The sequence below is a fragment of the Saccharopolyspora shandongensis genome (assembly GCF_900106995.1).
Taxonomy (GTDB): Bacteria; Actinomycetota; Actinomycetes; order Mycobacteriales; family Pseudonocardiaceae; genus Saccharopolyspora; species Saccharopolyspora shandongensis.
On the sequence record NZ_FNOK01000012.1, the window covers coordinates 1 to 205,549 of the forward strand.

Sequence of the window (205,549 nt, forward strand, 5' to 3'; positions counted from 1 at the left end):
CCGCACAGCAGCAGCAGGTTCGACGCGGTGTTGGTGGCCGGGTCGGTGCTGCCGCCCATCTGCCGGGGACGCCGGTGGTGCAGGTTTGCGCCGCGGTGGGTTCCGCAGCGTTCGCACACTGGCCAGCCGCCACGATCAGCGCGCTGCGTCACGATTTCGCGGGTGCGGGCAGTCAGGGCCTTGCTCATGCCGGCACCTCGACCCGGGACGGCTGCAAGAACATCCGGGTGCCACGCTCCGGCCGCTCGAAAAGCCCATCCATGCCACGCGGTTCAGGCTTCGGCCGCGGTTCGCCGCCGCCGTCGCCAGGCGCGCGGTATTCGATGCAGGTGTACTGCTGCCCGATCGAGTACCGGCCGTGTTCGTCGCGCGGCCCGTCGAGGAATTCGGCCGGGGTACGGCCGAGCTGGGCAACGAGGATGATCGGGCAGCCGTTGTTGCTGATGCCGTTGCGGAACGGGGCATCGCGCAGGCAGTTGTCGCACCACGCCGCCATCCAGCCGTAGCCCTCGGTGCCGTTCGAGAACGGGGAGCCCTCGCGGGCGCGGTTCCACACCTCGTCGTAGTCGATGCTCATCGGCCCACCCCGGTCTCGACGCCGTACATCAGCCGCACCGAGGCGCCGACGGACTGCCAGGCACGCAGCTCGGCCTCGACGGCGCGGGCGGTGCGCTCGGCGTACCGCTGCGCGATTTCGGCGGTCTCCGCCGCTTCCCGCTCGTCTTGGGTGGCGAGCTCGGCGGCGTACTTCTTTTCGTGCGCAGGGCCCTCGTGCGCGAGGTAGGCGCGCGAGTGCGCGGCGTCGTACTCCCGTCGCAGCCGCTTCGCTTCGCGCTCGGCGTCAGTGGTGACGGTGACGCCCTTGTGGATGCGCTCGGCACAGGCGCGGATGTTCTGCTCGATCTGCACCGGGTTCAGCGGCGCGTCTGGCGCGGTCATGCGGCTGACTCCGATGCGGTCGCAGCGATCCAGGTTCCGTTGCGGGATCCGCGGCGCGCCCGTCGTTGGCTGGCGTAGTCGCCGCAGCGGACGATCAGCCCATCCCGGGCGGCGCAGCCGATGACCGACGGAAGTAGGTTCGGGCGGTCCTCGTCGGGTTCCCCGGCGGCCTGGCGGATGTCGTCGGCGGTGAACGGCGTGCGGGCGGCGACGAGCTCGGCGAGCGCGGTTTCGAGCCGGTGTCGGTAGTCGCGGTGGCCGGCGGTGGCCGCCGCGAGTGCGGCGGCCTGCCCCTCGTGCCGGTCGGCCAGGCCCAGCGCGAGCTGCCCGGCGCTCACCGGCGAACCTCCATACCGAGCGTGGCAGTCGGGTGGAAGCCGACCGGAATGCCGCGTGCGTGCTGGTCGTGCCATTCGTGCAGGAGTTCCCACACGTCGTCGCCCGCTTCCCACGCTCTGCCAAGCCGTTCAGCGACTCGGCGCGCGCGGTCCGGTGCGATCTGCTCCAGCTCGGCCATGAGCGCGACGATGGCCAGCGCGTTGACGGGCACCAGGGCCCGCAGCAAGTCGCGGGCGGTCTCCAACGAGACATCCTCGGCGTAGTGGAGGTCGAGGGCTTTCGTTCCGTGGCGCAGGAAATCGCCGGTGATCGCGCTCGGCGTGTTCGGTGAGGGCTTCACTGGTCCCCTCCGTTGCTGCGGCGCATGGTGCGCTTCGGTTCGAGGTGCTTGAGGTAGTCGCGCAGCGTCGTCTCGTCGGCGCTGGTGAAGTCGCCGCCCTTGCTCCACGCGGTGAAGTTCTCCGCAAGCGACCGGTAGTCGTCGCCGTGGATCCAGCCGCGTTCTTCGGCTTTGGCCCAGATCGCGCGCTTGAGTTCCAGCAGCCGAGCCGACCCCCGGCCGCTGGTCTCCTCGGCCGAGGCGATGCCGCGCCGGGTGTCGGCGGCGAGCGCGGCGACGATCGCCCGCCCCCACGCCGAGGTTTCCGCGTTCTGCAACTCGGCGTCCTTGGTGTAGTCGTCGCGGCCGGGGAACGGCTCGTAGGCCATACCGATGCCCGGCAGCTGGTCGTGAGGCGATCGGTAGGCGGCGGCCACGACCACGATGTAGATCTGCTCGCCCAACTGCTCGATCCGGTACGGCACCGCAGGGTCGGCAGGTCGCAGCGAGCCGGCCGGGTACTTCTCCCGGAACTCGACGATGCGGGTCGCGACGTCGTTGTAGGTCTCGGCGTCGAAGTCCGTGCTCACGCGGCATCACCCACCGGCCGCGTCAGCGGGGCGCCGATCAGCTTGTCCAGCTTGCGGCCCTGCACGTTGGACACGTAGTTGGCCTGCGCGGCGAGGTACTTCGCGAACGCCTCGCCATCGGCCTGCACCGGGATCAGCTGGTAGTCATCGGGCTGGATGTGCAAGATGTAGGCGGCATCCACGGGGATCATCGGCTGCTCGACGCCGTCGGCATCAAGGAAGACCTCGGCGTGGCGGTAGGCAGCGACCTGCAGCGCGTACTCGCCGTAGATTCCGTTGCTGGTCTTGTAGTCCACCAACACCCGGCCCAAGGCGGGGATGTCCTGGATCGAGTCGAGGGTGCCCGCGTAGCCGTGGGTCCGGTTGGCGACGGCGAGTTCTTCGTGGACGGTCGTGGGGTTGAAGTCCTCGATGTAGGCGGCATATCCGCGCACGTACGGTTCGAGGTGTTCGGGCACCTCGATCTCGTCGCCCTTGATGTAGCGCTCGGCCAACGCGTGAACCTCGGTACCGCGCACGCGGGCCGCGTCGCGACGCTCGTTCGGAAGTTCCTTGAGGTAGCTGATCGCGGGGCCGTTGCCGTCCCTGTCGATCATCCGCTTGAGATCCCAGATGTTCGTCACCGCGTGCTCGGCCACCAGGCGGGCGGCCCAGCGCTTCAGCGCGTCGTCCTTCGGGATGCCCTTCAACGCGGTCGTGACACCGATCGCCCACTTCCCGTCGATCTTGTAGCGGTGGTAGTTCGGGTAGTCCACCCGCACGATTCCCCGCACGAGCCGTTCGCGGGGGCTGGTCCTGGTCATGCTCGGAAGTCCTTTCGCGGCGCGAGGCAGCAGTGGAGGGGTTCGGGGGTGGCGCAGAGCGGGCAGGCGATGTGGGCCGGGGCCCGGCCGTCGAGGGGCTGAACCTCGACGGCTCGGCGGCCCTCGCACAGCGGGCAGGCGGCCGGCTGTGCGAAGGTCACGACGAGCGCGCTCACGACGCCGCCACCGGGTCTTCGTCGAGGGCCCGCACGGTGACGCAGGGACACGGGATCGGGTCCTCGTAGGCGTCGACCCCGCATGCGGGGCAGTTGCCGTACTCGTCGGGCTGGTGCAGCTTGCGCACTGCGGCGATCGCGGCGCGCAGCCGTTCGACCTCGGCCACGAGCCAGTCGATGTCGGCGCGGCTGTGCTCGATGAACGTCGCGTCGGGGTTACGGATGCCGCTGATGTCGGCCCGGTAGACCGCGGGATCCTTGCGGCTGTGGGCGTTCGGGGCGACCTCGAAGCGGGCGATCTGGTCGGCGTCGGCCATGAGTCCGGAGCTACCGAAGTCGTGCCAGCTCTGCGGGCTGTGGCTGAACGTGCGGCCGTCGGCGAAGCGAGGGCGAGCGGACTGCATCCCCCAGCGGGCGAAGTCCATCACGATCTGCCTGCCCCAGTACTTCGTGGACAGATAGATGTGTCGCACGTCGGTGTTGCCGAACCAGCCCCAGGGGCCGGGGGTCGCGGCGGCGGCGCGGGCCTTAATCTCGTCGAGCCGGTCGGTGGTGGTCATGCCTTACCCCCTGTCCATCCGATGTCTTCGGCGTAGTGCCACTTCCCGGCGTGTCCTTCGTGCAGCAGGCAGCGGAAGACTTGATCGCGGATTTCGGGGTCGAGCTGTGTGTGGTGGCTGTAGGGCTTGCGGGTGGCGCGGCACTGTGCCGCTTCGGGCTCCCACCATTCGCCGGGCTGCTCGGGGTTGTCGGCGCTCCACGAGCACTCGCAGTCTTCGCAGTCGAAGGTTCGATCGGGGCTCGCGTTGGTTTCCTCGCTGCACATCGCGCACGGCGGCGTTTCGAGGGTGAGTCCGGGCGGTGCGGGGCGGGTTGGGATGCTCATGCCGACACCGCCTCGGCGTCGGCGGCCAGCAGCGGAGCGCACCGCCACTCGACCGTTTCGACCTCTTCGGTGACCTCGACCAGCGGCACTACGACCGACGGATCCGGCACCTTCCGCGTCACGGTCTCCGTGCCGGTGACCACCCGCTCACACACCGCGCCGCGGTTGCCGAGAGCCTTTGCCTTGAACGGTCCCCACGAGATCGTGAGGTTGTAGAGGGTCTCGCCGATGTCCTTCTCAACCTTCGCGCCGTGCTTCAACGCGGCGCGGGCGATCGCGGCCATCTCCTCGGCGCTCTTCGGATTCCACACGTTGATGCCGAAGAATCCGTCGAGGTAGGTAGCCGGAATTTCGGGGTGTGCCTCGATCATGTCGGCGAGGGCGCGCAGGCCGGCGGCCTGCTGCTGGGCGAGCGTGTCGGTGTGGGTCATCGGGTCACCTCGGCAAGATCGGTGGTCACAGCGGGCGGGGTGGGGTTCGGCGGCAGCTGGCAGGGGCGCAGCCGCAGGTCGTTGTGGATCACGTGGCGGTCGCTGTCGACGTAGCGGGCGGGGTGGGCGCAGACGGCGCACGGGGCGCCGAGCAGCGGCAGCAGCACCGGGCCGTACAGCAGCGGGGCGGACTCGACGGCGGTCACCGGGTCACCGCCGCGAGCTGGTCGGCGATCCGCAGCCGCGCCGCCGCGTGGTAGGTGCAGAACGCGCGGTCGACGTAGCCGCGCACTTCCCACGCCCCGGGCTCGACGCAGGGGGTCCAGTTGCCGCCGGCGCAGTTGCGGCCGGGCAGTGTGAGCCATGCGCGGTTGTCCTGCTCGACCAAGTCGTGGTCGGCGTGGGAGCGGGACACGATGAACACGTTCAGGGCCTCAAGGAAGGTCGACGAGACGTCGGTGCGTTCGGCGTCGGTTTCCGGCGGGATAGGCTTTGTTGCAGCCATTGAGAGCTCCTATCTCTCGTGGTAGCGGGTCGCCGCGCTCTTGGAGGGGAGCGGCGGCCCGCGTTTTTGTTGGGGCTAGGCGGTTTTGCGCCCGCGAGCCAAGGTGGTCGTGCAGCCGCAGGCATCGGTTTGAGGAAGGCCGGTCACCCACGCATCAGCGACGGGTTCGGCGATCCGCCAACGTGCTCCGCGGCGCGGCTGGTGGCCGTGGAGTTGGCCGGATTCCAGCGCCCGGTAGACGGTGACCACGTGGTGCCCGGTGTGGTCCGCGACGTCGGCGGGGGTCAGCCAGCTCACGCCGCGTCCTTGGCGGCGTCGATCGCGAAGAGGTCTTCGAAGCGAGCGCCAGGCAATGCGCGGAGCAGCCCGGCGATCACGACCGGGCCCGGGGCGATACGGCCGGACAGGACGCGATTGACGGTGGTGTGCTGCACGCCCATTGCTCGGGCGAGCGCGTAGTTGCTGTGAAGCCCTGCGGCGGCCCGGCGCTGGTTGAGCGCGTCGGTGCGGATGTGGATAGGGCCCGATTTCGGGGCCGATGCGATGTGCATGAGCGCACGGTAGCACGTGCGTGCGCGCACACGCATCAAATGTGCGCGTCCGCACGGAGTAATTACATGGGTGTAATTCAGCTCGGAGAGTGGTCTACGCCTCGAAGGGCTGCCTGTGCGTGCGTGCAAGCTCCTACTATGTGCGCATGAGCACATGGTGGAAGTGGGTCGAGCGCCAGCTCGACGAACGCGGCCTAACTCGTGCTGACTTGATCAGGGGCACTGGCATCGACCACACGCGCGTGAGCCGTTGGGCCACTGGCAAGGGTGGTGTCGGCGTCGATGCCGTGCGCACTGTCTGCGAGTACCTTGATCGCCCGATCTGGCACGGGCTTGTGGCGGCCGGGATTCTGCTTCCTCATGAGGTGCCTGGCGGGCTTCCGGCGCCGGTCAGTCTGCGCGACTTCTCGGCCGACGAGCTCGGTCGCGAGGTGGCGCGCCGACTTGCCGAACTCGAACTTTTGGGCGAATCGTCCCAGGGTTCGTAATTGTTACCGCAGGCAGAGGTGATGATGAGCGCACGGGGTCCCCCGTTCCGGCTAGTGCTCGAACACTCGTTCGCGTGCTCCAATGCGCATAGGGCATTAGGAGTCCACGATGGAATGGGGCAGAGGCAAGTGAGCGGGGACAGCGAATCGGACGGTGCACAGGTCCGGCAGATCGGGTACGCGAGCACGCGCAATCCGCATTGGTCGATCCAGGTCTGCACCGAACATCACCGATCACCCCGCCGAGAACACCTCGTGACGCTGACCCTTGAGGGGGCCGCCGGGGTCGAACCGATCGAACTCACGACGGACCAAGCGATCACGCTTCGTGACCTACTCGACAAGGGCGCCACCGAGTAGCCGGCACGCAATCTGAGCGCGCCCACGCAGGCGCGCTTTTTCTTTTCTCGCAACAGAAAAGGAGGTGTTTGCATGGCATGGTCAGAGAAACGACCGAACGGGCGCTACCGCGGCGCGTACCGCGATCGCGGTGGAACCATCCGTTATGTCAGGGGAACGTTCAGCCAGCCCGCAGAGGCCAAACGCGAGGCGCACGAGGCCGAGAACAGCCAGCGCAGACCAGGCGCGATCAACCTGGACGGCGCGCGTATGCCCTGGGGCAGCTGGGTCGACCAGTGGTTAGGCGACTGGACGGCAGAACCGTCAACCCGAGCTCGTGCTGTGTCCTGCATCGAGCAGCACATCCGACCCCATTGGGGTGCGGTGCCGCTCGATGAAATCGAGTCCGACGCAATCAAGTCGTGGGTGAAGCTGCTCCGAAAAACGCAGGCCAAGGGCACAAAGAAGGGAGAGGAGCCAAAGCTGCTCGCACCCCGCACGATCAACAAGATCGTCACCACGTTCGGCACCACGCTCCGGGGTGCGGTCGACAGGCGCCTGCTCGCGGTCTCGCCGAGCGCCGGGATCAAACTGGAGACGGTCACCGCGGACGACGAGTACTTCATGACGCGCGCCGAGGTGGCACGGTTTCGCGAAGTCGCAGCAGAGGACAGCGAACAAATCGATCTGCTGATCGACATCGGCACCGAGACCGGTCTGCGATGGGGCGAACTCGCCGGGCTGCACCTGGAACGCGTCGACACCAAGCGACTCGTGATCCAGGTGCAAGAGGTCTGGGACAAGCACAGCAATGAGATCAAGCCCTACCCGAAGGGGCGACGTCGCAGAGGTGTGCCGATCACCAGGCGTCTAGCCGGCCGCATCGACGACTACGTGGAGCGGAATCAGCCGAAGCGATGCCGGGCCCGCCACCGCGGTGGGGGACGTTGCACCGGGGCGTTGTTGCTGGCGTCCAAGGTCGGAACGCCGCTGAACTACGGGAACGTGCGTCGTCGGCACTGGGACTCCGTCGCGGAGCGCGCGGGGCTGGCGGGAGTCACGCCGCACGACATGCGGCACGCGTACGCGTCGTGGCTGATCCAGGATGGTGCCGGCGTCGAGATGGTGTCGGCGTTGTTGGGCCACAAGTCGTGGACGGACCACCATGCGCTACGCGCACCTGGCGGATGCCCGCTGGGCACAGGTGCGCGACATCATCGGAGGCCCGGAACCGACTCCGGATGAGCTGAGTTCCGATGTGATCGCCGCGGCGGTGCGCGCACTCGCCGAGGCGAAACCCGAGCGGTGGGCGGCGGTCGCCGCAGCCCTCGACGGGGAGCAGGAGCCCGACGCTGCCCCCATTTTGCCCCATTTGGGGGTTCTACCGGCGACGCCAAGATCATCGATCTGGCGTCCCGCCGCAGGTCAGCTGGCTGATCTGGCTTGCGCCCCCGGCAGGATTCGAACCTGCGACACCCGCTTTAGGAGAGCGGTGCTCTATCCCCTGAGCTACGAGGGCTTGGTCTTCGACCTCTCTCGGAGCGTACCTGGCTCGTCGGGGTCCTCCGACACCCGGTTGGCGTCCCCTGCGTCCCGCCTGTCGCAGGCTTCCGTCGCGTATCGTCAGGTGATCGTTACCGTTCGGCGCCACTGGGGTGGGTGTATGGGCAACGAGAACAGCGGTCCGGTGCGCAACCTCGTGCAGGCCGGGGCCATCCACGGCGGCGTGCACTTCCACGAGCAGCAGGCACCGGAGGCGCCCGGGCAGCTGTTGCCGGAGCCGGTCAACTTCGTCGACCGGGAGCCGGAGCGCGAGGCGCTCGACGCTTTGCTCGCCGAGGCTCGCGGGGCTCGGGCCGGGTGCGCCGTGATCAGCGGGATTCGCGGGGTCGGCAAGAGCGCCCTGGGCACTTACTGGTCGCATCGGGTGATCGATTCGTTCGAGCACGGCCAGGTTCGGTTCGACTTCGGGCTCGGGCAGCGGTCGCTCGGTGAGGCCGCCGAGCACTGCTTGCGTTCGCTCGGCGTGGCCGGGGACCGGATTCCGCTGTCGGACGACGACAAGATCGCCCTGCTGCGCACCAAGACCAAGGGCCGGAAGCTGCTGTTCTTCTTCGACAACGTGGGCGACCTCGCGCACGTTGCGAAGCTGCTGCCCGCCTCGTCGGAGAGCGTGGTGCTCTGCACGAGCCACCACGACGCCGCAGACCTGGTGCTGGACGGCGTTCGGCCCATTCGGCTGACCGCGCTCGGACCCGGCCATGCCCTCGACTACCTGCGGCGGAGCGGCCTCCGGGAGCGGATCGATGCGGAGCCGGTCGCTGCCGCGGAGCTCGTGGACCGGTGCGGCAGGCTGCCGCATGTCCTTCGCCTGGTGGCCGGGATGCTCCGGCGCCGGACGTCCTGGAGCATCGCGCGGGCGGTTCGGGAACTGTCCGACAAGCGGAGGCGGCGCGATCACCTCCACGAGGCGTTCGCGGCGCTCGACCTGGCGGTCGGGCAGCTCCCGCGGGCCGAAGCGGAGCTATACGCGTGGCTCGGGGTGTTCCCCGGCGCGGTGTTCTCGGCGGGGGCGGTGGCGGCGTTAGCCGATCTCGCCGAGTTCGATGCCGAATCCCGTCTCGCCGAGTTGCACAGGACTTGTCTGGTGGAAGAGAACGACCAAGAGCAGTTCCTCCTTCACGATCTCGTGGGCGAGCACGCCTCCGAAGCCGCTCGGGCGCTCGGCGCCGCGAGGCGCGACGATGCGTTGCGGCGCCTCGTCGGGTGGTATCGGCGGCAGGGCGCGTTCGCCGATCGGATGGTGATGGAACCCAGTCGGCTCCGCGTCGTGGACGACGAGGTCGACGGGGAGAACCCGTTCGGCACGCGGGAAGAAGCGCTGGAATGGTTGGAGCGCGAGCGCGTCAACATCCTCGGCATGGTGCGGCTGGCCGGCGAAAGCGAATTGCACGTCGACGTGATCGCGCTCTGCGACGGTCCACTGTGGGCGTTGCACAACCAGCACAAGCACTACTCCGACACGCTGCAGGCGCTGGCATCGGCCATCGAGTCCGCAGCGGCGATCGAGGACCCCGTCGCGGAAGCGCGGATGCGGAGCCTGCGCGGTCAGCTGTTGATGGAGTGCGGCGAGCTCGACGAGGCGCACGAGGAGTGCGCTAAGGCGGTCGCCGCGGCCGAGCGGGCCGGACATCGGCGAATCCTGGCCTCCGCACTGGAGTTCCAGGGCAAGGTGCTGCACGCGCGCGACGAATTCGCCGAGGCCATCGGGAACTTCGAGCGGGCCCGGCGGCTCAACGAGGAGCTGGGGCGGCGTCGCGGCATGGCGCTGCAGGAGTACCTGATGGGCAAGTCGCTGTCCGGGCTCGGCCGGCACGACGAGGCCCTGACCGTGCTGGGGACCGCCCTGGACCGGCTCGCGGAATTCCCCGAGGACACGCGGACGCCCGGCCGGATCGGCGTCGCGACGGCTCGGGCCCACCAGGCGCTCGGGCAGCACGAGCAGGCCGTTTCGGCGCTTCGCGAGGTCATCGCCGCGACGCGGGAACGGCAGGCATCCTTCGACCTCGCCGAGCCGTTGGAGCTGATCGCCGACTCGCTCACCGCGACCGGGCAGCCGGGCGCGCGGGAATGCCTGGCGGAAGCGCTGGAGATCTACGAGCAGGCCGAGAGCCCGAAGGCGGAGCGGGTGGCCCGCAAGCTCGGCGACGGGTGAGGCGCGTCAGCCGGGGCTGAACAGGTCCACCGGCGCCGCCGGGGCGGGCCACGGCGGCTCCGGGAGGTCCAGCTGCCGGTAGATGAGGCCGCGCAGGCGTTCGCAGGCGCGGTCTTGGAAGGCCAGGTCCGCGAGCTGCTGGTGGTCCGGGACCGGTCGCGCCGAGTCGATCTGCGCCCGCAGGTCTCCGGTTGTGTCCAGGCGCTTCGCCCGCTCGCCCAGCAGCGCCATCGGGGAGCCGGGCACCACCTCGCCGGTGCCGAAAGCCGCTAGCAGCAGCGGTTTTCCCAGCGCTGCGGCGTAGCACGACAGCGAGCCGTGATCCGAGATCACCACGTCCGCGGCGACCAGCGCGGCCTGCCACTTGCGCAGCCTGGGCACCAGGACGAGCCCGTCCCGCAGGGCGGCCTGCAACCAGGTCCGGATCTGCAGGCCCTCGTGCCTGCTCCAGATGTTCGGGTGCAGCACCAGGGCGACCTGGTAGTCGGCCGGCAACGCGGCGACCAGATCGCGGGCCAGCCCGCCCTGCCGGCCGAACAGCGAATGCGGGCCCCAGGTAGAGGCGAGGACCACGAGCTTCCGCCTGCCGGTGCCGAGGGCCGCGCGGTACTGCTCGCGCATCGGCAGGCTGGCCTGCAGGCGCGCGAAGCAGGGATCGCCGATCACCTCGGCGCGCGGGGCTGCTGCCGGGCAGTCGCGCCGCAGCGCGATCAGCTGGCTCGGGTGGGAGAGGCCGACGACCGCCGGGACCACCCGGCCCTCGTGCATCAGCTGCGCGGCGGACAGGCCCGAAACCTCTTCCGCCACACCGGATTCCGTGGCGCGGAGCTTGTGGTGCCCGGCGCCGTGCGGCAGCGTCAGCACCGGCATCTCCAGCTCGTGCAGCGGGCCGTTGCCGCTCGGCGAGATCGCGAGGTCGAAGTCCTTGCCGATGGCCTGCTCCCAGTCCGCGACCCGGGCCTGCGTGCGGTGCAGTTGGTCGGTGAGGTTCGCGGCGAACTCCGAGCCCGCCGCCACCGCGAAGCGCGTCTCCACCCGCATGTCGTCGGCGAGCACTGGGAGCACGTCCAGCAGGCGATCCAGCGCCGTCAGGGTTCGCACGACGCCGAGCACCCGGCGCTCCACCGGCGCGGTGTCCCAGCGCTCCGCCCGCTGCGGCTCAGCGGACGGCATGGCCCACCGCCGGGCTTCCGGGCTTCCGGGCTTCCGGGCTTCCGGGCTTCCGGGCTTCCGGGCTTCCGGGCTTCCGGTGTCGATTTTACCTTGCCGCGCAGGGAAAAACCGTCGCTCGGGGATCGCGGCGCGGTGGACATGGCGATCGATCCTAATCGAGCCGGATGCGCCTCAACTCGTGGTCGAGCTGTCCGCGGTCCGGTCGCCATCGATCTCCCACCGGTTGCGCCCGCCCCTCTTCGCCCGGTACAGCGCGATGTCGGCGGCGGCGAACAGGTGCTCCAGGTTCGCCGGACCCGCCGCGACGCCGATGCTCACCGTCGGCGCCTTGGTGAGCCGCCCGAGCACCAGCCGCCAGTCGTGCCGCTGCACTGAGGCGCGGATCCGCTCGGCGACGATCGGCCCGGCGTCGCGGGACTCCTCGGTGGCGTCGACGAGCAGCACCACGAACTCGTCGCCCGCCCAGCGGCAGATGAGGTCGTCGCCGCGGCATTCGCGGCGCAGCAGGTTCGCGACCTCCTGCAGCACCACGTCGCCCGCGGTGTGCCCGGCGAGGTCGTTGACGTCCTTGAACCAGTCCACGTCCAGCAGCAACAGCCACGGCACCCGGCCGGCCGCCGCAGTGCTCTCCAGCAGCATTGGCGCGCGCCGTTCCAGGCCGAGGCGGTTGGTGAGGCCCGTCAGCGGGTCGCGCAGCGCGGCTTCGCGGGCGGCCAACGCCATGCGCTGCGCCTGCACGGCCACCCGGCGCTGCTCCAGCGCCTGCCCCAAGCCCTCCTGCAGCACGTCCACCGCCGTGCTGCTCGCGGCGACCGTTCGCCGCAGCGCGGCGGACTCGCCGACCGGGTCGGACAGCGCCTCGCAGATCGCCGCGAGGTCGAGGGAGAACTGCATCATCAGCATGGTGTCGCGGATCGTTCCGGCGCCTTCCAGCGCACGGCTGGCGAAGGTGCGGGCCTCCTCCAGCCGGTTCTGCTCGCGGCGCACCACCGCCAGCACCCAGTTCGCTATCGCCGTGGTGAACCAGTCGTCGGCGCCGCGCCCCAGCGCCAGCGCCTCCAGGGCGGCCCGCTCGGCGGCGGCCGTCTCGCCGACGCCGGCCAGCGACCGCGCGAACCCGGCCAGCGCCGCGCGTTTCACCTGCCCGGGCTTGGCCAGCCCCTGCGCCTCGTCGAAAAGGTCGCGGGCCAGCTCGAACTGCGCCCTGCTGGTCTCGTCGGGTCGGGTCACGGCGCGGAACACCCGGGCGTTGCCCTCCCGGCTCAGGCAGTGCGCCAGCGCCGCCTGGTCGTCGGAGTCGCGGGCGATCTGCACCGACAGCGCCATCAGCTCCAGCGCCGGGCCGCGGTGGCCGATGGTCTCCAGCAGGTAGCCGAGCATGCTGATGGTGTGCGCGGCCGCCGAGCCGTCCGGGCGGTCGACGTCGAGATCGGTCCAGCCCTCGGCGATCAGTTCCAGGGCGAGCGGGATGCGTCCCAGCCGCCACGCCAGCGACGCCCGGTGCACCAGCACGGTCGGGCGGTTCCAGTGCTCGCCGACGTCGCTGGCCCCGGCCTGGATCAGCTCGTCGAACGCCGCGTTCGCCTCGGCGAAGCGGCCGGAGTCCAGCAACAGCCGCACGTGGCGGTCGTGGGTCGGCAGGTGGCCGACCATCAGCGGATCATCCTGCTGCACCGCGTCCTCGCAGGAGCGCACCTAGTCGAAGTGGAACCGCGTGCCGAAGCGGTTTCGCGTCCAGGCTACCGGCTGCGACCTTGTCCGTACTTGTCGTAGTGCACGACCTGTTCCAGCGGCAATCGCTGTCGCCAGCCGTGCCGCTCCAGGTCCGGCGTGTCGGCCAGGGATCGCACCGGCCCTACGCACAACCATGCCACCGGGCGCACTCCCTGCGGAATGCCCAGCAGCCGGCGGAGGAACTCCTCGCGGTAGAAGCTGACCCAGCCGACGCCCAGTCCCTCGGCGGTGGCGGCCAGCCACAGGTTCTGGATGGCCAGGCACACCGAGTACAGGCCGGCGTCGGCGATCGCGTGGCGGCCGAGCACCTGCGGTGCGCCGCGGTTCGGGTCGTAGGTGACGGCGATGCCCAGCGACGATTCCACGATGCCCTCGACCTTGATCTTGGCGAAGGTCTCGGCGCGTTCCCCGTCGAGCCGGGCGGCGAAGACGCTGCGTTCGGCCAGCACGTGCTCGCGGAAGGCGCGGCGGGTGGTGTCGTCGCGGACCAGGACGAAGTCCCACGGCTGGGATAGTCCGACGCTGGGCGCGCTGTGCGCGGCGGTCAGCACTCTGCGCAGCATCGGGTCGGGGAGCGCGGCTCCGGTGAACTCCCGGCGCACGTCGCGGCGGCGGTTGATCACGTCGTAGAGGTCGGCTGCGGGGGCGGTGTCGGTCAACTTGGAGGCGCGTCCGGCGATCGTCATTGCCGACCATCCTGCCGCTGGCGCCGAAGGCCGCGGGGGGAGGGGCACCGGCGGAGGGTTTTGCCTGCTCAGGTGTCGTGAGCGGTTTGGAGTGCCATGGCGCTCCAAACCGCTCACGAGCATCTACCTGGTCAAATGGTTCATTTCCGGCCGTTCGCGGGGTAGGGGAGCAGGGCCATCTCGCGGGCGTTCTTGATCGCCCGCGCCACCTCGCGCTGCTCCTGCACGGTCAGGCCGGTGACGCGACGGGAGCGGATCTTGCCCCTGTCGGAGATGAACTTCCGCAGCAGCGCGGTGTCCTTCCAATCCACCTGGACGACGCCTTCGCGCTGGAGCAGGTTCGGCTTGCGGCGCACGCTGCGCCGGTCGTTGTGCACCACGGCTCACCAACTCGACTTCGTCACGCCGGGCAGCTCGCCGGCGTGCGCCAGCTCGCGCAGCCGCACCCGGGAGACGCCGAACTTGCGGAAGTAGCCGCGCGGACGCCCGTCGACGGCGTCCCGGTTGCGCAGGCGAACCGGGCTGGCGTCACGAGGCTGGCGCTGCAGCTCGCGCTGAGCGGCAACGCGTTCCTCCGGGTTGCTGCCGGGCGCGACGATGATCTGCTTCAGCTCGGCCCGCCGCTGCGCGTACCGGGCGACGATCTCGCGGCGCTGCTCGTTGCGCGCGATCTTGGACTTCTTGGCCACTCGGCCGTTCCTTTCGGTATTCGCTCGTGAGCGATGGCTCCGGCAAGAACCGGCACAACCACTCACGAGCAGCGACAGGGGGATGGGAGGACGGCTCCCGGCAAGCAAGCGGCACTGCCGCTGGGCCCGCCCGCGCAACTCGCATCGCCGCGCGAGGCGAGCCTGGAAGCCCATCGCTCAGCGTTCTTCGCGGAATTCCACGTGCTTGCGGGCCACCGGGTCGTACTTGCGCAGGACCAGGCGGTCCGGGTTGTTCCGGCGGTTCTTGGTGGTCACGTACGTGAAGCCGGTGCCTGCGGTGGATCGCAGCTTGACCACCGGGCGGACGTCGGTGCTCTTGGTCATCAGACGCGTTCCCCTCGCGCTCGCATCGCGGCCACCACGGCCTCGATGCTCTGCTTCTCGATGGTCTTCATTCCTTTCGCCGAAACCCGCAGCCGGATCCAGCGGCCTTCGGACGGCAGCCAGTAGCGCTTCCGCTGCACGTTGGGCAGCCAGCGGCGGCGGGTGCGGTGGTGGGAGTGGGAGACCTGGTTGCCGTAGCCGGGTTTCTTCCCGGTCACCTGGCAGCGGATGGACATGACCTTCCTCTCGATAATGACATCCATTTTCATTTTGCTACCGACGAGGGTAGCGTGTGTCCGCGTCAGATGAAAACCATTGTCGATTGAGGTGGGGATGGGAACCGAGTCGTCCGCGAACCGGCGGACTCCGCTGATCATGGTGGCCGGGATCCGCGCGGAGCAGGTCGCGGCGGCAGCCGGAGCGGCGTGGCGCGAAGACCCGATGGGCACCGCGCTCGTGCACCACGACCTGCGTGAAGTCACCCAGGGCGTGGTCCGGCGCCTGGTCCGGCACGGAGACGCCGAGACCACCGAGGTGCTGGAGTTGGCGCACGGCTGCGTGTCCTGCACCCTGCGCCTCGACATGCTGCCGCTGCTGCGCAGGCTGGCCGCCACGCCTGGCGTGGCGCGGATCGTCGTACAGCTCGATCCGGCGCTGGAACCCGAAACGATCTGCTGGGCGCTGCAGAACGTCCTGGTGGACGATCGCCCGCTGGTCGACGACGTCGACGTCGGAGCCGTCGTCACCACGGTCGACCTGGCCACCTGGCTGGCCGACGCGACCGGCGAGGAGGAGCTCGTCGAGCGCGGCCTCGCCGGCAGCGCCGACGACGAGCGCACCGTCGCCCAGGTCGCGGTGGGGCAGGTCGAGTTCGCGGACGCCATCGTGCTCGCCGGCCGCGCCGGCGACCGGTGGAACCAGGTGCGCACCGAGGCGGTGATCGCCCGGCTCACGCCCAACGCCCCTGCGGCGCACCTGGACGACCTGGAGCTGTCCGCGCTGCTGGCCGAGGTGCCCGCCGACGCGCGGCGCGGTGCGGTCGACGGGCCGCAGGGCCGGTTGCTGCGCGGACAGCCGTCGCTGGACGCCGACGCGGGAGTGTCGGTGGTGCTGTTCGAGGAGCGGCGGCCGTTCCACCCGGAGCGGCTGCACGAGGCGATCGACGTGCTGCTGGACGGCGTGGTGCGCGCCCGTGGCCGGGTCTGGGTGGCCAGCCAGCCGGACGTCGCGCTGTGGGTGGAGTCCGCGGGCGGCGGGCTCGGCGTCGCGCACGCCGGGCCGTGGCTGGCCGCGCTGGAGCCCGGCGACTGGGCGGGCGTCTCGGCCGAGCGGCAGGTCAGGGCCTCGCTGACCTGGGACGACTACTACGGCGACCGGATGCAGGAGCTGGTCGTGATCGTCCACGAGGCCGATCCGCGGGACATCGTCCGCGCCCTGCGCCGCGCCCTGCTCACCGACGACGAGCTCGCCGCGGGGCAGCGGGCGTGGGCGAGCTACGACGACCCGTTCGGCGAGTGGCACACCGATCCGTGCGGTGACGACCCGGCGGAGACCACCGCGGACGCCGCCGGCGAGACCGGCAGCCGCTAGCGGGCGCGGGGAGGGAGGGCGATTTCGCGCGAAATCGCCGCGCCTCGTACGGGGCTCGTCCCGCAGCGACCAGTTTCGAACGACCCAGGAGGAGAACTCGTGAAACCCGGGATCCATCCCGAATACCGGCCGGTCGTGTTCCAGGACCGCACCACCGGCGACCGCTTCCTGACCCGCTCCACCGCCACGTCCGACGTGCGGACGGAGTGGGCGGACGGCAACGCGTACCCGCTGATCGTGATCGATGTGACCGCTTACTCGCACCCGTTCTGGACCGGCAACCAGCGGGTGCTCGACACCCAGGGCCGGGTCGAGAAGTTCCGCCGCCGCTACGGCGACCGGACCCGCTGACCGGCGGCCTCGCGCCCGAGCCGTTTCGAGGTGAACGGCCCGTTCGCCTCGGTAGCAGAGGTGAACAGGCCGTTCACTCCACCCGAACTACGAGAGGACCGACATGGCCGTTCCCAAGCGGAAGATGTCCCGCAGCAACACCCGCCACCGCCGAGCGCGGTGGAAGGCGACCGCGCCCGACCTGGTGCCGATCGTCGTCGACGGGGAGCGCAAGCTGGTGCCGCGCGCGCTCATCCGGCACTTCCAACAGCGATGACCGAACCGGCGCGCGCGATCACCCAGGGTGATGGTGCGTGCCGGAATGGCACTCGGTTGGAGATGGATGTCACGCGGTGCCGCGACGCACGGCGGGTTCTCAGCTGCTTCTCAGGGCCAGGGGTAACACTGTGCCCATGCGCATCCTCGTCGTCGACGACGATCGTGCCGTGCGGGAATCGCTGCGAAGGTCGTTGCAGTTCAACGGATACCAGGTCGAGCTCGCTGCGGACGGTCAACAGGCATTGGACTTCTTGGCGGGCAACCGCCCGGACGCCATGGTGCTCGATGTGATGATGCCGCGCCTGGACGGCCTGGAAGTCGCGCGCCGCCTCCGCAGCACCGGCGACGATCTGCCGATCCTGGTGCTCACCGCGCGCGACGCCGTGTCCGACCGGGTCGCCGGGCTCGACGCGGGCGCCGACGACTACCTGCCCAAGCCGTTCGCGCTCGAAGAGCTGCTGGCCCGGCTCCGCGCCCTGCTGCGCCGCGCCAGCCCGCCCGAGTCGGGACTGGACGAGCAGCCTGCCGCGTTGCGCTTCGCCGACCTGGAGCTGGACCCGGGTACCCGCGAGGTCCAGCGCGGCGAGCGGTCGATCAGCCTGACCCGCACCGAGTTCGCCCTGCTGGAACTGCTGATGGCGCACCCGAAGCAGGTGCTGACCCGCAGCCGCCTGCTGGAGGACGTGTGGGGCTACGACTTCCCGACCTCGGGCAACGCCCTGGAGGTCTACATCGGGTACCTGCGTCGCAAGACCGAGGCCGAGGGTGAGTCGCGGCTGATCCACACCGTCCGCGGTGTCGGCTACGTGCTCCGCGAGACGCCGCCGTGACGGTTCCCGCACCGCCCCCGCCGGACCTGGAGCCGCAGGAGCGTCCGAAAGGCCGGTTCCAACGCGTCTCCCTTCGCAATCGCGTCACCTGGCTGGCTGCGGTCTGCGTCGCCGGCGCGGTGGCGCTGGTGTCCGTCGCGGCCTTCGTGACCGTGCGGGACAGCCTCTACCAGCAACTGGACGACAACCTCGTCGAGCGCGCCGTGGAGGCTGCGGAGGGCCCGCTGGTGCGCACCGCCGACCTGCAGCAGGTGCCGGTGGCGTTCTTCGTCGCCCAGAACTTCAAGATCAGCGTGCTCTCCGCGGACGGCGTCGTGGTCGGCCCGGCCGACCGGCCGCCGATGAGCGTCGACGAGCTAGCGGTCGCCAAGGGCGAGTCCCGGGAATCGCTGCGCACCGATCAGCGCACCAACAGCCGGGTGGTGGCGGTGCCGACCGGGCAGAACGCCGCGCTGGTGATGTCCACGTCGATGGACCCGACGCAGCGGACGCTCGCGCAGCTGAGCGTGGTGCTGGTGGTGATGGGCGGCGCCGGGATCCTGCTCGCGGCGGCCGCCGGGACGGCGGTGGCACGCGCCGGGCTGCGGCCGGTGCAGCGGCTCACGGCGGCCACCGAGCGCGTCGCGCTCACCGGCGACCTGCGGCCGATCCCGGTCGGCGGCGACGACGAGCTGGCCCGGTTGACCACCAGCTTCAACCGGATGCTCGGTGCCCTGGCCGAGTCGCAGGAGCGGCAGCGACGCCTGGTGGCCGACGCCGGGCACGAGCTGCGCACGCCGCTGACCTCGCTGCGCACCAACCTGGAGCTGCTGCTGATGGCCTCGGCCCGGCCGGACGCGCCGGAGCTGTCCGAGCAGGACCGGGCGGAGATGTTCGCCGACGTCCAGGCCCAGGTGATGGAGCTGTCCGCGCTGGTCGGCGACCTCGTCGAGCTGGCCAGGGAGGACACCCCGCAGGCCGTGCACGAGCCGGTGGACCTGGTCGACGTCGTGGAGCGCGCGCTGAGCCGCGCGCGGCGCCGCGCCCCGCGCATCGAGTTCGACGTCCGCCTGGAGCCGTGGGTGATGATGGGCGACGCGACGGCGCTGGAGCGCGCGGTGCTGAACCTGCTGGACAACGCCGCGAAGTGGAGCCCGGACGGCGGCCGGGTGCGGGTGGACCTGCATCCCGAGCCGACCGGCGGCACCACCGTGCTGGAGGTCGCCGACAGCGGCCCCGGCATCGCGGCCGCGGACCGGCCGTACGTGTTCGAGCGCTTCTACCGCTCCTCCGACGCCCGGACCCTGCCGGGCTCCGGGCTGGGCCTGTCGATCGTCAAGCAGGTCGCCGAGCGGCACGGCGGCACGGTCTGGGCGGGCGAGGCCCCCGAGGGCGGCGCGCTGCTGCGCATGACGCTGCCGGGCAGCCCCCAGTACATCGAACAGCAATGAACAGCAATGCCCCGGGCGCTGTGCCGGAGCAGGCGGCATCGGCCGGTAGCTCGTTCGGGTAGTGTTGGTTCTTGTTTGCTTGGGCTGCGCGGCCGGAGCACCTCACGGGCCCGCGCGTCCGTTCGACGCTCTGAGGGGACGGTGCTGTGCTCGCGCGGCAACGCCAGGAAGTGATCCTCGACGAGGTGCGGCGCACCGGGGCGGTGCAGGTCGGCGAGCTGGTGCTCCGGCTCGGCGTGTCGGACATGACGATCCGCCGCGATCTCGACGCGCTCGCCCGGCGCGGCCTGGTGGAGAAGGTCTACGGCGGCGCCACCTCGACGATCGGCCGCAGCACCGACGAGCCGGGCTTCGAGGCCAAGTCGGTGCGCCAGCTCGCCGAGAAGGAGGCGATCGCGCGGCTGGCCGCCGAGCAGGTCCGGCCGGGCACCGCGATCGGCCTGTCCGCAGGCACGACCACCTGGACGCTCGCGCGCCACCTCGACGACGTCGCCGACCTGACGGTGGTGACCAACTCGGTGCGGGTCGCCGACGCCCTGCAGCAGCGCGGCCGCACCGACCGCACCGTGGTGCTCACCGGCGGCGTCCGCACCCCGTCGGACGCGCTGGTCGGGCCGGTCGCCGTGCAGGCGCTGCGCTCCCTGCACCTGGACCTGGTGTTCCTCGGGGTGCACGGGATGGCGCCGCGGGCCGGCTTCACCACCCCGAACCTCAACGAGAGCGAGACCAACCGGGCGCTGGCCGAGGCGGCCGGGCGGCTGATCGTGGTCGCCGACAGCACCAAGTGGTCGACCGTCGGGATCTCCACGATCGTCGACTTCGACGAGGTCGATCTGCTGATCAGCGACCAGGGGCTGCCGGTCGACGCGCGCGAGCTGCTGGCCGAGCACGTCGAACTCCTGCTGGCCGATCAGCGGGGTGTGGAGGAGGAGCGGTGAAGCGCACGGCGCGACGCCTGGCCGACGGCCGGGAGATCATCTACTTCGACGCCGACCCGGCGCAGGAGCGGCTGGCCGAGGACACCAGGGCGCTGCCACCGCAGGCCCCGGCGTCGGAGATGCGGCGCGACCCGCTGACCGGCGAGTGGGTGGCGATCGCGGCGCACCGGCAGACGCGGACCTACAAGCCCCCGGCCGAGCTCTGCCCGCTGTGCCCGAGCGTGCCCGGACGGCCCACCGAGATCCCGGAGCCGGACTACGACGTCGTCGTCTTCGAGAACCAGTTCCCGTCGTTCGCGCAAGGCGTTCCCGGCGATGAGTCCACTGTGGAGGGATTGCCGATGGTGCCGGCCTCGCCCGCGCGGGGCCGCTGCGAGGTGGTGTGCTTCACCGCCGACCACGACTCGTCGTTCGGCGCGCTCAGCCCGGCCCGGGTGCGCACCGTGGTGGACGTCTGGGCGGACCGCACCGCCGCGCTGGCCGAAACGCCCGGCGTGGAGCAGGTGTTCTGCTTCGAGAACCGCGGCGAGGAGATCGGGGTCACGCTGCACCACCCGCACGGCCAGATCTACGGCTATCCGTTCGTGACGCCCAAGACGGAGAAGATGCTGCAGGTCGCCGAGAAGTACCTGGCGCAGCACGGGAGGCACGTGCAGGGCGACGTGCTCGCGGCCGAGCGCGCCGCGGGCGAGCGGGTGGTCGTCGACTCCGAACACTGGACCGCGTTCGTGCCTGCGGCCGCGCGGTGGCCGGTCGAGGTGCACCTCGTGCCGCACCGCCAGGTGCCGGACATCGCCGCGCTCTCCGACGCGGAGCGCGATGACTTCGCGGTGACGTACCTGGACGTCCTGCGCCGCCTCGACGGCCTCTACGACCGCCCGCTGCCCTACATCGCGGCCTGGCACCAGGCGCCGGTGCGCACCGGCCGGGAGCTCTCGTGGCTGCACCTGGAGGTCTTCTCGGTGCTGCGCTCGGCGGACAAGCTGAAGTACCTCGCCGGTTCGGAATCCGGCATGGGCGTGTGGATCAACGACGTCACGCCGGAGCAGATCGCCGCCCGGCTGCGGTGAGCGTCGACCGGTCGCAGATCACAGTTCCCCGACCGGTTTTCAGGCTGTCGCACAGCCTAGTCTCAGGGACTTCTCAGCCGCCTGGAGCAGAGTGGAGCCATGACCGATCACACCCCGGGCTACTCCGGTGAGCAGCCGGAAGAACCGAAGCCGCAGGCGGACGGGCCTGTCGCGGGCACCGGCGACACGCCACCTGCCGGGGTTCCGCAGCAGCCCCACCAACAGCCCCAGCAAATGCACGCCCAGGCCGCGCAGCAGCCCCAGCCCGCCGCGCAGCCGCCGCATGCGACGCAGCAGCTCCCGCACGCGCAGCCCTGGCCGTCCGGCGGCTACACCGCCGCGGCCCCAGTGCCGCAGCAGCGGAACCGGTTCGTCGGGCTGGCCGCGGGCGCAGCGGCTCTCGCGCTGGTGGCGGGCCTCGTCGGCGGCGGCATCGGCGGATACGTCGGGTACCAGCTCGGCGGTGACAAGGGCGCCGTGACGTCGCTGGACCAGCCGCGCCCGGCGCGCAGCGCCAGCACCGCACCGGTGGGCTCGGTGCAGCAGGTCGCGCAGAAGGTGCTGCCCAGCGTCGTCCAGCTGCAGCTGGTGACCGCGCGCGGCGGCGGCGAGGGCTCCGGGATCGTGATCAGCAGCGACGGCTACATCCTCACCAACAACCACGTCGTCGAGGGCGCCCAGAACGGCCGGCTCACGGCGCTGTTCCACGACAACCGCTCGGCGCCGGTGCGGGTCGTCGGCACCGACCCGAAGTCGGACCTCGCGGTGGTCAAGGCCGACATCACCGGCCTCACCCCGGCCGATCTCGGCCGCAGCGACGACCTGCCGGTCGGCGCGCCGGTTGTGGCCATCGGCTCGCCGTTCGGCCTTTCCGGCACCGTGACCAGCGGCATCATCAGCGCCAAGGACCGCCCGGTGCGGGCCGGTGGCGAGTCGGGCAGCCAGGACACCGTGCTCAACGCGCTGCAGACCGACGCCGCGATCAACCCCGGCAACTCCGGCGGCCCGCTGGTCGACATGGACGGCAACGTGGTGGGCATCAACTCCGCGATCTACAGCCCTGGGTCGAGCCAAGATGGGGCCGGCTCGGTCGGGCTGGGCTTCGCGATCCCGATCGACCAGGCCAAGCGGATCTCCACCGAGCTGAAGGACACCGGCTCGGCCACCCAGACCACGCTGGGCGTGGTGATCACCAACTCGCAGCAGCAGTCGGGCGCGCAGGTCCGCGACGTCACCCCGGGCGGGCCCGCCGAGCAGGCCGGGATCCGGTCCGGCGACGTCATCACGAGGATCGGCGACCGGGCGGTCCTGGACACCGACTCGCTGATCGCCGCGGTCCGCTCGCACGCGCCCGGCGATCGGCTGCCGATCACCGTCACGGGCCCGGGCGGGGACCGGACCGTGGACGCCACCCTGGCCGGCCAGAAGGGGTGATCCGAACGCGCGGCCGCTCGCCGGCCGCGTTCCGCGTCGACCGTGCCGGGTCCGCTCTGCCCCCTCCGGGCGGCCCGGCGCGATCGGCGCCGCAGGCTTCGCAAAACGGTCGAAAACCGCTCGAGGGCGTTGCAGAACTGGGAGGAACATGTCCGACGAAACAGGCACCGTGGTTCCGCGGCGGGCCGTGCGAATGGTCGATCTCACCGGCTCGTTGGATCTGAACGGGGCACTCCTTGGCACTACGGTTACCAGCATGGAACGCAGCGCGCAGCGGTTGGGCCGGGCCCTCGTCGTCGTGGTGGACGACCGGGTCGCCCAGGGCGAGCAGGAAGACAACATCGGTCCGCTGGTGACCGAGTTGCTGGAGGAAGCCGGTTTCATCGTCGACGGCACCGTCGCGGTGGCAGGGGAAACAGTGGACATCCGCAACGCGCTGAACACCGCGGTGATCGGCGGGGTCGACGTGGTGATCACGGTCGGCGGCACCGGGGTGTCGCCGCGGGACGTCACGCCGGACGCGACGGCGGGCGTGCTGGACCGCCCGATCCCAGGCATCGCGGAGGCCCTGCGGGCCTCCGGCCTGGCGGCGGGCGCGGTCGAGGCGGGCGTGTCGCGCGGCCTGGTCGGGGTCTCCGGCAGCACGCTGGTGGTGAACCTGGCGGGTTCCCGGGCCTCGGTCCGGGACGGCATGGCCACCCTGACGCCCCTGGTGACCCACGTGATCGAACAACTCTCGGGCCTGGAATCGGCCTGACCTGGGTGAAACACAACGGTGGCGGCTCCCGGCCGGGGGCCGCCACCGTTGTTCTGTCGGTGATACCGGGCACACTCGCGACCATGAGACGACGCCAGCGCGCTCATGCGGGCAAGGGCTGAACTGTGTCGGCCCTGGAGAGGGTGCTCGCTGACGTCGACGCGGCCCTCATGGGGATCAGCACTGGTCAACAAGGCATCGTGCACGCCCAGGAATGCCTGGACGAAGCCGGCCGGCCCGACGGGTTGGGCATGTTGCTCGGTTCCCGGGATGAGGGCGCACTGCACGCCCTGGAATGTGCTGATCGGGCGGCCAACGAGCTCGTCCGGCTCCACCAGATGCTGAGCAAGATCCACGACGCAGTTACTCCAGTGGCGCCAGTCGATCAGCGGAAAGCCGGTCGAAGATCGAAAACCGTCGACTGGTGAGAAACCGGAGATCGTGCCCGCCAGGGCCTCGCTTGCGTACGACGAACGGATCGGCCGCACGGAGCGGATCGCCAGCCGAACCGGCTGGGACAACAGCGGTGGACAGATCCACGGGACATGGCTTGATCGCTACGGGAAGGAGCACCGACTCGCCAGCGGGCAGCATCTCGAGGATGGTCGACGAGACAAGTGGGCGGTGGTGGCAGAGACGCGCGCGAAGAAGCTCGGCATCGGCAGGCCGCCTGGGCGTGCGGCCATCTCCGATCACATCGAGATCAAGTTCGGGACGGTTCCCGAGGGGCCATCTGGTACTGGGGCGAGGGGGGTGCGACGCAGTGCTTCACGCGAGGACCAGGCCCAGTTGAGCGGCCTTGGTACCACAACACCGAGTTCCCGCCCTATTGCGAGATCCCGGCGAGCGACGTCCGCGCGGCGGTCAAGGAGTTCCTGCGGACAGCACGCCAGCCGAAGTGCGTCGGCTGGCAGTACGACCCCGCGTACACGGCAGTTTCGAACGAGCCTGGCTCCTGAGCCCGTTCGGCACGGCGCAGTCGGTGGTGTCAGACAAACTGGCGGCCATGCTCAGCACTGATCTGCCCACCTACGTTGACCCCGGATGGCGCCACGCCAGCTCGTCGGTGGAAATGGAGCAGGCGATCAGCGACGCGCTGGACAAGGGCGATTGCAACACCGCGGGGTGGTTGCAGTTCGGCCGGGACGTCGCGGCGGACCAGCCCGGTGATCACCAGCTTCGGGTTGTTGCAGATCCAGGTTCCGGTTACGCGGCGTTGCTGTGGTTCCTCAACGTCGATCCCGAAGATCATCTAGGCGACCCACTCGCTCAGCACCTGTGGGTCACGTTCAACCCCGCGCCTCCGCTCGAGGCCCCTCGCTTGGCGAGTGACTACGACACGGACCACTACCACGACAGGTTCACGGTCATCCCGATCGAACAGGCGCGTGAAGCGCTGCGGGAGTTCTGCCGGAGCGGTGGGCAGCGGCCGACGTCGGTTCAATGGGTCGCCGGTGACTACTACGGCCGGATCATGCAGCGGCTTGCGGTGGCAGGCGCGGCATAGCGTGCACATGGCGCGGTGGCCTGACCAGGGTGAAACACAACGGTGGCGGCTCCCGGCCGGGGGCCGCCACCGTCGTGTTCTCACGGGCTTTTTCCGTTCGGGTCAGGGGGTTTTCGGCGGTTCCGCGCCGCCTTCCGGGCCCTTCTCGTCGGGGCCCTTCGGGGGCTCGCCGTCCGGGTGGTCGTCCCGCTTGATCATGCCCTCGACCTTGTGGCTGACGCTCTCGATCTTGTCGTGGTACTTCCCGCCGGTGGCCTTGTCCAGACTCGACTTGGCCGCGTCGAGCCCCTTCGCAGCGCTCGGACCTGCCTTCTCGGCCAGTTCTCCGGCCTTGCCCTTGGCCTGGTTGGCCAGTTCCTTGGCCTTGTCCAGGAAACTCATCTCTCGCCTCCCGTGGCTTTGACACCCGGTGAGCCACGCCTGGCGCCGCTCCCGCAGCCTCGACGTCTAGCAGCTTCAACTGTAACCGACTTCACACCTGCGTCCGGCAGTCCGTCCACGCAATCGTGGCGATGGGGGACGATGGAGGCGTGACCGCGAACGATTCCGGCAAGACCCCCGATCCCGCCGAGCGGGAACGGCGGCGCAAGCTCGCCGAGATCTTCGGCGACGTCCTCCCCGAGGCCACCTCCGACGACCGCCCGGACCGGGCCCCCGCAGGCGACGACGAGCGCTGGTACCGGGAGAACCGGCCGCCGCACCACGACGCGCGCTGAGCCCGGCGGGGGCTCACTTCTGCTGGCCGTTGCCCGAGACGCTCGTCTTCTCCTCGCTCACGGCGAGGCCCTCGACCTTCGGCAGGCCCTGCTCGCGGCGCAGCAGGTCGCGGATCTCCTGCAGCAGTTCGACGTCGGTCGGGTCGACCGGGGCCTCCTCCTGGCCCTTCTTGCGGCGCTCCGTGAGCTTCTTCATCGGCAGCACGAACAGGAAGTACACGACCGCCGCCGTGATGAAGAACGTGATCACCGCGTTGATCACCGCGGCGAAGTCGATGATCGACGCCTCGTTGCCGACGCGCAGCTGGATGCTCAGGCCGGTGACGTTGCCGCCCCCGGTGGCGGCGATGATCGGCTTGATGATGCTGGTGGTGAACGACGTGACCAGCGCGGTGAACGCGCTACCGACGACCACGGCGACGGCCAGTTCGATCACGTTGCCGCGCATCAGGAAGTCCTTGAAGCCCTTGAGCACGCTGGGAGCTCCTCTCCAGAGCATGGGTGTGTCCGGGCGAACGCCGGTTCGAAAGATGCGACGTCCGGGGCACGGATGGATGACGCGCCGAATCGATAGGGGATCGGCGCGTGGCGTGTACTCAGCGGAGGGTAACGGTGACCGATTGGCTCAGGGCGGCCGCGGCGACCGTAGCAGCGGCCTGCTCCGGAAGCCCCACGAAGATCAGTCTGCCCTGTTCCCGGTGGCCCTGCGGGGCTTGTACGGCGACGACTCGGACGTCCTCCGCGAGCACCGAAGCCGCGCCCGATCGAGTGAGGTTTGTGACGAGGTCCACTCGTCTGCCCGGCACCAGGAAGTCCGCCACCTCGGGGTCGGCGAGGCGGACCGGCGCGGCCGCCGTCCCGCCTCCACCGGAGGCCACCGCTGGACCGTTGAACCGGGCATCGGTCAGCGGCTCGCCGTTGCGCGCGGCGCTGCCGAGCACCCGGCCCTCGGCGGTCGCGATGTCGCGCAACGCGCCGTCCGGGACCAGGTCGGCGGGCAGCTCGCGGCGCGCCACGTCCGCCTTCGACAGGACCCGGCCGGGTGCCAGATCGCGGGCGGCGACGAGAACCGCTACGCGTGATTCCGGCGGTCCGTGACGTGGTTGCACGGCCAGTCCGGCGGCGAGCAGCAGCAGCGCCACGGCGGCCACCCTGCGCAGGGCGTGCAGTCGAAAGCCCGGCCGGCCAAGGAAAAGCGTGCCGATGCGGTGCAGTGCTGTCGGGTTGAGACGGTCCTTCGGTGCCATGATCCACTCCTCGCTCGCGTTGGTCGACGAACTCCGAAGTTAGGGAGTCGTCGACCAGAGCGGGAGGGGGAAGCGGAAATCTGTGGACAAACCGGTCCTCTGTGGACAACTCGGCTCACCCGGACGGATTGCCCCCTGGGCGGAGTGGATCACCCTGCGCACACGAAATCGCCGACCGCGGCGACTGCGGTCGGCGAACCGGAGGCGGGGATCAGGAAGCGGCGGCCGTGGTGGTCGAGGAGCTGCTGCTCGAAGACGACGAGCTCGACTCGGAGGACTTGCTGCTGCTCGACGACGAGGAGGAGGACGACGAGTTGCTGCTCGTGGTCGAGGACGACGAGTTCGACGACCGGTTGTCGGTGCGGTAGAAGCCCGAGCCCTTGAACACGATGCCCACGGCGTTGAACAGCTTGCGGAGCCGGCCGGTGCAATTCGGGCACTCGGTGAGCGAGTCCTCGCTGAACGACTGCACCGCCTCGAACCGGTGATCACATTCGGTGCAGGCGTACTGGTAAGTGGGCACGGCCGTGAACCTCCGACATCTCGTCTTGGCACTCGAACTGCAGGAGTGCTAATACGATAATGCGTCACGTTGGGTGCCCAGTGCAAACACTCCTATGTCACATGGGTAGCGCCACGATCCCTCGACCAGGTGTCAGCACGCTCGTCATCCGCACGTCGTGCGCTTCTCCGGGCAGCTCGGCGACGAACTCCTGGTCCCGGACGACGCCGATCCGCGGCGCGTCCGGCGCGGCCATCGGCAGCGACCGGTCGTAGTGACCGGCGCCACGCCCCAGCCGAACGCCCCGGTGGTCCACGCCCAGCGCGGGCACCAGCAGCGCGTCGGCCTCGCCGATCGCGGCCGGGCCCAACCGCTCGCCGGCCGGTTCCAGCAGGCCGAACCCCGCAGGCCGCAGCGAATCCGGGCCGGTGAACTCCGCCCACTCCAGCGGCCCGTTGCGAACCACGACCGGCAGCAGCACCCGCAGCCCGGCGTCGCGCAGCGCGTCGAGCGTGCCGGGCGACCCCGGCTCGCCGCCGACCGGGACGTACGCCGTGACGGTCCGCACCTGCTGTCCGTCCAGCCAGCGCAGCAACGCCTCCTCCAGCGCCGTGGCCTCGGACGATCGGGCGTCCTCGGCGACGTTCCGGCGCGCTTGGAGCAACGCACGGCGCCACTCGGACTTGGTAGCAAGCGATTCGTCCAGTGAGCTCACAAGTCCACTCTAGGGCTGCCCGATAGGCTCCCTGGCCATGAGCAGCCCGACGAGCACGCCCAAAGCGTTCCGGACCGCCATCGTGCCCGCAGCCGGTCTGGGAACCCGGTTCCTGCCGACGACGAAGGCGGTGCCGAAGGAGTTGCTCCCGGTCGTCGACACCCCCGGGATCGAACTGGTGGCCGCCGAGGCCGCCGAAGCCGGCGCGCAGCGCCTGGTCATCGTGACCTCGCCGGAGAAGCGCGCGGTCACCGAGTACTTCCAGCCGCAACCCGAGCTGGAGCAGACCCTCAAGGACCGGGGCAAGGACGAGTTGCTGGCGAAGGTCCGCCGCGGGCCGGCGCTGATCGCCGCGGAGACCGCGCTGCAGGAGCGGGCCCTCGGCCTCGGCCACGCCGTGGGCTGCGCGGAACCGAACCTGACCGATGACGACGACGCGGTCGCGGTGCTGCTGCCCGACGACCTCGTGCTGCCGCGCGGCGTGCTCACGCGGATGGCCGAGGTGCGCACCCGCTTCGGCGGCAGCGTGCTGTGCGCGTTCGACGTGCCGCGCGAGCAGATCTCCGCCTACGGCATCTTCGACGTCACCGACACCGATGACGACGATGTCAAGCAGGTCCGCGGCATGGTCGAGAAGCCCGCGCCGGACGAGGCCCCGTCCACCTTCGCCGCCGCCGGTCGCTACCTGCTGGACCGCGCGGTCTTCGACGCGCTCAAGCGCATCCAGCCAGGTGCCGGAGGCGAGCTCCAGCTCACCGATGCCGTAGCGTTGTTGATCTCTGAAGGGCACCCGGTGCACGTGGTGGTTCATCGCGGTGCGCGACACGACTTGGGAAATCCTGGCGGTTTCCTCAAAGCTGCGGTGGACTTCGCGCTAGAGGATCCCGAGTACGGGCCGGACTTGCGAGACTGGCTCGTCGAACGGATGAGCAGGAGCTAACACGCTGCGCCAGGCCACGGCTCGGCCACGTGGGAAGAGGTCAGCCATGAGGTCAGTGGACGAGCAGCTCGCACGCGTACTCACGGCAGCCGTCCGGCCCGCGCCCGTCCGGGTCGCGATCTCCGAGGCGCAGGGCCTGCTGTGCGCCGAAGAGGTCGTCGCCGAGCAGGCACTGCCCGGATTCGACCAGGCCGCGGTCGACGGCTACGCGGTGCGCAGCGTCGACGTGCAGCCGGCCGCCGACGAGTCGACCGTGCTGCCGGTCGTCGGGGAGATCCCGGTCGGGTCGCGGCAGCCGCGCCGGTTGCAGCCGGGGCAGGCGGTTCGGGTGGTCACCGGTGCGCCGCTGCCGACGCTGGCCGACGCGGTGGTGCCGCTGGCGTACACCGACGAGCACCCGGCGAAGGTCACGGTGCGGCAGGCGGTGCCGTCGGCGGCGTTCGTCCGCCGCACCGGCGAGGACGTGCAGACCGGCGACGTGGCGGTGCGCCGCGGCGCACCGATCGGCGCGGCGCAGGTCGGGCTGCTGGCGGCGGTGGGCCGCAACAAGGTGCTGGTGCACCCGCGGCCGCGGGTGTCGGTGATCTCGGTCGGCGACGAGCTGGTGGACGTCGATCGCACGCCCGGGCAGGGCCAGGTCTACGACGTCAACTCCTACGCGCTGGCCGCCGCCGCGCGCGACGCGGGCGCCGAGGTGACCCGCGTCGGCATCGTCAACAGCGACCCGCGCCGGCTGCGCGAGGTCGTCGAAGGGCGGCTGCTGCTGTCCGAGATCGTGGTGATCGCCGGCGGCGCGGGCGGCGCGGCGGGCAACGAGGTCCGGGCGGCCCTGGCCGACCTGGGGCAGCTCGACGCGACCCGGGTGGCCATGCAGCCCGGCTCGGTGCAGGGCTTCGGCCGGCTCGGCCCGGACGAGATCCCGACCTTCGTGCTGCCCAGCAACCCGGTGAGCGCGCTGGTCGTCTTCGAGGTGCTGGTGCGGCCGCTGATCCGCGCCGCGCTCGGCAAGATCAACCCGCACCGCCGCACCGTGTCCGCCGAGCTGATCACCCCGATCAGCTCCGCGAAGGGGCGCCGCGGCTTCCTCCGCGGCCAGCTGCTGCGCGACCCGAAGAACGGCTCCTACCTGGTGCAACCGCTGGGCACCTCGGGCTCGCACCTGCTGGCGTCGCTGGCCGAGGCGAACTGCCTGGTGGTGGTCGACGAGGACACCACCGAAGTCGCGGCCGGCGAGGACGTGCAGGTCCGGTTCCTCTCGCAGCGCGCGTGAGCCACCGATGCAGCCCGCCGACGCCGATGGGTTCCCGATCGGCCGCCACCCCGGCTGGCCGGCGCGACTCGGCCCGCTGATCACCGCGGGGGGCGCCGTCGCGCTGCGCCCGCCCCGGCTGCGCGACGGCTCCGCCTGGAGCCGGATCAGGCTGCAAGATCGCGCCTACCTGCAGGAGTGGGAGCCCACCGCGGTCGGCGGCTGGCAGGAGCGGAACGCGCGGATGGCCTGGCCCGCCCAGTGGAGCGCGCTGCGCGGCATGGCCCGCCGCGGCCAGGCAATGCCGTTCAGCATCACCGTCGACGGCGATTTCGCCGGCCAGCTGACGGTTGGCAACATCGTCCGCGGCGCGCTGCGCTCCGGGTGGATCGGCTACTGGGTGGCCGCGCGGCTGGCCGGCGGCGGGGTCGCCACGGCGGCCGTCGCGCTGGCGGTGGACCACTGCTTCGGCTCGGTCGGGCTGCACCGGCTGGAGGCCACGGTGCGGCCCGAGAACCAGCCGAGCGTGCGGGTCCTGGAGAAGTCCGGTTTCCGCCGCGAAGGGCTGTTCCACCGGTACCTGGACGTGGCGGGCGCCTGGCGGGACCACTACGTGTACGCCCTGACCATCGAGGAGATCCCCGAAGGCGCGGTGCACAGGCTGATCCAGGCGGGCGGCGCGAGCAGGCCCTGACGCCGAGATCTTGATCACGCACGGTCACTGCCAACCCCGCGCCAAGCGGCCGAAATTGCCCCGAACGGCCGCACGATCGAATGCGTTCGGCGGTACGGAAGTCGACACGCCGGTGTCGATGTTGCCGCTGGCTGCTCTGAACGTGCGGTTTTCTTGTCCCTGGGGAACCACTGTGACTCGGCGTGGCTCCGAGACAGAAGTGGCTGATGTGATTAGCGTGGCGATCGCAGACTCGTGTGCTGCCGGTGGCCAGGGGGAGGTGGCGAGGCATGCCCAGCTCGTTGATCTTCGCCGCTCTGGCGGCGGCGTGGCTGGTGGTACTGGTTCCGATGTTCGCCCGCCGTCGCCAAGAAGTGTCCAAGACCACCGACTCCGCGCTGGCCGCACGGGTTGTGCGGCGAGGCAGCGGACGGCGACCGGCGACGCCCGGAGCCGCGACAACCGACGAGGTGGAGGAGGCTTTCGGGATGCCTGACACCGACCGGGACGAGGCCCTCGAAGAGATCGAAGAGCACGAGGCCGACGGCTCGTGGCGACGGGTGCACAGCGACGACGTCCGGGCCGGGCGTCGATACCGCCCCGGCCGGGGTGGCTTCGATCCGGAAGCCGCCGCGCTGGCCGCGCGCGTGAAGTACGCCCGTCGGCAGCGCATCGTGCTCGTCATGCTGCTGCTGGCCGTGACCACCGCGTTGCTGGCCGCCATGGTGTGGCCGGTCCTGTGGTGGGTGCACGGCATCACCGACCTGTCGACCGTGGGCTACCTCACGTACCTGCGCCGCCAGGTCCGCATCGAAGAGGACGTCCGCAGCCGGCGGCTGGCCAGGATGGGCGGTGAGCACGACGAGTACGGCGAGTACGACGACGCCGAGATCGACGATGAGCACGTCGACGAGTACGACGAGGGCGACGACCGCGAGGATGGTCGCCCTGCGGACCGCCGATCGGGCTCGAACGCGGTGCGCGTGGAGATCGACGACGAGGATCCCATGTTCGATGAGCTGGACGAACGCACCTGGGAGCCCTACCGGCGAGCCTCCGGCGAGTAGGCCGCGACCCTTTAGAGGGGGGTGCTGCGAAGGCTGTTTTCGGGCCTTGCTAAGCTTTCGTCAGCACTCAGTAAGGGGCTGTAGCGCAGTTGGTAGCGCGTCTCGTTCGCATCGAGAAGGTCAGGGGTTCGATTCCCCTCAGCTCCACTCCACGATTGGAAACGCCCTGCTCACGCAGGGCGTTTCGCTTTATCGCTTCGTCATGATTCTTGAGGGGAGCGACTCCCCCCAAACCCCCTACGGTGCGGTGGCCGCCTTTCATCGGCTCCTTGCGCGGGTAGCGTTCCCGGCCTGCTCTCGGACCAGCCCTCCAGGGTTCGAATAAGCTCCCCCCCAGCCCCCGCCCGGTGGGCTTCGCCTCCGGATCCCGGCCGTGGTTGCGTTGGGGGGAGCGGGGTTTGAACGAGCTCCCCTCGGGTCCACCGAATTCGTCGTGGTACGAACTCCTTTCTTCGAGGCCACGACCGGGGTTTGCGCGGTCGGCGCGTGATCCCATCTCGGCGATCAGGGGGCTCGTTCCGGGGGCTTCTGTTGGTTGCCGGTACTGATCTCTGAGATGTGGTCGGTGGCCTCGTTCAGCGCCGTTGCCTGACTCGACCGCCTGCGCATGCCGAGGGTCGTCCCGCAGCCTCTAGTCGTTGTATTCGCCCGGTGGGCCGGCGTCGCGCTGGCTATTCGGGTACGGCCATGGGTTGGGCAGGCAGCCGCGCAGTCCGAGTGTCTGCTGCTGCATCACGGGCGCCGACTGTCCCGGCCCCGGGCAGTGTTCGTGCCGGTGGCCGAGGCGGTGACCGGTCTTGTAGGTGACCATGTACTCGCGGTAGGTCGACAGCGGTGCCCCGTAGTCGGGGACTCCGTCGACCCAGCGGGCCACGTTCAGCACCACGCTGGCGCCGTTGCGGCAGGAGGTGTAGCCGTCGGGCGGGCCGCCGCAGAGCTCGTCGCGGGTAGCCGGGGTGGCGAGGTAGATCGTGAAGTCGACGGGCTCGTCCGCGCCGACCTGCTGGAACCGCCAGTCGCCGCCGGCGGTCCAGCCGCGTGGATCGCCCAGGATGGTGCGGATTTCCCCGGCGATCTCGGTCGGGTCGACGCCAGTGCTGTCTTCTTCCACCGCGATCCGGTACTTCATCAACCGTCCACTGTGTCCGGCAATATCGCCCCCGGCCAGGGCGTACGTCCAGTTCCCCGATCCGGTGACCTGATAGTGCACGGCCGGTGCCGGACTCGCCTGCGGTAGCGGGCGTGTGCTCGGGTACTGGATCGGCGGGGTCGGGGTGTCGGCCTGGCACCCGACGGACGCGAACATGACGGCGAGGACCACGGGGATGGCGGCGCGCTTGACGTTGGGCACGGTGCCTCCTCGGCAACGGGGAGGATGACCGGGGATCACTACGTGTGCGCGAACATCCTGGTGGCCGAGGACGACCGGAAACAGGCCGAGTTGCTCCGCTCGTACCTGGAACTGGACGGCCACGATGTCCTCGTCGCCCACGATGGACGGTCCACTATCGCGCACGCCCGCCGGCAGCCGCCCGACCTGCTGCTGCTGGACGTGATGCTGCCCGATGTGGACGGTGTGGAGGTCTGCCGCATCCTGCCGAGCGGACACGACCGCCGCGGTGGCCGAAGTGGCCGTGCTGATGCTCACCGCGCGGTCCACTGAGGGATCTGCTGCTCGGCCTGGACCGGGGCGCCGATGACTACCTCACCAAGCCGTACAGCCCGCGCGAGCTGATGGCCAGGGTGCGCAGCCTGCTGCGGTGGGCGCTGCGCGAGTCCGATGCCGGCAGCCAGGTACTCGTGGTCGGGGGCCTCACGATCGACAGTCGCCGCCACTAGGTCACGGTGGGCGGGCAGCTCGCCGCGTGCACCCCGGTGGAGTTCACGCTGCTGTCGACCCTGGCCGCGCATCCGGGCCAGGTGTTCACCCGTGGGCAGCTGGTCGAGCACGCGTACGGGGTGGACGGTTTCGTCACCGAGCGCACGATCGACGTGCACGTGAAGAACCTGCGCCGGAAGATCGAAACCGACCCTCGGGCACCGGCCCGGCGAGGCTGATCCGCCCGCTGCGCACCGCGTTCACCGAGATGTCGGCGGACCTGGAACGCACCGAGCGGCAGCGCAACGCGATGGTCAGCGACGTCTCGCATGAGCTGCGGACGCCGTTGAGCACCATCCGCGGCTATCTGGAGGCCACCCAGGACGGGGTGAAGCAGCTGGACGAGGCCCTGATTTCCTCGCTGCACGAGGAGGCGCTGCAGTTGCAGCACATCGTCGACGACCTGCAGGACCTGGCGCTCGCGGAGGCCGGCCGGCTGCGGCTGAACCCGCGCGGGTGGTCGATCTCAGCGACCTGCTCACCCGGATCGCTGAAACCCATCGGCGCCAGGCCGCCGAGGCGGGAGTCAGCCTGACGGTCCAGCTGTCCGACGACGTGGTCCTGATCGCGGATCCGGTGCGGCTGCGCCAGGTCGTGGGCAACCTCGTGTCGAACGCGTTGCGGCACACGCCTTCCGGTGGGCAGGTCGGCATCAGCGCCGCGCAAGACGGCGACGACGCCGTGATCGAGGTCGCGGACTCCGGTGTCGGCATCGACGCCGACGACATCCCGCACGTGTTCGACCGGTTCTGGCGGGCGGAGAAGTCCCGCAACCGTGCCACCGGCGGCAGCGGCCTCGGTCTGGCCATCGTGCGGCACCTGGTCCAGGCCCACGGCGGCACCGTCACGGTGACCAGCGCGCCGGGGCACGGCAGCACCTTCACCGTCCGGATACCGCGCGAGCACCTGGTCCTGCCGTAACCCGGTGCACTCGGCCTGGCGACATCTTCTGATCGGCGGGTGGACCGTAGCTCCGGCATGAGGACATCGTGAACGAGCGCGGTGGATGGATACCCTTGGCCATATCCCTCCAGCACCGCGCGAGACCACTTCGAGAGGCCTGATGGATTTCGACGAACTCGACTTCCTGCGGCGCAACGACCCGGCGTGGCGGCTGCTGCGCGCCGACAACGCGCCGCTGGTGCTCGGGTTCCTCCGGAAGGTCTTCGTCGACGACAATGTCCGGTCGATTTCGGCCACCGAGCTGATCAGCCGTTTGGACGACGAGCTTTACGCGCTCAACGAACGTCTCGGCGAAGGCACTTTCCCCAAACCGGCCAAGGCGTACTTGGACGATTGGGCGGCACCGGCGAACGGGTGGCTGCGCAAGTACTACCCAGCCGGTTCCGATGAGGTGCATTTCGATGCGACCCCCGCCGTGGAGAAGGCGCTGACCTGGGTCGATTCGCTTCGCGAACGCTCGTTCGTGGGTACCGAGTCCCGCCTGAACACGATCTTCGAGCTGCTGCGCCAGATGGCGTACGGAGCAGAGACCGATCCCGACGCCCGGCTGGCCGCGCTGCACCGGCGCCGCGCCGAGATCGACGCCGAGATCAGCCGGGTCGCCGGGGGTGACTTCGCCGTCCTCGACGACTCGGCCCAGCGGGATCGCTACCAGCAGTTCGCCGCGACCGCGCGTGAGCTGCTGGCCGACTTCCGCGAGGTCGAGGCCAACTTCCGCGGACTCGACCGGGCTCTTCGGGCTCGGATCGCCGGTTGGGAGGGCTCCAAAGGAGAGCTGCTCGACGAGGTCGTCGGCAATCGCACGACCATCGCCGATTCGGACCAGGGACGCAGCTTCCAGGCCTTCTACGATTTCCTCCTCTCCCACGAGCGGCAGGTCGAGCTGACCGGGCTACTCGAGAAGGTGCAGACCCTGGACGCCGTCGGCGACCCCGACCCGCGGATGCGGCACATCCACCACGACTGGCTCGACGCGGCCGAACGCACCCAGGCGACGGTGCGGTTGCTGTCGGAACAGCTGCGACGATTCCTCGACGACCAGGTGTGGCTGGAGAACCGCCGGGTGATGGACATCCTGCACAGCATCGAGTCGTCCGCGCTCAAGCTCCGCGAGCAGCCCACCCCGGCTCTCACCTGCGAACTCGACGGCACAGCGCCGGTCGTCGCGCTGCCGATGGAACGTCCGCTCTACACCCCGAGGGAGAAGGTCCCGCTGGACAGCGCGGGCATCGCCGCGGCCGACGAGGACCTCGACGCGTCCGCCCTCTTCGAGCAGGTCTACGTGGATCGTGAGCGGTTGTCCGGCATCGTGCGCCGTGAGCTGCGGGAACGCGCTCAGGTCGGGCTGCGTGAGGTACTCGGCCGCCAGCCCCTGGAACAGGGCATGGCCGAGTTGGTGGGCTACCTCTCCCTGGGCGACCCGGCATTCCAGGTCGTGTTCGACGAGACCACGCGCGAGCAGGTGAGCTGGATCGACGACACCGGCGTGGAGCGGGTCGCGACCATACCCCGGGTGACCTACACGCGGATCTCGGACAGCGGCGGCTCCGTCGGCGGGCGTCCCTAACATGAGCAGTGTGTCGACATCGCTCCGCCGGGATGAGCTTGACCTGCCGTTGGTCATCACGCACTTGGTGAAGGGGGTGATCTACGCGGACAGCCATGAGAAGGCCTGGCGCCATCTGCTGCCGCTGCAGGCCCAGGTGCGTGACTACGTCGGCGTGATGGGCCTGACCGTGGTCGTCGACGAAGCCGAGGGCTATGCGTTCCTGCGCTCGAAGCCCGACGACGAGGCGGACGACGGGCAGCTGCCCCGGCTGATCCCGCGCCGCGCCCTCTCCTTCCACGTGAGCCTGATCCTGGCGCTGCTGCGGAAGAAGCTTGCGGAGTTCGACGCCTCCGGTGCGGAGACCCGGCTGATCCTCACCCGCGACCAGCTGGTGGAAATGGTGCGGATGTTCCTGCCCGAGAGCAGCAACGAGGCTCGGCTGGTCGACCAGATCGACACCCAGCTCACCAAGATCGTCGAACTCGGCTTCCTGCGGCGGATCACCGGGCAGGAAGCGGCCTACGAGGTTCGCCGCATTCTCAAGGCGTTCGTCGACGGTCAGTGGCTGGCCGAGTTCGACCAGCGGCTCGCCGAGTACGCCGCGCAGCTCGGTGGCGGAGAGGAGGAGGACTGATGGGCGGCCTGTCCAGAGCGGCCGGTCTCGACTCGGAGGGGGCCGAGCTCGCCGGTTACCGGCTGGACCGGCTGGAGGTCTACAACTGGGGGACCTTCGACCAGCGGGTGTGGACGTTCCACCCCGAGGGCCGCAACAGCCTGGTGACCGGCGACATCGGCTCCGGGAAGTCCACCATCGTCGACGCGATCACCACGTTGCTGCTGCCTGCCCACCGCATCTCCTACAACAAGGCGGCGGGAGCCGAGGCGAAGGAGCGGCATCTCCGTTCGTACGTGCTGGGCTACTACAAGTCCGAACGCAACGAAGCGACCGGGGCTTCCCGGCCGGTCGGGCTGCGGGATCGCCGGTCGTTCTCGGTCGTCCTCGGTTCCTTCACCAACGTCGGGTACGACTCGACAGTGACGCTGGCACAGGTGTTCTGGTTTCGTGACGCGTCCGTCGGCCAGCCGGACCGGTTCTACGTGACAGCGGACCGAGGCCTGACGATCGCGGGCGATTTCGCCGACTTCGGCGGGGACATCGCGGCGCTCAAGCGCAGGCTGCGCAAGCAGGATGTCCGCGTCCACGACCGATTTCCCGCCTACAGCAAGGATTTCTGCCGACGGCTCGGCATCGGGTCCGAGCAGGCGATGGAGCTGTTCCACCAGACCGTCTCGATGAAGTCGGTCGGCAACCTGAACGACTTCGTCCGCTCGCACATGCTGGAGCCGTTCGACGCCGCCGACTGGACCAACCGGTTGGTCGACCATTTCGAAGACCTGACCAAGGCGCACGAAGCGGTGCTCAAGGCACGGACACAGCTCACCCTGCTGGAACCACTGCTTGCCGAGTGCGACGCCTATGACGAGCTCGACTCGCGGATCACGGCGGGCAAAGCCGCGCGCGAAGCCCTTCGGTTCTACTGCGCGGATCGCAAGGCGACGCTGCTGAGCGATCGGCTGACCGCGCTCGCCGGTCAGATCGGCGAGCAACAGGCGATCCTGGCGGACGCGAAGAACGACCTGGAACGGCTGCGCCGGAAGGAGCGGGATCTCGAGATCGAGCGCGCGGGCTGCGGTGGAGACCGGATCAGCCAGCTCGAAAACGAGATCGCCACCGCGGAGAAGGAACGCGTCCGGCGCAAGCAGCGATGCGACCGGTATCACGCGTTACTGGATTCGGCCGGCTTGCCCGCCGTGGCGGACTCGGCCCAGTTCGCTGCCCGGCAGCGTGAGGTCGCGGAAAAGGCGGCTTCCCTCGACCAGAAACAGGCCGATCTGCAGAACCAGCTCACTGATATCGGCGTGGAACGCCGCGAGCTCGACTCCGACGCCGCGGAGTTGAACGCGGAGCTGCTGAGTTTGCGGGAGCGGCGCAGCAACATTCCCAAACGCAGTCTGGACCTGCGGGACGCACTGTGCGCGGCGCTGCGAGTCGATTCCACCGAGCTGCCATTCGCCGGCGAACTCATCCAGGTCCGTGCGGACTGCGCCGCCTGGGAAGGCGCCGCCGAACGGCTCCTGTACAGCTTCGGGCTGTCGATGCTGGTCGCGAACGAGCACTACGACGCCGTCTCCGACTGGATCAACGAACGGCACCTCGGCATCAAGCTCGTCTACTACCGGGTGCCCGGACGGCTTGGCCAGACTCCGCCCTTGCCGCTCTCGGCGCGGTCGTTGTTCGCCAAGCTGGAGATCAAGGACTCGCCGTTCTCGGCTTGGCTGGATCGCGAGCTGGCACACCGCGCCGACTACGAGTGCGTGGACACCATGGCCGAGTTCCGGCGTGCCGCTAAAGCCGTCACCCAGGCCGGGCAGATCAAAGGTGCTCGCGGCAGGCACGAGAAGGACGATGCCCGCCGGATCGGCGATCGTCGTCACTACGTGCTGGGCTGGGACAACCAGGCCAAGGTCGACGCGCTGCTCGACCAGGCCAACCGGCTGCAAGTGCAGCTGCGCGACCTCGACCAGCAGGCGACGAAGGTCAAGGCCGACCTGACTGCCAAGCGCGGGCTCGCCACCACGCTTACCTTGCTGGCGGAATTCAGCGGGTTCGCCGACATCGACTGGCAGGCTTCGGTTAACCACATTGCCGAACTCGACAGCGAGAAGCGCCGCCTGGAGCAGCAGTCGGACGAGCTGAAACGACTGACCGCGGAGCTGGATGCCGTCGGCAGGCAGATCGAGGCGGCAGAAAAGGCCAAGGACGAGGCGCAGGCGGGACTCGGAAAGCTCAGCGGCCAGCGCGAAGCCGCGGAGAACCAGCTGCGCGACACGAAGACCACGCTGGACGAACCGGCGGCCGAATCCGCGAGGGCGTCGTTTCCTCTCGTGGACGAGCGCGTCGGAACCAGAAGCTTCGCGACCCCGGAAGACTGCGACACGTGCCGTGTCGAGGTGAACGACGAGATCACCGCGGAGATCGATCGGCTCACTGGCAGGCAGAACAAGGTCGCGGCTCGGGTGGTCGGAAAGATGGGCGACTTCCGCAAGGCGTACCCGCTGGAGACCGAGGATTTCGACAACTCGGTGCAGTCCGCGGACGAGTATCGCTCGTTGCACGAGCGGATAGCATCCGATGATCTGCCCAGGTTCGAGTCCGAGTTCAAGACCTATCTCAACACCAACACCATCCGTGACATCGCGGGGTTCCACTCCCAGCTGACCAAGCAGGCCGAGCTGATCAAGCAGCGGATCGAGACCATCAACGACTCGCTGGTCGACATCGACTACAACACCGACCGGTTCATCCGGCTCGAACCGCATCCCACCGTCAACGTCGAGATCCGCGACTTCCGCAAGGACCTCCGGGACTGCACCAGCGGTTCGCTGAGCGGCGACGACTCGAACCAGTACTCCGAACAGAAGTTCCTCCAGGTGAAGGCCCTCATCGAACGGTTCCGGGGCAGGGAGGGCCAGACCGAACCCGACCGGCAGTGGACCCGCCGGGTCACCGATGTGCGCAACTGGTTCACGTTCTCCGCGTCCGAACGGTGGCGAGCCGATGACACCGAGCACGAGAACTACACCGACTCGGGCGGCAAATCCGGCGGTCAGAAGGAAAAACTCGCCTACACGATCCTCGCGGCGTCGCTGGCCTACCAGTTCAAGCTCGACTGGGGTGCGAGCAAGTCGAAGACCTTCCGGTTCGTGGTGATCGACGAGGCCTTCGGCCGCGGTTCCGATGAGTCGACCCGGTTCGCACTCGGCCTGTTCCGGCGGCTGGGCCTGCAACTGCTGATCGTGACACCGTTGCAGAAGATCCATGTCATCGAACCGTACGTCGCGGCGGTCGGGTTCGTGGACAACAAGACCGGTGACAGCTCGCGGTTGCAGACCCTGACCATCGAGGAATACCAGCAACGCCAGCTCGCGCATGCCCTCAGCGCATCCAGCCAGGGCAACTGACATGGCGGCAACCGGCTGGACCGCACCCGGTGATGTGATGGGCAAGCTGCGCCGACGATGGGACCGCGGCGAGTTCCTGTCCCAGCTCGCCAGGGGAGCCCGGTGGGAACCGTTGGCAATCGGGTTGCGGGGACCGACGGCGAAGGACACGTCTGCACATCTGGATCACGCACGTGCGTGGGTCGAGCAATGGCATCGTGCCCGGCATCTCCGTGTCGAGATGCGAACGGTCGGCGGCCGGGTCGCCGGCACGAACGAGATCCCCGGCCGGGTCTGGGTCGACTCGTACGAACAGCTGTGGGCCGCTCTCGGCGTGGAGCCGGATGTGCAGACCTTCGTGGCTCTGCTGGACGCGACGCGGCTCAGCGCCCCGGACCTCGCCGACTGGATGTCCGCCAAGCCGATGGAAGTGCTCAGGCACAAAGGCGAATGGGCCAGGCTGGTCGACACCGTGCTGTGGATCGAGGCGTACGCACGTCCTGACATGTATCTCCGGCAGATCGACGTGCCCGGCGTCGACACCAAGTTCATCGAGCGGTATCGCACCATTCTGGCGGCATTGCTGGACTGCCGGCTCGGAGAGCATCGAGTCGACCGCACCAGGTCGCCCTCGGACTTCGCCGGCCGGTACCTCTTCCGGAAGAAGCCGGCCTACGTCCGGTTCCGCCACTTGTCCGACGGTCCCGGATTCAGCGAACTTGCCGTCCGGGTGACCGAACTGGCCGATATGCCGCCCACCGCGCGCACCGTGTTCGTCGTCGAGAACGAAACGACCTACCTGGCTTTCCCGCCCGTCGAGAACGCCATCGTGATCTTCGGTGAGGGATACGCGGCATCACGGCTGCAACCCCTGCAGTGGCTGGCCGACAGGAATCTCGTCTACTGGGGCGACATCGACACCCACGGCTTTGCGATCCTGAACAAGGTGCGCCGTACGTTCGAGGGTGCGCGATCCATGCTCATGGATCGCGCGACGCTTCTTGCGCACGAGGGCCAGTGGGTCGACGAGCCCAGCCCCACCAGCGATCACCTCGAGGCGCTCCTCCCGGACGAGGCAAGCCTCTACACCGATCTCGTGGAGGGCGTCCTGGGTAGCTCTGTGCGGCTGGAACAAGAACGCATCGCGTACTCCGTCATCCAGCAGGCCACCCGGCAACATCACTGATCGGGGGCCGCTGAGCAGCAGCAACCCGCAGAACGACACTGCGTAGGCGTTGTTCACCAGCGCCAGCTCGGCCTGGTCGAGCCCCAGCTCGCGCTGGATCGCGGGCAGCAGCACCGAGATCAGCGTCATCGCCGCGATGAGGGTGATCTGCACGGTGCCGAACACGGCGAAGGACACCCCCGGGGCGCCGCTGCCAGAGCGGGAGGCGGGCTGTCGCGGGTGCGGCGATGGCCTGCTGCACCAGGTTCTCCTTCGTGATCGGGGAGGCCGAAGGCTCCTGGCGCCGGGTAAAGATGTGCTCGGCGCCCGACTGCCGCATCGTGTTCTAAGACGGCGCCAAGGCGCGCAACAGCAGGTGGTGCGCCACGGCGGGCTGCGGGAACCGCATGAAGACCCGCACCTACCGCGCCCGCCGCCGCGCCGACGGCGCTTGAGGCCTTCTTGCTGGAGAACTCGTTTTGCGTGGCGGTGCAGGTGGCGGAACCTCAGGAGTCTTCTCGCTGTGGGATCCCCGACATCATGAATGACCAATTCACCACGTCGGGGCTGTCCTCGCGAGAAGACCCCTGAGAACCCGCGGCGGTGCGAGTTGCGAGGGTGGGCTAAGCGGCTGCGCCGCTTCAAGACGACAATCCGCCCACCGCACGTCACCGCATCCGAGACGGTCTCTTGATCTGTCACTCGTCGTGCAGTCACTGGACGAGCGTGCGGGTCACCTCGTCGGTTCGCTCCAGCGTCGCCAACGATGTTCCGCCGAACTTCAGAATCCGAGGTTGTGCGCGCACTCGCACCGGGGGTGTGCACCACGGCGGCCGCGCCGACGAGGGGTCACCGGATTTCCGGAACGCGGCCGATCGAAGTGCGATCAGGATTCACTGCGGCCGCGCCACTGCGGCCTGAATTCAACGTAGGGTCGCCGCGGCACCGTGTCCCTGCGGTATTCCGCAGGAGTCGGCGAATCTCCCGCGACGGTGCCAGGGAATGCGACGAACCCGCCACTCGGCGTCGGGTGGCGGGTTCGGTTGCGGTGAACGGCGATGAGCCGGGATTGCGTTACGCGCAGTTCACCGCGGGTCCGAATCTCGCTCCGAAAGCCGGGTCAACGCGTCGGGCAGCTGCACCCGGCGCGATATTCCCAGCTTGCGGTAGATATTTGTGATGTGGAATTCGACGGTTCGTTGTGTTACCCGCATCTCGCCGGCGATCTCGCGGTTCGACCTGCCGTTGACGACCGATTCGGCGATACGCATTTCATGAGCGGTGAGTATGATGGGACTACCCTTTCCTGTGGAATCCCCGCGAGTTGGCCGTCGTGCAATCTACCGCGCCGCGCGGAAAGGAATCCATTGCCGTCGCCACGCGTACCCGAACGGAGCAGCTGGCTTTAACGGCATTGCTTCCTGGGGCGTGTTTCCCGTGTGCATCCGGCTGAATAAATTCGACCGCGGGGCTTATCGAGAATGTGCTGGACGGTTCCGATATATGTGGCGCACATTACCGTCGCCATTTTCGTGTCCGCGCCTCGCCGGACCGCATCCCGGGCTCGATGGCGCCGGGCTTCGTCGCGGCGGGGCTAGGATCGAGGTGCTGCTTCCGGCCGGCGGGTTCAGCCGAGGGGAGGCTTCCGTGGGGACGCGCGAACGGGTTGAGGCGGCTGTCCGGTTCGGTGTCGCCGAGCTGATCCCCGATCGCCTCCGGGCCGGCGGGTGGACCGTTTCCGTCGACGGCGTCTCCCAGTCCTATGTGGATCTCGAAGATCCGGCCCACCTGAAGATGCCCTACACGGACTGGATCGCCCAGGCGATCGACCGGCACTGGCCACCGAGCGACGCCGTGTCGGCGCTGTTCGTGGGCGGTGGTGGTTTCGCGTTGCCCCGTTACCTCGCCGTGACGCGGCCCGGCTCGGAGCAGCTCGTGTTCGAGCTCGACGGGAAGCTGGTCGAGCTGGTGCGCGAGCACCTCGGGCTCGACGAGGTGCCTGGCCTGGAAGTCCAGGTGCAGGACGGCCGGGCCGGCGTCGAGGATGCGCTGGACGAGAGCGCCGACCTCGTCGTGCTGGACGCTTTCCAAGGCGGGGATGTCGTCACCGGGCTGGCCACCGTCGAGTTCTTCGCCGAGGTCTCCCGGGTGCTGCGGCCCGGCGGGTTGTTCGCGGCGAACCTGTGGGATGCCGCCGAACTCGGTTTCGCCCTGCGCGCGATCGCCGCGGCCTGCGAGGTGTTCCCGCACGTGCTGGTCTTCGCCCACCCCCGCGTGCTGGCACGGCGTCAGTCCGGCAACGTCGTCCTCGTCGCTTCGACGCGCGGCCTCCCGGCGGCGGAACTGGCCGACTGGGCGGTCTCGGCGTCGGAGCGGGTCTACTGCCTGACGCCGGAGCGGCTGGCCGCCGTGTGCGGAACCGCCGCACCGCTGACCGAGGCCGATCCGCTGCTCGACCCCGTGCCGCCCGTTCGCGGCTGGTGGTCCGGCTCCCGCCTCGCCTGACCGTTCACCGCCCAGCAGCAGCACTCACCCCCGCATGCCGCAGCGAAAGAAAATCTTTCTCCATAGCGCAGTCTTTGCTGAAGGATGTTGCTTCTCTACGGATTCCTGATGTAATTCTTCTTGACACGTGATGCTCGACACCGCACCACACGGCGCCGGGAGGCCGAACATGACCGCTCAGCACAAGACCGTTCGCGACGTCGTACCGACCGAAGTCCCGAGCCCGCGAGACGCGGCGGCAGACGTCGTCGCGGCGCTGAAGGCGCATGTCACCGGCGACCTGATGGACATCGTCGTGGACCTCGACGCCGGCGACGGCTGCCGGCTCCGCGACGCCCGCGACGGCACCGAGTACCTCGACATGACGATGTTCTTCAGCTCCGCGCCGCTCGGGCACGGCCACCCCGGCCTGCGCACGTCCGAGTTCGAGGCGGACCTGGTGCGCGTCGGGCGGATCAAGCCGTCCAACCCGGACTTCGCCACCGCCGAGCAGGCCCGCTTCGCCGAGACCTTCCGCCGCGTGGTCGGCGTCCCCGAGCTGCCGCTGCTGTTCTTCATCGACGGCGGCACCCTCGCGGTGGAGAACGCGCTGAAGGTCGCCTTCGACTGGAAGACCAAGGTCAACGCGCGCAACGGAATCGCGGTGCGCGGCAGCCGCGTGCTGCACCTGGAGCGGGCCTTCCACGGCCGCAGCGGCTACACGCTCTCGCTGACCAACACCGACCCGTCGAAGATCCGCGACTACCCGATGTTCGACTGGCCGCGCATCCCCAGTCCCGCGATCGAGCCGGGCGAGCGGTGGGACAGCGCCGAGCTGCTGCCGGAGGAGACGATCGCGCTCGACGCCGCCCGCGCCGCGCTGCGCCGCTACGGCAACGAGATCGCGTGCTTCGTCTACGAGCCGATCCAGGGCGAGGGCGGCGACCGGCACCTGCGGCCGCAGTTCCTGCAGGCGGTGCAGGAACTCTGCCAGGAGCACGACGTCCTCACCGTCGCCGACGAGGTGCAGACCGGCGCGCTGACCGGGCGGGCCTGGGCGCACGAGGCGCTCGGACTGGAGCCGGACCTGGTCGCCTTCGGCAAGCGCCTGCAGGTGTGCGGGGTGATGGGCGGGCGCCGCGTGCTGGAGGTCGCCGACAACGCCTTCCGCGAGGCCAGCCGGATCAGCTCCACCTGGGGCGGTTCGCTGGTCGACATGGTCCGCGCGACCAGGATCCTGGAGGTCGTCGAGCGCGAGGGCCTGTTCGAGCACAGCAGGCAGATGGGCGAGCTGCTGCTTGGCGAGCTCCGCGACCTGGCGGCGGAATTCCCGTCGGTGATCCGCGATCCGCGCGGCCGCGGCCTGATGTGCGCGATCACCTTCCGCGACCCGGCCAAGCGCGACCGCGCACTGGCGATCGCCCGCGACAGCTACCGCACGCTGTTCCTGCCGTCGGGCCCGGACGCGCTGCGCTGCCGTCCGCCGCTCTCGGTCCGGCCGGAGGAGATCGTCGACGCGGTGGCCGCGCTTCGCAAGACCCTGGCCGATCTGGCCTGAGGGGGCGGGACCCGCGCGTGGTCGTTCCAGCCCGGAGCGACCACGCGCGGCTTCATTCACTTCAGGCGCCGCCGTTTTCGCGCGAAACCGTCACCACCCACCCGTGCCGGATGGCGATTTCGCGCGAAAGCGCCATCGCTCACGCGTGCCGGATGGCGATTTCGCGCGAAAGCGCCGCCCACTCCTCACGTCGCGGGCCGTTCTCGCGCGAAAGCGGCGTCAGATCCAGCCTTCTTCCCAGGCGCGGCGGGCCGCTTCGTGCCGGGTTTCGACGCCGAGCTTGGTCATCGCCGCCGACAGGTAGTTGCGGACCGTGCCGGGCGCCAGGTGCACCGCCGCCGCGATGGTGGCGATCGTGCCGCCCTGCAGGGTGTGCCCGAGCAGTTCGAGTTCCCGGTCGGTGAGCGGGCAGGCGTCGCCGGTCAGCGCGCTGGCCGCGATCTCCGGGTCGATGTAGCGGGCGCCGCCGTGCACGTCGCGCAGGATCACGGCCAGCCGGGACGCGGGCGTGGTCTTGGGCACGAAGCCGCGGATGCCCGCGGCGAGCGCCCGCTTCAGCACCCCGGGGCGGGCGTGCCGGGTGACCAGCACGATCGGCAGCCGGCCGGCGAGGCGCTGCGCGGCCTGCACGCCGTCGAGCTCCGGCATCTCCAGGTCGAAGACCGCGATGTCCGGCGCGTGCTCGCGGACCGCCCGGAGCGCTTCCGCCCCGTTGCTGCACTGGGCGACCACTTCCAGGTCCGGCTCCAGGTCGAGCAGCGCGGCGAGCGCACCCCGGATCAGGTCCTCGTCGTCGGCCAGCACCACTCGGATCACGGAGTCCTCCCGGGTTCGTCGGCGGAACCGCGCAGCTCGAACCGGTCCGCCACCCGGTTCGCGTCGACCCGCCCGCCCAGTGTGCCGAACCGCTGGCGCAGCCCGTCGATGCCGGACCCGGCGTCGCCGTTCGGCGGGTTCGGGCGGTCACTGCTCAGCACGACCTGCGTGTGCGGGCCGTCGACGGCGATGACGAGTTCGCAGTTCTCGGCGCGCGAATGCCGGAGGATGTTGGTGGTGCCTTCGCGCACCAGCGCGCCGAAAAGCGGTTGCAGCGGCGGCGGAACCATCGCCGCGTCACCGCGCACCGTGGTCCGGACGCCGGCGGCCTCCAGGATTTCGCGCGCGTTGTCGAGTTCGGTGATCAGGTTGCTGCGCCGGTAGCCCTGCACGACCTCGCGGGTGTCCTTCAGCGCGGTCCGCGCGAGCTCGGCCACCTCGGCGGCCTGGGTGCGCACCCGGTCGTCGTCGACGCCGACCAGGCGCTCGGCCAGCTCCGCTTTCAACGCGATCGCCTGCAGGTGGTGGCCCTGGATGTCGTGCAGATCGGCGGCGAACCGGAGGCGTTCCTTGGCGACGGCGAGCTCGGCGCTGACGGCGCGGGCCCGGTCCAGCTCCAGCACGATGTCCCAGAACCAGGCGGCGACCAGGACCAGCGCGATCAGCGCGGCCACGGTGAACGCGACGGTGAAGCCGGTGATGACGGCGAGCATCGGATGCGGCAGTCGCGGCAGGGCCGCGAGCCCGGCGACCGTGCTGATCAGCAACACGGATCCGATCACGAGCCGCCAGCGGATCCGGTACGGGCTGGCCGCGATCTGCATCGCGGCCAGCCCGCTGACCAGCACCGACCAGGCCATCCCGCCGCCGTCCTGGCTCAGCGCGTACGCCATGGCCGCGAGGGCGAGCGCGAAGATCACGCCGTGCGGGACCGGGCGCGAGACGCCCTTGCCGAGGCCGCGCATCAGGCCGATCGACAGGATCGTGCCGTCCACCGCGATCACGACCAGGACCAGCGCCAGGACGACGATCTCCGGCGTTCCGTAGAAGCCGTCCCGCGCGCCTACCACGAGGTTGAACACCGGGAAGAGCGCGTACATCGGCATCACCGGCACGAGCGACCACCAGGTGTAGCGGCGCAGTCGCACGATGCGACGCGGGTCGAACTGGGTGGGGTCGGGTTCGCTCACCGGTCCAGCATCCTGCATCCGTCCCGCCCCGCTCGCCGATTCCGGCATGACATCAGTCATCAATTTCCCTGACAGGCCGCGCAATCGCGGCTGACGGAACGCTCTACCGGCGCGAATGCGATCCGGCGAGCCTTGACGGCATGACGACACCAGTGATCAGCGTCAACGGACTGCGTTGCCGCTACGGCGATTTCGAGGCGGTCCGCGGGGTCGACTTCGACGTGCACGCCGGTGAGCTGTTCGCGCTGCTCGGCACCAACGGGGCGGGCAAGACGACGACGCTGGAGACCATCGAGGGGCACCGGGCGCCCACCGGGGGCGCGGTGCGGGTCTTCGGCCAGGACCCCCGGCGGGATCGCTCGGTGCGCCGCCGGATCGGGATCATGTTGCAGGAGGGCGGTTTCGCCGGCGATCTGACGGTCCTCGAAACTGCCCGGCTCGGCGCCGCCCTGACGTCCCGCAAGTCCGATGTGGACGAATCGCTGGCGGCGGTCGGGCTGGCGGCCCGGCGCGAGACGCGGGTGAAGCAGCTCTCCGGCGGCGAGCGGCGCCGGCTGGACCTCGCGCTCGCCCTGCTCGGCGATCCGGACCTGCTGTTCCTGGACGAGCCGACCACCGGCATGGACCCGGAATCCCGCCGCGCCACCTGGGAAATGGTGCGCGCCCGACTCGCGCGGGGCACCACGGTGCTGCTGACCACGCACTACCTGGAAGAGGCCGAACGGCTGGCGCACCGGCTGGCGATCATGCACCAGGGCCACATCGCGGTGTCCGGCAGGCTGGTCGACGTGCTGGCCTCCCAGCAGGCGCGGATCAGCTTCGACCCCGGTGACCGCGTCGAGCTCCCGTCGCTGGCCGGGACGGTGACGTGGACGGGCACCCGCGTGGAGATCCGGACCCCGGCCCTGCAGCGCGACCTGCACGCGCTGCTGTCCTGGGCCGACGGACGCCTCGATCTCGCGGGCCTGCGCGCGCACCAGGCGTCGCTCGAAGACATCTTCCAATCCGTCCGCCAGGAGGTGGCCGTCCCATGAGCACAGCCGTGCTCGCGTTGAGCAGCGCCGAGTGGAAGCTGCTGATGCGCAACAAGACCGTGGCGCTCAGCGCGACGCTGATGCCGCTGCTGCTCGGCCTGCTCCTGGGCACCAGCGTGCCCGGCAGCGCCGACCTGCGGGTCTGGTCCGCGACGCTGACCACGCAGCTGCTGGCGGTGCAGGGGCTCACCGTCTACTTCACGGTGACCACCGCGCTGACCAGCCGCCGCGAGGACCTGTACCTGAAGCGGCTGCGCAGCAGCGAGCAGTCGGCCGCGACGATCCTGACCGGCCTGCTGAGCCCGGTGGTCCTGCTCGGGTTCGGCCAGATGGTCGTGCTGTTCGGGATCTCGGTGGGCCTGGGCGCGCCGCTGCCGGCGAGCCCGGTCGCGCTGGTGCTCGCGATGATCCCGGGAGTCGCGCTCGCCGTCGCGGCGGGGGCGGCGACGAGCGGCCGGACGTCCACCGCGGAGCAGGCGCAGATCACCACGATGCCGTGGCTGATCGTGCTGCTCGGCAGCGCGTTGTGGGCGTCGATGAGCGGCTCGCCGGCCGCGGTGCTGCTGCCGGGCGGAGCCATCGGCGACCTGGTGCACCGCGCGATGTCCGGGGTGGACCTGCTCGGCGGGCTTCCGGCGCTCGGCGTGCTGGTGGCCTGGATCGCGCTGCTGGGCCTGCTGGCCCGAGCCTGGTTCCGCTGGGAACCGCGCGCCTGATCCTGCCTGCGCTGGTCACGGGCCCGTGAGTGCGCTGGGCAACGCGCTCGCGGCCCGTGATCAGCGCCAGGAGGGGAGCCAGAGCTCGGCCTGCCAATGCTCCTGGGTGATCGGCTCGCCGTTGAGGATCGGCCACAGCCACACGAAGTTCGCCACCACGAGCCCCACGTACAGCGACACCGCGAGCAGCCCCGTCTGGCGCCGCTCCAGGTGGTCGCGCGCCGTGCCGAGGACCTCGCCCAGCACCAGCACGATGCCCAGCACCAGGAACGGCGCCAGCGGAGTCGCGTAGAAGAAGTACATCTGCCGGTCCAGGTTGGTGAACCACGGCAGGAAGCCCGCGCCGTAGCCGACCAGGACCGCGGCGTAGCGCCAGTCCATCCTGCTGGTCGCCCGCCAGACCGCCCAGCCTGCGACGGGCAGCGCCAGCCACCACATCGCCGGCGTGCCGATCAGCATCGTCGCCCCGATGCAGTTGGACCGGCCGCAGCCCGAGATCCCCGACTCGTAGTAGTAGAGCATCGGGCGCATGCCCATCGGCCACGCCCACGGCTTCGACTCCCACGGGTGCGGGTTCTTCGGCGTGACCAGGTGGGTGTGGAAGTCCAGCACGTTGAGCTGGTAGTACAGCAGCGACCGCAGCGCGTCGGGCAGCGATCCGAAGCCGACGTCGTCGGCGGTGATCACGGCGTGCCGGTCCGTCGCCGTCTCGCTGGCGAACCAGCCCGCCCAGGTCGCGAAGTAGACCAGCAGCGGGATCGCTACCAGCGACCACAGCGCCGGGGCGGTGTCGCGCACCAGCGCCGCCCGCCACGGCCGCCGGACTCCCGCCGCGCGCCGCGCCAGCGCATCCCAGATCACGCTGAGCAGGCCGAACGCCATGATGTAGTAGATGGCGTTCCACTTCACGCCGCAGGCCAGCCCGAGCATCAGCCCGGTGCCGAAGCGCCACCAGCGGAACCCCAGCCGCGGGCCCCAGCCGCTCGCGTCCAGCCGGCCCTCGACGCACACCTGCCACATCCGGCTGCGCACCTGGTCGCGGTCGACCAGCAGGCAGGCGAACGCGGCGAGCAGGAACATGGCCTGGAACACGTCGAGCATCCCGACCCGGGACTGCACGTGGCTGAGCCCGTCGCAGATCAGCAGCACGCCGGCCACCGCGCCGAGCAGGGTGGACCGGGTCATGCGGCGCGCGATGCGCACGACGAGCAGCACCATCACCGTGCCGCAGAGCGCGGCCATGATCCGCCAGCCCCACGGGTTGTAGCCGAGCAGCCATTCGCCGATCGCGATCAGCTGCTTGCCGACCGGCGGATGCGCGACCAGCTCGTAGCCGGGGTTGTCCTCGTAGCCGCCGTTGCGCAGCATCTGCCACGCCTGCGGCACGTAGTGCTTCTCGTCGAAGACCGGGGTGCCCTCGTTGGTGGCGCGCCCGAGGTCCCACAGCCGCACGAGCGCCGCGACGGCCGTGACCGCGATCGTGACCAGCCAGCCGCGCAGCCGGTCGGTTGGCATCGTCACGTCGAGCAGCGGACGTGGATCGGTCTCGCCCGGCTGCCGGGCCGGTGGCCTGCGGCCGACGTTGACGAGTTCGTCGGCGCTGCGGCCACCGGGATTGGGGACGAGGACGCTCACAGCCCCCGATCGTAGGAGACCAGCCGCGAAGTCGGTGGCCCACCGCCCCGGGCGGCGTGCCCGCGGAAATACGCTGTGCGGTTATGGACTCCGGCACGCTCCTGCTCGCCGCCACCCCGCTCGGCGATTCCCGCGACGCCTCGGCGCGCCTCGTCGACGCACTCGGCTCGGCCGACGTCATCGCCGCGGAAGACACCAGGCGGGTGCGCGCGCTCGCCAGCGCGCTGGGCGTCACGCCCGGCGGCAAGGTGGTCAGCTACTACGAGGGCGTGGAAGCGGCGCGGGCGCCGATGCTGCTGGACGCCCTGCGCGAGGGCCGCACGGTGCTGCTGGTCACCGACGCCGGGATGCCCAGCGTGTCCGACCCCGGATACCGGCTGGTGGCGGCCTGCGTCGCCGAACAGCTGCCGGTGACCTGCCTGCCGGGGCCGTCCGCGGTGACCACCGCGCTCGCGGTGTCCGGGCTGCCCTCGGACCGGTTCTGCTTCGAGGGGTTCCCGCCCCGCAAGCAGGGCGAACGCCGCCGCTGGCTCGGGCGGCTGCTCGCCGAGGAACGCACCTGCGTGTTCTTCGAGGCGCCGCACCGGCTCGCCGACACCCTGGCCGACGCCGTCGAGGTGCTCGGCGGCTCGCGACGAGCAGCGGTCTGCCGCGAGCTGACCAAGACCTATGAGGAGATCCGCCGCGACAGCCTCGCGGAGCTCGCCACCTGGGCCGCCGAAGGCGTGCGCGGCGAGATCACGGTGGTGCTCGGCGGAGCCGAGCCACCGGCGGCCACCGACCCGGCGGAGCTGGTGGCGCAGGTGGAGGAGCGCGCCGCCGAAGGCGTGCGGCTGAAGGACGCGGTAGCGGAGGTCGCGGAGCTCGCGGGCGTGCGGAAGAAGGAGCTGTACGACGCGGTCCTCGCTGCCCGGCGATAGAAGCCCGGCCGGGTTCCAGGGCAAGATCGAATGATGCGATGTGCGGTATTGGGCCTGCATTGGCAGGTCAACGTGATCGAGCCCGAGGGATTCTTCGGCGGGATGCTCGCCGAACCGGTGTCGCGCAGCGGCGTGGTCGAGCGCGCCGCGCGGTTCCACCGGGCGGCCCGCGAGGCCGGGGCCGAGCTGGTGTTCACCCGGTTCACGGTGCCCGTCGGGGAGGGCGGGCTGGTGCGCAACACGGCCTTCATGCGCGCCGTCGGCGATGCGCAGGAGGCGTTCCGGCCGGACGCGCCGGGCTCCGGGCTGATCGCGGAGATGTCGGACGCGGGCGGCCGGGTGGTGGACAACCAGCGGCTCTCCGGCCTGGCGGGCAACGACCTCGTGCCGTGGCTGCGCGAACAGGGCATCGACTCCCTGCTGATCACCGGCGTGGCCACGAACCTGACGGTCGAGCAGACGGCCCGGCACGGCACGGACCTCGGCTTCACCGTGCACGTGGTGCGCGACTGCGTGGCGGCGGCCGATGAAGCGGTGCACGCCGCGTCCCTGGCGAACCTCGACCTGGCATCGGCGGGCTGCCGCACCGCCGATGAAGCCCTGGCCCTGCTCGGCTGACACCCGCTGTCGGTATGCGCGCCGTTTTCGCGCGAAAACGGCGTTCGCCACGCCTGCCAGGTGACGGTTTCGCGCGAAACCGCTGGGGCTAGCGGTCCAGCAGGGAGAGGACCGGGGCGGCCTTGGTGAGCACTTCCTGCCATTCCCGGTCCGGGTCGGAGTCCGCGGTGATCCCGCCGCCGACGCCCAGGTGCAGCACGCCGTCGGCGAATTCCAGGGTGCGGATGGCGACGTTGAGCTCCATGCCCGCGACCGGCGAGACCATGCCGACCGCGCCGCAGTAGACGTCGCGCGGCTGCGACTCCAGCTCCGCGATCAGCTCCAGCGCCCGCGCCTTCGGCGCGCCGGTCACGGACGCGGGCGGGAACGTCGCCGACAGCAGCGCCGAGTTCGGCAGCTCCGCGGGGATTTCCGCCCGCACGTCCGACACCAGGTGCCACACGCCGGGATGCGGCTGCACGTCCAGCAGCCGGGGCACCGCCACGCGCCCGACCTCGGCGACCCGCCCGAGGTCGTTGCGCGCCATGTCCACGATCATCACGTTCTCCGCGACGTCCTTGGCGGACGCTCGGAGCAGCTCGGCGTTGCGGTCGTCCTGCGGCCCCCGCCGCGGCAGCGTGCCCTTGATCGGGCTGGAGTGCACCACCCGGCCGTGCCGGGCCAGGAAAAGCTCGGGCGAGAACGATGCGACCGCGCCCCACGACCCGGCCACGTATGCCGCCCGCGCGGGCTGCATCCGCGCGCTGCCGACGGCGAACACCTCCAGCGGATCGCCCCGGAACGGCACCGCGAACCGGCTGCAGATGTTCGCCTGGAAGATCTCGCCTCCGGCGATCTCCTCCACGCATCCGCGCACGGCTTTGCCGTGCTGGTCGGCGTCCGGTCTGCCGACCGGCCCCGCCTCCCAGGAGGCCTGCGGCGGATCGCCTGCGGCGACCGCCTCGGCGAGCTCCGCGACCAGGCCCGGTTCTGCGGCGCCGAGCGCCTCGAACCACCACTGCCCGTCCGGGTCGAGCCGCAGCACGTGATCGGCCCAGCCCCACGCGGCGAGGGGCAGCCGGCGGGGTTCGGCGTGCCGGCCCGGGTCGGTGAGGCCGTAGCCGAGGTAGCCGATCCAGCCGCCGCCGACCGGGCCGGGTCCGGCCCGGCCGGCCGGTGCGTCGGCGGTGGTGAAGGCCCGTTCCGGCGCGGTGGCGTCGATCCGCACGGACGGGGCGAGGACGGCGGAGCCGCCGAACCAGTCGCCGGTCAGCGCGGCCGGTGGCGGCAGCCCGCGGCGGCGCGCGCGAGCAGCGAGGCGCCGCAGCACCTGGGCTGCGCTCGCCTCGCCGTCAATCGGACGGGTGAAGACCGGCACGCCGACAGTATGACCTCGCACCGAGCCCGGACCACAGCCCCGGCTACCGCTGTTTTCGCTGGTCAATCAGGCGGGTTGCGGCTCGGGGAGTGGCCGGGGTCATGTCCCGGCCAGGATCTCGGGCCACCGGGCGGCGCCGCGAGATCACGGCGGCTACCTGCGCAAACGCCATTTTCGCGACGTGGCCGCAGTGCGTACCGTGGCCGCATGGTGCGTGTGATCGGTGCGACCAGGCTCACGAGGATCACCGGCGAGGACTCCTGCAACCGCACGGCCAGCCGGTTCGGCATCCACGCGACGGACCTCGGGATCATGTGGGACGACGGCCGGGGCGGCGTGCTCGCGGCGTTCGGCGACACCTACGGCGATGGGTGGGGCGGCCACGGCGCGGGCCCCAAGAGCGCCGACTGGCGGTACAACGTGATCGCGCGGTCCACCAACACCGACCTGGACGCGGGCCTGAAGTTCGACTCGGTCCTGTCACGCGAGGACGGCATGGCCGGGCAGGCGCTGCCCGGCGACCGGACCGGCACGCGCGAGCACACCGTGATCCCGACCGCGGGGATCGCCATCGGCGGCCGCAACTACCTGCACTACATGTCCGTGCGGCGGTGGGGGATGCCGGGTGTGTGGCACACGAACTACGGCGCGCTCGCGTACTCCGACGACGGCGGGCGACGTGGACGAAGTCGGAGACGGCGGTCTGGCGGAACTCGCGGCAGCCCTGGCTGAGCCGGTTCCGGCGCCGCGACCCCGGCGGTCACCCGTTCCAGATGATCGGCTTCGCCGGCGTCCTGGACGGCCGCGCGCACCTGCTCGGCACCCCGAGCGGCCGGTTCGGCGCCGGGCACCTCGCCCGCGTCGGAGCCGACGACCTGCTCGAACCGGCGGCCTACGAGTACTGGACCGGCAGCGGCTGGGGCGACGACCCGCTCGCCGCCGCGCCCGTGCTGCCCGCGCCGGTCGCCGAGCTGTCGGTGCAGTTCAACCGGCACTTCGACCGGTGGTTCGCGGTGCACCTCGACGAGCAGCGCGCGGCGATCGTGCTGCGCACGGCGCCGGAGCTCACCGGGCCGTGGAGCGGCGGCGAGGTCGTGGTGTCCGGCGCCGACTGCCCGGGGCTCTACGGCGGCTTCCTGCACCCGTGGGCGGCGGACCGGCCGGCGATCTACTTCACCCTGACCCAGTGGGGCCCGTACAACGTCGACTTCTTCCGCGCCGACCTCGCCTGACCAGCCGCGGCATCGAGCAGCGCAGAACCCGTGCGCACTTCTTGTCGTGGTAGCAGCACAAAGTGCGCACGGGCCTTGAAAGCCGCGCGTGGTCTTGCCTGCTGGGCCGTCGGGATGATGTTGCGGTCGGCCGCGTCACTTCCTGGTTCCGAGCCCGTTGTGCATCGAGAAGCCGCACGACGAGGCGAGGTTGAAGATGCGGATCAGAGGTGTCCTGGCTGCTCTCACGGCCCTGCTCGCCGTCACCGCGGCGGCGACGCCCGCGACGGCCCAACCCGACGCGGCCGCCGCGCCGTCCGGCGTGAACGACTGGAGCTGCCAACCGAGCGCCGAGCACCCGACGCCGGTGGTCCTGGTGCACGGCCTCGGCGGCGCCGCCACCACGAACTGGGCGTACCTGGGGCCGGTGCTGGCCGGCCAGGGCTACTGCGCCTTCGCCCTGACCTACGGCCTCCCGCCCGGGGTGCCGCCGCTCACCGGCGGATTCGCGCCGATGGAGGAGAGCGCGCCCGAGCTCGCCGGCTTCGTCGACCGGGTGCTGGCCGCCACCGGCGCCGAGAAGGTCGACCTGGTCGGCCACTCCGAGGGCACCGTGATGCCGCAGTACTACCTGAAGTTCCTGGGCGGTGCCGAGAACGTGCAGCGCTACGTCGCGATCACCCCGCTCTACGACGGCACCACGCTGCAGAACACCTCGGAGCTGCTGGACCGGCTGGCCGAGGAGCTGCCGGTCGTCGGCCAGGTCCCGGACGAGCTGTGCGGTTCCTGCCGCCAGCTGTTCAAGGACTCCGAGTTCATGGCGAAGCTCAACGCGGACGGCGCCGCGGTGCCCGGCATCGAATACACGACGATCATGACCAAGTACGACCAGCTGGTCACCCCGTACACCAGCGGCCACCTGGACGCGCCGAACGCGACCAATATCGTGCTCCAGGACGTCTGCCCGCAGGACTTCTCCGAGCACGTCGCGGTGGCGTTCAACCCGCACGTCGGGCGCATGGTGCTCAACGCCCTCGACCCGGCAGGCGCCCAGCCCGTGCGGTGCTGATCCCGGTCGTCGGCGGCCGCTCACGACTAGAGGTTTGATGTTGAGTGCGGAAGGGTGGGTGTTGTTTTTGAAGCGGCGCAGCCGCTTAGCCCACCTACGCAACCGGCACCGCCGCGGGTTCTCAGACGTCGTCTGGCGAGGACAGCCCCGACTCGTCGTATGGACATACGTGTGTCGGGGATCCCACAGCCAGGCGGCGTCTGTAACTCCCGCAGGGGGCCGCCACTCGCACCGCCACGCAAAGCGAGTTCTCAGACAAGCTCTAACGAGAACCGGTTCGAGGTCACGGCCCCTCGAACCGTAGGCTAAGCACCATGAGTGCCTCTGTGTTGACCGCTGTGGCCTGGCCCTATGCGAACGGTCCACGGCACATCGGCCACGTCTCCGGTTTCGGTGTGCCCTCGGACGTCTTCTCTCGCTACCAGCGAATGGCCGGCAACCGGGTGCTCATGGTGTCCGGCACCGACGAGCACGGCACGCCGATCTCGGTGCAGGCCGAGAACGAGGGGCTGACCACCCGCCAGCTCGCCGACAAGTACAACCGGGTGATCGCCGAGGACCTGCAGGGCCTCGGCCTGTCCTACGACCTGTTCACCCGCACCACCACGGGCAACCACTACGAGGTCGTCCAGCAGATCTTCCTCGCGCTGTACCGCAACGGCTACGTGCTGCCGAAGACCACCACCGGCGCGATCAGCCCGTCCACCGGCCGCACGCTGCCCGACCGCTACATCGAGGGCACCTGCCCCATCTGCGGTTACGACGGCGCGCGCGGCGACCAGTGCGACAACTGCGGCAACCAGCTCGACCCGGCCGACCTGATCAACCCGGTGTCCCGGATCAACGGCGAGAAGCCGGAGTTCGTCGAGACCGAGCACCTGTTCCTGGACCTGCCCGCGTTCACCGAGTCGCTGGGCAAGTGGCTGTCCACGCGCACCGGCTGGCGGCCCAACGTCCTCAAGTTCGCCCAGAACCTGGTCGACGACATGCGGCCCCGGGCGATCAGCCGGGACCTGGACTGGGGTGTGCCGATCCCGCTGGACGGTTGGCGCGACCAGCCGATGAAGCGGTTCTACGTCTGGTTCGACGCGGTGATCGGCTACCTGTCGGCCAGCGTCGAGTGGGCCCGCCGGACCGGTGACGCGGACGCCTGGAAGCAGTGGTGGACCGACCCGGCCGCCCAGGGCTACTACTTCATGGGCAAGGACAACATCACCTTCCACGCCCAGATCTGGCCGACGCTGCTGATGGGCCACAACGGCCAGGGCGACCGCGGCGGCGAGGTCGGCCCGTACGGCGAGCTGAACCTGCCGGACGAGATCGTCTCCAGCGAGTTCCTCACCATGAGCGGGTCGAAGTTCTCCACCTCCCGCGGCACGGTGATCTACGTGCGGGACTTCCTGCGCGAGTTCGGCCCGGACACCCTGCGGTACTTCATCTCGGTCGCCGGGCCGGAGAACCAGGACACCGACTTCACCTGGGACGAGTTCGTCCGGCGCACCAACTTCGAGCTGGCCAACGAGTGGGGCAACCTGGTCAACCGGTCCGTCTCGATGGCCGTGAAGAACAACGGCGCGGTGCCCGCGCCGACCGCGCCCCAGGCCGCCGACGAGGAGCTGAAGGCGTTGTCCCGCAACGCCTTCGACACCGTCGGCGGACACCTGCAGCGGTCCCGGTTCAAGGCCGCCTCGCAGGAGGCCATGCGGGTCGTGTCGGCGGCGAACAAGTACCTGTCCGACCAGGAGCCGTGGAAGCTCAAGGACGATCCGGACCGGCGGGACGCCGTGCTGCACACGGCGCTGCAGGTGGTTTCCGACGCCAACACGCTGCTCACCCCGTTCCTGCCGCACTCGGCGCAGAAGGTGCACGAGCTGCTCGGCGGCACCGGGGTCTGGTCGGCCCAGCCGGAGATCCGCGAGGTGACCGACCTGGACGACCCGAGCATCGAGTACCCGGTGCTGATGGGCGACTACGCCGGCGAGCAGGCGGCGTGGCGGTCCACCGAGATCGAGGTCGGCCGGCCGCTGCAGAAGCCGACGCCGCTGTTCGCCAAGCTGGACCCGAAGCTCGGCGAGACCGGCCCGGAGTGGGCCCCGATCGAAAGCTGACGACCCGAGGCGAGGGGCACCCGTGAAACCCGCGGGTGCCCCTCACCCTCGTTGGACCACAGTTTCAATTGAAACTGCGGTCGACCCACCCGAGTGCTGCCTGCGTTGGAGAGGTGCGATGAGCAAGCGGGACCGGAAGCGGGAGCTGCCGCCGGTGCCGGAGGCGCTGCCCGCGCCCGCGGTGGACGCGCACACCCACCTGGACGCCTGCGGCGCGAAGACGCCCGACGAGGTGCGCGCCATGGTGGACCGCGCGCAGGGCGCCGGGGTCGGCCGGGTAGTGACCGTCGCCGACGACATCGCCTCCGCCGAGTGGGCAGTCGAAGCGTCCACTTGGGACGACCGGGTGTTCGCGGCGGTGGCGCTGCACCCCACCCGCACGAAGGACTTCGACGACGCCGACCGGCAGGTGCTGGAGCGGCTCGTCGAGCACCCCCGGGTGGTCGCGGTCGGCGAGACCGGGCTCGACTACTACTGGGACTACTCGCCGCCGGAGCCGCAGCAGGAGGCCTTCCGCTGGCACATCGACCTGGCCAAGCGCGCCGGCAAGCCGTTGATGATCCACGACCGCGAGGCGCACCAGGACATCCTGCGGATCCTGGCCGAGGAGGGCGCCCCCGAAACAGTGGTGTTCCACTGCTTCTCCGGCGACGCCGAGTTCGCCCGGTCCTGCGTGGACGCGGGCTACGTTCTGTCCTTCGCCGGGACGGCGACCTTCCGCAACGCCAACGCCAAGCCGCTCCGGGAGGCCGCGCAGCTGGTGCCGCTGGACCAGTTCGTGGTGGAGACCGACGCGCCGTTCCTGACCCCGCACCCGTTCCGCGGACGCCCGAACGAGCCGTACTGCGTCAATTACACCCTTCAGGATCTTGCGGAACTCCGTGGCATGACGCTTGAAGAACTCGTGGTAGCGACCACCGCCACGGCCGAGCGAGTATTTCGGTTCGATCAGGCGTAACCCCACCCGCACTCTTTTCACTCGCAGTTCTTTGATATCGGGCGCCGAATCGCGCCCGCTTGCAGTCCGCGACGCCGTCCTTACCGTCCACTTCGGAAGCCGGGATGGGGGCCGACACCCCGCAATTCCGCCCGCTGGGCGGAGAACCTCCTGCCCGGAGGCACGGCAGTCAGGATTGCGATGAAGTTCGGTTTGTTCGCGAAGGCGACGGTAGTGGCGAGCATCGTGGTCTGCGGTGTGGCGCCGATGGCGGCGGCGTCTCCGAGTGCGCCGCCCGCGCAGGCGAGCGTCTGGGACCGGCTCGCGAAGTGCGAGGCCGGCGGCAACTGGGCGGCCAACACGGGCAACGGCTACTACGGCGGCCTGCAGTTCAACCGCAGGACTTGGGCCGCCCACGGCGGCGACCGCTTCCACCGGTACCCGCACCGGGCATCGCGGGAGCAGCAGATCGTCATCGCGGAGGCGCTGCGCGCTGCGCGCGGCGGCTTCGGCGCCTGGCCCGCGTGCGCGCGGAAGCTGGGCTTGCCGCGATGAGGTGATCAACTCGCCGTGGGGGCGCTGGTCCCTCGGGTGAGGGGAGGGAGGGCCCGGCCCGAGCGCGTTGAGTGCTCGGGCCGGGTTCCGTTCCGGCCCGGAAATCGTGGCGCCGATCATGGAAACCGCAGGTGTCGGGGACGTGTGATATGTCACCAGGGAGCCAGGTCGCCCAGCTAACGGGCCGCCGTCGGTACCCCCGAATGGACCAAATGCGGGCGATCTCGCTTACTGATCGTGCTCGGTTGCTCGGCAACCCGGCGTAATGCAGATCACATACCCGATCGGGGTCCTTGGCTGCCTCCATTGATCACGCTAGAGTCTCGGCCTCGTAACCGATGACAACCAGTCATGGGGAACGCCCGTAAGTCTCGCCGGTGTACGTCGGGGAAGCGGGCCGTGGGCAACGGAGCTCTCGGTCGGCAGGACGGCGCTTGGCTGCGGGAGTCGGATACAGACACGAAGCACGAAGGTTGTGTGCACGCGAGGAGCGAGGGAGTTGAGCGACGACATGGGTCTCGCCCGGCGCCGCCTCCGCTCCGCATCACGCGAGCGCGACTTCCGCCTTCGGGAGGTAACGACCCTGTGAACGGACGCGGCGAGCCCAGCTACCCCGGCCATGCCTACCGGTCGGACGACGGCTACTGGGCCGAATCCTTCGAGCCTACGACGGACTGGTTCACCCCGGTCCAGGCCGAGCAGCACACCGCAGTGGGACTCCTGGATCGCCCGGAGCCGCAGCGGTACCCGGCCGAGGACCACCCGAGCTTCCCGCCGGGCGCGCTCAAGATCACCCCGGCGGACATCTACGAGGTTCTCGGCCCGGACGCCGAGGACATGCTCGCCACCGCCGAGATCGACGTCGACGAGGTCATCCGGCTGATCAACGCCGAGACCACGGTGCTGCCGCCGCTGGTCATCCCGGACGCGTTGCCGGAGGCGGAGGAGGACGACACCCCGCCGCAGGAGGTCGTCGAGGCGATCACCACCTGGAAGCGGCGCTTCCTCAAGGGCGCGGTGGCCGGCGTGCTGCTCACCCTCACCGGCACCGGCGGCGCGGCAGCCGCGATGGACAAGTCGGTGACCGTCGAGGTCGACGGGCACGAGCGCACCGTCAGCACCTACGAGGGCACCGTCGCCGACGTGCTCGAGGACGAGGGCATCACCGTCGGCCAGCACGACGCCCTCAGCCCCTCGCCGCAGGCCAAGGTCAGCCACGGCGACACCATCACCCTCGACCGCGGGCGGCTGCTGAAGCTGACCGTCGACGGCGAGCAGCGCGAGGAATGGGTCCGCTCGGTCACGGTGGACCAGGCGCTGCGCCAGCTCGGCGTGCAGGCGGACGGGGCGTGGGTCTCCGCCGACCGCACCACGGCCGTGCCCGAGCAGGGCATGGACCTGGTCGTCAAGACCAGCAAGAACATCACCGTCTTCGACGGTGGCAACGAGGCGCGGCAGCTGACCACGACCGCCGTCGACATCGACGAGCTGGTCAAGGAGCAGAAGCTCGAACTCGGCCCCGAGGACACGATCACGCCCGGCGGCGACCAGAAGCTGGTCACCGGCGCGGAGATCCGCATCGACCGCACCGGCAGCACGGTCATCAACGTGACGATGCCGGTCGCGCCCCCGGTGCAGGAGATCGTCGACAACACGATGTTCAAGGGCGAGGAGCGGGTCGAATTCCCCGGCGTGCCCGGCGAGAAGATCGTGTTCACCCGGGTCACCACGCGCAACGGCGAGGAGACCGGCCGGGCAGCAGTCGGCGAGAAGATCACCAAGGAAGCGCAGCCCAAGGTCGTGCGCATCGGCGGCAAGCAGCCGCCGAGCAGCGGCGTCTGGGACAAGCTGGCGCAGTGCGAGGCCGGCGGCAACTGGGCGATCAACACCGGCAACGGCTACTACGGCGGCCTGCAGTTCAACAAGTCCACCTGGGACGCCTACGGCGGCGACCAGTACGCGCCGTACCCGCACCAGGCCAGCCGCGAGCAGCAGATCTCGGTCGCGGAGAAGGTCCGAGCGGCTCGAGGCGGCGGTTACGGCGCCTGGCCGGGCTGCTCCTCCAAGTTGGGCCTCAGCTGAGCATTTCCTCGTTGTCCCGAAGGGCACCTCTCGCCGGATGATCCGGTGGCAGGTGCCCTTCGTGGTTCTGCTGGTCGGGGTGCGGGGACGGTGGCTTCGGGGCGCGGGTAGTTTTTCTGTGTGGACGACCAGCAGGCGAGTCTGCTCGGCCCGGCCGACGTGCGCCGGTTGGCCGAGGAGCTCGACATCCGCCCGACGAAGAAGCTCGGCCAGAACTTCGTGCACGACCCGAACACGGTGCGCCGCATCGTGACCTCGGCGTCGGTCACGGCCGACGACGTCGTTCTGGAGGTCGGCCCCGGCCTGGGCTCCCTGACGCTCGCCCTGCTCCCGGCCGCCGGCGCCGTGACGGCCGTCGAGATCGATCCGGTGCTCGCGGCGCGGCTGCCGCGCACCGCCGCCGAGTTCGCCCCCGCGCTGGCCGATCGGCTCACCGTGATCGAGGCCGACGCCCTGCGGGTGAGCGCCGCGGACTTCCCGGCGCCGCCGACCGCGCTGGTCGCGAACCTGCCGTACAACGTCGCCGTGCCGGTGGTGCTGCACCTGCTGGCCGAATTGCCGAGCCTGCGGCACGGCCTGGTCATGGTGCAGTCCGAGGTCGCCGACCGGATGGCCGCCAAGCCGGGCAGCCGGGTCTACGGCGTGCCCAGCGCCAAGGCCGCATGGTACGCCGACGTGCGCCGCGCGGGTCCGGTGCCGCGCAAGGTGTTCTGGCCGGTGCCCAATGTGGACTCCGGACTGGTGTCGTTCGAGCGCGTCGAACCGCCGTCGACCGCGCCGCGCGCGGAGGTCTTCCGGGTGGTGGACGCGGCGTTCGCCCAGCGGCGCAAGACGCTGCGCGCCGCGCTGTCCGGCTGGGCCGGGTCCGCGGCGCGCGCGGAGGCCGTTCTCCGGGCCGCCGGGGTGGATCCGTCGATTCGCGGCGAGCAGTTGGAGATCGCCGACTTCGCGCGCATCGCGGAGGCCGCGGCTACCGAGAGCGGCCGCTGAACCACCCGTCCGGGCGCTTGCCAACCGAGGTTGATCCACTACTCGGAGTCACCGAGAACGCCTGCGGTACCAGGAAAATTCCCGCTCGTCCGGGTGTGTGATTTGGCAGACGATTTCGGAAAGTGACGACTATCAACTTGCGCTGGAATCCGCCAGTAGGTTCTACTATTCGGGAAATCCATCCCGAGCGGCCGAGAGACCTGGCTCCGCGACGCCGCAGCAACCACCCGACGGGCAGGTGCTAACGCCAGGACCGATGGAGTTGTTGTGGATTCCAACGCGCTGTTAGCCAGCCCGCCTGCGGGTCAGACCCGAGCTCAGCTGGCCCGATCCCGGCAGAACCACATCCGGAGGCTGCTGACGCAGCGTCGCGTCATCGACCACGGGCGCCGTACCACCACCGCCTGTCGTCGCGAGATGTGACCCAGCACTTCCTCCCTTTCCGAAGTTCCTTGGCCTGCGCTGCCCTGTCGTGCGCGCGGCCGTCGCGAGCTGATGTGGAGCCGATCGTGATCACAGTCGAGAACCTGACCAAGTCCTTCCAGCACAACAACGGAACCGTCCGCGCCCTCGACGGCGTGTCGATGGAGGTTTCGGCCGGTGCGGTGTGCGGGGTGGTCGGTCCGAGCGGGGCCGGCAAGTCGACCCTGGCCCGGTGCATCGCGCTGCTGGAGAAGCCGGACGGCGGCGCCATCCGCGTCGACGGCACCGACCTCGTTTCCCTCGGCGGCAAGGCGCTTCGCGCGGCGCGTCGCCAGATCGGCGTTGTGCCGCAAGGCGATTCGCTGCTGCGCCAGCGCACCGCCGCGGGCAACATCGCGTTGCCGCTGGAAGCGGCCGGTGTCAGCGGCCCGCAGCGGCGCACCCGCGTCGGCGAGCTGCTGGACCTCGTGGGCCTGACCGACAAGGCCTCCGTCTACCCCGACCAGCTCTCCGGCGGGCAGCGCCAGCGGATCGCGGTGGCGCGTGCGCTGGCCGCCAAGCCGTCGGTGCTGCTGGCCGACGAGCCGACCTCGGCGCTCGACCCGAGCACCACCGACTCGGTGCTCACGGTGCTGGACCGCGCCCGCGCCGAACTGGGCGTCACCGTGCTGGTGGTCACCCACGACATGGCCGTGGTGCGCAAGATCGCCGACGACGTCGCGGTGCTGGAGGACGGTCGGGTGGTCGAGCACGGCAAGGTCATCGACCTCGTCGCCGAGCCCGGCAGCCGGGTGGGCGACACGCTGCTGCCCGGCACCGACCAGGGCGATTCGCTGCGGCCCGGCGGTCGGCACGACGTCGTCGCCGAGGTCGTGCTGGTCGGTTTCGCCGCAGTCGGCGCGCTGCTGCCGGAGGCCGCCGGCCGGTTCGGGGTCGAGCTCGCGATCCTGGGCGGCGGGTTGACCAGGCTGGGCGACACGCCCGTGGCGAAGTTCAAGGTCGGCCTGACCGGCGAGCGCGCCGAGGCGGCCCTGAAGTGGATGGTCGAGCGGGACGCGCATGTGCGACGCGCCCCGGTGTGCGTTGACGGAGCTGCTGCGTGAGTGATGTGACCCCCTGGTCGGAGGTCCTTGGAATTCTTGGTGAAGCGACGATCGACACGCTCTACATGGTGTTGGTGTCGACCCTGCTGGCGGTGCTGGGAGGCCTGCCGCTCGGGGTGCTGCTGCACCTGACCTCGCCCGTCGGCCTGAACCCGAAGCCCGTGCTGTACCGGGTGCTCGGCGTGATCGTCGACGTGGTGCGTTCGGTGCCGTTCGTCGTTCTGCTGGTGGTGCTCGCGTCGTTCACCCGGCTGCTGATCGGCACGTCGATCGGCAGCACCGCGGTGATCGTGCCGCTCACCATCGGTGCTATCCCGTTCTTCGCGCGGTTGACGCAGAACGCGTTGCGCGAGGTCAGCTTCACCGTGGTCGAGGCTGCGATCACGACCGGATCGAGCAAGCTGCGGATCGTCTGGACGGTGCTGCTCGGCGAGGCGCGGGCCGCGCTGGTCGGCGCGGTCGGCGTCACCGCCGTGGCGCTGGTCGGCTACGCCGCGATGGCCGGCGCGATCGGCGGCGGCGGGCTGGGCACGACCGCGATCCAGGACGGCTACCAGGGCTACGACGACCGGATCCTGTGGGGATCCGTGGTCGTGCTCGGCGTGCTGGCCTTCGCGATGCAGCTGATCACCGACCGGGCCGCGAAGCTCGTCGACCGGCGCCGGTCCGCGACGAGCTGACCTCGTGGGCGACGCCCACCCGAACCTCTTCCTGCTTGGGACTACTTCCCAACCGCTGTCCAGAAAGGACGAACTCTGATGCGTTTGCGTTTTGCCGCCCTGGTGGCCGCGGCCGGCGTGGTGCTGGCCGCGTGCGGAGGCGGCGGCCAGGCCTCCACGGACCCGAACGCCCCGCTGCGGGTCGCGGTCAGCCCGACCCCGCACGGCGAGATCCTGCAGTACGTCAAGGACAACCTGGCGAAGCAGGCCGGGCTCGACATCGAGATCGTCAAGTTCGACGACTACAACCGGCCGAACGAGGCCGTCGCGCACGGCGAGCTGGAGGCGAACTACTTCCAGCACCAGCCCTACCTGGAGGAGTACCGCAAGCAGCGCGGCGGCGACTTCGTCTGGATCCAGGCCGTGCACCTGGAACCGCTCGCGGTGTACTCCAACAAGGTCAAGTCGCTGCAGGAGGTCCAGGACGGCGCGACGGTCACGCTGTCCAACGACCCGGCGAACCAGTTCCGCGGCCTGAAGCTGCTGGAGCAGGGCGGCCTGATCAAGCTCAAGCCGGAGGCCGCGGTGGGCACCCGGTTGGAGTCGGCGATCGCCGAGAACCCCAAGAACATCAAGTTCAAGGACCTGTCGCCGGACCAGCTGCCGCGCTCGGTGGACGACGCCGCCGCCGCGGTGGTCAACGGCAACTACGCGATCAAGGCGAACCTGCAGAACCCGGTCCTCGTGGAGAGCCCGGAGAACAACCCGTACGCCAACGGCCTGGTGACCACCCCGGCCCTGGAGAAGGACCCGCGGATCCAGAAGCTCGCCGAGCTGCTGCGGTCCCAGCAGGTCAAGGACTTCATCAACCAGAAGTACGGCGGCGTCGCGGTCATCCCGGCTGCCTGACCGGATCATCCGCGCTGAAGGGCGCCTGCCGGCGAGTGATCGCCGGGAGGCGCCCTTCACCGTATTTTCCGGTCCCGTACCCAGGGAAGTCGGCGGCGAGGTTTCTTCTACACGTACGCTCTAAGAGTGCTCTCCGTGGTTCCTACCCCCATCACCGTTCGCGTTCCCGCCAAGGTGAACCTGCACCTGTCGGTCGGGGACCCGCGCCCGGACGGTTACCACGAGCTGGTCACCGTCTTCCAAGCGCTGTCGATGACCGACGAGGTCACCGTGCTGGTCGCGGAGGAACCCGGCATCGACGTGCACGGCGACGGTGCGGACTCGGTGCCCACCGGCCCCAGCAACCTGGCCTGGAAGGCCGTGCAGCTGCTCGCCGAGCACAGCGGGCGCGATCCGGAAGAGCCCGGGGTGCGGCTGTCGATCAACAAGGGCATCCCGGTCGCCGGCGGGATGGCCGGCGGAAGCGCCGACGCGGCGGCCACGCTGCTGGCGCTGAACCACCTCTGGCGGCTGGAGCTGGGCCGCGACGACCTCAGCGAGATCGCCGCGAAGCTGGGCAGCGACGTCCCGTTCTCGCTGCAGGGCGGCACGGCGCTGGGCACCGGCCGCGGCGAGCGTCTCGTGCCGGTGCTGGCGCGGCACACCTTCCACTGGGTCATCGCGCTCGATCGCCGCGGGCTGGGCACGCCCGGCGTCTACACCGAACTCGACCGGCTGCGGGCGGAGTCGAAGCCGAACCGCGTCGGGGAGGTCGAGCCGCTGCTGGAGGCGCTGGCCTCCGGCGACCCGCGGCAGCTCGCCCTGCTGCTGGGCAACGACCTGCAGGCGGCGGCCGTGTCGCTGCGCCCCGGGCTGCGGCGCACGCTGCGCGCGGGCGTGCAGGCAGGCGCGCTTGCCGGGATCGTCTCGGGCTCGGGCCCGACCTGTGCCTTCCTCTGCACCGACGCGGACGCGGCGGTGCGGGTGGCGGCCGAGCTCTCCGGTGCGGGCGTGTGCCGCACGGTCCGCGTCGCCCATGGCCCCGTCCCGGGGGCCCGAGTGGTCTCGGAAGAACCGGCCCACCGCCCCACCCCGCCCCAGGTCCACGCCTGAAGCGCAGTTTCAATTGAAACTGCGCGCCTAGGACTCCGGTCTGCAGTTTCAATTGAAACTGGGGCCGGGACCCCAGCCCGTGATCACGCAACGCAGTTGATGGAGTAGACGAACACCCGATGGTGAACCTGGTCAATCTGGAATCGGTCAGCAAGAGCTACGGCGTGCGCCCGCTGCTGGACGGCGTCTCGCTCGGGGTCTCGGCCGGCGAACGCATCGGGGTCGTCGGCCTCAACGGCGGCGGCAAGACCACGCTGCTGGAGGTGCTCGCCGGCGTCGCGGAGCCCGACAACGGCCGGGTCAGCCAGAGCCGCGACCTGCGGATGGCCGTCGTCACGCAGCGCACCGAGCTGCCCGCCGATTCCACGGTGCGCAACGCGGTGCTCGACCCGCACGGCTTCAGCGCCGAGCACGAATGGGCCGCCGACCCGCAGGTGCGCTCGGTGCTCAGCGGCCTCGGCATGACCCGCCTCGGCCTGGACACCCCGGTCACCGACTTCTCCGGCGGCGAGCGCCGCCGCGTCGCCCTGGCCGCCGCGCTGGTGCGCGACCTGGACCTGCTGGTGCTCGACGAGCCGACCAACCACCTGGACATCGAGGGCGTGCGCTGGCTGGCCGATCACCTGTTGGAGCGCAAGTGCGCGCTGGTGATCGTCACCCACGACCGCTGGTTCCTGGACACCGTCTGCAACCGAACCTGGGAGGTCGTCCAGGGCCGCGTGGAGCAGTACGAAGGCGGCTACGCCGACTGGGTCTTCGCCCGCGCCGAACGCGCCCGCATCGCCCAGCAGGCGGAGGAGAAGCGGCAGAACCTCGCGCGCAAGGAACTCGCGTGGCTGCAGCGCGGCGCGAAGGCCCGCACCTCGAAGCCCCGGTACCGGATGGAGGCGGCCGAGGCGCTGATCGCCGACGTGCCGCCGGCGCGCGACACCGTCGAGCTGGTGGCGTTCGCCAAGCGCCGCCTCGGGAAGACGGTGCTGGAGCTGGAGGACGTCGACCTCCGCATCGCCGACCGCACGCTGCTGGACGGCGTCACCTGGCGCGTCGGCCCCGGCGACCGGATCGGCCTGGTCGGCGTCAACGGCTCCGGCAAGACGACGCTGCTGAAACTGCTCGCCGGTGAGCGCGAAGCCGACGCGGGCAAGCGCATCGAGGGCAAGACGGTGCGGCTGGCGCACCTGACCCAGGAACTGCACGACCTGCCCGGGCACTGGCGAGTGCTGGAAGCCATCGAGAACGTCGCCGAGCGGGTCACCCTCGGCAAGTACGAGCTGTCCGCGTCGCAGCTGGGCGAGCGCTTCGGCTTCGGCAAGGGGCGGCAGTGGACGCCCGTCGAGGACCTCTCCGGCGGCGAGCGCCGCCGCCTGCAGCTGGCCCGGCTGCTGATGGCCGAGCCGAACGTGCTGATCCTCGACGAGCCCACCAACGACCTCGACATCGACACCCTGCAGCAGCTCGAAGACCTGCTCGACACCTGGCCGGGCACGCTGGTGGTCGTCTCCCACGACCGCTACCTGGTGGAGCGCGTGTGCGACAGCGTGCACGCGCTGTTCGGCGACGGCAGCCTCACGCACCTGCCGGGCGGCATCGACGAGTACCTGCAGCGGCGGGAGTCGCTGCTGGAAGCCGCCGAAGACAGCATCGGCAAGCAGGCGACCGACGCGGCGAAGCCGCGAGGGCTCTCCGGCGCGGAGGAGCACGCGGCGCGGAAGGAGCTCGCGCGCTGCGAGCGTCAGCTCGACAAGCTCGCCGAGCGCGAAGCGCGGCTGCACGAGAAGCTCGCGGAGGCCGCGACAGCGCCGGAGCGGTTGGCGGAGCTGAACGCGGAGCTGCGCGGGCTTCAGCAGGAGAAGGACGACGTCGAAGCGCGCTGGATGGAGCTCGCCGACCAGCTCGGCTGACCTGACTTCGCCTGAAAGATCGCTTCAGGATGGCTCCACCCGGCTGATCCCGATGGCGCCCGGTGCCCGACATCGGTGGCGATTTCGCGCGGGATCGCCATCCCGCCCTCACGTGGCGTGGCGATTTCGCGCGAAATCGGCGCACTGAGTCCCAGCCGGGCACGTCCCGCGCGTGCCGGCGCGCCATTCTGAAACGACCCCTGAAGCCGGGCGGTTTCCGCGCGTCCGGGCGCTCCCGATTTGGCCTGAGATCGGGACCTTCGCCCTTGCGGGGTGCTCGATGAGTGCGTGTTGTGCCGAAACCTGTGCGTGCGATCACCGTGCTCGTAAGCTGCGTCACATGAGTCGGTTCGTGGAGACATTGGTGGCGTCCGCCCGGGAGAACTCCGGTCCGCAGGCGCGGGGGCTCACGACGGGCGAGCCCGAGCAGCCGTGGTTCCGGACGTGGGCGGAGGTGCACGCCGACGCGCTGCGGATGGCCGGGGCGCTGGGCGACGATCTCGGGCCCGGGCGGGTCGTCGCGATCCTCGCCGCCGATCCCGGCCTGATCGCTCCCGCCGTGCAGGCCGTGTGGCTCGGCGGCGGCAGCGTGACGATGCTGCACCAGCCGACACCGCGCACCGACCTCGCGCACTGGGCCGAGGACACCGTCCGGGTGCTCAAGATGATCGGCGCCCGGCTGGTGCTGCTGGGCGCCCCGTTCGAGGACCTGGCCGGCGTGCTGGAGGAGAACGCGATCGGCTTCCGGAACCTGGCCGGTCTCACCGACGGCGAACCGCTCGCCGAGCCGGTCGCCGTAGACGAGGACGCGACCGCGCTGCTGCAGCTGACCAGCGGCTCCACCGCCGACCCCAAGGCCGTGCGGATCACCCACGGCAACCTCTACGCCAACCTGCGCGCGATGGTCACCGCCGCCGATCTCGATCCCGCGCACGACGTCGCGGTGTCCTGGCTGCCGCTGTTCCACGACATGGGGATGGTCGGCTGCCTGACGGTGCCGATGGCGATCGGCATGTCGGCGGTCAAGGTCACCCCGGCCGACTTCCTGGCCCGGCCGCTGCTCTGGCCCGAGCTGATCAGCCGCTACCGGGGGACCGTGACCGCCGCGCCGAACTTCGCCTACGCGATCGTCGGCCGCCGGATGGCCCGTGCCGACGACGGCGACTTCGACCTGTCGAGCCTGCGGTTCACGCTCAACGGCGCCGAACCGATCGATCCGGCGGCGGCGCAGGCGTTCACCGACGCGGGGGCCAGGTTCGGGATGAGCCCGGACTGCATGGTGTGCGCGTTCGGGATGGCCGAGGCCACGCTCGCGGTGTCGTTCGCGCCGCTGGGGAGCGGCCTGGAGGTCGACACCGTCGACGCGGACGCGCTGGAGCAGCAGCGGCGGGCCGAACCCGCGTCGCCGGACGTCGAGCGGGCGCGGCGGCTCGCGCTGCTGGGAAACCCGTTGCCAGGACTGGAGGTCGACGTCGTCGACGACTCGGGCCGGCAGTTGGGGGAGCGGCAGGTGGGGCGGCTGCGGATCCGGGGCGAGGCCGTGACGCCGGGCTACCTGACCATGGACGGCCCGCTGTCCACGCAGGACGCTGCCGGCTGGCTGGACACCGGGGACGAGGGCTACCTGGTCGACGGCCAGGTGGTGATCTGCGGGCGCCGCAAGGACGTGATCATCATGGGCGGCCGCAACATCTACCCGGTGGACATCGAGCGGGCCGCCTGCCAGGTCGAGGGTGTGCGCGCGGGCAACGCCGCCGCGGTCCGGCAGGACGCCGGGAGCCGGCGGGAGCGGTTCGCGGTGGTGCTGGAGTCGCGCCTGGCGGGCGACGAGTCCGCGGAGAAGGCGCTGCGCAAGGAGGTCGCGGCGCGCATCGTCGACGCGGTGGGCGTGCGCCCGTCGGCGGTCGTCGTGCTGCAGCCGGGTTCGCTGCCCAAGACCCCGTCTGGGAAGCTCAAGCGCGCCGCCACGGCCGCGCTGGTCCCCGCCGAATGACCTTTGTGGACGGTCATGCCGAGGGGCCCCGGGATCAGTGGAAGCGGTTCTGAGCGGCTTCGAGGCCGTCGGTGACCAGGGCCTCCACCGCGTCCGCGCAGAGGTCGATGAGGTACGCGAGCTCCTTGCGCTCGGCGCCGGAGAAGTCCTTGAGGACGTAGTCGGCCGGATCCATCCGGCCGGGCGGGCGGCCGATGCCGAAGCGGACCCGCAGGTAGTCGCGGGTGCCGATGGACTTGCTGATCGAACGCAGCCCGTTGTGGCCGTTCTCGCCGCCGCCGCGCTTGAGCCGGACGGTGCCGAACGGCAGGTCGAGCTCGTCGTGGATCACGATCACGGATTCCGGCGGCGCCTTGTAGAACTTCACCGCGCCGGCCACCGGGCCGCCGGAGAGGTTCATGAACGAGCGCGGCTTCACCAGCACGGCGCGCGCGCCGGCCAGCCGGCCCTCGACGACCTCGGCGCCGGACTTGTGCGCCTTGAACTTCCCGCCGATCCGGTCGGCGAGCTCGTCGGCGACCAGGAAGCCGATGTTGTGCCGGTTCCCCTCGTAGCGAGGCCCGGGATTGCCGAGTCCGACGATCAAAGCGACCGAGTCCGGAGTGCTCACGGGAAGAAGTCTCCTGCTCTGAGGACTGTGTCGAAGGTGGCTTGCGTGGCGGTGCGGGTGGCGGCCCCCCTGCGGGAGTTACTGCGGTCTTCTCGCTGTGGGACCCCCGAGCTCATGAATGCCAATTCACCACGTCGGGGCTGTCCTCGCGAGAAAACCTCTGAGAACCCGCGGCGGTGCAAGCTAAGTCCCACACCGCAAGCGGCTGACGCCGCTTGTGAAACAGACCCCAGATGGCACGCAGCGCGCCGCCCCGATCGGATGGATCGGGACGGCGCGCGGTGCGCCCGACGTCGGAGGCTCAGGCCTCTTCGGCGGTCCCGCCCTCGGTCGCCTCAGCGGCTTCCTCGGCCATCGAAGCCGCGGCCTCGGAGACGTTGACGACCAGCGCCTCGGGGTCGGCCTGCAGGGTGACGCCCGCCGGCAGCTGGATGTCGGAGGCGTGGAGCTGGGTGCCGATCTCGGCACCGGCGATCGACAGCTCGAGCTGCTCCGGGATGTGCAGGGCCTCGGCCTCGATCTCGACCTCGGTGATCTCCTGGCTGACCAGGCCGCCGGGGCCGGCCTCGCCGGTCAGCACGACCGGCACCGCGACGGTGACCTTCTCGCCGCGCTTGACCAGCAGCAGGTCGACGTGCTCGATGTAGTTCTTGATCGGGTGCGTGGTGATGGTCTTGGTGAGCGCGAGCTCGCTGTCGCCACCAGACACATCAAGCGTCAGCACCGCGTTGTGCCCGTTCTCGCGGATCGCGCGGGCGAACTCCACGGAGGGCAGGGACAGGTGCTTCGGGTCGGAGCCATGACCGTAGAGCACCGCGGGGATCTTGCCGGCGCGGCGGGTGCGGCGGGCCGCTCCCTTGCCGAACTCGGTGCGCTGCTCGACGGCGATACGTACCTCGGACACGGTGGTGCACTCCTCATGACGTCGGGCGGAACGTGAATTGGTCGCTGGCCTGCGGCGGTGGGGCGCGCTACTGGCGTGATTACGACGCGGTGCCGAACGGGCACCCGGGGTGTGAGCGACATCAGTGCGCCAACCAAAGTGGTCGGCGGCCACCGTGCCACCGCGCCGATCACGCCGGGCGAACGTCCCGACCTCGCCGAGGCAACCCGAATAGTCTAAACGGTGCTTGCATAGTCGTTTTCGCACGGGTGACCCCACCCGGTTCCGGTCGCGCTCGCCCAATGGTTACCCGGAGGAACTCAGCGCACGTTGAAGTCACTGGTAACCAGTGGTTAGCGTCGGTGACCAGCACAGAAGGAGGATGCGATGCGACTGGTCCTTTTCGGCGCGACCGGCTTCGCCGGCGGCGCGATCCTGCGGGAGGCCAAGCGGCGCGGCCACGAGGTGATCGGCGTGGCCCGGAACGTCGAGTCGTTGGCCGAGCCCGGGAGGGCGGGTTCGCTGCACGACGAGCAGTTCGTGCTCGACGTGACGGCGGGCGCGGACGCGCTGCTGGTGGCCATTCCGGCCCGGCCGATGCCCGACGACACGAAACTGCTCGACGCGGTGCCCACCCTGTTCGCGGCGGCCGAGCGGCACGGCCTGCGGATCGGTGTGGTCGGCGGCGCCGGGAGCCTGCACGTGTCCGAGGACGGCCCGCGGGTGATCGACACGCCTGGGTTCCCGGACGAGTTCAAGCCGGAGGCCGGCGCGCACGCCGAGGTGCTCGCGGCGTTCCAGCGGGCGCCCGCCGAGGTGGACTGGTTCTACCTCAGCCCGGCGGGGACCTTCGGGGCCTACGCCCCGGGCGAGCGGACCGGCTCCTACCGGCTCGGCGGCGACGTGTTGGTGACCGACGCCGACGGTAACTCCGCGATCGGCGGCGACGACTACGCGATCGCGTTCGTCGACGAGCTGGAGAAGCCCGCGCACCGGCGGCGGCGCTTCACGGTCGGCTACTGACCGACCGTGAGGCCGGTCACAGCGAGCCGATTCCGGAATATTTGAAAGCTCAAGCAATGTTGGGATAAGGGATCGCCTGCGCCCGGTGCGCGGGCGATCCCCGGAATCCCGACCGCTCCAGGAGTGAGTTCATGACCGCGATCGACCAGGCCGAGCAGCTCGTGCTCGGCGCGGACGCCCAGAACCTGCTGTTCCGCGAGGCCCGCACCGCCAACAGCTTCAGCGACGAGCCGGTCACCGACGAGCAGATCCAGGCCGTCTACGACCTGGTCAAGTGGGCCCCGACGTCGATGAACCAGCAGCCGCTGCGCATCGTGCTGGTGCGCTCCGACGAGGGCAAGCAGCGCCTGCTGCCGCACCTCATGGAGGGCAACCGGGTCAAGACCGAGAAGGCCCCGCTGGTGGCGATCCTGGCCGCCGACACCGACTTCCACGAGAACCTGCCGCGGGTGTTCCCGCACGCGGAGGGCGTGCGGGAGATGTTCGCCGGCAACGACGACCTCCGGCTGACCAACGCGAAGCTCAACGCGAGCCTGCAGACCGCGTACTTCATCCTCGGCGTGCGCGCCGCCGGGCTGGCGGCCGGTCCGATGACCGGTTTCGACAAGGCGGGCATCGACGCGGAGTTCTTCCCGGGCGGCAAGCAGCAGACGCTGGTCGTGGTCAACATCGGCAAGCCGGGCGAGAACCCCTGGTTCGACCGCCTGCCCCGCCTCGACTACGACGAGGTCGTCACCACCGTCTGATCCGCACGGTTTGCGGAACCCGAACGGCCCCGGTCCGAAGTGGACCGGGGCCGTTCGCGTTCGTGGCCGTTCGAGCGCGGACGCCCCCGGGAGGGCGTCCGCGCGATCAGGCGCGGCCGTCGAAGAGGCTGGTGACCGAGCCGTCCTCGAAGACCTGGTGGATGGCCTCCGCGACCAGCGGGGCGATCGACAGGACCGTCAGGTTCGGGAACCGGCGCTCCTCCGGGATCGGCAGCGTGTTGGTCAGCACGACCTCCTTCGCGCCGCAGGAGGACAGCCGCTCCACCGCCGGGCCGGACAGCACCGCGTGGGTGGCCGCGATGATGACGTCCTTCGCGCCCGCCGCCAGCAGCTGCTCGGTGGCCTTGGTGATCGTGCCGCCGGTGTCGATCATGTCGTCGACCAGCACGCACAGCCGGCCCTCGACGTCACCGACGACGCGGTTGGCGACCACCTGGTTGGGCTTGCTGGGGTCGCGGGTCTTGTGGATGAACGCCAGCGGCGTGCCGCCGAGGTCGTCGGCCCACTTCTCCGCCACCCGGACCCGGCCCGAGTCGGGGGAGACCACGGTGATCTGCTCGCCCGCGTAGGTGTCGCGCATGTAGCTGGCCAGCAGCTTCTGGGCCATCAGGTGGTCCACCGGGCCGTCGAAGAAGCCCTGGATCTGGTCGGTGTGCAGGTCCACCGCCATGATCCGGTCCGCGCCGGCGGTCTTGAACAGGTCCGCCATCAGCCGCGCCGAGATCGGCTCGCGGCCCTTGTGCTTCTTGTCCTGGCGGGCGTAGCCGTAGAACGGCATGACCACGGTGATGCGCTTGGCGCTGGCGCGCTTGAGCGCGTCCACCATGATCAGCTGTTCCATGATCGCGTCGTTGAGCGGGTTGCAGTGCGACTGGATGACGAACGCGTCGCACCCGCGAACCGACTCGTCGTACCGCACGAAGATCTCGCCGTTGGCGAACTTGTAGGCAGCCTGGGGCGTAACCGTTACGTCGAGCTGCTTGGCCACCTCCTCGGCAAGTTCCGGGTGACTGCTGCCGGAAAAGAGCTTCAGGCTCTTCTTCGGAGTCGCAGACATCGCACTCACGGTCATCGTCCCTCCCCGTAAGACGCCCGTCACTGGGCGTCGTTCGTCGGATTGGTGGTCGGTTCTTTCGACAAAGCCTGTTGTGCGGCCTGGTCTGCGGCGGTGCCGGGGCGGCGTTTGGCGACCCAGCCTTCGATGTTGCGTTGCTTCCCGCGGGCGACCGCCATCGCGCCGGGCGGGACATCCTGGGTGATCACCGAGCCGGCGGCGGTGTAGGCGCCGTCGCCGATCTCGACCGGGGCGACGAACATGTTGTCCGCGCCGGTCCGGGCGTGTGATCCGATCACGGTGTGGTGCTTGGCCACCCCGTCGTAGTTGACGAAGACGGTGGCGGCGCCGATGTTGCTCCGCTCGCCGATCGTCGCGTCGCCGACGTAGCTCAGGTGCGGCACCTTGGTGCCGTCGCCGATCGCGGCGTTCTTGGTCTCGACGAAGGTGCCGATCTTGCCCTTGGTGCCGAGCCGGGTGCCGGGGCGCAGGAACGCGAACGGCCCGACCTTGGCGTCCGGCCCGATCTCGGCGCCCTCGCCATGGGTGCGCACCACCGACGCGCCGGGGTGGATCACGCAGCCGGTGAGCGTGGTGTCCGGGCCGACGACCGCGCCCTCGCCGACCTTGGTGCCGCCGCGCAGCTGCACGCCCGGCTCCAGCAGGACGTCGCGGTCCAGCTCCACGTCGGCGTCCAGCCACACCGAGTTCGGGTCGGTGATCGTGACGCCCGCGCGCATCCAGCGCAGCAACAGGCGGCGGTTGAGCTCGGCGCCGAGGCGGGCCAGCTGCACCCGGTCGTTCACGCCCTCGACCAGCCACGGGTCGGAGCAGACCAGCGCGCCGACCGGGCGGCCGTCCCCGCGCGCGATCGACAGCACGTCGGTCAGGTAGAGCTCGCCCTGGGCGTTGTCGGTGGACAGCCGCTTCAGCGCGTCGGTGAGCACTGCCGCGTCGAAGGCGTAGACGCCGGAGTTGATCTCGGTGATCGCCGCCTGCTCGGGCGTGGCGTCCTTCTGCTCGACGATCCCGGTCACCCGGCCGTCGGCGTCGCGCAGCATCCGGCCGTAGCCGGTCGGCTCGTCGACGACCGCGGTCAGCACGGTGACGGCGTTGCCGGCTTCGCGGTGTTCGGCGAGCAGGGCGCGCAGCGCTTCGCTGTCGAGCAGCGGCACGTCGCCGTAGCTGACCAGCACCGTGCCCGTGAGGCCGGTCGGCAGCCCGGAAAGCCCGCAGGAGACCGCGTGTCCGGTGCCGAGCTGCTCTTCCTGGACCGCGGTGACGACCGGGCGGTCCAGGGCGTCGGCCAGGCCGGTCAGGTGTTCGGCCACGGCGTCGCGGCCGTGTCCCAGCACGACCACCAGCGAGTCGGGGTCGAGACCGGCCGCGGCGCGCACGGCGTGTTCGACCAGGGGCCTGCCCGCGAGCCGGTGCAGGACCTTCGGCGTCGCCGATCGCATCCGAGTGCCCTCGCCCGCGGCGAGCACGACCGTGCTGACGGCTTCCGAAGACGCATCGCTGCGGGAGGAGGGCTGGGCGGTGTCGCCCTGGAGCATCAGCGCTCTCCCTTGATCTGTAGATGCGGCTCGGCGGCGTGGTTCAGCCGTCGGGCCGACGGTGCCTGTTGCGTCCAAGCGGGTGAAGAGTAACCGGCCCGGTGCCCCCTCGGCTCCGGTGCCCCTGCGCGCCTGTCCGGCGGGTGTGATGGTACCGCCGACCGGCGGTAATAAGTGCTCGGAGCCAGCCTTCTAGCTGCGATTATGTGATCTTCGATGCACTCCGGACGGTCCGCGGCGAGCCCCGCTGTGGCCGATCACACGGGTGTTTTCGCGCCGACCGAACGGCAGATCCGGTCGGCGCGGCCCGGCGGGGGAGGCCGCCGGGCCACACCTGATCGGGTTAGAGAGCGTCCGGGGGAATCCACATCGAGTTATCCGTCGGGACGTCCGCCGGCGGGCTGCTCGGCGGCGTGGCGGTCACGCCGGAGAACGCCACGACGCGGTTGCCGCCGCCGCGCTTGGCCTGGTACATCGCGGCATCCGCGCGCGCCAGCACTTGCGCGGCCGATTCCTGCGGCCGCATCGCGACGACGCCGATCGACAGGGTCACCCCGTACGAGACCTCGCCCGGCAGGCTGTCGACGGCCTCGGTGGTGCGTTGCAACGCCGCCTCGGCGGCGCCGAGCGTCGCGCCCGGCAGCAGCACGACGAACTCGTCACCGCCGTAGCGGGCCACGAAGTCGTCGACCCGCAAGGTGTCGCGCAAGGTCATCGCGACCGTGCGCAGCACGTCGTCGCCTTCCGCGTGCGAGCAGCGGTCGTTGACGCCCTTGAACCCGTCGAGGTCGACCAGAGCCACCGCCAGCGGCTGCGCGTCGGGCGCGGTGAGCATCGTCTCCAGCCGGTCGTCCAGCGCGCGGCGGTTGGACAGGCCGGTGAGCGGATCTTGCAGCGCCTGCCGGGTGATCGCGTCGTGCTTGTGGGTCAGCCGCGAGTTCTCCAGCCTGATGACCAAAGTGGACAGCCGGGCCTGGCGCATCGCCCACAGCTCGGTCTCCAGCTCCAGCGCGTAGTCCCGCAGCGCGGCGGGGCGGCCGCCGAGGTCGACCAGCTGCGCGTGCTCCCGGGCCAGCGAGATCCGCAGCGTCGGCTCCGAAGTGTCGGTCTCCATGTCGGCGCGGGCATCGGACAGCACCTGCACCGCCTCGTCGCTGCGGTCCGCGAGGGTCAGGCACCGGGACAGCGCGATCGCGACGATGATCTCCTCCCGCGGGTGGATCGCCCGGTCCAGGCTGCGCAGCACCTCCAGCCGCTCGATGTACTCGATGTGCGGCTGGGCCAGCGCGTGGGCGGCACCGAGCACCGGGACCTGTTCGGCGGCGGGGCGGTCGGACACGCGGGGGAACAACGACTCCCGCCACGGGCCCTCCACCGCGACGGCGATCTGCGAGGCGGTGTCGAACCGGGTGTTCGCCTCCTCGTACTGCCCGATGCGCTCCAGCCGCAGGCCCCAGCCGAGCAGCATCCGGCACCTGTTGATCATGTGCACCGCGATCTCGTGCGGGCCGCCGCTCTCCCGGATCCGCTGGTGGGCGCGGGTCATCACCTCGTCGGCCGTCTCGTAGACGCCGAGCTGGGTGAGCACCAGGCCGATGTCGATCAGCGAGGTGGCCAGCAGTCGCTCCCACGACCGGCGGCCCAGTGTGCGGTCCGGGACCAGCTCGTCGTCGAGCATCGCCAGGCCGTGCGCCACCTCGGTCAGCGCGCTGTCCTCGCTGCCGCCGATCAGCGCGCGCCGGCTGCGCAGCGCGTGCGCATCGGCTTCCAGGACCCGCAGCCCGTGCCGACGGGTGTGCATGAGGAGTTCGTCGAGCAGCGGATCAGCGCTGTCGACCAGACCGGGCGTCGCCAGCCGCATCGAGGCGCAGTGCCGCAGGAGCTGGCCGACGATGCGCGGCTCGCCGCGCCGCTGGGCCTCGGCGAGCAGGTCGTCCGCCTCGCGGATGGTGCTTCGCTGGCCGGACGCATCGCTGTGCTGGCCGACTGCGTTGAGTTCGCGTGCGCGCCCCACGAGCCAGGCGTCGGACACCTCGCTCAGCGTGGTCATCGGGTCTTCGCGCACGGCGGTCGTGTCGTCGCGCAGCGGCGCACACCCCCTGTTCACCATCGCTCCCCGGCGGCCCGGGCGGCGCGCTGGGCCTCACGAGGGGCTGCGCGCCGCGCCGGGTCCGGGAGGACCGCTCGCTCCGCCGCCAGGATTCGAACCTGGACCATCGGAACCAAAATCCGAGGTGCTGCCTTTACACCACGGCGGATCGGGCGCTGTCTGCCCGCGATGCCGGCTTGTGATCCCCGGCACCGCGGCCCGAGCTTACCGGCCCGGGCCGACAGGCGGTGGTACCCGGCCGACATCGTGGCATGCCCCCGTCGCCGGGTCGGCGTCGGGCTTGCGGGTTCTCGGGTTTCCTCGCGCGCTGACACGTGTATGGGACGCGCGTGGGCATCCGCCGGTTGCGTACAAGATCACCGCTGTTCGGGTGAACAAGGGCGATTCGGACACGCCCGGCGGGGTGCGACACGCCGCAATGTTGCCGCTCGGGGGTGACGATTCGGCATCGAATAACTTACGCTAGCGTAGGTTACGGTCCCGTAGGGTGGAGGTGTTACGGGGCCGGGCTTCCCGGCGCTGACCACAGTTTTCCCACCTCCCCAACGCCATTCGAGGTATTGAGTATGACCGCAGCAACCGAGCGCGTGGCCACCTCAGAGGCCCGTGCCGAGTCCGGGCCGAAGCCCTTGATCGCGGGCACCCGATCGTGGGTGGCGCAGCTGTCGGTGTATGTGTTCGTCCTGGTGCCGTTCCTCGCCCTCGTGCTGGCGGTGCCGGCGGCCTGGGGCTGGGGGCTCGGCTGGGTCGACATCACCTTGGCGCTGGTCTTCTACGTCGCGTCGGGGCTGGGTGTGACGGTCGGCTTCCACCGGTACTTCACGCACGGCTCGTTCAAGGCGAAGCGTGGGGTCAAGATCGCGTTGGCCATCTTCGGCATGATGGCCGTGCAGGGACCGGCGATCACGTGGGTCGCCGACCACCGCCGGCACCACGCCTTCTCCGACCGCGAGGGCGACCCGCACTCGCCGTGGCGCTTCGGCAGCTCGCCCGCCGCGCTGGCGAAGGGCTTCTGGCACGCGCACATGGGCTGGCTGTTCGAGCGCGACCTGACCAACGAGGACCGCTTCGCGCCGGACCTGCTCAAGGACGCGGAACTGGTGAAGGTCAACCGGCTGTTCCCGCTGTGGACGGCCCTCAGCCTCGTGCTGCCCGCCGTGCTGGGCGGGCTGATCACCTGGTCGCTGTGGGGCGCGTTCACCGCGTTCTTCTGGGCCGGGCTGGTCCGGGTGTCCTTCCTGCACCACGTGACCTGGTCGGTGAACTCGATCTGCCACATGATCGGCGAGCGGCCCTTCAAGAGCCGGGACAAGGCGGCGAACTTCTGGCCGCTGGCGATCCTGTCCTTCGGCGAGTCGTGGCACAACCTGCACCATGCCGACCCGACCTGCGCCCGGCACGGCGTGCTGCGCGGCCAGCTCGACATCTCGGCGCGCGTCATCTGGATCTTCGAGAAGCTCGGCTGGGCCTGGAACGTCCGCTGGTCCAACGAGAAGCGGCTCGCCCGGATCTCGGTCACCGAGTACAAGGGCTGATCCCCAGCCGGTTCGAAGTGCCCGCGCAGCGACATCGCGCGGGCACTTTTTCGTCAGGCCAGGACGTATGTGTCGGGCCCGCACCTTAGGGTTGTGCAAGTGGTATCACGGCGACGCGGGCGGACTGCGCCCGAACCGGAGGCGCGGCCGAAAGGGCGCACCGCACGGGTCAGGATGACGGGCAAGGAACGTCGGCAGCAGCTGCTGGACGTCGCTAGGGCGCTGTTCGCGGAGAAGGGCTTCGACGGCACGTCCATCGAGGAGATCGCGCACCGCGCCGGGGTGTCGAAGCCGGTCGTCTACGAGCACTTCGGCGGCAAGGAAGGCGTCTACGCGGTGGTGGTCGACCGCGAGATGCGCAACCTGCTGGACCTGGTCGTCTCCGCCCTGTCGGCGGGGCATCCGCGGGATCTCCTGGAGCAGGCGGCGCGGGCGCTGCTGGACTACATCGACAACAACACCGACGGTTTCCGGGTGCTGGTGCGCGATTCGCCGGTGGCCAGCAACAGCGGCACCTTCTCCAGCCTGCTCAACGACATCGCGAGCCAGGTCGAGCACATCCTCGCCCTGCAGTTCAGCGCGCGGGGCTACGACGCGAAGCTCGCCCCGCTGTACAGCCAGGCGCTGGTCGGCATGGTGGCGCTGACCGGCCAGTGGTGGCTGGAGGCGCGCAAGCCGAAGAAGGAGGAGGTGGCCGCGCACCTGGTCAACCTCGCCTGGAACGGCCTCTCCCACCTGGAGCACAAGCCCCGCCTGTCCACGAAATGACGGTTCGCAGTTTCAATTGAAACTGTGGACACTCGGGTACTGAACCCTGGTGATCCTGTGTGGAGATCGCAGTTTCAATTGAGGTTTTTTCATCCTGGTCGGCCCGCAGTCGCGGGTCGCAAAGGTGCACGTCGATGGGGTGTCGCATGCGCCGCAGGCGCATAGCCCACCTACGACACTTGCACCGCCGCGGGTTCACGGTGCCCACCCCTTCGGGGTTCCCTCGGCGAGGACGGCCCCTCCGCCGTGTATCGGACATACATCAGGAGGGGCACCCACAGACCAGGGAGCCTCTGAGGTTCCGCCACTCGCACCGCCACGCAAATCGAGGTTGGAAAAACCTCAATTGAAACTGTGGGTCAGGTCGTGGCGATGCGGAGGACCTTGTCGTCGGTGCCGTTGGACGTCGTGACGTAGAGGGCACCGTCGGGGCCCTGGCGGGCCGCTCGGAGCCGGCCGTGGGTGTCGTTCAGCTCCGGCGGGATCGCCACCTCGTCGATCGTTCCGTCCGGTCGCACCTCGAAGAGCAGGAGCTTGGCGCCCTTGAGCGCGGTGACCGCGAGCATCCCGTCGAAGCGGTTCCACTGCGGGCCGGTCAGGAACGTCGCCGCGCTGATCGCTTCGGTGTGCTCGCCGGACGACCAGACCGCCTTGACCGCGTCCGGGAAGCGGTGCAGGTCGGTCATCGGCACCGACTCGTCGTAGCTGCGTTCGGTGCCGCCGCGCGACGGGTCCCAGCCGTAGTTCCCGCCCGGCCGCAGCAGGTTGATCTCGTCGTCGACGTCCGGCCCGTGCTCCGCGACGAACACCTGACCGCCCGGCCGCGGCGCGATGCCCTGCGGGTTGCGGTGCCCGTAGGTGTAGAGCAGCCGCTCGCGCGGGTTCGGCGAAGCGATGAACGGGTTGTCCGGTAGGGGAGCGCCGGTATCGATGTTCATCCGCAGGACCTTCCCGCCGAGCGAGCCGCGGTCCTGCGCGATCGCGGGCCGCGCCGTGTCCCCGGTGCTCACCAGCAGCGCGCCGTCCTCGGCCACCGCCAGCCCGCAGCCGGAGTGCCGACCACTGGGATTCACCGGCAGCCCGGTGAGCAGGTCGCCGACCCGGTCCGCGCGCGAGCCGTCCTCGGAGAGCCGCCAGGTGATCAGCCGGACGTCGACAGCGACGCCGTTCTCCTGGTGCGTCTGGCAGGTGATGAACCGCCGGTTGTCGGCGAACGCCGGGTGCATCAGCAGGCCCATCAGCCCGCCTTCGCCCTCCGCGAGCACGTCCCCGAGGTCCGCCTGCACCGGCCGCACCAGCGCGCCCGGCCGGTGATCGGCGAGCAGCGCGATCCGGCCGGGGCGCTGGCTGACCAGCGCGGTGCCGTCCGGTAGGAACCCGATGTCCCAGGGATGTTCCAGCCCGGCCGCGACGATCTCGACGCGCAGCGCCGACGGCGCCGGGGCGGCCGTGCTGACCGGCGCGGGCCGATCGTCGCTGCTCGCGATGCCGCAGCCGGCCAAGGCGCCGATCAGCGGGAGGAGCATGGCGATCGCGGCGAACCGGCGCATGGGCATGCGCACAGTGTGACACCGGCCATGCGGTGCGTTCGGGTCGTCGCGATCGTGTCGCACCGGAGTCGTAGTCTGGAACGCGTCGCCCCTGCGGTCTCGGCGTTCGTCCCGGGCAGGGGTGTGCCCGCATTCGCCATGTCTTGCTGCGAGGTAGCTCCATGAGCCAGGCCGGTCCCCTGCGCGGACTGCTCGAAATCGTGCTGCGCGATCCCGCCATCCGGCAGGTCGTGGCGGCGGCCGGGCGTCCGCGCCTGGTGCTGGAAGGCCCTGCCGCGGCCCGGTCGCTGACCGCCGGCGCGCTGGCCGCCGAGGGCGGTGCCGGGCGGCCGGTGCTGCTGGTCACCGCCACCGGCCGGGAGGCGGAGGAGGCCGCGGCGGCGCTGTCGGACCTGCTCGGCCCGGCCGGCGTCGAGGTGTTCCCGTCCTGGGAAACCCTGCCGCACGAACGACTCTCGCCCCGCGCCGACACGGTGGGCCGGAGGCTGTCGGTGCTGCGCCGCCTCTCGCATCCCGAGGAGCACGCGCACGGCGCCGTCCAGGTGCTGGTGACCACGGTGCGCAGCCTGATCCAGCCGATCGCGCCCGGGCTCGGCGAGCTGGCCCCGGTGCGGCTGGCCGTCGGCACCGAGCAAGACTTCGAGGAAGTCGTCGAGCGGCTCGCGTCGCTGGCCTACGACCGGGTCGACATGGTCGAGAAGCGCGGCGAGTTCGCGGTGCGCGGCGGCATCGTCGACGTGTTCCCGCCGACCGACGAACACCCGCTGCGGGTGGAGTTCTGGGGCGACGAGGTCACCGAGATCCGCCCGTTCGCCGTCGCCGACCAGCGCTCGCTCGCGGACTCGCAGAGCACCGAGCTGTTCGCCCCGGCCTGCCGGGAGCTGCTGATCACCGAGCAGGTCGCCGAGCGCGCCGCGAAGCTCGCCGAGCAGCACCAGACCGACACGCACCTCGCCGAGATGCTGGAGAAGATCGCCGGCGGTGCCCCGGTGGAGGGCATGGAGGCGCTGATCCCGGCGCTGTGCGAAGGCGAGATGCGGCTGCTGACCGACCTGGTCCCGGCGGGCACGCACGTGCTGCTCGCCGACCCGGAGAAGATCCACGCCCGTGCCGCCGACCTGGTGCGCACCGGCCAGGAGTTCCTGGAGGCCTCCTGGATGGTCGCCGCCGATGGCGGCAAGGCGCCGATCGACCTGGGCGCCTCGGCCTACCGCAGCCTCGCGGAGGTCGCCGAGCACACCCGCTCGATCGACCTGCCGTGGTGGCCGCTGACGCAGCTGACCAGCGAAGAGGGCGAGGACGACGACGAGGTCATCCGGCTCGTCCTCAAGCAGGTGGACGCCTACCGCGGCGAAATCGAGCGCGCCTTCGCCGACCTGCGGGCGCACACCGCCGCCGGCGGCGCGGCGGTGCTGGTGGTGGCCGGTGCGGGCACCGCCCAGCGCGCGGTGCAGCAGCTGCGCGAGGCGGAACTGCCCGCGCGGCTGGCCGAGGACGGCTTGGCGGCGGAGCCGGAAGCCGGCGTGGTGACGGTGGTGCGCGGCGGGCTGGAGGACGGCTTCGCCGCGCCCGGGATCGCGCTGGTGGTGCTCACCGAGGCGGACCTGACCGGCGGCCGGGGCGGCACTTCCACGAAGGACATGCGCCGGATGCCGTCGCGGCGGCGCAACGCGGTCGATCCGCTGGCGCTCAAGAACGGCGACTTCGTGGTGCACGAGCAGCACGGCATCGGCAAGTACGTGGAGATGGTGCAGCGCACCGTCGCCGGCGCGACCCGCGAGTACCTGGTGCTGGAGTACGCGGCGAGCAAGCGCGGCCAGCCCGGCGACCGGCTGTTCGTGCCGACCGACCAGCTCGACGAGGTCACCCGCTACGTCGGCGGTGAGGCGCCGACGCTGAGCAGGCTCGGCGGTTCGGACTGGAAGAACACCAAGGCCAAGGCGCGCAAGGCGGTCAAGGAGATCGCCGCCGAGCTGGTGCAGCTGTACGCGGCGCGGCAGTCCTCGCCCGGACACGCCTTCGGCGCGGACACGCCGTGGCAGCGGGAGCTGGAGGACGCCTTCCCCTACACCGAGACCGGCGACCAGCTGGCCGCCATCGACGAGGTGAAGGCCGACATGCAGCGCCCGGTGCCGATGGACCGGGTGATCTGCGGCGACGTCGGCTACGGCAAGACCGAGATCGCGGTGCGCGCGGCGTTCAAGGCGGTGCAGGACGGCAAGCAGGTCGCGGTGCTGGTGCCGACGACGCTGCTCGCCCAGCAGCACCTGAACACCTTCACCGACCGGATGCGGTCGTTCCCGGTGACGGTCAAGGGCCTGTCCCGGTTCACCGACTCGATGGAGTCCGAGGAGACCATCAAGGGCCTGGCCGACGGCGCGGTCGACATCGTGATCGGCACGCACCGGCTGCTGCAGACCGGGATCCGCTACAAGGACCTGGGCCTGGTGATCGTCGACGAGGAGCAGCGCTTCGGCGTCGAGCACAAGGAGCACATCAAGGCCCTGCGCACGTACGTGGACGTGCTGACCATGTCGGCGACGCCGATCCCGCGGACGCTGGAGATGAGCATGGCGGGCATCCGGGAGATGTCGACCATCCTCACCCCGCCGGAGGAGCGGCACCCGATCCTGACCTACGTCGGCGCGTACGACCAGAAGCAGGTCGCCGCCGCGATCCGGCGCGAGCTGCTGCGCGACGGTCAGGTGTTCTTCGTGCACAACCGGGTGCACGACATCGAGAAGGTCGCGCGCCAGCTGCGGGAACTGGTGCCGGAGGCGCGGATCGTCACGGCGCACGGGCAGATGAACGAGGACCGGCTGGAGAAGATCATCCAGGGGTTCTGGGAGCGCGAGCACGACGTGCTGGTGTGCACCACGATCGTCGAGACCGGCCTGGACATCTCCAACGCGAACACGCTGATCGTGGACCGCTCCGACCTGCTCGGCCTCGCCCAGCTGCACCAGCTGCGCGGCCGCGTCGGGCGGGCGCGGGAGCGCGGCTACGCCTACTTCCTGTACCCGCCGGAGAAGCCGCTGACCGACACGGCGCACGACCGGCTGGCGACCATCGCGCAGAACTCCGAGCTCGGCGCGGGCATGGCGGTCGCGATGAAGGACCTGGAGATCCGCGGCGCGGGCAACATCCTCGGCGCCGAGCAGTCCGGGCACATCGCGGGCGTCGGCTTCGACCTGTACGTGCGGTTGGTCGGCGAGGCCGTGGAGAGTTACAGGGCCGCGTTCTCGAAAGACTCTGGGGCGGAGCCGGGCGAGGCCGAGGAGGAGCTCACCGAGGTCCGGGTCGACCTGCCCATCGACGCGCACATCCCGCACGACTACGTGCCGGGGGAGCGGCTGCGGCTGGAGGCGTACCGCAAGCTCGCGGCGGCGGTCGACGTCGAGTCGTTGGAGGCGGTGCGGGCGGAGCTCGTCGACCGGTACGGGCAGCTGCCCGAATCGGTGGAGCGGCTGCTGAAGGTTGCCCGGTTCCGGCAGGCCTGCCGCGAGCACGGGGTCCGCGAGGTGACCCTGCAGGGCGCGTCGCTGCGGCTGGCGCCGCTGGAGCTGCCGGACTCGAAGCAGGTGCGGCTCAAGCGCCTCTACCCGAAGGCGGTGTACAAGCCGACGGTTCGCACGGTGTCGGTGCCGAGGCCGACGGAAGGCGCGGCGGGCGGCCGGATCGGCGCTCCGCAGCTGCGCGATGAGGCGCTGCTGGACTGGTGCACCAGGTTCCTGGCGGACCTCACCACCGCCCCGGCCCCGGTCGCCTGAGCGAGCCATGAAGTGGCTCGTGGGCGCATCAGCTCCGGCTTGAGGCCGAAGCGGATGCGCCCACGGGTCGCCACCACCTGCGACCACGCCCCACGGCCTCCGCGCCCCTGCTTCTGAGTTGCCGGGATCCCGGCCCGGCGTGACGGTTGATCCGGCTTCGCAGGGCGTCACGAGGAGGCGCGGCATCATGACCAGGAAGTCCTCGGAACAGCAGAAGGCGGGCAGCGGCATTCCGCAGTCCCCCGCCGCGTTCGCCGTCGAGCATGCGCCCCGCACCGACTTCGTCGTCTTCGGGGTCACGGCCGCGATCACCGTCTTCTTCGTCTGCTGGGGCGTGTTCTCCACCGAATCGCTGGCGCGGACGTCGTCCGCCGCGCTGTCCTGGCTGGTCACCAACATCGGGTGGGGCTTCGTGCTCGCCGCCACCGGATTCGTGGTGTTCGCGCTGTGGCTGGCGATCAGCCGCTACGGCGCGATCCCGCTCGGGCAGGACGACGAGCAGCCGGAATTCCGCACCGTGTCGTGGATCGCGATGATGTTCAGCGCCGGCATGGGCATCGGCCTGATGTTCTTCGGCGTCGCCGAGCCGCTGGCGCACTTCGTCAAGCCGCCGCCGGGCACGGTGGCGCCGCTGAGCGAGGCGGCGGTGGAGACCGCGATGGCGACGTCGTTGTTCCACTGGACGCTGCACCCGTGGTCGATCTACGCGGTCGTCGGGCTGGCCATCGCCTACGGCAGCTTCCGGCGCGGCCGCAAGCAGCTGATCAGCGCGGCCTTCACGCCGCTGCTCGGCAGGCGCAAGGCGGAGGGGTGGGTCGGCAAGCTGATCGACATCCTCGCGCTGTTCGCGACGCTGTTCGGCTCCGCCGCGTCGCTGGGGCTGGGGACGCTGCAGATCCAGAGCGGCATGCAGTCGGCCGGCTGGATCGCCGGCGTCGGCACCACGATCCTGGTGCTGATCATCGTGGTGCTGACGATCTGCTTCATCTTCTCGGCGGTGTCGGGCGTGGCCAAGGGCATCCAGTGGCTGTCCAACATCAACATGGTGCTGGCCGCGCTGCTCGCGATCTTCGTGTTCGTCGTCGGCCCGACGGTGTTCGTCCTCGACCTGCTGCCCACCACGATCGGCGTCTACCTGCGCGACTTCGGCGAGATGGCCTCCCGGTCCGGCGCCACCGGGGGCGCGGCGATGAACGACTGGCTGTCCAGCTGGACGATCTTCTACTGGGCGTGGTGGATCTCGTGGACGCCGTTCGTGGGCATGTTCATCGCCCGCATCAGCCGCGGCCGCACCATCCGGCAGTTCGTCACCGGCGTGATCCTGGTGCCCAGCGCTGTGAGCCTGGTGTGGTTCGCGATCTTCGGCGGCAGCGCGATCCGGGTGCAGCAGAGCGGGGTCGACGTGTACCGCAGCGGCGGCGAGGAGGCGCAGACGTTCGCCGTGCTGGAGACGCTGCCGCTGTCGGCGATCACCACGGTGCTGGTGATGATCCTGGTGGCGATCTTCTTCGTCTCCGGCGCCGACGCGGCGTCGGTGGTGATGGGCACGCTGTCGCAGCGCGGCTCGATCGAGCCGAGGCGGTGGATGGTGGTCTTCTGGGGCGCGGCGACGGGCGCGGTGGCCGCGATCATGCTCATCGTCGGCGGCGAGAACGCGCTCAGCGGCATCCAGAACCTGACCTTCCTGGCGTCGGCGCCGTTCGCGGTGGTGATGGTGCTGCTGTGCGTCGCGCTGATGAAGGACCTGCGCGAGGACCCGATGATGCAGCGCGGCATGAAGGGCGCCCAGGTGCTGGAGCAGGCGGTCATCCACGGAACGGAGCGCCACGGCGGGGACTTCCAGCTGGAAGTGGGTCCGGCCGAAGGAGATTCGCAGCAGCCCTGATCGTCCGCTGTGGATGGTCCACAGAGGATTTTGAGCCGCTGATCCCCGGCGCGGTGGATCGTGCGCCAGATGTCCGGAAGATCAGTTGTGCGAGGTGCGGAACCTCCAGCGCCGTGCTGCGTCTATGGGAGAAAGGCTTCCCCGGCGAGAGGTTCTGACGATGTCGTTGCGCAGCAAGCTGGTTCTGGCGACCGGTTCGATCGCGCTGTCCGCGCTGGCGTTGACCGGATGCGCCGCAGGCGCCGAGACGCCGGCCCCCGTGCCCTCGGCCGGTGGTTCCGCGTCGGCCGGTGGCGTGTCCAGCCTGACCTCGTCGGCCACCAAGCCGGAGATCCGCGCCGGTGTGCACGGCAGCGAGGAGCGGGTCGTGTTCGACTTCAGCAAGCTCCCGAACGCGTCGGGCCTGAAGGTGATGAAGCACGAGATCAACTCGCAGTCGCCGGCCTGGGGCGGCTCGGGCGAGCCGGTCGAAGGCATGACCGGCAAGTCGTTCCTGCACATCTACGTGGAGATCGCCGACCAGGACCGCAGCACCGCCGGGCCCGAGCAGTTCGGCCAGAAGCTGGCGAAGAGCGCGGTCGTCAACGACAACTCGCACGGCACCGGCGAGCTGACCATCGGGCTATCCCAGGGCGTCGACTACGAGGTGTTGGTCGAGGGCGAGAAGGTGATCGTCAACATGGCCGAGGGCCCGTTGGGCCGTTGAGTCCAACCGATGTCGTGAGCGTCGACTTCGGACTGTGTCGAGGCTTCACCGGAACGTGACTTCGTGAGAGGGTGCCCGCTGTGAGGTTCCGCATGCCGCGCCACGGGCGCCTTCTCGCATCGATCGCCGCCGCCGGCCTGCTGCTCGCCGGTTGCGGCTCTGGCCCCAGCCAGGTCGGCGCTGCCGCCATCGTCGGCGAAACCCGAATCCCGGTCTCCGACGTCCAGTCCTGGTTCGGCGAGGTGCTCGCGAAGGAGCCGGACCTCAAACCGCAGCTGCAGCAGCAGGGCCAGCTCGACGAGCTCGGCAGGCAGCTGGCCGCGCAGCTCGTCCGGCAGGAACTGGTCGACCAGGCGGCCCGCGACGAGCGGCTGACCGTCACCGATCAGCAGATCGCCGACGTGATCAACCGGATGGGCGGCCCGCAGGCGGCGACCGCGGGCAAGATCTACACCCCGCAGAACCTCCGCGACGTGGTCCGGACCCAGCTGCTGACGACGGAACTCGGCCGCAAGTACTTCGACCGGCTGGAGATCACCTTCGACTACGCCCAGGCGACCACGCGCGGCGAGGCGGAGGAGAAGGCGCGCCGCATGGCCCAGGGCCCGGCGGAGACCGCCGCGGTCGTCAACGAGGCGGCGAAGGCGGGCGTCCCGGCCGCGCTCGACCAGAAGTTGCGCGCCGCCGACAGCCCGCAGCTCGCGGCCTCGACGCCGCTGTTCGGCGCGCAGCCCGGCACGGTGCTGGCCTTCGAACCGGAGCAGAGCTCCGGCCAGTGGCTGATCGCGCGGATCAAGGAGCGCCGCACCGATGCACAGCCGATGCCGGCCGCGGGCGGTGCGGATGACCAGACGCTGCAAGGCGTCGGCGCGTACCTGCTCGGCATCACCGCGGACCGCGTCGGCGTGGAGCTCAGCCCGCGCTACGGCACGTGGGACCAGGTGGGCCTGACGGCCGTTCCGAGCGAGGGCGAAACCACCGGATTCCGCCTCACCGGCCGACCCGCGGCCGGCTGACCTCGGGGGTCCGCAGTTTCAATTGAAACTGCGGGTCCTGGTCATGGTGACCAACGCCTCTGCACCTGCGCCCACGGCACGGGTTGCGGCTGGGACAATCGCAGCATGAGGGAGGTCCGAGTGGCGGAAGGTTCTGCGGTCGTCCTGGTCGACGACCGGCTTGGCGAAGTCCTGCCGGCCGCGGCGTTGCCGCTGCTGCGCAGCGCGGCCGCCGTCTACGCCGAACCAGGTCTCGCGCCCGCTACGCGTGCGGCGCTCGACGCTCCCGCCCCGCCTCCGGTGGCGGACCTGCTGGCGCAGGCCGCCCGGGAACCGGTCGTGCTGATCGCCGGCGAGCTCGGCTCCGCCGAGGCCGACGGCTTGCGCGCCGCTGGTGCTCGGGTGATCGGCGCCCCGGCCCCGGCCGGGATCGAGCTGCTGGACGCGGTGACGGTGATGGACCGCCTGCGCTCGCCCGGCGGCTGCCCGTGGGACGCCGAGCAGGACCACGACACGCTGCGCAAATACCTCGTCGAGGAGACCTACGAGCTGCTCGACGCGATCGACCTCCGCGACCGGGAGGCGCTGCGCGAGGAGCTGGGCGACGTGCTGCTGCAGGTCCTGTTCCACGCGCGGGTGGCGACCGAGGACGCGGCCGATCCGTTCGACATCGACGCCGTTGCCGCGGGGCTGGTCAGCAAGCTCGTGTCGCGGCACCCGCACGTCTTCGCCGGCGACCCGGAGCTGCTGGACGCCGAGTCGCAGCACGCCCGCTGGGAAGAGCTGAAGCAGCGGGAGAAGCAGCGCGAATCCATTGTGGACGGCGTGGCGCTGGGGCAGCCCGCGGTGGCCCTGGCCGCGAAGCTGGTGCAGCGCGCGGACCGCGCCGGGATCCCGGCGGACGCGATGCCGCGCGGCGAAGCGCCCGGCGAGGCGCTGTTCGGCATCGCCGCGCAGGCGAAGCTGGCCGGTCGCGACCCGGAGGACGAGCTGCGCGCGGTCGCGCTCGCCTTCGCCGAGCGCATCCGCGCGGCCGAGCGGCGGGCCCGCGAGTCCGGCCGGGAGCCGGCGGAGCTCTCGGCGGCCGATTGGCGGCGGCTCATGTCCGATTTGCCGGACCCCGCGGGTGTGCGTTCGGAGTAGTGACGCACACTGATCGCGGGGCATCGGCTGACGAAACGGCGGCTCGCGGCGATATCTCTCGATGGGTGCGCCTTGCTGGATCGGCGTCCCGTGCATCTGGGTGCGTAGAGGAGGTTGCTCTTGCCGCGTCGGTTGTGGCTGCTGCTGGCCCCCGTGATCACGTTGCTGGCGTCTTGCGCGCCACAGGTCCCGACGTCGTCGTCGCGGAGCAGCGGCGAGTTCACGCTGCCGTCGGCGGTCGCGCCGCCCGACCCGGGTGTCGATCCGCCGGCGGTGCGGCTGCTCGCGCCGGGCGGGCCGCCGCTGCCGGTGAGCGCCCGGCCGCAGGGACAGCTGGCCGGCTGGGCCGAGTCGATGTCCGACGAGCTCAACATCCCGCGCGCCGCGCTCCAGGCCTACGGCTACGCGCAGCAGCTCATCGGGGAGAACTCGCCGAACTGCGGCCTGAGCTGGTCGGTGCTCGCCGGGATCGGAGCCGTGGAATCCAGCCACGGCCGCTACGGCGGGGCGCGGCTGGACGAGACCGGGCGGCCGAGCATCCCGGTCATCGGGCTGCCGCTGGACGGCAGCACCGGGGTCAAGCGCATCCCGGACACCGACGGCGGCCGGTTCGACGGTGACCAGGTGTGGGATCGCGCGGTCGGGCCGCTGCAGTTCATCCCGAGCACCTGGCGCGACTGGGCGTACGACGCGGACGGCGACGGGGTCGCGGATCCGCAGGACATCGACGACGCGGCCGTGGCGGCCGGCAACTACCTGTGCAGCGTGGGTGGCGACCTGCGCGATCCGGATCGGTTCTGGAAGGCGCTGCTGACTTACAACGAGAGCCGTAGCTACGGCCAGGAAGTGCTGGATTACGCCGACTACTACGGCAAGGCGAGCCACCGGATCCCGCTCGAGGGCTGACCCCGCCCGACGCTTTCACCCGACACCGCCCACTCCGGTGCGGCCCGCGAGGAGGTCCGCCGCGCTCCGGGGCAGGGGCGATTTCGCGCGAAATCGCCGCGTAGAACGACTGATCGGACGCTGGAGGTCTGGGGCTACTAGCAAGTAGCCTGAGCGGCGTGATCAAGACCACCTCGCCGCTGTCGGCCGCCTCCGGGCGGCTCGCGGTTGCCGTTGGGCTGCTGGCCGCGATGGTCGGCGGGGTCGGGCTGATCAGCGCGTTCGCCGAGCCGCAGGCCGCCCCGGTGGCCGCGCCGCCGCCCGAGCAGCAGGAGGTCGAGCCGGCGCAGGTGACGCCCGGCTCGATCGCGCCCCCGATCGAAGAACCCCTCCCGCAGCCCGGCCCCGACCTCGACCCGGCGCGCGCCGACCCGGTGCGGGACTGGGCCGACGAGGTGTCGGCGGTGGTGGACATCCCGGCCCGCGCGATCGTCTCCTACGTCAACGCCGACCTGGCGATGCGCCGGTACCAGCCCGGCTGCCGGATCTCCTGGGCGACCCTCGCGGGCATCGGGCGCATCGAATCCAACCACGGCCGCTTCGCCGGCCGGCAGCTGCGCGAGGACGGCCGCCCGTCGAGCCCGATCATCGGGGTGCCGCTCGACGGCGGGCCGGGCATCCGGCTGATCCCGGACACCGACGGCGGGGCGTTCGACGGCGACACCGTGCACGACCGCGCGGTCGGCCCGATGCAGTTCATCCCGTCCACGTGGCGGAGGTGGGCGACCGACGGCAACGGCGACGGCCTCGGCGATCCGCAGAACCTCGACGACGCCGCGATGGCCGCAGCGCGCTACCTGTGCGCGGGCGGCCGGGACATGACCACCGGCTCGGGCTGGTGGGCCGGGGTCTTCTCGTACAACAACTCGGTGGAGTACGGCCAGAAGGTGTTCGCGCTGGCGGAGTCCTACGCCGAAGCGGGCAACCGCCGCCGCTGATCACCCGGCGACGGCAGGGCGGTGCGGGTCAGATGCCGCGGGTGGCGATGTGGGCGTTGATCTCGCCCAACGCTTCCTGGTAGGCGGGCACCGGGTGCATCGTCGCGGCCAGCCTGATCTGGGCGCGCGCCTCGTTCAGGCGGCCCTGGCGCTGCAGCGTTCGGCCCAGCACCAGGCGCGCGTAGTGGTCCGACGGATCGAACTCCAGCACGCGCAGGAACGCCCGCTCTGCGCGGCGCAGCTGGGCGGAGAAGTAGTAAGCCCGTCCGAGCAGCAGCTGCACGCTCGGCTTGTCGGCGGCGACATCGAGCACGGGTTCTAGGACGTGGAGGGCTTCCAATGGACGGCGTTGCGCGAGCAGTTCCTCTGCTCGGCGGAACGCTTCGACGGTGCCTTCGGTCGTCATGGCGGGGACAACGTTACGTGTCGATCGGCTGTTCCGAGACGTCCGTCCGGATGGTCTTCCGGTGTCTTCGATGCGAACGCGAGCCGAACGCCGGCTTGCCGATCGGGGGGCGAAATGTCCGGCCGGCGACGAAGCGAGCGAGCCTGCGGCGGCGGTTCTACCGGCCCGGTTAGGCTCGTAGTCGGTCGTCGGGCGTTCGGCCGATTCGCTGCGTGCGGGAACGCCGGGGCGGCCCGCTTCGTCCATAGTTCAAAGGCTGGTTAGGAGCACACGTGGCGATCATCGAGCAGGTAGGCGCCCGCGAGATCCTGGACTCCCGCGGGAATCCCACCGTCGAGGTCGAAGTGGCATTGGAGGACGGCACGCTGACCCGCGCTGCGGTCCCCTCGGGTGCCTCGACCGGCGAGCACGAGGCCGTCGAGCTGCGCGACGGCGACGCCGGCCGCTACGGCGGCAAGGGCGTTGAGAACGCAGTCGCGGCGGTGCTGGACGAGATCGGCCCGGAGCTGGCCGGGCTGGACGCCACCGAGCAGCGCGTCGTCGACCAGAAGCTGGTCGACCTGGACGGCACGCCGGACAAGTCCCGGCTGGGCGCCAACGCGATCCTCGGCGTCTCGCTGGCGGTGGCCAAGGCCGCCGCGGAGACCTCCGGGCTGGAGCTGTTCCGCTACGTCGGCGGCCCGAACGCGCACGTGCTGCCGGTGCCGATGATGAACATCCTCAACGGTGGTGCGCACGCCGACACCGGCGTCGACGTCCAGGAGTTCATGATCGCGCCGATCGGCGCGGACACCTTCTCCGAGGCGCTGCGCTGGGGCGCCGAGACCTACCACGCGCTGAAGTCGGTGCTGAAGGCCAAGGGCCTGGCCACCGGCCTGGGCGACGAGGGCGGCTTCGCCCCGGACCTGCCGAACAACCGCGAGGCGCTGGACCTGATCGCCTCGGCGGTGGAGAAGGCCGGTTACAAGCTGGGCCGCGACATCGTGCTGGCCCTGGACGTCGCCGCGACCGAGTTCTTCGCCGAGGGCACCTACAACTTCGAGGGCTCCAAGCGCACCGCCGAGCAGATGGCGGCGTACTACCAGGAACTGCTCGGCGCCTACCCGCTGGTGTCCATCGAGGACCCGCTGGCCGAGGACGACTGGGACGGCTGGGTGAGCCTGACCGAGCAGGTCGGCGACCAGGTGCAGCTGGTCGGCGACGACCTGTTCGTCACCAACCCGGAGCGCCTGGAAGACGGCATCAGCCGGGGCGCGGCGAACGCGCTGCTGGTCAAGGTCAACCAGATCGGCACGCTGTCGGAGACCCTGGACGCGGTCAACCTGGCGACCTCGTGCGGCTACAAGAGCATGATGAGCCACCGCTCCGGCGAGACCGAGGACACCACCATCGCCGACCTGGCGGTGGCCACCGGCTGCGGCCAGATCAAGACCGGTGCCCCGGCCCGCAGCGAGCGCGTCGCCAAGTACAACCAGCTGCTGCGCATCGAGGAAGCCCTCGGTGACGCGGCCCGCTACGCGGGCGAGCTGGCCTTCCCGCGGTTCACCCCGGAGAGCTGAGCCATGCCGGTCGGGCGCGCATCCGATCCACAGCGGCGAAACCGCCGGGGGGACTCCCCGGCGGAGCGTCGCGGTGAGCGCGCCCGCCGGGACGGGACCAAGACCTCGGGCCGGCGACCGGGGCGGCCGACGCCGACCCGGTCCCGCCCGAAGTCCAGCACCGGGGGAGCGTTCAAGCTCTCCTCGACCAGGCGGGCCGCCGGCCTGGCGATGCTGGTCTGCGTGATGGCGCTGAGCGTGTCGGTGCCGCTGCGCACCTACCTGAGCCAGCGCGCCGAGCTGGCGGCGCAGGAACAGCAGCAGATCGAGCTGTCCCGGCAGGTCCAGGAGCTGGAGCAGCGCAAGGAGGAGCTCTCCGACCCGGCGCAGCTGGAAGCGGAAGCGCGGGCCCGGCTGGGCTACGTCCGACCGGGCGAGACGCCGTACATCGTGGAGGTGCCGACCGCGCCGACACCGCCGCCCCCGGTCACGTCCGCCGACGACGGCGCGCCGTGGTACGAAGAACTCTGGAATTCGGTGATGGGAAAGGGATCTTGACGGTGAACTCGGGCGTGCCGGCGATCAGCGATGCGGATCGGGAGTGCATCCGGCGGCAGCTCGGTCGGCCGCCGCGCGGGCTGCACGCGATCGCGGCGCGGGACGCGGCCGGAGATCCCACGGTGGTGCAGACCTGGCCCCGGCTGGAGGACGGCACCCCGTTCCCGACGCTGTACTACCTGACCGCGCCGCAGCTGGCGGCGCACGCCTCCACCTTCGAGGCCGAAGGCCTGATGCGGGAGATGGCCGACCGGCTCACCACCGACCCGGACCTGGCCGAGCGCTACCGCCAGGCGCACGAGTCCTACCTCGCGGAGCGCAACGCGCTCGAATCGCTAGGCACCGAGGTCAGCGCGGGCGGCATGCCGGACCGGGTCAAGTGCCTCCACGTGCACATCGCCCACGCCCTGGCGAAGGGCCCCGGGGTGAACCCGTTCGGCGACGAGGCGATCGACCTGATCGCCGAGCGCTGGCCCGAACACCGCTACCTGCTCAACCGCTGACCCGGTTCGGCTCGGCGGGTCGTCGTCCACAGGTGTCGGCGTGCCGACGATCCGCATGCCGGTGATCCGCAAGTTCCATTGAGGTTTTTCCAGCCTCGATTTGCGTGGCGGTGCGGGTGGCGGAACCTCAGAGGCTTCCTGGTCTGTGGGTGCCCTGACTTATGTATGTCCAATACACGGTGTCAGGGCCGTCCTCGCCGGGGGAGCCCCGAAGGGGTGGGCACCGTGAACCCGCGGCGGTGCAGGTGTCGTAGGTGGGTTATGCGCCTGCGGCACCGCATCGACGTGCAGCTTTGCGGCTCGCGGCTGCGGGCTGACCAGGATGAAAAGAACCTCATTGGGACTTGGAGTGCCACGGCATCACCGCATCACCGCATCGGCGCGATCCGGTCGAGGAGGGCGCGGGCGCCCGGGATCGACGTCGCACCGAAGGTGCGCGACGAGGCGCCGAGCCGCGTAGCGGCGAACGCCTCCGCGACGTGCGACGGCGCGTAGCGCAGGAGCAGCGACGCCTGGAGCGTCAGCGACAGGAGCTCCGCGAGGCCGCGCGCCCGTTCGGGCGCCGGCGCGGCGAGCTCGCCGCGGAGCGTGCGCAGCGCAGCGTCGTAGTCGGCGTGGCCGCCGGGGGCGGCGTCGAGCTCCGCGCGGATGGCGTCCAGTGTGGACGGTTGCTTTTCCAGGGCGCGCAGGAGGTCCAGCGCCGTCACGTTGCCCGAGCCTTCCCAGATCGAGCTCAGCGGCGCTTCCCGGTACAGGCGCGGCATGCCGGATTCTTCGACGTAGCCGTTGCCGCCCAGGCATTCCAGCGCTTCCGCCACCACCGCCGGGGCCCGCTTGCAGACGTAGTACTTCGCCGCCGGTAGCGCCAGGCGCAGCAGGTCGTGCTCGCCCTGCTCGACCGCCGCCGCCAGGCGCATCGCCAGCGTCGTCGCCGCTTCCGATTCCAGCGCCAGGTCCGCCACCACGTTCTGCATCAGCGGCAGGTCCGCGAGCCGGTGGCCGAACGCGCTGCGGTGCCGCACGTGGTGGGCCGCCTCCGACAGGGCGATCCGGACGTTCGCCGCCGAGCCGAGCACGCAGTCGAGCCTGGTCATCGACACCATCTCGATGATGCAGCGGACCCCGCGCCCCTCCTCGCCGATCAGGTGGCCCAGCGCGCCCGCGTACTCGATCTCGGCCGATGCGTTGGACTTGTTGCCCAGCTTGTCCTTCAGCCGCTGCAGGCGGATCTCGTTGCGGGTGCCGTCCGGCAGCACCCGCGGCACCAGGAAGCAGCTCAGCCCGCCGGGCGCCCGCGCCAGGGTCAGGAACAGGTCGTTCATCGGCGCCGAGGTGAACCACTTGTGCCCGACGAGCCGGTAGGTGCCGTCGGCGAGCGGCTCGGCGGTGGTGCTGTTGGCCCGCACGTCCGAGCCGCCCTGCTTCTCCGTCATCGACATGCCCGCCAGCAGCGCCGACTTCTCCTGCGGCGGGCGAAGCCCGAACTCGTAGGCGGAAGCCGTCAGCTTCGGCTCGTACTCGCCGGCCAGCTCCGGCGCGTACCGCAGCGCGGGCACGGCGGAGTACGTCATGGAGATCGGGCAGCCGTGCCCGGCCTCGACCTGCGACCAGAGGTAGAAACCCGCCGCGCGGCGCAGGTGCGCGCCCGGCCCCAGCGACTACGGCGCCGCGTGCAGGCCGTGGTCGATCGCGCGCGACATCAGCCAGTGCCAGGACGGGTGGAAGTCGACCTCGTCGACCCGGTTGCCGTAGCGGTCGTGGGTGCGTAGCACCGGCGGGTGCTCGTTGGCCAGCCGGCCGTGCTCGCGGGCCTCGGCCGAGCCGGCCTCCAGAGCCAGCGCGGTGAGGTCGCCGACGGCGTAGCGGGTGAGCGCCGAACCCAGGGCCGGGTCGCAGGCGAGCGGGTCGAACCCGGCCAGCGGCGGCGGCTGGTTGGCCACGCGGTGGGTGGTGAACGCGGGCTGCTCGTCGATGAGCGTCATGTTCGGAGAGTAGGCGCAAACCCCGTCCGGACAGCACAGATTCGGGTGATCAGTTCCGCTCGCATGGAGCAATGGGGCCGGTTGGCCGGGGCCGCCGCCAGTCGGACGGGTGATGCGCCCGCCCGCCATCCGGCGTGCCTCGAATCGGTGGTGTATCCAGGGATCCGTCTCGGTTTTTCCGGTGATGTTCGGTCTGGGGATGGAGCTAGTGGGGGCTCGCAACAAGCGGCACGGCAAGCATGAGTGGAAGTCGGTGCCGCGACTCGGCGCCGCGGCCCGGCGGAGGGCGCGGAGGTGGGTCGCGCTGACGGCCCTCGCCCCGGTGCTGCTGGTGCCGACCACGTTGATGGGGGCGTCGAGTTCATTCCTGGCCGAGCCGCACCGTCCGGTCCAGGGGGATCCGGACCCGCGCGAACTGGGCGTCGGCGGGAACCTCCCGCAGGCACCGCTGCTCAGCCCCGAGGTGCGGGAGCGGGCGGCCGATCCGCAGCGGCTCGCCGCCGGAGCGGAACAGCAGGTGGAGCTGCCGACCGGGTCGCTGGGCATCCCGGAGCCGATGCTGGCCGCGTACGTCAAGGCCGCGCGCCAAGTGGAGAGCAGCTGCGGCCTGCACTGGTCCGTGCTCGCGTCGATCGGCCGGATCGAGTCGGGTCACGCGCGTTCCGGCAGCGTCGACGTGCTCGGCACGACGGTCCGGGCGGTCCTCGGCCCGCGGCTGTCCGGCGGGCCGGGCATCGCGGCGATCCCGGACACCGACGCGGGTCGCTACGACGGCGACCCGGTGTGGGACCGGGCGGTCGGGCCGATGCAGTTCATCCCGTCGACGTGGAACAGGTTCGCCGTCGACGGCAACGACGACGGCGTCGCCAGCCCGCAAAACATCCACGACGCGAGCCTCGCGGCGGCGCGCTACCTCTGCAGCGGTGGCGGCGACCTGCGCGACCCGCAGAACCTCGCGGCGGCGGTGTTCCGCTACAACCACTCCGACAGCTACGTGCGGACGGTGCTGATCTGGGCGGCGGCGTACGCGAAGGGCGTGACGCCGACGCCGTCGGAGCTGGCACCGGAGGTCGGCGATGTGCTCGACGGCGAGCGCCTGCCGGACGGTCCGGCGGTGCTCGCGATGGGACCGGCCGCCCCGGCGCCCGCGCAGCCACCGGCCCCGGCGTCTGCGCCTCCTACCGCGCCCGCGCCGACCGGCCCGCCGCCGCCCGCGCCGGAATCCCGCCCCGGGGAACCGCCGATCAGCATCACCCCGCCGGAGATCGCGCGGCCGTCCGCCCCGGACCTCGACCCGTCGGCCGCGACCCCGCCGAACTCGACGCAACCGGCCCACCCGCCCATGTCCCAACCGGCACCGCCGCCCGCGACACAGCCCGTCCCGCCCCAGCCCGGCCCGCCGCCGAGCTCGACGCCACCCGGTCCGCCACCGAACTCGACGCAGCCCAGCCCGCCGCCGAGCGGAACTCAACCGGGCCCACCGCCGAATGGGACGCAACCGGGCCCGCCGCCGAGCGGAACTCAACCGGCACCGCCACCCGACTCGGCCCAGCCCGGCCCGCAGCCTCCTGCCGACCCGGCCACTCCGCCCGGCACCCCGCAAGACCCGCCGCCTCCGGCGGAGCGGCCCGCGGCTCCGCCGCCGGAACCGACGAGCCCGCCCTCGCCGACGCCGGACGAGGCGCCGAAGGCCTGCGATCCGGCAGGCCTCGCCAACGGCGGGTTCGCCACGTCGCCGGGCGCGGTCCCCGGCGCGAGCGATCCGCACAGTGCGGTGCCGGGCCAGACCGTCTACGTCGATCAGGGAACGGCGGGTCAGCTCGAACCCTGCATCGTCCCGGACGGCTTCGCCCCGCCGCAGTAGCGCTCCGCGGACCTGGGACTTGTGAGTCCTTCGGACGAGATCGAGGCAGCTCGAGAGCTCCTTCGAGCAGCGGCACATCCTCGCGGACCGGTGTGGAGTGAACGGACCGTTCGTCTCGGTAGGTGAGGTGAACGGACCGTTCGCTTCATCCAATCCGATGCCGGTGGCCGCTGCTGGTGTGGAGTGAACGGCCCGTTCGTTCCGGTAGGCGAGGTGAACAGGCCGTTCACTTGTCCCCCCGACGGCACGAGCCGCCCCGCGCCACCACCTCGAACAGGCTCCGTGGCGCCCGGATCACTCGTGGCCGCTGTCTGTCGGGGCCGTGCTCCGTGGCCGGTAGCGTTAGCAGTGGGTGCGCGGTGGGCGACCCCGGTGAGCGAGGAGGACGCTGATGTCACGGGTGGCGGCTATCGACTGCGGGACCAATTCGATCCGCCTGCTGGTGGCCGATGTGACGGTGCACGACGACGGTCGGCGCGACCTGCGCGACATCTACCGCGCGATGAAGATCGTCCGGCTCGGGCAGGGCGTGGACGCCACCGGGCGGCTCGCCGACGAGGCGCTGGAGCGCACCCGGGCGGCGCTGGTCGACTACGCCGCGATCGCCGTGCGCAAGGGCGTCGAGCGGATCCGCATGGTCGCCACCTCGGCCACCCGGGACGCGTCCAACCGCGAGGATTTCTTCGCCATGGTGCGGGAAACGCTCGGCGTCGACGCCGAGGTGATCACCGGCGACGAGGAGGCGCGGCTGTCGTTCACCGGCGCGGTCGGCGACCTCGACCCGGAGGACGGGCCGTTCGTGGTGACCGACATCGGCGGCGGCTCCACCGAGCTGGTCGTGGGCACCTGGGACGGCGTGCGCGCGGACATCACCGCGGCGCATTCCGCGGACGTCGGCTGCGTGCGGCTGACCGAGCGCTGCCTGCGCAGCGATCCGCCCACCGACGAGGAGGTGCGGGAGGCCGAGAAGGTGACCCGGCAGATTCTCGACGACGCGTTCGCCGCCGTGGACTGCTCGGGAGCGCGCACCTGGGTCGGCGTGGCCGGCACGGTCACCACTTTGTCCGCAATCGCGCAGCGACTGCCCGAATACGATCCGGTGGCAATTCATCTTTCCCATGTTTCCCAGAAAAGAGTCGAACAAATCACCGAGGAGCTGCTCGGGATGTCGCACGACGAGCGCGCCGCGATCGGTGCCATGCACCCAGGTCGCGTGGACGTGATCGGCGGAGGTGCGCTGGTCGTGAAGGTGTTGGCGGAGGAATTGGCGGAACGCGCCGGCATTTCCGCCATGACTGTCAGTGAGCATGACATTCTCGACGGTATAGCCCTGTCTATCAGCTAGTTCTCAGGATGTGGACGCCTGATTCCACCTTTTGGGTGAAGATTCATCTGCACCGATTCAGAAAGTGACGGCTTTGTGACAGGGCATTGCCGTGAACGGGTTCTCACTTATGTTTACGCTCGTCTGACGCGGCGGTGAATGATCCGCCGCGCGTGATGACCCCGGAAATCACTGCTGGGGCACGCGTGGAAGCGGGAGGACCTACATGCGAAAGGGACGTTTGGCCGCAATGGTCGCGGCCCCGCTGGCGGTGGCGTTGCTCGCCACCGGCTGCGGTGGCGGCGGCAGCGGCTCCGGAGAGGACGGCATCATCACCCTCGACTGGGGTGAGCCGGAGAATCCTCTGGTCCCGGCGAACACCACCGAGGAAAACGGTGGCTTCATCGTCAACGCCCTGTTCACCGGCCTGGTCGACTACCGGGCCAGTGATCTGAAGGTGGAGAACGCGGTCGCGGACTCGATCGAGTCCACCGACCACCAGAACTACACGATCAAGCTGAAGCCGGGCTGGACGTTCCACGACGGGACCCCGGTCAAGGCCAAGAACTTCGTGGACGCCTGGAACTACAACGCATACGGTCCGAACGGTCTCCAGGGCGCCAGCTTCTTCGAGCAGATCGACGGCTACGACCAGATGCAGTCCAAGGACCCGGACGGCGAGGACGGGCCAGCGCAGGCCCCGGAGCCGGCGGCCAAGGAGTTGTCCGGTCTCAAGGTCGTCGACGACAACACCTTCACCGTCAAGCTGAAGGCGCCGTTCACGATCTTCCCGGTTGTGCTGGGCTACTCCGCCTACATGCCGCTGCCGGACTCGTTCTTCAAGGACCCGAAGGCCTTCGAGGAGCACCCGATCGGCAACGGGCCGTTCAAGTTCGAGTCCCGCGTCCCGAACCAGGAGCTGAACGTCGTCGCGTACGAGAACTACGCGGGCACCAACAAGCCGACGATCAAGGGCGCCAAGTTCAAGGTCTACGAGCAGCTCGACAGCGCCTACCAGGACCTGACCGCGGGCAACCTGGACTTCCTGCGGGCGGTCCCGGTCTCCGCGCTGATCGGTGACAAGTGGAAGCAGGACCTCGGCGAGCGCGCCCGCCAGAAGCCGGGTCTGCTGACCCAGACGCTGGGCTTCCCGCTCTACGACCCGAAGTTCAAGAACCCCTTGCTGCGCAAGGCGATCTCGATGTCCATCGACCGCAAGACGATCACCCAGCAGGTGTTCGCCGGTGGTCGTGACCCGGCGGATGGCTTCGCCACCGCGGCGGTCGACGGTTACCGCCCGAACCAGTGCGGCGAGGCCTGCGAGTTCAACCCGGAGAAGGCCAAGCAGTACCTGCAGCAGGCGGGTGGCTTCCAGGGCGTGCTGACCGTCGAGACCAACGGCGACGGCGGCCACAACGAGTGGGTGCAGGCGGTGGCCGCGAGCATCAAGCAGAACCTCGGCATCGAGACGCAGTTCGTCCCGACCCCGACGTTCGGCGAGTTCCGGCAGAAGGCCAACGGGTACAAGTTCACCGGCCTGTTCCGGACCGGTTGGAAGGCCGACTACCCGAACATCGAGACCTTCCTGACCCAGCTGTACCGCACGGACGCTTCGTCGAACGACTACAAGTACAAGAACCCGGCGTTCGACGCGGCACTCGACAGGGCGAACGCGGCGCCCACGGTCGAGGCGGCCACCGCTGCCTACGCCGACGCGGAGAAGCTGCTGGCCGACGACCTGCCGCTGATCCCGCTGTGGACGCAGCCGGTGCAGTACGGCTTCTCGGAGCGGATCGCTGAAGGTGAGGTCAAGGCTTACCGTGAGCTTGACCTGACCACGGTGCGCCTGAAGCAGTAAGAACCGAGCCGGAGCCCGGCCCGCCGTGATCCGGCGGGCCGGGCCCTGCATTGGCTGTGATTAGGAGGCCCGAATGGGTCGCTACTTGTTGCGGCGGCTGCTGCAACTGATCCCGGTCTTCATCGGGACGACTCTGATCATCTACTTGCTCGTCTGGGCGATCCCGGGTGACCCGTTCGCGGGAAAGTGCGGCGACCGAGGCTGTCCGCCCGCCTACATCGCCGAGATGCACGAGAAGTACAACCTGGACGATCCGTTGATCGTTCAATATTTCAAGTACCTCGGGAAGCTTCTAACGGGTGATTTCGGGGAGACCTACGCGGGCGTCCAGATCAGCACGCTGATCCAGAACGCCTACCCGACCACCATCAAGCTCGCCGTCGTCGCGCTGGTCATCGAGGGCGTCATCGGCCTGGCGGCCGGCATCCTGACCGGCCTGCGCGGCCGCGGCTTCCTGGACAACCTGGTCCTGGTGTCCACCCTGTTCCTGATCTCGCTGCCGGTGTTCGTCACCGGTTTCGTGCTGCAGATCACCCTGGGCAGCGAACTCGGCATCATCAAGCCAACGGTCAGCGCGAACCCCTCGATCGGGGAGCTGATCGTGCCCGGCTTCGTGCTCGGCTCGCTGTCCATGGCCTACGTGGCGCGGCTGACCAGGACCGCCATGATGGAGAACCGCCACGCGGACTTCGTCCGGACCGCGGTCGCCAAGGGGCTGGAACCCAAGCGCGTGGTCGGCGTGCACCTGCTGCGGAACTCGTTGATCCCGGTGATCACCTTCCTGGGCACGGACCTCGGCACGCTGATGGGTGGCGCGATCGTCACCGAGGGCGTGTTCAACATCCGCGGCATCGGTGGTCTGGTCTTCAAGTCGATCCTGACCAAGGAAGGCGCCACGGTGACCGGGATCGTCACCCTGCTGGTGCTGGTTTACCTGCTGATGAACCTGCTCGTGGACATCCTCTACGCGGTTCTCGACCCGAGGATCCGATATGACTGACCCAAGTTCTGGCACCTCCGGGCTGGTGAGCGCGGCGGCCGCGTCCGCGGCGGGCGAAACGGACGCCGAGATCATGGCGAAGGCCCCGCGGAACAAGAACGAGAAGCCCCGCGGCCTCTGGGGCGACGCGTGGCTGGACCTGCGGCGCCGCCCGCTGTTCATCGCGGCGTCGCTGATCATCCTGGTGCTGCTGTTCATCGCGGCGTTCCCGGGCGTGTTCACTTCGGTAGACCCGTCGTGGACGAACCTCTCCAAGTCCAGGCAGCCGCCTTCCGCCGAGGCCTGGTTCGGCTACGACAACCTCGGACGGGACATCTTCGCCCGCGCGATCTACGGCACGCGCGCGTCAATCGCAGTGGGCGTGCTGGCGACGCTGCTGACCGTGCTGTTCGGCGGTGCCGTCGGCATCATCGCCGGCTACTTCGGCGGCTGGGTGGACAACCTGCTGTCCCGGTTCTCCGAGATCTTCCTGGGCCTGCCGTTCGTGCTGGGCGCGATCGTCATCCTGACCACCTTCAACGCCGAGGTGGCCATTCCCAGCGCGACGCGGATCGTCGCCCAGGTGGTGCTGACGATCGCGGTGCTGTCCTGGCCGATCTCGATGCGCATCATGCGTTCGGCGGCGATCTCGGCGAAGCAGCAGGACTACGTGAAGGCGGCACGGGCGCTCGGCGCCAGCGCGCCGCGGATCATCCTGCGGCACATGCTGCCGAACTGCCTCGCGCCGGTGCTGGTGTACTCGACGATCGCGCTGGGCGGCTTCATCGGTGCGGAGGCGACGCTGTCGTTCCTGGGCATCGGGTTGCGCGACCCGGTCGTGTCGTGGGGCGTGATGATCGCCGAGTCGCGCTTCTACATCCAGGCGGCGCCGCACCTGCTGTTCTTCCCGGCCGGGTTCCTGGTGATCACGGTGCTGGCGTTCGTGATGCTCGGTGACGCCGTGCGCGACGCGCTCGACCCGAAGCAGAAGTAGGAGAAACCGCTTTGTCTACTGTGGACAACAAGGCCCCGGCGGAGCGGCTGCTGGAGGTCGAGGACCTGCACGTGGAGTTCCGCACCCGGGACGGCGTCGCCAAGGTCCTCAACGGCGTCAGCTACCACGTCGACGCCGGTGAAACCCTCGCGGTGCTGGGCGAATCCGGCTCGGGCAAGAGCGTCACCGCGCAGACCATCATGGGCATCCTGGACATCCCGCCGGGCGCGATCACCGGCGGCTCGATCAAGTACCAGGGCGAGGACCTGCTCGCCGCGTCGGACCGCCGCCGGCGGGAGCTGCGCGGCGAGTCGATGGCGATGATCTTCCAGGACGCGCTGTCCGCGCTGAACCCGGTCTACACCGTCGGGTTCCAGATCGCCGAGCAGCTGCGGACCCGCCGCGGCATGTCCCGCAAGGACGGCATGGCGAGGGCCGTCGAGCTGCTGGACCAGGTGAAGATCCCGAACGCGAAGCAGCGCGTGAAGGAGTACCCGCACCAGTTCTCCGGCGGCATGCGGCAGCGCGCGATGATCGCGATGTCGCTGGCGCTGGACCCGGAACTGGTCATCGCCGACGAGCCGACCACGGCGCTGGACGTCACGGTGCAGGCCCAGATCATGGACCTGCTCGACGAGCTGCGCCGGGACCGCGGCATGGGCCTCATCCTGATCACCCACGACCTGGGTGTGGTCGCTGAGGTTGCGGACCGGATCGTGGTGATGTACGCGGGCCGGATCGTGGAGAGCGCGGACGCCTACTCGCTCTACAAGCAGCCGGGCCACCCGTACACCGAGGGCCTGATGCGGTCGATCCCGCGCCTGGACCTCAAGGGGCAGGAGCTGGAGACCATCAAGGGTCTGCCGCCGAACCTGCTCGCGGTGCCCCCGGGCTGCCCGTTCCACCCGCGCTGCGCGCGCGCCGAGGCACGCTGCAGCCAGGAGGTTCCGACCTACCACCAGCTGGGCCTGGGGCGGGTCAGTGCCTGCCACTTCGCCGAGGAGTTGATTACCCGTGGCTGAGCCGATCCTCCAGGTGCGGGACCTGGTCAAGCACTTCCCGGTGACCCAGGGCGTGCTGTTCAAGCGCACGGTCGGCCACGTGCGTGCCGTCGACGGCGTGTCGTTCGACCTCAACCGCGGCGAGACCCTCGGCGTGGTGGGCGAGTCCGGCTGCGGCAAGTCGACCCTGGCGCAGGTGCTGATGCGGCTGGAGAAGCCGACCAGCGGCAGCGCGCTGTTCGAGGGTCGCGACATGTTCAAGATGCGCGGCGCCGAGCTGCGCAAGCTGCGGCGCGATCTGCAGATCGTGCTGCAGGACCCGTACACCTCGCTGAACCCGCGGCGCACCGTCGGCGACATCATCGGGGAGCCGTTCGAGATCCACCCCGAGGTGGCGCCGAAGGGCGACCGGCGGCGGAAGGTGCAGGAACTGCTGGAGGTGGTCGGGCTCAACCCGGAGCACATCCAGCGCTACCCGCACCAGTTCTCCGGCGGCCAGCGGCAGCGCATCGGCATCGCGCGGGCGCTGGCGCTGCGGCCGAAGGTGATCGTCTGCGACGAGCCGGTGTCGGCGCTGGACGTGTCGATCCAGGCGCAGGTGATGAACCTGCTCGGCGACCTGCAGCAGGAGTTCGGGCTGTCGTACGTGTTCATCGCCCACGACCTCGGCGTGGTCCGCCACCTGTCGGACCGCGTGGCGGTGATGTACCTGGGCAAGATCGTGGAGATCGGTTCCGACGAGCAGATCTACGAGCGCCCGCAGCACCCGTACACGCAGGCGCTGCTGTCGTCGGTGCCGGTGCCGGACCCGACGCTGCGCGGCAAGCGCGAGGTGATCCGCCTGACCGGCGACGTGCCGAGCCCGGCGAACCCGCCCTCGGGCTGCCGCTTCCGCACCCGCTGCTGGAAGGCGCAGGACATCTGCGCGGAGAAGGTGCCGGAGCTGGAGGTCCGCCTGGGCAGCCACCCGTCGGCCTGCCACTTCGCGGAGGAACGCCCCCACGTGGTGTCCTGACGGGCGATTTTCGAGGCGGAGGGCGCCTTCGAGCCGCTGGCTCGGAGGCGCCTTTCGCTTGCCCGAACGCCTAATCGGCCGGGCGGAGGCCTGCGTAGAGGACTGCTAGTTCGCTGGCCGGGCGTTGTTCCGCGACCGCCCGGCGGTACATGCTCAGGCCTCCCACGATCAGCGATCGCAGCTCCGCCGTCGTGACGTCCGCGCGGACCGCGCTCGCCTGTTGCGCACGTTTCAGCAGGGTGCCGATGGCGTCGTTGAAGTCGGTTTCCAGGCAGGCCGTTTTCGGTTGCTGCCCGGTCGATTCCAGCGCGTCGCAGATGTCCTTGTTCAGCGCGGCGTGCTCGATGACGCGCTGGAAGTAGTCGAAGAACGCGCGGCCGGGATCGTCGGCCTCCGCCTGGTCGCGGGCTTCGTCGACCATCGCCCGGATCCGCTCCGCCACGACCGCCTCGAAAAGCGCTTCCTTGGTGGGGAAGTGGCGGTAGACGGTGCCGGGGCCGACGCCGGCGCGGCGGGCGATGTCGTCCAGCGGGACGGCCAGTCCTTCGGCGGCGAACAGCTCCTGGGCCGCGGCGAGGACCCGCTCGCGGTTGCGCTGGGCGTCCGCGCGCAGCCGCTTTCCGGGGGCCTTCTCGGTCGTCACGGGTCGAGCCTACCGCTTTCGTGGACAACCGGGGCGTTCGTTCCGTATCGTGCAAAAGCGGGGCGCACGTTCCGGTTGCGTCCATCGATGCGGAGGCCGAAGTGTCCACACCAGAAGGAGTCGTGCTCGTCGTCGGAGCCACCGGGCAGCAGGGCGGCGCCACGGCCGCCGAGCTGCTCGCCCGAGGCCGGCGGGTTCGAGCGCTCACCCGCAACACCACCGGCGCCGTCGCGCGGCGGCTGGCCGAGGCCGGCGCGGAACTCGTCCAGGGCGACATGGGAGACCGGGCGGCGCTCGACGCCGCGATGCAGGGCGTGCAGGGCGTTTTCAGCGTCCAGCCGACCTTCATCACGCCCGAGCTGTCCCCGGACGTCAGCCACGAGGAAGAACGCCGCTGGGGCAAGAACGTCGCGGACGCCGCGAAAGGCGCCGGCGTGCAGCACCTCGTCTACGCCTCGGCGGTCAACGCGTATCGGCGCACCGGCGTCGTCACGCTGGAGAACAAGAGGGAGATCGAGGAGTACATACGCGCGCTGGGAATTCCGGCCACGATGCTGCGGCCGGTGTCGTTCATGGAGAACTACGTGGCGATGGTGCCGGGCCAGGCCGCCGCGGGTGACGAGTTGGTGAGCGCGGTCCGCGCCGACGTGTCGCAGCCGCTGATCGCGCTCGACGACATCGGCACGTTCGCCGCGCTGGCCTTCGAGAATCCCGGCGACTACATCGGCCAGGCGGTGGAGATCGCCGGGGATTCGCTTACCCCGCCGGAGATCGCGGACGCGCTGTCCCGCGCGACCGGTCGGCGGTTGCGCCACGTCGAGCTGCCGCTGGAGCCGCTGCGCGAGCAGAACCCCGACCTCTACCGCGCCTACACGGCGATCAACGAGCTCGACATGACGGTGGACATCCCGGCCCTGCGTCGCCGCCACCCGGGTCTGATGACCTTCGAAACCTGGCTGACGACCCGAGGCCGAGCCCTGCTCGGCGCCTGAAGTGGTCGTGAGTGCTGAGTCCGGTAAGAACCGGGCTCAGCACTCACGAGCCGGAGCTGCTCAGGCGGAGCGTTCTCCCGTGCCGATGCGGGGGAAGGGATGGATGGAGAACACCACTTCGACCGGCACCTCGAAGTGCTCCGCGATGCGCAACGCCAGGTGCAGGCTCGGGCTGTACTCGCCGCGCTCCAGGTAGCCGACCGTCTGGTAGTGCACGCCGAGCGCTTCGGAGAGCTGCCGGCGGCTGATCCCGCGTTCGGCCCGCAGCATCGCGATGCGGTTGTAGATCGTCTCGCTCATGTCCTCCTCCGCCACGTCAGCGAATGCGCTGCATGGCCTTCTCGCGGCGCGCGGCCACGCTCGACCCCGACTCGCGCCGCGCCATCCGCCGCAGCACCACCGGGGCCACCACCAGCCCGATCACGGCCCACAGGCCGAGCACCCCGACAGTCTCCAGGTGCCGCCAGGACTCGCCGATCTCGGCCGCTGCCAACGCGTCCGGCAGCAGCGCCGAGCGCATGCCCAGCCCCAGCCAGTACATCGGGAACGCCTGCGCGATCCACTGCAGCCACTCCGGGTACTCGGTGATGGGGTAGAAGATCCCGGAGATCGCGATCAGCCCCATCATCGGCAGCATGATCAAGCCCAGGCTCCGCGGGCTGGAGAACAGCGAGCCGATGATCGCCCCGATCGGCATCGTCGCGACCAGCCCCAGCACCAGCACCCACGCGAGGGTCAGCCAGGTGCCGACGCCGGTGGCGAGGCCGTCGAACATCACCAGGCCGGGCACCAGCAGGATCACCAGGCTGACCAGCGACATGCAGCCGACCAGCGTGATCTTGCCGATCAGGTAGCCGAACATCCCGTCGGGGGTCGCCTTGGCGCGCAGCAGGGTGCCGTCCTCGCGGTCGACGGTCAGCTGCTGGGCGATGGTGATCAGCCCGGAGAACCCGATGCCCATGCCGAGCGCGCCGGGCAGCGTCATCGCGCCCAGCGAGAAACCGGCCACCGTGGACCCGCTCTGGAACGACATCACCACCAGCAGGATCACGGTGGGGAACAGGTAGCCCCACAGGTCCTGCGCGGTGGTCAGGGTCTGGCGGAATTCGATCCAGCCGCGCTGCAGGCCGGCGCGTACCGCGGTCGTCTTCACCGGTTCGCCTCCTCGGTGCCCCCGTTGTTCGCCGCGGAACCGTTGTCCTCCGCGGAAAAGGTCAGCGCGGCGGTCCCGCCTTGCCCGGATTCGTGGGCCCGCACCATCGCCATGTAGGTGTCCTCCAGGGTCGCCCGGCGCACCTCCAGCTCGGTGATCTCGTCGCCGTGCTGGGTGAACAGGTCCCGGACGAACCGGGTGGCGTCGGCGGTCGAGTGCACGAAGCGCTGCCCGTCCCGGGTCCACTTCACCTCGGTCTCGGCGGCCACCTGCCGGGACAGCTCGTCGGCGGAGCCGTCGGCGACGATCCGGCCGCCGGCCAGGATCAGGATGCGGTCGGCCAGCTTCTCGGCCTCGTCCAGATCGTGCGTGGTGAGCAGGATGCCGGTGTTGTCGTCGTCGGCGAGCCGGTGCACGAGGTCGTGGAACTCGCGGCGGGCCTGCGGGTCGAAGCCGACCGTGGGCTCGTCCAGGAACAGCAGCTCCGGGCGCCCGACGATGCCGATCGCCACGTCGAGCCGACGGCGCTGGCCGCCGGAGAGCTGCCCGGCGCGCTTGTCGGCGTGCTGGGTCAGGCCGACAAGCGCGATGAGTTCGTCGACATCCCAGGGGCGGGTGATCTGGTCCGTGGAGTACGGCGCGTAGTAGGTCCCCAGGTGCGCGAGCAGTTCCCGGACCCGCCACTTGCTGTGGTCGCGCCAGGACTGCAGCACGACCCCGAGCCGGGCCCGCCAGCGCTCGCCGCCGTGCGCCGGGTCGGCGCCGAGGACCTGGATGTCGCCGCTGGAGCGCATCCGGAAGCCCTCCAGGATCTCGATCGTCGTGGTCTTGCCCGCCCCGTTCGGCCCCAGCAGCGCGACCACTTCGCCGCGGCGAGCGGTGAAGTCGACGCCCTTGAGGACATCGGTCGTGCCGTAGCGCATCCGCAGGTCGCGGACGTCGAGCACGGTGTCCTCGTCCGGTAACCGCACCGGCGGCGGTGGTGCCTCCGATTCATTCGCGACTGTCATAACCCCAGTGCCTCTCATAGTAGTCATCCCACGGCATGTAGCACACATACTACATGCCGATGGATCATCGCTTCGGCGGTAGCGGAGCGCCGGGGCGGATTGGACGAATCGGGAAGGCTGCCATGATTGCCCGGTCGTGCGGTTGTGGCCGTCGGTGAATTCATGTAACGGGGCTCGGGTGAAATTGTTTTCGGATTTTTCTCGAGCTATTCCGGTGCGGTTTCGAGGTTTGTCGGCGATGATCCCGAAAGGCTGATCAAGTCCCGCTCTCCGCGTGTCGTGAAAAAGGGTGCAGTGGGTCTTGATTCTGCTGCTGGATCCTGGCTGAGCTGGGAAAATGCTCGTTACTGTCGTGTTCACCGATTCGTGTCCGCGGTTCCCGAAAGTGGTATCACCGCATGAGGTGAGTGCCCGGATTTCGAGTTGTCGCCCTTTGTGGAGCGGCGGATACGGTATTCGATGCGAGGCTTGCGGGGAGGCATTGGGCTGGAACCGGTTCGCCTCGTCCGAATCGATCGGCGCGAAACTCGTCGCCGCACGTCCCGGTTCTCATGGAAGGAAGTGCCTTGATGCGTACTGCGAAGCGCGTGCTGGCTGTTGCCGCGGTGAGCTTCCCGCTGCTGCTCGGAGCGACGGCCGTGGCGATGGCCGACGGCAACCCCGACGGCTCTCCCACGCAGCAGCAGAACCAGGACGAAGTCCAGGTGAGCAAGCCGACGAACACGAACGCCTCACCCTCGAACGTGATCCAGATCGACGGCCACAAGCAGGTCGCGAACACCGGCTCGAACCAGACCAACAACGCCGACCAGGACCAGGACGGCGACTGGGACGGCAACGCCCAGGCCCAGCTGGTCAAGGACGACGGCTCGCCGACGCAGGTGCAGAACCAGGACGAGATCCAGGTGAGCAAGCCGACGAACACGAACGTCTCGCCCTCGAACGTGATCCAGATCGGCGGCAAGGAGCAGGTCGCGAACACCGGCTCGACGCAGACCAACAACGCGAACCAGACCCAGGCCGGGGACTGGCAGGACAACACCCAGGCCCAGGTGGTCGGCCACCACTGACGCCGACAGCCGAGAAGGCCCCGCTCCCGTTCGGAGCGGGGTCTTCTGTTGGTTCGGTTCAGGGGGAGATCGCCCGGCGGGCGGCGGCGATCAGTGCCTCGGCGGTGCCGCGGTCCAGCGGTTCGCCGGTGATCAGCCAGTGGTAGACCAGCGGCCCGAACAGCAGGTCGCGGATGGTCTCCGCGGCGAGATCCGGGTGCAGCGCACCCTGCTGCCGGGCGCGTTCGATCACCCCGGTGATCGCCGCGTCGCGCGGCTTCAGATAGCGGTCGCGCAGCGGCGCCGCGAGTTGCGGGCGACGGCCGCTTTCGGCGTGCACGCCGAGCACGACGCGGCCGAGTGGTGACTCGGAGAGCTGGATCACGAACGAGATCGCCAGTTCGCAGAGGTCGTCCAAGGCATCGCCGGTGTCCGGCGCATCGAGCGGCTGCACCGCGTCGACGAGCGCGTGGACCGCGAGATCGTCTTTCGTCGGCCACCGCCGGTACACCGTCGGCCGGCCCACTCCGGCTCGTGTCGCGACCGCCTCGATGGTCAGTTCGGCGTAGCCGCGCTCGGCCAGCAACTCGGCCGCCGCGGTCAGGACGGCGCGATCCACCTCGGCCCGTCGCGGCCGCCCTCGACTGCGTCCCGATTCGTCCTTGCGCTCGCCGGCCATGCGCCCATTATATTTACGATACGTCATGTAACGAAAATGAGGAGGCGGCGGTGCGCAAGACGGTGTCCTGGGGACTGTTCCTGGCTTGGCTGGCCAACGACGTCGAGGAGTGGTTCACGATGTCGCCGTGGTCGCAGGCCAACGCGGCGAAGAACGGCGAACCGCTGCCCGGGCCGGCCTGGCTGCGGGAGGGGATATCGCCCGCGCATGCCAGGGTGGCCATCTCGCTGATGGGGCTGATCGTGCTCGTGGCGTCGGCCCGCGGCGCCCAGACCGGCGGCAGGTCGCCGTTCTTCCAATCCGCGCTCGTCGGGTTCGGCGTGCACGGGGTGGGGCATCTGGCGTTGAGCGCCGCGTATCGCGGTTACACCCCGGGCGTCGCCACCGCGCCGACCGTGGTCGTCCCGTACTCGCTGTGGGCCTGGCGCGAACTCGGCCGGGCCGGGGTTCGGCGGAACGATCTCCGCTCCTGGGTGGGCGCCGTGGCGCTGGTGCCCGCCTCGTTGGCCGCAGTGCACGGGGGCGCCCGCGCGATCCTCTGGATGGCGCGCAAGTCCCGGTGATCAGATCGGCTGCGCGGGTTCGGAACATTCGCCGCCATGAACTCCGGAACCAGCGGACGGCGCGGTGCGTCGGAGAAAACGATCAACGTCCGACGAGCGCGGCCTTCTCCAATTGCGCGGCGTGGAAGGAAAGTACCGACGATGACCGAGCTGACCGCGTACGAGCGCACGTGGCTCGCTGTGCTGGAGGAGCTGCGCAGCTGCCCGGAAGTCCAGCGGACCAGGGATCACCAGGGCAAGCTGAACAGCGTCATCGGTGATGCGGACAAGGCCTTCGCCGAGCTGGCCGAATGGGACGGCATCGCGCTCGACCCGGCGCTGAAGAGCAGCTACCTGCGCTTCTCCAGCCTCGCCGCGTGCTGGTGGATCCCCGATCCCGAGTACCCCGACGAATCCGTCATCGCCGGGGAGTTCGACCTCAACCACCTCTACAGCGTGGTGCAAGGCGAACCGCTGACGCAGCGCCTGTACGCCCCGAGTCCCGAGGAGTTCCAGCTGTTCACCGAGCTGCGCAGCTTCGACGGCACCGGCCAGTCCGGCGTCGGGCACCTCTCGATGCTGCGGTTCCAACCCGGCGTGGTGAACCCCGAGGTCTGGTTCGACACAACGGCCCAGGGCCACCACCGGCTGGACCTCGATTACCCCGGGTACCTCGAAGCGCTGCGCATCACGAAGGGAACCTTCGGCTGGCAGTTCCTGTTCGCGGACGTCTCGCTGAGCGACGACGAGTTCGAGGTCACCCGTCAGTTCATGGAGATCATGCTCGACGTCTTCCCGAGGCTCTTCCCCGAGCACGACTACGAGCCGCTCCGAGCGCGGCTGGCCGAGCGCCTCGGCTGAACGACGGCCCCCGCTCCGAGCCGAGCGGGGGCCGCGATTCGCTACGGGCGGGTGTTCACGAACTCCGCGAGGTCGGCCGACTGCTGGATCCGGGACTCCTCGTGGACGTACATCATGTGGCCCGCCGGGTAGTAGCGGACGTCGATGTTCTCCCGCAGCCGTTCCGGGATCGGCACCTGCGCCAGCACGTGCTCGGCGGCGAAGTACGGGGTCGCGCCGTCGGTGTAGCCGCAGCCGACGTGGACCCGCAGGTGCGGGTTGGCCTGGAACGCCGCGCCGAGCTTGTCCACAACGGACACGCTTGCGCCCTCGAACTCCTTGTACGACCAGGGATGCACCCGGCTGGACAGCGTCTCGTACGGCAGATCGCTGGCGTAGTCGAGCTCTTCGCGCAGGTAGTGGTTGATCGCCGCGGAGTAGGCGCCGCGGATGCCGGAGATGCTCGGGTCGTCGGTGAAGTGCTCCCCAGCGGCATCCCGCTCCCAGCCGGTGAACCGGCCGTCCATCCGGCCAACCGTCTCCCGCCGGTCGCGCAGCAGCTCGGTGAAGAACCGGATGTGCTCGATGCGCAGGTTCGCGCGGTCCACGTAGTCCTCGGACAGCCCGGACAGCACCGCGACCCGCCGCACGACGTCCTCGCGCTCGGACGCGCTCAGCCGCGCCCCGCGTGCCAGCGCCCACGGGTAGTCCTCGGCGGCGAACTTCTCCGCCTCGTCCAGCACCTCGCGCAGCGGCCGGTCGCCGTGCTTGCCGTGGTAGTGCGCGATCGCCGCGTACGTCGGCAGGAACAGCGAGTACGGCAGGTCGTTGCCCTCGGTGAACCGGATCGTGCCCATGTCCAGCACCGACGAGATCAGCAGCAGACCGTTCGGGTAGAGGCCGTGCCGCGACTGGAGGTGCTCGGCGAGCGCGGCCGCGCGCAGCGTGCCGTAGGACTCGCCCGCGAGGTACTTCGGCGACATCCAGCGGCCGTTGCGGGTGGTCCACAGCCGGATCACCTCGGCGATGGACTCGATGTCCTTCTGGTAGCCGTGGAAATCGCCGGGCGTGCCGCCCTCGACCGCCCGCGAGTACCCGGTGGACACCGGGTCGATGAACACCAGATCGCTGTGCCGCAGAAGGGTTTCCGGGTTGTCGGCAAGCCCGTACGGCGGCGGCGCGAGGTCGCCGGCGTCACCGGAGACGACTCGCCGCGGGCCGAGGAGCCCGACGTGCAGCCACACGCTGGAGGAGCCCGGACCACCGTTGAACGCGAACGTCACCGGGCGGCTACCGGGTTCGCCGTCGGCCACGTACGAGGTCAGGAAGACCTCGGCCTTCGGCTTGAAACCCTCGAACTTGCCGTCGGCGTGGACCTCCTCGCGCAGCACGATGCGGCCCGTCGTCGCGGTGTAGGCCAGCTCCGCGCCGTCGGCGGTGATGGTGTGATGGGTGCTGACCAGATCGTCGACCGGCTCGGCCGGGGTGGTGGATTCCTGCTTCGCCTCGTCGGCCCTGTCCTCGCTGGCTGCCATGCCGCCCACATTACGTGCCGTCGAACGGGTTTTCTGCCACTTTTGGGAGGTGCCAGAAACGACCTCCCGGCTGATCGACAACCCGATCGACGACCCCTCCGCCGCGGCCCCGGGGGCCGCCGACCTGGCCGGACTGGACGAGCTGGTCACCCGCTGCACGGCCTGCCCGCGGCTGGTCGAGTGGCGGGAGGAGGTCGCGCGGGTCAAGCGCGCGGCGTTCCGCGACCAGGAGTACTGGGGCCGACCGGTGCCCGGCTTCGGCCCGCCGGACGCGGCGATCGCGATCGTCGGGCTGGCGCCGGCGGCGCACGGCGGCAACCGGACGGGCCGGATCTTCACCGGCGACCGTTCCGGTGACGTCCTCTTCCAGGCGCTCTACGACGTCGGCCTGGCGTCCCAGCCCGAGGCGTGGCACATCGACGACGGTTTGACGTTGTACAGCACCAGGATCACGGCGCCGGTGCACTGCGCCCCGCCTGCCAACAAGCCGACGACGGCGGAGCGCGACACCTGCCGCCCGTGGCTGGTCCGCGAGCTCGACCTGCTGCGCCCGACGCTGCGAGTGGTCGTGGTGCTGGGCGCGTTCGGCTGGCAGGCCCTGCTGCCGGTGCTGGCGGACGCGGCCTGGCAGGTCCCGAAGCCCCGCCCGAAGTTCGGCCACGACGCCCACGCGGAACTCCCGGCCACGGACGGCGGATCGCCCCTCCACCTCCTCGGCTGCTACCACGTCAGCCAGCAGAACACGTTCACGGGAAAACTGACCCCGGCGATGCTGCGCGGCGTGCTGGAGCACGCGAAGGAGCTTGCGGGAGTTGCCTGAACGCACTCCTTTGGGCGATGAAGCTTGCGGCAAGCTGTTCCGCAAAATAACGTGTTCCACGTGTCGCGGAACAATACATTTTCTGGAACAACCGAGCATGAGCTGATCGAGGAGTTAGAGCAGGCGATCGATCAGGCGCTTCCTGCGGCGTGGAGCCTGACCGTGGAACACCAGCCCAAGCATGGCAAGTATCGGCTCGACGCCGTATTTCGGGTCGACGCGCCGGACGGCAGTCACGCGACTGTGGTTGCCGAAGTCAAGGCGTCGGCCGAGCCGCGAGCGGTGCAGGCGTCGTTCCAGCAAATGCAGAACATGAGGGTTGCTGCCTCCGCGGATGCGATCGTCTTTGTTGCGCCGTTCATCTCCCCGTTGGCCCGTGAGCGTCTTGGCGAGGCAGGGATTGGGTGGTTCGACGGGACGGGAAACATGAGGTTGGCCTTGGAATGGCCGAGCGTGCTCATCCAACGTTCCGGGGCTGATCGCAACCCGTTCTCGAATCCGGTGGATCGTCGGTTGAAGTCGCTGCGTGGACCCGGAGCTGCTCGGGTCGTACGCAGCCTGTTGGAAATCGAGCTGCCCGTAGGAGTGCGGGACTTGGCGATGCGGGCCGAGGTCGGTGCAGCAACCAGTGCCCGAGTGGTGGATCTTCTCGACAGGGAAGGGCTGATTGAACGCGGTGCCGGAAAGATGATCTCCGAGGTGAGAAGACGGCCCCTCGTGCACCGGTGGACTGACGATTACGGCCTCACCAGATCGAACGAGGTTGAACAAGCAGTGGATCCGCGGGGTTTGGCCCATGCGCTTGACGGGCTGAGGTCAAGTGAAGACCAATACGTCGTCACCGGTTCCGCTGCCGCACGCACCTACCTACCTGCCGATGTTCTGTCGGTCGCCCCGTTGACCACTCTGGTCCTTTACGCGGATCAGCCAAGGAAACTGGCGCGGAGCATCGGTCTGAGAACAACGAGCCGAGGTGCGAATGTCTTGCTGGTGCGGCCATTCGACGACGTGCTCGTAAAGGGAAGCCGGATCGAGGGCGGTATTAGGTATGCGGCGGCGCCGCAAGTGGTCGCAGATCAGTTGACCGGCCCGGGCCGGTCAACAGAGGAAGCCGAACAGTTGATGAATCTCTTGGCGGAGAAGGACCCGAGGTGGACCGCGTGACTGAGCGAACGATCCCGCACGAGTACGTCGTTGCACGATCGGTGCTGCTTGACGCCTTGACTGCGCTGCGCGCGCACCTCGACGCGATGGTGCTCGTTGGCGCCCAAGCCATTTACTTTCACACCGGTGACGCGGACTTGGCGACGGCACCGACGACGACCGACGCGGATGTCGCGCTTGCGCCGGATCGTCTTGCCGACGAACCGCTGCTCGAAGAGGCTTTGCGCCGAGCAGGATTTGTCCGCGAGGCCGACCCCGGAACCTGGCGAGGGCAGGGTGCGGTCGCCATCGACCTCATGGTTCCGGAGGCGCTCAGCGGTCCAGGGAGTCGGGGTGCCCGGCTGCCGGTGCACGGAAGGTGGGCGGCACGGAGAGCGCGGGGACTTGAACCAGCCCTCATCGACAACGAAACACACGAGATTCAATCGTTCGAGCCCGACGATGATCGTCGTGCGCATCTGAGTGTCGCCGGCCCGGCTGCTCTTCTTGTAGCGAAGGTCGTCAAGATCGAGGAACGCCGCGCCACCCCACGACGTCTGAAGCCGAAAGATGGGCTGGACGTATTGCGCCTACTTCGTGTCGTCGACATGGGAGAGGTCGCACAACGTCTTCAACTGCTTGCGGCCGATGAGATGGCAGGAGAAGTGACCCGGTCCGCGCTCGCCTCGCTACGCGAACATGGCACCGAATCCGGTGGCCCGATAGCTGCGCTCGCGGCCAGCGCCGTGACCGGAACCGAAGATCCTGACATCACGATCGAGTCGACAGTGCTTCTCGTCGAAGAGCTGCTCCAAGCCTGCGATGAGCGTCGATGATGCGGACTTGGTCCGTGAATCCGTTCACCTCTGCCAGCAGAACACGTTCACGGGAAAGCTGACCCCGGCGATGCTGCGCGGCGTGCTGGAGCACGCGAAGGAGCTTGCGGGGCCCGCTTGATTTCGGTTCCACCGGGCCAAGTTCGTCGTTGTTGACGCAACGCGTTGACCGAGCGCCGTATGCGATCTGGCTGGGAAGCTGGATGCGGCGCGGCGAGGTTGCTGTTTGGGGTCCTGCGCAGCGCCTTCTAGTACGAGGTGAAGGTGCCGAACAGCGCCAAGGCCGGGTCGCGCGGCACTCTTCCGTCGTCCCGTCGCAGCAGGAAATCGACCGGGACGGTGCCCTGGCCATGACGAGGAATCCGTCGCGGTATGAGCGGGCGTGGCGTGAGGCTCAGCGGTCGCGTTGTGGCTTTCTGCCCAACCGGTGCAACAGCCGGTCCTGTTTCGATGCGCCCTGGGTGAGTGCGCCCTCAGGAGCGGCGAAGAACCGGTGGGTGGTCTCGATCGCGACGGGCGTTTCCGCCAACCCGGCGTAGATCTCTTCGAGATGGTCGTTGATCCACCCGACCAGGTCGGGGTTGAGATCGTCGTCGACCCCGAGGGCCTGTGCCAGGTCCCACGTGTGGATTGTGGCGTCCGTGGTGCGCACGGCAAGTGCCTGTTGCCCGGTGACCTGTCCCAAGGGGTAGTCCAGCACCTGTCGCAGGGCTCCGGGCCGGCCGAATGCTTCACCGCACGCCTGCGCTGACCGGGCGTACGCGCCAACTGGGTCCGTGCCCAATGCGTCGACGTCCCGCATCCGTAGGAATTCGGCGCTGGTACCGCCGGACAGCAGAGAAACGTAGTTGAGGTTTCCCCGGGTCATGTGGTTGACCAGTTGGCGCACGTTCCATTCAGTGCAAGGAGTCGGCAGGGACCATTGCTCGGGCTGGACCGATCGCAGCGTCCGTTCGAACTCGGCACTGGATAGGACGAACCGATCAACGACCCCGTCGAGAAAGTTGATCACAGGGTGATCCTGCCTGCGGCAGGTGGCCAGCGCTGGCGGATATCCGACATCGTGCTCCACCTGCGCTGCTGCACAACAGCGTGTACGGCCTGCCCGCTGGTCGGTCACGCCACGGTGGCGACCGTGCGGGGCATGGATCAGCGATCGGCTGCGTCCGTGAACCCGTTCACGTCTGCCAGCAGAACACCTTCACGGGAAAGCTGACCCCGGCGATGCTCCGCGGCGTGCTGGAACACGCGAAGGAACTCGCGGGGGTTCCTTGAACGTGCGCTGATGCCGTTGTTGGCGTGTGACCGGCGAGCGCAGCTGCTAAGTACGTCACGTACTTGACGTACTTAGCAAGGTGGGGCAGGCGGTCGACGACCGAACTAGGGGAGTTGCCATGTCTGCCGTTCACTACAACAGCTATACCGATGCGCGGGCGCATCTGAAGGACCTGTTGGATGCGGCTGAGCGGGGTCAAGTCGCCACGGTCCGCCGTGAATCCGCCAGAACGGCTGTTGTCGATGTGGAGCGGTTGCGTCATTTCCTTGCGTCGCTCGTGCCTTCGCGTGCACAGGTGGTCCCCGAGGCTGGCGGCTGGTCCGTGTTCATCCCAGGTCTCCCGGTGGCCGCGGATGGAGCAACGTTCGATGAGGCGATCATCGAGATGGTCGAAGCGCTGCGCGAGTATGCCGATGACTGGCAGGAGCGCTTGCTGGATGCTCCGAATCATCGCGAGAACTGGGGGCTGGTTCAGTTGATCAGCCTCAGCGATGATGCCCAGCTGACCGACTGGCTCGTCGGGTCGGCGCGATGACATGGCCGCAGTCGACGCGCAAAGACCATGACACCTTCTGCCGAGTCGAGGAGTGGCGTCCGGCCCGCGATGCACGTGGGCGAACCGGCACACACCACGTCACCTACGAACTCGGGCTCCCTGACGGACGGATCTTGCGAACCAGAATTTCGCATCCGGTAGACCGGAGCAATTACGGCAGAAGTATGTGGGCCCACATCCTGCGCGATCACCTCCAGGTCGAAGAGGGCGTTTTCTGGGCCTGTGCCCAGGACGGCGTCAAGCCGGATCGCGGGATGCCTTCGGCACCAGCAGAGGCACTGCCCGCAGACCTCGTTTACTTGTTGATCTCCCGAGTTGGCCTCGACGAGGCTCAGGTAGCGGAAATGAGCAAGGACGAAGCCGTGGCTCGGGTGCAGCGGTACTGGACGGAAGGCAGCTGATCTCGTCGGCCGAGCAGTACCGCAGCTATCAACGCGATGTCGGTACCCCGTGGCGGATTTCCCGGCATGACGGGACCGAACCCCAAAGCTGATCTTCATCGTTATCTGAAGGCCGCCTGTGAAGCCCTGCTATGGAAGCTCGACGGGTTCCCGAATACGACATCCGCCGTCCGCTGACACTGACGGGCACCAATCTGCTGGGACTGATCAAGCAGGTTGCCAGCATCGAGCCGGGTTACTTCGGTGAGACGTTCGGGCGTCCGTTCGAGGAGCCGTTGCCGTGGTTGCAGGACGACGCCGAACCCAACGCGGACATGTGGGCATCCGCCGACGAGTCACGAGAGTGGATCATCGGGCTGTACGACCCCGGCGATGCTCCGCGGTGTGCTGGAGCACGCGAAGGAACTCGCCGGGGTGCGTCGGCGATGAGTAGCGTGGCGACGTGATCACGAAGTGGGTTCGTTGCGGCGTGGCCGATCGGGATGGATTCGATCGTGGTCAGCAGGGCTGGACGGCGTTGCGGTAGCTGCCCGGATTCCTCGGCCAGTACGGCGGCTGGAGCAGGTGCCCGGGCGGCGTCGAGATCGCGAACATCGTCGCCTTCTGGGCGGATTCGGACAGCTACGAGTCGCTACCATCTGCAGATGGTTCGCAGCAGTAAGAAGGCTCGACGCCTCGTGATCGATGACGCCACCTTCCTGTGGTCGGTGCGCCACCAGCACCACGTCGAGCAGGACCAGCGCCAGCTCTGCCGCGAGGTCCTCGGGATCAGCCGCCTCGGAACGGTTGGGCGAGTCCGGATCGTCTTCGAGGGCGGCGCCGGTCGGCTGGTCCCCGATGGCCTGCTGCACTCCGGAGGCGTTGGCACCGGGGGAAGTTGGCTCAACCTGCACGAGCCGGGCACGGTGCGAGCCCTGCTCGACGAGGCCCTGGCCAACGGGTGGGCCCCGGACGATCGGTCGATCAAGCAGATCGACGGCTGGCTCCTCTTCGACGCGGTGTCCGCGCGCCGGAACGCGCCCCAGTCCGTCTGACATCGCCGCTGCGGGGATGTTCACCGGCGATAGCCGGACAGCGTCCGCTTCGTGACCTGGCGGAACGGTTCTGTTAAGACCTCGTTGCGCATCGAGGCCGGTCGGCCGGCTCCTGACAGCATGGCGGGATGGCCGCGAAATTGATGGTCCGGGACGCCGAACCCGGTGACGTGGAAGCGATCGGCGAGTTGTTCCGGCGGTACGTCGAGACCACGGTGACGTTCGAGGAAGTGCCGCCGACGGCGCAGGACTGGCGGAGCAAGACCGACGCGGCGGCGCGAGACGGCTGGCCGTTCCTGGCGGCAACGCTGGACGGCGAACTGGTCGGCTACGCCTACGTGTCCTCGTGGCGCCCCAAACCCGCCTACCGCCACACCGTCGAGAACACGATCTACCTGCACCCCGACCACGTCGGGCGCGGCATCGGCCGCCGCCTGCTCGGCGAACTCCTGCGGCGCGCGGCAGCGGCGGGAGCACACCAGGTCATCGCCGTGATCGCGGATTCCGGCAACCCGGCTTCGGAGGCACTGCACCGCAAAGCGGGGTTCGAGGTCGTCGGCAAGCTGAACAAGGTCGGCCACAAGAAGGGAAAGTGGATCGACACGACCCTGATGCAACTCGACCTGACGAACCACCACACCCCCTGATCGGCTGCTGGGCCGATTCGCCGCAGCAGGCGGAGGGGTCGGCCAACGCATAGGGCTGGGAACGGAACGGTAACGTACTAAGAGTGATTGATCAGCTACGCACGGTATCGGCGGAGCGGGAACTTCGCGTTGGCGTCTACGTGGACGCCTTCAACGTCTACTACGGAGCACGCGCGGCATGTGGACGCGGAACGGCGGGATGGAGATGGCTGGATCTCGCTGCCCTCGCGAAGGTGCTGATCAATCCACGGGTCTGGCCGAATGCCCGCCTAGTGGCGGTGGTCTACTGCACCGCGCCGCGTGATCGCGAAGGTGATGACTCCTCGCTTCGCGATCAGCAAACCTACATCGGTGCATTGCGGAACTACATCCCGGAGCTCCTGATCGTGAACGGAAAGTACGTCCCTCGCGTGAAAACCGGCGTGCTGATCGAGAGGGCTCAGAATGGGCGGCCGCAGCGCAGGGTGCCGGCCCCGCCTGCTGATCAGCTTCCGGGCTGGTTGCCCGCGGAGGCGGTCGAAGGTCCAGGCGGAGCTCCGGAGCTGTTGGTTTCGGTGAGCACCTTCGAGGAGAAGGGCTCCGACGTCAATGTGGCCTCGCAGCTGCTCATTGATGTCCTGTCGAGGCGAGTGGACGCGGCTATGGTGTTCTCGAACGACAGTGATCTGCACTACCCGTTGCAGCACGCGCGCTTGCACATACCGGTTGCGACGATCAACCCGAGTGTCAAGGCGACTGCGATGGATCTCCGGGGCAACCGCGATGATGGGGCTGGCGGCCACTGGTGGCGGCGGTTGCGCCCCGAGGACTTCTTCAAGAGCCAACTTCCGGACCAGGTCGGTCCGTATATCAAACCGTTCGGTTGGTGACATGCGTCAGCTGAGTTGACGGCAACGGCCTTGGCGGTATAGTGATCGCCATACCACCCGGTTCTCTCGTTCGCGAGGGGCCGGGTCTTTTCATGTGCTTCCCTGTTTGGCGATGCGGAACTCGCCCTCGCAGCCGCCCGCGAGCTCGGTTGCGAATGACGTCGGCCGAGCAGTAGCGCTCGGGATCGGTTCGGCCCGGCTGGGGCGATCTTCCCGGAAGAATTTTCGCGAGCGTGGGCATCGGCGCTCAAGATTCGGTAGGGTGGCCTGAACCAGCCTCCATGACACCTCGGTGATGTCACTCTGACGTCACCTATCGCCGCCCTCGCAGGGCGCGTACGCAGCGCGTTTGTTCGTGCACAACGCGTTGATCGTGATCGATGCCACCCGCGACTGGCGTCACATTAAGGGGGGTCGGCGCAGCGCGAATGCGGTCAGTGGTGCGACCATGCAGGCATGGCTGGTAAATCCGATCCCACGCGGATTCTCATCCTCGGCGGCGGTTACGTCGGCATGTACACGGCACTTCAGCTGCAGAAGAAGCTGGGTCGCCGTGAGGCCTCCGTGACGGTCGTCGATCCTCAGCCGCACATGACCTACCAGCCCTTCCTCCCGGAAGCGGCCGCGGGTTCGGTCGAACCCCGCCACGTGGTAGCGCCACTGCGACGAGTGTTGAAGCGGTGCCATGTGGTCACCGCCGCTGTCACCGAGATCAAGCACGACGAGAAGGTCGTGACGGTCGAGAACCCGCAGACCGGTTCCGAGGACATCGCCTACGACGTGCTGATCGTGGCGCTCGGTTCGGTTTCACGGCTGCTGCCGATCCCCGGCCTCGCCGAGGAGGGCATCTCGCTGAAGACCGTTGGCGAAGCCACCTACCTGCGCAACCACGTGCTGGGCAAGATGGACGCCGCGGCCAACACCGACGACCCCGAGCTGCGCGACCGGCTGCTGACGTTCACCTTCGTCGGCGGCGGCTTCGCAGGCGTCGAGGCGCTGGCGGAGCTGGAGGACATGGCCCGCTACGCCACGCGCTACTACGACAACATCAAGCCCGACGACATGTCCTGGGCGCTCGTCGAGGCCGCCGGCCGGGTGATGCCCGAGGTCAGCGAGAAGATGGGCGTCTACGTCGTCAAGGCCCTCGAAGAGCGCGGCATCAAGGTCTACCTGAACACCTTCCTGAAGTCCGTCGAGGGCGGGCACGCGGTGCTCTCCGACGGCACGGAGTTCGACACCGACACCCTGGTGTGGAACGCGGGTGTGAAGGCCAACCCGGTGCTGAAGAACACCGACCTGCCGCTGGACGAGCGCGGCCGGGTCAAGGCCACCGCGCACCTGCAGGTCGAGGGTCTGCCCGGCGTGTGGGCGGCCGGTGACTGCGCCGCGGTCCCGGACCTGTCCAAGACCGAGGAGAACCCCGGCGCCACCTGCGCGCCTTCCGCGCAGCACGCGGTGCGGCAGGCCAACCAGCTGGCCAAGAACGTGTTGGCCTCGCTGCGCGGCAAGTCGACCAAGGAGTACCGCCACGCCTACGCCGGCTCGGTCGCCGGCATGGGGCTGTACAAGGGCGTCGCCGACGTCTACGGCTTCAAGGCCAAGGGCTTCATCGCGTGGTTCATGCACCGCTCGTACCACGTGAGCCGGATGCCCACGTTCAACCGCAAGCTGCGCATCATCATCGACTGGACGCTGGCGTTCCTGTTCAAGCGCGAAGTCGTGTCGATGGGTCAGATCCAGAACCCGCGGGCCGCGTTCGAGCGGGCCGCCGAGAGCTGACCGGCGCCAACGACCGGGCACTCGCAGCTACGGGGCCGCGTGCCGGAATGGGCACGCGGCCTTCTTGTCCCCGACGCCGTGCTCCGTGCGGGCTATCTGGAGGGCGGCTAACCTTGACAATCCGTAGCGGGAAATCGAAGACTATAGCGAGTTCGTCACCTGAAAGGATGCGTCACACGGGGGAAGGGGTGAATCCCTTGACGCTGAAAGAACTTGCCGCCCTACTGCGGAGCGGTGCTGTTGAGGAAGGTCCGCTCGCGGACTTCGCGGAGGACTACCAGGAAGCATCTCGGGTCTTCCGGAAGAAGGACGACTGAGCATGGACGAGGCCGAGGAACGGCCCGCCGACCTCGGAAACCCGCCCGGGGCGGCCGCGCAGCCGTTCCTCCGCCCGAGCCCGATGCTGTTGCAGGGGCAGGACTACTTCTTCCGCTCGCCGGACACGCTGCTGGACTTCCAGGAGCGGATGTTCGGCGCGGATCTCGTCGCCGATGAGCCCGGCGACCCGGTGCCGTGCGTGCTGGTGCTGGCGCGCGCCGCCGACATGGAGATGAACGAGCTGTCGCTGGCGCTGGCCGAGCACGACATCCGCATGGTGCGCATCGATGCCGACCGCTGCCTGGACCTCGCCCTCACCATCTACACGGACACGCCGCTGATCGAGTTCCAGCGCTGGCTGCTGCGGCCGGTCCTGGTCTGGCGGCGGCACTTCGACATCACCGCTATCCCGGTCGACCCGACCACGGTGCACGGCGCCTACGTCCGCGAGCAGTGGAGCGCGGTGGCGAACTGGCTGGCCTGCCGAGGTGACTGGGAGCAGGTGAATTCGGTGCATTCCACCGAACACCTCGACCGGCTGACGCAGCTGCAGGGCGCGTCGGCGGTCGGCCTGCGGGTGCCCCGGACCGCGGTGACCACCATGCCCGGGCGGAGCCGTCCGGGCGGCGGCCGGTGCATCGTCAAGACGGCCGGGCACCACCTCCTCGAACCCGAGCCGGGCGCGCTGCGCGGCCTCTTCCCGCGCCCGTTGGACATCCGGCTCAGCGGCGAGGCCCGCGAGCCGGCCCCGGTGCTGGTCCAGCAGTACCTCGACTCGGACCACGAGCTGCGCGTGTTCGTCATCGGCGATCGGGCGATCGGCTTCCGGGTGCAAAAGCTGGACCCGGCGCAGCTGTGGGTGGACCCTGATTCGGTCGTGGTGGAACGAGTGGAGGTACCCGAGGACCTGGTCCAGCGGCTGCTGGCGCTGTGCCGGCAGTGGCGGCTGGACGTGGCCGGCTTCGACTTACTCGGAGTCGGCGACGAATGGGTGTTTCTCGAGGTCAACGTCAATTGCGACTGGCGCTGGTTCGAGCACCGGGCCGACTGCGCGGACGTCTCGACCGCCGTGCACGACTGGGTGCGGAGCCGCTTCGCCGAGCTCTCGACCGCGAAGACCGGCTGGGGGAGCTGGTGACCGAGCGCCCGGCGGAACAACGAGGTGTCCTTCAGCAGTTCGAGGGAACCGAGCGAAGCGCCACTGCGTCGTAATCGGTGCGGCACCCGCCGCGACGAGCAGTGCTGACCGCCCCCGTAGCCCAACTGGCAGAGGCAGACGACTTAAAATCGTCCAAGTGTCGGTTCGAACCCGACCGGGGGCACATATCTTCCCAGGTCAGCGACCTGGAGAGGCGTTTTCGGGGCTTGCGGGATGGTGGCGGTATCCATCGTCTGCTCATCGCTTTGGTCCTCGGCAAGGGAGTCGGAGATGGGTCGACCGCCCCTCCAGATCGGCAGGTTCTCCGACCGGCTCGGGCGCAAGCGGCTCTACCTCGGCGGGGTGGCCGTCGCCTTTTCGTTCTTCTTGCTGCTGGACACCCGGAGCGCCGTGCTGATCTGGGCCGCCATGATCGTCGGGCTGTCCATCGGCTGCACGGCCGGGCGCTCAGAACAGGAACGCTCGACCGGCGCGGTGATCAGCGACTTCCCTGCCGAGCCCGCAGGTAGTCCGTCACGAGCCCTTCGAGCTCCGGCCGCTGCCCCTCCCAGCCCGCCGCGAGCGAGCCGGGGGTGCGCACAAGCGAGCGCTGCTGCCGGCCCGTTCGCCTCGTGTGGATCACCGTGCCGGTGACCGAGGATCCGTCGTCGGCCGGGCCGATGACGTCGAGGTGGTCGTCGAGGATCTCCTCGACATCACCGTTGAGCAGCACCTGCCCGGCGTGCAGCAGCATGAGGTGATCGCACACGTCGCGCAGTTCACCGAGCGAGTGCGAGGACAGCACCACCGTCATCCCGCGCTCGGCGACATCGGTCATCACCAGCCGGAGGAAGTCCTCCCGGGCGAGCGGATCGAGATCCGACATTGGCTCGTCGAGCAGCAGCAGCTTCGGCAGCCGTCCGAGGCTGAGCGCGAGCGCGAGCTGGGTGCGCATGCCCTGCGACAACGAACTGACGCGGCTGTTGCGATCCATCTCCGGGTGCGCGGCCAGGGCCTCCTCCACCCGCTCCGGCGCCCACCGCTGGTTCACGGCGCCCACCGTCCGGATCATCTCCGCGATGGTGAAGTCCTTGTACAGCGGGCGGTGCTGCGGCAGGTACGCCGCGTCCGGGTGCAGGCGGCCGCGCACCTCGTCGCCGAACACCCGCATCTGCCCGGCCGACGGCCGGATCAGTCCGGCCGCCAGCCCGAGGAAGGTGCTCTTGCCCCCGCCGTTCGCGCCGACCAGCCCGATCACCTTTCCCTCGGGCAGTTCGACGGTGCAGTCCCGGAGCGCCTGCTTCCGGCCGTAGTTCTTGGACAACCCGGTGGTGCGCAAAACGCTCATGATGCGTTCGGCCCCTCAACGTGGAAGTGCTCGTCTCGGACGGCAACATAGACCGCGTCGACGGCCTCCACAGCGAGACCACCGCTCTTCGCGCGGCTCATCCAGTCCTCCAGATCGCGTCGCAACGGCGCTTCGACGGCGGTCAGCTCGCTCGCCAGCGAACGCGTCACGAAGGTTCCCACCCCGCGCCTGGCCTCGACCAGCCCGTCGCGTTCGAGTTCGCGGTAGGCCTTGAGCACCGTGTTCGGATTGACCGCCGTCGCCTCCACCACCTCACGCGCCGTGGGCAGCCGATCACCGGGCCCCAGCAGGCCCAATCGCATGGCCTGTTTGACCTGTTGGATGATCTGGACGTACGTGGAGACCCCGGAACGACGGTCGATCCGGAACTCGATCATACGGCCCAGCATAATCCTCCCCGCTCATCCGAGCGCGGAACCCGGCGCCGCCGGATCAGTGCTGCCGTTGCAGCGTCCACGCGGTTCCCACCAGCAGCAAGACCGCGGCGAGGCCGAACACGGCGAACTCGGCCAGCTGCAGACCCGGCGCCGCGGACGGGTAGATCACGTCGGCGAAGCTCCCGGTCAGACCCTTCTCCGCGTAGCAGGCGCCAAAGTCCATACCGATCGGGCAGGAGGTCACGTCCGACGACTCAGGGCGCAGGAGCTGCCCGCCTTTACCGAGGAAACCGGAGTCCAGCACCATGGCCCCGGGCTCACTGGGCGTCGCACTGATCGTCGGGTCGGACGTGGTGAGGCGCTGCACCGGCAAGAAGTTCGGGGCGACGTTGGTCACCACGGCGCGCAGTACGACCAGCGTGCCGAGCGTGGTGGTCAAGGCCATCAACGAACGCCGCATGACCGCGCCCAGCAGCGCGCCCAGGGCGAAGCTGAACAGCAGGTGCGCGACCGGCATCGGCCCGATGGTGTCGAAGTTCAGCCACTGGAACGGGCTGCTCCGCAACGGGCCCAGCAGCCCGGCGGCCGCCACCCACCGGTCGACGAGCAACTGGAGCACCACCACCACGACGGCGGACGGCAGCAGCAGCACCGCCACCTTGGTGATCATCCAGCGGAGCCGGCTGACGGACTGGGTGAAGGCGAGCACGTGCGTGCCGTGCTCGATCTCGCGAGCGAACATCGGCGCGGCGCAGAACACACCCAGCAACACCGGGAGCGCGAAGACCACCCCTTGCCCGATCTTGATCAGATCGAACCATTCCTTCTGGAACTCCACCCGCGCCGGCGCGCAGCCGGGGGTCTTCTCGCGGATCGACAGGCACGCCTGCAGGCCGCGCTCCTCGATGTCACCGGTCATGCTGGAATGCAGCAGCAGCACGGTCGCACTACCGAGCAGCAGCAGGGCCGCCAGGGTTATCAGCTGTGCGCGATGTTGCCGCCAGGCGACCCAGATCATGCCGCCACCTCCGCGTTGTTGTTGTTGTTGCGCATGTAGGCCAGCGCGATGTCGTTGAGCCGGGGCGCGTGCTCGCGCCACCCGGATCCTGTCAACGGCCCGCGCCGCTTGGTGATCAGGACCTGCTCCTGCCCGGAGTGCACGCTGTCCACGACGTCGCCCGGAGCAACGGGCAGCTGTCCGGCTCCCCGCAGAACGCGGTGCCCCGCCACGAGATCGGCGACCGGCCCGTCCAACCGCACCCGGCCGTTGCCCAGCAGCACCAGGTGGTCGCAGACCGCTTCGAGCTCTTCCAGCACGTGCGAGGACAGCAGAACCCCGATGCCGTGCTGCCGCGATTCCTCTTGCAGCGTGCGCAGAGTCGCCTGCCGGGCCAGCGGGTCCAGCTCGGCCAGGGGCTCATCGAGCATCAGCAGACCGGGGCGTTTGCCCAGCGCCAGCACGAGCGCCACCCTGGTGCGCTGGCCGCCGGAGAGCTTGCCGACCTTGGCGTCGAACGGCACCTCCGCCGAGCGGACGAGCTGCTCCGCGTATCCCTGGTCCCAGCGGGTGTTCATCCGAGCGGCGAAGCGCAGCGTCTCCGACACCGTCAGGCCGGGGTAGAGCGGCTTCTGCTGGGTCACGTAGGCCACTTCCTCGGGCGCACCGTTTCCGGTGGGGCGCCGCCCGAACACCTCGATGTCGCCCTCGGTCGGCTTGAGCAGGCCGGCGGTCAGGCCCATCAGAGTGCTCTTGCCCGCCCCGTTGTGGCCGACCAGCGCGACCACCCGGTTCGGGGGCAACGACAGTGAACAACCGCGCAGCGCCCACCCGCGGCGATATCTCTTGGCCAGCTGGTGCGTCCGCACCGCGGGCACCTCTCCTGCACTCATGATCGCCCTTCCCGGCCATATGACCATTTCACCAGTTATCTAGTGAAACAGTACACCAGGTGGGGGCGCGTTGTTCGCCGAACCGCCGAATCCCCGACCGGTCCCCGCGGAGCGGAAGCGGCAATCCCCTTCGCCACCAGCGGGATCGACGTCCGTGAGGGAAAACCCTCCGCCGCGCGCACCGGCGGACACGGCTGCCGGAGACGAGGTGCCTGCCGGGCAGAACTCCCACGAGGTCGCGGCGTGGCCGCCCGGTGAGCCGGTCAAGGGTTCCGCGCCGTACGCATATGCGATCCGTGTGCGAGTACCGGATGTATGGGCCTTTTTCCGGCCAAGTGGCGGGCTAGGCTGTCGGGGCCCGCGCGGATCATGCGCTACAAGCGGATCTGTGGGGTGTGTCCACCTGGTCAACGAAAGAGTTGCCGATGAACGAGCCGAGCGAAGTCAGACTCATTATCGTAGACCCTGATCCGAAAGGTCCCGGGTGGGTGGATATATGGTGGGCCGGGCAAATGTCCGCCTCCTGCGCTGTTCCCGTGCTGGACGCTGTATCTCGGGCGCTTAATGCCACTGTGGACCTGAATTCCTGGCTGGGAGAATACTACGGCAGGCGCGATGTCACCATTTCTCTTGAATTTCCCTGGAAGGTGAGGCACGAGGACTTCATTAGTCCGGATGGTTATGTGATGAGCGGAGAATGGGGCTACTGGTGTTCGGTTCACGTGCCGCCGGCGGTGGCCGAAGAAACCGATCCCCGAGTCGTGTTCGGGTGGCTCTACTCCAAAGGGCTGGAAGCGCTCGAGTGCATAGGGAAGAAAACTCGGCTGGGCGGCCCTCTGTACGGGGACCGCGTGGATCTCCCGCTGGAATTCGCGCCCGAATCCGGTGCTGTCAGGCTCGTCGCACTTCCTCGGCTGGCGAATAAGATCGCAAATCTCGACGACCAGCAGAAAGCGGTTCTTGAACCTGCCGGCAAAATGCGCGGTGTCGATGCGTGGGCGGTAGATGTCGGCGCTGTTTCCGGGGTGGTTCCTCGATCCGTGCGTGGGCGAGCGGAATTCGTCGAGCAGAGGATCAGGGCAAGCGGTGTGCTGCCGAAGGAAAAGGGTACCTGGGGGCATTTCCGGATCAACTCGGAAGGCTTGAGCTACCGATCTGTTGTGAAGGCCCTCAAGCTTCTGGAACGCTGGGCCATCTATCAGCTGTCCTGCGAGGTCGTTGATGTGGGCCGCGTCAACCACGTGTACTGGATGACGATCGCACCAAGCCGGGCGCCGCGTCCACGACCATGAACGTCTCTCATGGCCACACGCCGGTCCTGAACCCCGTCCAACGCAGATCGGCCGGCAGGTGGCCCATGTCGTTGTACAGCAGCATCGTCGGTGCCGTGCCGTCGCGGTACTCGATCGCAGTCAGCGCCGTGTTCCCGCAGTTCAGACCGAGCCATCGCATGGGTGGCGCATCGAGTGCGTGCCGGACCAGCCAGGCCACCGGATAGGCATGGGTGATCAGGACCTCGTGAGTCTCGGTTTCGGCGGGGCGTGCGAACCTGCCGGTAAGGGCATCGGCGAGGCGTTCTGCCTCTGCGGCTTCCTCGGCGCCGTACCCGTCGAAGAACGCCGCCCAGGCCGGCGGCGCGTTGTCCGGTACGTGCGGTATGTGATCAACAAGCTCGGCCGCTTCCCGCACTGCGGCGTTCGGCAGGTACGTGCCTACGATCTGCGCGGATCGCACCGCCCTGGGAAGGGGCGAATGCCACACCGCGTCGATCGGAAGTCCGGCCAGGCGTTGCCCGACCAGTTCAGACTGCCGCTGCCCGACGTCGGTCAGTTCGCCGAACGGGTCCGCCGCTCCGTGCCGTACCAAGTACACGTGCCGAGTTGCCATCGCCGATCCCCTTTCAGGACTGGCTCGCAATGATGATTCATGCGGTATCTGATGGGGTTGAAGAGGAATGACGAAGGGCCCGCCCTTCTTCTGGGACTCCGTCCTCGTTGCCGCGGTCGGCAGCCTCCACGGGCCTGGTGCGGCTCACTCCGGATCAGCGGTGGCGCAGTGCGGCATGGGCCGCATCGAGGCGCTCGGATTCGTCGCGTTCGGAGTGGTCACCCGAGACGTCATCGGCCCATTCGAGCAGTCGGTGGAGGTGATCATCGGCTGCGTTCGCGACGACGCGAGGGCTGCCGAGAGCGACCTCACCGCTGGTCCCGTCGATGGTGACGGGGGTGCCGTTCCTGACGGTGCGACCGCCGGCTGTTACCGAGCCGGTGTCGACGTCGATGGTGAGGTCGGCGACGCCCACGACCGCCGGCTTTCCCATGGCTCGCGCGACGACCGCGGCGTGGCTGGCCGGCCCGCCACGAGCGGTGACGATTCCGGTGGCGGCAGCAAGGCCATGCATGTCGTTCGGGGAGGTCTCCGGGCGTACCAAGATGACCGGGGCCTCCCGGGCCATTCGCACTGCTCCGTCCGCCGTGGTCGCCACTTTGCCGACAGCGACACCAGGACAGGCGCCGAGCCCTCGGGCGAAGATGTCGGCCTCCTCGGATGCCGCTATGCGTGGCGTGCGGGCGTGCCGGAGATGCTGCGATGAGACCCTGAGCAGCGCTTCGTGACGCTCGATGACCCGCTCGTAGACGAGTTCGGTGGCTACTCGTACCGCAGCACCTCCGACGAACCGACCGGGCCTGACCTGCAAGATCCAAAGCTCGCCGGCCTGGAACGTGAACTCGACGTAGCAGGCGTCGCGGTAGTGTCCTTCGATCCGGCTCAGGGCGTCGAGCAGTTCCGTCCACACTGCCGGCTCCCGCTCGGCGAGTTCGTGCAGAGGCCGGGTCATCGATCTACCGGAGACGACGTCTTCCCCCTGGTGCTCGAACAGGACTTCGCCGAACGGGATGTTCGCACCGGTGTTGGGATTGCGACTGAACGCGACTCCGGTGCCGCTGTGGTCGTCGCGGTTCCCGAACACCATCGTCTGGACGATCACAGCTGTGCCGAGGTCGTGCGGGATGTCGTGCACCGCGCGATAGGTCTGTGCGCGTGGCGCGTCCCAGGACGAGAACACCGCCTCGACCGCCAACTCCAACTGGCGGGTCGCGTCGTCCGGAATCGGCTGATCGCCTCGCGCTCGAACGAAGTTCTCGAATGCCCCTATCGCATCGGTGAGGCGCGCTTCCTCGTCCCCGGTTCCTCGCTCGTAAATTCCTCTGTGGACGGTGGCTCTCGCCCCGTCCGCGTTCGCGACCGCGGAGGCGAAGCTCGACAGGAACCGCAGCCGCGAATTCAATGCGAATGGCCGGTCGCCCGTCTCGATGGCCAGGCCCGCAGTGGCTTCGGTCGTGAGGCCGAGGTTGAGGATCGTGCTCATCATGCCGGGCATCGACACGCTGGCCCCGGAGCGAACAGACACTGCCAGCGGTTTCTGCGGTCCGCCGAAGGAGCGCTCGGTGGTGAGTTCGAGGTCGGCGATGGCCGTCGCGAGCTCGGCGTCGAGTCCGTCGGGAAGACGCCCTTGCCGCAAGAAAGCGCGGCATGCCGCTGTGGTGACAACGAATCCGGCCGGTACCCGCAATCCGAGACGGTGCAGGAGGACGAGGCCATGTGCCTTGCTGCCCAGCGTCTCCGCCGGCTCCTCGACCTGGGCGGAGATCGTGCGAATCCATCTCATCGCTGCATCCCGAGTGTGGCGAGCAGGTCTTCGTGCAGTTCTGCCCACACGGTGTGGTAGGAGGCGGTGCTGTCGGTCACGTACTCCAGCGCGCCGGAGGCGGCGCGATCGAGGGCTCCGGCGAGGCGGTCGCGGTAGCGGCCGAATCGAGGCAGTGCCGCGGACAGCTCGGCGCAGACGGCGGCAGCGCGTCGGTCGAAATCGGCGAACCGGTCGAGGACTCGGGAGTCGTAGGCAGGGTCGCTGTGGTCGTTTGCGCGCATGATGCCGTCGATGTTCCGGAGTTGCCATGCCGTGCAGAGGTCGAGCAGCTCCGGGTTGAGAACGAGAAACCGATCGAATGCCACCGTCACGGCGCTGCGGGCATTGGCTGATTCGAGCTCGTCGGTGATTCGCCTGGCGTCTGCGGCGCGGCCGGCGTCCGTGAGCCACCAACCGGACATGTCGCCGGACATTCGCGTGACGAGACCGTCGGCCCCGAGATCGATGAGCTCGGACTCGATATCGGACTCGTCGAGGCCCGTAACAGTGTGGAGCCGGGCGAGGCTGGCGGCGCCGGCGCAGCGCAGGGCGTGCAGCACCAACAGGTTGGTGTCCGTCGCGTGGGTTTCGGGCCAGGTCATGTCGTGTCCCCTCGGTGTGCGGTTCGGTTTGCGGGAAGGCTGTTCGTGACTCGCGGCACGAATCTTTTGTGCGCGGCCTGTTTTGACACGTCCAAGACCGCCGCGATCGCGCTCCACGGCCTTCCGTCGCGGCGCGCATTCTTGACGAAGTGCTCGACGAGTTGTCGGGCGGTGTGGTTCAGGGCTGCTGCGAGTGCGGTCGCCGTGGCGACGTGCTTGATTTCGGACGCTTCCGGGTTCTGCGAAACGATTCCGGAAATCAGTTGACCGAGGGATGCCGATGCCGGGACGGGTGGTCGGTTGGTCGCGCGACACCGGCGATCCGGATTTCGATGATGCGCGGAACTGGTGCGCTCCGGCTGGGTGCCGTCGGTCGGCATCGTCATTCCGGGCGGCCGTAGGCACGGACTGAGAGTGGGCAGAAGATGACGAACAGGATGGCCGACCACAGCAGGGTGAGGTTGATGCTTGCGGTGTCCGGTGTCCCGTTCAGCAGAGCGCGGCAGGCGTTCATCACGTGGGTAACGGGGTTGATGTCCGCCCAGGCGTGCAGCCATCCGGGCAGGGTGTCGGTCGGGGCGGCCAGGCTGCTGCCCAGTTGGAGTGGCAGGAAGGCGATGAAGCTGAACGCCAGCACGGCGTCGGCGCTCTTGACCAGGACGCCGATGAAGACCGTGAGCCAGCTGAGGCAGAACCCGAACAGGATTGCGAGTCCGGCTGCTCCCAGTGCGGCGAGGACGCTCCCCTGGATCCGAAACCCGAGCAGTGCGCCAATGGCGAAGAGGATCGCCACGGCGATCAGGTAACGGAGGATGTCGGCCATCACGGAGCCGAGCAGCGGCGCCGTGCGGCTGATCGGAAGGCTGCGGAACCGATCGGTGACGCCGTTCTTCAAGTCGAGGTTGATGGCCGACCCGGTGGAGATCATGCCGGCCAGCCCGGCGCCCATGACGAGGATTCCGGGGAACAGGTACTGCAGATATCCGGCGGTGGAACCGGCGACCGGGCGGCCGAACAGGTAGAGGAACAGGATCATGAACAGTGCGGGGGTGATGAGGCCGTTCATGACCGGGCCCGGGTTCCGGGTGGTCTTGGCGAGGCTGCGCTGGGCGAGAACCACGCTGTGCCGGAGGGTGGCGAGCGGTCGGGGCCGGGCGGTTTCGGAGAGGGTCGTGGTCATGCGACATCCTTGGCGTCGGTGGTGGAAGTCCCGGTCAGGGACAGGAAGACCTCGTCGAGGCTGGGAAGGCGGAACGCGAGCTCGCTGACCTCGATGCCGTGTCCCCGGAGCTGGGCGGTGATCTCGAAGAACTCCGCGTCGCCGGCCACCGGCACGATGAGTTCGTGGCGGCGTGATCGGTCGGGCTCCCGCCCCGCGACTCGGGCGACGATCGCGGCCGCAGGGTCGAGGTCGCTGACATCGGCCGGTCGGAGAACGATCGTGTGCCCGCCGACCTCGCGCTTGAGATCGGCGGGTGTGCCGGACGCGATCACTCGTCCGTTGCCGATGACGGTGATGTCGTCGGCGAGGGCGTCGGCCTCTTCGAGGTACTGCGTCGTGAGCAGGACCGTGACACCGTCCTGGGCGAGCCCGCGGATCATCTGCCACAACTCGTCGCGCTTTCCGGGGTCCAACCCGACCGAGGGCTCGTCGAGGAACATGACCTCGGGCCGTCCCACCAGGCTGGCGGCGAGGTCGAGTCGGCGTCGCATCCCACCCGAGTAGGTGGCGACGGGCCGGTCGGCCGCATCGTCGAGGCCGAAGCGGGACAGCAACTCGTCGGCCCGCCGGCGGGCGTCATGGCCACCGAGGTCGAGAAGTCGGCCGATCATGACCAGGTTGGACCGCCCGGACAGCTCGTTGTCGACGCTCGTGTGCTGCCCCGACAGCGCAATGCGCCGGCGGACCTGAGCCGGATCCCGCCGAACGTCGATCCCGGCCACGCGCACCTGGCCCGCGTCGGGGCGCAGCAGGGTCGCCAGCACGCGGACGATGGTCGTCTTACCGGCGCCGTTGGGTCCCAGCAGGCCCAGCACGTGTCCTCGGGGAGCCGAGAGGCTCACCCCGTCGGCCGCGGTCGTCCGGCCGAACCTCTTGACCAGTCCGTCGGTCTCGAACCCCTTGCCATCCACGATCAATCTCCGATGTTCGCGATTTTCCGATGTTCTCAACATCTGGATGTTGGTTGTATCATGGACCGGCAAACGAGCGGAAGGGGACACGATGGCGAGGTTGACCCGCGCGCAGCAGCAGGAACGGACCCGCGCAGCTGTGCTGGTCGCGGCCCGGCAAGAGTTCGCCGAGCACGGCTATGTCGAGGCCAAGATCGACCGGATCGCCGAGCGAGCCGAACTGACCAGGGGCGCGGTCTACTCCAACTTCGCCGGCAAGCGCGCGCTCTACCTCGCAGTGCTTGCCGACGCCGCCGAACGGGCCCGAGTCTCTGCCGAATCGCCGGGGGAATCGCCCGACTCCGCGGGGCGGGCACTCGGCGCGTTCGCCCGGGTCTGGCTCGAACGACTGCCCCTCGCCGGCGACACGCCGGGGAGCGGGCATCTTCAGCTGCGCTCGCTGTCCGGAGTGCTTGATACCGACTCGGCCAGGACCGCGCTGGCCGAACTCGTCCGGTTCGAAGCCCTGCTGCTCGCTCTGGCGCTCGAGCCGCGCACCGCAGTGCGCACCCGGACGGTGCGACTGGCCGATCTGGTGCTGACCCTGCTCCACGGCGCGGCCAGTCTCGCGGAGAACGCCCCCGGGGTCGGCGATCCGTTCGAACTGGCCCGCGCCGCCGAGCACCTGGCGAGCATCGCCGCCATCGACGATGCGGAGCCATCGCACCTGCCCTTCGTCGCTCCGGCACAGTCGGCGAAAGACCAGTGGGCGGCACCCCGCGGACTACGCGACGAGATCACCGGCCGCCAGGTCGACCTCGGTGACGATGGTGTGGTCGTCGTGTTGGGCGTGGGGCGTCTGTCCGCAGCCGAGGAGGCGGTGCGCTCAGCGCGGCTGCGCGACGAGGTGACGTTCGTCGTCGTGACAAGCGATCCTGCCGAGATCGGTCGGCTGGCCCGACTTCGGATCGTCGATCTGATCGGCTGTCTGCGGCGGGTGTTCGCGGCCGAGGAGCTACCGCGGCCGCGCATCGTGTTCGATGACGGCGGCACCGTTCCTGCGGCCATCGGCTGGAACTCGATCGACGACTTGACCGAGGTCGCGTTCCGGGTGCATGACGGGCTGATCGTGGCGCGCGCGGACGGACGTGGCGCCGGCCACGCCGCGGCCAGCTGCAGTGCCCATGAACGTCGTCGGCAGCGCTGACGGTCTGAATCCGGCGTTTGCGGGTGGGCCGTTGCCTGTGAGCGTCGGTTGACTTGGCGTCGGGCGGTCATCGTCTGCTGCGGTCATGCGGCTTCACCGTCCTCACTGGACGCCGCAGCGCGATGTTCGGCCCGAGCAAGAAGATCACGAGTGACAGCGGCGAACTCCCTACGCAGCCGGTTCCTCTCAGCGCCGCCAACAGTGTTGACGTGACCGGAAAATCTGCGTTCGCCGCTGCGGTTCGGCTGGTAAACAGGGTGTGCTGCGGCGACGTCGTTCATCGTGCCAGGCCGGACAGAAGCAGCACCGTCTGGTCGCGTACGGGCAGCGTTGTGGTGTGTGTGACACTCGTCTGGATGCGGGACTTCCAATGAAGTTGATCTCGGAAGGGCCCTCTTCATGCCGAGGTTCCGCGTCTTCGTGCTGTACCGCACCACCCTTCGGCGCGCCCTCAGTCGCTGTTACCCGACATCGCGACGGGTTACCCGGAAAGGCTCAGTGTGGCATCCGAACCTGGAACCAATCTGCTCGTCGTGGACGACGAACCCACGGTGCGAGAACTCCTGGCCGCCACACTGCGATTCGCTGGTTTTGCGGTGACCTCCGCTGCCAGTGGCGACGAAGGGCTGAAGCAGGCGCAACTCAGCCCCCCGGATCTGGTGCTGCTGGACGTGATGCTGCCGGACATGGACGGCTTCGAGGTGATCCAGCGACTCCGGAAGCAGGCCGGCACGGGCGTTCCGGTGCCGGTGCTGTTCCTCAGCGCCCGCGACGATCCCGCGGACAAGATCAACGGGCTCAGCCTCGGCGGCGACGACTACATCACCAAGCCGTTCGACCCCGAGGAGCTGATCGCGCGGATCCACGCCGTGCTCCGGCGTTCCGGTGGCCCCGCGCTGCGCGACACGTTGCGCGTCGCGGACCTGGAACTCGACGTGGCCGGACACCAGGTGGTGCGCGCCGACACCCCGATCCGGTTGTCGCCGACCGAGTTCCGCCTGCTGCGCTACCTGATGCTCAACGCGGGCCGGGTGGTGTCCAAGCGGCAGATCCTCGACCAGGTCTGGGAGTACCACTTCGGCGGCGACCCCAGCATCGTCGACACCTACATCAGCTACCTGCGCCGCAAGATCGACAAAACCGGCGCCAAGCTGCTGCACACGGTGCACGGCGTCGGCTACGTGCTCCGCGAGCCGCGGGCATGACGGATCGGCGGAGGCTGCGCGGCCTGTCGTTGCGCGCACGGGTGCTGCTGATCGCGAGCCTGCTGCTCGCCGTCGGGCTGACCGTGGGCAGTGCGGTCGTGACCGGTTTTCTGCACGGCTACCTGATCAGCCGGATCGACGCGCAACTCCTCCCGATGGCGACGGGCATGGCGCAGCAGCCGTCCCCCGAGTCGTTCGCGAAGACGATCCCGGTCGGCGAGGGCGGCGGATTCTGGGACAACTACGCCGCGCTCCTGGATCCGGACGGCGGGCTGATCGTGGAGCAGCGCCCCCAGGGGCGGCCCAGTCCGACCGATCCCGCGCTGCCGCACCTGGACGTCGCCGCGGTCGACGCGCGTGGCGGTCGCCCGTTCGACGTGCCCAGCGAGGACGGTTCGGGCAGCTGGCGGGTACTCACCCTGACCTCGAACACCTTCGCGCTCAGCGACGGAGGTTCCAGCATGCAGATCCGCCGCGAGACGGTGGTGGTGGCGGCTTCGTTGGACGGGGTGCAGGCGACCATCACGCGGTTGAACGCCATCTCGCTGGCCACCGGTGCCGGTCTGCTGGTCGTGCTCACCGTGGTGGGGTCGTTCGCCATCCGGGGCGGGTTGCGACCGCTGCGGCGCATCGAGCGGACCCTGGCAGGCGTCGCCGACGGCGACCTCAGCCAGCGCGTGCCCGGACTGGCCGCGCCGAGCACCGAGATCGGCCGCTTGTCCGATGCGCTGAACAGCATGCTCGCGCAGAACGAGGCCGCGTTCGCGGCCAAGGAGCGGTCCGAGTCCAGGATGCGGCGGTTCGTCGCCGACGCGAGCCACGAGCTGCGCACCCCGCTGGTCGGGATCCGGGGATTCACCAAGCTGTTCCGGATGGGCGCGCTGACCGAGCAGGCGGACGTCGAGCGGACCATGGACCGCATCGAGCGCGAGTCGCTGCGATTGACCCGGCTCGTCGAGGACCTGCTGCTGCTCGCGCGGCTCGACGAGCAGCGCGATCCGGCGGACTCGTTGGAGCTGGCGCAGATGGATCTGCGCACCGTGGCCGCCGACGCGCTGCACGACGTGCGCGCGCTCGATCCGTCCCGGCCGGTCGAGCTCACCGGGCCGAACGGCGAAGCACCGGCCGCCGCACCCGCGTACGCCGACGAGGCCCGGATGCGGCAGGTGGTCACCAATCTCGTCGGCAATGCCGTCCGGCACACTCCGGAGGGCACACGGATCCGCATCGGTGTCGGCACTCTGGACGGTAAGGCCGTTCTGGAGGTCGCCGACGTTGGCCCGGGGCTGACCGATGAACAGCAGGCGCGCGTGTTCGACCGGTTCTACCGCGCGGACGACTCGCGCAGCCGCGCCGACGGCGGCGGCGCTGGACTCGGCCTGGCCATCGTGCACTCCCTGGTCACCTCGCACGGCGGAACGATTTCCCTGGATACGGCACCCGGAGCCGGAGCGACGTTCCGGGTGCTGCTGCCGCTCGTCGATGATGCGAGCTCCGACGCAGCTGAGTGAAATCCCGGAAAATTCTGGGAGTTCCCTGAAAACCGGGCGGTGCTCTCCAGCGAGAACGGGCTCGCCTCTCCCTGCGAGCCCTCGGATTCTCAGAACTCTCCCAGATCTTCTCCGAGATCGCTCAAACGGGGTGGGCAGGCTGTGTTCATCCGGTCCTCGAGGACCGGCGCACACGACACGAAAGGCAAAAAACCATGTCTGCCAAGAGCACGCGCCGCGTCGGCGTTATCGCCGGCCTCGCCCTGCTGCCCGCCCTCGTCTTCGGTGGGACCGCCGTTGCCGCGTCCGCGGACGGCCAGGCCACGAAGAGCCACCCGAGCCAGACCCAGCAGGTGAAGCCGTCCGATGAGACGCACTTCATCGCGGTCGAGGGCGAGGTCAGCAAGATCGAGAAGCAGGTCGACGTCGTGTGGGGCGAAGTGACCGTGTTCTCCGTCGTCGCGCACCCGGGCGGCCCGGAGCTGGATTTCGTCGTGACCCCGGAAACCGTGGTCGAGCTCGAAAACGGCGCTCCCGAGGTCGGTGAGAAGGTGACCGCCTTCGGCCAGGTGAAGCAGGACGGGACCGTTAACGCCGCCCACATGGTCTTCCACTGACACGAGTTCCTCCTGCCGCAGCCGGTGGACGGGGTGGGGACCGCCCACCGGCCGGGCAGTGTCAAGACGACTGATCGATTGGCTGCAGCAGGCTGGAGAGTCCGTCTTCGAAGCACCGACTAGGTGCCGGAAACGAGCGCGCGCAAGGACTCTCTGTCGTAGGGCAGTCCGGTTTTGCCGAACCAGGACATCGGGTTGGCTACGCTGCCCCAGCACTCTTCGTTGTCCACGATCGCGGAGAGGAATTCCTGTTGCGCCGCGGTCAGGGCCTGGCCCTGTGCGTGGCGCGCCGGGAAAGCACGCTCCAGCAACGGGCCCCAGTCGGACTCGACCGTGTAGGCGTTGGTCATCCGGGCGATGGCCAGAGCCTCGGGCAAGATCTCCTCGAAGCTGCGCGTGCGCCGCAACAGCGCCTCGACCAGGGAAAATCGGAACTTTCCGGCCAGCTGCGGCAGGTGCTCCGCGAACCAGTCGTCCGCCGCGGCGGGGTCGACCAGAGCCCGCCTGATCTCGGCCAGCGCCTGCGGATCCGGGTCCAGCGCCGACGCCAGCGCGGCCGCGGCGCGCACCGACGGGTCCGGGTCGGCGAGAAATGCCTGCGGCACGAGACCCCAGCTGCCCAGGGTCAACGCGGCGGCCGCCCGCTCGGAGACGGTCGCGTCGTGCGCCAAGCGTCGCATCCGCTGGGCTTGCTCGCCCCGGAACTCGACGAGTTCGGGCGCGCGCATGAGGTACCCCATGGCACCGACTGCGGCCTTGCGCACGGCGTCGTCCGCATCGTCGAGGAAGGGCAGCACGGCGAAGTAGAGGTCGCGACGGATCGCCCGGCATGCCGCAGCCGCCTGCGCGTCCTCGTCCTCTTCGTCTTCGTCCTCGTCGTCGTCCTCGTCGTCTTCGTCGATGTCTTCGTCTTCATCCCAGTAGAAGACCGACTCGGCGAGGGAACCGAGCCAGTCCAGAAGCGCGGCCCGCAGCGGACGTTCGCGGTCATCCCAAGGCAGGGCGCTCTCACAGCGGGTCATCGTGCGTGGATCGTCGAGAATCCCTGCGACGAACAGAGCGGCCGGCGCTGTGACCGAGTAGAGCGAGCCCTGATGCAGCACGGCAGCGTCGAGGTATCCGAGCGCTGCGCCGCATCGCTGCGGATCCTCGCTCAGCAGGTCCAGCAACATGTTCGGTGCGTCTGCGGCATCGCCGTATGCGTGGTGCAGAGCGGCCCAGTCCGTGCTCCTGATCATGGAGCGTGCGTCGATCACCCGATGAGCGTAGTCACAGGACATGAGCAGTTTCCAGCGAACACGGACCAGGTGCTCGACGCCTGCGCCTGATCACGCGTGACAGGCAGGGCGTCCGCGCGAATGCCCCACGCTGCAGCCCGAAACGGGTTCGGCGTGGGGTGCGTCTGTCGTTGTGAGCTCGTCGACCGGTCGCGGTCCCCGAATCGTCCGCTTTCCGGTGCTCGCCTGGCGGAATGTCGTGTCACTGGCGAACTTCTGCTCCGGAGATGGCCGCGTCGATCATGCCGATGAGAGCTTCTTCGAGCTCCCGGCGAGCCGGTAGATCCAGGTCCGGCGGGGTCCAGATGGGTCGGGCGCTGATTCCGTCGGCTGCGGCCAGGACGACCCTCTGGGTCGCGGTGGGGACGCCATCGGCGTCTATGTCGCTCTGCCATCGCCGCTCGTCCTCCCTGACGATGTCGAGAACCTCCGGCACCGCGAGGAGTTGGGCGATGAGGCTGAGCCGTTCGAGGGCTTCGTCGCCGCCCAGCGGGACGAGGCTTGCCCGGACGTAGGCGCGGGTGAGCCGTCCGGGGGTGCCCTCGGGGTCGGTGATCCGCGCGAGTACGGCGTCGCGGAAGGCGTCGATCTGTTCCTGGGCGAGTGCGACGAGCAGGGCCTGCTTGCTGGCGAAGTGGTACACCAGGCCGCCCTTGGAGACGCCGGCGTGGCGGGCGATGGCGTCGAGTGTCGCGCCGACGCCTTGACGACTGATGACGTGTGCGGCGGCATCGAGCAGCAGCCGGCGAGTGTCCTCGGGCGTCCGTCCGGTTGTGCGACCCATGTGCCCATTCTTCCCGCCGCCCGTCAAGGGACCGGCACTACATGGAAACTGCACCGACTAGTCAGTACAGTATTGAGCATGAGTACTGCCCCCGCAGCACGTGAGTGCCGGCTTTCGCCGCGTCGCCGCTGGGCGGCGCTGTCGATCCTGGCGATCGCCGTGTTCGTGCTCGCGATCGACAACACGGTCCTCTACCTCGCGGTTCCGTCGCTGACCGCAGACCTCGCACCAACGGCGACCCAGATCCTCTGGATCGGCGACGTCTACTCCCTCGCGCTCGCCGGTCTGCTGATCGTCATGGGATCGCTGGCCGACCGGATCGGCCGCAAGCGCCTGCTGCTGATCGGCTCCGCCGCCTTCGGCGCGGCATCGCTGCTGGCGGCGCTGTCGACCAGCGCGGCCATGCTGATCGCCGCACGGCTGCTGCTCGGCATCGCCGGGGCAGCTCTGATGCCGTCGACGCTGTCGTTGATCCGCAACATCTTCACCGACCGGAGCGAGCGGACCCGCGCGATCGCGATCTGGTCCGCTGCCGTCGGCGCCGGGGCGGCGATCGGCCCGTTGATGGGTGGTGCGCTGTTGGAGCACTTCTCCTGGGGTTCGGTGTTCCTGATCAACCTGCCGATCATGGCGGTGCTGATCGTGGGTGGTGCGTGGTTGCTGCCCGAGTCGCGCGACCCGGCCCCCGGCCCGTTCGACCCGGCATCCGCGCTGCTGTCGATGGCCGCGATCGTGCCGGTGGTGTGGGCGATCAAGCACACCTTGGCGAGCGGCATCGACCTCGCCGGCGTGGCCGCGCTGGTCGCCGGGATCGTCGCAGGGGTGGTGTTCGTGCGCCGCCAGCGCCGCCTGGACAGTCCGTTGATCGACGTCGCGCTGTTCGCACGTCCGGCGTTCAGCGGATCGGTCCTGTCCTGCTTCCTGGCCGTGTTCGCGCTGGTCGGGCTGCTGTTCTTCTTCTCCCAGTACCTGCAGCTGGTGCGCGGGTTCAGCCCGCTGCAGGCAGGGCTCGGGGAGCTGCCCACCACGCTGTCGGCGATCGCCGTCGTGGCCGTCGTCGGCCGGGTGACCCGGCGGTTGGGCGTCGGCCGGGCGATCGCGGTGAGCCTGCTGCTGGTCAGCGCCGGCCTGGTCGGCGTCGCCGTGGCCGAGGGCCTGCCCGGGTACGTCTGGCTGGCGCTCGCGCTGGTCGCGGTCGGGCTGGGGGTGGGTCTCGGCCAGACCGTCGCCACCGATGCGGTGGTCTCCTCGGTGCCGCCGCGCAAGGCCGGTGCGGCATCGGCGGTGGCGGAGACCGCGTTCGAGCTCAGTGCCGCGATGGGGATCGCGATCCTCGGCTCGATCGTCTCGCTGGTCTACCGCGCGGGAATGACCCTGCCGGCCGAGCTGGACCCGCTGCAGCGGGAGGCGATCACCGAGTCGCTCGCCTCGGCGACCGCGGCGCTACCGCCGGACTCGCCCGTCCTCGACGCCGCCCGGCAGGCGTTCACCGAGGCCATGCAGACCACCTCGCTGATCGCCGCCGCGATCACCCTCGCCGCAGCCGTCGTCGCCTGGCGCACCATCCCATCCACCGTCGACGCCGAGCGCACACCCGCGAGCCCCGTGCACGAGGCACGGACCGGACGGCCGTCGGACCGCCTCGTCCAGAGCGAGCTTTCCCCATCCAGCAGCACAGGCGACTCACGACGTGGGTCCGAACGTGCTCACGGCTAGACGAAGGAGAAGACCGGATGTCGCAGTAGCAGCAGCCGCGGAAGATCATGCCCCTGAAGCGGTTCGTGTGTGGGTTTTCGTGACCACACCCATCTGATGGGTCGTTGACCTTGCCGCGCTTGGAGCGAGACGCGCACCGATTGAACACCTGAAATGAGCTGCCCTGGGTTTCGCAGAGCCCGATTAGAACAGTCGAATCGCGGCACTTGCGGCAACTTGCCGAACACGGCAGCGGATGACCACGGGCGAACTCGCAACGGTCGGGCAGCAGTGCGGCGAATTGGTCCCACAAGGGGTTGGTCAGCCATGATGGCGGGGCAGGCACAATAGCGGTGACCATGGGGCGTCAGCAGCCTCATGGTCACCGCTATTGTGCCTGCGTCACATCCCCGGGCGTCCCGCCACCAATGGCTTGCCCCCTAAACCAATATGTGATGCAATTCACATTGCGGTCGGATACGATGACGTTGAACTGCTGACAAGGAGGTCAGCCTAATGCTCCGGGGGCATGACCGCGGTATCCTCTCGCTTGAGGCTGCTCACGACCGGTTCTTCGAGGTTGGCGAGGTCTCCCAGGATGCGGTACGGCGAGCGATCACGGAATCCTGGCGCAGGTCGCAGGCCTACGGCGTCGACATTGACGATCTTCGGCCACCGTACAACTGCGATATCGATGTTGAAAGTCGGCTCCTGCGCTCCGCGCAGCCGGTGCTCGACCGCCTCGAACAGGAGCTGTCCGGTGTTTCCATGAGCGTGATACTCACGGACGCGAACGCGTGGGTAATCGCGCGCCGCACTGGCGACCGACTCCTCGACCGGAAGTTGGACCGTATTCAGTTGGCCCCGGGATTCAGCTACGCCGAACAACATGTCGGCACCAACGGGATCGGATCGGCGATTGAAGCGGGTCGAGCATTCCACGTATTCGGGAGTGAGCATTTCTCTGGGTCATTGCGGAACTTTTCCTGCTCGGGCGCACCGATCCGCAATCCGCTCACCGGTCAACTAATCGGCATTATTGATGTCACCTGCAAGAGTCCCGACGCGACGCCGTTGATGAGCGCGCTGGTCCAGGAAGCGGCCAGGGACATCGAGCAGCGGCTGCTGGATCTTGCTGGTGAGAGCGAGCGTGTACTGCTGAACGAATTCCTCGCGGCCCACCATCGCAAAGGCAAGGCGATTGTGACGATCAGCAATGATGTGGTCATCAGCAACGCGGCGGCAGCCCAGATGCTGGACCCCAGCGACCACGTCCTGCTTCGCGAGAAGGTGGCCGAACTAACCAGTTCTGGTCACGACGCTGTCGGTCATGCCACCCTCAACCGCGGACACGACGTGACTCTGCGTTGCCGGCCGATCTTTTTCTCTTCTGAGCGGGCTGGGGCGGTGCTCGAGATCAGCCACAAGACCGACATCAGGAAGTCCAAGCTACAAGCGCGTCCAACCCTGCCCCAGCTCGGTCTCAAGGGCAGCAGCCCGGTGTTTCGCAATGTGTGCTCGGAAGTCGAAGAGCACTGTTGGCAACGGTCGTGGGTGTTGATCACGGGGGAGCCTGGCGTGGGCAAGCTTGCGCTCGCCCAGGCCGCCCACCGATGCTGTTTCCCGGCCGCTCGACTGGTCGTTGTCGATGCGGTCGACCTGACCCGGTCCGACGGGGATCAGAGGAGAAGCCTGGGCGTCGAGCTCGGGGAGTGCGGCACCCTGGTGTTTCGCCATGTCGACCGCTTGAGCCCGGCAATGGCGCGTGAGCTCGTGGAGATCGCCAGCTCGGTGAAGGGGCAGGCCGGTGGCTCGTGGGGCGTTGCGACAGCGAACAATCCGGGAGCGGTTGACGCTGATTTGATGCGGATGTTCTCGGCCACTGTCACGGTGCCGCCCCTTCGGCACCGAGCCGACGACATTGCTGAGCTTGTTCCGGAACTCCTGCGTCGCCTCGCTGGCAGAGACAACGTCACCTGTGGCGCGCCGGCGATGCGGATTCTGCAGCGAGCGCTGTGGCCCAACAACGTCACTGAACTCGCAGAAGCGCTGCGCGCGGCGCTGAAGAGGCGGCGTGCCGGCGAGATCGCACCGCGAGATCTACCGGAGTCCTGCCAGGCGGTCACTCACCGAGTGCTCACCAACTGGGAAGCGCTCGAACGTGACGCTCTCGTCCGAGCGCTGAACGAGGTGGACGGCGACAAGATGCGCGCGGCCTCGCTGCTGGGCATCTCGCGAGCGACCATCTACCGAAAGATCAAGTTGTACGGCATCTCGGCATGATGCGCGCCGTTGGCGGGTGGCCCGTGGCTCTGTTGGGATCGAGCGCCTAGCGGTCGTTGGTGGACGTCGGGACTCCCAGGAGTCATGAGCGCTGCCGACAGTCGGGGCAGCAAGATCGCCCTGGTGGCCGGCAATGATGTATCGGCCCTGCTCTTGGTTCGCCGCTGCGGCTGGGCGCCCGTCGCAAAGTGAGACGACGACGTGGGTCCTACGGCCCTAGCGTCATTTGCGTCGACCCCGGAGAAACCCCGGACAAGGCGACGATGGTCAACCCGAATTACGCCCAAGGTGATCAAGGTGAGCACGATTCCCCGAGTAACCTTCACCGAAGCCCGATACAGGGTGCTGAGCGCCGTGTCAGAAGGCGAGATCTGCTACCACAACGGTCTCACTCAACCCGCCCTGGGATATGACTGGGTGGCGGGCCTATCCCGACGAATGGCCGACGACGTTCGTCACGACCTGCACAGTCTGTGGGCTGCGGATCTGATCAACATCGACACGCACCGCCTGTTCGTGGGACCGGGCCACAGGGTCGTGATCACGCCCAAGGGGTACCAGGTGTTCCGCCAGTGGGCGGCGGCTGCCAGTCATGATCGCGCGACGTAGCGACAAAGATCGCCAAAGGAAACAGAGATGGAGGTGAAACCGGTGCTGGTCCGCACCCGGCCGGAACGAGCCGATGGCCCGCGACACCGACGCTACCCGGGGGCTTCCCCGTCCGGGGCGACGGAGGTTTTGCGGTTCGGTCAGCGCTATGCGGACCTCTGCGATCGTCGCCTGGCGGACAGGCTGATCCTCGAGGATGCGGCAGAGGAGAGCGGGGAGCTCTCGGTTCACGAACGCATCACATGCCACTTCCACCGGCGCTGGGTGCACGAGTGCATCAGCTCGCCAGTGCACGTGATCATCCTGACCGGACATCGATGGTGTCGGCACTGTGAGGCCGAGGCCTCGGTCGCGGTCGACGAACTGACGGGTTCGGTCGCCGTAACCTGCACGCGTTGCCGCCGGTCCCCCGGCACGGCGGCAACGCGGCAGATCCTTCGCACCTGCCACGCCAGCCTGGTCGCCGCCAGGGAGAGCCGCCGCGCGCAGGCGGCAGAGAAGCGTACAACGACGGCAGCCTGACGGTTGCCCTGTGCCATCCGCAATCGATTCGTTCAGCGAACGCCGTGGTCGTGGTGTCCGTTTCTGCCGTAGTGGGTGTCCAGCTGAGACCATCAGCTTCGTGGGACGCCGCCTACCTACGCCCGGAAGCGAGGCTGCCTCGTGAAGTTCACGCGCCCGCGTAGCGGAGACCGGTCCGGCGCAGCACGACCCACTGCTCGCCGGGCCGGTCCACGACGACCGGGTACCAGCGCGGCTGCAGCACCGCGTGCAACTCCTCGCCCCGGCTGATCAGCGAGCTCACCGCGGGTTCGCCCACGACGATCAGGGCCGACCAGTCGATGTGCGCCATGAGGTAGTCCTCGGTGACGCCGAACCGGGATTCCAGGAGCGTGACCACGTCGTGGCCGGTGTCCGGGCCTGACTGGACATCGCTGATGTCGGGCACCTCGACGTCCTCGTCCTCTTCTTCCTCGTCGACGATGTGCTCGCTGACTTCTTCCTCGCCGGCGGCGTCGTCTTCCTCGTCGGCGGTGTACTCGTCGTCTTCGTCTTCGTCGCGCTGCTCGGACCACACGTACTTGTCGAGTTTGTAAATGCGCTCGCACACGTCGAAAGCCTGGTCATCGGAGAGGATCAGCGTCACCGTGCGGCCGTTGACCAGGGTGAACGTCAGTTCCGCTTCCGGGGTTCCGCTGGTGCCGGGTTCGGCCTCGACGTTCCCGGCGACTTCCTCGCAGAGATCGGAATCGGCGGGGCTCTCGCTTCCCACGCCCAGCGAGGGGAGGTTCGCGGCCATCTCCACCACGCAGCGCGCGGCGGTCCAGAACGCCTCCTTGTCCCGGAATTCCTTGCGGCTGCTGGTCAGCGTCCGGCCGAATCCCAACGTCTCGACGCGCGCATCCACCGTGCCGGTGCTGGTCTCGTTCTCCCAGATGGCGGTGACCGTGACGTTGTTGGCCAGCCGCTTCCGGTAGTTCTCGATGTGACCGTGCTGGGCGAGCTCCCAGCCGCGAACCTTCTGAGGCCAAGCGTCTTTCACCGCGGGATTCCCTTCGGACGACCGGTACGTCGTTCCGTTCGACGTGCCGCGAACCGCGATCGTTCCCGCGGACTCCCACCGTCCACAGTGGTCAGATCTCGGTCCGGTCAACCGGCGCGCTGGACGGGACCGGATCTCCTGGGGGATCCCCATCAGGCGGTAGGCGCTCTCGCGCAAGCACTCCGGGCGCACCACGATCCGCAGCGGAGCGGCCTCGACCGAGGCGGCGGTAGGTGGTGCCTTCCAGCTTCAGGGCCGTGGCGCGTTCCGGCAGGATGCCGAGAGGCGGCCGGGGCGACAAGCGCGGCCACCCCTCTGCCCGTCACGCTGGGTGTGCCGAGGGGACGGCCTGTCGTTCCGGCGAACCTTCGGGCTGCCGCCGGTCACGATACGTGGCCAGCAGTGCCAGCGCGACGACGGCTTGCACCGCCACGGCCGCTGCCTGCAGCTTGAGCAGTCGCTCTAACACGGTCGATGTCACTGCTCGTGATCGGTTCGTGGCTTTCAGGAGTGGGCGAAAGGCGTTGTGGGGCTTGGGGATTTTGGCGGCGGCGAAGTATTGGAAACTTACTTCGGATGCCGTATAAAGTTACGCATGTCCGAGGTCAACGAGCGTTCGGCGCCCACCGGGAACGAGGCCCTGCGTCGCATCCGCACCGATGCGGTGCTGGCCGCGCTTCGCGAGCACGGCCCCGTTTCCCGCACCGAGCTCGCCGGGCTGACCGGATACCGGCCCTCTTCGCTGACCGAGATCGTGCGCGAGCTGATGGCCTCCGGGCACGTCGTCGAGGTCGGTGCCGGCGACTCCTCCGGTGGTCGCCGGCCGCGGATGCTGGAGTTCAACCCGGCCGCCGAATCGCTGATCGCCGTTTCCCTGGAGGGCGAGCAGGCGCACGTTTCCGTGGTCGACCTGGCCGGTGAGCTGCTCGGCGCGCACAGCCGCGCCGTTGATCCGCACGAGCCGCTGGACGGGTTGGTCGCCGTCATCGACCAGGCGCTGAAGGAACATCCGCGGCCTCGCCCCGGGCGCGTGGTGTTCTCGCTTCCGGGCGTCGCCACCGCGGCCGGCGCCGTGACGCTCTCACCCGTGCTGGAGGCGCTCGGCGGGCGGTCGCTCACCGACGCGCTGACCGAGCGGGTCGGGCTGCCCGTGCAGGTTTCCAACGACGTCAACCTCATCGCGCTGGGGGAGCGCGAGCGGGGCGCCGCCGCCGACGTCGACGACCTGGTGCTGATCTACGTCGGCTACGGCATCGGCGCCGCCGTGGTCTCCGGCGGCACGCTCTGCCGGGGCGCCGCCGGGTTCGCCGGTGAGATCGGCTTCCTGCCCGCCGGGCTGCCGCCCACGCCGCACACCGGCGGGCGCGGTGAGTTCGAACGGCGCTGGAGCGTGCCGGGAATCCGGCAGGCGCTGTCCGAAATAGACGGTGGATCGGCCGGTGCGCCCGTCGCCGAACTGGCCGACCGGGCCGGTGAGCCCGCCGTCGCCGCGCTGCGCAGGCAGGTCATCGAGGCCTGGGCCTACGCCGCCATCGTCTGCGCGTGCGTGGTCAACCCGGCACGCGTGGTCTTCGCCGGTGCCGCGACCGAACTCGGTCCGGACGGACTCGCCGAACTCGCCGAACTGGTCGGCTCGGCGGCGCCGTCCGCGCCCGAGGTCGTGTTCGCCGAACTGGGCGCGCAGGCGCTGCACATCGGCGCCGTTTCCCCGTCCCTGATGTCCCCCGCTGCGAACACCACGCAGCCTTCGCGCGAAGGGTAGCCATGCGCAGAATCCTCTCCATCGTCGCCGGCGTGCTGATGCTCGCCGGCGTGACCGCCGGCTGCGGCCTGACCCCGGCCGGCGGCGATTCCGGCCTCACCATCTACACCGCCCGCGACAAGGCGCTCGCCGAGAGCGTGGTCAAGGACTTCGAGGCCGCCTATCCCGAATACCAGGGCAAGGTCCGGATCCTGACGCTCGGCGCGCAGGAGGCGTCCGAGCGGGTGTCCGCCGAGAAGGGCCGCCCGCAGGCCGACATCTGGTGGGGCGGCTCGCAGCAGCAGTTCACCCAGGCCGCGAACGCCGACCTGCTCGCTCCCGTGCCGGACCAGGTGCGCGACCGCGTTCCGGAGCGCTACCGCGACGCGCAGGGCCGCTGGGTCGGCGAGATGGTGCTCGCCGAGGTCGTCTTCTACAACGACCAGATGCTCACCCCCGAGCAGGCCCCGAAGGACTGGGACGACCTGATCAAGCCCGAGTACCGGGACAAGATCGTCGTCCGCGACGTGGCCGCCTCCGGCACGATGCGCAGCATCTACTCGGCGATGATCACCCGCAACGGCGGCGAGAACCCCGAGCCGGGCTACGAGTGGCTGCGCAAGCTCGACGCCAACACGAAGGTCTACGCGGCCAACCCGACCGACCTGTACCTGCGCATCCAGCGGCAGGAGGCGCCGGTCAGCGTGTGGAACCTGCAGGACGTCATGCTGCAGCAGAAGAAGACCGGCGCGCCGTTCAAGCCGGTGGCGACCACCTCGGGCGTCCCGCAGCTGATCGACGGCATCGCCAAGGTCAAGGGCGGCCCCAACGCCGCCGCTGCCGACAAGTTCCTCGACTTCCTGCTCGGCGTCGAGAAGCAGAAGCAGCTGGCCGAGGAGTACTTCCAGATCCCGACCGTCGAGCAGGCCGGGCAGCCGAGCTGGCTGGCGCCGCTGAACCTGCACGAGATGCCGGTCGACTGGAGCCTGGCCGCCGAGAAGGAGACCGAGTGGATCTCCTACTGGAGCGAGCACATCAAGAACAAGAACTAAAGATTTTCTTGTAAGCAGCTTGCGTTGCGGTGCGGGTAGCGGAACCTCAGAGGCCTTCTCGCTGTGGGATCCCCGACATCATGAATGACCAATTCACCACGTCGGGGCTGTCCTCGCGAGAAGACCTCTGAGAACCCGCGGCGGTGCGAGTTGCGGGGGTGGGCTAAGCGGCTGCGCCGCTTCAAAGACAACAACCCCGCGCTGCCACACCTCACACCACGACATTCAAAACAGCCGCTATAGCACCCCGAAGCACTCACGGGTCGCCTCGGCCGCCGCTTGCACGGAAAGCCATTCCTCGCCCAGCACGGAGAGTTCAGCATGATCCCCGTTCGCCTCGACCGCGTCAGCAAGAGCTACGGCTCTGCCTCGCCGGTCGTGCACGACATCGACGTGACGATCGAGTCCGGCGAGTTCTTCACGCTCCTGGGCCCTTCCGGGTGCGGCAAGTCGACCACGCTGCGCATGATCGCCGGGTTCGTCACGCCCACCAGCGGCCGAATCCTGTTCGGCGACCGCGACATCACCGCCACGCCGCCGAACAAGCGGGGCACCGGCATGGTGTTCCAGAACTACGCCCTGTTCCCGCACTACGACGTCGCGCAGAACGTCGCCTACGGGCTGGTCACGCGCAAGGTGGCCAAGGGCGAGCGCAACGAGCGGGTGGCCGCCGCGCTCGCCTCGGTGGGGCTCGACGGCTACGCCGACCGGCGGATCGACCAGCTCTCCGGCGGCCAGCAGCAGCGCGTCGCGCTGGCCCGGGCGCTGGTCATCTCGCCCTCGGTGCTGCTCCTCGACGAGCCGCTGTCCAATTTGGACGCCAAGCTGCGCGAGGAGACCCGCGTCGAGATCCGCCGCGCGCAGCGGGAAGCCGGGATCACCAGCGTCTACGTCACGCACGACCAGGCCGAGGCGATGGCGATGAGCGACCGGATCGCCGTGCTCGAATCCGGCAAGCTGCACCAGGTCGGCACCCCGCGCGAGGTCTACCACCAGCCCGCCACCGCCTTCGTGGCCAAGTTCATCGGCGGCAGCAACGTCCTCGACGCCGAGGTCGTCGAGAGCTCCGGCGAGCAGGCCGTGGTGGAGCTGGCGGACTCCGGGGCGAAGTTCGCCGCCGGTCGTTCCGCGGAGTTCGCGGCCGCCGTGGGCGACCGGGTCGCGGTGTCGGTCCGGCCGGAGCACCTGACGATCACCGAGGCCGGCGAGGGCAGCTTCGACGCCGTCGTGCGCGCGGTGGAGTTCACCGGCGCCACCTGCGAGTACGAGGTCACCGCGGGCGATCTGGAGCTGTCGGTCGCGGTGCCCGACCAGCCCGGCCTGCCGAAGCCCGGCGACGTCGTCGGGCTCCGCCCCGAGTCCCGGCACGCCTGGCTGGTGCGGCCATGAGCGCCCCGGCGGTGGCGCCGCGACGCCGCAGGTTGCCCGCTTCCGACGGCGATCGCTTCGTCTACGTGCTGGCCATCCCGGTCGTGCTGGTCCTGTTGTTCCTCGTCGTCATCCCGATGGCGACCACCGCGTTCACCTCGGCGGGCGGGAACGGCCTCGCGGACAACTACGGCAGCCTGTTCGGCGGGTCTTCGGGCCAGGCGCTGCTGCTGTCGTTGGTGAGTTCGCTCGTCTCCGTGTTCTTCTGCGGCGTGCTCGGCACGCTGCTGGCCGTGCTGCTGCACCGCTTCGACTTCCCCGGCCGCCGGGCGCTTTCGGTGTTCGCCGTGCTGCCGATGGCCTTGCCGCCGCTGATCGGCGCCGTGTCGTTCGTGCTCCTCTACAGCGAGACCGGGATCGTGCCCCGGACGCTGAACGCCCTGCTCGGCATTTCGCCCGCGAGCACGTCGGTGAGCGGGCTGGCCGGCGTCGTCCTGGTCCACGCGTTCACCATGTACCCGTACTTCTACCTGTCGGTTTCGGCCGCGCTGGCGGGGCTGGACGGTTCGCTGGAGGAGGCCGCCACCAACCTCGGCGCGGGTCGCGCGCGGGTGTGGCGGACCGTGCTGCTGCCGATGCTCACCCCGGCGCTGGTTTCCGGCGCGCTGCTGACGTTCATGATGTCGATGGCGTCGTTCACCGCGCCGCAGCTCTACAACGTGCAGACGCTGACCATGGAGATCGTGTCGGCGCGCACCTCGGGCAACGCCGCGCTCGCGGCCACCCAGTCGACGGCGCTCTCGGTGGTGTCCATCGCCTTCCTGATGAGCATGCGCTGGTACCAGGGCCGCCGCGTGCACCGCAGCCTGTCGAAGGGCACGCCGAGCGCGCGCCGCGCGCCGGGCTCCGCCGCCGCGAGGCTCGCCGCCGCGCTGGGCAGCCTGCTGCTCACGGTGGTGCTGCTGGCGCCGGTGCTGGTGATCGTGCTCGTGTCGTTCTCGGTGGACGGCGCATGGACGACGCAGGTGCTGCCGCCCGAGTACACGTTGGACAACTACCTGCGGATCTTCGCCGAGCCGCAGAGCCTGCTGCCGATCTCGGTGAGCGTGCAGACCGCACTGCTGGCCACCCTGGCCGCGATCGTCATCGGCGCGGCGGCCTCGTGGGTCGTCGCCCGCTGGAAGGGCCCGGGGCGCGGCGTGCTGGACGTGATCATCATGCTGCCGTGGGCGCTGCCCGGCACGGTCATCGGCGTGAACCTGGTGACCGCGTTCAACGAACCCGGCGTCGGCAACCTCGGCCTGACGCTGGTCGGGACGCTGTGGATCCTGCCGGTCGCCTACTTCGTCCGGTTCGTGCCGCTGGTGTTCCGCTCGACCAGCGCCTCCCTGGAGCAGCTCGACCCGTCGCTGGAGGAGGCGGCGCGCAATCTCGGCGCCGGTCCGCTGCGGGTCCTGCGCACGGTCACGCTGCCGCTCGTGCTGCGCGGCGTGCTCGCCGGCGCGTTGCTGGCCTTCGTGGACGGCGTCGGCGAATACGTCGCCTCGGTGGTGATCTACCCGCCCGGCCTGCCGCCGATGTCGGTGGAGATCTACAACCGCATCTACTCCTCGGAGTTCGGCACGGCGGCCGCCTACGGCGCGCTGCAGATCGTGCTGATCTTGGTCGTCCTCGCGGTGTCGAACCGCCTCGGCCAGGGCCCGCGCCAGAAGCGCTCACCGGCGGTGATCCCCGCCGCCTAGCGCGCCACGTCCACGACCATCCACAGTGGAAAGAGCTGTTCACATGACCCAGCCTCCGGAACTGTCCAACTACTGGCAGAACCACCTCCGGGTGGCCTTCGAGAAGTCCGCGCCGCAGCTGTACCGGCCGATGCTGCACGCCAGCCTCGCGCACGTGGTGATGCTCGCCGAACAGGGCCTGCTGCCCGCCGCCCGGGCCCGGCAGCTGCTCGGCGGGCTGCGCGAGCTGCTCGCGGCCGACGACGACCGGTTCGCCTTCGACGGCAGCGTCGAGGACGTCTACTACCTCGTCGAGCAGCGGCTCGCCGCGGCCGCCGGCATCCGGCCGTCCGAGCTGGACGTGCAGCTGGCCCGCTCCCGCAACGACCTCGACGCCGGCGTGTTCCGCATGGTGCTGCGGGAGAACGTGCTCGACCAGGCCCGTCAGGCCTGCGCCGCCGCCGAGGCCGCCGCGGCCCAGGCGGACCGCCATGCCGACGTCCTGATCACCGGGTTCACCCACCGCAGGCCCGCCCAGCCGACCACGCTCGGGCACGTGCTGGTCGGCTACGCCGAGGCGCTGCTCAGCCAGGCCGAGGAGCTGCTGTCGGTCTACGACGAGCTCGACGTCAACCCGCTCGGTTCGTGCGCGTTCGCCGGCACCGACCTGCCGATCGCCCCGCCGCGGCTCGCCGAGCTGCTCGGCTTCCGGGAGACCTTCACCTCCAGCTACGAGGCGGTGGCCGGGGCCGAGCACCTGATGCGCACCGCCGCGGTGCAGGCCCGCATCCTGGCCACCGGCGCCCGGATGGCCCGCACGATGCTGGACTGGATGACGTTCGGCTGGATCGCCACCCCGGACTCGTACTGCCAGGGCTCCAGCATCATGCCGCAGAAGAAGAACCCGGTGGTGCTGGAGCACATGTGCTCGATGGCCGGAGCGGCGGCGGCCGACCTGGCCGCGACGATGAACAACGTCGGCGCCGCCTGGTACGAGGACTCCAACAACGCCACCACGGACGTCCAGGAGCACCTCTGGCGGGCCGGTGACCGTTCCGTGCGGTTCCTTACGCTGATGCGCGGCCTGCTGGAGGAGCTGAGCCCGCAGAACCCGCCTTCGCCGGAGGAGGTGGTGGCCACCGGCGCGACTACCACGGCGATCGCCGAAGCGCTGGCGGGCGCTGGAATCCCCTGGCGGGGCGCGCATTCCGTGGTCGGCGCGCTCGTCCGGCAGGCGCCGCCGGCGGAGTGGACCGCGGCCGTCGTCGCCGCCGCGATCGCCGAGGCCGGACTGGGCACTGTGGACGATTCGGTGGTGGAGGCGGCACTCGCCGCAGGGCTTCGCCCGCAGCAGGTGCTCGACCGTCCCCAGGACGGCGGCCCCGGCGCCGCGGCGGTGCGCCGCACGGCGGAGCTCGCGGTGGCCCGCGCCCGGGTGCTGGCCAGTGCGTTCGCCGACCGCAGGGCCACCCTGGGTGAGGCCGAGCGCAAGCTCGACGCGGCCGTGGACGCCGTGCTGGCCGGAGGCCGCGGGTGAGCCATCCAGCTCCCGACGACCGAATCACCGTTGTTGGCAACGTGAACCTCGACGTCCTGGTCGCCGGGGCGGCGGAGCTCCCGCCGCCGGGCACCGAGCAGATCGTGCCGTCGATCGTGCTGCGGCCCGGCGGTTCGGCTGCGAACACGGCGATCGTGCTGGCCCGGCTCGGCAGGCCGACGGTGCTGGCCGGGCGGGTCGGTGACGACGGGACCGCGCGGCTGCTCGCCGACCAGCTGGACATCCCCGGCCTGCGGTTGGAGCTGGTCCGGGTGCCCGGCGAGCACACCGGCGTGACCGTCGCCGCTGAGGCACCGGGCCGGGATCGCGCGTTCCTCTCGGCGCTCGGGGCGATGGCCGATCTGGACGTGTCGGTCGTGCCCACGGCGGCGCTGGCGGCCCGGTTCGTGTTGCTGTCCGGCTATTTCCTGCTCCCGGCACTGCAGGGTGAGCCCGCCCGCGACCTGCTGGCGCAGGCGCGGCAGGCCGGGGCGCGCACCGCGCTGGACACCGGTTGGGATCCTGCGGGCTGGGACGCCGGAACCCGCGCGGACGTCCTGCGGTTGCTGCGCGAGGTCGACGTGTTCCTGCCCAACGACGACGAGCTGCACGCACTGCACGGCGATCGGTGCGACGACGAGGTCGCGGCCCGCAGCATCGCCGATGCGACCGGGGCGACCGTCGTGGTCAAGCGCGGCGCACGCGGCGCCCTCGTCGCCCGGCCAGGCCAGCCGCACAGCACCCATCCGGCGCCCGAGGTGCAGGTCCGGGACTCCACCGGCGCCGGCGACGCCTTCAACGCCGGACTGCTGCACCGGCTCGCCGACGGCGCGTCCAGCGACGACGCCGCCGACTACGCCGTCCGGGTCGCGGCGACCGTGATCAGCAGGCCCTCGCACGACCGGGCCTTCGCACTGGAGGACGTGGACCGATGACCGAAGCGGCGCGCGGCATCCCGATCGTCGACTTCCACCTGCACTTCCGGATCGAGCACGACGAGGCGACCAGGGACCTCTCCGGCGGCCAGTTCGGCTGCGCCGACCACGACGAGGCGGCCCAGCGCCGCCGCGCCGAGCAGGTGGCGGAGCAGTCCCGGCGCTGGCGACGGGCCTGGGACTTCCCCGATCCGCAGCCGGATCCCGAGCGGACCTGGCAGACCGAAGCGGACATGTGGCTGGCCGAGCTCGACCGCTACGAGATCGCCCACGCGGCGTTCGTCACCGGCTGCGGCGACGAGCGGGTCGCCGAGCTCGTCGCCCGCGCACCGGAGCGGTTCTCCGGGATGGCGAACCTGCGCGACCTCACCGCCCCGGACGCCGCCGAGCGCCTGGCACGAGCGATCGACGAGTTCGGCCTGCGCGGGCTGAAGCTGTTCGCCCCGCTGCTGCCGCACCGCATCGACGACCCGGCCGCCGACCCGGTGTGGCGGGTGGCCGCCGACCGCGGCATCCCCGTGCTGATCCACTTCGGACACTGCGGCTCCAGCGGGGGAGTGGCGCACAACGCGCACATCGAACCCGCCTGGCTGGAGCCGGTCGCCAAGCGGTTCCCGGGAATCCCGTTCGTGGTCCCGCACTTCGGCGTGCAGCACGTGCAGCAGGTCCTGTTCCTGTGCTGGGCCTGCCCGAACGTGCTGGTGGACACCTCGGGCTCGAACCAGTGGGTGCGCTGGATGCCCTACAAGCTGACGCTGGAAGACCTGTTCCGGCGCTGCTACGAAACGATCGGCCCGGAGCGCATCGTCTTCGGCAGCGACTCCTCCTGGTTCCCGCGCGGCTACTGCCACCGGTACCTGGCCGACCAGCTGCGGGTGTGCCACGAGATGGGCATGCCGGAGGCGGACCTGCGCGCGATCTTCGGCGGGAACGCCGCACGAATGCTGGGGATTCCCGGCCTCGGGAGGGGAACGGAATGACGACGGAAGCGGGCACCTGGATGGCCGCGGAGATCGCCGAACAACCGCGGGTGCTGGCCGACCTGGCCCGGCGCGCGGGGGAGTTCCGGGAGGTGGCGGAGCGGCTCGAACGCAGCCGCCCGCGGTTCGTGCTGTTCGCCGCGCGCGGCTCCAGCGACAACGCGGCGCTGTACGGCAAGTACCTGGTGGAGGTGCTGCTCGGACTGCCCGCCGGGCTGGTGTCGCCGTCGACCACCACGCTGTACCGGGCGGAGCCCGACCTCACCGACGTCGCGCTGATCGCGGTCAGCCAGAGCGGCGGCTCACCGGACCTCGTGGAGGTGACCGAGCAGGCGGCCAAGCGCGGGGCCTTCACGGTGGCGGTGACGAACACGCCGGACTCGCCCCTCGGCGCGGCGGCGCAGCACACGCTGGACATCGGAGCGGGCGTGGAGCGGGCGGTCGCGGCGACCAAGACCTACACCGCGACGCTGCTCGCCCTGCACCTGCTGCTGGCCGGTGGCGGTGCGGCCGTCGACCGCATCGGCGAGCTCGCGCAGTCCTGCCTGGACGAGAACGCGGACCGGATCGGCGCGGTGGCGCAACGACTGCGCTTCGCCGACCAGGTCGTCACCACGGCGCGCGGGTATTCGCTTGCCACCGCGCAGGAAGCGGCGCTGAAGCTGGCGGAGACCAGCTACCTGGTCACCCGCGCCTACAGCGGCGCGGACCTGCTGCACGGGCCGATCGCGGCGGTGGGCCAGGAGACGGCGGTGCTGGCGGTGACCGGAACCGGCCCGGGCGGCGCGGCGATGGCGGAGCCGCTGGCCCGCCTCGCGCAGCAAGGCGCGGAGGTCCTGCGGGTCGGCGCGGGCGACGACGCCCAGCTGCGGATCCCGGACCTGCCGGAAGAGCTGTCGCCGGTCGTGGAGGCCCTGCCGCTCCAGCGCCTCGCGTGGGCGCTGGCCACCGCGCGCGGCTACGACCCGGACCGCCCGGCCGGGCTGCGCAAGGTCACCGAAACCCGCTGATGGCACCGGGTTCAGCCCAGGCCGTCGTACTCCTCCGGAGGCACGACCAGCTCGGGGTGGCGGTGCGGGTAGCCCTCGCCGTGCAGGTACTGCACGTACTCGTTCTCGCTCCGCATCTCGTCGTCCGCCACCGGGGCACCCTGAGCGGTCGTTCGCCGGAAAGGCTCGGAGCAAGCTCGTCCTTGCAGGTGCCCGGTGCCTGACACAGGTGGCGATCTCGCGCGAAATCGCCATCCGCTCCTCACATGGAGCGGCGATTTCGCGCGAAATCGTCCTCCTGCGTTTCAGGCGATCGCGTCGACGACCTCGGCGGCAGGGCTTCAGCGTCAGCGCTGGTGAATGCGGTGCTGGTCAGCGGGTGTGGGCGGCGGCGTATTGCTCGTCGGTGACGGGTTCGAGCCAGGTGGTGCCGTCTCCGTCTTCGGTCCCTCGATCATCGCGATGTGGCTCATGCAGGTGCTGTTGGTGCCGCCGTGTCAGTTCTCCTCTCCCGGCGGGGTCCACACCGCGTCGCCAGCCCTCATGCGGATGACGTCGCCATTGCGGACCGGCACGACGCCAAGACCGTCCTAAGTGGTCGTGGTGGGGACGCAGGCGATCGCGTTGAAGGCCCTGAAGATCGGCGCCGCCATGAAGTCGCCTTCTGTCCGGACCTTCCGGTAGGCGCCGAACTCGGGGCCTAGTGCCGCGATCGTCAGCGGTGCGTCGCCGGTGAAGGCCGTTTCTATGCAGTCTGGCTCCAGCGGCGGCAACGGAACTTCCCGTGTTTCCAAGCCGTCCGGGGTCAGCGCGCCCTCCACGGCTCGGCCGCCGATGCTCGTCGCGGCGATCGCCACGTAGTCGTCGCCCAGCGCCTCGGCCAGGTGGTAGCCCGCCGGGAACAGGCCGAAGGCGCCTTCGTGCTCGACCGGGGTCCGCCGGAGGTGCGTGTTGTGCATGGCGAAGACGATCCGGCGTTCCGCGGCCAGCACGTCCAGGGCGGTTTCGGCCGCGTAGCGGTCGAGTTCGGCCGTGCCGACAGACAGGCCCGCGCCGCTGAGATCGCGCTGGAAGTGGTCCAGGTGCCAGGCGCTGCGCAGGTGCCGCGTCGCCTCGGCGTGCTCGCGACCGCGGCCCTCGCAGCGGTGATGGGCGGCCATGCACTCCATGCGCGCCAGCAACCGGCTCAGCGCCGCCGTCGCGGCGTCGCGGTCCGCGACGCCAACGTCCGGCGTAGAGCTGGAAGGCCCGCAGTGAGTCGGCGTCGAAACGCTCCGCCACCTCGATGGCCTTCGTGAGCAGCGGCAACGCGTCCGGGTCGGCTCGGTGGAGAAACCGTTCGAACTCGGTGAGCGCCGGGAGCGGCGAGCCGGTGGAGACCGGCAGGGCGCCGACGAAGCGCAGCGGCCGCTCGGCGTGCTCGTTGTGCCGGCGCATCAAGGTCAGGTGGGCGTGCATCTCCGGGTGATCGCCCAGACCGAGCGCGGTGCCCGCGGCGCTGATCGTCGCGACGTCGCCCGGCCCGCCCCGCACCCAGTCGTCGATGACGTGCGCCTCGGTGAACGGGGCCTCGAAGACGTAGGCGGTGAATCCGCAGCGCTCGGCGAGGAAGCGCAGCAACCGGTGCCGCAGGCGGTAGAACTCCGCGGCGTGGTGGGTGCTTTCGCCGATCCCCACAACGCGAGCATCGCCGATCACGTCCCGCAGCGGCTCAAGGTCGTCCAGCGGTGCCTCCGGATCCAACGAGGCCGACACCGCCCGCGTCACCGGCGGGCTCCGGTCAGGCCAGCGGTGATGATCACCAGGACGAAGGCGGCGAGCGCCGTGGCCACCCGGATGTCGTTGAACGTGCCCCACACCGCGAGCCGGTCCAGGTGGTCGGGGGCGAGCTCACCGGCGGCCCAGCGCTTCATCTCCTGGTTGATCGGCACGTTGCCGAACCTGGTCACCAGGAACGAGGCCACCGCGAAGGTGGTGGCGGCGATCGCCGGGATGCGCGCCCGGCCGCGGGTGCTGATGGCCAGCCAGCCGGTGGTCGCCACCGCCGCCGCCATCAGGAGCTGCATGACGACGCCGTTGACCTTCATCAACTCGGTGCGGAACGCGAGGTGCACGTCCAGCGGCACGGCCGAGAACGTCGGCGTCACGTTGGCCCAGCCGTAGAAGAACGCCCCGGCGAGCACCCCGGTCGCCAGCAGCGCGAAGCCCGCGGCGAGCCGCGCGGTGATCGATTTCGCAGACATGGGGCGAGGTTGCGGTGCGGCGCTCGCAAATCGCACACAGCCCGCTCTCGGGCGGCTTGTCCGCATTCTCGCTTTCTCCGTGGCCCGAACCGCTGGCAGGGTGGGCGCATGCGGATAGGAGTCCTCGGGCCGCTGGAGATCAGCGCCGGTGGTGAGAAGGTCGTCGTGGGCGGCGTTCGACTGCGCACGCTGCTTGGTCGGCTCGCGCTGGACTCCGGGCACACCGTGTCGGTGGAGGCGCTGACCGAGGCCCTGTGGCCCGGTGCCGACGGGCCCATCGACCGCGTGCACGCGCTGCACTCGCTGGTGACGAGGCTGCGGCGGCTCCTGCCGGACGCCGTGCTGCGCGAGTCCAGCGGATACCGGCTGAGCGCGGAATCGGTGGACTGCAGGCAATTCGAGGAACTCGCCCGCGACGGCCGCCAAGCCCTGCACGACGGGCACATCGAGCAGGCGGGCCGGTTGCTGCGCGAAGCGTTGGCGCTGTGGCGCGGAGTCGCGTTCGAGGACGTCCCGGACGCGCCGTTCGCCGTGGCGGCGCGGGTGCGGTTGGCCGAGCTGCGGCTCGCCGCGATCGAGGACCGGGCGCAGGTCGACCTGCAGACCGGGGCCGAATCCCCGCAACTGGTAACCGCAGGCCCTGACCGCGGCGCATCCCGACCGCGAGCGCGCCCGGGCGCTGCTGCTGCGCGCGCTCCAGTCGACCGGGCGAACGGCCGAAGCGCTGAGCAGCTACGAGGAATTCCGCGTGGCGCTGGCGGAAAAGCTCGGCGCCGACCCGTCTCCGGAGCTGCGCGAAGCGCATCTGGCCGTGCTCCGCGAGGAAACGACCCGGCTGCGCGGCAGCAACCTGCGCGCCGCGCTGACGAGCTTCGTCGGCCGCGATGCCGAGCTGGCCCTGGTCGATCGGAGGCTGGCCGAACACCGGCTGGTCACGCTGACCGGCCCGGGAGGTGTGGGCAAGACGCGGCTGGCGACGACGGCGGCCTCCGCCCTGGCCGGTGAGCAGGCGGTCTGGTTCGCGGAACTGGCATCGGTTTCCGACCCGGCGGACGTTCCGCAGGCGGTTCTCGACGCTCTCGGGCACCGGACGGCGCCGCACGGGCGGGACGCGCTGGATCGGCTGACCGACGCGCTGTCGCCGGCCCCGGCCGTGCTGGTGCTGGACAACTGCGAGCACCACCTGGACGCGGTCGCGTCCCTCGCGGACGGGCTGCTCGGCAGCTGCCCGGACCTGCGGCTGCTCGCCACTAGCCGGGAACCGCTGGGCCTGCTCGGCGAAGCGCTGGTGCCGGTGCCGCCGCTGGGCCTCGCGTCGACGGGCGCCGATGCCGCAGGCGTGCTGGTCAGCCCCGCAGGGCGGCTGTTCGTGGACCGGGCGAGGGCGGCGAACCCGGATTTCGCCGTGACGGCGGGGAACGCGGGCGTGGTCGCCGAGATCTGCCGGCGGCTGGACGGCCTGCCGCTGGCCATCGAACTCGCCGGCGCGCGGATCCGGTCGTTGCCGGTGGATCGCGTCCTCGCGCTGCTCGACGACCGGTTCCAGCTGCTCAACCAGGGAAACCGGGCCGCGCTGCCCCGGCACCGCACGTTGCGCGCGGTGGTCGACTGGAGCTGGGACCTGCTCGACGAGGCGGAACGGTCGGTCGCCGCTGCGCTGGCGGTGTTCGGCGGTTCGATGACCGCGGCGGCCGTCGACCGCGTCTGCCCCGGCGACCTGCCCGCGGCGGTGGTCCTGTCCGCGCTGGTGGACAAGTCGCTGCTGGCCGTCGATTCGGTCCACGATGGACGGTCGATCCGATACCGGATGCCGGACACGATCCGCGAATACGGCCTGGAGAAGCTGGCCGACGCCGACCGGGTCCGGGCCGCCCACGCGCGCTACTTCCGCGAGATCGCCGAGCAGGCCGCGCCGCACCTGCGCGGACCGGAACAGCTGGAATGGGCGCCCCGGCTCGCCGCGGACCGCGACAACTTCCGCGTCGCGCTGCGCTTCGCCTGCGGTGCGGGTGACGCCGACACGGCGATCCGGCTCGCGACGGCGCTCGCCTACTACCTGACCATGCACGGTGATCACGCCGAGGCGGCCCGGCTCCTGCGGATGGCGCTGGAGCTCCCGGCCGGCGCCACCGAGGCGAACCGCGTCCCGGCCACGGCCGCCTACCTGCTGAACGCGGTGCTCTCCGGCGAAGTCGTTCCCGAGGCGATCGGCAGATGCCGGGAATCCGCCGGCAGCGAGCACCCTTCCGGAGCGGTGGTCGAGCCGCTCATCGCGCTGCTCACCGGGGATTTCGACGCGGCCCTGGCGGCGATCGACCGGCGGCAGCCGCACCCGGCGCCGCTGGCGCGGGCGATGCTGTCGTTCGTGCGGGCGCTGGTGAACGGCAACCGCGGTGCCCTGCGGCAGACCTGCGACGACCTCGCCGCGGCCGCCGAGCGGTTCCGGGCGCTCGGCGAGCGGTGGGGGATGGTCAGCTCGCTGACCTACCTCGGGATCACGCGGACGATGCTCGGCGATCCCGACGCGGCGATCGCGGCCCTGCGGTGCTCGATGGCCCCGGCCCGCGAGCTCGGCGACGACCACCACCAGCGGATCTGGCTGGCGACCGCGTACGCGCACGCCGGGGACGCCGAACGCGCGGGAGCCGAACTGCGCGGCGTGATCGGGTCCGAACCGGCAGCCCAGCACCTCGCCCTCGCCCGGCTGAAGCTCGGCGATCTGGCACGCGGCGACGGCGACCTGCGGGCCGCGGACGAGCAGTACGACCTCGCGTGGTGGGCGGTCGGGCCGCGCCGCGACGTCGACCCGGTCTTCCGATCGCTGCACGGCATGGCCCGGGCGCGGCTCGCCTTGGCCCGCGGCGCCTGCGAGGAGGCCCGGCGCGACCTGCGATCGGCGCTCGCCGCGGCGTCGAAGACGTCGGACCTGGTCCTGGTGGCGGCGATCGGCAGCGCGATCGCCGAACTACCGGCCAGAACAGGGCAATTCGCGGCGGCAGCGGAACTCCTCGGAGCGGCCGGAGCGCTGCGAGGCTCGCCGGATGCGCTGAACCCGGACATCGCGCGCCTGACGGGCGAACTGCGCGCAGCGCTGGGCGACCCGGCCGCCGTCGAAGCAACGGCCCGCGGAAACGACCTGAACCACCACGAGATCCTCGGCCTCTTCGAGCACCACCTCGCAGCCCCGGCGGACACGGGTCGATGAGCCCCCGGAGCAGCGGCGGAGGCTGACCCGGAAGTGGCGATGCCTTTCGGGTGAAGGTGGCGTTTTCGCGCGAAAACGCCGGGCAACAAGCGCCCGACACATCCCCGGCGGACACCTCGGCAAGTGCACTGCGGTGATCCCCGGGCCGGTGCGGGCGTTCGTCCCGATAGACGAGGCGACCGGTCCGTTCGCTCCAACCGGGGCGTTTCCGGTGGGTGTTGTGGTGCTTCTCATCGGCTGGGCGCGGCGCGGGGGGTTTCGTCCCGGGGCGATCAACCGGGACAATGCGCGGCCATGGCCTATGAGCGCGCAGATCCCCGAGCCGGTGATCCAGGGCGGCCGGGACCCGGACAGCCCCCCGAGCGGCCGGGGCCGCCACCCGGCGCACCGCAGGGCGGACCGCCGCCGGGACGGCCTCCGCAGCCGCCGGGCCAGCCGCCGCAAGGCCAGATGCCACCCGGCCAGGTGCCGCCGGGGCAACCCGGGCCGCCCCGGCAGGGGCCGGGTCAGCCGATGCCACCCCAGCAGGGCCCGCCGCCGGGCCAGCCGGGACCGCACCAGGGCCCGCCCGGTCAGCCGGGGGGCGTGCAGGGCCCGCCAGGAGGTCAGCCTGGACCGCCGCCCGGCCAGCAGCAGGGTCCGCCAGGAGGCCAGCCGACGCAGGTGGTGCCGCAAGGCCCGCCACCAGGAGGTCAGCCGTCACAGGCAGGCCAGCCGACGCAGGTCGTGCCGCAGGGCCCGCCCCCGGGCGGTCAGCCGATGTCGCCTGGCGGTCCGCAGGGCGCTGCGCCGTCCGGGACGGTGCCGATGGGCCAGTCGACGCCGGTCCAGCAGCACCCGGTCCAGCAGCCGCCCGCCAACCAGTACCCGGCGACGCGCATCCAGCAGCGCATGGAGCCCGCGGAACCCGAGCCGTACCAGGATCGCTATCGCGACGACCAGTACGACGACCGCTACCGCGACCCCTACCAGGACCGCTACCGCGACGACCAGTACGACGACCGCTACCGCGACGACCCGTACCGGGATCACTACCGCGACGACCCGTACCGGGATCACTACCGCGACGACCCGTACCGGGATCACCACCGCGACGACCAGTACCGGGAGCCGGAGCGCGACCGCTACCGGGAGTCCCGCGCGGACCGGCAGCGGGACCGGGACCACGACGACCGCCGCGACCGCGGGCCGCGCTTCCAGGGGCCCAGCGCGGACACGATCGGCCGCGTGATCCAGGTGTTCACGGCGCTGATCGCGCTGGTCTTCGTGCTGCACATCATCTTCTCGGTCGTCGGCGCCAACCAGGACAACGACTTCGTCGCGTTCACCTACGGCACGGCGAAGTTCTTCGTGTTCGGCCTCGGCGACGTGTTCACCCCGGACGACGCGACGATCGGCTTGATCCTGAACTACGGCCTCGCGGCGCTGATCTACCTGTTCGCGGGCCGGATCATCGCCCGCGCGCTGAAGCGCTGAGCGTCGTGAGCGGCTTTGGATCGCCGTCGCAGTCCAAAGCGCTCCCGACCACGCTAGAGAGAGCCTGTTTTGGATGTCGTGGTGTTGAGGTGCGGTAGGGCGGGTTGTTGTCTTTGAAGCGGCGCAGCCGCTTAGCCCGCCCTCGCAGCTTGCACCGCCGCGGGTTCTCAGGGGTCTTCTCGCGAGGACAGCCCCGACGTGGTGAATTGGCATTCATGATGTCGGGGATCCCACAGCGAGAAGGCACCTGAGGTTCCGCCACCCGCACCGCCACGCAGAGCAAGTTTGGAAACAGGTCCTAGAGCGGGTGGCCGTAGCGGGCGAGGACCCGGGCGCGCAGCTCCGGGTCCTCACGCGGCACCGGTTCCAGGAACACCTCGTCCAGTTCCGCGAATTCGGCGCGCAGCATCGAGTCGATGCGCACCACGGCGCGTTCCAGCTCGGTGGAGTCGAGCGTCGCGGCGAAGTCCAGGCGGGCGCAGAACAGCACCCGGTCGGTCCCGGTGTTCATGGACAGCACGTCCACGACGAAGTCCACCTCGGGCTGCTCCGCGAGCCTGCTCCGCACGGCCGCGAGCAGCCGCCGGTCGGCCTGCTGGCCGATCAGCAGCCCCAGGTTGGTGCGGGCCATGGTGTAGGCGACCGCGGCCAGCAGCGCGCCGATCGCGAGCGAGGCGAGCCCGTCCCAGGCGCTCGACCCGGTGAGCTGGTGCAGCCCGAGCCCGGCGAACGCGAGCAGCAGCCCGGCCAGCGCGGCGCTGTCCTCCAGCAGCACCGTCTTGACCGTCGGATCGTCGGAAATCCGCAGGTGGTGGAGGATCGTGTCGCCGCTCTCGGCGGCCTCGGCCCGCACCTGCCGCATCGCGCGCAGCCAGGACACGCCCTCCAGGACGAACGCGAGCGCGAGGACGACGTATCCGACCAGGGGCTGGGTCTGCTCCTCCGGCGGGCCGAGCAGGGTGCGGAAGCCCTCGATGAAGGCGAAGACGGCGCCGGAGACGAAGATGCTCATCGCGGCGATCAGCGACCAGAAGTACCGCTCCTTGCCGTAGCCGAACGGATGGCGGGCGTCGGCGGGCTTGCCGGAGCGCCGCAGCGCGGTCAGCAGGAAAACCTCGGTGCACGTGTCGGCCACCGAGTGCGCGGCCTCGGAGAGCATCGCGGCCGATCCGGTGATCACGCCGGCGAACGCCTTCATGACCGCGATGGCCAGGTTGATGCCCAGCGCCACCAGCACCGTGAGCGTGCTCTCGCCGCCCTTGTCCGCGTCCACCATCGTCGACTCCCGGTCCTCGTCGCTCCGGCGAACACGCTAGGCGCGCCGAGGTGGCAGGGCCCAGCAAAGCCGGTCGCACCGCGAGTCTGGCGCGGCATCCGCAGCGACAGCGAATATGTATTGCGACTACATATCGAATCCGGCGAGATGCGCGGCCGTGGCTCCCGTCACCTGACCGGGTGAGCAGGTGAAATGGGGTCCGTCCCACCGGCCCGACGGCTTGGGTCGCGCCACATTTCCAGGGGGCGGCGGCCGTGTTATGCCCGGGCATGGCACCCTTGGGTTGGCTGTTCCTGCATTTCGCACGGGTATGGCTGCGCACGTACGCCCCGGTAGCGCCGGATAGCCGGGCCATGACCAGGAGTGGCTGAGTGGAAAGTTTTTTCTCCTTCATCCTCTACCCGGTGTCGGCGATCTTGTGGTTCTGGCACAAGGTCTTCGGCGCCGTGCTCGGGCCGGACAACGGATTCGCCTGGGCACTTTCGGTGTTCTTCCTGGTGTTCTCGTTGCGCGTGGTGCTGCTGAAGCCGGCGATCAGCCAGCTGCGCGCCGGCCGGAAGATGGCGAAGTTCGCGCCGCAGATCCAGAAGCTGCGTGAGAAGTACAAGAACGACCGCCAGCGCATGGCGCAGGAGATGCAGAAGCTGCAGTCCGAGCACGGGGTCAACCCGCTCGGCGGCTGCCTGCCCGCGCTGCTGCAGATCCCGGTCTTCCTGAGCCTTTACCACGTCCTGCGGGGCTTCACGCCGGGCGCGCAGAGCAACTTCGTCTTCGACCATGCGGGCGTCGAGTCGTTCGTCAACGCCAACATCTTCGGCGCCAAGCTTTCGAACTGGATCACCCAGCCCGAGGCTGAGCTCGCGCTGTTCGGCACCGACCGGACGTCCATGATGATCGTCGGCATCCCGCTGATGCTCATCGCGTCGGTGGCCACGTTCTTCACCATGCGGCTGTCGGTCAAGAAGCAGACCGACGCCGCGATGGCCAACCCGCAGTCGGCCATGATGGCCAAGTTCATGATGTACATCGCGCCGGTCGGCGCGATCATCTCCGGTTGGTTCCTGCCGATCGCGGTGCTGCTGTACTGGCTGGCGAACAACGTCTGGACGCTCGGTCAGCAGCACTTCCTGACCAAGAAGATCGACCGCGAGCAGGAGCGCGAGAAGGCCAAGGAGATCGAGGCCAAGAAGGCGGCGCCGCGGCCGAAGCCCGGGCAGAAGCCGGTGCGCGCCGAGGCCAAGAACGACGAAGAGGACGCGGAGCCGGCCGCCGCGACGACGGGCGGCACTACGCAGCCCGGTGGCGCCAAGCAGGCGGGCGGCACCAACGGCCAGCGGCCGGGCACCAGGCCGGGGGGCAAGAAGAACCGGCCGGGCAAGCAGGCGGCGTCGGCCAAGAAGGGCAAGAAACGCCGTTAGACCAGCAAAGGTGAAAGGGCCGGTGGAGAAGATCCACCGGCCCTTTCGCTTGCTCCGGTCCGGCTACTCCGGGGTGGCCACGACGATGCGGTTCTCGTCGTAGCCGAGGTCACCGCCGACGTAGCGCCCGCCGCAGGTCACCAGCACCAGGCGATGCGCGCCGCCCTGGCCGAACAGCTCGCGGGCCCGGCCGGGCAGCTCGTCCTTGTCCACCGTGACGACCTCCGAGACCCGGTACCGGTGCTCCCGGCCGGCGTCGTCGACGACGGTGACCGGCTCGCCGGTCCGCGATTCCCACAGCTCGGCGAACGGCCCGACGGTGCCCTTCCAGTTGACGTGCCCGGCGAGCACCGTCGCGCCCTTCGGCGCGTCCAGCCCGGCGCCCCACCAGGTCGCCTCGCCGACGCCGTCCGGCACCGGCAGGGTTCCCGAGCGGTCGATCTCCTTGCGCACGAGCTCCGCCGTGCCGCCCTGCGGCAGCCGGATCGTGCCCGGCGGCTGCCCGGCCGGCACGTGCACCGGCTGGGCGGGCAGCGCCTGCGGGGCGACCGCCGCGGCGTGCGGTGTCGGTTCGGCCGGCGCGACCGGGACGGTCAGGGCGGTCGGCTGATCGCCGCCGAACAGGCCGCCGGCGATCAGGACGACCGCCGCGACCAGTCCGATGACCCCGGCCGCCACCAGCGCGAACAGGGAACGTCGAGACTTTCTCACTGCTGCCGCCCCGCCCCGATCCGGCGGCGCACCGCCACCGCGCCGAAGGCCGCGACCAGGGTCAGGCCCGCCAGGCCGCCGATCAGTCCGGCGGGAGTCCCGCCGTCAGCCGGGGTCGGGTCACCGGCCGGGATGTGGATCGGCACGGTCGGGGTGTTCGGCGTGTTGGCCAGGCTCAGCTGCAGCGTCTCGCCGGGCTGGACCGTGCCGGACACCGACGGCGGGTTCGCCTCGTCGAAGGCCTCCTCGTAGCCCTTGGCGGGCGCGATCTCGGTGAGCTTGATCTCCTGCGGGGTGCGCAGGTCGGGGATGGTGGCGGTGCCGTCCTCGCCGGTCACCACCACGAGGGGCTGCCCGTCCTCGCCGAGCAGCGGGCTGCCGTCCTGGCGCACCGCGGGCGAGCCGTCCGCGGCGGTCACGCGCAGCGAGACGCCGGCGATGCCCGCCTGGCTCTCCGCGTCGACCTTGCCGACGTGCACCACGCCGGGCGCGGTCACCGCGGTGGCGGTGGCCTCGACGGAGAGCTCCTGCTCGCCGCCGGTGGACACGACGCGCTGGGTCGTGTCGGGCTGGTTGACGGCCTGCCGCACGTACGGCCGCTCGGCCGGGGCGGAGAGCTTGCCGGTGATCTTCGGGTTCGGGCCGGTCGGCGTGACCTTCAGCGCCAGCGGGCTGCCGTCCTCCGGCGTGGTGACGGTGCCGTCGGCGTCCAGGCCCTCGACCGTCGCGTCGGTCAGCGCGAGCTCGACCGGGACGCCGCCGACGCCCTTGCCGTCCGCGCGCTGCACGACGAGCTTCCACTCAGCGGCCTGGCCGATCGTCTGCTCGCCCTCGGGCGCGGTGAGCTCGGCCTTCCAGGGGCCGCGGTTCGCCGCGGCTTCCGCCTTGAGCTCGGTGACCGTGGCCTGCGCGCCCTGCGGCAGCTTGGCGAAGTGGGCGTCGGCGTCGTAGCCGATGCGCTTGAAGTCGTTCTGCGGGTCGAGGTCGGCCTGGCTGCGCGGCGCGGCGGTCCACGAGTGCAGCAGGTGCGCCAGCGCGGCGGCCTCGTCCGGCGACTGCGTGTTGCCGTAGCGCAGCAGCAGGTACGAGATGTTCGCCGCCACGTCGTCCGGGAGCTTCGTGCCCCACTTGGTCTTGAGCTCGTCGCCCGGCTCGTACTCCTCGCCGCTGTCCGGGGCGGTCAGCGCGAACTGCACGCACCAGACCTGCTGGCCGTTGACGAGGTAGGAACCCAGCCAGTCGCGGTCCGGTTCCGGGTTGCCCCGGTACGGCTGCCCGGGCCGGGTCTCGTGGCCGATCGCCTCCTGCGGGTCGGCGCTAGCGGCGCCGGGGGTGGCGAGCAAACTGCCCCCCGCGAGCACGGCGGTGCCGAGCACCGCCGTGAGCCATTTCCTGAACATGCGCATGCAGCTCCAGTTCCGGTGGTGGAGGTGAGAGACGCCACGTGCTCGTTCTCCGAACCCCGACCAGGAGCACGGGTCGCCTCACGCGATGATTTCGATCACGGAGCGTGTCCACAAGAGGTCATTAGGTGGACCTTTCCGGTTACTTCGCGCCGACGGTCGCGCACGTACCGTTCGATTCGATCACCCGTTGGGCCGCACCGCGGGCGTCCCGGCCTCGTCCGGTGCCTACCGGTCGCAGCGCCGGTGATCGGTTGGCGACCTGATGCGATCGTTACTGTTCGCGAAATCGATACCCAGTAGTGCCCCGCCTCGATGGGGAGCGGCGAGATCGAACGGTAAAGTCGGTTTTACCGAAACGGGAACCGGTCAACGCCCCCGATCGTTGTTCCGAGTGACGGCGTAAGCACGCCCCAGGAGGATGAGTTGCGCACAACGAGCAACCCAGCGTTCCGCAACCTGCCGACCACCGGCGGTTACGCGAACTTCAACTACGGCCAGGGGCAGCCTGCTGCTCCCTTCGGCCAGGCGCCGGCTGCGCCGCCGCAGACCGCGCGACCGATGACCATCGACGACGTGGTCACCAAGACCGCGATCACGCTCGGCCTGGCGGTGATCACCGGCGCCCTGACCTACCTGGTCGGTCCGCCGGCCGTCGCGCTGGCGCTGCCGGCCGCGATCGTCGGCCTGGTGATCTCGCTGGTCATCATCTTCAAGAAGAAGGTCAGCCCGGCGCTGGTCATCGCCTACTCGGCGGTCGAGGGCGTGTTCCTCGGCGGCATCAGCTACGTGATCGCCCTGGCGGTCGGCAACCCGGGGATCATCATCCAGGCCATCGCGGGCACCGTCGGTGTCTTCGCGGCCATGCTGGTGGTCTACAAGACGGGCGCCATCCGCGTCACCCCGAAGCTGACCAAGTGGATCATCGGCGCGGTCGCCGGTGTCGCGGTGCTGATGCTGGTCAACATGATCGCCAGCTTCTTCACCCCGGGCGGACTGGGCCTGCGCGACGGCGGCGGGCTCGCGATCGCGTTCAGCCTGCTGTGCATCGGCATCGCGGCGTTCAGTTTCCTGCTCGACTTCGACGCCGCGGACCAGGCGATCAAGGGCGGCGTGGACGCCAAGTTCGCGTGGTACATCGCGTTCGGCCTGATGACCACCCTGGTCTGGCTCTACCTGGAGATCCTCCGCCTGCTCTCCTACTTCCAGAGCAGCGACTGACACCAGGTCCCTGACCTGAAACGGGGCACCATCGTCCAACGGACTGGTGGTGCCCCGTTTCGCGTTCGGGTTCTTGGGTCTCACGACGCCGATTAGTAGTGACCTGGCCGGAGGTCCGGATGGCGTCAGGCAAGCGGCGACGCCGCTTCCTGCGGTGAACCGTTACCGCGAGGTTCAAGGCGGTGTGCGCAGAAGTCACCGCAAGCGGCGCAGCCGCTTAGCCCACGCACGAAACTTGCACCGCCGCGGGTTCTCAGAGGCCTTCTCGCGAGGACAGCCCCGCCACGACGTATTGGTCATACGTGTGCCGGGGATCCCGGAGTCGAGAAGGCCTCTGAGGTTCCGCTACTCGCACCGCTACGGAAAACGAGCCTGGAACCGAAAAGGGATCAGGAGAGGCGCTCTAGGACCATGGCCATGCCTTGGCCGCCGCCGACGCACATCGTCTCCAGGCCGAACTGCTTGTCGTGCCACTGCAGGGAGTTGATCAGCGTCGTCGTGATCCGGGCGCCCGTCATGCCGAACGGGTGGCCCACCGCGATCGCGCCGCCGTTGACGTTCAGCTTCTCCAGCGGGATGCCCAGGTCCTGGTAGGACGGGATCACCTGGGCGGCGAAGGCCTCGTTGATCTCCACCAGGTCGATGTCGCCGATGCCCAGCCCCGCGCGCTTGAGCGCCTGCTTGGACGCCTCCACCGGACCGAGGCCCATGATCTCCGGCGACAGGCCGGAGACGCCGGTCGACACGACCCGCGCCAGCGGGGTCAGGCCGAGCTGCTTGGCCTTCGTGTCGCTCATGATCACCAGGGCGGCGGCGCCGTCGTTGAGCGGGCAGCAGTTGGCCGCGGTGATCCGGCCGTCCGGGCGGAACACCGGCTTGAGCCCGGAGACGCCTTCCTTGGTCACGCCGGCCCGCGGCCCGTCGTCGGCGTCGACGACCTTGCCGTCGGGGGTGGTGACCGGGGTGATCTCGCGGCTCCAGAAGCCGTTGGCGATCGCCTTCTCGGCCAGGTTCTGCGAGCGGACGCCGAAGTCGTCCATCTCGTCGCGGCTGATGCCCTTGAGCCGGGCGAGGTTCTCGGCCGTCTGCCCCATCGGGATGTAGACGTCCGGGATCACGTCGAGGGTGCGCGGGTCGGTCCAGGAGTCCGCGCCCTGCTCGGCGGTCTGCTGGGTGCGCGCCTGGGCCTCGGCGAACAGCGGGTTCTTGGTGTCCTCCAGCGAGTCGGAGTTGCCCTTGGCGAACCGCGACACCATTTCGACGCCGGCGCTGATGAACACGTCGCCCTCGCCGGCCTTGATCGCGTGCAGCGCCATCCGGGTGGTCTGCAGGCTCGACGAGCAGTAGCGGGTGACGGTGGTGCCGGGCAGCTGGTCGTGGCCGAGCAGCACGGCGACCACGCGCGCCATGTTGTAGCCCTGCTCGCCGCCGGGCAGGCCGCAGCCGAGCATCAGGTCGTCGATCTCGGCCGGGTCCAGCTCGGGCACCTTGTCCAGGGCGGCGCGGATGATCTGCGCGGTGAGGTCGTCGGGCCGGAGGTCCTTCAGCGAGCCCTTGCCTGCTCGGCCGATGGGGGAGCGCGCGGTGGAGACGATGACTGCTTCGGGCATGAGAACTCCTTTGTTCGCGGCCGCGGAAACGCCGTGCGACCGCCTCGGGGCGACATGGCCGTACCAAGCGGTCACTTTAGATCCGGTACCGCCATCTTCGCGGTGATGACGGTCACCGGGCAAGACCCAAACCGACCGGTCAGTACGCCGTTTCGGGTGAGGTCAGGAGTTCCCGCGGCGGTGCAGCCTGCGGTTGAGCCGGGCCACGATCCGGCTGGTCGGGCGGCGTGCCTCGGCGGCCTTCGACCTGGTCGGGGCGGGCGGCAGCGGGCCGCCCCGCCATTCGCCGATCACCGAGCACATCGCGGGCAGCAGGATCGCCGCCGCCGCCTCGTAGCCCGCCGCCGAGGGGTGGAACCGGTCCGGGCTGAAGAACTCGCCCGGCCGCGCCAGGAACTCCGGCGACAGCAGGTCCGCCAGCGGCACCGCGCGCCCGCCGGCCGCCTCCACGACGCGCCGCTGCGCGCGGCCGAGCGCGAGGCTCCAGTGCCGCGCGATGGAACGCAGCGGCTGCGGGATCGGCCGGATCGCGCCCAAGTCCGGGCAGGTGCCGACGACGACCGCGACATCCGCGTCGGCCAGCCGCCGCACCGCGCCGCCGAGCAACTCCGCGCAGGCCGACACGGGCAGCTTCGAGGTGACGTCGTTGGCCCCGATGATGATCAGCGCCAGCTTCGGCGGGCGCAGCAGCGCGGCGTCCACCTGCGCGGCCAGCTCCTGCGACGTGGTCCCGACGATCGCGTGCGTGGTCAGCGCGACCGGCCGGTCGAGCTCCTCGGCCAGGCCGCGGGCCAGCCGCACGCCGGGCAGGTCCGCCTGGAAGTCGACGCCGAGCCCCGCCGCGGCGGAGTCGCCGAGCACGGCGAACTCCAGCGGCTCGAAGCCGTCGGCGAGTTCTCCGCGCGGCACCGGGCCGATGCCGCTGGGCAGGTGGATGCCGTCGGCGCGCAGGGGATCGTTGGCGGGTGGGCCGATCACCCGTCGTGCGTACCCGGCCTGCCCGTTGAGCAGCCCGTACGCCGCGCCGGAAAGTCCGCCGGCGGTGCCCGCCGCCAGCAGTGCGAGCCGGAATGCCTTCGCCGCGATCATTCGGCCCTCCCTCACCAGTCCTGCGGCCGGTTACCGGCCGCGCCAACGGGGGATGGGAAATGGTCACCCACATCGCCCCGGATCCGCGCGGCGAATTTCCCCGTCACTGGCAAGACGCGGCGCGGACCGAAATCGTTCCCTGCCGGTGTGTCGCGTTCCAGGTCCCTTGGGTTAGCCGGTGACCAGGCTATTAGGCTCGACGTCACACACCCGGCGAGCAGCAGTTACGAAGGATCGAGGACCGGACGTGGACTACGTCGAGCACGTCACCGAACTGGTGGGCAACACACCCCTGGTGCGGCTTAACGCGGTGGCCACCGGGCAAACCCCGGTGCTGGCCAAGGTCGAGTACCTGAACCCCGGCGGCAGCGTGAAGGACCGCATCGCGCTGCGCATGATCGAGGCCGCCGAGGCATCCGGCGAGCTGCGCCCCGGTGGCACCATCGTGGAGCCCACCTCCGGCAACACCGGCGTGGGCCTGGCGATGGTCGCCCAGCGCAGGGGCTACCGCTGCGTGTTCGTCTGCCCGGACAAGGTCAGCGAGGACAAGCGAAACGTCCTCAAGGCCTACGGCGCGGAGGTCGTGGTGTGCCCGACGGCGGTGCCGCCGGAGCACCCGGACTCCTACTACAACGTCTCCGACCGCCTGGTCCGGGAGATCGACGGCGCCTGGAAGCCGAACCAGTACGCCAACCCGGCCAACCCGGAGTCGCACGTGCACTCCACCGGCCCGGAGATCTGGGAGCAGACCGACGGTAAGGTGACGCACTTCGTGGCGGGCATCGGCACCGGCGGCACCATCTCCGGCACCGGGTCGTACCTGAAGAAGGTCTCCGACGGCCGCGTGCAGGTCATCGGCGCCGACCCGGAGGGTTCGGTCTACTCCGGCGGCAACGGGCGGCCTTACCTGGTCGAAGGCGTCGGCGAGGACTTCTGGCCCACCACCTACGACCGGGACGTCTGCGACCAGATCATCGCGGTCTCCGACGCCGACTCGTTCGAGATGACCCGCCGCCTGGCCCGCGAGGAGGCGCTGCTGGTCGGCGGCTCCTGCGGGATGGCGGTCGCGGCGGCGCTGAAGCTCGCCGAGACGACCGACCCGGACGACGTGATCGTCGTGCTGCTGCCCGACGGCGGCCGCGGCTACCTGACCAAGGTCTTCAACGACTCGTGGATGGCGTCCTACGGCTTCCTCTCGCCGGACCACGGCGGCGGGTCGGTCGGCGACGTGCTGCGCCGCAAGGACGGCACCATCCCGGACCTGGTGCACGTGCACCCGAGTGAAACCGTGGCCGACGCCGTCGCGATCCTCCGCGAGTTCGGCGTCTCGCAGATGCCCGTGGTCAGCGCGGAGCCGCCGATCATGGCCGCCGAGGTCGTCGGCGCGGTCAACGAGCGGGACCTGCTCGACGCGCTGTTCGCCGGCCGCGCGAACCTCGCGGACCGGGTGGAACTGCACATGTCGCCGCCGCTGCCGACGATCGGCGCGGGCGAGGAGATCAGCGCGGCGATGTCCGCGCTGGCCGGTGCCGACGGGGCCATGGTGTTGATCGACGGCAAGCCCGCGGGCGTGGTGACCCGGCAGGATGTGCTTGGATTCATCGCTGGCCGATGACGACTTGTTACGGAACGACACTACGCTGCAGGTCGATCAGCTAGCGTGTGTGATCGCATGCCCCAGACTTCGCATTACGCCCCAAGGGAGTAGGACACCCCGATGAGCTCTCCGCAGCCGCCGGACGGCGGTCAGCAGGGTTCGGACCCCATCTCGAACCGGATGGACCCGCAGGACCCCAACCAGGCCGGCAGCGACGCGACGCAGGTCGTGAGGCCTGTCCAGCCGCAGGGCCAGCAGCTGCCGTCCGACTCGACCCAGGTCGTGCCGCCGTCGATGCAGCCGCCGCAGCCGATGTACCAGCAGCCCGGCCTGGCCGGCCAGGGCGCCGGCGCCGAGGCGACCGCGATGGTGCCGCCGTCGATGCAGCCGCCGCAGCCGATGTACCAGCAGCCGGGCACCCAGAGCCAGCCGGGCGGCTTCCCGTCACAGCCGCAGGGCACGCCCAGCGGCGGTTTCCCGGCCCCGCAGGCCCAGGGCGGCTTCGGCGCCCCGCCGCCGCAGGCCGGCTACGGCCAGCCCGCGGGCCAGGGCCAGGGCAGCAAGGGCCTCGCCCTGACCGCCGGTTGGGTCGCGACGGTCATCGGTGGCCTCGGCCTGATCTTCAACCTGATCGGCGTGATCACCCTTAGTGCGACGTACTCGTACCTGGAGACCCAGACTGCCGAGCTGGAGCAGTACAAGGAATACGGCATCGAGATGCCGGAGATCAACCTCCCGCCGTACGGCCTGATGATCACCCTGTACATCGGGTTCCTGATCGCCAGCCTCGTGCTGCTGGCCGGCGGGATCATGGTCATCCTCAAGAAGAACGTCGGCCCGATCCTGGTCGTCGCCGCTTCGGGTCTGTACGCCATCTGCCAGCTGGTGACCCTCTTCACCGGCTTCGTCACCGGCATCTCCATCGCCGGCACCATCGTGGCCATCCTGATCGCAGCCGCTATCGGTGTGCTGGCGTTCCTGCCGGGCACCCGGCAGTACATCGCCGCCGCCGGTTCCGGTGCGCCGGCTCCGGCCGCCGTCGGTGGCTACGGCCAGCCCGGTCAGCAGGGTGGCTTCGGCCAGCCGGGCCAGCCGCAGCAGTTCGGCCAGCCGGGCCAGCAGCCCGGTGGTTTCCCGCCCGCCGGCGGGCAGCAGCCGCCGCAGCCCCCGCAGTGGTGACGCGTTGATCCACGGAAGCGGCCCCCGACCTGCCCGGTCGGGGGCCGCTTCACATCGCGGGCCGGAGTCGGCGGATCGGCCGCCAGGTCGTACGCTGCTCCACATGAGTGACGGCTTCGCCACCCGCGCCATTCACGCGGGCCAGGAGGCAGACCCGACGACCGGTTCGGTGATCGTGCCGATCCACGCCACGTCGACCTACGCGCAGGACGGCGTGGGCGGCATGCGCGGCGGCTACGAGTACTCCCGCACCGGCAATCCGACCCGCACCGCGCTGGAGGAATGTCTGGCCGCGCTGGAGGGTGGCCGGCACGGGCGCGCGTTCGCCTCGGGCATGGCGGCCACCGACGCGGTGCTGCGCGCCACCCTGAAGCCGGGTGACCACCTGGTCATCCCGGACGACGCCTACGGCGGCACGTTCCGCCTGGTGGACAAGGTGCTCACCGCCTGGGGCGTCGAGTACACGCCCGCCCCGGTGTCCGATGTGGACGCGGTGCGGGCGGCGATCCGGCCGAACACCAAGGTGATCTGGGTCGAGACGCCCACCAACCCGCTGCTCAACATCGGCGACATCGCCGCCCTGGCGCAGGTCTCCCGCGACGCCGGCACGAAGCTGGTCGTGGACAACACCTTCGCCTCGCCGTACCTGCAGCAGCCGCTGGAGCTCGGCGCGAACGTCGTGGTGCACTCGACCACCAAGTACCTGGGCGGGCACTCCGACGTGGTCGGCGGCGCGGTGATCACCTCCGACGACGAGCTCGCCGAGCAGGTCGCGTTCCTGCAGAACGGGGCGGGCGCGGTGCCCGGGCCGTTCGACGTGTTCCTGACGCTGCGCGGCATCAAGACCCTCGCGGTGCGGATGGAGCGGCACAGCGCCAACGCCGAGCGCATCGTCGCCGCGCTGACCGGCCACCCGAAGGTCGCGAAGGTGCTCTACCCGGGCCTGCCGGAGCACCCCGGCCACGAGGTGGCGGCGAAGCAGATGCGCCACTTCGGCGGGATGATCTCCTTCCTGCACGCCGACGGCGAGGAGGCGGCGTTGGAGGTCTGCTCGCGCACCCGGCTGTTCACCCTGGCCGAGTCGCTGGGCGGGGTGGAGTCGCTGATCGAGCACCCGGGCCGGATGACGCACGCGAGCACGGCCGGCTCGATGCTGCAGGTCCCGTCCGACCTGGTGCGGCTGTCGGTCGGCATCGAAGAGGCGGACGACCTGGTCGAGGACCTCCTCTCGGCCCTCGGCTGACGACGGATACCCGGGGAGGGCGCGATTCCACGTGGGATCGCGCCCTCCCCGGTCAGCGTTCCAGGGCCGGATCGCCGCTGCCGAGCGGGCGGGTGTCGGCCGGTTGGCGGGGGTTGACCGGGAGGTCGTCCGGTTTCAGGCAGCCGCCGATCAGCTCCACCGCGCCGTCGCGAGATCGGTAGGAGCCCGGTTCGTCGCAGCCGGATTGGAACACCGCGAACACCGCCACGCCGGACAGGGCCGCGGCCGTGACGAATCCGGTGACCAGCGGGATCGCGCCACTCGTAGGCATCAGCCGCGCCATGCTTCCTCCCGTGTGCAGCCCCGGCACCGACGTCGGGCAGCGGACCGCGCTACACCTGGCCGGTGTACGCCGATGATCGCTGATCGTTCGAATCCCCGCCGCGACAGCTCGCCCCCACCAGCCTTCGTCGCGGTGCCGTCCGGTTGCGGGTGACCGGCCGCTCCTCCGAGGGTACCGAAGGTGTAACCCGGGTCGCCCGCGTTTTGCGGTGGCACGATTGGCCCATGCGGCTGGTCGATCTGGACCGAATCCGCGGCGCCGGCGAGCAGCTCGCCGGGATCGCGCGGTGCACGCCGCTGGAGCACTCCCGGGTGCTCGGCGAGCACTGCGGCGGTGAAGTCTTCCTGAAGTGCGAAAACCTCCAGCGCACCGGCTCGTTCAAGCTCCGCGGCGCCTACGTGCGGCTGCTGGCGTTGGACGAGGTGCGCCGGGCCGCCGGGGTCGTCGCGGCGAGCGCCGGGAACCACGCGCAGGGCGTTGCGCTCGCGGCATCGTTGCTCGGCATCCACGCCACGGTGTTCATGCCGGTGCGCGTGCCGCTGCCGAAGCTCGCGGCCACCAAGTCCTACGGCGCCGACGTCCGGCTGCACGGCGCGGTGCTGGAGGAGACGCTCGCCGCGGCGCAGGAGCACGCGCGGCAGACCGGGGCGGAGTTCATCCACCCCTACGACCATCCCGACATCGTCGCCGGTCAGGGCACCGTCGGGCTGGAGATCCTGGCACAGTTGCCGGAGGTCCGCAGCATCGTGGTGCCCACCGGGGGCGGCGGGCTGGTCGCGGGCATCGCCGCGGCGGTGAAGGCGGAGCACCCGCACGTCAGGGTGCTGGCGGTGCAGGCCGAGCAGGCCGCGGCGTGGCCGGTTTCGCTGGCGGCGGGCAAGCCGGTGCGGCTGGCCGAAACCCAGACGATGGCCGACGGGATCGCGGTCGGCGAGCCCGGCCCGGTGACGTTCGCGCACGTGGCGGAGCTGGTCGATGGGGTTTTGACGGTCAGCGAGGAGGCCCTGTCGAGGGCCCTGCTGCTGTGCCTGGAGCGGGCGAAGCTGGTGGCCGAGCCCGCCGGTGTCGCCTCGGTCGCGGCGCTGCTGGAGCACCCCGAGCAGGTCCGGTCGCCGACCGTGGCGGTGCTTTCCGGCGGCAACATCGACCCACTGCTGCTGCTCCAGCTGATCCAGCACGGCATGGGCTCGGCGGGCCGCTACCTGTCGCTGCGGGTGCGGCTGCCGGATCGGCCCGGCTCGCTGGCGGGCCTGCTGGCGAAGCTGGGCGAGCTGTCGGCGAACGTGCTGGACATCGAGCACTCCCGGATCTCCGGCGCCCTCGCGCTGGGCGAGGTGGACGTGGAGATATCCCTGGAAACCCGCGGCCCCGAGCACTGCCACTACGTGGTCGAGGAGCTCGGGGCCGCAGGCTTCACCGTCGTCGCCGAAGGCTGACGCCGGGCCACGGGTGCGGTGGGTCGCCCGGGTCGGCCTTCGGCGACGTTCCGGCAGGCCCGCCGGCCGCGAGTCCTTTGGGGCGCTATCGCGGCCCAAAGGACTCACGGCTTCGTGGCCAGCGGAAACATCGAGCCGCGGAACGGATCAGAGGTTGCCGCGGCGTTCCTGTTCGCGTTCGATCGCCTCGAAGAGCGCCTTGAAGTTGCCCTTCCCGAAGCCCAGCGAACCGTGCCGCTCGATCAGCTCGTAGAACACCGTCGGCCGGTCGCCGATCGGCTTCGTGAAGATCTGCAGCAGGTAGCCGTCCTCGTCGCGGTCGACCAGGATGCCATGCTCCTTCAGCGTCTCGATCGGCACCCGCACCTCGCCGATCCGCGCCCGCAGCTCTGGGTCGTCGTAGTAGGCGTCCGGGGTCTTCAGGAACTCCACTCCGGCAGCCCGCATCGCGGTGACGGTCTTGATGATGTCGCCGGTGGCCAGCGCGATGTGCTGGCAGCCGGAGCCCCGGTAGAACTCCAGGTACTCGTCGATCTGCGACTTGCGCTTGCCGACGGCCGGTTCGTTGAGCGGGAACTTGACCCGGTGGTTGCCGTTGGCCACCACCTTGCTCATCAGCGCCGAGTAGTCGGTGGCGATGTCGTCGCCGACGAACTCGGCCATGTTCACGAAGCCCATGACCCGGTTGTAGAACTCGACCCAGCTGTCCATCTGGCCGAGCTCGACGTTGCCGACGCAGTGGTCCACGGCCTGGAACAGCCGCTTGGGCGCGTCGGCGGGCTTGACGTAGCTGCCCTGTTGCGCAACGTACCCGGGCAGGTAGGGGCCGGTGTAGCGGCTGCGGTCGAGCAGCGTGTGCCGCGTCTCGCCGTAGGTGGCGATGGCCGCCGTCCGGATCGTGCCGTGCTCGTCGGACACGTCGTGCGGCTCTTCGAGCACCGTGGCGCCCTGGGCGCGGGCGTGCTCCACGCACCTGTCGACGTCGAGCACCTCCATCGGCAGGTCCACCACGCCGTCGCCGTGCCGGCGGTGGTGGTCGGCGAGGGGGCTGTCCGGGTCCACCGCGCCCTTCAGCACGAACCGGGCCGACCCGGACTTCAGCACGTAGGCCTTGTGGTCGCGGTTGCCGTGCTCGGGACCGGAGTAGGCGATCAGCTCCATGCCGAACGCGACCTGGTAGAACAGCGCGCTCTGGGTGGCGTTCCCGACGACGAACACCACTGCGTCGAGCGCCTTGACCGGGAACGGGTCCTTCGAGTCGTCGTGTTCGACGAGCCCGACGAGGCGCTTCATCTGGTCGAACGTGACGTCGTCGAGCTGCTCGGTCTGGCTGCCGTGGTTGACGGTGCCGGTCACGATGTCCTCCCGTTGTTCGCCGAAGCGGTGACGAGGCTCAGCGTGCGCTGGGCAGGTCATCGTGAGCAACACTCGTTGATTTCGCTGCGCAACCTGTTCAGTATTCAAGCCGAACCGCTGGCTGGATTGGTCAACCTGAACAAGGGGTGTGACATGGCTCCCAATGCCGAGGGCCTGGACGCGTTGGACGCGAGGCTGCTGCTGTTGCTGTCCGACGAACCCCGCCTCGGAGTGCTGGAGTGCTCGCGGCGGCTCGGCGTGGCGCGCGGCACCGTGCAGGCGCGGATGGATCGGCTGGTGCAGCGCGGCGTCCTGCTGGGCTTCCCGCCGGAGCTCGACCTGGCGGCGATGGGCTATGGCCTGACGGCCTTCGCGGTGCTGGAGATCGCCCAGGGGCACCGGGGCCTGGTGGCGGATCAGCTGGGGGCGATCGACGAGGTGTGCGAGGTGCACGCGACGACGGGGCAGGGGGACCTGTTCGTGCGGATGGTCGCGCGCTCGAACGCCGATCTGCAGCGGGTCATCGACGAGATCGTCGGGGTGCCCGGGGTGCGGCGCACCTCGACCTCGATCGCCCTGTCCACGCCGGTCGCGCCGCGCGTCCGCCCGCTGCTGGAGCGGCTGGCCGCCGAGGGCGACCGGCCGGAGCCCTGACCTTCGGCGGGCGAAAGACCGCGGGCGCCCCTGGCTCGGGGACGCCCGCGGTCTCAGTGTCAGTCCTTGAACACGTTCTTTCGTTGAAGCGGCGTCAGCCGCTTGGCCCACCCTTGCAACTTGCGCCGCCGCGGGTTCTCAGACTGGGCCCGGCCTTCGGGGCTACTGGGCGAGGCCAGTCCCCGATGCCGCGTATTGGTCATACGCAAGTCGGGGATCCCGGAGTCCAGGCGGAGTCTGAGGTTCCGCTACCCGCACCGCCACGCAAGCCGACCCGAGCAGACTCTTGGGCTCAGCCGGCGAAGGGCTCGGCCTTGACCAGCGTCACCGACATGGTGCCGCCGTTGGGGAGCTCGTACTCCCGGGTCTCGCCCTCCTTGGCGTCCAGCAGCGCGCGGCCCAGCGGCGAGTTCGGGGAGTAGACCTCCAGCTCGCCGTGCGCGCCCTCCTCGCGGGTGGCCAGCAGGAACATCTCGGTCTCGTCCTCGCCGTCGTAGCGGACCGTCAGCACCGAGCCGGGCCGGGCGATGCCGGATTCGGTGGGCACGTCGCCGACCTTGGCGGTGCGCAGCAGTTCCTGCAGCTGGCGGATGCGGGCCTCGATCTGCCCCTGCTCCTCGCGGGCCGCGTGGTAGCCGCCGTTCTCCCGCAGGTCGCCTTCCTCGCGGGCCTCGTTGATCTTCGCGGCGATCGCCGGGCGGTTGGCCACGAGCTCGTCCAGCTCTCCCTTGAGCCGGTCGTAAGCATCCTGGGTCAGCCAGGTCACCTGGGTCTCGCTCACGGTCACCACTCCTCGTCGACTGCGGCCCGCGTTTTCCCACGGGCGAATTGCATTTCCGCGCATTTGATTTCTCGGCCTTTGGCCAAGTAACGGAAAAACACGGCCCGCGCGGGACCGTGCTGAAGTCGACAATAGCACGAAGCACCACACCCCGGGCCGGGATTTTCCCAGCACCCGGCGTGGTACGCCGGTGTTCACCCAGTTGGCCGTAGGTGGGTGGACAAATATTCAGGAACGTTGTAAGTGCAGCCGTACACCTCCCCGATGTTCGCTCGGGCGGAGGTACGCAGCACAGTCTCCTGCCTGGTGGTGCCGTCCGCAGGTTGGATCAGAACTTCTTTGCGACCGACTTCCTCGCCGGATTTGGCTCGGGCGCGCACGACGCAGTCGGCGGGCCGCTGCGGCTCGTCGCGCTGGACCTCGAGCACGATCGTCACGGACTGGTCGTCGAGCACCTCGAAGGCGATCTGCTTCCCCTGGATCGGGGCGCTGCCGAGGTTGCGGTAGCCGACGATCGCCACGCCCACCAGTGCGACCAGCACGACCGAGATCAGCACCCAGCGGAGGGCCGGGCGCGGGCGCGTGCGGGCACGCGATCCGTACCGGTCCTGCGGGATCTGCTGGTTCGTCACCGGGGTGGACGGCCTTTCGCCTTCGGGCTTCGCCGCCGCCCGCGGACGGGTGTTGCGGGGGCTGGCGCCGAGCAAGTCGGACCCACCGGGAACAATGGGACCCGACATCCACGTTAAGTATCCCTAGGGTGTCCCGCGGCCTGTCAGCGGGGCCGTGTTCATGAGAGATGCTTGCAAAGCAAGAGGGGATTACCCGGCGATGGCGGACAAGCTGCGGCTGATGACGGTGCACGCGCACCCGGATGACGAGTCCAGCAAGGGTGCCGCGACGACCGCGCGTTACGTGGCCGACGGGCACGAAGTGATGGTTGTCACCTGCACCGGCGGCGAGGCGGGCAGCATCCTCAACCCGGCCATGGACCGGCCGGAGGTCGTCGAGAACCTGACGGAGGTCCGCCGCGCGGAGATGGCCGAGGCGGCCAAGATCCTCGGGGTGCAGCACCGGTGGCTGGGCTTCGTCGACTCCGGGCTCCCGGAGGGCGACCCGCTGCCCGCGCTGCCGGAGGGCGTCTTCGCCACCGTGCCGATGGAGGTCTCGACCCGCGAGCTGGTCGAGGTGATGCGGGAGTTCCGCCCGCACGTCGTGATCACCTACGACGAGAACGGCGGCTACCCGCACCCGGACCACATCCGGTGCCACGAGATCTCGGTGGCGGCGTTCGACGCGGCCGGTGACCCCGACCTGTACCAAGACGCGGGCGAGCCGTGGCAGCCGCTGAAGCTGTACTACTCGCACGGCTTCTCCCGCAAGCGCATGCAGCTGTTCCACGAGGCGCTGCTGGCCAGGGACATGGAGTCCCCGTACGGCGAGTGGCTGGCCAAGTGGGACTCGACCCGCCCCGACCCGGACGAGCGGGTCACCACGCGGGTCGAGTGCGGGCAGTACTTCGAGCAGCGCGACGACGCGTTGCGCGCCCACGCGACCCAGATCGACCCGACCAGCCGCTGGTTCGCGGTCCCGCTCGACATCCAGCGCGAGCTGTGGCCGACCGAGGACTACGAACTGGTGCGCTCGCTGGTCGACACCACGTTGCCGGAGGACGACCTGTTCTCCGGCGTGCAGGAGAAGGTGTGCGCATGAGTGCCACGGAAGCGGTCACCTACGTGCTCGCGCAGACGCCCGTCCCCGTGACGCCGGACCCGGGCGGCCAGGGCGAGGACTTCGGCAAGTCCTCCCCGGTGGGCCTGGTGCTGCTGGTGGTGTTCGCCATCGCGGTGGTGTTCCTGATCCGCTCGATGACCAAGCACCTGAAGAAGGTGCCGGTGGTCTTCGACGAGCAGAAGGCAGCGGCGGCGGCCCCGGCGAGGGTGAAGCGAGCCGAAGCGGAGCCGGCGGAGGAACCCGAAGCCGAGCAGGGCGAGGCGAAGCCGGGCAAGGGCGAAGCCTCCTAGCGAGGCGAAAAGCGAGCGGGGCCATCCGGAGTGCCGGATGGCCCCGACTGCGTTTCGGGGACGTCAGGTTTCCAGCGGGTGCGGGATCCAGGCCACGCGGAGGCTGGTGTCGGCTCCGATCCTCCGGTCCAGGCGTGCCTCGCCTGCGTCGCGCGGGCGCTCGCCGAGGCTGCCCCACGTGACCCCGGGCGCGTCCTTCAGGATCAACCGGTACGCGTCGTGGCCGAGCCTTGAGGCGATTTGGTTCCGGTCTCGTTCGAAGTCCGCGTTGTAGGCGAGGACCACGTGGAGGCCGATCTGCTCGGCGTGCGGCAGCAACTCGTCCAGACCGCACAGCATGTTCAAGCCCTCCTCGTGGCGGACCAGGTCGAAGTCGTCCACCACGAGGAACGCCTTCGGCCCGACCCACGACTTGGTATTGCCGTCCGCATCTGGAAGTCGTTTGCGCAGCGCTGCGGTGAAGTCCTTCAGGTCGCTCCTCGCCTGGCTCGCCGCTCGGGCGTAGGACAGGGTGTGGCTGTCGGGGAGGAGGGCGTGGTGGTGCTCGCGCCGGTAGTCGACCACCAGCGCCATGGCTTCCTTCGCCGGATACGCCGCGATTCCCCGCAGCACGTTGCGGATCACGGTGCTCTTGCCGGATTCGCGCCCACCCGCGATCAGCACGTGGCGGTGGCGGTCTCCGTTCAACGTCAGGATGACAGGGTTGCCGTGGCCGTCGATGCCGATGGGGATGGCGTCCGGCTCGGCCTCGGGGAGCTCGTCGTAGCCGACGAACTCCGGTGGGCGGCGCAGTTGGGCAGGTCGGTCGCCGGGCCAGGACTTGCTGATGTGCTGGACTAGCTCGCGGGTCTTCGCGTCGAGGTCCTCCGGAAGGGGCTCGTCGGCGTAGGCCGGTAGCTCGTCGCCCAGCACCGGGACGTTGATCGCGCATCGGAGTCCATTGTGGAGTCCGCTGCCGGGCTTGTCCGGCAGGACGGAGTCGGCGTGCTCGGGGGAGATCAGCGAGTCCCGCGGATCCGCCAGCCGCAGCTCGATGCGGCCGCCCGCGAGGTCGCGCAGCTCGCGGGGCAGGTCGTCCCAGCGATTGGCGGTGACGACCACGTGGATGGCGTAGGACAGGCCGCGCCGGGCGAGGCGCAAGACCCGATCGGCGAGGCCGGGGTGCTGGTGCACCTCGGGCCAGCCGTCGACGACGAGGAAGTGGTCGGTCGCGACCTCGTCGAGCGGCTCTTCGCGGCGTCGGCGGAACTCGTCGACCGAGTCGATGCCGTGCTGTGCGAAGGACTTCTCCCGCTCGGCGAGCAGCGTTTCGAGTTCCTCGACGGCAAGCGCCACGAAGTCCGAGTCGTGGCTGGCGGTCACCACCCTGGTGTGCGGCAGGTCGCGCAGTGCGGCCAGCCCGCCGCCGCCGAAGTCCAGGCAGCGGAAGCGGACCTCGGCCGGGGTGTGGGTGAGCGCCAAGGTCAGCAGGGTCGTTCGCACGGCGGTCGACTTCCCGCTGCGCGGGCGGCCGACGATCGCGAGGTTGCCATCCGAGCCGGCGAAGTCCAGCAGCAGCGGCTCGTGCCGGTGGTGGAAGGGGTTGTCGAGCACGCCGACCGGAACGCTCAGCGAAGTTTCCGGCTTGGCGTTGAAGCCCCGGTCCTCGGTGACCTTCAGCGGCAGGTCGATTCCGGCCGGGGGTTCGCCCGGCGGTGGCAGGATGAGCTGCCGGGCGGGTGGGCCCTGGCCCCGGATCCGCTCGGCGAAGATCTGGGGAATCGTCTGGAAGTAGTCGCTCTGGGGCGTCCCGTGCGGCAGGTCGGTGTAGGCGGCGCGGAAGCGGAGCGGCTCCTGGTGCGGACGAGCCAGGTGTCCGTGGCCCGGGGAATCGGGCAGTTCGCGAGCGCGGCCGATGAGCTTGACCGCGTCCGCTTCGCTGGTCCGCAGCACGATGCGGGTCGCGGTTGCGCCCGCGAGCTCCGGGAGCTGCTCCGTCGCGGTCGCGGTGTACACCAGCTTGATCCCCGAGTGCCGGTGGCGGATCAGCTGCTCGATGGCGGCGGCGAACCCGGGCCGGTCGCGGAGAACGCCCGGCAGGTCGTCGATCGCGACCAGCAGCATCGGCATCGGCTCGGCATCGGCCTCCGGCTGGAGGCGTTGGTAATCAGCGAAGTTCTTGACCTCCCACCGATTGAACTGCTCGACCTGCCAGGCGAGCAGGCCGGTCAGCGCCTCGTCGAACCGCCGGCCGGTGAGGTCGTTCGAGCGCATCGGTTCGGCGAGCGCAGTGTGCGGGATCGGGTAGAGCGAGCGCCAGACCTGGTCGTCGTGCTCGCGGCTGATGCAGGCGAAGTTGACCGCGGCCGAGGAGTGCGTAGCGGCCATCCCGTACAGGATCGTGCGCAACAGCTCGGACTTCCCGGACCCCGCAGAACCGAAAATGCCAACGGCGCTGCCGGTTTCTTTGAAGTCGAGGTGCACCGGCCTGCCGTGGTCGTCAACGCCGATGGCGATCCGGTACCGCTCCTCGGAGCCGCGAGGCTGCCAGGCCTGGTCGAGCTTGGCCTGGGCCGGATCGCCGAATCCGACGAGGTCGAACAGGTTGATCGGCTCCTCCGGCTTCGCCTGGGTGCGAAGCACCTGCGTGGCTTCGGCGTTCGGAGCCGGCGGCGCGACCGGTCGCGGAGCGGGCGGCGGAGGCGGCATGGGAGGCCGACCGGCGGGAGGGCCGGGCGGCATGCCGGGGTGCGGCGGCGGCGCCATGGGGCGGTGGGGCTGCTGGAACGGCGGATGCCCTGGCTGCAAAGGAAACTCCCCCTGATCGATCACCTGCGCAAAGGCACCGTATCCGACTGGGCGGCCGTCGTCGGCCGGACGAGCGGCTTCGCCAACGTCGTGAGCGTTCATTCCGGTAAGAACCGGAATGAACGCTCACGAGCATTCCCGGTCAGGTGCGGTGGACCTGGGTGAAGGCGTCGGTGTGCTGGTCTCGGATGCGGGCTCCCGCTGCCGGGTCGGTGACGTCCAGTTCCGTTGCTCCTGGTAGCTGCCACTCGGGCGGATCCGGCGTTCCCGCCAGCGCCCATGCCGCCTGGCGGGCCGCGCCGCGGGCCACGTACTCCGCCGGTGCGGGCACCGTCACCGGCACGCCGAAGATCAGCGGTGCCACCACCTGAACCGCCCGCGACTGGGCCGCGCCGCCGATGAGCAGCACCCTGCCCACCTCGATGTCCTCCGCGCGCAGCGCGTCGACGCCGGCCGCGAGCCCGCACAGCATTCCCTCCACCGCGGCGCGCGCGAGGTTCTCCGGCGTCATGTTGTCGCGCCGGAGCCCGGTGAGGGTTCCGGCGGCGTCCGGCAGGAGCGGCGTGCGCTCGCCGTCCAGGTACGGCAGCAGCGCCAAGCCGCCCGCACCGGGCTCGGCCCGGCGCGCCAGCTCGTCGAACTCGGCCATCCCGACACCGAGCATCGCCGCCGTCGCGGTCAGCACCCGGGCCGCGTTGAGGGTGCACACCAGCGGCAGGAAACCGCCCGTCGCGTCGGCGAATCCGGCGATCTGGCCGCTCGGGTCCGCGCTCGGCCGTTCCGCCCGGGCGAACACCGTGCCGCTCGTGCCGAGCGACACCACGACGTCGCCGGGCCGGACGTCCAGGCCCAGCGCGGCGCCCATGTTGTCGCCCGTTCCGGCCGACACGAGCTTGCCGTCCGGGGTGTGCCCGGCTGCTTCCGCCGGGCCGAGGACCCGCGGCGTTCGTGGCTTCCGGCCGCCGAACGCGGTGGCCAGCACGTCTTCCCGGTACCGGCCTTCGCGCGGCGACCAGTAGCCGGTGCCGGACGCGTCGCCGCGGTCGGTGACGAACTCGCCGGTCAGCCGCCAGGTCAGCCAGTCGTGCGGCAGCAGCACGTCGGTCACCCGGTCGGCCAAATCAGGTTCGTGCTCGGCCAGCCACCGCAGCTTGCTGGCGGTGAAGCTGGCGACCAGCACCGAGCCGATCGCCTCCGCGCACGCCTGCGGCCCGCCGAGCTCCTCGGTCAGGTCGATGGCGGCCTGCGCGGAGCGGTTGTCGTTCCACAGCAGAGCGGGCCGCACCGGCACGCCATGCTCGTCCAGCGCCACCATGCCGTGCTGCTGGGCGGCGATGCCGATGGCCGCGACGTCGTCGAGGAGGCCGTCGGAAGCCGTGGTCAGCGCCTGCCGCCAGTCTTCCGGGTCGGCGACCGTGCCGTCCGGGTGCGGCGCGCGGCCCTCCCGCAGCACGGTTCCGGTGTCGGCGTCGCAGACCACGACCTTGGTGGACTGGGTGGAGGAGTCGATTCCGGCGACCAGGTTCATCGCGCCGCTCCAAAATTGTCCACAGTGGAGTTCCTTGCTCGCATCGTTTCCTTTGATGGTTGTGCCGTCACGGCGGGGGCATCGACACGACCCGCACCCCGGTGCCGGAGGCGCGGATGTCGCGGTAGGCGAAGGTCTAGCAGTGCAGGCAGGACGTGCTGCGGCACGTCATCGAGCCCGGCGCACGTTGCTCATCACTACTCCTGGGCGACAGGGCCCACCGCGGTCTCGTCGCGCGTTCGCGCTGCGCCGAGGCGCATGGTCTTCATCCGCCGCTCCTCAAGATCCGCGAGTGGCCGCAAGTACTAGCAGGGATGCGGTCGGTTGTAACACGTTTTGTGAGAAATCGGTGCATGTGGCCGGGGTGACCGGAGGGGTGGGGTTGGGTGCGTCCGGTTCGGCGAAGTGGGAGGCTGGGCGCATGGCGAACCGGCTTGCGAACGCGACCAGCCCCTACTTGCTCCAGCACGCCGACAACCCGGTCGACTGGTGGCCCTGGTCGCCCGAGGCGTTCGCCGAGGCGCGGCGGCGGGACGTGCCGGTGCTGCTGTCCGTCGGTTACGCCGCGTGCCACTGGTGCCACGTGATGGCGCACGAGTCGTTCGAGGACCCGGAGATCGCGCGGGTGATGAACGATCACTTCGTGAACATCAAGGTGGACCGCGAGGAACGGCCGGACATCGACGCGGTCTACATGGAGGCCACCCAGGCGATGACCGGGCAGGGCGGCTGGCCGATGACCTGCTTCCTCACCCCGGAAGGCGAACCCTTCCACTGCGGCACCTACTACCCGACGGCGCCCATGGGCGGCATGCCGTCGTTCGGGCAGCTCTTGCACGCCGTTACGCAGGCCTGGGAGGGCCGCGGCGAAGAGGTCCGGAAGGCCGCGGCCCGAGTGGTGGAGCAGCTGGCCGGGCAGCGCGCCCCGTTGCCGGAGTCCATTTTGGACGAGGAGGTGCTGGCCGGTTCGGTCTCGCGGCTGCAAGCGGAATTCGACGCGGCCCACGGCGGATTCGGCGGCGCGCCGAAGTTCCCGCCGTCGATGGTCCTGGAGTTCCTGCTGCGCCACCACGAACGGGTCGGCGAGAACGCCGCGCTGGAACTCGCCGAAGCGACCTGCGCGGCGATGGCCCGCGGCGGCATCTACGACCAGCTGGCGGGCGGCTTCGCCCGCTACAGCGTCGACGCCGCGTGGGTGGTGCCGCACTTCGAGAAGATGCTGTACGACAACGCCTTGCTGCTCCGCGTGTACGCGCACCTCGCCAGGATCGGCAGCCCGCTCGGCGAACGGGTGGCTCGCGAGACGGCCGAGTTCCTGCTGCACGACCTGCGAACGCCGGAAGGCGGCTTCGCGGCATCGCTGGACGCCGACACGGAAGGCGTCGAAGGGCTCACCTACGTGTGGACGCCGGACCAGCTGCGCGAGGTGCTCGGGCCGGTGGACGGGGACTGGGCGGCGGAGCTGTTCGAGGTGACCGAGCCGGGAACCTTCGAGAACGGCGCGTCAACACTGCAGCTCAAGCGCGACCCGGACGACCACGCCCGCTGGCGCCGGGTGCGCGACAGCCTCCGCGAAGCCCGCGACCGGCGCCCGCAGCCGGGCAAGGACGACAAGGTCGTCACGGCCTGGAACGGCATGGCGATCACGGCGCTCGCCGAGGCCGCGGCGGTGCTCGACGAGCCGAGCTGGGTCGAGGCGGCGGCGCAGGCGGCGGACCTGCTGCTGGAGCGGCACCTCGTCGACGGCCGGGTGCGGCGCACGTCCCGCGACGGAGTGACCGGAACGGCCGCCGGGGTGCTGGAGGACTACGGCTGCTTCGCCGACGGACTACTCGCGCTGCACCAGGCGACCGCCGAGCCGCGATGGCTCGAAGCGGCGTGCGAACTGCTGGACACGGCCCTGCAGCAGTTCGCCGACGCCGACCACCCTGGCATGTTCCACGACACGGCGGCCGACGCCGAATCCCTCGTCCGGCGCCCCTCCGACCCCACCGACAACGCCAGCCCCTCCGGGGCCTCGGCGATCGCCTCGGCGCTGCTCGCCGCTGCCGCGCTCGCCGGCCCGGACGCCGCCGGGCGCTACCGCGCAGCGGCGGAGCAGGCGCTCGGCCGCGCGGGGCTCCTCGCGCAGCGCGCTCCCCGCTTCGCGGGTCACTGGCTCAGCGTCGCCGAGGCCCGCGCCCACGGCCCGCTGCAGGTCGCGGTGGTCGGCGAAGCCGACGACGCCGACCGCGCGGCGCTGATCGCCGCGGCGCGGCGGCACGCCCCAGGCGGAGCCGTGGCGCTGGCGGGGGAGCCGGAGGCGACCCGGGTGCCGCTGCTGGCGGAGCGGCCGCTGGTCGGCGGAGCCGCGGCGGCGTACGTGTGCCGGGGCTACGTGTGCGACCGCCCGGTGACGACGACCGAAGACCTCGTCGAATCCCTCACCCGCTGAGCCCACGGCAGACAGAACGCGAACGGCCCGTTCACCTCGACAGACGAGGTGAACGGGCCGTTCGTTCTCTTGCGGGCCGGGAGTGAACGGCCCGTTCGCTCCGATAGACGAGACGAACGGGCCGTTCGCCTGCCCGCGGAAGGGTGCCCCGGTTTCGCCGCGAGCCGAACGGCAGCCCTACTCACCTGCGATGTAATCGTGTAATCCTGTAATCGGAGGTGGGAGTCATGCATTCGAGATTCGGACGAACGGCTCGCGGCCGAGGCCGGGGCGGGCCGCCGTGGGCGGGCGGTGGCCGGCGCAGCGAGCCGCCGACCGCCGCCGACGCCACGGCCTGGTTCACCGGGCGGCTGCCCGAGGGTTGGTTCGCCGGCGGCCCGGTGGTCACCGTCGACCGCGAGGAGATCCTGGTGGTCGGCGAACTGCCGCCGGTGGACGGCGAGTTCGCAGACGACGCCGAGCGCGCCGCCGCGGAGAGCGGGCGGATCGCCCGGTTCCGCGAGGAGACCCGCGAAGAGCGGATCGAGATCGCCCGCCAGGCGGAGCACCGCTACGGGCGCAAGGTCGCCTGGGGCGCTCGGCTCGGCGGCACCGAGGAACTGTTCACCACGCTGTCCGTGCCGGTGATGACGAGGCTGCACCAGTCAGAGCGCATGGTGCTGGACACGCTGGTGGACGCCGGGGTCGCCCGGTCCCGGTCCGAGGCGCTGGCCTGGGCGGTGCGGCTGGTCGGCAAGCACACCGAGGACTGGCTGGGCGAACTGCGCGAGGCCCTGTCCAAGGTCGACGAGCTGCGCAACCGCGGCCCCGAGGGCGGCTGAACATGCGAAAGGGCCCGTGGGCGGGAATCCGCTCACGGGCCCTGGCCTGGTGGAACGCGCGTCAGGCGTAGAGCGCGAGCCAGATCGCGATGTGGTGGCAGATCGCCGCCAGCGACACCGCCGAGTGGAAGAACTCGTGGTAGCCGAAGGTCTTCGGCCACGGGTCGGGCCACCGGGTCGCGTAGAAGATCGCGCCCGCCGTGTACATCAGCCCGCCGGCGATCAGCAGCACCAGCGCCGCCACCCCGGCGTGCTGCAGCAGGTCGGGGAACACGAACACGGCGACCCAGCCGAGCGCGATGTAGACCGGCACGCCGACCCAGCGCGGCGCGTTGGGCCAGGCGAGCTTCAAGATCACGCCGCCCAGCGCGCCGCCCCAGACGACGGCGAGCACCACCGCGCCCGTCGTGGGCTGCATGGCCACCATCGCGAACGGGGTGTACGTGCCCGCGATGAACAGGAAGATCATCGAGTGGTCGAGCCGCCGCATCCAGGTGCGCGCGCCGATCGTCTTCCAGGTCTTGCGGTGGTAGAGGGCGCTGACGCCGAACAGCCCCAGCACGGTCGCGACGTAGATGGAGGTGCCCACCGCGGCGGCGGCCGACACGGTCGAAGCGGCGAGGGCGATCAGCGTGGCACCGGAGGCGACGGACACCACCAGCGACCAGAAGTGGATCCAGCCGCGCATCCGCGGCTTGACGAATGCCGTCGGGCGGCGAGCGGTGAGGGCGCTAGTCACACCTCGAGGTTACGGGACCGTAGGTTCGGTGCGGAGAGCTCGCACCTGTCCCGCTATCGGACGTGTTCAACGGCACTCGAAGGCGGGGTACCGCGCATCCCTTCCGTGATCTGCGCGGCACGCTGAGCTGAGGTGGGGGGCCACTGCCCGCCGGCATCCGCGTAGGCTCATCGGGCGTGGCGCTCAAGGTTCGGTTGAAAGAACTCATCTACGACGTCTACGAGCGGCGGCTGCGCCGCAAGCTCGACGGGGTGGAACACCCCAGGCACGTCGGCGTCATCCTGGACGGCAATCGCAGATGGGCCAAGGAAGCCGGCTTGGACGCCGCCCACGGACACCGCGCCGGCGCCCGCAAGATCACCGAACTGCTCGGCTGGTGCGACGAGGCCGATGTCGAGGTCGTCACGCTGTGGCTGCTGTCCACCGACAACCTCAACCGCACGTCCGAAGAGCTGAACGCGCTGATGGAGATCATCGCCGGGGTGGTGGACGAGCTCACCGACCCGGCCACCCCGTGGCGGGTGCGGATCGTCGGCGCCCTCGACGTGCTGCCCACCGAGACCGCCGCCCGACTGTCCGCGGCCGCCCTGCGGACCAAGGGCCGCACGGGCATGCAGGTCAACGTGGCGGTCGGCTATGGCGGGCGCCGGGAGATCGCCGACGCGGTGCGCAAGCTGCTGCAGCAGCACGCCGAAGCGGGCACCACGATCGAAGAGCTCGCCGAGGTGCTCACCGTCGACCACATCGCCGAGCACCTCTACACCTCCGGGCAGCCCGACCCCGACCTGCTGATCCGCACCTCGGGGGAGCAGCGGCTGTCCGGCTTCATGCTGTGGCAGTCCGCGCACTCCGAGTTCTGGTTCACGGAGGCGTACTGGCCCGCCTTCCGCCGCGTCGACTTCACCCGCGCGCTCCGCGACTACGCGGTCCGGCACCGCCGCTTCGGCGGCTGATCCCGGGACGTCGGGAGGGCCAGGTCCCGCAGGACCTGGCCCTCCCGACGCGATTCGCCCTGGGTCAGTGGCCCTTGGGGTGATCGATGATCGGGGCGTTGACGCAGTTGTTGATCTGCGGCGACGCGATCGGCACGACGGCGCCGAGGACCGCGACGTTGTTGCCGCAGGCCTGGATCGGCAGGACGCTGACGTTGTTGTCGTTGCCGATGTTGATGCCGTCGTTGTCGGCGCTGTCGGCGTTGGCGACGGGGGCGAGGGCCAGCAGGCCGGCGGCGGCACCGGCGATGATCGCAGCCTTCTTCAGCACTTGGGTTCACTCTCCTTTGATTACCGCGGTATTCGGAGTTCACACCGGAAACTTCGGAAAGCCCGCGAGGTGGCCATCGAGTCTGGCGCGTTCCGGCAGGAAAGCTAACCCGGCGCGGGCCGGATTCCCAAACTCCGTAACACTATTGTGTGAACGCGAATCCTGTTTCCGCTCGTCGCGGCCGGTAATTGCGGAGGCGAGCGGACTCCTGGCCCGTTTTTCGGCACGCAAAAAGGAGCGCCGGGGCAGGCCCGGCGCCCTTTTCGTCACCTAATTCCGCGTACCAGATCCAGGTGATTCGCCCGCTGGGTCAGTAGCCCTTGGGGTGGTCGACGATCGGCGCGTTGACGCAGTTGTTGAGCTGCGGCGACAGGATCGGCACCACGGCGCCGAGGACGGCGACGTTGTTGCCGCAGGCCTGAACTGGCAGGACGCTCAGGTTGTTGTCGTTGCCGATGTTGATGCCGTCGTTGTCGGCGCTGTCGGCGTTGGCGACGGGGGCCAGGGCCAGCAGGCCGGCGGCGGCACCGGCGACGATCGCTGCCTTCTTAAGCACTTGGGTACTCCTTGTTGGATGGGATGAAGAGCGCGATCGAATTTCCGGCTGCGCACCCCAATGTTCAGCCGGAGTGATGCGCTCGGCGTGAAAGATATCCAGCGAAAGTGGAAAAACGACACCTCGTTAACACTATCGTGTGATCTTCAGGTGTCGCGCCGGCCCTTTTCGTTGCGTCGGCAAATGCGCGCGGTTTCGGCGGCCGCGGAAACGGGGACCACCGTTCCGCGCCAGCGAGCGCGCGGCGTAGTGTCCGCATGTGGACTCCGAAGCGCTCGTGGCCGAATACGTGCTTCTCGGGCTCAGATTCGACCGGCTCGTCCAGGGATTCGTGGATTCCTTCACCGGCGACCCGGCGCTGCGGCGGCGGGTGCAGAACGAGACGAGTCCCGATCCGGCGCGGCTGGCCGCCGACGCGCGCCGGCTGCTCGCCGCGCTGCCGGAGTCCGGCCTGGCCGAACCGCGCCGCCGATTCCTCGCCGCGCAGCTGACCGCGCTGGAGTGCTCCGGGCGCAAGCTGGCCGGCGAGCAGGTGCCGTTCCCGGCGGAGGTGGAGGCGTACTTCCAGGTCACGCCGGTGCTCGGCGACCAGGACGAGTACCGCGAGGCGCACCGCCTGTTGGGCGAGCTGCTGCCGGGCCGGGGCTCGCTGCCCGCGCGCCTGGCCGCCGTCCGCAGCCGGGACGCGGTGCCCGCCGACCGGCTCAAGGTGTGCGTCCAGGCGCTTTCGAGCGCGCTGCGCGATCGCGTGCGCCGCCGCTTCGGCCTGCCGGTCCAGGAAGTCGTCGAGTACCAGATCGTCACCGACAAGCCCTGGAGCGGCTTCAACCACTACGTCGGCGACTACCGGTCGCGGGTGGCCGTGAACGCCGACGTCGGGCACCGGGCCGCGAACCTGCCGCACCTCGTCGCGCACGAGTCCTACCCGGGCCACCACACCGAGCACTGCCGCAAGGAGGCCGGCCTGGCGATCCGGGACGCCCAGGCCGAGCACACGATCTTCCTGGTCAACACCCCGCAGTGCCTGATGGCCGAAGGCCTCGCCGACCTGGGCCTGCAGGCGGTCGTGGGGCCGGGCTGGGGCCCGTGGGCGGCGGAGATCTTCGCGGACCTGGGCATCCGGATGGAGGGCGAGTTGTCGGAGCGGCTGGAGCTCGCGATGGGCCGCCTGCTGACGGTCCGCCAGGACGCCCTGCTGATGCTGCACGCCGACGGCGCCGACGAGGCGGAGGTTTCCGAGTACCTGCAGCGCTGGCTGCTGATGCCGGACCAGCGGGCGCGGCACCTCGTCCGGTTCATGCGCGATCCGCTGTGGCGCGCCTACACCACCACCTACGTCGAGGGCTATCGGCTGCTGCGGCGCTGGCTGGAGAACCGCCCGGCGGGCACATCGAGCGCCGATCGTTATCGCCGGTTGCTTGACGAACCGCTGGTGCCGTCGGCGGTCCGGGCCGAGCTGGCGGCCCGCGTCTGAGCCGTTCACCCGGTGAAGATCACCCAAATGGCGTAGTGATGATCACGTGGCGTGCCGGATGCGCGCTGGGCCGTGCAGATGCCCTGACCTGCTGCCGGACCGGGATCGACCTTGGCCCCGATCCGCCGGCGAATCCGTGACCTGGGCGAATTCCGTGCCATGTGAAGAAAAGTTGACCAATCGGCGAATCACCTGTGTGGCTGCCTGCCGAGACGCAATCCCGCCGGTAGCGTCGCTGATGACGGGCCGTTCCCAGTGCAAGTCCCAACGCGGCCCGTCCGGGAGGCCCTGATCGTGCCTGATGGCTGGAGCGGACGGTTACCACGTCCACCTTGGTCGAGAAGGGCCGGTGCCCGGCCCCTGCGACCACGGCGGACGACCGATCCGGCCGGGGCGCGACGGGGGCAGGCCCGGCCCGCCGACGAGCGGGTGTGCATGCCACGCCCGCGAGGGAGTAGCCGTGACCGCACGACGTTCCCAGCCCCAAGCGGAGATCCCAGCCCGTAACGGCGAGTCCGCGACCAGCGCGCAACCAGGTGGCACCGAAATCCGCACCTACGTGCTGGACACCTCGGTGCTGCTGTCCGATCCGTGGGCGATGTCCCGCTTCGCCGAGCACAACGTCGTGCTCCCGGTGGTGGTGATCGGCGAACTGGAAGGCAAGCGCCACCACCCCGAACTCGGCTGGTTCGCCAGAGAAGCCCTCCGCGCCCTCGACGACCTGCGAATTCAGCACGGTCGGCTCGACGAGCCGGTTCCGGTCGGCGTATCCGGCGGCAGCCTCCACGTCGAGTTGAACCACTCCGACCCGCAGGTGCTGCCGCCGGGGTTCCGCACGGACTCCAACGACGCCCGGATCCTGGCCTGTTCGCTGAACCTGGCCGCCGAGGGACACCGGGTCACGCTGGTGACCAAGGACATGCCGCTGCGCGTCAAGGCGGCGTCGGTGGCCCTGGACGCCGAGGAGTACCGCGCGCAGGACGTGGTCTCCTCGGGCTGGACCGGGATGGCCGACGTCGAGGTTCCGTCGGATTCGGTGGACATCCTCTTCAAGGAGGGCATCGCCGATCTCGACGAGGCCCGGGACCTGCCGCCGAACACCGGGGTGCGGCTGCTCTGCGGCTCGCAGAGCGCGCTGGGCCGGGTGACCGCGGACAAGCAGATCCGGCTGGTGCGCGGCGACCGGGAGGCGTTCGGCCTGCACGGCCGCTCCGCGGAGCAGCGGATCGCCCTGGAACTGCTGCTCGACCCGGAAGTCGGGATCGTGTCGCTGGGCGGCCGGGCCGGGACCGGCAAGTCCGCGCTCGCGCTGTGCGCGGGCCTGGAGTCGGTGCTGGAGCGGCAGCAGCACCGCAAGGTCGTGGTGTTCCGGCCGGTGTACGCGGTCGGCGGTCAGGAACTCGGCTACCTGCCGGGAACCGAGAACGAGAAGATGGCGCCGTGGGCGCAGGCGGTGTTCGACACCCTCGGCGCGCTGGCCAGCGAGAACGTGCTGGACGAGGTGATCGATCGCGGCATGCTGGAGGTCCTGCCGCTGACCCACATCCGTGGCCGGTCGCTGCACGACTCGTTCGTCATCGTCGACGAGGCGCAGTCCCTGGAGCGGAACGTGCTGCTCACGGTGCTGTCCAGGCTGGGAGCGAACTCCCGAGTGGTCCTGACCCACGACGTCGCCCAGCGCGACAACCTCCGGGTGGGGCGCCACGACGGCATCGCGGCGGTGATCGAGAAGCTCAAGGGTCACCCGCTGTTCGCCCATGTGACCCTGACCCGCTCGGAGCGCTCTCCGATCGCGGCCCTGGTCACCGAACTGCTGGAAGGGGACTTCATTCCCTGATCACGAGGTGAGGGGGCGCCGCTCGTCGAGCGGCGCCCTCGCTCGATCACCAGCCGGCGGGCAGCGGCCTACCTTCGGCGAAGCCGGCGGCGGACTGGATGCCGACCAGCGCGCGGTCGTAGAAGTCCTCCAGGCTGCGGGCGCCCGCGTAGGTGCAGGACGAGCGCAGGCCGGAGGTGATCTGGTCCAGCAGGTCCTCGACGCTCGGCCGCTGCGGGTCCAGCCGCATCCGGGAGCTGGAGATGCCCTCCTCGAACAGCGCCTTGCGGGCCTGGTCGAACGTGCTGTCGCTGCGGGTCCGGGCGGACACGGCGCGCTTCGACGCCATGCCGAAGGACTCCTTGTACGCCCGGCCGTGCTCGTCGCGCTGCAGGTCACCGGGCGATTCGTAGGTGCCCGCGAACCACGAGCCGACCATCACCGACGCCGCGCCGGCGGCCAGCGCCAGCGCCACGTCGCGGGGGTGCCGGACGCCGCCGTCGGCCCAGACGTGCTTGCCGAGCCGCCGCGCCTCGGCGGCGCATTCGGCGACGGCGGAGAACTGCGGGCGGCCGACGCCGGTCATCATCCGCGTCGTGCACATCGCGCCCGGCCCGACGCCGACCTTGATCACGTCGGCGCCCGCCTCGATGAGGTCGCGCACGCCGTCGGCGGTCACCACGTTCCCGGCCACCACCGGAACCCGCGGACCGGCCGAGCGGACCTCCTGCAGCGCGGAGATCATCTTCTCCTGGTGGCCGTGCGCGGTGTCCACGACCAGGGTGTCGACCCCGGCCTCCAGCAGCGCGGACGTCTTGGCCGCGACGTCGCCGTTGACCCCGACCGCCGCCGCCACCCGCAGCCGGCCGGCGTCGTCCAGCGCCGGGGTGTAGATCTCGGCGCGCAGCGCGCCGCGGCTGGTCATGATCCCGGCCAGCCGACCGTCGGCGTCGACCGCGATCGCGACGTTGCGCGCGTGCTGGTCCAGCTGCTCGAACACCTCGCGGGGCTTGGTCTCCAGCGGCAGGACGACCGGGTGCCGGTCGGCGACCTCGCCGACCCGCGCGAACCGGTCGACGCCGGTGCAAGCCGCCTCGTCGACGACCCCGAGCGGCCGGTTGTCGTCGTCGACGACCACGACGGCACCGTGGGCACGCTTGGGCAGGAGGTTGAGGGCGTCGGCGACGGCGTCATCGGCGTGCAACACCAGCGGGGTGTCCCACACGGGGTGCCGCGCCTTGACCCAGGCGGTGATCTCGGCGACCGCGCTGGGGTCGACGTCCTGCGGCAGAACGACCAGGCCGCCGCGCCGGGCGACGGTCTCCGCCATCCGGCGGCCGGCCACGGCGGTCATGTTGGCGACCACGATCGGCAGGGTGGCGCCGGTCCCGTCGCTGGTGGCGAGGTCCACGTCGAAGCGGGACTCGACGCCGGAGCGCCGGGGCGCCAGGAAGACGTCGTCGTAGGTCAGGTCGGTGGAGGGCTGCTGCCCGTTCAAGAACTGCACGTCTCACCACCATACGGGGTCGGACGCCCCCAGTCGCCTCCCGAAGCCGGACGGCCTAGCCTGACGGCCGCGCTTGACTGGGCACGACTTCAAGATCACCGGATCGGTTGAGTCATCCAGAGTTGATATCCGGGGCCTACCGGTTGTTATACTGGCTTCGGCCAGGCTCTGTTGGGGTTTGGAAGTACGCCGGGTGTGCCCGCTGTATTGCGGGACCCCGGCCTCTGCGTTTCTGGGGAAATTTCATCGAATCTCGATCCCCGCCAGCTGTGTCGAATCTCCGAGCTGTTCCAAATAGCTAGCCTCGCCTCGCTCAGCGGCAAGGACCGTGCCACACGCGACGTCAGGAAGCCAGAGCAACAACTCGTGATCTCTGGGCGCAAAGATCACCGACAGTCTTGAGATCAACTTCCGGCGGCGGCAAGCATCCACCATGTTGATGTCATGCCTGTCATTCACGCGCTGCCGGGCTTCGAACATGACGATGTTGACGCCCATGTCCTCCAGCGAGGGAAGCAGGGCCTCCATGCATTTCCGGCGAGCTCGCTCCGAGCTCATTAGTCGTCCGCGTCCTATGACAATCAGATGTCTCACCGGCAATGTGCTCAGACATTTGGAGAACCTTCTGCGATGCTCAGGGTTGGACTTGTGCCAGTGCAGTTTGCCGTTACCGGTGTGAAGCTCGCGGAGCGCGCAGCGGATTTCTTCGGCGTCGTCGAGGTCGACGATGCTGGCCGTGAGGATGTAGACGCCGATGGTCAGGTCGTAGGACTCATCGACGTAGGCGTGGACGAACAAGTGCCGTAGTGAAGCGAGAACTGCAGTTCGAGATCAAATCGATACACCCGGTGGTGATCGCGAGATGCGCGCTGCTACATTTCCGTCAGCCAGGCTCTGTTGGGGTTTGGAAGTACGCCGGGTGTGCCCGCCGGAGGCGGGACCCCGGCCGCTGCGTTTCTAGGCTTCTTCTTCCGTCAGGGGTTCGAAGGAGCTGTAGGCCTGGTAATTGCGGAAGAAGCGGCCGTAGAGTTCCGTGCCGTCGTCGAAGGTGGCGTCTTCGAGGAGTTTCACCTCGATGATCTGCTTCAGCTTCCAGGTGATCAGTTCGTGGTTCTCGTTCTGGTAGCTGGTTTCCTGCTGCTTGCCGTGCTCGACGGCCTTTTCCTTCGCCTCTTCTTCGGATTCCGCCTTGAGCAGCACGAAGGATTCTTCGTACAGCGGTTCGTGGTCGGCCGCGTCCGAGGTGGCCTCCAGGACCAGGACCGCGACGTAGTAGTCCAGCTCGACCGCGTCCGCCTGGAAGTCGCGCGGGCTGATGGTGCCCGGTCCGATGTTGATCGAGCCGATCTCGCCGAAGTCGTTGCCGCTCATGCCGTCAGGATCTCACCCGCCCGGCAGCATGGCGCGAACCGCCTCGATGCTGTCGGCCGACGCCGCGTCCTTGTCGGGCCGGTAGCGAAGCACGCGGGCGAAGCGCAGCGCGACGCCGCCGGGGTAGCGGGTGCTGGTCTGCACGCCGTCGAGTTCGATCTCCACTACGAGCTCCGGCGCGACGTGGACGGTCCAGTCGTCGCGGTGGGACTCGCGGCGCTGGAACTCCGCGGTCTGCCAGGCCAGGAGTTCGTCGGTGAGGCCCTTGAACGTCTTGCCGACCATGATCGGCGGGCCGCCGTCGGGATCCCGTGCACCGAGGTGCAGGTTCGACAGGAAGCCGTGCCGCCGGCCGTGCCCCCATTCGGCGGCGAGCACGATCAGGTCCAGGGTGTGCTCGGGCTTGACCTTCCGCCACGAGCGGCCGCGCCGCCCCGCCGCGTACGCCGAGTCCAGCGCCTTGACCATGACGCCTTCGTGCCCGGCGTCCAGCGCCTCGTCGAACAGCGCGGCCGCGCGGTCCGCCGACGGCGACAAGGTCGCGCGGATCCGGTGCTGTGGCGCGACCCGTTCCAGCGCGTCGAGGCGCTGGCTCAGCGGCAGGTCGAGCAGGTCTTCGCCGTCGAGGTGCAGGCAGTCGAAGAAGTACGGGTGCAGCAGGAGATCGCGCGAGTTCTGGGCGCCGAACCGGCCCATCGTTTCCTGGAACGGCCTGGGGCGCCCGGCGTCGTCGAGCGCGAGCGTCTCGCCGTCCAGCACCACCGCCCGGCAGTTCAGGCCGCGCACCAGCTCGACGAGTTCGGGCACGCTGCCGGTGATCTCGCGCAGCGTCCGGGTGTAGACGTGCACGTCGTCGCCGTCGCGGTGCACCTGGATGCGCGCACCGTCCAATTTGTACTCGACGCTGACCTCGCCGAGTTCGTCGAGCGCTGCGTCCAGGGTTTCCGCGGGCGAGGCCAGCATCGGCCGGACGGGCCGACCCATCTCCAGGCGGAACTCGGCGAGCGCCGGTTCGCCGCCGCGCAGCGCGGCCTCGGCGGTCGCCGGCAGCCGGCCGGAGAGCATGAACGCCCGCCGCACCGCCTCGACCGGCACCCCGGCCGCAGCGGCGATGGCCTCGATCATCACGCCTTCCAGCGCGCCCTGCCGGAGCTCGCCGCCGAGGAGCCGCACCAGGAACTCCTGCTCGTCGGCGGGCGCCTTGCCGAACAGCCCGGACAGCGTCTCGGCCCGGCGCTGGCCGGAGCCGGCGCCCTTGATCAGCCGCACCGCGCTGATCGCCGAGTCGACATCGGTGATCGTCAGCGTGGGCTCGGGCGCCGGTTCGACGTCGAGCGCGGCCAGCGTCGACCAGCCGACGCCGGCCCGTCCGCCGGGCAGCTCACCGGCCAGCAACGCCGCAGCCGGGCAGACCTCCTCGGCGTCGAGCCGCGCGAGCAGCCCGGCGATCGCAGTGGTCTTGGCCTTGCGAGAACGCGTCGCCGAGACCTCGCGCGAGGTCGTCACCACATCCGCGAGCAGCACCATGAGCCCATGGTGCGCACGACCCCCGACAGCGCGCACCCGCGTCGCCGCGGGTGCCGAGCCGCTGTGAGCGGTTCGGGCCATCGGCGCGACCCGGACCGCTCGCGACGGGATCAGCCGTCGTTGGCCATGCGGAGGACGTCGAGGGCCTCGTCCAGCTGCTCCAGGGTGAGCTTGCCCGCGTCGACGTGACCGCGTTCCAGGACCACCTCGCGGATCGTCTTGCGCTCCTTGAGCGCCTGCTTGGCGACCGCGGCCGCCTCTTCGTAGCCGATGTAGCGGTTGAGCGGCGTGACGATCGACGGCGAACCCTCGGCGTAGGCCCGGGCCTGCTCGGCGTTGACCTGCACGCCCGCGAACACCTTGTCGGCCAGCAGCCGCGACACCGCGGCCAGCAGCCGCGCCGACTCCAGCACGTTGCGCGCGATCACCGGCAGCATCACGTTGAGCTGGAAGTTGCCCTGCGAACCGGCGAACGCCACGGCCGCGTCGTTGCCGATCACCTGCGCCACCACCTGCAGGGTGGCCTCCGGGATCACCGGGTTGACCTTGCCCGGCATGATCGACGATCCCGGCTGCAGGTCCGGCAGCGCCAGCTCGGCCAGCCCGGTGCGCGGGCCGGACCCCAGCCAGCGCAGGTCGTTGGCGATCTTGGTGAGGCTGACCGCGACGGTGCGCAGGTCGCCGGAGATCTCCACCACCGAGTCCTGCGCGGCCTGCGCCTCGAAGTGGTCGCGGGCCTCGGTCAGCGGCAGCCCGGTCACCTCGGCCAGCTCCGCGGCGACCGCGGCGCCGAACCCGGCCGGCGCGTTGAGGCCCGACCCGACGGCGGTGCCGCCGATCGCCAGCTCGCCGAGCCGCGGCAGGCCGCCGCGCAGCCGCTCGATCCCGTAGCGCACCTGCGAGGCCCACGCGCCGGCCTCCTGGGCCAGCGTGATCGGCACCGCGTCCATCAGGTGGGTGCGGCCGGACTTGACGACCTCGGTCCACTCCGCGGCGCGGCCCTCGATGGTCGTGGCGAGGTGATCCAGCGCCGGGATGACGTCGGCGAGCACCGCCTCGGTGGCCGCGACGTGGATGGTCGTCGGGAAGGTGTCGTTGGACGACTGCGAGGCGTTGACGTGGTCGTTGGGGTGCACGTCGCGGCCGAGCCGCCGGGACGCCAGGGTGGCGATGACCTCGTTGGCGTTCATGTTCGACGACGTGCCGGAGCCGGTCTGGAACACGTCGATCGGGAAGTGCGCGTCGTGGGCGCCTTCGGCGACCTCGTCGGCCGCGGCGGCGATCGCCTCGGCCACGTCGGCGTCCAGCACCGCGAGCCGACCGTTGACGCGGGCCGCGGCGGCCTTCAGCAGGCCGAGCGCGCGGATCTGGGACCGTTCCAGGCCCCGGCCGGAGATCGGGAAGTTCTCGACGGCTCGCTGCGTCTGCGCGCGGTACAGGGCGTCGACGGGAACCCGCACCTCGCCCATCGTGTCGTGCTCGATCCGGTAATCCTGTTCAGCCATACCGAAAGTGTCCCGCTGGAAGGGCCTCCCGGTCATGGTGGCCCGCCCCACTCGGCGGCCGATCTGTGGCCCGGAGCACCCGAACGTCCTCACTGGACCGATGAAGGTGCCGCATCTCGCAGCGCCGGGAAAGCACGAAGGGCACCTTCGATGAACTGGTCCCCGGAGGTTGGACTGAGGAATTCAGTTCCGATCTCCGGGGAGCGGTTGTATGGCTGGGCGAAGTTCGTTGAGCGTGGAGCAGCGTGCCGCGGCGATAGGGTTGTTCGATGACGGTTGGGCGGATCGTGCGGTCGCGACCAGGCTTGGTGTGTCTCGCCCGGCGGTGGCCCGGTTGTATGGCCGGTGGCGGGTTCGCGGGGGTGCGGCGCTGGTGAGTAAGCCGTCCAGGCGGGTTTTCACCGTCGAGTTCAAGCTCGAGGTGGTGCGGCGTTTCCTTGCTGGTGAGACGAAGACCGATCTCGCTTGTGAGTTCGATCTGTCGTCGCCGAAGCTGATCGA

At 69.9% G+C, this 205,549-nt stretch carries 194 protein-coding genes, 4 tRNA genes, 10 pseudogenes and 1 riboswitch; of the genes and pseudogenes, 123 read left to right on the forward strand and 85 right to left on the reverse strand.

The window, feature by feature from the left end; translation table 11 throughout:
* The 14 genes from BLW84_RS14785 to BLW84_RS14850 form a co-directional block, all read right to left on the reverse strand.
* Positions 1-188 (reverse strand): HNH endonuclease signature motif containing protein (locus tag BLW84_RS14785; protein ID WP_143060950.1); only part of this gene is annotated, 188 nt, incomplete at its 3' end.
* Positions 185-577: a hypothetical protein gene (locus BLW84_RS14790; RefSeq protein ID WP_093265790.1), complete on the reverse strand. Its 393-nt coding sequence runs from the start codon at positions 575-577 to the stop codon at positions 185-187. The genes BLW84_RS14785 and BLW84_RS14790, both read right to left, overlap by 4 nt.
* Positions 574-939, reverse strand: a complete 366-nt coding sequence (locus BLW84_RS14795; RefSeq protein ID WP_093265791.1) for a hypothetical protein — start codon at positions 937-939, stop codon at positions 574-576. The genes BLW84_RS14790 and BLW84_RS14795 overlap by 4 nt, the downstream gene beginning before the upstream one ends.
* The gene (locus BLW84_RS14800) at positions 936-1,277 is read right to left on the reverse strand and encodes a hypothetical protein (RefSeq protein WP_093265793.1); all 342 of its coding nucleotides are present in this window, start codon (positions 1,275-1,277) and stop codon (positions 936-938) included. Before BLW84_RS14800 ends, BLW84_RS14795 begins: the two co-directional genes overlap by 4 nt.
* Entirely contained in the window at positions 1,274-1,618 is a 345-nt protein-coding gene (locus BLW84_RS14805) for a hypothetical protein (protein WP_093265794.1), read from the reverse strand. The genes BLW84_RS14800 and BLW84_RS14805 overlap by 4 nt, the downstream gene beginning before the upstream one ends.
* Positions 1,615-2,187 carry a hypothetical protein gene (locus tag BLW84_RS14810; protein ID WP_093265796.1) on the reverse strand — a complete coding sequence of 191 codons (573 nt, stop codon included), beginning with the start codon at positions 2,185-2,187 and terminating at the stop codon, positions 1,615-1,617. The genes BLW84_RS14805 and BLW84_RS14810 overlap by 4 nt, the downstream gene beginning before the upstream one ends.
* Positions 2,184-2,990 carry a hypothetical protein gene (locus BLW84_RS14815; RefSeq protein ID WP_093265798.1) on the reverse strand — a complete coding sequence of 269 codons (807 nt, stop codon included), beginning with the start codon at positions 2,988-2,990 and terminating at the stop codon, positions 2,184-2,186. Before BLW84_RS14815 ends, BLW84_RS14810 begins: the two co-directional genes overlap by 4 nt.
* Before the next feature lie 172 nt (positions 2,991-3,162).
* Entirely contained in the window at positions 3,163-3,726 is a 564-nt protein-coding gene (locus BLW84_RS14820; protein ID WP_177226477.1) for a hypothetical protein, read from the reverse strand.
* On the reverse strand, positions 3,723-4,052 hold the full coding sequence (locus tag BLW84_RS14825; RefSeq protein WP_143060951.1) for a hypothetical protein: 330 nt from the start codon (positions 4,050-4,052) through the stop codon (positions 3,723-3,725). The genes BLW84_RS14820 and BLW84_RS14825 overlap by 4 nt, the downstream gene beginning before the upstream one ends.
* Positions 4,049-4,483 (reverse strand): hypothetical protein, encoded by a 435-nt coding sequence (locus BLW84_RS14830; RefSeq protein ID WP_093265801.1) that lies wholly within the window; start codon positions 4,481-4,483, stop codon positions 4,049-4,051. Before BLW84_RS14830 ends, BLW84_RS14825 begins: the two co-directional genes overlap by 4 nt.
* Positions 4,480-4,689, reverse strand: coding sequence for a hypothetical protein (locus BLW84_RS14835; RefSeq protein WP_093265802.1), 210 nt, complete (start codon positions 4,687-4,689; stop codon positions 4,480-4,482). Before BLW84_RS14835 ends, BLW84_RS14830 begins: the two co-directional genes overlap by 4 nt.
* The gene (locus BLW84_RS14840; RefSeq protein ID WP_093265804.1) at positions 4,686-4,988 is read right to left on the reverse strand and encodes a hypothetical protein; all 303 of its coding nucleotides are present in this window, start codon (positions 4,986-4,988) and stop codon (positions 4,686-4,688) included. The genes BLW84_RS14835 and BLW84_RS14840 overlap by 4 nt, the downstream gene beginning before the upstream one ends.
* 75 nt (positions 4,989-5,063) lie before the next feature.
* The gene (locus tag BLW84_RS14845; protein WP_093265805.1) at positions 5,064-5,285 is read right to left on the reverse strand and encodes a helix-turn-helix domain-containing protein; all 222 of its coding nucleotides are present in this window, start codon (positions 5,283-5,285) and stop codon (positions 5,064-5,066) included.
* Complete coding sequence (locus BLW84_RS14850; protein ID WP_245761149.1) at positions 5,282-5,539, reverse strand: helix-turn-helix domain-containing protein; 258 nt, start codon at positions 5,537-5,539, stop codon at positions 5,282-5,284. The genes BLW84_RS14845 and BLW84_RS14850 overlap by 4 nt, the downstream gene beginning before the upstream one ends.
* A 146-nt stretch (positions 5,540-5,685) precedes the next feature.
* Here BLW84_RS14850 and BLW84_RS14855 point away from each other — a divergent pair, with 146 nt between their 5' ends.
* Both BLW84_RS14855 and BLW84_RS14865 read left to right on the forward strand, forming a co-directional pair.
* The gene (locus tag BLW84_RS14855; RefSeq protein ID WP_143060952.1) at positions 5,686-6,027 is read left to right on the forward strand and encodes a helix-turn-helix domain-containing protein; all 342 of its coding nucleotides are present in this window, start codon (positions 5,686-5,688) and stop codon (positions 6,025-6,027) included.
* A 432-nt stretch (positions 6,028-6,459) separates the two neighbouring features.
* Positions 6,460-7,611, forward strand: a complete 1,152-nt coding sequence (locus BLW84_RS14865) for a tyrosine-type recombinase/integrase (RefSeq protein WP_093265810.1) — start codon at positions 6,460-6,462, stop codon at positions 7,609-7,611.
* Between the two features lie 201 nt (positions 7,612-7,812).
* Here BLW84_RS14865 and BLW84_RS14870 read toward each other — a convergent pair.
* Positions 7,813-7,885, reverse strand: a tRNA-Arg gene (locus BLW84_RS14870).
* A gap of 144 nt (positions 7,886-8,029) precedes the next feature.
* On the opposite strand from BLW84_RS14870, the gene BLW84_RS14875 reads away from it, so the two are divergent.
* Entirely contained in the window at positions 8,030-10,081 is a 2,052-nt protein-coding gene (locus BLW84_RS14875) for an NB-ARC domain-containing protein (protein WP_093265811.1), read from the forward strand.
* 6 nt (positions 10,082-10,087) lie between these two features.
* On the opposite strand, the gene BLW84_RS14880 is transcribed toward BLW84_RS14875, so the two are convergent.
* The 7 genes from BLW84_RS14880 to rpmB form a co-directional block, all read right to left on the reverse strand.
* On the reverse strand, positions 10,088-11,254 hold the full coding sequence (locus tag BLW84_RS14880) for a hypothetical protein (RefSeq protein WP_093265813.1): 1,167 nt from the start codon (positions 11,252-11,254) through the stop codon (positions 10,088-10,090).
* Positions 11,255-11,425: 171 nt separating this feature from the next.
* Positions 11,426-12,907 (reverse strand): GGDEF domain-containing protein, encoded by a 1,482-nt coding sequence (locus tag BLW84_RS14885; protein ID WP_093266048.1) that lies wholly within the window; start codon positions 12,905-12,907, stop codon positions 11,426-11,428.
* Positions 12,908-12,993: 86 nt separating this feature from the next.
* Positions 12,994-13,674 (reverse strand): 5,6-dimethylbenzimidazole synthase, encoded by a 681-nt coding sequence (gene bluB / locus BLW84_RS14890; protein ID WP_093265815.1) that lies wholly within the window; start codon positions 13,672-13,674, stop codon positions 12,994-12,996.
* Between the two features lie 140 nt (positions 13,675-13,814).
* On the reverse strand, positions 13,815-14,054 hold the full coding sequence (rpsR, locus tag BLW84_RS14895) for a 30S ribosomal protein S18 (protein ID WP_093265816.1): 240 nt from the start codon (positions 14,052-14,054) through the stop codon (positions 13,815-13,817).
* Between the two features lie 3 nt (positions 14,055-14,057).
* A complete protein-coding gene (rpsN, locus tag BLW84_RS14900) occupies positions 14,058-14,363 on the reverse strand; it encodes a 30S ribosomal protein S14 (RefSeq protein ID WP_093265818.1) in 306 nt (101 codons plus the stop codon).
* Positions 14,364-14,540: 177 nt separating this feature from the next.
* A complete protein-coding gene (gene rpmG / locus BLW84_RS14905) occupies positions 14,541-14,708 on the reverse strand; it encodes a 50S ribosomal protein L33 (RefSeq protein ID WP_093265819.1) in 168 nt (55 codons plus the stop codon).
* On the reverse strand, positions 14,708-14,944 hold the full coding sequence (gene rpmB, locus BLW84_RS14910) for a 50S ribosomal protein L28 (protein WP_093265821.1): 237 nt from the start codon (positions 14,942-14,944) through the stop codon (positions 14,708-14,710). The genes rpmG and rpmB overlap by 1 nt, the downstream gene beginning before the upstream one ends.
* Positions 14,945-15,041: 97 nt before the next feature.
* Here rpmB and mrf point away from each other — a divergent pair, with 97 nt between their 5' ends.
* The 12 genes from mrf (at position 15,042) to BLW84_RS14970 (ending at position 24,873) form a co-directional block, all read left to right on the forward strand.
* Positions 15,042-16,298, forward strand: coding sequence for a ribosome hibernation factor-recruiting GTPase MRF (mrf, locus tag BLW84_RS14915; RefSeq protein ID WP_093265822.1), 1,257 nt, complete (start codon positions 15,042-15,044; stop codon positions 16,296-16,298).
* A gap of 99 nt (positions 16,299-16,397) precedes the next feature.
* Positions 16,398-16,649, forward strand: coding sequence for a type B 50S ribosomal protein L31 (locus BLW84_RS14920; RefSeq protein ID WP_093265824.1), 252 nt, complete (start codon positions 16,398-16,400; stop codon positions 16,647-16,649).
* Positions 16,650-16,752: 103 nt separating this feature from the next.
* Positions 16,753-16,905 (forward strand): 50S ribosomal protein L32, encoded by a 153-nt coding sequence (gene rpmF / locus BLW84_RS14925; protein WP_093265825.1) that lies wholly within the window; start codon positions 16,753-16,755, stop codon positions 16,903-16,905.
* Positions 16,906-17,041: 136 nt separating this feature from the next.
* On the forward strand, positions 17,042-17,737 hold the full coding sequence (locus tag BLW84_RS14930) for a response regulator transcription factor (protein ID WP_093265827.1): 696 nt from the start codon (positions 17,042-17,044) through the stop codon (positions 17,735-17,737).
* Entirely contained in the window at positions 17,734-19,167 is a 1,434-nt protein-coding gene (locus BLW84_RS14935) for a HAMP domain-containing sensor histidine kinase (protein WP_093265829.1), read from the forward strand. The genes BLW84_RS14930 and BLW84_RS14935 overlap by 4 nt, the downstream gene beginning before the upstream one ends.
* A gap of 146 nt (positions 19,168-19,313) precedes the next feature.
* Positions 19,314-20,105 (forward strand): DeoR/GlpR family DNA-binding transcription regulator, encoded by a 792-nt coding sequence (locus BLW84_RS14940; RefSeq protein WP_093265830.1) that lies wholly within the window; start codon positions 19,314-19,316, stop codon positions 20,103-20,105.
* Positions 20,102-21,175 (forward strand): galactose-1-phosphate uridylyltransferase, encoded by a 1,074-nt coding sequence (gene galT / locus BLW84_RS14945; protein WP_093265832.1) that lies wholly within the window; start codon positions 20,102-20,104, stop codon positions 21,173-21,175. Before BLW84_RS14940 ends, galT begins: the two co-directional genes overlap by 4 nt.
* A gap of 99 nt (positions 21,176-21,274) precedes the next feature.
* The gene (locus BLW84_RS14950) at positions 21,275-22,609 is read left to right on the forward strand and encodes a S1C family serine protease (RefSeq protein WP_177226479.1); all 1,335 of its coding nucleotides are present in this window, start codon (positions 21,275-21,277) and stop codon (positions 22,607-22,609) included.
* A 256-nt stretch (positions 22,610-22,865) separates the two neighbouring features.
* On the forward strand, positions 22,866-23,366 hold the full coding sequence (locus tag BLW84_RS14955) for a MogA/MoaB family molybdenum cofactor biosynthesis protein (protein WP_093266051.1): 501 nt from the start codon (positions 22,866-22,868) through the stop codon (positions 23,364-23,366).
* Positions 23,367-23,509: 143 nt separating this feature from the next.
* Entirely contained in the window at positions 23,510-23,794 is a 285-nt protein-coding gene (locus BLW84_RS14960; RefSeq protein ID WP_143060953.1) for a hypothetical protein, read from the forward strand.
* Between the two features lie 189 nt (positions 23,795-23,983).
* Positions 23,984-24,325 carry an Imm1 family immunity protein gene (locus tag BLW84_RS50305; protein ID WP_093265835.1) on the forward strand — a complete coding sequence of 114 codons (342 nt, stop codon included), beginning with the start codon at positions 23,984-23,986 and terminating at the stop codon, positions 24,323-24,325.
* A 47-nt stretch (positions 24,326-24,372) separates the two neighbouring features.
* Entirely contained in the window at positions 24,373-24,873 is a 501-nt protein-coding gene (locus tag BLW84_RS14970; protein ID WP_093265836.1) for an Imm1 family immunity protein, read from the forward strand.
* Between the two features lie 102 nt (positions 24,874-24,975).
* Here BLW84_RS14970 and BLW84_RS14975 read toward each other — a convergent pair whose 3' ends face one another.
* Positions 24,976-25,254, reverse strand: a complete 279-nt coding sequence (locus tag BLW84_RS14975) for an antitoxin (RefSeq protein ID WP_093265838.1) — start codon at positions 25,252-25,254, stop codon at positions 24,976-24,978.
* 149 nt (positions 25,255-25,403) lie between these two features.
* Here BLW84_RS14975 and BLW84_RS14980 point away from each other — a divergent pair, with 149 nt between their 5' ends.
* Positions 25,404-25,589 (forward strand): hypothetical protein, encoded by a 186-nt coding sequence (locus BLW84_RS14980; protein ID WP_177226480.1) that lies wholly within the window; start codon positions 25,404-25,406, stop codon positions 25,587-25,589.
* A gap of 13 nt (positions 25,590-25,602) precedes the next feature.
* Here BLW84_RS14980 and mscL read toward each other — a convergent pair whose 3' ends face one another.
* From mscL to BLW84_RS15000, 4 genes are all read right to left on the reverse strand, one after another.
* Positions 25,603-26,064: a large conductance mechanosensitive channel protein MscL gene (gene mscL, locus BLW84_RS14985; RefSeq protein ID WP_093265841.1), complete on the reverse strand. Its 462-nt coding sequence runs from the start codon at positions 26,062-26,064 to the stop codon at positions 25,603-25,605.
* A 121-nt stretch (positions 26,065-26,185) separates the two neighbouring features.
* Complete coding sequence (locus tag BLW84_RS14990; RefSeq protein WP_093265842.1) at positions 26,186-26,836, reverse strand: SAF domain-containing protein; 651 nt, start codon at positions 26,834-26,836, stop codon at positions 26,186-26,188.
* 211 nt (positions 26,837-27,047) lie between these two features.
* Complete coding sequence (locus BLW84_RS14995) at positions 27,048-27,359, reverse strand: FmdB family zinc ribbon protein (protein WP_093265844.1); 312 nt, start codon at positions 27,357-27,359, stop codon at positions 27,048-27,050.
* 97 nt (positions 27,360-27,456) lie between these two features.
* Entirely contained in the window at positions 27,457-28,053 is a 597-nt protein-coding gene (locus tag BLW84_RS15000; RefSeq protein WP_093265845.1) for a 5-formyltetrahydrofolate cyclo-ligase, read from the reverse strand.
* Positions 28,054-28,090: 37 nt separating this feature from the next.
* Between BLW84_RS15000 and BLW84_RS15005 the strand changes: the two genes are divergently transcribed.
* The 5 genes from BLW84_RS15005 (at position 28,091) to BLW84_RS15025 (ending at position 32,129) form a co-directional block, all read left to right on the forward strand.
* Entirely contained in the window at positions 28,091-28,993 is a 903-nt protein-coding gene (locus BLW84_RS15005; RefSeq protein WP_093265847.1) for a UTP--glucose-1-phosphate uridylyltransferase, read from the forward strand.
* Positions 28,994-29,039: 46 nt separating this feature from the next.
* Complete coding sequence (gene glp / locus BLW84_RS15010; RefSeq protein WP_093265848.1) at positions 29,040-30,263, forward strand: molybdotransferase-like divisome protein Glp; 1,224 nt, start codon at positions 29,040-29,042, stop codon at positions 30,261-30,263.
* Positions 30,264-30,270: 7 nt separating this feature from the next.
* Positions 30,271-30,936, forward strand: a complete 666-nt coding sequence (locus BLW84_RS15015; RefSeq protein WP_093265850.1) for a GNAT family N-acetyltransferase — start codon at positions 30,271-30,273, stop codon at positions 30,934-30,936.
* A 269-nt stretch (positions 30,937-31,205) separates the two neighbouring features.
* Positions 31,206-31,982, forward strand: coding sequence for a divisome protein SepX/GlpR (gene sepX / locus BLW84_RS15020; RefSeq protein WP_093265851.1), 777 nt, complete (start codon positions 31,206-31,208; stop codon positions 31,980-31,982).
* 74 nt (positions 31,983-32,056) lie between these two features.
* A tRNA-Ala gene (locus BLW84_RS15025) sits at positions 32,057-32,129 on the forward strand.
* A gap of 484 nt (positions 32,130-32,613) precedes the next feature.
* Here the strand turns inward: BLW84_RS15025 and BLW84_RS15030 are convergent.
* A complete protein-coding gene (locus BLW84_RS15030) occupies positions 32,614-33,333 on the reverse strand; it encodes a DUF3152 domain-containing protein (RefSeq protein ID WP_245761150.1) in 720 nt (239 codons plus the stop codon).
* Between the two features lie 24 nt (positions 33,334-33,357).
* On the opposite strand from BLW84_RS15030, the gene BLW84_RS49040 reads away from it, so the two are divergent.
* From BLW84_RS49040 to BLW84_RS49055, 9 genes and pseudogenes are all read left to right on the forward strand, one after another.
* The gene (locus BLW84_RS49040; RefSeq protein WP_245761151.1) at positions 33,358-33,645 is read left to right on the forward strand and encodes a response regulator; all 288 of its coding nucleotides are present in this window, start codon (positions 33,358-33,360) and stop codon (positions 33,643-33,645) included.
* Positions 33,646-33,827: 182 nt separating this feature from the next.
* Positions 33,828-34,040 carry a winged helix-turn-helix domain-containing protein gene (locus BLW84_RS49045; RefSeq protein WP_245761152.1) on the forward strand — a complete coding sequence of 71 codons (213 nt, stop codon included), beginning with the start codon at positions 33,828-33,830 and terminating at the stop codon, positions 34,038-34,040.
* A 29-nt stretch (positions 34,041-34,069) separates the two neighbouring features.
* Positions 34,070-34,396 carry a histidine kinase dimerization/phospho-acceptor domain-containing protein gene (locus BLW84_RS49050; RefSeq protein ID WP_245761153.1) on the forward strand — a complete coding sequence of 109 codons (327 nt, stop codon included), beginning with the start codon at positions 34,070-34,072 and terminating at the stop codon, positions 34,394-34,396.
* A complete protein-coding gene (locus BLW84_RS15040) occupies positions 34,318-34,782 on the forward strand; it encodes a sensor histidine kinase (protein ID WP_245761154.1) in 465 nt (154 codons plus the stop codon). The genes BLW84_RS49050 and BLW84_RS15040 overlap by 79 nt, the downstream gene beginning before the upstream one ends.
* 142 nt (positions 34,783-34,924) lie before the next feature.
* Positions 34,925-36,391 carry a DUF3375 domain-containing protein gene (locus BLW84_RS15045; RefSeq protein WP_093265853.1) on the forward strand — a complete coding sequence of 489 codons (1,467 nt, stop codon included), beginning with the start codon at positions 34,925-34,927 and terminating at the stop codon, positions 36,389-36,391.
* 10 nt (positions 36,392-36,401) lie between these two features.
* Positions 36,402-37,007 (forward strand): DUF4194 domain-containing protein, encoded by a 606-nt coding sequence (locus BLW84_RS15050; protein WP_218157322.1) that lies wholly within the window; start codon positions 36,402-36,404, stop codon positions 37,005-37,007.
* Positions 37,007-40,396, forward strand: coding sequence for an ATP-binding protein (locus BLW84_RS15055; RefSeq protein ID WP_093265856.1), 3,390 nt, complete (start codon positions 37,007-37,009; stop codon positions 40,394-40,396). Before BLW84_RS15050 ends, BLW84_RS15055 begins: the two co-directional genes overlap by 1 nt.
* 37 nt (positions 40,397-40,433) lie before the next feature.
* Positions 40,434-41,561: a Wadjet anti-phage system protein JetD domain-containing protein gene (locus BLW84_RS15060; protein ID WP_245761165.1), complete on the forward strand. Its 1,128-nt coding sequence runs from the start codon at positions 40,434-40,436 to the stop codon at positions 41,559-41,561.
* 341 nt (positions 41,562-41,902) lie between these two features.
* Positions 41,903-41,995 (forward strand): annotated as a pseudogene (locus tag BLW84_RS49055) (CGNR zinc finger domain-containing protein); the annotation flags it as partial.
* A 630-nt stretch (positions 41,996-42,625) separates the two neighbouring features.
* Here the strand turns inward: BLW84_RS49055 and BLW84_RS15070 are convergent.
* Entirely contained in the window at positions 42,626-42,880 is a 255-nt protein-coding gene (locus BLW84_RS15070) for a response regulator transcription factor (RefSeq protein ID WP_342743151.1), read from the reverse strand.
* A 307-nt stretch (positions 42,881-43,187) separates the two neighbouring features.
* On the opposite strand from BLW84_RS15070, the gene BLW84_RS15075 reads away from it, so the two are divergent.
* Together BLW84_RS15075 and lat are read left to right on the forward strand one after the other, a co-directional pair.
* Positions 43,188-44,045: a spermidine synthase gene (locus BLW84_RS15075; protein WP_093266054.1), complete on the forward strand. Its 858-nt coding sequence runs from the start codon at positions 43,188-43,190 to the stop codon at positions 44,043-44,045.
* A gap of 169 nt (positions 44,046-44,214) precedes the next feature.
* Positions 44,215-45,582: an L-lysine 6-transaminase gene (gene lat, locus BLW84_RS15080; protein WP_093266056.1), complete on the forward strand. Its 1,368-nt coding sequence runs from the start codon at positions 44,215-44,217 to the stop codon at positions 45,580-45,582.
* Between the two features lie 219 nt (positions 45,583-45,801).
* On the opposite strand, the gene BLW84_RS15085 is transcribed toward lat, so the two are convergent.
* Together BLW84_RS15085 and BLW84_RS15090 are read right to left on the reverse strand one after the other, a co-directional pair.
* Positions 45,802-46,398 carry a response regulator transcription factor gene (locus tag BLW84_RS15085; protein ID WP_093265861.1) on the reverse strand — a complete coding sequence of 199 codons (597 nt, stop codon included), beginning with the start codon at positions 46,396-46,398 and terminating at the stop codon, positions 45,802-45,804.
* Positions 46,395-47,588 carry a sensor histidine kinase gene (locus BLW84_RS15090; RefSeq protein WP_245761155.1) on the reverse strand — a complete coding sequence of 398 codons (1,194 nt, stop codon included), beginning with the start codon at positions 47,586-47,588 and terminating at the stop codon, positions 46,395-46,397. The genes BLW84_RS15085 and BLW84_RS15090 overlap by 4 nt, the downstream gene beginning before the upstream one ends.
* 140 nt (positions 47,589-47,728) lie before the next feature.
* On the opposite strand from BLW84_RS15090, the gene BLW84_RS15095 reads away from it, so the two are divergent.
* Both BLW84_RS15095 and BLW84_RS15100 read left to right on the forward strand, forming a co-directional pair.
* A complete protein-coding gene (locus BLW84_RS15095) occupies positions 47,729-48,622 on the forward strand; it encodes an ABC transporter ATP-binding protein (protein WP_093265862.1) in 894 nt (297 codons plus the stop codon).
* Entirely contained in the window at positions 48,619-49,338 is a 720-nt protein-coding gene (locus BLW84_RS15100; RefSeq protein ID WP_093265864.1) for an ABC transporter permease, read from the forward strand. The genes BLW84_RS15095 and BLW84_RS15100 overlap by 4 nt, the downstream gene beginning before the upstream one ends.
* Before the next feature lie 60 nt (positions 49,339-49,398).
* On the opposite strand, the gene BLW84_RS15105 is transcribed toward BLW84_RS15100, so the two are convergent.
* Positions 49,399-50,973: a dolichyl-phosphate-mannose--protein mannosyltransferase gene (locus BLW84_RS15105; protein WP_093265865.1), complete on the reverse strand. Its 1,575-nt coding sequence runs from the start codon at positions 50,971-50,973 to the stop codon at positions 49,399-49,401.
* A gap of 83 nt (positions 50,974-51,056) precedes the next feature.
* Here BLW84_RS15105 and rsmI point away from each other — a divergent pair, with 83 nt between their 5' ends.
* Both rsmI and BLW84_RS15115 read left to right on the forward strand, forming a co-directional pair.
* Positions 51,057-51,893: a 16S rRNA (cytidine(1402)-2'-O)-methyltransferase gene (gene rsmI, locus BLW84_RS15110; protein WP_093265867.1), complete on the forward strand. Its 837-nt coding sequence runs from the start codon at positions 51,057-51,059 to the stop codon at positions 51,891-51,893.
* Between the two features lie 48 nt (positions 51,894-51,941).
* A complete protein-coding gene (locus BLW84_RS15115) occupies positions 51,942-52,511 on the forward strand; it encodes a cysteine hydrolase family protein (protein ID WP_245761156.1) in 570 nt (189 codons plus the stop codon).
* A gap of 88 nt (positions 52,512-52,599) precedes the next feature.
* Here BLW84_RS15115 and BLW84_RS15120 read toward each other — a convergent pair whose 3' ends face one another.
* Positions 52,600-53,868 carry an aminodeoxychorismate synthase component I gene (locus BLW84_RS15120; protein WP_093265868.1) on the reverse strand — a complete coding sequence of 423 codons (1,269 nt, stop codon included), beginning with the start codon at positions 53,866-53,868 and terminating at the stop codon, positions 52,600-52,602.
* A 312-nt stretch (positions 53,869-54,180) separates the two neighbouring features.
* Between BLW84_RS15120 and BLW84_RS15125 the strand changes: the two are divergent.
* From BLW84_RS15125 to BLW84_RS15185, 13 genes and pseudogenes are all read left to right on the forward strand, one after another.
* A pseudogene (locus BLW84_RS15125) lies at positions 54,181-55,100 on the forward strand (DUF4185 domain-containing protein).
* 196 nt (positions 55,101-55,296) lie between these two features.
* Complete coding sequence (locus tag BLW84_RS15130) at positions 55,297-56,148, forward strand: esterase/lipase family protein (RefSeq protein WP_093266060.1); 852 nt, start codon at positions 55,297-55,299, stop codon at positions 56,146-56,148.
* Positions 56,149-56,462: 314 nt separating this feature from the next.
* On the forward strand, positions 56,463-58,256 hold the full coding sequence (gene metG, locus BLW84_RS15135; RefSeq protein ID WP_093265870.1) for a methionine--tRNA ligase: 1,794 nt from the start codon (positions 56,463-56,465) through the stop codon (positions 58,254-58,256).
* A gap of 118 nt (positions 58,257-58,374) precedes the next feature.
* A complete protein-coding gene (locus BLW84_RS15140; RefSeq protein ID WP_093265871.1) occupies positions 58,375-59,214 on the forward strand; it encodes a TatD family hydrolase in 840 nt (279 codons plus the stop codon).
* 180 nt (positions 59,215-59,394) lie between these two features.
* Positions 59,395-59,748: a transglycosylase family protein gene (locus BLW84_RS15145; protein WP_093265873.1), complete on the forward strand. Its 354-nt coding sequence runs from the start codon at positions 59,395-59,397 to the stop codon at positions 59,746-59,748.
* A gap of 585 nt (positions 59,749-60,333) precedes the next feature.
* Positions 60,334-61,830 (forward strand): resuscitation-promoting factor, encoded by a 1,497-nt coding sequence (locus BLW84_RS15150; RefSeq protein ID WP_093265875.1) that lies wholly within the window; start codon positions 60,334-60,336, stop codon positions 61,828-61,830.
* A 120-nt stretch (positions 61,831-61,950) separates the two neighbouring features.
* Complete coding sequence (gene rsmA / locus BLW84_RS15155) at positions 61,951-62,820, forward strand: 16S rRNA (adenine(1518)-N(6)/adenine(1519)-N(6))-dimethyltransferase RsmA (RefSeq protein ID WP_177226482.1); 870 nt, start codon at positions 61,951-61,953, stop codon at positions 62,818-62,820.
* A gap of 175 nt (positions 62,821-62,995) precedes the next feature.
* A riboswitch (SAM riboswitch) is annotated at positions 62,996-63,083 on the forward strand.
* Positions 63,084-63,329: 246 nt separating this feature from the next.
* Positions 63,330-64,346, forward strand: a complete 1,017-nt coding sequence (locus BLW84_RS15160; protein WP_093266063.1) for a methionine ABC transporter ATP-binding protein — start codon at positions 63,330-63,332, stop codon at positions 64,344-64,346.
* Complete coding sequence (locus tag BLW84_RS15165) at positions 64,343-65,026, forward strand: methionine ABC transporter permease (protein ID WP_177226483.1); 684 nt, start codon at positions 64,343-64,345, stop codon at positions 65,024-65,026. The genes BLW84_RS15160 and BLW84_RS15165 overlap by 4 nt, the downstream gene beginning before the upstream one ends.
* Before the next feature lie 78 nt (positions 65,027-65,104).
* Positions 65,105-65,914 (forward strand): MetQ/NlpA family ABC transporter substrate-binding protein, encoded by an 810-nt coding sequence (locus tag BLW84_RS15170; RefSeq protein ID WP_093265878.1) that lies wholly within the window; start codon positions 65,105-65,107, stop codon positions 65,912-65,914.
* A gap of 135 nt (positions 65,915-66,049) precedes the next feature.
* Positions 66,050-67,006 (forward strand): 4-(cytidine 5'-diphospho)-2-C-methyl-D-erythritol kinase, encoded by a 957-nt coding sequence (locus tag BLW84_RS15175; protein ID WP_177226484.1) that lies wholly within the window; start codon positions 66,050-66,052, stop codon positions 67,004-67,006.
* A 119-nt stretch (positions 67,007-67,125) separates the two neighbouring features.
* Positions 67,126-68,907 carry an ABC-F family ATP-binding cassette domain-containing protein gene (locus BLW84_RS15180; protein ID WP_093265881.1) on the forward strand — a complete coding sequence of 594 codons (1,782 nt, stop codon included), beginning with the start codon at positions 67,126-67,128 and terminating at the stop codon, positions 68,905-68,907.
* 340 nt (positions 68,908-69,247) lie between these two features.
* On the forward strand, positions 69,248-70,900 hold the full coding sequence (locus BLW84_RS15185; protein ID WP_093265882.1) for a fatty acyl-AMP ligase: 1,653 nt from the start codon (positions 69,248-69,250) through the stop codon (positions 70,898-70,900).
* Positions 70,901-70,934: 34 nt separating this feature from the next.
* Here the strand turns inward: BLW84_RS15185 and pth are convergent, their stop codons facing one another.
* On the reverse strand, positions 70,935-71,510 hold the full coding sequence (pth, locus tag BLW84_RS15190; protein ID WP_093265884.1) for an aminoacyl-tRNA hydrolase: 576 nt from the start codon (positions 71,508-71,510) through the stop codon (positions 70,935-70,937).
* A gap of 301 nt (positions 71,511-71,811) precedes the next feature.
* Complete coding sequence (locus tag BLW84_RS15195; protein ID WP_093265885.1) at positions 71,812-72,414, reverse strand: 50S ribosomal protein L25/general stress protein Ctc; 603 nt, start codon at positions 72,412-72,414, stop codon at positions 71,812-71,814.
* A gap of 366 nt (positions 72,415-72,780) precedes the next feature.
* Here BLW84_RS15195 and BLW84_RS15200 point away from each other — a divergent pair, with 366 nt between their 5' ends.
* Both BLW84_RS15200 and BLW84_RS15205 read left to right on the forward strand, forming a co-directional pair.
* Positions 72,781-73,416: an NAD(P)-dependent oxidoreductase gene (locus tag BLW84_RS15200; RefSeq protein WP_093265887.1), complete on the forward strand. Its 636-nt coding sequence runs from the start codon at positions 72,781-72,783 to the stop codon at positions 73,414-73,416.
* A gap of 131 nt (positions 73,417-73,547) precedes the next feature.
* Positions 73,548-74,162 carry a malonic semialdehyde reductase gene (locus tag BLW84_RS15205; protein WP_093265888.1) on the forward strand — a complete coding sequence of 205 codons (615 nt, stop codon included), beginning with the start codon at positions 73,548-73,550 and terminating at the stop codon, positions 74,160-74,162.
* A 106-nt stretch (positions 74,163-74,268) separates the two neighbouring features.
* On the opposite strand, the gene BLW84_RS15210 is transcribed toward BLW84_RS15205, so the two are convergent.
* The 4 genes from BLW84_RS15210 to BLW84_RS15225 all read right to left on the reverse strand — a co-directional run bounded on the left by BLW84_RS15210 (position 74,269) and on the right by BLW84_RS15225 (position 79,051).
* On the reverse strand, positions 74,269-75,240 hold the full coding sequence (locus tag BLW84_RS15210) for a ribose-phosphate diphosphokinase (RefSeq protein WP_218157324.1): 972 nt from the start codon (positions 75,238-75,240) through the stop codon (positions 74,269-74,271).
* 38 nt (positions 75,241-75,278) lie between these two features.
* Complete coding sequence (glmU, locus tag BLW84_RS15215) at positions 75,279-76,793, reverse strand: bifunctional UDP-N-acetylglucosamine diphosphorylase/glucosamine-1-phosphate N-acetyltransferase GlmU (protein WP_093265891.1); 1,515 nt, start codon at positions 76,791-76,793, stop codon at positions 75,279-75,281.
* Between the two features lie 343 nt (positions 76,794-77,136).
* Positions 77,137-78,843 (reverse strand): tetratricopeptide repeat-containing diguanylate cyclase, encoded by a 1,707-nt coding sequence (locus BLW84_RS15220; RefSeq protein ID WP_177226494.1) that lies wholly within the window; start codon positions 78,841-78,843, stop codon positions 77,137-77,139.
* A 137-nt stretch (positions 78,844-78,980) separates the two neighbouring features.
* Positions 78,981-79,051, reverse strand: a tRNA-Gln gene (locus BLW84_RS15225).
* A 418-nt stretch (positions 79,052-79,469) separates the two neighbouring features.
* Between BLW84_RS15225 and BLW84_RS15230 the strand changes: the two genes are divergently transcribed.
* A complete protein-coding gene (locus tag BLW84_RS15230; protein WP_093265893.1) occupies positions 79,470-80,438 on the forward strand; it encodes an acyl-CoA desaturase in 969 nt (322 codons plus the stop codon).
* A gap of 174 nt (positions 80,439-80,612) precedes the next feature.
* Positions 80,613-81,206 carry a TetR/AcrR family transcriptional regulator gene (locus BLW84_RS15235; RefSeq protein ID WP_093265895.1) on the forward strand — a complete coding sequence of 198 codons (594 nt, stop codon included), beginning with the start codon at positions 80,613-80,615 and terminating at the stop codon, positions 81,204-81,206.
* A gap of 359 nt (positions 81,207-81,565) precedes the next feature.
* On the opposite strand, the gene BLW84_RS15240 is transcribed toward BLW84_RS15235, so the two are convergent.
* A complete protein-coding gene (locus tag BLW84_RS15240) occupies positions 81,566-82,756 on the reverse strand; it encodes a PQQ-dependent sugar dehydrogenase (RefSeq protein WP_177226495.1) in 1,191 nt (396 codons plus the stop codon).
* Positions 82,757-82,917: 161 nt separating this feature from the next.
* Between BLW84_RS15240 and mfd the strand changes: the two genes are divergently transcribed.
* From mfd to BLW84_RS15275, 7 genes are all read left to right on the forward strand, one after another.
* Positions 82,918-86,526: a transcription-repair coupling factor gene (mfd, locus tag BLW84_RS15245; protein WP_093265898.1), complete on the forward strand. Its 3,609-nt coding sequence runs from the start codon at positions 82,918-82,920 to the stop codon at positions 86,524-86,526.
* Between the two features lie 187 nt (positions 86,527-86,713).
* Entirely contained in the window at positions 86,714-88,411 is a 1,698-nt protein-coding gene (locus BLW84_RS15250) for a BCCT family transporter (RefSeq protein ID WP_093265900.1), read from the forward strand.
* Positions 88,412-88,571: 160 nt separating this feature from the next.
* Positions 88,572-89,117, forward strand: coding sequence for an AMIN-like domain-containing (lipo)protein (locus BLW84_RS15255; protein ID WP_093265902.1), 546 nt, complete (start codon positions 88,572-88,574; stop codon positions 89,115-89,117).
* A gap of 92 nt (positions 89,118-89,209) precedes the next feature.
* Positions 89,210-90,133, forward strand: a complete 924-nt coding sequence (locus BLW84_RS15260; protein WP_093265903.1) for a SurA N-terminal domain-containing protein — start codon at positions 89,210-89,212, stop codon at positions 90,131-90,133.
* Positions 90,134-90,238: 105 nt separating this feature from the next.
* Complete coding sequence (locus tag BLW84_RS15265; protein WP_093265905.1) at positions 90,239-91,255, forward strand: nucleoside triphosphate pyrophosphohydrolase; 1,017 nt, start codon at positions 90,239-90,241, stop codon at positions 91,253-91,255.
* A gap of 120 nt (positions 91,256-91,375) precedes the next feature.
* Entirely contained in the window at positions 91,376-92,161 is a 786-nt protein-coding gene (locus BLW84_RS15270) for a lytic transglycosylase domain-containing protein (RefSeq protein ID WP_177226485.1), read from the forward strand.
* Positions 92,162-92,319: 158 nt separating this feature from the next.
* Positions 92,320-93,138: a lytic transglycosylase domain-containing protein gene (locus BLW84_RS15275; RefSeq protein WP_245761157.1), complete on the forward strand. Its 819-nt coding sequence runs from the start codon at positions 92,320-92,322 to the stop codon at positions 93,136-93,138.
* Between the two features lie 28 nt (positions 93,139-93,166).
* On the opposite strand, the gene BLW84_RS15280 is transcribed toward BLW84_RS15275, so the two are convergent.
* Positions 93,167-93,544 (reverse strand): tetratricopeptide repeat protein, encoded by a 378-nt coding sequence (locus BLW84_RS15280; protein WP_093265907.1) that lies wholly within the window; start codon positions 93,542-93,544, stop codon positions 93,167-93,169.
* 272 nt (positions 93,545-93,816) lie between these two features.
* Between BLW84_RS15280 and eno the strand changes: the two genes are divergently transcribed.
* From eno to BLW84_RS15295, 3 genes are read left to right on the forward strand one after another with little or no spacing between them, the layout of a single operon-like run.
* Positions 93,817-95,103 carry a phosphopyruvate hydratase gene (eno, locus tag BLW84_RS15285; RefSeq protein ID WP_093265908.1) on the forward strand — a complete coding sequence of 429 codons (1,287 nt, stop codon included), beginning with the start codon at positions 93,817-93,819 and terminating at the stop codon, positions 95,101-95,103.
* A 3-nt stretch (positions 95,104-95,106) separates the two neighbouring features.
* A complete protein-coding gene (locus tag BLW84_RS15290; protein WP_093265910.1) occupies positions 95,107-95,640 on the forward strand; it encodes an FtsB family cell division protein in 534 nt (177 codons plus the stop codon).
* A gap of 2 nt (positions 95,641-95,642) precedes the next feature.
* Positions 95,643-96,143 (forward strand): DUF501 domain-containing protein, encoded by a 501-nt coding sequence (locus tag BLW84_RS15295; RefSeq protein ID WP_093265911.1) that lies wholly within the window; start codon positions 95,643-95,645, stop codon positions 96,141-96,143.
* Between the two features lie 368 nt (positions 96,144-96,511).
* Here the strand turns inward: BLW84_RS15295 and BLW84_RS15300 are convergent.
* Positions 96,512-98,125 (reverse strand): annotated as a pseudogene (locus BLW84_RS15300) (acyl-CoA dehydrogenase family protein).
* Positions 98,126-98,324: 199 nt separating this feature from the next.
* On the opposite strand from BLW84_RS15300, the gene BLW84_RS15305 reads away from it, so the two are divergent.
* The 7 genes from BLW84_RS15305 to BLW84_RS15335 all read left to right on the forward strand — a co-directional run bounded on the left by BLW84_RS15305 (position 98,325) and on the right by BLW84_RS15335 (position 107,160).
* Positions 98,325-99,989 (forward strand): lytic murein transglycosylase, encoded by a 1,665-nt coding sequence (locus BLW84_RS15305; protein WP_093266069.1) that lies wholly within the window; start codon positions 98,325-98,327, stop codon positions 99,987-99,989.
* Positions 99,990-100,380: 391 nt separating this feature from the next.
* Positions 100,381-101,334 carry a Ppx/GppA phosphatase family protein gene (locus tag BLW84_RS15310; protein WP_093265913.1) on the forward strand — a complete coding sequence of 318 codons (954 nt, stop codon included), beginning with the start codon at positions 100,381-100,383 and terminating at the stop codon, positions 101,332-101,334.
* 205 nt (positions 101,335-101,539) lie between these two features.
* Complete coding sequence (locus BLW84_RS15315) at positions 101,540-103,171, forward strand: peptide ABC transporter substrate-binding protein (protein WP_177226486.1); 1,632 nt, start codon at positions 101,540-101,542, stop codon at positions 103,169-103,171.
* 73 nt (positions 103,172-103,244) lie between these two features.
* Positions 103,245-104,171 (forward strand): ABC transporter permease, encoded by a 927-nt coding sequence (locus BLW84_RS15320; RefSeq protein ID WP_093265916.1) that lies wholly within the window; start codon positions 103,245-103,247, stop codon positions 104,169-104,171.
* Entirely contained in the window at positions 104,164-105,144 is a 981-nt protein-coding gene (locus BLW84_RS15325) for an ABC transporter permease (RefSeq protein WP_093265918.1), read from the forward strand. The genes BLW84_RS15320 and BLW84_RS15325 overlap by 8 nt, the downstream gene beginning before the upstream one ends.
* Before the next feature lie 11 nt (positions 105,145-105,155).
* Entirely contained in the window at positions 105,156-106,166 is a 1,011-nt protein-coding gene (locus BLW84_RS15330) for an ABC transporter ATP-binding protein (RefSeq protein ID WP_425441717.1), read from the forward strand.
* Positions 106,159-107,160, forward strand: a complete 1,002-nt coding sequence (locus tag BLW84_RS15335) for an ABC transporter ATP-binding protein (RefSeq protein WP_093265921.1) — start codon at positions 106,159-106,161, stop codon at positions 107,158-107,160. The genes BLW84_RS15330 and BLW84_RS15335 overlap by 8 nt, the downstream gene beginning before the upstream one ends.
* A 70-nt stretch (positions 107,161-107,230) precedes the next feature.
* Here BLW84_RS15335 and BLW84_RS15340 read toward each other — a convergent pair whose 3' ends face one another.
* Positions 107,231-107,803 (reverse strand): TetR/AcrR family transcriptional regulator, encoded by a 573-nt coding sequence (locus BLW84_RS15340; RefSeq protein WP_093265922.1) that lies wholly within the window; start codon positions 107,801-107,803, stop codon positions 107,231-107,233.
* Positions 107,804-107,904: 101 nt separating this feature from the next.
* Between BLW84_RS15340 and BLW84_RS15345 the strand changes: the two genes are divergently transcribed.
* Positions 107,905-108,795, forward strand: a complete 891-nt coding sequence (locus tag BLW84_RS15345) for an NmrA/HSCARG family protein (RefSeq protein ID WP_093265924.1) — start codon at positions 107,905-107,907, stop codon at positions 108,793-108,795.
* 60 nt (positions 108,796-108,855) lie between these two features.
* On the opposite strand, the gene BLW84_RS15350 is transcribed toward BLW84_RS15345, so the two are convergent.
* The 3 genes from BLW84_RS15350 to BLW84_RS15360 are packed head-to-tail and all read right to left on the reverse strand — an operon-like array spanning position 108,856 to position 110,871.
* Positions 108,856-109,095, reverse strand: a complete 240-nt coding sequence (locus tag BLW84_RS15350) for a helix-turn-helix transcriptional regulator (RefSeq protein WP_093266070.1) — start codon at positions 109,093-109,095, stop codon at positions 108,856-108,858.
* 16 nt (positions 109,096-109,111) lie between these two features.
* Complete coding sequence (locus tag BLW84_RS15355; RefSeq protein WP_093265926.1) at positions 109,112-109,948, reverse strand: ABC transporter permease; 837 nt, start codon at positions 109,946-109,948, stop codon at positions 109,112-109,114.
* Positions 109,945-110,871, reverse strand: coding sequence for an ABC transporter ATP-binding protein (locus BLW84_RS15360; RefSeq protein WP_245761168.1), 927 nt, complete (start codon positions 110,869-110,871; stop codon positions 109,945-109,947). The genes BLW84_RS15355 and BLW84_RS15360 overlap by 4 nt, the downstream gene beginning before the upstream one ends.
* A gap of 656 nt (positions 110,872-111,527) precedes the next feature.
* On the opposite strand from BLW84_RS15360, the gene BLW84_RS15365 reads away from it, so the two are divergent.
* On the forward strand, positions 111,528-112,028 hold the full coding sequence (locus BLW84_RS15365; RefSeq protein ID WP_143060955.1) for a hypothetical protein: 501 nt from the start codon (positions 111,528-111,530) through the stop codon (positions 112,026-112,028).
* A 58-nt stretch (positions 112,029-112,086) separates the two neighbouring features.
* Here the strand turns inward: BLW84_RS15365 and BLW84_RS15370 are convergent, their stop codons facing one another.
* On the reverse strand, positions 112,087-112,713 hold the full coding sequence (locus BLW84_RS15370) for a TetR/AcrR family transcriptional regulator (RefSeq protein ID WP_245761158.1): 627 nt from the start codon (positions 112,711-112,713) through the stop codon (positions 112,087-112,089).
* A gap of 23 nt (positions 112,714-112,736) precedes the next feature.
* On the opposite strand from BLW84_RS15370, the gene BLW84_RS15375 reads away from it, so the two are divergent.
* Together BLW84_RS15375 and BLW84_RS15380 are read left to right on the forward strand one after the other, a co-directional pair.
* Entirely contained in the window at positions 112,737-113,249 is a 513-nt protein-coding gene (locus BLW84_RS15375; RefSeq protein WP_218157325.1) for an HXXEE domain-containing protein, read from the forward strand.
* A 141-nt stretch (positions 113,250-113,390) separates the two neighbouring features.
* Positions 113,391-114,089, forward strand: a complete 699-nt coding sequence (locus tag BLW84_RS15380; RefSeq protein WP_093265933.1) for a hypothetical protein — start codon at positions 113,391-113,393, stop codon at positions 114,087-114,089.
* Positions 114,090-114,130: 41 nt separating this feature from the next.
* On the opposite strand, the gene BLW84_RS15385 is transcribed toward BLW84_RS15380, so the two are convergent.
* Positions 114,131-115,603, reverse strand: coding sequence for a S10 family peptidase (locus BLW84_RS15385; protein ID WP_093265935.1), 1,473 nt, complete (start codon positions 115,601-115,603; stop codon positions 114,131-114,133).
* Positions 115,604-115,727: 124 nt separating this feature from the next.
* Here BLW84_RS15385 and BLW84_RS15390 point away from each other — a divergent pair, with 124 nt between their 5' ends.
* From BLW84_RS15390 to BLW84_RS46175, 4 genes and pseudogenes are all read left to right on the forward strand, one after another.
* Positions 115,728-116,423 carry a uracil-DNA glycosylase gene (locus tag BLW84_RS15390; RefSeq protein WP_245761169.1) on the forward strand — a complete coding sequence of 232 codons (696 nt, stop codon included), beginning with the start codon at positions 115,728-115,730 and terminating at the stop codon, positions 116,421-116,423.
* 60 nt (positions 116,424-116,483) lie between these two features.
* The gene (locus BLW84_RS15395) at positions 116,484-117,587 is read left to right on the forward strand and encodes a hypothetical protein (protein WP_143060956.1); all 1,104 of its coding nucleotides are present in this window, start codon (positions 116,484-116,486) and stop codon (positions 117,585-117,587) included.
* Positions 117,584-118,402: a hypothetical protein gene (locus BLW84_RS15400; protein ID WP_218157326.1), complete on the forward strand. Its 819-nt coding sequence runs from the start codon at positions 117,584-117,586 to the stop codon at positions 118,400-118,402. The genes BLW84_RS15395 and BLW84_RS15400 overlap by 4 nt, the downstream gene beginning before the upstream one ends.
* Before the next feature lie 25 nt (positions 118,403-118,427).
* A pseudogene (locus BLW84_RS46175) lies at positions 118,428-118,523 on the forward strand (uracil-DNA glycosylase); the annotation flags it as partial.
* A gap of 273 nt (positions 118,524-118,796) precedes the next feature.
* On the opposite strand, the gene BLW84_RS15405 reads toward BLW84_RS46175, so the two are convergent.
* Entirely contained in the window at positions 118,797-119,474 is a 678-nt protein-coding gene (locus tag BLW84_RS15405; protein ID WP_245761159.1) for a TIGR03086 family metal-binding protein, read from the reverse strand.
* A 107-nt stretch (positions 119,475-119,581) separates the two neighbouring features.
* Between BLW84_RS15405 and BLW84_RS49060 the strand changes: the two are divergent.
* The 10 genes and pseudogenes from BLW84_RS49060 to BLW84_RS15455 all read left to right on the forward strand — a co-directional run.
* A pseudogene (locus tag BLW84_RS49060) lies at positions 119,582-119,677 on the forward strand (uracil-DNA glycosylase); the annotation flags it as partial.
* Positions 119,678-119,796: 119 nt separating this feature from the next.
* The gene (locus BLW84_RS15415; RefSeq protein WP_093265941.1) at positions 119,797-120,213 is read left to right on the forward strand and encodes a prevent-host-death protein; all 417 of its coding nucleotides are present in this window, start codon (positions 119,797-119,799) and stop codon (positions 120,211-120,213) included.
* A gap of 185 nt (positions 120,214-120,398) precedes the next feature.
* On the forward strand, positions 120,399-120,635 hold the full coding sequence (locus BLW84_RS49065) for a hypothetical protein (RefSeq protein ID WP_245761160.1): 237 nt from the start codon (positions 120,399-120,401) through the stop codon (positions 120,633-120,635).
* A 66-nt stretch (positions 120,636-120,701) separates the two neighbouring features.
* A pseudogene (locus BLW84_RS15425) lies at positions 120,702-120,997 on the forward strand (mycothiol transferase); the annotation flags it as partial.
* A 282-nt stretch (positions 120,998-121,279) separates the two neighbouring features.
* Complete coding sequence (locus tag BLW84_RS15430; protein ID WP_093265944.1) at positions 121,280-121,669, forward strand: hypothetical protein; 390 nt, start codon at positions 121,280-121,282, stop codon at positions 121,667-121,669.
* A 128-nt stretch (positions 121,670-121,797) separates the two neighbouring features.
* Entirely contained in the window at positions 121,798-122,316 is a 519-nt protein-coding gene (locus tag BLW84_RS15435; RefSeq protein WP_093265945.1) for a GNAT family N-acetyltransferase, read from the forward strand.
* An 83-nt stretch (positions 122,317-122,399) separates the two neighbouring features.
* Positions 122,400-123,185, forward strand: a complete 786-nt coding sequence (locus BLW84_RS15440) for a PIN domain-containing protein (RefSeq protein WP_245761161.1) — start codon at positions 122,400-122,402, stop codon at positions 123,183-123,185.
* 456 nt (positions 123,186-123,641) lie between these two features.
* Positions 123,642-124,964 (forward strand): NAD(P)/FAD-dependent oxidoreductase, encoded by a 1,323-nt coding sequence (locus BLW84_RS15445; protein WP_093265947.1) that lies wholly within the window; start codon positions 123,642-123,644, stop codon positions 124,962-124,964.
* 319 nt (positions 124,965-125,283) lie between these two features.
* Positions 125,284-126,420: an ATP-grasp domain-containing protein gene (locus BLW84_RS15450; RefSeq protein WP_093265948.1), complete on the forward strand. Its 1,137-nt coding sequence runs from the start codon at positions 125,284-125,286 to the stop codon at positions 126,418-126,420.
* A 110-nt stretch (positions 126,421-126,530) separates the two neighbouring features.
* Positions 126,531-126,604: transfer RNA gene (locus BLW84_RS15455), tRNA-Leu, on the forward strand.
* A 315-nt stretch (positions 126,605-126,919) separates the two neighbouring features.
* Here BLW84_RS15455 and BLW84_RS15460 read toward each other — a convergent pair.
* The 4 genes from BLW84_RS15460 to BLW84_RS15475 are packed head-to-tail and all read right to left on the reverse strand — an operon-like array spanning position 126,920 to position 130,056.
* Entirely contained in the window at positions 126,920-127,768 is an 849-nt protein-coding gene (locus tag BLW84_RS15460) for an ABC transporter ATP-binding protein (RefSeq protein WP_093265950.1), read from the reverse strand.
* Entirely contained in the window at positions 127,765-128,166 is a 402-nt protein-coding gene (locus BLW84_RS15465; RefSeq protein ID WP_177226487.1) for a GntR family transcriptional regulator, read from the reverse strand. The genes BLW84_RS15460 and BLW84_RS15465 overlap by 4 nt, the downstream gene beginning before the upstream one ends.
* A gap of 55 nt (positions 128,167-128,221) precedes the next feature.
* A complete protein-coding gene (locus BLW84_RS15470) occupies positions 128,222-129,184 on the reverse strand; it encodes a hypothetical protein (protein WP_093265953.1) in 963 nt (320 codons plus the stop codon).
* Entirely contained in the window at positions 129,181-130,056 is an 876-nt protein-coding gene (locus BLW84_RS15475) for an ABC transporter ATP-binding protein (RefSeq protein ID WP_093265954.1), read from the reverse strand. The genes BLW84_RS15470 and BLW84_RS15475 overlap by 4 nt, the downstream gene beginning before the upstream one ends.
* Before the next feature lie 425 nt (positions 130,057-130,481).
* Between BLW84_RS15475 and BLW84_RS46185 the strand changes: the two genes are divergently transcribed.
* Positions 130,482-131,348, forward strand: coding sequence for a hypothetical protein (locus tag BLW84_RS46185; protein ID WP_143060957.1), 867 nt, complete (start codon positions 130,482-130,484; stop codon positions 131,346-131,348).
* Between the two features lie 7 nt (positions 131,349-131,355).
* Here the strand turns inward: BLW84_RS46185 and BLW84_RS15480 are convergent, their stop codons facing one another.
* The 6 genes from BLW84_RS15480 to BLW84_RS15500 all read right to left on the reverse strand — a co-directional run bounded on the left by BLW84_RS15480 (position 131,356) and on the right by BLW84_RS15500 (position 136,485).
* On the reverse strand, positions 131,356-131,943 hold the full coding sequence (locus BLW84_RS15480; RefSeq protein ID WP_093265956.1) for a histidine phosphatase family protein: 588 nt from the start codon (positions 131,941-131,943) through the stop codon (positions 131,356-131,358).
* Between the two features lie 154 nt (positions 131,944-132,097).
* The gene (locus tag BLW84_RS15485) at positions 132,098-133,726 is read right to left on the reverse strand and encodes a pyruvate, phosphate dikinase (RefSeq protein ID WP_093265957.1); all 1,629 of its coding nucleotides are present in this window, start codon (positions 133,724-133,726) and stop codon (positions 132,098-132,100) included.
* Positions 133,723-134,307, reverse strand: a complete 585-nt coding sequence (locus BLW84_RS15490; protein WP_218157327.1) for a transcriptional regulator — start codon at positions 134,305-134,307, stop codon at positions 133,723-133,725. The genes BLW84_RS15485 and BLW84_RS15490 overlap by 4 nt, the downstream gene beginning before the upstream one ends.
* Positions 134,308-134,345: 38 nt before the next feature.
* Complete coding sequence (locus tag BLW84_RS47470) at positions 134,346-134,735, reverse strand: hypothetical protein (protein ID WP_177226476.1); 390 nt, start codon at positions 134,733-134,735, stop codon at positions 134,346-134,348.
* A complete protein-coding gene (locus BLW84_RS15495) occupies positions 134,732-135,529 on the reverse strand; it encodes an ABC transporter permease (protein WP_093265960.1) in 798 nt (265 codons plus the stop codon). Before BLW84_RS15495 ends, BLW84_RS47470 begins: the two co-directional genes overlap by 4 nt.
* Entirely contained in the window at positions 135,526-136,485 is a 960-nt protein-coding gene (locus BLW84_RS15500; RefSeq protein ID WP_425441718.1) for an ATP-binding cassette domain-containing protein, read from the reverse strand. The genes BLW84_RS15495 and BLW84_RS15500 overlap by 4 nt, the downstream gene beginning before the upstream one ends.
* On the opposite strand from BLW84_RS15500, the gene BLW84_RS15505 reads away from it, so the two are divergent.
* The 4 genes from BLW84_RS15505 (at position 136,472) to BLW84_RS15520 (ending at position 140,980) form a co-directional block, all read left to right on the forward strand.
* Positions 136,472-137,668, forward strand: a complete 1,197-nt coding sequence (locus BLW84_RS15505) for a TetR family transcriptional regulator (RefSeq protein WP_342743148.1) — start codon at positions 136,472-136,474, stop codon at positions 137,666-137,668. The two genes, BLW84_RS15500 and BLW84_RS15505, sit on opposite strands and share 14 nt — an antisense overlap.
* A 533-nt stretch (positions 137,669-138,201) precedes the next feature.
* The gene (locus BLW84_RS15510; RefSeq protein ID WP_342743149.1) at positions 138,202-138,873 is read left to right on the forward strand and encodes a response regulator transcription factor; all 672 of its coding nucleotides are present in this window, start codon (positions 138,202-138,204) and stop codon (positions 138,871-138,873) included.
* Positions 138,870-140,384, forward strand: a complete 1,515-nt coding sequence (locus BLW84_RS15515; RefSeq protein ID WP_093265967.1) for a sensor histidine kinase — start codon at positions 138,870-138,872, stop codon at positions 140,382-140,384. The genes BLW84_RS15510 and BLW84_RS15515 overlap by 4 nt, the downstream gene beginning before the upstream one ends.
* Before the next feature lie 194 nt (positions 140,385-140,578).
* Complete coding sequence (locus BLW84_RS15520; RefSeq protein WP_093265968.1) at positions 140,579-140,980, forward strand: hypothetical protein; 402 nt, start codon at positions 140,579-140,581, stop codon at positions 140,978-140,980.
* Between the two features lie 119 nt (positions 140,981-141,099).
* Here the strand turns inward: BLW84_RS15520 and BLW84_RS15525 are convergent, their stop codons facing one another.
* Positions 141,100-142,236: a HEAT repeat domain-containing protein gene (locus BLW84_RS15525; RefSeq protein WP_143060958.1), complete on the reverse strand. Its 1,137-nt coding sequence runs from the start codon at positions 142,234-142,236 to the stop codon at positions 141,100-141,102.
* 223 nt (positions 142,237-142,459) lie between these two features.
* The gene (locus tag BLW84_RS15530) at positions 142,460-143,041 is read right to left on the reverse strand and encodes a TetR/AcrR family transcriptional regulator (protein WP_093265971.1); all 582 of its coding nucleotides are present in this window, start codon (positions 143,039-143,041) and stop codon (positions 142,460-142,462) included.
* A 78-nt stretch (positions 143,042-143,119) separates the two neighbouring features.
* Here BLW84_RS15530 and BLW84_RS15535 point away from each other — a divergent pair, with 78 nt between their 5' ends.
* On the forward strand, positions 143,120-144,757 hold the full coding sequence (locus BLW84_RS15535) for an MFS transporter (RefSeq protein ID WP_093265973.1): 1,638 nt from the start codon (positions 143,120-143,122) through the stop codon (positions 144,755-144,757).
* Between the two features lie 223 nt (positions 144,758-144,980).
* Here BLW84_RS15535 and BLW84_RS50310 read toward each other — a convergent pair.
* Positions 144,981-145,082 (reverse strand): annotated as a pseudogene (locus BLW84_RS50310) (IS5/IS1182 family transposase); the annotation flags it as partial.
* A 170-nt stretch (positions 145,083-145,252) separates the two neighbouring features.
* Between BLW84_RS50310 and BLW84_RS15540 the strand changes: the two are divergent.
* The 3 genes from BLW84_RS15540 (at position 145,253) to BLW84_RS15545 (ending at position 148,150) form a co-directional block, all read left to right on the forward strand.
* Positions 145,253-147,019 carry a sigma-54-dependent Fis family transcriptional regulator gene (locus BLW84_RS15540; protein WP_093265974.1) on the forward strand — a complete coding sequence of 589 codons (1,767 nt, stop codon included), beginning with the start codon at positions 145,253-145,255 and terminating at the stop codon, positions 147,017-147,019.
* Positions 147,020-147,316: 297 nt separating this feature from the next.
* A complete protein-coding gene (locus tag BLW84_RS46195) occupies positions 147,317-147,628 on the forward strand; it encodes a hypothetical protein (RefSeq protein WP_143060959.1) in 312 nt (103 codons plus the stop codon).
* 27 nt (positions 147,629-147,655) lie between these two features.
* A complete protein-coding gene (locus tag BLW84_RS15545) occupies positions 147,656-148,150 on the forward strand; it encodes a hypothetical protein (RefSeq protein WP_245761163.1) in 495 nt (164 codons plus the stop codon).
* 148 nt (positions 148,151-148,298) lie between these two features.
* Here the strand turns inward: BLW84_RS15545 and BLW84_RS15550 are convergent, their stop codons facing one another.
* On the reverse strand, positions 148,299-149,171 hold the full coding sequence (locus tag BLW84_RS15550) for a hypothetical protein (RefSeq protein ID WP_093265976.1): 873 nt from the start codon (positions 149,169-149,171) through the stop codon (positions 148,299-148,301).
* 595 nt (positions 149,172-149,766) lie between these two features.
* Here BLW84_RS15550 and BLW84_RS15555 point away from each other — a divergent pair.
* The 8 genes from BLW84_RS15555 (at position 149,767) to BLW84_RS15590 (ending at position 159,515) form a co-directional block, all read left to right on the forward strand.
* On the forward strand, positions 149,767-150,933 hold the full coding sequence (locus BLW84_RS15555) for an ROK family transcriptional regulator (RefSeq protein WP_093265977.1): 1,167 nt from the start codon (positions 149,767-149,769) through the stop codon (positions 150,931-150,933).
* Between the two features lie 2 nt (positions 150,934-150,935).
* Positions 150,936-151,964 (forward strand): extracellular solute-binding protein, encoded by a 1,029-nt coding sequence (locus BLW84_RS15560; protein WP_093265979.1) that lies wholly within the window; start codon positions 150,936-150,938, stop codon positions 151,962-151,964.
* Between the two features lie 321 nt (positions 151,965-152,285).
* Positions 152,286-153,353: an ABC transporter ATP-binding protein gene (locus BLW84_RS15565; RefSeq protein WP_093265981.1), complete on the forward strand. Its 1,068-nt coding sequence runs from the start codon at positions 152,286-152,288 to the stop codon at positions 153,351-153,353.
* Positions 153,350-155,074 carry an ABC transporter permease gene (locus BLW84_RS15570; protein WP_093265983.1) on the forward strand — a complete coding sequence of 575 codons (1,725 nt, stop codon included), beginning with the start codon at positions 153,350-153,352 and terminating at the stop codon, positions 155,072-155,074. The genes BLW84_RS15565 and BLW84_RS15570 overlap by 4 nt, the downstream gene beginning before the upstream one ends.
* Before the next feature lie 43 nt (positions 155,075-155,117).
* On the forward strand, positions 155,118-156,590 hold the full coding sequence (locus BLW84_RS15575) for a lyase family protein (RefSeq protein WP_093265985.1): 1,473 nt from the start codon (positions 155,118-155,120) through the stop codon (positions 156,588-156,590).
* Complete coding sequence (locus BLW84_RS15580; protein ID WP_093265987.1) at positions 156,587-157,525, forward strand: carbohydrate kinase family protein; 939 nt, start codon at positions 156,587-156,589, stop codon at positions 157,523-157,525. Before BLW84_RS15575 ends, BLW84_RS15580 begins: the two co-directional genes overlap by 4 nt.
* Positions 157,522-158,505, forward strand: a complete 984-nt coding sequence (locus BLW84_RS15585) for an amidohydrolase family protein (RefSeq protein WP_093265989.1) — start codon at positions 157,522-157,524, stop codon at positions 158,503-158,505. The genes BLW84_RS15580 and BLW84_RS15585 overlap by 4 nt, the downstream gene beginning before the upstream one ends.
* On the forward strand, positions 158,502-159,515 hold the full coding sequence (locus tag BLW84_RS15590; protein ID WP_093265991.1) for an SIS domain-containing protein: 1,014 nt from the start codon (positions 158,502-158,504) through the stop codon (positions 159,513-159,515). Before BLW84_RS15585 ends, BLW84_RS15590 begins: the two co-directional genes overlap by 4 nt.
* 569 nt (positions 159,516-160,084) lie before the next feature.
* On the opposite strand, the pseudogene BLW84_RS49880 reads toward BLW84_RS15590, so the two are convergent.
* The 3 genes and pseudogenes from BLW84_RS49880 to BLW84_RS15610 form a co-directional block, all read right to left on the reverse strand.
* Positions 160,085-160,717: pseudogene (locus tag BLW84_RS49880) on the reverse strand (erythromycin esterase family protein); the annotation flags it as partial.
* A gap of 43 nt (positions 160,718-160,760) precedes the next feature.
* Positions 160,761-161,351: pseudogene (locus tag BLW84_RS49885) on the reverse strand (erythromycin esterase family protein); the annotation flags it as partial.
* Entirely contained in the window at positions 161,258-161,737 is a 480-nt protein-coding gene (locus BLW84_RS15610; protein ID WP_093265994.1) for an anthrone oxygenase family protein, read from the reverse strand. The pseudogene BLW84_RS49885 and the gene BLW84_RS15610, both read right to left, overlap by 94 nt.
* A 108-nt stretch (positions 161,738-161,845) precedes the next feature.
* Here BLW84_RS15610 and BLW84_RS50315 point away from each other — a divergent pair.
* From BLW84_RS50315 to BLW84_RS49085, 3 genes and pseudogenes are all read left to right on the forward strand, one after another.
* Positions 161,846-162,343 (forward strand): annotated as a pseudogene (locus BLW84_RS50315) (AfsR/SARP family transcriptional regulator); the annotation flags it as partial.
* 34 nt (positions 162,344-162,377) lie between these two features.
* The gene (locus tag BLW84_RS48370; RefSeq protein WP_093265997.1) at positions 162,378-164,942 is read left to right on the forward strand and encodes an ATP-binding protein; all 2,565 of its coding nucleotides are present in this window, start codon (positions 162,378-162,380) and stop codon (positions 164,940-164,942) included.
* 513 nt (positions 164,943-165,455) lie between these two features.
* Positions 165,456-166,418, forward strand: a complete 963-nt coding sequence (locus BLW84_RS49085) for a hypothetical protein (protein ID WP_245761164.1) — start codon at positions 165,456-165,458, stop codon at positions 166,416-166,418.
* Between the two features lie 298 nt (positions 166,419-166,716).
* On the opposite strand, the gene BLW84_RS15630 is transcribed toward BLW84_RS49085, so the two are convergent.
* On the reverse strand, positions 166,717-167,694 hold the full coding sequence (locus BLW84_RS15630) for a cation diffusion facilitator family transporter (RefSeq protein ID WP_093265998.1): 978 nt from the start codon (positions 167,692-167,694) through the stop codon (positions 166,717-166,719).
* 371 nt (positions 167,695-168,065) lie between these two features.
* Between BLW84_RS15630 and yidC the strand changes: the two genes are divergently transcribed.
* Positions 168,066-169,112 carry a membrane protein insertase YidC gene (gene yidC / locus BLW84_RS15635; RefSeq protein WP_093266000.1) on the forward strand — a complete coding sequence of 349 codons (1,047 nt, stop codon included), beginning with the start codon at positions 168,066-168,068 and terminating at the stop codon, positions 169,110-169,112.
* Between the two features lie 63 nt (positions 169,113-169,175).
* On the opposite strand, the gene BLW84_RS15640 is transcribed toward yidC, so the two are convergent.
* Together BLW84_RS15640 and BLW84_RS15645 are read right to left on the reverse strand one after the other, a co-directional pair.
* Positions 169,176-169,823, reverse strand: coding sequence for a class F sortase (locus BLW84_RS15640; RefSeq protein WP_093266001.1), 648 nt, complete (start codon positions 169,821-169,823; stop codon positions 169,176-169,178).
* On the reverse strand, positions 169,820-171,223 hold the full coding sequence (locus tag BLW84_RS15645; RefSeq protein WP_143060961.1) for an MSCRAMM family protein: 1,404 nt from the start codon (positions 171,221-171,223) through the stop codon (positions 169,820-169,822). The genes BLW84_RS15640 and BLW84_RS15645 overlap by 4 nt, the downstream gene beginning before the upstream one ends.
* Positions 171,224-171,652: 429 nt before the next feature.
* Here BLW84_RS15645 and BLW84_RS15650 point away from each other — a divergent pair, with 429 nt between their 5' ends.
* Positions 171,653-172,447: a Bax inhibitor-1/YccA family protein gene (locus BLW84_RS15650; RefSeq protein WP_093266004.1), complete on the forward strand. Its 795-nt coding sequence runs from the start codon at positions 171,653-171,655 to the stop codon at positions 172,445-172,447.
* Between the two features lie 389 nt (positions 172,448-172,836).
* Here the strand turns inward: BLW84_RS15650 and BLW84_RS15655 are convergent, their stop codons facing one another.
* Complete coding sequence (locus BLW84_RS15655; protein ID WP_093266007.1) at positions 172,837-174,057, reverse strand: acetyl-CoA C-acetyltransferase; 1,221 nt, start codon at positions 174,055-174,057, stop codon at positions 172,837-172,839.
* A 162-nt stretch (positions 174,058-174,219) separates the two neighbouring features.
* Positions 174,220-175,146, reverse strand: a complete 927-nt coding sequence (locus BLW84_RS15660; protein ID WP_093266008.1) for an SGNH/GDSL hydrolase family protein — start codon at positions 175,144-175,146, stop codon at positions 174,220-174,222.
* A 247-nt stretch (positions 175,147-175,393) separates the two neighbouring features.
* Here BLW84_RS15660 and BLW84_RS15665 point away from each other — a divergent pair, with 247 nt between their 5' ends.
* From BLW84_RS15665 to BLW84_RS15675, 3 genes are all read left to right on the forward strand, one after another.
* Positions 175,394-176,761 carry a cystathionine beta-synthase gene (locus BLW84_RS15665; RefSeq protein ID WP_093266010.1) on the forward strand — a complete coding sequence of 456 codons (1,368 nt, stop codon included), beginning with the start codon at positions 175,394-175,396 and terminating at the stop codon, positions 176,759-176,761.
* Positions 176,762-176,863: 102 nt separating this feature from the next.
* The gene (locus tag BLW84_RS15670; RefSeq protein ID WP_093266012.1) at positions 176,864-177,922 is read left to right on the forward strand and encodes a DUF4064 domain-containing protein; all 1,059 of its coding nucleotides are present in this window, start codon (positions 176,864-176,866) and stop codon (positions 177,920-177,922) included.
* Positions 177,923-178,025: 103 nt separating this feature from the next.
* Positions 178,026-179,165: a cystathionine gamma-synthase gene (locus BLW84_RS15675; RefSeq protein ID WP_093266013.1), complete on the forward strand. Its 1,140-nt coding sequence runs from the start codon at positions 178,026-178,028 to the stop codon at positions 179,163-179,165.
* 52 nt (positions 179,166-179,217) lie between these two features.
* Here the strand turns inward: BLW84_RS15675 and BLW84_RS15680 are convergent, their stop codons facing one another.
* Positions 179,218-179,469 carry a hypothetical protein gene (locus tag BLW84_RS15680; RefSeq protein ID WP_093266015.1) on the reverse strand — a complete coding sequence of 84 codons (252 nt, stop codon included), beginning with the start codon at positions 179,467-179,469 and terminating at the stop codon, positions 179,218-179,220.
* Positions 179,470-179,693: 224 nt separating this feature from the next.
* Between BLW84_RS15680 and ilvA the strand changes: the two genes are divergently transcribed.
* Positions 179,694-180,905, forward strand: coding sequence for a threonine ammonia-lyase (ilvA, locus tag BLW84_RS15685; protein ID WP_093266016.1), 1,212 nt, complete (start codon positions 179,694-179,696; stop codon positions 180,903-180,905).
* A 147-nt stretch (positions 180,906-181,052) separates the two neighbouring features.
* Here ilvA and hppD read toward each other — a convergent pair whose 3' ends face one another.
* Complete coding sequence (gene hppD, locus BLW84_RS15690; protein ID WP_093266081.1) at positions 181,053-182,198, reverse strand: 4-hydroxyphenylpyruvate dioxygenase; 1,146 nt, start codon at positions 182,196-182,198, stop codon at positions 181,053-181,055.
* A 216-nt stretch (positions 182,199-182,414) separates the two neighbouring features.
* Here hppD and BLW84_RS15695 point away from each other — a divergent pair, with 216 nt between their 5' ends.
* Complete coding sequence (locus BLW84_RS15695; protein ID WP_093266018.1) at positions 182,415-182,915, forward strand: Lrp/AsnC family transcriptional regulator; 501 nt, start codon at positions 182,415-182,417, stop codon at positions 182,913-182,915.
* A 292-nt stretch (positions 182,916-183,207) separates the two neighbouring features.
* Here the strand turns inward: BLW84_RS15695 and greA are convergent, their stop codons facing one another.
* Together greA and BLW84_RS15705 are read right to left on the reverse strand one after the other, a co-directional pair.
* Positions 183,208-183,696, reverse strand: coding sequence for a transcription elongation factor GreA (greA, locus tag BLW84_RS15700; protein WP_177226490.1), 489 nt, complete (start codon positions 183,694-183,696; stop codon positions 183,208-183,210).
* Positions 183,697-183,890: 194 nt separating this feature from the next.
* Entirely contained in the window at positions 183,891-184,436 is a 546-nt protein-coding gene (locus BLW84_RS15705; protein ID WP_093266021.1) for a DUF4307 domain-containing protein, read from the reverse strand.
* 91 nt (positions 184,437-184,527) lie between these two features.
* On the opposite strand from BLW84_RS15705, the gene mca reads away from it, so the two are divergent.
* A complete protein-coding gene (mca, locus tag BLW84_RS15710; protein ID WP_093266022.1) occupies positions 184,528-185,409 on the forward strand; it encodes a mycothiol conjugate amidase Mca in 882 nt (293 codons plus the stop codon).
* Positions 185,406-185,720, forward strand: coding sequence for a hypothetical protein (locus BLW84_RS15715; protein ID WP_093266082.1), 315 nt, complete (start codon positions 185,406-185,408; stop codon positions 185,718-185,720). The genes mca and BLW84_RS15715 overlap by 4 nt, the downstream gene beginning before the upstream one ends.
* Before the next feature lie 63 nt (positions 185,721-185,783).
* Here BLW84_RS15715 and eccCb read toward each other — a convergent pair whose 3' ends face one another.
* A complete protein-coding gene (gene eccCb, locus BLW84_RS15720; protein ID WP_177226491.1) occupies positions 185,784-188,342 on the reverse strand; it encodes a type VII secretion protein EccCb in 2,559 nt (852 codons plus the stop codon).
* Between the two features lie 307 nt (positions 188,343-188,649).
* Positions 188,650-190,035 (reverse strand): xylulokinase, encoded by a 1,386-nt coding sequence (gene xylB / locus BLW84_RS15725; RefSeq protein WP_093266025.1) that lies wholly within the window; start codon positions 190,033-190,035, stop codon positions 188,650-188,652.
* 421 nt (positions 190,036-190,456) lie between these two features.
* Between xylB and BLW84_RS15730 the strand changes: the two genes are divergently transcribed.
* Both BLW84_RS15730 and BLW84_RS15735 read left to right on the forward strand, forming a co-directional pair.
* Complete coding sequence (locus BLW84_RS15730) at positions 190,457-192,469, forward strand: thioredoxin domain-containing protein (RefSeq protein WP_093266027.1); 2,013 nt, start codon at positions 190,457-190,459, stop codon at positions 192,467-192,469.
* A gap of 227 nt (positions 192,470-192,696) precedes the next feature.
* Positions 192,697-193,290, forward strand: coding sequence for a hypothetical protein (locus tag BLW84_RS15735; RefSeq protein WP_093266029.1), 594 nt, complete (start codon positions 192,697-192,699; stop codon positions 193,288-193,290).
* Between the two features lie 61 nt (positions 193,291-193,351).
* Here BLW84_RS15735 and trhA read toward each other — a convergent pair whose 3' ends face one another.
* Entirely contained in the window at positions 193,352-194,029 is a 678-nt protein-coding gene (gene trhA / locus BLW84_RS15740; RefSeq protein ID WP_342743150.1) for a PAQR family membrane homeostasis protein TrhA, read from the reverse strand.
* Between the two features lie 176 nt (positions 194,030-194,205).
* Here trhA and BLW84_RS15745 point away from each other — a divergent pair, with 176 nt between their 5' ends.
* Positions 194,206-194,982, forward strand: a complete 777-nt coding sequence (locus tag BLW84_RS15745) for an isoprenyl transferase (RefSeq protein WP_093266030.1) — start codon at positions 194,206-194,208, stop codon at positions 194,980-194,982.
* Positions 194,983-195,046: 64 nt separating this feature from the next.
* On the opposite strand, the gene BLW84_RS15750 is transcribed toward BLW84_RS15745, so the two are convergent.
* Positions 195,047-195,292: a hypothetical protein gene (locus BLW84_RS15750; protein ID WP_093266032.1), complete on the reverse strand. Its 246-nt coding sequence runs from the start codon at positions 195,290-195,292 to the stop codon at positions 195,047-195,049.
* Positions 195,293-195,602: 310 nt separating this feature from the next.
* A complete protein-coding gene (locus BLW84_RS15755) occupies positions 195,603-195,848 on the reverse strand; it encodes a hypothetical protein (RefSeq protein WP_093266034.1) in 246 nt (81 codons plus the stop codon).
* 259 nt (positions 195,849-196,107) lie between these two features.
* Here BLW84_RS15755 and BLW84_RS15760 point away from each other — a divergent pair, with 259 nt between their 5' ends.
* Both BLW84_RS15760 and phoH2 read left to right on the forward strand, forming a co-directional pair.
* On the forward strand, positions 196,108-197,322 hold the full coding sequence (locus tag BLW84_RS15760) for a DUF885 domain-containing protein (protein WP_093266036.1): 1,215 nt from the start codon (positions 196,108-196,110) through the stop codon (positions 197,320-197,322).
* A gap of 493 nt (positions 197,323-197,815) precedes the next feature.
* Entirely contained in the window at positions 197,816-199,159 is a 1,344-nt protein-coding gene (phoH2, locus tag BLW84_RS15765) for an RNA 5'-3' helicase PhoH2 (RefSeq protein ID WP_425441719.1), read from the forward strand.
* Positions 199,160-199,205: 46 nt separating this feature from the next.
* Here the strand turns inward: phoH2 and BLW84_RS15770 are convergent, their stop codons facing one another.
* From BLW84_RS15770 to BLW84_RS15790, 5 genes are all read right to left on the reverse strand, one after another.
* Complete coding sequence (locus BLW84_RS15770) at positions 199,206-200,645, reverse strand: GuaB1 family IMP dehydrogenase-related protein (protein WP_093266039.1); 1,440 nt, start codon at positions 200,643-200,645, stop codon at positions 199,206-199,208.
* 243 nt (positions 200,646-200,888) lie between these two features.
* Positions 200,889-201,443 carry a hypothetical protein gene (locus tag BLW84_RS15775; RefSeq protein ID WP_093266041.1) on the reverse strand — a complete coding sequence of 185 codons (555 nt, stop codon included), beginning with the start codon at positions 201,441-201,443 and terminating at the stop codon, positions 200,889-200,891.
* Positions 201,444-201,602: 159 nt separating this feature from the next.
* On the reverse strand, positions 201,603-202,016 hold the full coding sequence (locus BLW84_RS15780) for a DUF4288 domain-containing protein (protein WP_093266042.1): 414 nt from the start codon (positions 202,014-202,016) through the stop codon (positions 201,603-201,605).
* Between the two features lie 12 nt (positions 202,017-202,028).
* Positions 202,029-203,543, reverse strand: a complete 1,515-nt coding sequence (locus tag BLW84_RS15785; protein ID WP_093266044.1) for an ATP-dependent DNA ligase — start codon at positions 203,541-203,543, stop codon at positions 202,029-202,031.
* 110 nt (positions 203,544-203,653) lie between these two features.
* Positions 203,654-205,048 carry a class II fumarate hydratase gene (locus BLW84_RS15790; RefSeq protein ID WP_093266045.1) on the reverse strand — a complete coding sequence of 465 codons (1,395 nt, stop codon included), beginning with the start codon at positions 205,046-205,048 and terminating at the stop codon, positions 203,654-203,656.
* A 235-nt stretch (positions 205,049-205,283) separates the two neighbouring features.
* On the opposite strand from BLW84_RS15790, the gene BLW84_RS15795 reads away from it, so the two are divergent.
* On the forward strand, positions 205,284-205,549 hold a 266-nt coding region (locus BLW84_RS15795; protein ID WP_177226492.1), incomplete at its 3' end, for a helix-turn-helix domain-containing protein.

Excerpts from the sequence above, each read along its gene's own strand:
- glp (WP_093265848.1), top strand. The coding sequence starts at position 29,040 with ATGAGGTCAGTGGACGAGCAGCTCGCACGCGTACTCACGGCAGCCGTC.
- BLW84_RS15730 (WP_093266027.1), top strand. The coding sequence starts at position 190,457 with ATGGCGAACCGGCTTGCGAACGCGACCAGCCCCTACTTGCTCCAGCAC.
- BLW84_RS15480 (WP_093265956.1), bottom strand. The coding sequence starts at position 131,943 with ATGGCAACTCGGCACGTGTACTTGGTACGGCACGGAGCGGCGGACCCG.
- BLW84_RS15735 (WP_093266029.1), top strand. The coding sequence starts at position 192,697 with ATGCATTCGAGATTCGGACGAACGGCTCGCGGCCGAGGCCGGGGCGGG.
- BLW84_RS14975 (WP_093265838.1), bottom strand. The coding sequence starts at position 25,254 with ATGAGTTTCCTGGACAAGGCCAAGGAACTGGCCAACCAGGCCAAGGGC.
- BLW84_RS15535 (WP_093265973.1), top strand. The coding sequence starts at position 143,120 with ATGAGTACTGCCCCCGCAGCACGTGAGTGCCGGCTTTCGCCGCGTCGC.
- BLW84_RS15415 (WP_093265941.1), top strand. The coding sequence starts at position 119,797 with ATGTCTGCCGTTCACTACAACAGCTATACCGATGCGCGGGCGCATCTG.
- BLW84_RS15515 (WP_093265967.1), top strand. The coding sequence starts at position 138,870 with ATGACGGATCGGCGGAGGCTGCGCGGCCTGTCGTTGCGCGCACGGGTG.
- BLW84_RS15140 (WP_093265871.1), top strand. The coding sequence starts at position 58,375 with ATGAGCAAGCGGGACCGGAAGCGGGAGCTGCCGCCGGTGCCGGAGGCG.
- BLW84_RS15475 (WP_093265954.1), bottom strand. The coding sequence starts at position 130,056 with ATGAGTGCAGGAGAGGTGCCCGCGGTGCGGACGCACCAGCTGGCCAAG.
- BLW84_RS49085 (WP_245761164.1), top strand. The coding sequence starts at position 165,456 with ATGCCACCCCAGCAGGGCCCGCCGCCGGGCCAGCCGGGACCGCACCAG.
- BLW84_RS15265 (WP_093265905.1), top strand. The coding sequence starts at position 90,239 with ATGAGGGAGGTCCGAGTGGCGGAAGGTTCTGCGGTCGTCCTGGTCGAC.
- BLW84_RS15145 (WP_093265873.1), top strand. The coding sequence starts at position 59,395 with ATGAAGTTCGGTTTGTTCGCGAAGGCGACGGTAGTGGCGAGCATCGTG.
- BLW84_RS15230 (WP_093265893.1), top strand. The coding sequence starts at position 79,470 with ATGACCGCAGCAACCGAGCGCGTGGCCACCTCAGAGGCCCGTGCCGAG.
- rpmF (WP_093265825.1), top strand. The coding sequence starts at position 16,753 with ATGGCCGTTCCCAAGCGGAAGATGTCCCGCAGCAACACCCGCCACCGC.
- BLW84_RS14815 (WP_093265798.1), bottom strand. The coding sequence starts at position 2,990 with ATGACCAGGACCAGCCCCCGCGAACGGCTCGTGCGGGGAATCGTGCGG.
- BLW84_RS15435 (WP_093265945.1), top strand. The coding sequence starts at position 121,798 with ATGGCCGCGAAATTGATGGTCCGGGACGCCGAACCCGGTGACGTGGAA.
- rsmI (WP_093265867.1), top strand. The coding sequence starts at position 51,057 with ATGGACTCCGGCACGCTCCTGCTCGCCGCCACCCCGCTCGGCGATTCC.
- mrf (WP_093265822.1), top strand. The coding sequence starts at position 15,042 with ATGGGAACCGAGTCGTCCGCGAACCGGCGGACTCCGCTGATCATGGTG.
- lat (WP_093266056.1), top strand. The coding sequence starts at position 44,215 with ATGACCGCTCAGCACAAGACCGTTCGCGACGTCGTACCGACCGAAGTC.
- BLW84_RS14880 (WP_093265813.1), bottom strand. The coding sequence starts at position 11,254 with ATGCCGTCCGCTGAGCCGCAGCGGGCGGAGCGCTGGGACACCGCGCCG.
- BLW84_RS15780 (WP_093266042.1), bottom strand. The coding sequence starts at position 202,016 with ATGAGCGGCAACGACTTCGGCGAGATCGGCTCGATCAACATCGGACCG.
- BLW84_RS15705 (WP_093266021.1), bottom strand. The coding sequence starts at position 184,436 with ATGTCGGGTCCCATTGTTCCCGGTGGGTCCGACTTGCTCGGCGCCAGC.
- BLW84_RS15305 (WP_093266069.1), top strand. The coding sequence starts at position 98,325 with ATGGAGCTAGTGGGGGCTCGCAACAAGCGGCACGGCAAGCATGAGTGG.
- BLW84_RS15320 (WP_093265916.1), top strand. The coding sequence starts at position 103,245 with ATGGGTCGCTACTTGTTGCGGCGGCTGCTGCAACTGATCCCGGTCTTC.
- BLW84_RS46185 (WP_143060957.1), top strand. The coding sequence starts at position 130,482 with ATGAACGAGCCGAGCGAAGTCAGACTCATTATCGTAGACCCTGATCCG.
- BLW84_RS15055 (WP_093265856.1), top strand. The coding sequence starts at position 37,007 with ATGGGCGGCCTGTCCAGAGCGGCCGGTCTCGACTCGGAGGGGGCCGAG.
- BLW84_RS15715 (WP_093266082.1), top strand. The coding sequence starts at position 185,406 with ATGAGTGCCACGGAAGCGGTCACCTACGTGCTCGCGCAGACGCCCGTC.
- rpmG (WP_093265819.1), bottom strand. The coding sequence starts at position 14,708 with ATGACCAAGAGCACCGACGTCCGCCCGGTGGTCAAGCTGCGATCCACC.
- BLW84_RS15445 (WP_093265947.1), top strand. The coding sequence starts at position 123,642 with ATGGCTGGTAAATCCGATCCCACGCGGATTCTCATCCTCGGCGGCGGT.
- BLW84_RS15460 (WP_093265950.1), bottom strand. The coding sequence starts at position 127,768 with ATGAGCGTTTTGCGCACCACCGGGTTGTCCAAGAACTACGGCCGGAAG.
- BLW84_RS15470 (WP_093265953.1), bottom strand. The coding sequence starts at position 129,184 with ATGATCTGGGTCGCCTGGCGGCAACATCGCGCACAGCTGATAACCCTG.
- BLW84_RS14950 (WP_177226479.1), top strand. The coding sequence starts at position 21,275 with ATGACCGATCACACCCCGGGCTACTCCGGTGAGCAGCCGGAAGAACCG.
- bluB (WP_093265815.1), bottom strand. The coding sequence starts at position 13,674 with ATGACGATCGCCGGACGCGCCTCCAAGTTGACCGACACCGCCCCCGCA.
- BLW84_RS49065 (WP_245761160.1), top strand. The coding sequence starts at position 120,399 with ATGTGGGCCCACATCCTGCGCGATCACCTCCAGGTCGAAGAGGGCGTT.
- BLW84_RS15235 (WP_093265895.1), top strand. The coding sequence starts at position 80,613 with ATGACGGGCAAGGAACGTCGGCAGCAGCTGCTGGACGTCGCTAGGGCG.
- BLW84_RS14955 (WP_093266051.1), top strand. The coding sequence starts at position 22,866 with ATGGAACGCAGCGCGCAGCGGTTGGGCCGGGCCCTCGTCGTCGTGGTG.
- BLW84_RS15450 (WP_093265948.1), top strand. The coding sequence starts at position 125,284 with ATGGACGAGGCCGAGGAACGGCCCGCCGACCTCGGAAACCCGCCCGGG.
- BLW84_RS15360 (WP_245761168.1), bottom strand. The coding sequence starts at position 110,871 with ATGCGCTACGGCACGACCGATGTCCTCAAGGGCGTCGACTTCACCGCT.
- BLW84_RS15315 (WP_177226486.1), top strand. The coding sequence starts at position 101,540 with ATGCGAAAGGGACGTTTGGCCGCAATGGTCGCGGCCCCGCTGGCGGTG.
- BLW84_RS15170 (WP_093265878.1), top strand. The coding sequence starts at position 65,105 with ATGCGTTTGCGTTTTGCCGCCCTGGTGGCCGCGGCCGGCGTGGTGCTG.
- BLW84_RS15200 (WP_093265887.1), top strand. The coding sequence starts at position 72,781 with ATGCGACTGGTCCTTTTCGGCGCGACCGGCTTCGCCGGCGGCGCGATC.
- rpmB (WP_093265821.1), bottom strand. The coding sequence starts at position 14,944 with ATGTCCATCCGCTGCCAGGTGACCGGGAAGAAACCCGGCTACGGCAAC.
- xylB (WP_093266025.1), bottom strand. The coding sequence starts at position 190,035 with ATGAACCTGGTCGCCGGAATCGACTCCTCCACCCAGTCCACCAAGGTC.
- BLW84_RS14790 (WP_093265790.1), bottom strand. The coding sequence starts at position 577 with ATGAGCATCGACTACGACGAGGTGTGGAACCGCGCCCGCGAGGGCTCC.
- BLW84_RS15790 (WP_093266045.1), bottom strand. The coding sequence starts at position 205,048 with ATGGCTGAACAGGATTACCGGATCGAGCACGACACGATGGGCGAGGTG.
- mfd (WP_093265898.1), top strand. The coding sequence starts at position 82,918 with ATGAGCCAGGCCGGTCCCCTGCGCGGACTGCTCGAAATCGTGCTGCGC.
- BLW84_RS15385 (WP_093265935.1), bottom strand. The coding sequence starts at position 115,603 with ATGGCAGCCAGCGAGGACAGGGCCGACGAGGCGAAGCAGGAATCCACC.
- BLW84_RS15610 (WP_093265994.1), bottom strand. The coding sequence starts at position 161,737 with ATGTCTGCGAAATCGATCACCGCGCGGCTCGCCGCGGGCTTCGCGCTG.
- BLW84_RS15260 (WP_093265903.1), top strand. The coding sequence starts at position 89,210 with ATGCCGCGCCACGGGCGCCTTCTCGCATCGATCGCCGCCGCCGGCCTG.
- BLW84_RS15670 (WP_093266012.1), top strand. The coding sequence starts at position 176,864 with ATGAGCTCTCCGCAGCCGCCGGACGGCGGTCAGCAGGGTTCGGACCCC.
- BLW84_RS15680 (WP_093266015.1), bottom strand. The coding sequence starts at position 179,469 with ATGGCGCGGCTGATGCCTACGAGTGGCGCGATCCCGCTGGTCACCGGA.
- BLW84_RS15290 (WP_093265910.1), top strand. The coding sequence starts at position 95,107 with ATGCCGGTCGGGCGCGCATCCGATCCACAGCGGCGAAACCGCCGGGGG.
- BLW84_RS15675 (WP_093266013.1), top strand. The coding sequence starts at position 178,026 with ATGAGTGACGGCTTCGCCACCCGCGCCATTCACGCGGGCCAGGAGGCA.
- BLW84_RS49040 (WP_245761151.1), top strand. The coding sequence starts at position 33,358 with ATGACCGGGGATCACTACGTGTGCGCGAACATCCTGGTGGCCGAGGAC.
- BLW84_RS15575 (WP_093265985.1), top strand. The coding sequence starts at position 155,118 with ATGACCCAGCCTCCGGAACTGTCCAACTACTGGCAGAACCACCTCCGG.
- BLW84_RS15430 (WP_093265944.1), top strand. The coding sequence starts at position 121,280 with ATGGTTCGCAGCAGTAAGAAGGCTCGACGCCTCGTGATCGATGACGCC.
- BLW84_RS15785 (WP_093266044.1), bottom strand. The coding sequence starts at position 203,543 with ATGGTGCTGCTCGCGGATGTGGTGACGACCTCGCGCGAGGTCTCGGCG.
- BLW84_RS15255 (WP_093265902.1), top strand. The coding sequence starts at position 88,572 with ATGTCGTTGCGCAGCAAGCTGGTTCTGGCGACCGGTTCGATCGCGCTG.
- BLW84_RS15590 (WP_093265991.1), top strand. The coding sequence starts at position 158,502 with ATGACGACGGAAGCGGGCACCTGGATGGCCGCGGAGATCGCCGAACAA.
- BLW84_RS14830 (WP_093265801.1), bottom strand. The coding sequence starts at position 4,483 with ATGACCCACACCGACACGCTCGCCCAGCAGCAGGCCGCCGGCCTGCGC.
- BLW84_RS15015 (WP_093265850.1), top strand. The coding sequence starts at position 30,271 with ATGCAGCCCGCCGACGCCGATGGGTTCCCGATCGGCCGCCACCCCGGC.
- BLW84_RS15325 (WP_093265918.1), top strand. The coding sequence starts at position 104,164 with ATGACTGACCCAAGTTCTGGCACCTCCGGGCTGGTGAGCGCGGCGGCC.
- metG (WP_093265870.1), top strand. The coding sequence starts at position 56,463 with ATGAGTGCCTCTGTGTTGACCGCTGTGGCCTGGCCCTATGCGAACGGT.
- sepX (WP_093265851.1), top strand. The coding sequence starts at position 31,206 with ATGCCCAGCTCGTTGATCTTCGCCGCTCTGGCGGCGGCGTGGCTGGTG.
- BLW84_RS15540 (WP_093265974.1), top strand. The coding sequence starts at position 145,253 with ATGCTCCGGGGGCATGACCGCGGTATCCTCTCGCTTGAGGCTGCTCAC.
- BLW84_RS15530 (WP_093265971.1), bottom strand. The coding sequence starts at position 143,041 with ATGGGTCGCACAACCGGACGGACGCCCGAGGACACTCGCCGGCTGCTG.
- BLW84_RS15130 (WP_093266060.1), top strand. The coding sequence starts at position 55,297 with ATGCGGATCAGAGGTGTCCTGGCTGCTCTCACGGCCCTGCTCGCCGTC.
- BLW84_RS15310 (WP_093265913.1), top strand. The coding sequence starts at position 100,381 with ATGTCACGGGTGGCGGCTATCGACTGCGGGACCAATTCGATCCGCCTG.
- mca (WP_093266022.1), top strand. The coding sequence starts at position 184,528 with ATGGCGGACAAGCTGCGGCTGATGACGGTGCACGCGCACCCGGATGAC.
- BLW84_RS14875 (WP_093265811.1), top strand. The coding sequence starts at position 8,030 with ATGGGCAACGAGAACAGCGGTCCGGTGCGCAACCTCGTGCAGGCCGGG.
- BLW84_RS14855 (WP_143060952.1), top strand. The coding sequence starts at position 5,686 with ATGAGCACATGGTGGAAGTGGGTCGAGCGCCAGCTCGACGAACGCGGC.
- BLW84_RS14825 (WP_143060951.1), bottom strand. The coding sequence starts at position 4,052 with ATGAGCATCCCAACCCGCCCCGCACCGCCCGGACTCACCCTCGAAACG.
- BLW84_RS14865 (WP_093265810.1), top strand. The coding sequence starts at position 6,460 with ATGGCATGGTCAGAGAAACGACCGAACGGGCGCTACCGCGGCGCGTAC.
- BLW84_RS15695 (WP_093266018.1), top strand. The coding sequence starts at position 182,415 with ATGGCTCCCAATGCCGAGGGCCTGGACGCGTTGGACGCGAGGCTGCTG.
- BLW84_RS15240 (WP_177226495.1), bottom strand. The coding sequence starts at position 82,756 with ATGCGCCGGTTCGCCGCGATCGCCATGCTCCTCCCGCTGATCGGCGCC.
- BLW84_RS15660 (WP_093266008.1), bottom strand. The coding sequence starts at position 175,146 with ATGATCGCGGCGAAGGCATTCCGGCTCGCACTGCTGGCGGCGGGCACC.
- BLW84_RS15370 (WP_245761158.1), bottom strand. The coding sequence starts at position 112,713 with ATGACGTATCGTAAATATAATGGGCGCATGGCCGGCGAGCGCAAGGAC.
- BLW84_RS15095 (WP_093265862.1), top strand. The coding sequence starts at position 47,729 with ATGACGACACCAGTGATCAGCGTCAACGGACTGCGTTGCCGCTACGGC.
- BLW84_RS15250 (WP_093265900.1), top strand. The coding sequence starts at position 86,714 with ATGACCAGGAAGTCCTCGGAACAGCAGAAGGCGGGCAGCGGCATTCCG.
- BLW84_RS14990 (WP_093265842.1), bottom strand. The coding sequence starts at position 26,836 with ATGGCACCGAAGGACCGTCTCAACCCGACAGCACTGCACCGCATCGGC.
- BLW84_RS15220 (WP_177226494.1), bottom strand. The coding sequence starts at position 78,843 with ATGACCACGCTGAGCGAGGTGTCCGACGCCTGGCTCGTGGGGCGCGCA.
- BLW84_RS15365 (WP_143060955.1), top strand. The coding sequence starts at position 111,528 with ATGCGTACTGCGAAGCGCGTGCTGGCTGTTGCCGCGGTGAGCTTCCCG.
- BLW84_RS14885 (WP_093266048.1), bottom strand. The coding sequence starts at position 12,907 with ATGGTCGGCCACCTGCCGACCCACGACCGCCACGTGCGGCTGTTGCTG.
- hppD (WP_093266081.1), bottom strand. The coding sequence starts at position 182,198 with ATGAAGCGCCTCGTCGGGCTCGTCGAACACGACGACTCGAAGGACCCG.
- BLW84_RS14850 (WP_245761149.1), bottom strand. The coding sequence starts at position 5,539 with ATGCACATCGCATCGGCCCCGAAATCGGGCCCTATCCACATCCGCACC.
- BLW84_RS14970 (WP_093265836.1), top strand. The coding sequence starts at position 24,373 with ATGCTCAGCACTGATCTGCCCACCTACGTTGACCCCGGATGGCGCCAC.
- BLW84_RS14795 (WP_093265791.1), bottom strand. The coding sequence starts at position 939 with ATGACCGCGCCAGACGCGCCGCTGAACCCGGTGCAGATCGAGCAGAAC.
- BLW84_RS15060 (WP_245761165.1), top strand. The coding sequence starts at position 40,434 with ATGGGCAAGCTGCGCCGACGATGGGACCGCGGCGAGTTCCTGTCCCAG.
- BLW84_RS49050 (WP_245761153.1), top strand. The coding sequence starts at position 34,070 with ATGTCGGCGGACCTGGAACGCACCGAGCGGCAGCGCAACGCGATGGTC.
- BLW84_RS15205 (WP_093265888.1), top strand. The coding sequence starts at position 73,548 with ATGACCGCGATCGACCAGGCCGAGCAGCTCGTGCTCGGCGCGGACGCC.
- BLW84_RS14820 (WP_177226477.1), bottom strand. The coding sequence starts at position 3,726 with ATGACCACCACCGACCGGCTCGACGAGATTAAGGCCCGCGCCGCCGCC.
- BLW84_RS15485 (WP_093265957.1), bottom strand. The coding sequence starts at position 133,726 with ATGAGATGGATTCGCACGATCTCCGCCCAGGTCGAGGAGCCGGCGGAG.
- BLW84_RS15545 (WP_245761163.1), top strand. The coding sequence starts at position 147,656 with ATGGAGGTGAAACCGGTGCTGGTCCGCACCCGGCCGGAACGAGCCGAT.
- BLW84_RS15630 (WP_093265998.1), bottom strand. The coding sequence starts at position 167,694 with ATGGTGGACGCGGACAAGGGCGGCGAGAGCACGCTCACGGTGCTGGTG.
- BLW84_RS15560 (WP_093265979.1), top strand. The coding sequence starts at position 150,936 with ATGCGCAGAATCCTCTCCATCGTCGCCGGCGTGCTGATGCTCGCCGGC.
- BLW84_RS15280 (WP_093265907.1), bottom strand. The coding sequence starts at position 93,544 with ATGACGACCGAAGGCACCGTCGAAGCGTTCCGCCGAGCAGAGGAACTG.
- BLW84_RS15005 (WP_093265847.1), top strand. The coding sequence starts at position 28,091 with ATGAGCAGCCCGACGAGCACGCCCAAAGCGTTCCGGACCGCCATCGTG.
- BLW84_RS14840 (WP_093265804.1), bottom strand. The coding sequence starts at position 4,988 with ATGGCTGCAACAAAGCCTATCCCGCCGGAAACCGACGCCGAACGCACC.
- BLW84_RS15180 (WP_093265881.1), top strand. The coding sequence starts at position 67,126 with ATGGTGAACCTGGTCAATCTGGAATCGGTCAGCAAGAGCTACGGCGTG.
- BLW84_RS47470 (WP_177226476.1), bottom strand. The coding sequence starts at position 134,735 with ATGACGATGCCGACCGACGGCACCCAGCCGGAGCGCACCAGTTCCGCG.
- BLW84_RS15465 (WP_177226487.1), bottom strand. The coding sequence starts at position 128,166 with ATGATCGAGTTCCGGATCGACCGTCGTTCCGGGGTCTCCACGTACGTC.
- BLW84_RS15585 (WP_093265989.1), top strand. The coding sequence starts at position 157,522 with ATGACCGAAGCGGCGCGCGGCATCCCGATCGTCGACTTCCACCTGCAC.
- BLW84_RS15100 (WP_093265864.1), top strand. The coding sequence starts at position 48,619 with ATGAGCACAGCCGTGCTCGCGTTGAGCAGCGCCGAGTGGAAGCTGCTG.
- BLW84_RS15045 (WP_093265853.1), top strand. The coding sequence starts at position 34,925 with ATGGATTTCGACGAACTCGACTTCCTGCGGCGCAACGACCCGGCGTGG.
- BLW84_RS15185 (WP_093265882.1), top strand. The coding sequence starts at position 69,248 with ATGAGTCGGTTCGTGGAGACATTGGTGGCGTCCGCCCGGGAGAACTCC.
- BLW84_RS15350 (WP_093266070.1), bottom strand. The coding sequence starts at position 109,095 with ATGAGCGAGACGATCTACAACCGCATCGCGATGCTGCGGGCCGAACGC.
- BLW84_RS15210 (WP_218157324.1), bottom strand. The coding sequence starts at position 75,240 with ATGTCTGCGACTCCGAAGAAGAGCCTGAAGCTCTTTTCCGGCAGCAGT.
- BLW84_RS15520 (WP_093265968.1), top strand. The coding sequence starts at position 140,579 with ATGTCTGCCAAGAGCACGCGCCGCGTCGGCGTTATCGCCGGCCTCGCC.
- BLW84_RS15645 (WP_143060961.1), bottom strand. The coding sequence starts at position 171,223 with ATGTTCAGGAAATGGCTCACGGCGGTGCTCGGCACCGCCGTGCTCGCG.
- BLW84_RS15495 (WP_093265960.1), bottom strand. The coding sequence starts at position 135,529 with ATGACCACGACCCTCTCCGAAACCGCCCGGCCCCGACCGCTCGCCACC.
- glmU (WP_093265891.1), bottom strand. The coding sequence starts at position 76,793 with ATGCTCCAGGGCGACACCGCCCAGCCCTCCTCCCGCAGCGATGCGTCT.
- BLW84_RS15380 (WP_093265933.1), top strand. The coding sequence starts at position 113,391 with ATGACCGAGCTGACCGCGTACGAGCGCACGTGGCTCGCTGTGCTGGAG.
- ilvA (WP_093266016.1), top strand. The coding sequence starts at position 179,694 with ATGCGGCTGGTCGATCTGGACCGAATCCGCGGCGCCGGCGAGCAGCTC.
- BLW84_RS15655 (WP_093266007.1), bottom strand. The coding sequence starts at position 174,057 with ATGCCCGAAGCAGTCATCGTCTCCACCGCGCGCTCCCCCATCGGCCGA.
- BLW84_RS15570 (WP_093265983.1), top strand. The coding sequence starts at position 153,350 with ATGAGCGCCCCGGCGGTGGCGCCGCGACGCCGCAGGTTGCCCGCTTCC.
- BLW84_RS15555 (WP_093265977.1), top strand. The coding sequence starts at position 149,767 with ATGTCCGAGGTCAACGAGCGTTCGGCGCCCACCGGGAACGAGGCCCTG.
- BLW84_RS15565 (WP_093265981.1), top strand. The coding sequence starts at position 152,286 with ATGATCCCCGTTCGCCTCGACCGCGTCAGCAAGAGCTACGGCTCTGCC.
- BLW84_RS14930 (WP_093265827.1), top strand. The coding sequence starts at position 17,042 with ATGCGCATCCTCGTCGTCGACGACGATCGTGCCGTGCGGGAATCGCTG.